This window comes from Rufibacter radiotolerans (genome assembly GCF_001078055.1).
Classification (GTDB): Bacteria; Bacteroidota; Bacteroidia; order Cytophagales; family Hymenobacteraceae; genus Nibribacter; species Nibribacter radiotolerans.
Map to the genome: position 1 here is coordinate 2,868,014 of NZ_CP010777.1, position 230,686 is coordinate 3,098,699.

General features: G+C 52.6%; 187 protein-coding genes and 1 tRNA gene (2 of these 188 cut by a window edge). 84 read left to right on the forward strand and 104 right to left on the reverse strand.

The genetic code is table 11. The features are described from left to right. The 10 genes from TH63_RS11875 to TH63_RS11925 all read right to left on the reverse strand — a co-directional run. Nucleotides 1-1,467 carry the 5' portion of a sulfatase family protein gene (locus tag TH63_RS11875; protein WP_053093866.1) on the reverse strand. The gene continues 99 nt to the left of window position 1, outside the view, so only the first 1,467 of its 1,566 coding nucleotides appear in the window; its start codon is at nt 1,465-1,467; the stop codon falls past the left edge of the window. Nucleotides 1,468-1,524: 57 nt separating this feature from the next. Beyond that, a complete protein-coding gene (locus tag TH63_RS11880) occupies nt 1,525-3,762 on the reverse strand; it encodes a glycoside hydrolase family 2 protein (RefSeq protein ID WP_082161660.1) in 2,238 nt (745 codons plus the stop codon). 982 nt (nt 3,763-4,744) lie between these two features. After that, nucleotides 4,745-5,806 (reverse strand): formylglycine-generating enzyme family protein, encoded by a 1,062-nt coding sequence (locus TH63_RS11890; RefSeq protein ID WP_048921123.1) that lies wholly within the window; start codon nt 5,804-5,806, stop codon nt 4,745-4,747. Nucleotides 5,807-5,950: 144 nt separating this feature from the next. Beyond that, complete coding sequence (locus TH63_RS11895) at nt 5,951-8,401, reverse strand: TonB-dependent receptor domain-containing protein (RefSeq protein ID WP_048921124.1); 2,451 nt, start codon at nt 8,399-8,401, stop codon at nt 5,951-5,953. Nucleotides 8,402-8,617: 216 nt separating this feature from the next. After that, the gene (locus TH63_RS11900) at nt 8,618-9,640 is read right to left on the reverse strand and encodes a glycoside hydrolase family 43 protein (RefSeq protein ID WP_231583472.1); all 1,023 of its coding nucleotides are present in this window, start codon (nt 9,638-9,640) and stop codon (nt 8,618-8,620) included. A gap of 82 nt (nt 9,641-9,722) precedes the next feature. Beyond that, on the reverse strand, nt 9,723-11,138 hold the full coding sequence (locus TH63_RS11905; RefSeq protein ID WP_053093867.1) for a sulfatase family protein: 1,416 nt from the start codon (nt 11,136-11,138) through the stop codon (nt 9,723-9,725). A gap of 262 nt (nt 11,139-11,400) precedes the next feature. Beyond that, entirely contained in the window at nt 11,401-12,891 is a 1,491-nt protein-coding gene (locus TH63_RS11910; protein ID WP_048921125.1) for a sulfatase family protein, read from the reverse strand. 96 nt (nt 12,892-12,987) lie between these two features. Then, complete coding sequence (locus TH63_RS11915) at nt 12,988-14,673, reverse strand: arylsulfatase (protein WP_048921126.1); 1,686 nt, start codon at nt 14,671-14,673, stop codon at nt 12,988-12,990. Between the two features lie 83 nt (nt 14,674-14,756). Further along, nucleotides 14,757-16,982 carry a glycoside hydrolase family 2 protein gene (locus TH63_RS11920; RefSeq protein ID WP_076606474.1) on the reverse strand — a complete coding sequence of 742 codons (2,226 nt, stop codon included), beginning with the start codon at nt 16,980-16,982 and terminating at the stop codon, nt 14,757-14,759. 285 nt (nt 16,983-17,267) lie between these two features. Then, on the reverse strand, nt 17,268-18,332 hold the full coding sequence (locus TH63_RS11925; protein ID WP_048921127.1) for a serine hydrolase domain-containing protein: 1,065 nt from the start codon (nt 18,330-18,332) through the stop codon (nt 17,268-17,270). A 292-nt stretch (nt 18,333-18,624) separates the two neighbouring features. On the opposite strand from TH63_RS11925, the gene TH63_RS11930 reads away from it, so the two are divergent. After that, nucleotides 18,625-20,199 carry a sulfatase family protein gene (locus tag TH63_RS11930; RefSeq protein WP_053093798.1) on the forward strand — a complete coding sequence of 525 codons (1,575 nt, stop codon included), beginning with the start codon at nt 18,625-18,627 and terminating at the stop codon, nt 20,197-20,199. A 394-nt stretch (nt 20,200-20,593) separates the two neighbouring features. Here the strand turns inward: TH63_RS11930 and TH63_RS11935 are convergent, their stop codons facing one another. The 18 genes from TH63_RS11935 to TH63_RS20555 all read right to left on the reverse strand — a co-directional run bounded on the left by TH63_RS11935 (nt 20,594) and on the right by TH63_RS20555 (nt 53,878). Next, complete coding sequence (locus tag TH63_RS11935) at nt 20,594-21,781, reverse strand: CehA/McbA family metallohydrolase domain-containing protein (RefSeq protein WP_048921128.1); 1,188 nt, start codon at nt 21,779-21,781, stop codon at nt 20,594-20,596. A gap of 40 nt (nt 21,782-21,821) precedes the next feature. Further along, the gene (locus TH63_RS11940; RefSeq protein ID WP_048921129.1) at nt 21,822-23,636 is read right to left on the reverse strand and encodes a sulfatase-like hydrolase/transferase; all 1,815 of its coding nucleotides are present in this window, start codon (nt 23,634-23,636) and stop codon (nt 21,822-21,824) included. A 248-nt stretch (nt 23,637-23,884) separates the two neighbouring features. After that, nucleotides 23,885-25,207: an alkaline phosphatase family protein gene (locus TH63_RS11945; RefSeq protein WP_048921130.1), complete on the reverse strand. Its 1,323-nt coding sequence runs from the start codon at nt 25,205-25,207 to the stop codon at nt 23,885-23,887. A 6-nt stretch (nt 25,208-25,213) separates the two neighbouring features. Beyond that, nucleotides 25,214-27,280 carry an arylsulfatase gene (locus tag TH63_RS11950; protein ID WP_053093799.1) on the reverse strand — a complete coding sequence of 689 codons (2,067 nt, stop codon included), beginning with the start codon at nt 27,278-27,280 and terminating at the stop codon, nt 25,214-25,216. 111 nt (nt 27,281-27,391) lie between these two features. Continuing rightward, nucleotides 27,392-28,624 carry a glycoside hydrolase family 27 protein gene (locus TH63_RS11955; protein WP_048921131.1) on the reverse strand — a complete coding sequence of 411 codons (1,233 nt, stop codon included), beginning with the start codon at nt 28,622-28,624 and terminating at the stop codon, nt 27,392-27,394. 117 nt (nt 28,625-28,741) lie between these two features. Next, a complete protein-coding gene (locus TH63_RS11960; RefSeq protein WP_048922803.1) occupies nt 28,742-30,181 on the reverse strand; it encodes a sulfatase-like hydrolase/transferase in 1,440 nt (479 codons plus the stop codon). A 57-nt stretch (nt 30,182-30,238) separates the two neighbouring features. Further along, nucleotides 30,239-31,876, reverse strand: coding sequence for an arylsulfatase (locus TH63_RS11965; RefSeq protein ID WP_076606475.1), 1,638 nt, complete (start codon nt 31,874-31,876; stop codon nt 30,239-30,241). A gap of 91 nt (nt 31,877-31,967) precedes the next feature. Continuing rightward, entirely contained in the window at nt 31,968-33,464 is a 1,497-nt protein-coding gene (locus TH63_RS11970; protein ID WP_048921133.1) for a sulfatase, read from the reverse strand. Between the two features lie 207 nt (nt 33,465-33,671). After that, nucleotides 33,672-35,873, reverse strand: a complete 2,202-nt coding sequence (locus tag TH63_RS11975) for a beta-glucosidase (protein ID WP_048921134.1) — start codon at nt 35,871-35,873, stop codon at nt 33,672-33,674. Nucleotides 35,874-36,069: 196 nt separating this feature from the next. Continuing rightward, nucleotides 36,070-38,511, reverse strand: a complete 2,442-nt coding sequence (locus TH63_RS11980; RefSeq protein WP_048921135.1) for a polysaccharide lyase family 8 super-sandwich domain-containing protein — start codon at nt 38,509-38,511, stop codon at nt 36,070-36,072. 235 nt (nt 38,512-38,746) lie between these two features. Beyond that, nucleotides 38,747-40,468 (reverse strand): arylsulfatase, encoded by a 1,722-nt coding sequence (locus TH63_RS11985; RefSeq protein ID WP_048921136.1) that lies wholly within the window; start codon nt 40,466-40,468, stop codon nt 38,747-38,749. A gap of 127 nt (nt 40,469-40,595) precedes the next feature. Next, nucleotides 40,596-42,116, reverse strand: a complete 1,521-nt coding sequence (locus TH63_RS11990) for a sulfatase family protein (RefSeq protein ID WP_048921137.1) — start codon at nt 42,114-42,116, stop codon at nt 40,596-40,598. Between the two features lie 249 nt (nt 42,117-42,365). Continuing rightward, nucleotides 42,366-43,985, reverse strand: a complete 1,620-nt coding sequence (locus TH63_RS11995; RefSeq protein WP_048921138.1) for an arylsulfatase — start codon at nt 43,983-43,985, stop codon at nt 42,366-42,368. A 177-nt stretch (nt 43,986-44,162) separates the two neighbouring features. Further along, nucleotides 44,163-45,146: a PorP/SprF family type IX secretion system membrane protein gene (locus TH63_RS12000; RefSeq protein ID WP_048921139.1), complete on the reverse strand. Its 984-nt coding sequence runs from the start codon at nt 45,144-45,146 to the stop codon at nt 44,163-44,165. Between the two features lie 4 nt (nt 45,147-45,150). Further along, on the reverse strand, nt 45,151-47,877 hold the full coding sequence (locus TH63_RS12005) for an Ig-like domain-containing protein (protein ID WP_082161664.1): 2,727 nt from the start codon (nt 47,875-47,877) through the stop codon (nt 45,151-45,153). Nucleotides 47,878-48,294: 417 nt separating this feature from the next. Continuing rightward, a complete protein-coding gene (locus TH63_RS12010) occupies nt 48,295-50,013 on the reverse strand; it encodes a RagB/SusD family nutrient uptake outer membrane protein (RefSeq protein ID WP_048921141.1) in 1,719 nt (572 codons plus the stop codon). Between the two features lie 17 nt (nt 50,014-50,030). Then, nucleotides 50,031-53,333: a SusC/RagA family TonB-linked outer membrane protein gene (locus tag TH63_RS12015; protein ID WP_048921142.1), complete on the reverse strand. Its 3,303-nt coding sequence runs from the start codon at nt 53,331-53,333 to the stop codon at nt 50,031-50,033. A 212-nt stretch (nt 53,334-53,545) separates the two neighbouring features. Next, a complete protein-coding gene (locus TH63_RS20555) occupies nt 53,546-53,878 on the reverse strand; it encodes a hypothetical protein (RefSeq protein ID WP_048921143.1) in 333 nt (110 codons plus the stop codon). Nucleotides 53,879-54,544: 666 nt separating this feature from the next. Here TH63_RS20555 and TH63_RS12025 point away from each other — a divergent pair. Next, nucleotides 54,545-54,715: a hypothetical protein gene (locus tag TH63_RS12025; protein WP_156180573.1), complete on the forward strand. Its 171-nt coding sequence runs from the start codon at nt 54,545-54,547 to the stop codon at nt 54,713-54,715. Nucleotides 54,716-54,836: 121 nt separating this feature from the next. Here TH63_RS12025 and TH63_RS12030 read toward each other — a convergent pair whose 3' ends face one another. The 6 genes from TH63_RS12030 to mltG all read right to left on the reverse strand — a co-directional run bounded on the left by TH63_RS12030 (nt 54,837) and on the right by mltG (nt 60,645). Next, entirely contained in the window at nt 54,837-56,333 is a 1,497-nt protein-coding gene (locus tag TH63_RS12030) for a hybrid sensor histidine kinase/response regulator (RefSeq protein ID WP_048921145.1), read from the reverse strand. A gap of 681 nt (nt 56,334-57,014) precedes the next feature. Further along, nucleotides 57,015-57,395 (reverse strand): response regulator transcription factor, encoded by a 381-nt coding sequence (locus TH63_RS12035; protein ID WP_053093800.1) that lies wholly within the window; start codon nt 57,393-57,395, stop codon nt 57,015-57,017. Between the two features lie 429 nt (nt 57,396-57,824). Continuing rightward, nucleotides 57,825-57,909 (reverse strand) — tRNA-Ser (locus tag TH63_RS12040). A 248-nt stretch (nt 57,910-58,157) separates the two neighbouring features. Then, complete coding sequence (locus tag TH63_RS12045; protein WP_048921146.1) at nt 58,158-59,084, reverse strand: YihY/virulence factor BrkB family protein; 927 nt, start codon at nt 59,082-59,084, stop codon at nt 58,158-58,160. Then, nucleotides 59,081-59,494: an acyl-CoA thioesterase gene (locus TH63_RS12050; protein WP_048921147.1), complete on the reverse strand. Its 414-nt coding sequence runs from the start codon at nt 59,492-59,494 to the stop codon at nt 59,081-59,083. The genes TH63_RS12045 and TH63_RS12050 overlap by 4 nt, the downstream gene beginning before the upstream one ends. A 62-nt stretch (nt 59,495-59,556) precedes the next feature. Further along, entirely contained in the window at nt 59,557-60,645 is a 1,089-nt protein-coding gene (gene mltG, locus TH63_RS12055) for an endolytic transglycosylase MltG (protein WP_082161666.1), read from the reverse strand. A 253-nt stretch (nt 60,646-60,898) separates the two neighbouring features. Between mltG and TH63_RS12060 the strand changes: the two genes are divergently transcribed. Next, on the forward strand, nt 60,899-61,528 hold the full coding sequence (locus TH63_RS12060; RefSeq protein WP_048921149.1) for an L-threonylcarbamoyladenylate synthase: 630 nt from the start codon (nt 60,899-60,901) through the stop codon (nt 61,526-61,528). A 141-nt stretch (nt 61,529-61,669) separates the two neighbouring features. Here the strand turns inward: TH63_RS12060 and TH63_RS12065 are convergent, their stop codons facing one another. After that, nucleotides 61,670-62,581, reverse strand: coding sequence for a lysophospholipid acyltransferase family protein (locus TH63_RS12065; protein WP_048921150.1), 912 nt, complete (start codon nt 62,579-62,581; stop codon nt 61,670-61,672). Nucleotides 62,582-62,814: 233 nt separating this feature from the next. Next, a complete protein-coding gene (locus TH63_RS12070) occupies nt 62,815-63,831 on the reverse strand; it encodes an LLM class flavin-dependent oxidoreductase (protein WP_156180575.1) in 1,017 nt (338 codons plus the stop codon). Between the two features lie 334 nt (nt 63,832-64,165). Between TH63_RS12070 and TH63_RS12075 the strand changes: the two genes are divergently transcribed. The 6 genes from TH63_RS12075 to TH63_RS12100 all read left to right on the forward strand — a co-directional run bounded on the left by TH63_RS12075 (nt 64,166) and on the right by TH63_RS12100 (nt 72,326). Then, nucleotides 64,166-64,768, forward strand: a complete 603-nt coding sequence (locus TH63_RS12075) for a WbqC family protein (protein WP_048921151.1) — start codon at nt 64,166-64,168, stop codon at nt 64,766-64,768. A 109-nt stretch (nt 64,769-64,877) separates the two neighbouring features. Further along, nucleotides 64,878-67,487, forward strand: a complete 2,610-nt coding sequence (locus TH63_RS12080) for an ATP-dependent Clp protease ATP-binding subunit (RefSeq protein WP_048921152.1) — start codon at nt 64,878-64,880, stop codon at nt 67,485-67,487. 324 nt (nt 67,488-67,811) lie between these two features. Continuing rightward, entirely contained in the window at nt 67,812-69,374 is a 1,563-nt protein-coding gene (locus tag TH63_RS12085; protein WP_048921153.1) for an acyl-CoA carboxylase subunit beta, read from the forward strand. Between the two features lie 199 nt (nt 69,375-69,573). After that, nucleotides 69,574-70,644 carry a M42 family metallopeptidase gene (locus tag TH63_RS12090; RefSeq protein ID WP_048921154.1) on the forward strand — a complete coding sequence of 357 codons (1,071 nt, stop codon included), beginning with the start codon at nt 69,574-69,576 and terminating at the stop codon, nt 70,642-70,644. A 195-nt stretch (nt 70,645-70,839) separates the two neighbouring features. Beyond that, entirely contained in the window at nt 70,840-71,382 is a 543-nt protein-coding gene (locus TH63_RS12095; protein ID WP_048921155.1) for a GNAT family N-acetyltransferase, read from the forward strand. 155 nt (nt 71,383-71,537) lie between these two features. Next, nucleotides 71,538-72,326, forward strand: coding sequence for a helical backbone metal receptor (locus TH63_RS12100; RefSeq protein ID WP_316931919.1), 789 nt, complete (start codon nt 71,538-71,540; stop codon nt 72,324-72,326). A gap of 74 nt (nt 72,327-72,400) precedes the next feature. Here TH63_RS12100 and TH63_RS12105 read toward each other — a convergent pair whose 3' ends face one another. Next, nucleotides 72,401-72,955, reverse strand: a complete 555-nt coding sequence (locus tag TH63_RS12105; protein ID WP_082161668.1) for a DUF4142 domain-containing protein — start codon at nt 72,953-72,955, stop codon at nt 72,401-72,403. A 451-nt stretch (nt 72,956-73,406) separates the two neighbouring features. Between TH63_RS12105 and TH63_RS12110 the strand changes: the two genes are divergently transcribed. Beyond that, entirely contained in the window at nt 73,407-74,432 is a 1,026-nt protein-coding gene (locus tag TH63_RS12110; RefSeq protein WP_053093801.1) for a Gfo/Idh/MocA family protein, read from the forward strand. Nucleotides 74,433-74,584: 152 nt separating this feature from the next. On the opposite strand, the gene TH63_RS12115 is transcribed toward TH63_RS12110, so the two are convergent. Together TH63_RS12115 and aroB are read right to left on the reverse strand one after the other, a co-directional pair. Then, nucleotides 74,585-75,820 (reverse strand): 3-phosphoshikimate 1-carboxyvinyltransferase, encoded by a 1,236-nt coding sequence (locus tag TH63_RS12115; protein WP_048921158.1) that lies wholly within the window; start codon nt 75,818-75,820, stop codon nt 74,585-74,587. Further along, on the reverse strand, nt 75,820-76,860 hold the full coding sequence (aroB, locus tag TH63_RS12120) for a 3-dehydroquinate synthase (protein WP_053093802.1): 1,041 nt from the start codon (nt 76,858-76,860) through the stop codon (nt 75,820-75,822). The genes TH63_RS12115 and aroB overlap by 1 nt, the downstream gene beginning before the upstream one ends. Nucleotides 76,861-77,213: 353 nt before the next feature. Between aroB and TH63_RS12125 the strand changes: the two genes are divergently transcribed. Beyond that, entirely contained in the window at nt 77,214-78,392 is a 1,179-nt protein-coding gene (locus tag TH63_RS12125; protein ID WP_048921159.1) for a proline dehydrogenase family protein, read from the forward strand. Nucleotides 78,393-78,578: 186 nt separating this feature from the next. Here the strand turns inward: TH63_RS12125 and TH63_RS19980 are convergent, their stop codons facing one another. Then, a complete protein-coding gene (locus tag TH63_RS19980; RefSeq protein ID WP_076606476.1) occupies nt 78,579-78,794 on the reverse strand; it encodes a hypothetical protein in 216 nt (71 codons plus the stop codon). Between the two features lie 140 nt (nt 78,795-78,934). Between TH63_RS19980 and TH63_RS12130 the strand changes: the two genes are divergently transcribed. The 3 genes from TH63_RS12130 (at nt 78,935) to TH63_RS12140 (ending at nt 81,421) form a co-directional block, all read left to right on the forward strand. After that, nucleotides 78,935-79,516 (forward strand): RNA polymerase sigma factor, encoded by a 582-nt coding sequence (locus tag TH63_RS12130; protein WP_048921160.1) that lies wholly within the window; start codon nt 78,935-78,937, stop codon nt 79,514-79,516. A 49-nt stretch (nt 79,517-79,565) separates the two neighbouring features. Continuing rightward, nucleotides 79,566-80,675 (forward strand): S1 family peptidase, encoded by a 1,110-nt coding sequence (locus TH63_RS12135; RefSeq protein ID WP_048921161.1) that lies wholly within the window; start codon nt 79,566-79,568, stop codon nt 80,673-80,675. Between the two features lie 209 nt (nt 80,676-80,884). Continuing rightward, on the forward strand, nt 80,885-81,421 hold the full coding sequence (locus TH63_RS12140; RefSeq protein ID WP_048921162.1) for a hypothetical protein: 537 nt from the start codon (nt 80,885-80,887) through the stop codon (nt 81,419-81,421). Between the two features lie 119 nt (nt 81,422-81,540). Here the strand turns inward: TH63_RS12140 and TH63_RS12145 are convergent, their stop codons facing one another. Then, the gene (locus TH63_RS12145) at nt 81,541-82,374 is read right to left on the reverse strand and encodes an energy transducer TonB (RefSeq protein WP_048921163.1); all 834 of its coding nucleotides are present in this window, start codon (nt 82,372-82,374) and stop codon (nt 81,541-81,543) included. A 324-nt stretch (nt 82,375-82,698) separates the two neighbouring features. Here TH63_RS12145 and TH63_RS12150 point away from each other — a divergent pair, with 324 nt between their 5' ends. Next, nucleotides 82,699-84,807: a carboxy terminal-processing peptidase gene (locus TH63_RS12150; protein WP_048921164.1), complete on the forward strand. Its 2,109-nt coding sequence runs from the start codon at nt 82,699-82,701 to the stop codon at nt 84,805-84,807. A 90-nt stretch (nt 84,808-84,897) separates the two neighbouring features. Here TH63_RS12150 and TH63_RS12155 read toward each other — a convergent pair whose 3' ends face one another. The 4 genes from TH63_RS12155 to TH63_RS12170 form a co-directional block, all read right to left on the reverse strand. After that, entirely contained in the window at nt 84,898-86,061 is a 1,164-nt protein-coding gene (locus TH63_RS12155; protein ID WP_048921165.1) for a trans-sulfuration enzyme family protein, read from the reverse strand. A 133-nt stretch (nt 86,062-86,194) separates the two neighbouring features. After that, a complete protein-coding gene (locus TH63_RS12160) occupies nt 86,195-87,100 on the reverse strand; it encodes a PorP/SprF family type IX secretion system membrane protein (RefSeq protein WP_076606477.1) in 906 nt (301 codons plus the stop codon). A 335-nt stretch (nt 87,101-87,435) separates the two neighbouring features. Further along, nucleotides 87,436-89,151, reverse strand: coding sequence for a gamma-glutamyltransferase (gene ggt / locus TH63_RS12165; RefSeq protein ID WP_082161821.1), 1,716 nt, complete (start codon nt 89,149-89,151; stop codon nt 87,436-87,438). Between the two features lie 139 nt (nt 89,152-89,290). After that, nucleotides 89,291-92,722, reverse strand: coding sequence for a choice-of-anchor J domain-containing protein (locus TH63_RS12170; protein WP_082161670.1), 3,432 nt, complete (start codon nt 92,720-92,722; stop codon nt 89,291-89,293). A gap of 343 nt (nt 92,723-93,065) precedes the next feature. Here TH63_RS12170 and TH63_RS12175 point away from each other — a divergent pair, with 343 nt between their 5' ends. After that, nucleotides 93,066-94,103 (forward strand): hypothetical protein, encoded by a 1,038-nt coding sequence (locus TH63_RS12175; RefSeq protein WP_048921168.1) that lies wholly within the window; start codon nt 93,066-93,068, stop codon nt 94,101-94,103. 131 nt (nt 94,104-94,234) lie between these two features. Here the strand turns inward: TH63_RS12175 and TH63_RS12180 are convergent, their stop codons facing one another. After that, nucleotides 94,235-94,702 (reverse strand): hypothetical protein, encoded by a 468-nt coding sequence (locus TH63_RS12180; protein WP_156180577.1) that lies wholly within the window; start codon nt 94,700-94,702, stop codon nt 94,235-94,237. 373 nt (nt 94,703-95,075) lie between these two features. Between TH63_RS12180 and lysS the strand changes: the two genes are divergently transcribed. Further along, on the forward strand, nt 95,076-96,599 hold the full coding sequence (gene lysS / locus TH63_RS12185) for a lysine--tRNA ligase (protein ID WP_048921170.1): 1,524 nt from the start codon (nt 95,076-95,078) through the stop codon (nt 96,597-96,599). Between the two features lie 414 nt (nt 96,600-97,013). Here lysS and TH63_RS19835 read toward each other — a convergent pair whose 3' ends face one another. Together TH63_RS19835 and TH63_RS12195 are read right to left on the reverse strand one after the other, a co-directional pair. After that, a complete protein-coding gene (locus tag TH63_RS19835; RefSeq protein WP_053093803.1) occupies nt 97,014-97,406 on the reverse strand; it encodes a YtxH domain-containing protein in 393 nt (130 codons plus the stop codon). Between the two features lie 141 nt (nt 97,407-97,547). Next, nucleotides 97,548-97,841: a YtxH domain-containing protein gene (locus tag TH63_RS12195; RefSeq protein WP_048921171.1), complete on the reverse strand. Its 294-nt coding sequence runs from the start codon at nt 97,839-97,841 to the stop codon at nt 97,548-97,550. 255 nt (nt 97,842-98,096) lie between these two features. On the opposite strand from TH63_RS12195, the gene TH63_RS12200 reads away from it, so the two are divergent. Continuing rightward, nucleotides 98,097-98,345, forward strand: coding sequence for a Kazal-type serine protease inhibitor domain-containing protein (locus TH63_RS12200; protein WP_048921172.1), 249 nt, complete (start codon nt 98,097-98,099; stop codon nt 98,343-98,345). A gap of 4 nt (nt 98,346-98,349) precedes the next feature. Beyond that, nucleotides 98,350-98,739, forward strand: a complete 390-nt coding sequence (locus tag TH63_RS12205; protein WP_048921173.1) for a cupin domain-containing protein — start codon at nt 98,350-98,352, stop codon at nt 98,737-98,739. Between the two features lie 151 nt (nt 98,740-98,890). On the opposite strand, the gene recN is transcribed toward TH63_RS12205, so the two are convergent. The 8 genes from recN to TH63_RS12245 all read right to left on the reverse strand — a co-directional run bounded on the left by recN (nt 98,891) and on the right by TH63_RS12245 (nt 106,028). Continuing rightward, entirely contained in the window at nt 98,891-100,549 is a 1,659-nt protein-coding gene (gene recN / locus TH63_RS12210) for a DNA repair protein RecN (RefSeq protein ID WP_048921174.1), read from the reverse strand. Nucleotides 100,550-100,671: 122 nt separating this feature from the next. Continuing rightward, nucleotides 100,672-100,899 carry a hypothetical protein gene (locus TH63_RS12215; RefSeq protein WP_048921175.1) on the reverse strand — a complete coding sequence of 76 codons (228 nt, stop codon included), beginning with the start codon at nt 100,897-100,899 and terminating at the stop codon, nt 100,672-100,674. A 44-nt stretch (nt 100,900-100,943) separates the two neighbouring features. Then, the gene (gene porD, locus TH63_RS12220) at nt 100,944-101,855 is read right to left on the reverse strand and encodes a type IX secretion system protein PorD (RefSeq protein ID WP_076606478.1); all 912 of its coding nucleotides are present in this window, start codon (nt 101,853-101,855) and stop codon (nt 100,944-100,946) included. Continuing rightward, nucleotides 101,837-102,505: a bifunctional phosphopantothenoylcysteine decarboxylase/phosphopantothenate--cysteine ligase CoaBC gene (gene coaBC, locus TH63_RS20855; protein WP_048921177.1), complete on the reverse strand. Its 669-nt coding sequence runs from the start codon at nt 102,503-102,505 to the stop codon at nt 101,837-101,839. The genes porD and coaBC overlap by 19 nt, the downstream gene beginning before the upstream one ends. After that, nucleotides 102,492-103,052, reverse strand: a complete 561-nt coding sequence (locus TH63_RS20860) for a flavoprotein (protein ID WP_048921178.1) — start codon at nt 103,050-103,052, stop codon at nt 102,492-102,494. The genes coaBC and TH63_RS20860 overlap by 14 nt, the downstream gene beginning before the upstream one ends. A gap of 15 nt (nt 103,053-103,067) precedes the next feature. Next, nucleotides 103,068-103,394, reverse strand: coding sequence for a DNA-directed RNA polymerase subunit omega (locus TH63_RS12235; RefSeq protein WP_048921179.1), 327 nt, complete (start codon nt 103,392-103,394; stop codon nt 103,068-103,070). A 29-nt stretch (nt 103,395-103,423) separates the two neighbouring features. Next, on the reverse strand, nt 103,424-104,281 hold the full coding sequence (locus TH63_RS12240) for an outer membrane protein assembly factor BamD (protein ID WP_082161672.1): 858 nt from the start codon (nt 104,279-104,281) through the stop codon (nt 103,424-103,426). Between the two features lie 73 nt (nt 104,282-104,354). Next, nucleotides 104,355-106,028 carry an OstA-like protein gene (locus TH63_RS12245; protein WP_082161673.1) on the reverse strand — a complete coding sequence of 558 codons (1,674 nt, stop codon included), beginning with the start codon at nt 106,026-106,028 and terminating at the stop codon, nt 104,355-104,357. A 49-nt stretch (nt 106,029-106,077) separates the two neighbouring features. Between TH63_RS12245 and tilS the strand changes: the two genes are divergently transcribed. Together tilS and mdh are read left to right on the forward strand one after the other, a co-directional pair. Then, nucleotides 106,078-107,406, forward strand: a complete 1,329-nt coding sequence (gene tilS, locus TH63_RS12250) for a tRNA lysidine(34) synthetase TilS (RefSeq protein ID WP_048922812.1) — start codon at nt 106,078-106,080, stop codon at nt 107,404-107,406. 175 nt (nt 107,407-107,581) lie between these two features. After that, nucleotides 107,582-108,520 carry a malate dehydrogenase gene (gene mdh / locus TH63_RS12255; RefSeq protein WP_048921180.1) on the forward strand — a complete coding sequence of 313 codons (939 nt, stop codon included), beginning with the start codon at nt 107,582-107,584 and terminating at the stop codon, nt 108,518-108,520. Between the two features lie 83 nt (nt 108,521-108,603). Here mdh and TH63_RS12260 read toward each other — a convergent pair whose 3' ends face one another. Then, complete coding sequence (locus TH63_RS12260; protein WP_048921181.1) at nt 108,604-109,893, reverse strand: metal-dependent hydrolase family protein; 1,290 nt, start codon at nt 109,891-109,893, stop codon at nt 108,604-108,606. A 203-nt stretch (nt 109,894-110,096) separates the two neighbouring features. Here TH63_RS12260 and TH63_RS12265 point away from each other — a divergent pair, with 203 nt between their 5' ends. Beyond that, nucleotides 110,097-110,522, forward strand: coding sequence for an NfeD family protein (locus TH63_RS12265; protein WP_048921182.1), 426 nt, complete (start codon nt 110,097-110,099; stop codon nt 110,520-110,522). Between the two features lie 39 nt (nt 110,523-110,561). Next, entirely contained in the window at nt 110,562-111,452 is an 891-nt protein-coding gene (locus tag TH63_RS12270; RefSeq protein WP_048921183.1) for an SPFH domain-containing protein, read from the forward strand. A 443-nt stretch (nt 111,453-111,895) separates the two neighbouring features. Here the strand turns inward: TH63_RS12270 and TH63_RS12275 are convergent, their stop codons facing one another. The 3 genes from TH63_RS12275 to mutL all read right to left on the reverse strand — a co-directional run bounded on the left by TH63_RS12275 (nt 111,896) and on the right by mutL (nt 115,638). Further along, nucleotides 111,896-112,813 carry a rhomboid family protein gene (locus TH63_RS12275; RefSeq protein ID WP_048921184.1) on the reverse strand — a complete coding sequence of 306 codons (918 nt, stop codon included), beginning with the start codon at nt 112,811-112,813 and terminating at the stop codon, nt 111,896-111,898. Nucleotides 112,814-112,816: 3 nt separating this feature from the next. After that, nucleotides 112,817-113,602 (reverse strand): rhomboid family intramembrane serine protease, encoded by a 786-nt coding sequence (locus TH63_RS12280; protein ID WP_048921185.1) that lies wholly within the window; start codon nt 113,600-113,602, stop codon nt 112,817-112,819. A gap of 194 nt (nt 113,603-113,796) precedes the next feature. After that, on the reverse strand, nt 113,797-115,638 hold the full coding sequence (mutL, locus tag TH63_RS12285) for a DNA mismatch repair endonuclease MutL (RefSeq protein ID WP_048921186.1): 1,842 nt from the start codon (nt 115,636-115,638) through the stop codon (nt 113,797-113,799). A 380-nt stretch (nt 115,639-116,018) separates the two neighbouring features. Between mutL and TH63_RS12290 the strand changes: the two genes are divergently transcribed. The 10 genes from TH63_RS12290 to prfB all read left to right on the forward strand — a co-directional run bounded on the left by TH63_RS12290 (nt 116,019) and on the right by prfB (nt 129,248). Beyond that, the gene (locus tag TH63_RS12290) at nt 116,019-118,973 is read left to right on the forward strand and encodes a glycoside hydrolase family 3 N-terminal domain-containing protein (RefSeq protein WP_048921187.1); all 2,955 of its coding nucleotides are present in this window, start codon (nt 116,019-116,021) and stop codon (nt 118,971-118,973) included. A 25-nt stretch (nt 118,974-118,998) separates the two neighbouring features. Next, a complete protein-coding gene (bshA, locus tag TH63_RS12295; RefSeq protein ID WP_048921188.1) occupies nt 118,999-120,141 on the forward strand; it encodes an N-acetyl-alpha-D-glucosaminyl L-malate synthase BshA in 1,143 nt (380 codons plus the stop codon). Between the two features lie 108 nt (nt 120,142-120,249). Next, complete coding sequence (locus TH63_RS12300; protein WP_082161676.1) at nt 120,250-120,819, forward strand: NUDIX domain-containing protein; 570 nt, start codon at nt 120,250-120,252, stop codon at nt 120,817-120,819. A gap of 133 nt (nt 120,820-120,952) precedes the next feature. After that, nucleotides 120,953-121,747 carry a lysophospholipid acyltransferase family protein gene (locus tag TH63_RS12305; protein ID WP_231583473.1) on the forward strand — a complete coding sequence of 265 codons (795 nt, stop codon included), beginning with the start codon at nt 120,953-120,955 and terminating at the stop codon, nt 121,745-121,747. Next, entirely contained in the window at nt 121,695-121,982 is a 288-nt protein-coding gene (gene gatC, locus TH63_RS12310; RefSeq protein ID WP_048921190.1) for an Asp-tRNA(Asn)/Glu-tRNA(Gln) amidotransferase subunit GatC, read from the forward strand. The genes TH63_RS12305 and gatC overlap by 53 nt, the downstream gene beginning before the upstream one ends. 6 nt (nt 121,983-121,988) lie before the next feature. Then, nucleotides 121,989-125,024 (forward strand): tetratricopeptide repeat protein, encoded by a 3,036-nt coding sequence (locus TH63_RS12315; RefSeq protein WP_048921191.1) that lies wholly within the window; start codon nt 121,989-121,991, stop codon nt 125,022-125,024. 9 nt (nt 125,025-125,033) lie between these two features. Further along, nucleotides 125,034-125,768 carry an ABC transporter ATP-binding protein gene (locus tag TH63_RS12320; protein ID WP_048921192.1) on the forward strand — a complete coding sequence of 245 codons (735 nt, stop codon included), beginning with the start codon at nt 125,034-125,036 and terminating at the stop codon, nt 125,766-125,768. Beyond that, nucleotides 125,765-126,316: a cob(I)yrinic acid a,c-diamide adenosyltransferase gene (locus tag TH63_RS12325; RefSeq protein ID WP_048921193.1), complete on the forward strand. Its 552-nt coding sequence runs from the start codon at nt 125,765-125,767 to the stop codon at nt 126,314-126,316. Before TH63_RS12320 ends, TH63_RS12325 begins: the two co-directional genes overlap by 4 nt. A gap of 61 nt (nt 126,317-126,377) precedes the next feature. Then, nucleotides 126,378-127,448: a branched-chain amino acid aminotransferase gene (locus TH63_RS12330; RefSeq protein ID WP_048922814.1), complete on the forward strand. Its 1,071-nt coding sequence runs from the start codon at nt 126,378-126,380 to the stop codon at nt 127,446-127,448. A 722-nt stretch (nt 127,449-128,170) separates the two neighbouring features. After that, a protein-coding gene (gene prfB / locus TH63_RS12335) for a peptide chain release factor 2 (RefSeq protein ID WP_156180579.1) occupies nt 128,171-129,248 on the forward strand; the annotation gives its coding sequence in 2 pieces (ribosomal slippage) (nt 128,171-128,230 and nt 128,232-129,248; 1,077 coding nt in all). 115 nt (nt 129,249-129,363) lie between these two features. Here prfB and TH63_RS12340 read toward each other — a convergent pair. After that, the gene (locus tag TH63_RS12340) at nt 129,364-129,939 is read right to left on the reverse strand and encodes a DUF4234 domain-containing protein (RefSeq protein WP_048921195.1); all 576 of its coding nucleotides are present in this window, start codon (nt 129,937-129,939) and stop codon (nt 129,364-129,366) included. Nucleotides 129,940-130,273: 334 nt separating this feature from the next. Here TH63_RS12340 and TH63_RS12345 point away from each other — a divergent pair, with 334 nt between their 5' ends. Then, entirely contained in the window at nt 130,274-131,443 is a 1,170-nt protein-coding gene (locus TH63_RS12345; RefSeq protein ID WP_156180581.1) for a hypothetical protein, read from the forward strand. A 92-nt stretch (nt 131,444-131,535) separates the two neighbouring features. Here TH63_RS12345 and TH63_RS12350 read toward each other — a convergent pair whose 3' ends face one another. From TH63_RS12350 to lon, 6 genes are all read right to left on the reverse strand, one after another. Then, the gene (locus tag TH63_RS12350) at nt 131,536-132,327 is read right to left on the reverse strand and encodes a S1/P1 nuclease (RefSeq protein ID WP_048921197.1); all 792 of its coding nucleotides are present in this window, start codon (nt 132,325-132,327) and stop codon (nt 131,536-131,538) included. A 109-nt stretch (nt 132,328-132,436) separates the two neighbouring features. Then, nucleotides 132,437-133,165: an SDR family NAD(P)-dependent oxidoreductase gene (locus TH63_RS12355; protein WP_048921198.1), complete on the reverse strand. Its 729-nt coding sequence runs from the start codon at nt 133,163-133,165 to the stop codon at nt 132,437-132,439. 64 nt (nt 133,166-133,229) lie between these two features. Further along, nucleotides 133,230-133,700, reverse strand: coding sequence for a hypothetical protein (locus TH63_RS12360; RefSeq protein WP_156180583.1), 471 nt, complete (start codon nt 133,698-133,700; stop codon nt 133,230-133,232). 212 nt (nt 133,701-133,912) lie between these two features. Beyond that, entirely contained in the window at nt 133,913-135,325 is a 1,413-nt protein-coding gene (hslU, locus tag TH63_RS12365) for an ATP-dependent protease ATPase subunit HslU (RefSeq protein WP_048921200.1), read from the reverse strand. A gap of 294 nt (nt 135,326-135,619) precedes the next feature. Beyond that, nucleotides 135,620-136,666 (reverse strand): type IX secretion system protein PorQ, encoded by a 1,047-nt coding sequence (gene porQ, locus TH63_RS12370; RefSeq protein WP_048921201.1) that lies wholly within the window; start codon nt 136,664-136,666, stop codon nt 135,620-135,622. Between the two features lie 24 nt (nt 136,667-136,690). After that, nucleotides 136,691-139,192, reverse strand: coding sequence for an endopeptidase La (lon, locus tag TH63_RS12375; RefSeq protein WP_048921202.1), 2,502 nt, complete (start codon nt 139,190-139,192; stop codon nt 136,691-136,693). 201 nt (nt 139,193-139,393) lie between these two features. Here lon and TH63_RS12380 point away from each other — a divergent pair, with 201 nt between their 5' ends. Beyond that, entirely contained in the window at nt 139,394-141,370 is a 1,977-nt protein-coding gene (locus TH63_RS12380) for an OmpA family protein (protein WP_048922815.1), read from the forward strand. Between the two features lie 97 nt (nt 141,371-141,467). On the opposite strand, the gene TH63_RS12385 is transcribed toward TH63_RS12380, so the two are convergent. From TH63_RS12385 to TH63_RS12410, 6 genes are all read right to left on the reverse strand, one after another. Then, nucleotides 141,468-142,277, reverse strand: coding sequence for a hypothetical protein (locus TH63_RS12385; RefSeq protein ID WP_076606480.1), 810 nt, complete (start codon nt 142,275-142,277; stop codon nt 141,468-141,470). 108 nt (nt 142,278-142,385) lie between these two features. Then, nucleotides 142,386-142,889: a DUF6702 family protein gene (locus TH63_RS12390; protein WP_048921203.1), complete on the reverse strand. Its 504-nt coding sequence runs from the start codon at nt 142,887-142,889 to the stop codon at nt 142,386-142,388. A 101-nt stretch (nt 142,890-142,990) separates the two neighbouring features. Beyond that, nucleotides 142,991-144,304 carry an RIP metalloprotease RseP gene (gene rseP, locus TH63_RS12395; RefSeq protein ID WP_048921204.1) on the reverse strand — a complete coding sequence of 438 codons (1,314 nt, stop codon included), beginning with the start codon at nt 144,302-144,304 and terminating at the stop codon, nt 142,991-142,993. Between the two features lie 94 nt (nt 144,305-144,398). Continuing rightward, nucleotides 144,399-145,553, reverse strand: coding sequence for a 1-deoxy-D-xylulose-5-phosphate reductoisomerase (locus TH63_RS12400; RefSeq protein WP_048921205.1), 1,155 nt, complete (start codon nt 145,551-145,553; stop codon nt 144,399-144,401). A gap of 174 nt (nt 145,554-145,727) precedes the next feature. Next, on the reverse strand, nt 145,728-147,050 hold the full coding sequence (locus TH63_RS12405; protein ID WP_048921206.1) for a hemolysin family protein: 1,323 nt from the start codon (nt 147,048-147,050) through the stop codon (nt 145,728-145,730). A gap of 23 nt (nt 147,051-147,073) precedes the next feature. Continuing rightward, nucleotides 147,074-148,573, reverse strand: coding sequence for a GH3 auxin-responsive promoter family protein (locus TH63_RS12410; protein WP_048921207.1), 1,500 nt, complete (start codon nt 148,571-148,573; stop codon nt 147,074-147,076). A 305-nt stretch (nt 148,574-148,878) separates the two neighbouring features. Between TH63_RS12410 and TH63_RS12415 the strand changes: the two genes are divergently transcribed. Together TH63_RS12415 and TH63_RS12420 are read left to right on the forward strand one after the other, a co-directional pair. After that, a complete protein-coding gene (locus TH63_RS12415) occupies nt 148,879-149,319 on the forward strand; it encodes an OsmC family protein (RefSeq protein ID WP_048921208.1) in 441 nt (146 codons plus the stop codon). A gap of 63 nt (nt 149,320-149,382) precedes the next feature. Then, on the forward strand, nt 149,383-149,883 hold the full coding sequence (locus TH63_RS12420; protein WP_156180585.1) for a hypothetical protein: 501 nt from the start codon (nt 149,383-149,385) through the stop codon (nt 149,881-149,883). A gap of 93 nt (nt 149,884-149,976) precedes the next feature. On the opposite strand, the gene TH63_RS12425 is transcribed toward TH63_RS12420, so the two are convergent. The 5 genes from TH63_RS12425 to TH63_RS12445 all read right to left on the reverse strand — a co-directional run bounded on the left by TH63_RS12425 (nt 149,977) and on the right by TH63_RS12445 (nt 155,530). Further along, nucleotides 149,977-150,615, reverse strand: a complete 639-nt coding sequence (locus TH63_RS12425; protein ID WP_048921210.1) for a peroxiredoxin — start codon at nt 150,613-150,615, stop codon at nt 149,977-149,979. Nucleotides 150,616-151,707: 1,092 nt separating this feature from the next. Then, complete coding sequence (locus tag TH63_RS12430) at nt 151,708-152,157, reverse strand: RrF2 family transcriptional regulator (protein ID WP_048921211.1); 450 nt, start codon at nt 152,155-152,157, stop codon at nt 151,708-151,710. Nucleotides 152,158-152,180: 23 nt separating this feature from the next. Further along, the gene (dnaA, locus tag TH63_RS12435; RefSeq protein WP_048922817.1) at nt 152,181-153,605 is read right to left on the reverse strand and encodes a chromosomal replication initiator protein DnaA; all 1,425 of its coding nucleotides are present in this window, start codon (nt 153,603-153,605) and stop codon (nt 152,181-152,183) included. 95 nt (nt 153,606-153,700) lie between these two features. Continuing rightward, nucleotides 153,701-154,636, reverse strand: a complete 936-nt coding sequence (locus TH63_RS12440) for a bifunctional metallophosphatase/5'-nucleotidase (protein ID WP_048921212.1) — start codon at nt 154,634-154,636, stop codon at nt 153,701-153,703. 120 nt (nt 154,637-154,756) lie between these two features. Beyond that, nucleotides 154,757-155,530, reverse strand: coding sequence for a 5'-nucleotidase C-terminal domain-containing protein (locus TH63_RS12445; protein ID WP_048921213.1), 774 nt, complete (start codon nt 155,528-155,530; stop codon nt 154,757-154,759). Nucleotides 155,531-156,606: 1,076 nt separating this feature from the next. On the opposite strand from TH63_RS12445, the gene ctlX reads away from it, so the two are divergent. Both ctlX and TH63_RS12460 read left to right on the forward strand, forming a co-directional pair. Then, nucleotides 156,607-157,557 (forward strand): citrulline utilization hydrolase CtlX, encoded by a 951-nt coding sequence (gene ctlX / locus TH63_RS12455; protein WP_048921215.1) that lies wholly within the window; start codon nt 156,607-156,609, stop codon nt 157,555-157,557. A gap of 139 nt (nt 157,558-157,696) precedes the next feature. Beyond that, a complete protein-coding gene (locus tag TH63_RS12460) occupies nt 157,697-158,086 on the forward strand; it encodes a YkvA family protein (protein WP_048921216.1) in 390 nt (129 codons plus the stop codon). Here TH63_RS12460 and TH63_RS12465 read toward each other — a convergent pair. Next, nucleotides 158,083-158,832 (reverse strand): DUF72 domain-containing protein, encoded by a 750-nt coding sequence (locus TH63_RS12465; RefSeq protein WP_048921217.1) that lies wholly within the window; start codon nt 158,830-158,832, stop codon nt 158,083-158,085. The two genes, TH63_RS12460 and TH63_RS12465, sit on opposite strands and share 4 nt — an antisense overlap. An 878-nt stretch (nt 158,833-159,710) precedes the next feature. Here TH63_RS12465 and TH63_RS12470 point away from each other — a divergent pair. From TH63_RS12470 to meaB, 8 genes are all read left to right on the forward strand, one after another. After that, nucleotides 159,711-161,546: a methylmalonyl-CoA mutase family protein gene (locus TH63_RS12470; protein WP_048921218.1), complete on the forward strand. Its 1,836-nt coding sequence runs from the start codon at nt 159,711-159,713 to the stop codon at nt 161,544-161,546. A 70-nt stretch (nt 161,547-161,616) separates the two neighbouring features. Further along, entirely contained in the window at nt 161,617-162,045 is a 429-nt protein-coding gene (locus TH63_RS12475) for a YybH family protein (RefSeq protein ID WP_048921219.1), read from the forward strand. Between the two features lie 182 nt (nt 162,046-162,227). Next, the gene (locus tag TH63_RS12480) at nt 162,228-162,593 is read left to right on the forward strand and encodes a hypothetical protein (protein WP_048921220.1); all 366 of its coding nucleotides are present in this window, start codon (nt 162,228-162,230) and stop codon (nt 162,591-162,593) included. 182 nt (nt 162,594-162,775) lie between these two features. Next, nucleotides 162,776-164,908: a methylmalonyl-CoA mutase gene (gene scpA, locus TH63_RS12485; protein ID WP_076606481.1), complete on the forward strand. Its 2,133-nt coding sequence runs from the start codon at nt 162,776-162,778 to the stop codon at nt 164,906-164,908. Between the two features lie 169 nt (nt 164,909-165,077). After that, entirely contained in the window at nt 165,078-165,629 is a 552-nt protein-coding gene (locus tag TH63_RS12490; protein ID WP_048921221.1) for an REP-associated tyrosine transposase, read from the forward strand. A 374-nt stretch (nt 165,630-166,003) separates the two neighbouring features. Next, nucleotides 166,004-166,195: a hypothetical protein gene (locus tag TH63_RS20345; protein ID WP_156180587.1), complete on the forward strand. Its 192-nt coding sequence runs from the start codon at nt 166,004-166,006 to the stop codon at nt 166,193-166,195. Nucleotides 166,196-166,464: 269 nt separating this feature from the next. Next, the gene (locus tag TH63_RS12495; protein WP_048922819.1) at nt 166,465-167,628 is read left to right on the forward strand and encodes a YncE family protein; all 1,164 of its coding nucleotides are present in this window, start codon (nt 166,465-166,467) and stop codon (nt 167,626-167,628) included. A gap of 95 nt (nt 167,629-167,723) precedes the next feature. Next, nucleotides 167,724-168,710: a methylmalonyl Co-A mutase-associated GTPase MeaB gene (gene meaB / locus TH63_RS12500; protein WP_048921222.1), complete on the forward strand. Its 987-nt coding sequence runs from the start codon at nt 167,724-167,726 to the stop codon at nt 168,708-168,710. A 490-nt stretch (nt 168,711-169,200) separates the two neighbouring features. Here meaB and xerD read toward each other — a convergent pair whose 3' ends face one another. Continuing rightward, nucleotides 169,201-170,100: a site-specific tyrosine recombinase XerD gene (gene xerD / locus TH63_RS12505; RefSeq protein WP_048921223.1), complete on the reverse strand. Its 900-nt coding sequence runs from the start codon at nt 170,098-170,100 to the stop codon at nt 169,201-169,203. A 150-nt stretch (nt 170,101-170,250) separates the two neighbouring features. On the opposite strand from xerD, the gene TH63_RS12510 reads away from it, so the two are divergent. The 6 genes from TH63_RS12510 (at nt 170,251) to TH63_RS12535 (ending at nt 174,980) form a co-directional block, all read left to right on the forward strand. Next, nucleotides 170,251-170,709, forward strand: a complete 459-nt coding sequence (locus TH63_RS12510) for a type II 3-dehydroquinate dehydratase (protein WP_048921224.1) — start codon at nt 170,251-170,253, stop codon at nt 170,707-170,709. 160 nt (nt 170,710-170,869) lie between these two features. Then, a complete protein-coding gene (locus TH63_RS12515; RefSeq protein WP_048921225.1) occupies nt 170,870-171,931 on the forward strand; it encodes an aminotransferase class V-fold PLP-dependent enzyme in 1,062 nt (353 codons plus the stop codon). 45 nt (nt 171,932-171,976) lie between these two features. Beyond that, complete coding sequence (locus tag TH63_RS12520) at nt 171,977-172,549, forward strand: MarC family protein (protein ID WP_048921226.1); 573 nt, start codon at nt 171,977-171,979, stop codon at nt 172,547-172,549. Between the two features lie 108 nt (nt 172,550-172,657). Further along, nucleotides 172,658-173,485: a carboxypeptidase-like regulatory domain-containing protein gene (locus TH63_RS12525; protein WP_048921227.1), complete on the forward strand. Its 828-nt coding sequence runs from the start codon at nt 172,658-172,660 to the stop codon at nt 173,483-173,485. Nucleotides 173,486-173,662: 177 nt separating this feature from the next. Continuing rightward, a complete protein-coding gene (gene rnhA / locus TH63_RS12530; RefSeq protein ID WP_048921228.1) occupies nt 173,663-174,118 on the forward strand; it encodes a ribonuclease HI in 456 nt (151 codons plus the stop codon). Between the two features lie 148 nt (nt 174,119-174,266). Continuing rightward, nucleotides 174,267-174,980, forward strand: coding sequence for a tRNA1(Val) (adenine(37)-N6)-methyltransferase (locus tag TH63_RS12535; protein ID WP_048921229.1), 714 nt, complete (start codon nt 174,267-174,269; stop codon nt 174,978-174,980). Nucleotides 174,981-175,106: 126 nt separating this feature from the next. On the opposite strand, the gene TH63_RS12540 is transcribed toward TH63_RS12535, so the two are convergent. Further along, nucleotides 175,107-176,444: a saccharopine dehydrogenase family protein gene (locus tag TH63_RS12540; RefSeq protein WP_048921230.1), complete on the reverse strand. Its 1,338-nt coding sequence runs from the start codon at nt 176,442-176,444 to the stop codon at nt 175,107-175,109. A gap of 122 nt (nt 176,445-176,566) precedes the next feature. Here TH63_RS12540 and cdd point away from each other — a divergent pair, with 122 nt between their 5' ends. Beyond that, nucleotides 176,567-177,052, forward strand: a complete 486-nt coding sequence (gene cdd / locus TH63_RS12545; RefSeq protein ID WP_048921231.1) for a cytidine deaminase — start codon at nt 176,567-176,569, stop codon at nt 177,050-177,052. 4 nt (nt 177,053-177,056) lie between these two features. Further along, complete coding sequence (locus tag TH63_RS12550) at nt 177,057-177,707, forward strand: alpha/beta hydrolase (RefSeq protein ID WP_048921232.1); 651 nt, start codon at nt 177,057-177,059, stop codon at nt 177,705-177,707. Between the two features lie 81 nt (nt 177,708-177,788). On the opposite strand, the gene TH63_RS12555 is transcribed toward TH63_RS12550, so the two are convergent. The 5 genes from TH63_RS12555 to TH63_RS12575 form a co-directional block, all read right to left on the reverse strand. Then, nucleotides 177,789-178,184: a VOC family protein gene (locus tag TH63_RS12555; protein WP_048921233.1), complete on the reverse strand. Its 396-nt coding sequence runs from the start codon at nt 178,182-178,184 to the stop codon at nt 177,789-177,791. A 142-nt stretch (nt 178,185-178,326) separates the two neighbouring features. Further along, nucleotides 178,327-179,079 carry an SDR family NAD(P)-dependent oxidoreductase gene (locus TH63_RS12560; protein ID WP_048921234.1) on the reverse strand — a complete coding sequence of 251 codons (753 nt, stop codon included), beginning with the start codon at nt 179,077-179,079 and terminating at the stop codon, nt 178,327-178,329. A 9-nt stretch (nt 179,080-179,088) separates the two neighbouring features. Further along, the gene (gene porT / locus TH63_RS12565; RefSeq protein ID WP_082161678.1) at nt 179,089-179,838 is read right to left on the reverse strand and encodes a type IX secretion/gliding motility protein PorT/SprT; all 750 of its coding nucleotides are present in this window, start codon (nt 179,836-179,838) and stop codon (nt 179,089-179,091) included. Continuing rightward, on the reverse strand, nt 179,787-180,509 hold the full coding sequence (gene ubiE, locus TH63_RS12570) for a bifunctional demethylmenaquinone methyltransferase/2-methoxy-6-polyprenyl-1,4-benzoquinol methylase UbiE (protein ID WP_048921236.1): 723 nt from the start codon (nt 180,507-180,509) through the stop codon (nt 179,787-179,789). The genes porT and ubiE overlap by 52 nt, the downstream gene beginning before the upstream one ends. 145 nt (nt 180,510-180,654) lie before the next feature. After that, entirely contained in the window at nt 180,655-182,601 is a 1,947-nt protein-coding gene (locus TH63_RS12575) for an OmpA family protein (protein WP_048921237.1), read from the reverse strand. 379 nt (nt 182,602-182,980) lie between these two features. Here TH63_RS12575 and yihA point away from each other — a divergent pair, with 379 nt between their 5' ends. The 3 genes from yihA to TH63_RS12590 are packed head-to-tail and all read left to right on the forward strand — an operon-like array spanning nt 182,981 to nt 184,534. Further along, nucleotides 182,981-183,589, forward strand: a complete 609-nt coding sequence (yihA, locus tag TH63_RS12580) for a ribosome biogenesis GTP-binding protein YihA/YsxC (protein ID WP_048921238.1) — start codon at nt 182,981-182,983, stop codon at nt 183,587-183,589. A gap of 40 nt (nt 183,590-183,629) precedes the next feature. Further along, nucleotides 183,630-184,010 (forward strand): energy transducer TonB, encoded by a 381-nt coding sequence (locus tag TH63_RS12585; RefSeq protein ID WP_053093805.1) that lies wholly within the window; start codon nt 183,630-183,632, stop codon nt 184,008-184,010. A 26-nt stretch (nt 184,011-184,036) separates the two neighbouring features. Beyond that, nucleotides 184,037-184,534, forward strand: coding sequence for a DUF5606 family protein (locus tag TH63_RS12590; protein ID WP_048921239.1), 498 nt, complete (start codon nt 184,037-184,039; stop codon nt 184,532-184,534). 101 nt (nt 184,535-184,635) lie between these two features. On the opposite strand, the gene fbp is transcribed toward TH63_RS12590, so the two are convergent. After that, complete coding sequence (gene fbp / locus TH63_RS12595; RefSeq protein WP_048921240.1) at nt 184,636-185,664, reverse strand: class 1 fructose-bisphosphatase; 1,029 nt, start codon at nt 185,662-185,664, stop codon at nt 184,636-184,638. A gap of 123 nt (nt 185,665-185,787) precedes the next feature. Here fbp and TH63_RS12600 point away from each other — a divergent pair, with 123 nt between their 5' ends. The 5 genes from TH63_RS12600 to TH63_RS12620 all read left to right on the forward strand — a co-directional run bounded on the left by TH63_RS12600 (nt 185,788) and on the right by TH63_RS12620 (nt 191,104). Then, a complete protein-coding gene (locus tag TH63_RS12600; RefSeq protein ID WP_048921241.1) occupies nt 185,788-187,065 on the forward strand; it encodes an aspartate kinase in 1,278 nt (425 codons plus the stop codon). A 219-nt stretch (nt 187,066-187,284) separates the two neighbouring features. Next, a complete protein-coding gene (locus TH63_RS12605; RefSeq protein WP_048921242.1) occupies nt 187,285-187,914 on the forward strand; it encodes a peroxiredoxin in 630 nt (209 codons plus the stop codon). Nucleotides 187,915-188,228: 314 nt separating this feature from the next. Then, entirely contained in the window at nt 188,229-189,485 is a 1,257-nt protein-coding gene (locus tag TH63_RS12610; RefSeq protein WP_048921243.1) for a 3-deoxy-D-manno-octulosonic acid transferase, read from the forward strand. Continuing rightward, nucleotides 189,482-190,405: a ribosome small subunit-dependent GTPase A gene (gene rsgA, locus TH63_RS12615; RefSeq protein ID WP_048921244.1), complete on the forward strand. Its 924-nt coding sequence runs from the start codon at nt 189,482-189,484 to the stop codon at nt 190,403-190,405. Before TH63_RS12610 ends, rsgA begins: the two co-directional genes overlap by 4 nt. A gap of 240 nt (nt 190,406-190,645) precedes the next feature. Continuing rightward, a complete protein-coding gene (locus TH63_RS12620) occupies nt 190,646-191,104 on the forward strand; it encodes a peptidylprolyl isomerase (protein WP_048921245.1) in 459 nt (152 codons plus the stop codon). Between the two features lie 99 nt (nt 191,105-191,203). On the opposite strand, the gene TH63_RS12625 is transcribed toward TH63_RS12620, so the two are convergent. The 3 genes from TH63_RS12625 to TH63_RS12635 form a co-directional block, all read right to left on the reverse strand. After that, entirely contained in the window at nt 191,204-191,938 is a 735-nt protein-coding gene (locus tag TH63_RS12625) for a hypothetical protein (protein ID WP_048921246.1), read from the reverse strand. A gap of 87 nt (nt 191,939-192,025) precedes the next feature. Next, nucleotides 192,026-192,397: a nuclear transport factor 2 family protein gene (locus TH63_RS12630; RefSeq protein WP_076606482.1), complete on the reverse strand. Its 372-nt coding sequence runs from the start codon at nt 192,395-192,397 to the stop codon at nt 192,026-192,028. Nucleotides 192,398-192,574: 177 nt separating this feature from the next. After that, entirely contained in the window at nt 192,575-194,122 is a 1,548-nt protein-coding gene (locus TH63_RS12635; RefSeq protein WP_048921248.1) for a sigma 54-interacting transcriptional regulator, read from the reverse strand. A 72-nt stretch (nt 194,123-194,194) separates the two neighbouring features. Here TH63_RS12635 and TH63_RS20350 point away from each other — a divergent pair, with 72 nt between their 5' ends. Continuing rightward, entirely contained in the window at nt 194,195-194,374 is a 180-nt protein-coding gene (locus tag TH63_RS20350; RefSeq protein WP_156180589.1) for a hypothetical protein, read from the forward strand. A gap of 49 nt (nt 194,375-194,423) precedes the next feature. On the opposite strand, the gene TH63_RS12640 is transcribed toward TH63_RS20350, so the two are convergent. Further along, nucleotides 194,424-195,524, reverse strand: a complete 1,101-nt coding sequence (locus TH63_RS12640; protein WP_048921249.1) for a vWA domain-containing protein — start codon at nt 195,522-195,524, stop codon at nt 194,424-194,426. Between the two features lie 307 nt (nt 195,525-195,831). On the opposite strand from TH63_RS12640, the gene TH63_RS12645 reads away from it, so the two are divergent. After that, entirely contained in the window at nt 195,832-196,155 is a 324-nt protein-coding gene (locus TH63_RS12645) for a DUF427 domain-containing protein (protein ID WP_048921250.1), read from the forward strand. Between the two features lie 279 nt (nt 196,156-196,434). Here TH63_RS12645 and TH63_RS12650 read toward each other — a convergent pair whose 3' ends face one another. Further along, nucleotides 196,435-197,418, reverse strand: coding sequence for an acyl-ACP desaturase (locus tag TH63_RS12650; protein ID WP_048921251.1), 984 nt, complete (start codon nt 197,416-197,418; stop codon nt 196,435-196,437). A gap of 273 nt (nt 197,419-197,691) precedes the next feature. On the opposite strand from TH63_RS12650, the gene TH63_RS12655 reads away from it, so the two are divergent. Then, nucleotides 197,692-198,411 (forward strand): class I SAM-dependent methyltransferase, encoded by a 720-nt coding sequence (locus TH63_RS12655; RefSeq protein ID WP_197088552.1) that lies wholly within the window; start codon nt 197,692-197,694, stop codon nt 198,409-198,411. After that, the gene (locus tag TH63_RS12660) at nt 198,398-199,834 is read left to right on the forward strand and encodes a N,N-dimethylformamidase beta subunit family domain-containing protein (RefSeq protein ID WP_156180591.1); all 1,437 of its coding nucleotides are present in this window, start codon (nt 198,398-198,400) and stop codon (nt 199,832-199,834) included. Before TH63_RS12655 ends, TH63_RS12660 begins: the two co-directional genes overlap by 14 nt. Here the strand turns inward: TH63_RS12660 and TH63_RS12665 are convergent. The 5 genes from TH63_RS12665 to TH63_RS12685 form a co-directional block, all read right to left on the reverse strand. Beyond that, on the reverse strand, nt 199,785-200,753 hold the full coding sequence (locus TH63_RS12665) for a glycosyltransferase family 2 protein (protein ID WP_048921254.1): 969 nt from the start codon (nt 200,751-200,753) through the stop codon (nt 199,785-199,787). The two genes, TH63_RS12660 and TH63_RS12665, sit on opposite strands and share 50 nt — an antisense overlap. After that, nucleotides 200,750-202,027, reverse strand: a complete 1,278-nt coding sequence (locus tag TH63_RS12670; protein WP_197088553.1) for an oligosaccharide flippase family protein — start codon at nt 202,025-202,027, stop codon at nt 200,750-200,752. Before TH63_RS12670 ends, TH63_RS12665 begins: the two co-directional genes overlap by 4 nt. Nucleotides 202,028-202,152: 125 nt before the next feature. Continuing rightward, complete coding sequence (locus TH63_RS12675) at nt 202,153-203,259, reverse strand: DegT/DnrJ/EryC1/StrS family aminotransferase (RefSeq protein WP_048921256.1); 1,107 nt, start codon at nt 203,257-203,259, stop codon at nt 202,153-202,155. A 129-nt stretch (nt 203,260-203,388) separates the two neighbouring features. Then, nucleotides 203,389-204,369: a peptidoglycan bridge formation glycyltransferase FemA/FemB family protein gene (locus tag TH63_RS12680; RefSeq protein WP_048921257.1), complete on the reverse strand. Its 981-nt coding sequence runs from the start codon at nt 204,367-204,369 to the stop codon at nt 203,389-203,391. Further along, a complete protein-coding gene (locus TH63_RS12685) occupies nt 204,366-204,773 on the reverse strand; it encodes a sugar 3,4-ketoisomerase (protein ID WP_048921258.1) in 408 nt (135 codons plus the stop codon). Before TH63_RS12685 ends, TH63_RS12680 begins: the two co-directional genes overlap by 4 nt. A gap of 119 nt (nt 204,774-204,892) precedes the next feature. Between TH63_RS12685 and TH63_RS12690 the strand changes: the two genes are divergently transcribed. From TH63_RS12690 to corA, 3 genes are all read left to right on the forward strand, one after another. Beyond that, nucleotides 204,893-205,798 carry a hypothetical protein gene (locus TH63_RS12690; protein ID WP_053093806.1) on the forward strand — a complete coding sequence of 302 codons (906 nt, stop codon included), beginning with the start codon at nt 204,893-204,895 and terminating at the stop codon, nt 205,796-205,798. Between the two features lie 71 nt (nt 205,799-205,869). Further along, on the forward strand, nt 205,870-206,463 hold the full coding sequence (locus TH63_RS12695; RefSeq protein ID WP_048921260.1) for an IMPACT family protein: 594 nt from the start codon (nt 205,870-205,872) through the stop codon (nt 206,461-206,463). Nucleotides 206,464-206,612: 149 nt separating this feature from the next. Then, complete coding sequence (gene corA, locus TH63_RS12700; protein WP_048921261.1) at nt 206,613-207,749, forward strand: magnesium/cobalt transporter CorA; 1,137 nt, start codon at nt 206,613-206,615, stop codon at nt 207,747-207,749. Nucleotides 207,750-207,856: 107 nt separating this feature from the next. Here corA and TH63_RS12705 read toward each other — a convergent pair whose 3' ends face one another. Together TH63_RS12705 and TH63_RS12710 are read right to left on the reverse strand one after the other, a co-directional pair. Further along, nucleotides 207,857-208,447 (reverse strand): YceI family protein, encoded by a 591-nt coding sequence (locus TH63_RS12705; RefSeq protein ID WP_048921262.1) that lies wholly within the window; start codon nt 208,445-208,447, stop codon nt 207,857-207,859. A gap of 290 nt (nt 208,448-208,737) precedes the next feature. Then, on the reverse strand, nt 208,738-211,440 hold the full coding sequence (locus TH63_RS12710) for a hypothetical protein (RefSeq protein ID WP_048921263.1): 2,703 nt from the start codon (nt 211,438-211,440) through the stop codon (nt 208,738-208,740). 234 nt (nt 211,441-211,674) lie between these two features. Here TH63_RS12710 and dtd point away from each other — a divergent pair, with 234 nt between their 5' ends. Together dtd and TH63_RS12720 are read left to right on the forward strand one after the other, a co-directional pair. Further along, on the forward strand, nt 211,675-212,127 hold the full coding sequence (gene dtd / locus TH63_RS12715) for a D-aminoacyl-tRNA deacylase (protein ID WP_048921264.1): 453 nt from the start codon (nt 211,675-211,677) through the stop codon (nt 212,125-212,127). Between the two features lie 146 nt (nt 212,128-212,273). Then, nucleotides 212,274-212,600: a nucleotide pyrophosphohydrolase gene (locus tag TH63_RS12720; protein ID WP_048922821.1), complete on the forward strand. Its 327-nt coding sequence runs from the start codon at nt 212,274-212,276 to the stop codon at nt 212,598-212,600. 85 nt (nt 212,601-212,685) lie between these two features. Here TH63_RS12720 and TH63_RS12725 read toward each other — a convergent pair whose 3' ends face one another. Both TH63_RS12725 and gcvT read right to left on the reverse strand, forming a co-directional pair. Then, on the reverse strand, nt 212,686-213,393 hold the full coding sequence (locus TH63_RS12725) for a 2-phosphosulfolactate phosphatase (RefSeq protein ID WP_048921265.1): 708 nt from the start codon (nt 213,391-213,393) through the stop codon (nt 212,686-212,688). Nucleotides 213,394-213,549: 156 nt separating this feature from the next. Then, entirely contained in the window at nt 213,550-214,644 is a 1,095-nt protein-coding gene (gcvT, locus tag TH63_RS12730) for a glycine cleavage system aminomethyltransferase GcvT (RefSeq protein ID WP_048921266.1), read from the reverse strand. 435 nt (nt 214,645-215,079) lie between these two features. On the opposite strand from gcvT, the gene TH63_RS12735 reads away from it, so the two are divergent. The 3 genes from TH63_RS12735 to TH63_RS12745 all read left to right on the forward strand — a co-directional run bounded on the left by TH63_RS12735 (nt 215,080) and on the right by TH63_RS12745 (nt 217,786). Next, nucleotides 215,080-215,694 (forward strand): TetR/AcrR family transcriptional regulator, encoded by a 615-nt coding sequence (locus tag TH63_RS12735; RefSeq protein WP_048921267.1) that lies wholly within the window; start codon nt 215,080-215,082, stop codon nt 215,692-215,694. Nucleotides 215,695-215,804: 110 nt separating this feature from the next. After that, the gene (locus TH63_RS12740; RefSeq protein WP_048921268.1) at nt 215,805-217,283 is read left to right on the forward strand and encodes a sensor histidine kinase; all 1,479 of its coding nucleotides are present in this window, start codon (nt 215,805-215,807) and stop codon (nt 217,281-217,283) included. A 59-nt stretch (nt 217,284-217,342) separates the two neighbouring features. Then, nucleotides 217,343-217,786, forward strand: a complete 444-nt coding sequence (locus tag TH63_RS12745; protein ID WP_048921269.1) for a response regulator — start codon at nt 217,343-217,345, stop codon at nt 217,784-217,786. 120 nt (nt 217,787-217,906) lie between these two features. On the opposite strand, the gene TH63_RS12750 is transcribed toward TH63_RS12745, so the two are convergent. Continuing rightward, a complete protein-coding gene (locus tag TH63_RS12750; RefSeq protein WP_048921270.1) occupies nt 217,907-218,518 on the reverse strand; it encodes a ribonuclease HII in 612 nt (203 codons plus the stop codon). Nucleotides 218,519-218,710: 192 nt separating this feature from the next. Here TH63_RS12750 and TH63_RS12755 point away from each other — a divergent pair, with 192 nt between their 5' ends. The 4 genes from TH63_RS12755 (at nt 218,711) to TH63_RS12770 (ending at nt 223,211) form a co-directional block, all read left to right on the forward strand. Continuing rightward, nucleotides 218,711-219,019, forward strand: a complete 309-nt coding sequence (locus TH63_RS12755) for a DUF485 domain-containing protein (RefSeq protein WP_048921271.1) — start codon at nt 218,711-218,713, stop codon at nt 219,017-219,019. 46 nt (nt 219,020-219,065) lie between these two features. Continuing rightward, nucleotides 219,066-220,640 (forward strand): sodium:solute symporter family transporter, encoded by a 1,575-nt coding sequence (locus tag TH63_RS12760; RefSeq protein WP_048921272.1) that lies wholly within the window; start codon nt 219,066-219,068, stop codon nt 220,638-220,640. A gap of 194 nt (nt 220,641-220,834) precedes the next feature. Further along, a complete protein-coding gene (acs, locus tag TH63_RS12765; RefSeq protein WP_048921273.1) occupies nt 220,835-222,733 on the forward strand; it encodes an acetate--CoA ligase in 1,899 nt (632 codons plus the stop codon). A gap of 100 nt (nt 222,734-222,833) precedes the next feature. Next, a complete protein-coding gene (locus tag TH63_RS12770) occupies nt 222,834-223,211 on the forward strand; it encodes a GNAT family N-acetyltransferase (protein WP_082161682.1) in 378 nt (125 codons plus the stop codon). Nucleotides 223,212-223,487: 276 nt separating this feature from the next. Here TH63_RS12770 and TH63_RS12775 read toward each other — a convergent pair whose 3' ends face one another. Further along, complete coding sequence (locus tag TH63_RS12775) at nt 223,488-223,781, reverse strand: LysM peptidoglycan-binding domain-containing protein (protein ID WP_048921274.1); 294 nt, start codon at nt 223,779-223,781, stop codon at nt 223,488-223,490. 186 nt (nt 223,782-223,967) lie between these two features. Here TH63_RS12775 and TH63_RS12780 point away from each other — a divergent pair, with 186 nt between their 5' ends. The 4 genes from TH63_RS12780 (at nt 223,968) to TH63_RS12800 (ending at nt 226,973) form a co-directional block, all read left to right on the forward strand. Then, nucleotides 223,968-224,393, forward strand: a complete 426-nt coding sequence (locus TH63_RS12780) for a lipocalin family protein (protein WP_048921275.1) — start codon at nt 223,968-223,970, stop codon at nt 224,391-224,393. A gap of 225 nt (nt 224,394-224,618) precedes the next feature. Then, the gene (locus TH63_RS12790; RefSeq protein WP_048921277.1) at nt 224,619-225,413 is read left to right on the forward strand and encodes a hypothetical protein; all 795 of its coding nucleotides are present in this window, start codon (nt 224,619-224,621) and stop codon (nt 225,411-225,413) included. Next, nucleotides 225,410-226,294, forward strand: coding sequence for a UbiA family prenyltransferase (locus TH63_RS12795; protein ID WP_048921278.1), 885 nt, complete (start codon nt 225,410-225,412; stop codon nt 226,292-226,294). Before TH63_RS12790 ends, TH63_RS12795 begins: the two co-directional genes overlap by 4 nt. Nucleotides 226,295-226,385: 91 nt before the next feature. Then, nucleotides 226,386-226,973, forward strand: a complete 588-nt coding sequence (locus tag TH63_RS12800; protein ID WP_197088554.1) for a hypothetical protein — start codon at nt 226,386-226,388, stop codon at nt 226,971-226,973. Between the two features lie 449 nt (nt 226,974-227,422). Here TH63_RS12800 and rho read toward each other — a convergent pair whose 3' ends face one another. Next, nucleotides 227,423-229,327: a transcription termination factor Rho gene (gene rho / locus TH63_RS12805; RefSeq protein WP_048921280.1), complete on the reverse strand. Its 1,905-nt coding sequence runs from the start codon at nt 229,325-229,327 to the stop codon at nt 227,423-227,425. A gap of 278 nt (nt 229,328-229,605) precedes the next feature. Between rho and serS the strand changes: the two genes are divergently transcribed. Next, nucleotides 229,606-230,686, forward strand: the 5' portion of a protein-coding gene (gene serS / locus TH63_RS12810; RefSeq protein WP_048921281.1) for a serine--tRNA ligase. The gene runs 197 nt beyond the window's last position; the window shows 1,081 of its 1,278 coding nt (coding positions 1-1,081); it begins with the start codon at nt 229,606-229,608; its stop codon lies beyond the right edge, outside the window.

Sequence of the window (230,686 nt, forward strand, 5' to 3'; positions counted from 1 at the left end):
GCCCTTGCCAAACATTCTGGGGTCTTGCTGGGCCTTCAGTTCTTTCTCCAACTGGGCTTTCAGGTCTTTCTTCACCTGGGCAAAGGAAGCCTCTGGTGCTATGTTTTTGACGGAGAAAGGATCTTTGTCAAACTGGTACAGTTCCTCCATGGGCTTCTTCGCGAAATTGAGGTCCCAGATATATTGCTGGGCCGGGTTGTCTTTGGTTTGGAGGGCCGCCGTTTTAGTGGGGCTGTTGTCTACGTCCATGAAACCGGTCTCGGGGTTGCCCGCCGGCCAGCGGTCTGGTTCATAGTTGATGGTGTAGATGAAGTTCTCTTTCACAATGCCGCGCACCGGGTAACCCCAGTCATTGGGTCTGCCAACGTCTGTGCGCTCGCGGCCCAGCAAAACATAGTTATTGTTTTTGTTTACCCACCCGTCTTTGTCTGAGAGAAGAACGGGTTTGAGGGATCTTCCTTGTATGGGTTGCATGGTGGATTTGCCGGGGGTTACCTGGGTCAGGTCCATGAACGTGGGCGCCAGGTCAATGAAACTTACAAAGTCCTGGATCTTGCGGCCGGGGCGCTTAATGCCGTTCTTCCACATAATGGCCAACGGCAGGTGGTTGGCGGCCTCATACACGTGGCCCTTAACCCTGGGGAACGACATACCATTGTCTGAAGTCACCACAATAATGGTGTTCTCCAGCTCGCCGCGCTTCTCCAGCATCTGCAGCATTTTGGCCAGTTGCGCATCAAAGTATTCCACCTCAAAGGCGTAGTCCAGCATGTCATTTCTAACGGTGGCATTGTCTGGCCAATACGGGGGCACCTTGTCAATATCGGCTAGCCGCTTTTTGCCTTTGGCCACCCCAGACCCTGACTGGTACTGCCGGTGCGGCTCATGGGCGCCGAACCAGAAAACGAAGGGCTGCTCTGCCTTTTTCTCGTCCAGGAACTTCTCCAGGTTAGCTGCATAATCAAGGTTGGAGATGCCGCCGGTGGGTGGTTTGGTTTTGAGGGCGTTGTAAGCGGGTCCGGACAGGTCGCGGCGTTTGCCGTTCAACTGGCCTGGGTTGCCGGGTCCCCAGCCTTTGCCGGTGAAACCGGTCTTGTAGCCGTTGCGGCCCAGTTCTTCCATAAAGGTGCCAAACTTGGCCGGGAAATTGGACCAGTGGTTGGCTGCTTCCTCCAGTTGCCAGGGGTTTCTGCCGGTAAGCAGGCAGGCCCTGGACGGCGAGCATTTGGCATTGGGCGTATAGGCGTTCAGAAACAGCACCCCTTCTTTGGCTACGCGGTCAAAGGCCGGGGTTTTCACCCAGGTGCTGCCGTAAGCGCCCATGTGCACCAGCGAGGCGTCATCTGCAATGCAGAACAGAATATTAGGCTTTTTGGCTGCTGCTCCTGCTGCCGTCTGGGCCTGGCCGGAGGCTAGCCCTAGCAGCAACAGGAAAAAACCAATGCGTTTCAAAGACAGTTCTCCCATGGGTTCAAGATAACCTTTTAAGAAGAGCAGGCCCACCCCATAGAAGCAGGCCTGCTGTTAAAATTCGTATAACCCGAAATCAAATTCAGAGTCTTCCACCGCGTTCTGCAGCTCAAACCCGATCACGTTTTTTCCTTGCTTCAGGAATTTGGTAAACTCACTGATGTTGATTTCATCATAATGCCGCTTGGTGAGGGTGTAGCGGTTATGGATAAGATGGCCATTGAGGTAAATCTTAAGATCGCCGCGGGCGAAGACCTTCAATGCCATTCTTTCTGGCAGGTCCTGCCGCATGAAGCTGTTGGCCGCCCACAGGGCCTGTCCTTTTTTCACTGGCACGGGCCCGGTTATCTTTTTGAAGGCCGCGTTAAAGGGATTGTGCAGGTTCCAGCCCTGGCCCGGGAAGACGTAAGAGGCCATCATGGAAGAGGTCTCCACCTCAGAATCCCGTAAGATGTATTCCCGATTTTTCACGTCTTTGTAGAACAGCGGTTCATGCAGAATGCGGGCGGTGGCCACGGGTACTTTGATCACTTCACGGTCATAGGTCATGAGGCCGTTCACCTCCCCTTCCACGTCTGAGGTCTGGGTATAGATGGCCGCCGCCAACCCCCTGGAGATAAGCGGGTACACGTTGTGCAGCAGCTTGGTGTATTCATCTATCAACTGGTCTCCGGTGAGGTAGGTGCGGTAGCCCCAGTTGCGCTTCCCCTTCTCCCATAAATGGTCCTGCACCGGGTAGCCCAGCCCCCCGAACTCGCCCAGCACAATGGCCCTTCCGGCGTTCTGGCTGCTGGGTTCAATAGAAGGACCGGGGTACTGGTGGGCATCAAACATGTGGCCCACTTTGCGGTCAGTCCAGCCGCTGGTGCCGTCTACCAGGCGGGTAGGGTCATAGGTCTGGGTCCAGTTTACCACCCGCTCCGTGTCATACTGCCCCCAGCCTTCATTGAAAGGCACCCACACCACAATAGACGGGAAGAATCTAAAATTATCAATGATGGATCTCCACTCTTTCTCAAACTGCACCGCAGATTCTTTGGGCCGGGCCCAATCTTTGGTGGCGTCAAATTTTACGTGCTGCTCCTCGTGGCCTAGTTTCAGGAAGCCCGAGGGCATGTCTTGCCATACCAGCAGGCCCATGGTATCGGCGTGATAGTAAAAGCGGGCAGGCTCTACTTTTATGTGTTTTCTGATGGTATTGTAGCCCATGGCTTTGACTACCTCCATGTCATATTTCATGGCCTCATCAGAGGGCGGCGTCAATAAACCATCTGGCCACCAGCCCTGGTCCAGCACGCCCCAATGGAAATAGGGTTGGTTGTTGAGGAACAGTTTCACGTAGCCGTTCTTGTCTTGCCCTAGCGCTATTTTCCGCATGGCGAAATAGGTATCTACTTGGTCCAGCACCTGACCGCTTTTTACAATTTCCAGCTTCAGTTGGTACAGGTTAGGGTACTCCGGCGACCACAGGTGCGGCTCCGGAATGGAAAGGGAAATAGCTTCCTGGTAAGGCACTTCTTTCTCCGCCACCACAGCGCCTTTATAGGTGATTTTGTAGCGTAACTGCTCTTTGCCGGTCCCCTGGAACAGGCTTGATTTCAGGGTCACCAGGTTTTTGTCAATATCTGCTTCCGGCACCAAGGTTTTGATTGCCGCTTTGTGCACGGGCTCCAGCCAGACGGTTTGCCAGATACCAGACACGGCCGTGTACCAGAACCCGTGAGGCTTGAGAATCTGCTTGCCCCGCGGCTGGATGTCAGAATCGGTGGGGTCCCAGACTTGCACTACCAAATCCTGGTCGCCTTTTTTCAGGTAGCTGGAAACATCAAAGGAGAACGGGTCTGAGCCGCCTTTGTGCTCGCCTACTTTCTTGCCGTTCAGGTACACGGTGGTCTGCCAGTCTACGGCTTCAAAGTGCAGGATGGCGTTTTGGTCTTTCCAGGAGGAGGGCACCGAGAAGGTGGTTCTGTACCACAGCTCCTGATCTGGCAGCAGGGGTTTCCCCACGCCAGACAGGCTGGATTCTACCGCATACGGAACCAGTATTTTCCCCTGGAATTGCTTAGGCTGCGGCTGTCCTTTCTTCTGGATGGCGTACTCCCAGAGGCCGTTCAGGTTTTTCCAGTCGGCGCGCTTAAGCTGAGGCCTGGGGTACTCCTGCCAGGCGTTGCCCGGATTTACATTCTTAGCCCATTTGGTTTTAATCTTATCCCCTACCGGCTGCCACGTTTGGCCCTGGGCCTGCCCCAGCATCAGAAGAGATAATGAAATTAAGAGCGTTAATTTCTTCATACAAAATAAAAGATAAGCCGAAAGGCGTCTTGTCTCCAGGACCTTTCTTACAGGGGTATATGGATAGCCGAAACAGGTCATTTCCTGCCTCCTTTTAGATCTGGAATAGGGAAAACCTAACAGCAACAATGATACTGAATGCCTTTTACCGTCAGTAGCACATTTGTAGGAAATGCTGGCAATATTGTAGTGGAGAGGATTTGGGTCTTAAAAGTTAACAGTTCTGAGTCTGGAGTTCAGGATTTGGGAAATGCAGGGGCTTTAATTTTTAATCATGGGACCGTTGGCAAGGCCGGGTGGTGGAAGAGACATGTGCCGGTTAAAGAGGACTAATTTGTTGCTATGTTTCAGAAGGTTCAAGGGTAATAGCGTTATTCTTTCTCCCTGAGGGAGAAGGTTAGGATGAGGGGGCGTGGGTTTCAAATTAGAAAAGCCTCAGCTATGAAATGATTGCACCTTTTCTTCTCCTTGGCCTGTCCCCTGACAGGCCAAAAGGCAGCCATTGCCAGAGGTGGGGCATTTCTTCCGTCCAGTCAGGGGACAGGCCGGGGAACTAGGAAGAGGTTTCAAGGCATCGCTCTTTCGGAGTTCCACTCCCCTACTTCTGCAACATCATCTCATGGTTCCCGGCGGAGTAGAACTCCGCAGCAGGCCTTTTCGGGAGTAGAACTCCCGAAAAGCAGAGGATGGGGGTGCTCTTAATAAGATAAGCTCTTGCCAAGCAACCACCGCTGCCCCTCACCCTAGCCCTCTCCCGCAGGGAGAGGGAATACCGCTTATTGCGTTTTGGTATTGTTTTGCGAAAAATGGGCTTAAAACAGAAGTTACCTAAAGGCAATTAGGCTTACTCCCATACCCACCAAAAAGGCTGGTGAGCAGGGCCTTTGACAGACCCTGGCACCAGGCGATTCTAATAGTAATTTTCCTGTTTTAAGGCTGTTTTGAAAAAAACAGCCTTAAAACAGGAGTAGATTTTTTACACTTAGCTTTTAGGCGCGGGGGCGTCTTTCACGCACCGGAATCCCAGGTTATCTGAGGCGCTGCTGACTTCGCCTTTGCCGCGGCTACCGGGTTTGTACCTGATGCAGTATTGGTCACTGCACAGGAAAGAGCCGCCTCGCTGCACCCGTTTTACTACGCTGGGCTCCTCTGGGTCAAAGCTGTCGGTGGGGCCTTGGGGGTTCTTCTTGGGGCTCTGGGCGTAATAGTCGGGGCGGTAGAAGTCATTGCACCACTCCCATACGTTGCCGTCCATGTCGTATAAACCGTAACCGTTGGCGGGAAAGGATTTCACGGGGGCCGCGCCAATGAAACCATCGGCGCCGGTGTTCTTGTCCGGGAAGTTGCCCTGGTAGATATTGGCCATCCATTTGCCGTCTGGGGTCAGTTCATCGCCCCAGTAGTAATTTCTCCGGCCTTTGCCGCCCTGGGCCGCGAACTCCCATTCCGCCTCGGTGGGAAGGCGCTTACCGGCCCATTTAGCGTAAGCAGCGGCATCTACGTAACTCACGTGCACCACCGGTTTGTTCTGCTGACCATCCAGCGAGCTGCTTGGGCCTTTGGGATTTTTCCAGCTGGCGCCAGGCACGTACTTCCACCATTGCAGCACATTGTCTAAAGGCACCGCAGTGGCCGTGGGCGTGAACACCCCAGAACCGGCTACCAGGTATTCTTCGGGAACGCCCGGGAAATCTGCGGCGTTGGGGGTGCGCTCGGCCACGGTTTTATAGCCGGTGGCGGCCACAAATTGCGCAAACTCGGCGTTGGTCACCTCATGCTCGTCCATCCAAAAACCGTTCACCTCTACCTCATGTATGGGCTGCGAGTCCGGGAAATTCTGCTCACCGGAACCCATCTTGAAAATACCCCCGGGAATGTAGACCATCTTAGACGGGATAGTGTCCGTGCTGACCAAGTTTTCGGGGGCTACGGCGGCCGTGGAGGTAGCGGCCTGGGTTTTCTCTTCTTCGGCTTTCTGGCAATTGAACAGACTTAAGCCCAGCGAACAGGTTAAGCTAAGGGTAATGGCTCTTGTAAACTGCATAGGTACTTTAAACTACAATAGAAAAATGCCCCGCCTCAAAGGGCTTCGGATTGAGACTCAGAAGAAACCAACCGGTTTTTACTTCGCCCCAACTGGTAAAAGGAATTAGGAATTTACCTAAATAAATGGCTTTGCGCAAAAAGTCTAGAATTCTTTTTCGCCGAACTCGCTTTCTGTGAACTTCACTTTCTTGCCCAGTTTGTTCAGGTTAAAACTCAGGTTAAGCATAATCACGTCTACCTCATAAATGTAATTGGTGGTGGTGTAGAAGTCACGCCCGCGGGTAGTAATGCGCTGCTCATTGGAGTTGAGCAAGCCCATGTCTATGTTCTGCCATTGCAGGGTGGCGGCCAGCTTTCCGTCCAGGAAGGTCTTGCGCAGAGCCAGGCTGGGGTTGTAGAATCGGGAGTCCTCGCCTTGGGCGGTGGCCCGCTCAGACAGGTAGTTGAACGTGCCCTGCAGGGTGGTGGTAGAACTCAGGTTAAAGCTGGAGTTGGCGTTAATAGAGTACACCAGGCTGCCGTTGTTCACGGTAACGGTGTTGTCAAATAGGGAGCCTTTGATGTTGTAGTCATACACGTTTCCGCCCAGGTAGAATTTCCACCAGTGGGTGGGCTTGTAGTCAAACCCTACTTCCAGACCCAGACGGCTGGCTCTGCCGGCGTTAGTGTAAATGCGGCCCAGCACGGTGTCTGCGTACACGTTGTTCACGCGGTTGATCACGTTCTTGATGTCCTGGTGGTAGAAGGTGGCAAACACCGAGCCTTTCTCAAAGTTACGCACCAGCCCGGCCTCACTCAGGTTCACAAACTCGGGCAGCAGTTCCGGGTCCCCTTGCTCCAGGGTCTCTGAGTGCTCCCGCTCCGGCAAGGGGTTCAGCTCAAAGCTGGAACTGCGCTGTACGCGGCGGCTATACCCGGCCTTGGCCTTCCAGTTGTCATTGAGGGAATAAAACACGTTAGCCGAGGGGAAGAAATTGCTCAGGTTCAGTTCATAGGTATTCTCCCGGATGGTGAAGTCACGGGCCGCGTACTCATAGCGCAGTCCCGCCGCATACTCCAGCTTGGCTACCTTGCCGGAATACTGGGTGTACACCGAGTGAATCTCATTGGTCAGGTTCACGTTGCCGCTGAACTCGGGGTAGAAAACATAGTTGCTGGCGCCCTGGTCTTTTTGCTTGTAAACAAACTGGCCATCATCATTGTGGTGACGGTACTGGTAGCCAGACTCCAATTTACCGGCGCCTAATTTGGTCGCGAAATCAGTGCGCAGGCGCAACCCGTTTAACGGGCGTTCATTGGTGTTCTCGGTGTACTGCAGGGTGTCCCGCACGTCCTGGCTGTGCAGGTTCAGGTTTTTGGTGTAGCCAGAGAGTTTGTCGCGTTCCACCAGGCCAGAAAGGGAAAGCGTGGCGCTGTTCCTGAACTTGTGGGTGTAGTCCAGGTTGGCAATGGAGAAATCACCGCTTTTCTTCACCAGGTTGGAGTTGAAATACTGGCTGCGGCCAATCACCTCCTTGGTAGAGGCATTGGTGGTGGTATTGTTGTAGTTGATATCCGCTAAGCGGTACTCGGTCCGGTTGCCGTAGTAGAAACCGGTCTGGAAGGTGTTGCGCTCATCCAGGGCAAAGATCACGGTCGCCCGCAGCGAGCGGTTGTATTTGTCAAAGCTGCGTTCGTCTACAGACGGGAAAGAAGTGCGGCGGTTACCTATGGTGGTATTCACGTCCCCTACCCTTCTGCCGGCAATGTCATTGCGCACGTAGCTTCCGCCTACAGACACGTCCCATTTGTCTTTCCGGAAGCTCACGGTGGCGTCTCCGCCGTATCTTTTGGCGCTTTCGGCGTTGCCGTAGGGCTCAATGCTGGGCAGGCCGCCCTGCATGTTCACTAAAACCGAATAGCCGTTATCTGCCCCTTTTTTGGTGGTGATGTTGATGATGCCCGCCTTGCCGTCCGGGTCATATTTCGCCGAGGGCGCCGTCACTACCTCTACGTTTTCAATGGCGTTGGCCGGAATCTGGCTTAAGAGCGCCGCCGCATCTGACTGCACCGGCTTGCCGTTCAAAAACACGGTAAACCCGGTGGAGCCGCGCATGTTGATCTGGCCTTGGGCATCTACCGAAATGGAAGGCAGGTTCTTGAGCACGTCTACCCCGGTGCCGCCGGTGGCGGTCTGGAATTGCGCCGCGCTGTACACCTGCTTGTCTATCTGGTGGTAGACCGCCGCCTTTTCACCGGTCACGGTTATTTCCTGGAGCAACATCTGGCTGGGAGCCAGCAGAATAGTAGGCAATTTCAAATCCTGACCACGGGAAAGGGAAATGTTCTGCACCTTGCAGACCTCAAAGCCCAGGAACTGCACCTGCACGTGGTAGGTACCCGGCGCCAGTTTATTAAGCAGGAACTTGCCCTGGGCATCGGTCATGGCCCCGGTGATGACCTTGCTGTTTGCCGCGTTCAGCAGCGTGACGGTGGCAAAGTCAATGGGTTTAGAGTCAATCTTACTCAAAGCCTGCCCCCCAATGGAGCCCGACTGGGCCACCACCTGAAGCACTGACACGAAAACCAAAAGAAGGGTAAGTATTCTCTTCATAAAAAAGGGAAAGTCATTTGGGCTGGTTAGATGCGCTAAGCATGGAATGGTTTAACGCGCTTTTGCTTCTTCGCCTTACTTCACTGGCTAAAAGGCGTTTTGGGCCTGTTTTCAAGATGACAGCCCCAAAACGGGAATCTCCTCCCTCAGGCCGTAGATCTGTTGCCAGGAACTTCGGCCGACCTTTAAGGTTGGGAGAAAGACAGGGAAACGGGTTTACTGGGTGGCCTCCAGGAAATGGAAGGTCTTGGGGTCCACGCTCAGGATATCGGCCCCGCCTTTGGGGTCCTTGGAGAATATCATCTTCACCACCCCGGTTTTTCTGGGGTTGATCTGCGTAGCCGATTGGTGGGTGTGCATGACGTAGAACATGTTGCCTTTCTGGTCTTTGACCACATCGCCGTGGCCGGTTCCGTTGTAGTTTAGGTTGGCCTTGCTGATGATCGGGTTGCCCGTGTATTTCTCCCAGGGGCCATAAGGACTATTGCTGGTGGCGTAACCCACGGCGTAAGAAGGCCACTTGAAATGGTTGGCGCTGTAGATGAAGTAATAAGTGCCTTTGTGCTTCAAAATCGTAGGGCCTTCGGTCACGGACCAGGCGTCTTTCTCGGTGTTTTCCCAGGGCTCGGTGGCTTCAATGCACTGCTTCAAGGTCTCCATTTTCATGGCCGACAGGTCATCGGACATCTCGGCTACAAACATGCGGTTACCGCCGTCTGCCACGCGCACGTGGTACATGTACTTCTTACCGTCATCGTCTATAAACAGGAACGGGTCAATCTGCTTTACCGGGGCGGCAAGGGCCTTTTTATCGGTTTGGGAAAACGGGCCCAGCGGGCTATCACTGGTGGCAATGGCAATGCCTTCATCGGCTACGTAAGCCATGTGGAATTTGCCGTTGTACAGGAACACCTGCGGCGCCCAGAACTTGGAACTCCCGAAGGCGTCGCCTTTTTTGAGCGCGAAACCGTCACTGTTCCCGGTGGGGCCTTTCCAGGTTTTCATATCCTGGGAGGTGTATACCTGAAAGCCCTGGGGGTTGCCGGTACCGTACAGGTAATAGGTACCGTCATGGAAAAACATGGTAGGGTCTGCCAGGGCAATAGGCGTGGCCTGCGCCGCGGGGGCTGACGGCTGCGGGGCCTGGGTGGTTTGGCACCCCATAGCCACGGTTTGCAGCAGGGCGGCGCAAAGAGAAAGTCTGAGAAAAGATTGTACGCGGGTACCTGTAAAATTCATGGGGAAAAGGTAAAGCTGGTGGTCTAGTATTTTCTGTTTAGGGGCCATTTCTCTGAAAACGGCCCTAAAACAGGAATTCTGGTTATTGGTGTTTCGCGTGTTCCCGGTCCATGGAGGCGCCTTCGTCTCCCTGCTGCTTCATCCATTTCTGGAGCTCTGCGGTAAGCTCTTTGACCTTGGCGGCGTAGGCGGGGTTGCCGGCCAGGTTATTCAACTCTGCGGGGTCCTGCTGAGTGTCATAGAACTCAACGGCCGGCCGGTGCACAATGCGGTTGGTCAGGAATTTCGCTCTTTCATCTTCCTTTGCCCGGTCTTGCCAAGTTTGCCAGGTAGGGTTTGGCACTTTGGGGTTCATCATGTACTTGATGTGGTAATTGGCGGCCGGCGTCAGGTTAAGAATGAGTTTGTAGCGGTCATCCTGAATGTTCCGGATGGGGTAAGAGGGCCCTTCGGGGATGTTGTTGTGCACCCCGTACGCGTATTGCCGGTGCTGCTGGGTTTTGCCTTCCAGCACGGGCAGGAAGCTGGTGCCGTCCAGGCCCGGAACGGCGCCGCCGCCGGCCAGGGCTACCAGCGTGGGCGTGATGTCTTCATACTGCACCAGGGCATTGGTTTGGGTACCGGCTTTCACCTTGCCGGGCAGGCGCACAATCATGGAGCTTTTCACGCCGTGGTCCCAGAGATTCCACTTGCCCCCGGGAAATTGTGGCCCCTGCTCGCCCAGAAAGATGACCATAGTGTTTTTATCCTGACCGGTGGCCTTGAGCATTTTCATCACGTCGCCTACCTCGTTGTCCAGTTGCCGCACCTCGGCCAGGTATTTGGTGAACTGCTGTCGGGTCTGTTTGGTGTCTACCCAATGGGCGGGCAGCGTCAGTTTGTCGTGGTCAAACTCAGAGGGGTCGCCCACGGTCCAGGGAGCATGCGGATTGGTGCTCATCACAAACAGGCAGTACGGCTTCTGGCTGGAAGTGACAAAATTCCGAATGCCGTCCACGCTATAGTCGGCGGTTTTAGCCACGCAATTCACCTCAAAACCGTCTATGATCTCAAACGGGAACACGGTGCGGGGTTTAGTGCTGTGGTCTTTGCCCGTGAGGGCCACGCGGTAGCCCAGATCACCCAGGTAATGGCCAATGCTTTTGAGGTTGTCCTGCACCGGTTTGTGGTTCTGGAACGAGCCATGCCGCACCGGGTACAGGCCCGTGAAAAGCGAGGCCCTGATGGGCACGCACATCGCCTCTGAGGCGTAAATCTTGTTGAACTTAAGTCCCTCCTTGGCCAAAGCGTCAATGTTAGGCGTCTGCAGGTTCTTGCCGCCATAGCAGCTCAGTTCACCGCTGGCCAGATCATCTGCCATGATAATGACAATGTTGGGTTGCCTGGGCGGGGCGGGCGCCGCGGCCTGGGGGCTCTGCGCCTTGGGCGTGCAGGCGCTCAGCCCGGTGAACAGGCACAGGAAAACTCTGGCTATCAAGACTCTTTTAGATCTGCTCATATTTCTTTCCGCTTGCACGTTCTGTCTTTGTCTGTACTTTCTGTTTCAGGGCTGTTTTCCGTAAAACGTCCCTGAAACAGGTGACTTTCTTTTTTTAAATCCGGAGGCTTCCTGGATTCTTTCCTCTTGCCACAGGATCATTTATTCTACTTCTTTCCAACTTTCAGCTATGCGCCTTTGAGGCTTTCGCCTCACGGAAGTTACAAACTTCCGCCCATGGTGGGTCCAAGTTAGAAACTTGAACCAGAAGAAACACTTCTTCCTAATCCAGGAACACGTAGGGAGCCACCGGTTTCTGGCCCTTCTGCTGAGGTTCGTCTTTGATCACCTCGGGGCCGGTTTCTTGGTCGCCTTGCTGTTGGCGCCAGGCCGCCAGTTGGGTTCTGAAGCCCGCCAGCAGTTTGGCGTGTTGTGGGTCTGCAGCTATGTTTTTGGTCTCTTTGGGGTCTGCCTGCAGGTCATAGAGTTCTTCTTTGGGGTGCTGATGGTAGCGTTGCAACACCGCGGCGGCATGCTGGTCGGTTTTGGCTTTGGCTACCCAGGAATCCCAGTACTCGCGCCCACCGTCATGGTCTTTGGCTTTGTCCATGTGCGTGTGGTACACGTTCTCGGGGGCCAGGTTGAGAATGTACTTGTAGCGGGTGGTGCGCAGCATGCGCGAAGGGGAACGGTTCATAAGCCGGTCGCCGGTGTGCGAGGCAAACACCTGCTCATGGTGCGTGTCTTTCTGGCCTTTGAGCACCGACAAAAAGCTCTGCCCGTCAATGTTGGCAGGAGCCGTTCCGCCGGCAATCTCCATGAAGGTAGGCAACAGATCTGCTTGTGATACCAGGGCGCCGGTGCGGGTATTGGGTTTCACCTGACCGGGCCACCTGATGAGCATGGGCGTCTGGATGCCGTAGTCATAGAGGCTCCACTTGGCGAAAGGAAATTGCGGGCCCTGGTCGGCGGTGAAGACGAGCATGGTGTTCTGGGCCAGGTTATGCTGGTCCAGGCTCTTAAGGAGTTTGCCCACGTTGCCGTCCATCTTGGTAATGTCTTCATAGTAGCGCACACGTGATTTCCGGGTGTCTTTTGTGTCCACGTGAATGCTGGGGATGTCAATGGTTTGGGGGTTATAGCGCGATTTTTCGGGCCAGATCACGTGCGGGCTGTGGTCTGCCACGATGAGCAGGAAGGGCTGGTCTTTGGGTTGCTGGCTCAGCCAGGTATCTACCGGCTCCATGTTCAGGTCCCAGTTCAGGCCGGATTTGCCTTCAAAGCCGGGTTCCGGCACGTTGGTTTTAGAGATGCGTTCAAACGCGAACACGTCTTCAGGCCCAATATGGTATTTGCCGGCAATCACTACTTTGTAGCCCAGCGGCTGCAGGTACTGCACCAGCGATTTGGTGCCTTTTTTCACGCCGCTGTGGTTGCCATGGGCCCCGTGCCGGAAGGGCATCAAGCCTGTCATTAAAGTGCTGCGCGAAGGCCCGCAGGTGGGGGATCCGGCAAACGTACGCGTGAACAGCATAGACTCTTTGGCCAACTTGTCCAGGTTGGGCGTCTGCACCACTTTGTTGCCGTAAGGGCCAATGTCTGTGGCGCCCAGGTCATCACCTATGAACACCACAATATTGGGCCGGCTGGCGGGAGCGGCCGTCTGTGCGGTTTGGCTTGGCGCGGCGGTTTGCGACGCCTGTTGTTTGCTGCAGGAAGCGGTTACCCAGCCCGTGAAAAGGCACACCCATACCAATACTCTTTGCTTTACCATATGCACTCTAGCTAATAGATTCTTCTGCTGTTGAAATATCCTGTTTAAAGGCCGTTTTCGCAAAAACAGGCCTAAAACAAATGTTACGCTTTTAGTTTAATGACTTCCCGGACCCGGATACACGTTCTGTTCCTGCGCCATTTTCTCCCAGACCTGCGCCATGGCGGTCACTTTGCCGGGGTTCTGGTCTGCTAAGTTATTAGTTTCTGTTCGGTCTTGGGCCAGGTCATAGAGTTCCCATTTGGCTTTTGCGCCCAGGCGCACCAGTTTCCAGTTCCCCTGACGTAGCGCCGCCGCCCCCAGGTGCTCCCAGAAAATAGTCTCGTGGCCGGGCTGCTCTTTGCCCAACAGAGCACCCAGAAAGCTTTTACCCGCCATGGGCGTAAGCGGGCGGCCTTCAAACGTTTGGGGATAAGTGGCGCCGGAGGCATCCAGGCAGGTGGCCATGATGTCCATGACGTGTGCCGGTTGGCGCGAGAAACCGCCTTTGTTCTTCACTTTGGCAGGCCAGTGCACAATGAAAGGCGTGTTCATGCCGCCTTCATGCAATTTGGCTTTGAAATAACGGAACGGGGTGTTGCCCACGCTGGCCCACTCCGGCCCAATGCCCGAATGCACCATCTGGGAGCCCGGCAGCGCCTGCTTGTCCACCGGAAACACCACGGGCACTCCCTGGCGGGTACTGCCGGCGCGGTCAAAGCCAGGGCCGTATTTGGATGGCCTTTCTGAGCTGGTACCGTTGTCTGACAGAAAGAAAATAATAGTATTGTCCAGCTCGCCTTTGTCTTTGAGTTTCTGCACCAGTTTGCCAATGGTCTGGTCCATGCGGTCTACCATGGCGGCATGCACGGCCATGGCCCGGGCGTCAAATTCCTGGTCTGAGTTGGTGTCCCATTTCTTCTCGGGGAACATCCAGGGAGACAAAGGCGCCGATTTTTCCTCCAACAACCCCATCTTGACCATGCGGTCATAGCGGGCATTCCGGATGGCCTCCCACCCTACCTGGTAGGTGTTTTCATACTTGGCAATGTCTTCGTGTGGCGCCTGCAGCGGCCAGTGCGGCGCAGTATGGGCCACGTACAGGAAGAAGGGCTTCTCGTCTTTGGTGAATTTCTCCACGTAGGCGACCGCCGAGTCCCCGATGGCCGTGGTGTGGTAGTAGTCTTTGGGCACCGATTTCACCGGGGTGATGCCGTTCACCAGGCTGAAGGGGTCAAAGTAATCTACCACGCCCCAGAGGTTGCCGTAGTATTTGTCAAAGCCGCGGGCGGTGGGGTATTGGCTCAAGGGCGAGAATTTTTCCTTTTCCACCTGGTGGGCCAGCCATTTCAGGTGCTCTTCTTTGGGGAGTTCCTCGGTTTGGGAGATGTGCCATTTGCCCACCATGCCCGTGTGGTAGCCGGCGGCCCGTAAAAGTTCGGCAATGGTGACGGTGTTCTCGGTGAGATAGCCGCGGTAACCGGGGGTTTTGTTGTCATGGGTCATGCCGCCTATGCCGGCCTGGTGCGGGTACAGGCCCGTCATGAGCGAGGCCCGGGTGGGGCAGCAGCGGGACACGTTATAGAACTGGGTAAACCGAAGGCCATTCTGCGCCAGGCTGTCCAGGGCGGGCGTACTGATCTCACCGCCGTAGCAGCCCACGTCTGAGTAGCCCAGGTCATCTGCCAGGATCACCACAATATTGGGCCGTTTGTCTTCCTTCTCTTTCTGGCCAGTCACACCCCCGGAGCAACCGGTGAGGCAGGCCAGGCCCAAAAACAGCAAAAACAAGGGACTTCTCATGGCACAGGGGTTAAGAGCATGTTTAAAGCAAAAGGCGTTTCAGGCGCGTTTTTCTCAAAACAGGCCTGAAACGCGGTAAAACCTTAAAAGGAATACAAACCGAAGTCAAAGGCCGCCGGGCCGCCCACGTTCATCAGCTCCACCACCAGGTGGTTGTCGCCGGGCTTCAGGTAGCTGTAATACTCGCTCAAGTTGATCTCGTCATAATGGCGCTTGGTGTTGATGAACTTGTTCACCACCAGTTTTCCGTTAAGGTACACCTTGGCATCGCCGTGGGCCAGAATTCTGAACTGCAGGTTATTGGGCACCTGCGCCAGGGTAAAGGTCTGGGCCGCCCAGCGGTTGTCTCCTTTCTTGAGCATCACGGGCGCGTTCACCGCAGCAAAATCAGCTTTGTTGAGGAACCCGTTCACCGTTGGTTTTTTCTCAGTGAGTAACAAAGACTGCGGCTTCACCTCTGAGTCTGGGAAAATAGCCCATGACTTGACCGGGGTGTTGTAAAGCGGTTTGTGCAGGATGCGCAGCAGTTCGGGGTCAATCTTTATTTTCTTGCGGTCATAGGTAATGAGGCCGTTCACCTCGCCTTCCACGTCGGTGGTCTGGGTGTAAATGGCCGCCGACAGGCCTCTGTGCACCATGGGGTACATGTTGTGCATGAGCTTGGTGTATTCCTTGAACAGCTCGTCACTGGTTTTGTAGGTGCGGTAGCCCCAGTTGCGCATGCCCGGGTTCCAGATGTGGCCTTCCAGGGGCAAGCCCAGGCCCCCAAACTCGCCCAGCACGATGGTACGGCCGGGGTTCTGCTCGGCGGGTTCCATGCCGGGGCCGGGGTAATGGTGGGCATCGTTCATCTGACCCACGCCGCGGTCGGTCCAGCCGCTCACGCCGTTGATCACGCGGGTAGGTTCGTATTTCTGGGTCCACTCCACCAGGCGCCTGGTGTCATACTGGCCCCACCCCTCATTAAACACCACCCACACGGCAATAGACGGGAAAAATTTCAGGTGGTCAATGATGGATTTCCACTCGGTTTCAAACTGTTTGGCAGACTCTGCCGGACGGGCCCAGTCTTCTTTGGCTTCGGCTTTCACATGCTGCACCTCGCGGTCTTCGGTCTTGAAACCGGTCACCATGTCTTGCCACACCAGCAGGCCCATAGAGTCTGCATAATAGTAGTAGCGCGACGGCTCCACCTTGATGTGCTTGCGCAGCATGTTAAAGCCCATGTCTTTGAGCACGTCCATGTCATAGCGCATGGCGGCCTCAGAAGGCGGGGTCAGGAGGCCGTCTGGCCACCAGCCCTGGTCCAGGGTGCCGTACTGGAACACCGGCTGGTTGTTGAGCATGAGGCGCTCATACCCCATGGCGTCTTTGCCCAGGGCCACCTTGCGCATGGCAAAGTAAGATTTCACGTTGTCTAAGGTCTTGTTGCCGTCTTTCAACTGTACTTCCAGTTGGTACAGGCTCGGGCTGTAAGGTGTCCAGAGTTCCGGGTTAGGTACTGAAAGTTCTATGGGGCTGTTGGCCGCGGCGGTTTTCTCAGAAATAACTTTGTTGTCTTTGAGCACCTTTACCACCAGTTTCTCTCTGCCGGTGGCGCCGGTCACCTGGTTTTTGATGACTACCTTGTTTTGGTCAATGTTGGGCTCGGGCACCAGGCTGGCCACGTAGGCCTTGTCCACGGGCTCCAGCCACACGGTCTGCCAGATACCGGTTACGGGCGTGTACCAGATGCCTTTGGGCTCCAGCACCTGCTTGCCACGGGCCTGAGAATCGGTGTCGGTGGGGTCCCAGACTGAGACCACCACTTCCTGCTGGCCTAACTTGAGGGCGTTGGTGATGTCAAAGGTGAAGGGGTCTGAGCCGCCTTTGTGGTCACCTACTTTCTTGCCGTTCACCCACACGGTGGTTTCCCAGTCTACGGCGTCAAAGTGCAGCAGGACTTTTTTGTTTTTCCAGGAGGCCGGCACCGTGAACGTGCGGTTGTACCACAGCTTCTGGTCAGGCTGCACGATCTTGCCTACGCCAGACAGGCTGGACTCGGCGCAGAAGGGCACCAGAATCTTGCCGTCAAATTTGCGGGGCTCAGAGGCGTTGCGCGGTACAATGGCGTAGTTCCAGAGGCCGTTCAGGTTTAGCCAATTGGTGCGCACCAGCTGCGGACGCGGGTACTGGCGCCAGGCGTTCTCAGGGGTTACCTGTTCGCCCCAGGTGGTTTTCATTCCGCCCGGGTTGATTTTCTTGTCCTGGGCCTGGGCAATAAAAGTCCAAAGGAAAACGAAAAGGAAAGGCAGGCTTCTTCTCATCATATGCGACAAAGGTTATTTCCGGGTTTGGTCAGATAGGTCAGTTCACAATATTAGCCCATGCCCCGGTAACGCTTTATCACATTTGTAGCAAATGCTAGGAATTATGTCGTTTGGCTGGTGTTACGGCCTTTTTTCGGCACAAGGCCCGGTTTTGCCTGGATGTTAGATGGATGGAAGAAAAGTGGTGGCGCACCGAAAGACAGGGAAAAAACTGGAGCCAAGCCGAAAGCGTTTTAAGCCTGTTTTGTAGGAAACAGGCTCAAAACAGGTTGTCTTCTGCTTGTGCTAGTTGCCCGGTTTGGCCGCCAGTTCTTCCTTTACCAATCCTTTTACCTGCAGGTATACCGGCATCACTTTCACAAACGCAGACCGGGTGGAGAAGACGCCGGCCAGGTTATTTTCCACGTCTATCCAGGGGGTAAACCCGAAGGCGCCCGGCGAGACCGCTTCCAGCACCTGGCCGGTTTTGGGGTGTACCCGTTCGCGCCACACGCCAATGCCGTAGCGCACCTCGGTTTTGTCTTTCAGGAGCGGCATAAACTTGGTGAAGGGGCTTTCCACTACTTTAGCCTGGCGGGTCTGGTCTTGCAGGAGCGTTTGCACGGCTTTTTCTGAGAGCACCCGTTTGCCCTGGTAATGACCTTTGTTCAAAAGCATCTGCAGGAACTTCATGTAGTCATTAGCGGTAGACACGGCCCCGCCGGCAATTCTGGGGTTACGCAGCGGGCTGGTACGGCCAAATGTGGTGCGGCGCATGCCCAGGGGCTGGCCGATTTTCTGCTGGAACAGCTCTTCCCAAGCCATGCCCGATACCTTCTCGGCTATACGGCCGGCCACCTGCATGCTCAGGCCGCCGTAATGCAGCTCGGTACCGGGTTTGGCGACCAGTTTCATGGCCGCTATCTGGGCCACTAGAGTATCAAAAGGCACCTGTCGTTGGTTTAAAACAGGAGAATCCAGGCCTTCGCCGGGCAAGCCCGAGGTGTGGGAGAACAGCTGCCGGATGGTGATATTGGCTTTCTCGCCGGTGAAGCCCGGCAGGTAATCCGCCACCTTGTCTTCCAGCTTTAGTTGCCCTGCATCTACCAGACTCATGATCACCGCACCAGACAGCCACTTGGTGGCGGAGGCAATGGGCACGGGCCGGTCGGCCGTAAACTGCCCGAAACTTTTGTCATAGATCATCTTACCGTCTTTGACCATTACCAACGCGTAGCCTCCCCCCTGGCCTTTGAGTTGCGGCAGCTTTTGTTCCAGCAATCGGTCTACCTGTTTGAAGTCATAGGCAGGCTGAGCCTTTGCAAGGCTTGTCAGAAACAGCGAGAACACCAGGTACAGGAAGATTTTCATAGCAGATAGTGGCGTTTGGTGCTTTGACCTAAAACCTGGGTGGAGGTTTAAAAGAGGAACTGGCTCTATATCAGCCTCAATTCCTGTACCTCACCTCTGCCCTGCTACAATAGTTGTAGTATTTGAAATGATTCTGATAGCTGCCTTGGCAAATCTGGTGTAATTTGTCGCTTCCAAACAGTACACCCAGACACCAGACATAACCATGCCATAGATAACCCGGGCAGGAAGAACGGCACCCAGAAAGCGCTTTCACCCACTTCGGTTACTTTTACCCTACTATCCTAAAAACATGCTCAAAACAGTTCCCCGCCTTTTCATGGTTCTCTTGCTGCTGACTGCCTTTACCGCGGTGGGCCAGAAAAAGGCCACGCCCGCCCCTAAGGCCAAAAAGCAGCCCAACATTCTGGTTATTTTCTCAGATGACCACGCCCTGCGCGCCATCAGTGCCTACGGCAACAGCCTGGTTCAGACGCCCAACATAGACCGGCTGGCCAAAAGCGGCATGCTTTTTAGGAATGCTATGGTCACCAACTCCATCTGCGGCCCCAGCCGGGCGGTGTTGCTGTCTGGCAAGTACAGCCATTTGAACGGCGTGGCGACAAACCAGGCAGGCGTGGCCTTTGACGGCAGCCAGACCACCTTCCCCAAGCTCCTGCAGCAGGCCGGGTACCAGACCGCCATTGTGGGCAAATGGCACCTGGTCTCCAACCCCACCGGGTTCCATTACTGGAAAGTGCTGCCGGGCCAGGGACAATACTATAACCCAGACTTTGTGTCGGCGGCAGGCCGCGAGCGCAAGGAAGGCTACGTGACAGACCTAATCACCGACGAGGCCCTGGGCTGGCTGGACCAGAAACGTGACAAGAGCAAACCGTTCCTGCTCATGTACCAGCAGAAATCGCCGCACCGTAACTGGCACCCGGCTACCCGCCACCTGAACCTGTATGATGACGTGACCTTCCCCGAACCAGCCACCCTCTTTGATAACTACGCCAACCGCGCCAGCGGGGCCCGCAACCAGGAAATGGAGATTGACCGGCACATGGAGCTCTTTGACGACAACAAGCTGTTCCAGCCCAAAGACTCGGCAGTCGCCCCAGGCCCCAGGTATGGGCTGTACGGCCGCATGCTGCCCTCGCAGTGGGTGCCGTTCTACAAGGCATATGAAGACGAGAACGCTAAATTCCTGGCCAATCCGCCCACGGGCAAAGACCTGGTCCGCTGGAAATACCAACGCTACATCAAAGATTACATGCGCTCCGTGGCCTCATTGGACGAGGGCATTGGCAAGGTGCTGGATTACCTGAAGGAGAACGGCCTGGAAGAAAACACCCTGGTGGTGTATAGCTCAGACCAGGGCTTTTACCTGGGCGAGCACGGCTGGTTTGACAAACGCTGGATGTACGAAGAATCACTGCACACGCCCCTGATCGTGCGCTGGCCGGGCGTGGTGAAACCGGGCACCCAGAACAAAGACATCGTCCTGAACCTGGACCTGGCCCAGACGTTTCTACAGGCCGCCGGCGTGGCAGAACCCGCTGAGATGCAGGGCCACAGTCTGTTGCCGCTGCTCAAAGGCCAAACGCCCAAAGACTGGCGCCAGGCCATGTATTACCACTACTCAGAGTACCCCCGCCCGCACCGGGTACCCGAGCATTTTGGCATCCGGAACCAGCAGCACAAGCTCATCTACTACTACTACCTAAAAGAGTGGGAGTTCTTTGACCTGAAGCGCGACCCGCAGGAATTAAAAAGCGAATACACCAACCCAGCCTACGCCGCCACCATCAAAGAAATGAAGCAGCAACTAAGCAAACTTCAGGCCCAGTACAAAGATCCCATCGCTTCTAAGATAGCTTTTTAAGCATGCCAGAAGTTGGAACAGTGTTTCGTGCTTGTTTTCATGAAAACAAGCACGAAAGAGCAAGCTGCTAAGGAATTTAGAGATATTCTCCCTGGGCAAAGGAAAGAGCATTGGCACTGGAAGTATCTGATACAAACCTACCAGTTGGACTTGGTTCGCACTAAATAGACTGTGCCTAAAAAAAGCAGCTAGGTTAAATTCCTACATTCACCCTATTCGTGGGGAAACGGGCCTGAAACAACTTTTCGCTGGGGTGGGCCGAACACAAAAAGGGCCGGTGAAATTTCGTTCACCGACCCTCCATTTTTGTCAATCTCAGTTTCTGTTTTGGGGCTGTTTCTAGCAAAACATCCTCAAAACGGTGGTTTACCTAAGGGAAGCTGAGGTTGGAAAGTTACTGCCGTACCACTGGCTGAATCCAGGCGGTTTCCAGGTCACCGGCCTGAAAGGGGTTTTCCTGGGGCTGGCTGGAAATCACCTTGGCCCGCACGTACAGGTCTTTTTTGCTTACTTTATAATCGGCCTGCAGGCCTTTCACTTCTTTGAGCAATTGGCTTTTCTCACTGGTGCCCGCGGTTTTGGCGCCCCAGAACTGGATGGTGTAGGTCACGCCGGGTTTCGGTTTCACCTTTAGGGCCAGCTTGTTTTTCTTATAGCTCAGGTTTTGCAGTTCCACGCCCGTGGTGGCGTAGAAATCTCCCTTTTCCATGGCGTCTACCAGGGCATTGGGCGTAAGATCTTTGGCTTTTACCATTACCCATCCCCTACCCGGGTTGCTGGCGCCCGCCTTGAACTCCAGGTAATCATGCGAGTCGTCGGTGGCCAGGCCGTAGAGCAGCGGTTTGCCGGCCTTAAGGTAATGGATCAGGAGCTGGTCCCAGAGTGCCTCCATGCCCAGGGTGGCCGAGTCGCCGTAGTTGTGAACGTGCGGGTGGCCGTTGTAGACCTCAAAGAAACGCTCGCCCCTGAGCTCTTTCATGTCATTCACCTTCACCGACCACCTGAAGTTGGGGTGGTTGATGTGTGGGAACATTGGCTGGCCGGTGCGCTTGCGCTGGGCGTACACAGCATCCAGGTTGTTTTGCATGGTCTGGGCCACGCTGTTTCCGCCCTGCGGCTTGATCACTTCCTGCACGTTAATGGCGCCCACGTGAATGCTTTTGTCCTCAAACTTGTCGGTGATCTCCTCGGCCTGCAGAATCAGGAACTTGCCTTGCTCCTCAAATTTGGGGCGGTATTCAGCCAGCGTCTTCAGCCTTACGTTGATCCTCCCCAGTGAATCTGTCTTATAGGTCACCCAGTCTTTGCCGTATTTGGCCAGGTATTCCTGGAACCTGCGCTGCCGGAATTTGTGGGCCGGGACCAGCTTCCATTTCTCGCCCTCGGCTAAGGTGTTATGGTCTGAGAGCGACACAAAATCATAGCCGTGGCTTTTGTACCAGTCCATGATCATCTCGGGAAAATCGTCTCCGTCGCTCCACAGCGAGTGGGTGTGCAGGTTGCCTTTGTACCATTGGCCGCCCTCCTGGGCCCAGGCAGCACCCACAGACAAAAAGAAAAACACCGCTAAAAGATATCTCATATGCAAAGGAAAGATTGGGAATGAAGGAAGCCAAAAGTACTTAATTAGCCGCTTGTTTCTTAAGCAGGTAACTGGCCACTTTGATATCATTACCCGCTTGGTTAGAGTCTCTGGCCACCAGTGCCCGCACGTTGGACAGTAAAGGAGCCGCCTCTGGGCCCATGGCTTCTATTACCTCCAGCGCCTGCACCCGCACCATATCATTCTGGTGTAGCAAGGCCGCCTGCAAGACAGGTATAATGGTTTCCTTCTCCCCGAGGGCGTACAAGGCCTCGGCGGCGGACAGTTGCACCGTTACCTCCGGGTCCTGCAGCAGCTTGTTCAAGGCGTTTTTAGCGGGCGCTGCTTCCTTGCCCAGAAAGGTACAGCCCAGAGCGGCCCAATACCGCACCACGGGTTCAGGGTCCTGAAGCCTTTTGGTAAGCTCCGGCAGGTGGGCGGTTTTTTTCTCCGAGGCCATCTCGGCGGTAGCAAGCACCTTTTCCCAGGGAAACTTGCCGCCCCTGATGTAGTCATATACGGCCTCTTTTTTGGAGATCTGCGCAATCATAGCCTCCGGAATAAAGCCGGCGTCTTTGGTGTCTGTGAGCCATTTTCTATTGGCGGCGCGCAGCCTCAGCAATACGGGTTGCAGTTCTTTCTGCCCGGCCAGGTTATGGATGTTGTGGGGGTCTTTTATCACGTCATACAGTTCTTCAGGGGGTTTGGTCTGGAAGAACGCCGCCTGCACGGGGTTCAACTTACCAGCCAGGTAGGCAGCTTCCCAGGAGGCCATGGAGGCGGCATGCCATTGGTACTCCTGGTGCTGGCCGTACCTTTTATGCGGCATGTAATTTCTGATGTAACGGTACTTTTTATCCCGCACCGACCGGCTCAGGTCATTGCGCTCATCCATGCGGCCCCTGAAAGCGAAGGCCAGAGTTTGCGCCGCGGTTTGCTGTTTACCCAGGAACGGTTTGCCCTGCAGGTAACCTGGCAAGGGGACCTCTGCGAGGCTCAAAATGGATGGGGCGAAATCTATGAAGGAAACGATTCTGTCAGATTTGGTGCCCGGCTTACCGGGCGCCAGGTGCGCATATTTGGGCGGGAACCTGATCACCAGGGGCACCCGCAGCCCAGACTCATACAAAAACCGCTTGCTTCTGCCCAGCACGCCGCCGTGGTCACTGAAATAAAACACGATGGTATTGTCTGCCAACCCGGCCTTTTCCAGATCCTGTAACAGTTGGCCCACTGTGGCATCCATGGCTTCAATTTTGTCATAATACAGCGCCCAGTCCTGCTCCATTTCTGGGGTGCGCGGGTGGTACGGGGGCAACGGGGCTTTTTTGGGGTCATGCCGCAGCTTTTTGGCGGGCTTGTGGATCTGGCTTTCATGGGAGGTGCCAATGTTGAACACCGCAAAAAAGGGCTGCCCCGGCTTTCGGTTCAGGTACGTGGCCTTGTCACTGGATTCATCCCACACCCGAGGCTGGTCTTTGGTGTTATAGTCTTTCTTGGCGTTGTTGGAGGTGTAATAGCCTGCCTGCTTCAAATACCCCGGAAAAAACTTCACGAAGGCCGGAACCGGATAGTTGCTGCGCATCTGCTGGGTACCCATGGAGGACGCGTACATACCTGTGATAAGCGTAAACCGGGCCGGGGCACAAACCGGGGCCGCCGAAAAGGCATTGGTAAACAGCACCCCTTGGCTGGCCAGTTTATCAATGTGGGGCGTGGTGGCATAGGTGTCTCCATAGGCACCAATAAACGGGCTATTGTCTTCACTTACAATCCAGAGAATATTGGGTTTGCTCTCCTGGGCCTGCACGGCGAAGCTTACCGCAAAGAAAAGAAACAGAATCCGTAGCATCATTTGGCAGGAATTAAGGGAGACAACGTGGTTTTTAAGGATAAAGAATGGAGAATACAGACTTGTTTGCACTGGTTGCCATCACCTGCTTAAAACAAATACGTTTTATGCCTGATTTCTGAAAAACAAGCCTGAAACGCATTAGCCCCTGACCTACTTTCCTTCAGAAGCCCAAGGTTCCGTTTTAGGCTCATTTTCCTGAAAATGAGCCTAAAACGGGCCTACCAGGTCATGCCCTTTTTTGAAAAGCGTTATTTCTTCAGGATCTGCGGGTAAAGCTTTCCGTCCGGGGTTTTGAAGTCAAGGCCCAGCAGTTGGGCAATGACCGGGGCCACGTCCTGAATGCCCATTTCCCTGATGCGGACGCCGCGGTTAATGCCAGCCCCGGTGGCTATGAAGCCGGTTCTTATTTCGGCAAAGTCCGGGAAGTAGCCGTGGGCGCCCCCGTTATTGACCGGCTTCACTACTTCCCCTTCCACAGCGCCGTGAAACACGGTTCCTTTGGCAAACGCCAGCGCCAGCACCGGTTCTGGGTTAGCGCCTACGGCATCTAACTCCTTGCGCTCCACTACCCTGAACAGCTTTTTCTGGTCTGCCGGCAGGTTGGCCAGCAGTTTCTTCACTTTCTTAAGGGTGGCTTTGTCGTTTTTGTCTTTGAGGTAGAGAAAGGCAGAGCCGCCGGCGGGGTGGAACTTCGCTTTCCAGTCTTCTTTGCCCAACAGCCCGTTCTGGGTCAGCCACACGTTGGGGGCCAGGCTGGTGGTTCTGGTCACCATGCCGTGGTCGCCGGTAATGATGATGGCGGTCTTGTCTTTCAGGCCGGCTTTCTCCACGGTTTGCAATACATTGCCAATGAGACTGTCAATCAGCACCAACGACTGCTTGATGTGGGCATCATCGCGGCCATATTCATGCCCGGCGTGGTCCATGGCCAGAAAATGGATGGCCATGAGGTTGGGCTTGTGATTGGTGATGATATGGCTGGCCATGCGGCCGATGGTGCGGTCCAGGTCATCGCCATTGAAGCTGGCCGCCTCAAACTTGACCTTGGTGGCCTGCTCTATTTCATCCAGCAAATTGGCGGGGGTAACCAGCGGACGGGTCACGCTCAGTTGGTCGGTTTTTTCATCATTATCGGCGCGCCGCACTGGGAAATTGTAGTCAATGGGGGCACCCACGGTCACGGGCCACATCACAGACCCGGAGGTGAGGCCCGCCTTCTTCACGGCGTCCCAGAGCGTGGGTGTTTTGATGGCGCTTTCGTCCCAGTACCACTCGCCTTTGGTGGCTTCTATAGGCGAGTTGTAATAGATGCCGTGCCGGGCGGGTTTGGCCCCGGTCACCAGCGTGGTGTGCGACGGGTAGGTCACCGAAGGGAAGACGCTGTTCACGCCTTCGGCGTAGACCCCGCCGGCCATCAGCTGCTGCAGGTTGGGCGCAGGCCAGGCTTTATCAGTGTAGAACTCGGGCCGGAGGCCGTCAATACTGATCAAAATCACGTGTTTGGCCTGCTGGCCGAAAGCTACTGCCCCTGTTGCCAGTAGCAGCGAAATACTCAGGAAAATACGTTTCATACAGGGTTATATCTTTTTAACGGGCACCAGTTCCACATCATCTACCCACACCTCATCACCGGGGGCCAGGTTGCCAAAATACAGGGCCAGCTGGTAATTGCCGTCCTCGGGGATTGTAAACGTTTTAGAGCTGGCTTTGGCGCCCTTGGCCGAGGTGGAGATCTGCTGGTCCAGCATTTTGCTGCCGTCACCGCCTTTGGCCGGCTCAAACCGAAGCAGGAACGTGGCGTCTTTGCTGGCTTTGGAGGTGAGTTTGACCATGTATTGCTCGCCTTTGTCGGCTTTCAGGTTCCAGACCAGGCCAAGGGAATTGGGGCGGTCGCCGGGTTTCTGCATGCTTACCTTCGCGGAGTTTTTGCCCGTGAGCTGGCCGGTGTTGTCAATCTCAATGCTGCCTACCTTGTTGACTTCCCGCACATTCCAGCCACCCAGCAGGTCATCAAAGCTGCCGTTGATGTTCTTTTTGAAGTCCTCGGCGCGCACGTTGTACTTGCGGGTATCCATGGGCAGGGCTCCAATCTTTCCGGCCCACTTCTCCCAGTTGGCGAACATGGTGTTCACCCGCTCAGGGTATTTGGCGGCCAGGTTGTTCATCTCAGAGGGGTCGGCGTCCATGTCATACAGTTCCAGGGATTTACTGTTGAAGGCATCCCCTTCCTCGGTCTTGGCGACCAGTTTCCACTTGCCGTCCCGCACGGCTATGTTGGCCTCATGCTCCCAGTAAACGGTGCCCCGGTTGTTGGGCTGACCCCTGAAATGCGGCACCAGGCTCTTGCCTTCCAGGGGCGTGATCTTGTGGCCCTGATAGGTCTGCGGATAGGCGATTTTGGCCAGTTCAAGGCAGGTGGCCATGATATCGCTCACGTGGCCGTATTCCTTTACCAGGGAGTTGTTCAACTTGGGGTCAATGCCTTTGGGCCAGTGTGCAATAAGCGGAGAGGCGATGCCGCCTTCATACGTGTAATGCTTGTACTCTTTGAACGGGGTACTGCTGAGGTTTGCCCACTGAATGCGGTAGCTTTCAAAAGTGTCTTCCTTACCGTTCACCTCCTTGCTTTTACCGCTGTTGATGAACTCGGCGCAGGCCCCATTATCGCTTAAAAACAAAATAAGGGTGTTGTCCAGCTGGTTTTTCTCTTTGAGTTTCTGCATAATGCGGCCAATGCCCTGGTCCATGATGTCTATCTGGGCGGCGTAAATGGCCATGCGCATGGCCATCTCGTTTTTCTGCGCCTCAGACAAGGTACCCCAGGCCTCTACCTTCTTGTCGCGCGGTGAAAGCGGCGTGTTCTGGGCCAACAAGCCCATCTTTTTCTGTTTCTCAAACCGCTCCTGGCGAAGTTTGTCCCAGCCGGCCTGGTATTGGTTTTTATACTTATCTATTTCTTTCTGCAGGGCGTGCAGCGGCCAGTGCGGCGCGGTATAGGCCACGTACATGAACATAGGCTTCTGCGGGTTGGCCGTGAAGTGCTGGTCAATGTACTTGACGCTGGTATCACTGATGGCGTTGGTCAGGTAAAAATCTTTGGGCGCCGGGTAGCGCTTGTCGTTGCTGTAGTTCTGGGGCGTGAAGTAGTTGGAGCCGCCGGGTACAATCCCGAAGTACTGGTCAAACCCGCGTTGCTTGGGCCAGCTGTCTGAGACCCCGCCGTTGATCTTGCGCTCGTTGGTGAGGTGCCACTTACCGGTCATGTAGGTACCGTACCCGGCCTGCTTCAGGACTTCGGCGATGGTCACGCTTTCCTTGTTGAGGGTGCCCTGGTAAGCGGGCGTGCCCAGATCGGCGGCGGCCATCCAGCCCATGCCGGCCTGGTGCGGGTACAGACCCGTCATGAGCGAGGCGCGGGTGGGGCAACAGCGGGCCGCGTTGTAGAACTGCTTGTAGCGAACGCCCCCGCTGGCTAGCTTGTCCAGGTTGGGGGTTTGCACCTCGCCGCCGTAGCTGCCAATGTCTGAGAAGCCCAGGTCATCTGCCAGAATGAGCACAATGTTGGGCCGTTGCTGGGCCTGCCCGGTCAAGGCTAGCCCCAGAAGGAAGAACAGCAGGGCTTTGGTTTTTCTCAAGGTAAGCATGTATGAAAAGAGGTTTAAACGATGAATCATTTGGTTAAGGTCTTCTTGGTTTCGGGCCGGGCTTTCCTGTTTTAAGGCCGTTTTCTGAAAAACGGGCCCAAAACAGCAGGCTTATCTGGCCTGCATTACCAGAAAAAGGGAAGACCGCGGAGGTATGGTTTGCGAGAATTTATCCTTGGCGGTGCCCAGGCTTTTAGCCGCGTACACGTCCCGCACCTTGCGGCTGCCCGACAGACCCAGTTGGGCCCAGGTCACGGTGATGGCCTGGGCTGCGGCGGCATCTCTATTCAAGAGCAGCACCGCGTAATCTCCGTTCTTCAGTTTCTTGGCCCACACCTCGGCCTTGCCGGCGGCGGTGATCCTTTTGCCCTGTTCGGTGGGGTCCTGGTTTATGGCGATGGCCTCTTTCTTGAGGATGATTTTCTTTTCCTCTTCTTTCATCACGCGGGGGTCGTTGCCCAGGATAAGCGGCGCGCTCATGATGCTCCAGAGGGCGAAGTGGCTTTTCTGCTCTTCCTGGGTGAGGCCCTGCTCCCCGGTCACCAACATGTCTGGGTCGTTCCAGTAACCTTTGCCGGCTTTCTGGACGTGCTGGTTGTTTTTTCCGGCAATGGCCATCACGCTGCCCGGTTTCTCTGAATCAAAGACAGCCCCACCCGATTGCTTTGATTTGATATCGCCGGTGGTGCGGCCCATGTGGGTGAGGGCAGGGTACCACGGGAAAAACTGATAGGCGCTGGCGCTGAGCACCATGGCACGGCCGCTGGCTTTCAGGAGGCTGCTCCATTTGGCGTAGGCGGTTTGCAGGTTCTGGGGTTGGCTTTCCCAGCCTTTTTTCCAGCGTGGGTCATTGCGCGGATAGGTGGGTTGCTCGTCTAAAGAGAAGCGGCACTTGTCCAGTTTCAAAAAGTCAAGGCCCCAGTCCGCGAACTGTTTCACGTGCACCTCCTCATAGCCCCAGCCGCCTACTTTGTCCATGCCGCAGTCATGCGAGCCGGGGGTGGTATGCAGGCCAAACTTGAGGCCTTTGGAGTGGGCATAGTCTGCCAGGGCCTTCATGCCGCCGGGGAATCGCTGGGGGTGCGGCAACAACTCGCCGTTAGGGCCCAGTTTGGTGTCACGCCAGCCGCCGTCTACCACCACGTAGGTATAGCCCGCGTCTCTGAGGCCGCTGGCCGCCATAGCGTCAATGACCTCCCTGACCATCTTCTCATTGATGGCCTCCTTGCCAAACCAGTTCCAGCTGTTCCAGCCCATGGGCGGCGACGGGGCTAACGCCGGGCTTACCTGGGCCTGGGCGAAGGTGCCCAGCAGGGCCAGGAAAAAGGTGAAAACAATTCTCATACCTGATCAGGTTAAACAAGGGCTGGCTGCAGGTAGAACCTTTACAGCTTTCCTTATGGCTTGAAAACGTGCGGGTCGTTTTGGGCCTGTTTTCTGGAAAACAGGCCCAAAACGGAATTACTTTTTAGTGGTGTGCTGCGTGATCTGCCACTGCTTAGGGGCTTTGAATCCTTTGCGGCCTTCGCCGTAAGGCGGCACCTCTACGGGAGACGTAATGCCATCATACACGGCCAGCTGCTTTTTGAGGTCGGCGTAGACGGCGGGGTTCTGCAGGGCCACATTGGTTTTCTCAGAAGGGTCTTTCACAATCTGGAACAGGTGGTCCTGGGTGAGTTTCATTTTGGGGTTAAGGTCTGAGGCAGCGATCAGTTTCCATTGGTTGGTGATCATGGCCCCAGAGCCCAGGTAGAAGCTGCGGTTGATCTCTGGCTGCTTGCCGGTTAAGACCGAAACCATGCTGATGCCGTCCAACGGATTTTTAGGCTGTTCTTTCACCCCGGCAATCTCCAGGAGAGTAGGCATAACGTCTACATAGCCCATGAGCTGGTTCACCACCTTCGGTCCCTTGAACCCGGCGGGCCATTTAATGATGGCCGGAACGCGCACGCCCCCGTCCCACTCCGTGAATTTGGAGCCTCTCAGTTCGCCGCTGCTGGAGCCCTTGATCTCAGGTGCCGGGCCGTTGTCACTGTGGAACAACACAATGGTGTTGTCGTCTATCTTCAGGTCTTTGAGGGTTTTCAAGATGCGGCCAATGTTCTGGTCCATGTTGGTGACCATGGCGGCGTAGGTCATCTCAGGCGTATTACCTCGGCCCAGCTTTCCTTCATTCTCCTGGGCGTTTTTGTTCCCGAACCGCGGTTTGGCGGCATCAAACCCATAGGGCTTCATGTCTTCTTCCTTGGCCTGCAGCGGGCCGTGCGGCGCGTTGTAGGCTACGTAAATAAAAAACGGCGACTGCCCGTTATAGGACTTGATGTTCTTGACCGCCTCGTCTGTGAGCAGGTCTGTGGTGTAGCCTTTGTCATGGCTGGGCTTGAAGTCATTGTGCCAGTCCAATTCCCCTTCGCGCTCATGCGTGAAGTAGTCAATGGCGCCGTTCAGGTGACCGTAGAAATGGGTGAAGCCGCGGTTCAGGGGATGGTATTTCAGGTCGGCGTGGCCCAGGTGCCACTTACCCAGCACCGCCCGGTTTTTATAGCCGGCTTTGGCTAGCATCTCGGGCAGGAACACTTCCTTGGTGTCTACCCCAAACGTAGACCACGGCGGAATAACGGTGGTTCGCAAGCCAAAGCGGTCTGGGTACCTGCCGGTGAGCAGTCCCGCGCGGGTAGGCGAGCAGACGGCGGCCACGTAGAACCGGTTCAGCTCGGTGCCTTCTTTGGCCAGACGATCCAGGTTAGGGGTTTTGATCTTGCCGCCGTGGTAGCCCACGTCTCCCCAGCCCATGTCATCGGCTAGAATAATAATGATGTTGGGTTTCTTGCCGGGCGCCTGCGCGTACGCCCCCACGGTCTGCGCCAGCGTTAAAGCGAGCAGCAGGAAGCATTTACTCATGTGTTTCATAGGTTAGTTTGGTTTGGGGCTATTTTGGGAAAAACGGCCCGTAAACGGTTATTTCTTTCTTTTATAGGTTTGACCCCGTTTGCCCATGCCTTCGCCGTTCAAGGGAAGCACGTCGTTTTCCTGGGCCCATTGGTTCCAGAGCGCTTCCAACTCCTTTACTTTCTCCGGATTCTTTGCGGCCAGGTTATTGGTCTCGGCTTTATCATTGGCCAGGTTATACAGTTCCCAAGCCTGAATATAGGGTTCTTTGGCGGTGCTCACCGAAACCAGTTTCCAGTCATTGAGGCGCACGGCGCGGTTGGCCTCATGTTCCCAGAACAGCGGACGCTCTGGCTGGGCCTGGCCTTTGAACATAGGCAGCAGGCTTCGGCCCGGTAAGGCATGAATGGCATTTCCCTTAAACGTGGTGGGGTACTGGGCCCCGGCCATTTCCAGGAACGTAGGCATAAGGTCAATCAGGTGCGAAGGGGTCCGGTTCATGGTGCCTTTCTGCTTGATGCCCGCTGGCCAGCTCACAATGAAGGGGGCGTTAATGCCGCCTTCATGGGTGTGGCTTTTGTAGAGGCGGTACGGGGTATTGCTCAGGTTGGCCCAATGGGTGCGGTAGCTTTCATAGCTTTCATCTGAGCCCAATTTCTCCAGCGACTTATCTTGCCGGCTCACATCTTCTGAGCAACCGCCGTTGTCTGAGAGAAAAATAACCAAGGTGTTTTCCAGTTGGTTGCTCTTCCGGAGGGTCTCCAGGATCTTGCCTACGCCCCGGTCCATCACGTCTACCTGGGCGGCATAGGTGGCCATGCGCTTCACCCAAACGCCCCGGTCCTTCTCCGGGATATCTCTCCAGGCGGGCACGTCTTTATCCCGCTCGGTCAGTTTCACGGATTTATCCAGCAGGCCCATTTTCAGTTGCCGGGCATAGCGTTCCGCCCGAAGGGCATCCCAGCCGGCAGCGTACGTTTTCATGTATTTCTGGATGTCGCTTTCGCGGGCGTGCAATGGCCAGTGTGGGGCGGTGTAGGCCACATACAGGAAGAAAGGGGCTTTGGCTTTGCCTGCTACGTGCTGTGAAATGTATTGGCTGGCCGTATCGGTGATGGCGTCGGTGAGGTAGTAGTTGGTTCCCTGGGCGGTGATGCGCTCATTGTTATTGGTCAGGCTACCGGGCGTGAAGAAACTGCCCGAGCCGGCTATGATGCCATAGTATTTGTCAAACCCGCGCTGCACCGGCCAGTTGTGTTTGGGGCCCTTGGGCGCGGTGGTAGCCGACACGTGCCATTTGCCCACAGCGTAACTGGCATACCCGGCCGGCTTGAGCGCCTCGGCTATGGTCACGTTGTTTTTGTTCAGGTCACCGCGGTAGCCCGGCAGCATCATGTCATACCCGGTCATCCAGCCCATGCCGGTTTTATGCGGGTAAAGACCGGTCAACAGCGAGGCCCGGGTAGGGCAGCAACGGCCGGTGTTGTAGAACTGCGTGAGCTTGATCCCGTTGCCGGCCAGCTTGTCTAGGTTGGGCGTGGCAATCTCTGCCCCATAGCAGCCCAGGTCTGAATAGCCCATGTCATCGGCCATGATGACCAGGATATTCGGCTTGGCGTTTTTCCCCTGCCCATAACTGGCCAAGGAAGCAAATAGGGAGAGAACTATAAATGCCACTACCCCTATAAACCGTATGTTGTTCTGCATTACTTTTTCTTTTGACTTTTCTTTTAATTCACCTGCCCAACTTCCTTTTTGATGTCTCTTTGGCAGGTTTGGTGTGCCTAGACTAGGTTTCTTAATTCCGGCTTTTTTTATTTCCCGCTTTCTTCTTTGCTCCGCCGTTTGCTGCCGGGGCGCCGGGGTTTTGCCTGGCTTCCCGGCGTTCCTCCATCCCTTCGTTTTTGTAGGGAACCGATTTTTGGAATTGGACCGGCACGTTTTTCCTAAGGCTTGCCAGAACGGGTTTCATCTCTGGTTTCCCGGCCAGGTTCTGGTGCTCATAAGGGTCTTTGTCATGGTCATATAGCTCCTCGGCTCCATCGGGATATTGGATATACCGGTAGCGCTCACTCCGCACCGAAGAATACTTTTCGCCGTAGGTGGTGAGGCCCGGGCGCTCCCACTTGGCCTTGGGGTTCTTAAACACCGCCACCAGGCTCTGTCCGTCTAGTTTCTGCTTGGGAACCGACAGCCCGCAGTACTCTACCAGCGTAGGGTAAATGTCTACAAGGTTCACTGTTTGCGGGCAGGTATAGGCTTTGCCGTTGGGCAACCTGATCAGGAACGGGATGGCGTCTGCCTGCTCCCAGAGCGTCTGCTTGGCCCAGTGGTTCTTGGTGCCGTTGTGGAAGCCGTTGTCTGAGACAAACACCACAATGGTATTCTTGCCATAGGGGCTCTTGTCCAGGGCATCTATCACGCGGCCAAGGTTCCAGTCTGCAAAGGAGGTGTTGGCGCAGTAGGCTCTGAGATAGTCCTGAAACCCTTCTTCCTGAGACTTGCCGCTTTTGGTAACCATGTCCATACCCGCAGAAAGCCTCTTGCCCGAGGCCGGCACATCTTCCAGGTCTTTGGCATCGTACCCTGGCGGCAATGGGAATTTCACGCCCTCATACAAGTCATAGAACCGCTTGGGTGCCGTGTAGGGAGAGTGCGGCCGGTACAGCCCGTAGTACATAAAGAAGGGCTTGTCATGTTTCTGGGCCAGAAATACAGTGGCAGCATCAGCATTCACCACATCTGTAAAGTCTTTGTCTGGCCCCTCCCAGGGCTTGATGTCGTTCCAATGGCCCCGGCCGGTGAAGAAGGGGCCGTAATTGCCATGGAACACCTTGTTATCCCACATATTTTTCTCGCGGTCGCCCGGCAAAGCCACATGAAACGTTTTGCCACCGGCCCAAGTGGTATAGCCATTCCGCTTGAAAAGCTCGGGCATGGCCTCTACCTGCGGGAGCAGTTCAGATACTCCCCACACGTCTGGCCCGTTGCGGTACACCCCGGAATGGTGCGGGTACTTTCCGCTGAAAAACGCCGCCCGCGAGGGTACGCACACCGGCGCGGCACAGGAAGCATTCTTGAAATACAGAGACTGCGAAACCAGCTTTTTAATGTTGGGCACCTTGAGCGGCGGGTAATCGTTCTGCAGGCTCCACTTGTTCATGTCATCCACCACAATGAAGAGCACATTGGGTTTTGGGGAAGACGATTGCGCTTGGGTCGCGTGGAAACCAAGGCTAAGGAGGGCCACCAATACCCTTGCAAATCCCCAGCCTCGTTTAATATTCTGAATCATATTTTAATCAATAGTCTTTAAAAAGTCACCAACCAACCCAGCCTAATCCCCTCAGGCGCCAGCATTTGAAAGATACTTTTAACTTCAGTAGTGAATTGTAATTATTGTGGCTATTACTACAACATTTGTAGCCATGGCTGCCAAGCCTGTTTTAGCGCTGCCATTTAAGCAAAACCTCTTGTTGCAGGGAGTGTAGTTCTAGCTCGATTACTCCAATCGGAAGGCCTGGGTAAACCTGATCTGCTGGGAGGAGCTACCAATGCCCAGTTCAAAATCACCGGGCTCTGCTTTCCAGTCATGCGTTTTAATGTCCCAGAAAGACAGGTCCTGGCGCTTTACCCAGAAGGCCACCGTTTGGCTTTGGCCCGGTTTCAGATACACTTTCTGGAAACTTTTCAGCTCTTTTACCGGGCGTGCCACCGTGGCTTCTTTGTCAGAGACGTAGAGCTGCACCACTTCGGCTGCAGCCTGTTTGCCGGTGTTTTTGAGGGTAAACTTCACCTGTACAGAATCCTGGCCACTGATAGCGGTGCGGGATAGTTTGGGGTTGGTATAGGTAAACGACGTATAGCCCAGGCCATGCCCGAAGGGGAAAAGCACCTCTTTCTTGTTCTTCTCAAACCACCTATAGCCCATGAACACGCCCTCATTGTAGGGCAGGTGCACTAACTGGTGCGGCTTTACGTGTTTAGACAGCTCATTTCTGCTGCTGGGCTGGTTGCCTTTCCAGTATTCTTTGTAATGGTTATTATTGCCTTGCCAGAAGGGTTTGCTACCCAGGAAATTGAACTGCGGGTCTGGCGAGTCCTGGAAATCTTTCTCCAGGGTGAAGGGCAACCTTCCCGAAGGACTCACCTTTCCGCTGATGACCTCGGCTAAAGCATTGCCGCGTTCCTGGCCCAGGAAAAACGTCCAAAGCACGGCTTTCACCTGCGGCAGCCAGGGCATGGGAAAACCGTTGGCCGAACTAATGAGTACCACCACATTGGGATTAAGCGCGGCTACCCTGGCTATTTCCTCGTTTGCCCCTTGCGGCGCCTCAAATGGAACGTCATATCCTTCCCCCGCTTTTTTGTTCAGCCGGTACAAGACCACGTCTGCGTTTTTGATCTGGGCCTCGGTGGGTTTCTCCGTGACCACCAGGCCGGTACCGTAGATTTTCTTGAGGCCCGTTGCGTAATCTACGTGGTCATAGCCTTCCACAAAGCCGCTGCCGGTGCCGCTGTGCAATTCAGCCGGGCCCATGAGCAGCACTTTTTTAGAGGCTTTCACGGGGAGCAGATTCGCTTCATTCTTTAACAGGCAGATGGCTTCGCGGGCGACCTGCCGGGCCGTTTCTTTATGGCCGGCCAGGGTGGCCAGCAGCGCCGGGTCTTTGGGCGCGCGGTCATAGACGCCCGTCTCAAACAAGGTGTACAGGTTAGGGTATACCATGAACTCCAGGTCGGCTTCTATCTCTGCTTTTCTACCGGGGTAGCGGGCTACAAACTGGGTCACATAATCTTTGAACGTGTCATTGCTGGACATGAGCAAGGTCTGCCCAGAGCGGGCCACCAGGTACTGCAAATCAGGGTGGTAATTAGTGTTCTGCCAGTCGGTCATAGTGATGCCGGTAAAGCCAAACTCTCTGCGCATCACGTCATTTAATAATGGCTGGTGCATGGAGCTGGGAATACCGTTCACGGCGTTGTTGCCGGTCATGATGGCCTTTACCCTGGCCTGCTTCACGGCAGCCTCCCAGGGCGCCAGGTAGATTTCCCGCAGCGTGCGCTCGTCCAGGTCACTGCTGGCAATGTGCCGGACAAACTCCTGGTCATTGGCAATGAAATGCTTGGCCGTGGCAATGATGCCCTGGCTCTGCAAACCATTGATGTAGTTCACCGAAATAGCCGAGGTCAGCAACGGGTCTTCTCCCATGTACTCATAGTTGCGGCCACCCACTGACAGGCGCTGCATGTTCATGCCCGGCCCCAGCAGGAAATCCACCCCATGGGCCTTGCACTCCTCGCCAATGTTCTTCCCGAAGGCCATGGCCAGCGCAGGGTTCCAGGTGGCCGCCAGCGCGATCATAGGCGGGAAAGAGGTGCTCTGAGCGTTGCTGGCAATGGTTTTTAGCCTGATGCCTTGTGAGGCGTCTGCCATGATGGCTGGCCTTAGCCCCAACCGGGGGACCCCAGGGAAACAGAACATTTTATAACCGCCCGTCAAACTCAGCTTCTCCTCAAAGGTGAGCAGTTCCAGCACATTCTTGGCGCGCGCCTGCGGGCTTAGGCTGGTATTCTGGTACACCGCCCCCGCCGGAAATTTCTTAAACGCCGCCAGCGGCTGCAGCTCTTTATCGTCAATCCGTTGGCCAAAAGAAGGCAGGAAGGTAAGCGTGAAGGCAAAGGCAGTTAATACCCGTTTCATATGGTATGGTAAAAAATTAGGCAAAAAAGGAAGAACAGGTATATGATCCATTTCACGCACCTGTAAATCCATGGGAGACTTTACGTTCCTGGGCCCCAGCGCTTGGCTTTAGGACCTGGCAACCCAACTAAGTAGCTAAAGAAAGAAAAGTCATAAAATCACGGCAGCGAAAGGCAAGGGTGAAGAATAGCGCGGACTATTCAACTATGAGTTTACCGGTTCTGCCATTGCACCTTACAAAATAGATACCCTGCTTAAGATGTCTAGCCGGGACCGTTACTTTGTTCTTCTGGTCAGGGGTAAGCACATGCTCCTGCACCAAAACCCCGGTGGTGTTTACCACCGTTACTTTTACCGGGCCTCTGCTACCGGCTACATTCTGGATGGTGAAAGAAGTGCCCGCCTTTATGGGGTTAGGGTACATGGCCAGACCCGGCATATTCTCCAACTCTGGGGCTATCCCCGTCACTACCTTGCTGTTCTTTAGCCCTACCGTGACGGTACTTCCCTGGAATTCATTTGCCGGCATGGGCAGCAGAACAAAGGTAGACTGGTCCTGAGCGCTTTCCGTTGCCCCTGCCCCGGCGTACAATCCACTAATCTTCACATACATAGAGGAAACAGGCGTGGTCTCACAGTAAGGGTTTGCGGCCGATACATACACCGAGTCGTTCTTCCAGCGCACCTGAATAGCCGCTGCCTGGTAGGTCTCTACTGCACCCAGATTGTTTGGCAGGGTAACCTTGCCTGGCTTGTAAAAGATGGCCTGGGCAATAGAGGCGCTGGGATCAACCACACACTGAACATCAGAGGTGTTGGACACCACCACAAAAGGGGTTTTATTCAGTTTTTCCGCCAGTTGGTCCTGGGTAACGTTGGGGTACACCGCATAGGCATACTTCTCACTGACCGGGTATTCCCCATGCTGAAAATTGATCCAGGCCAGCGGGGTGTCTCCTACTGTTTTCACTTCAAAGTTCAGGTTCCTGTTGGTGATAAACTGGTACCCAATGTTGTTAAGGTAGGCCCAGTTTGAAGTAACAGGAGACAAGACCTGGTTATTTGCCATAGCAACCGGGAGGCCGCCATTATCCACCATAAACGAGTCTTTGAACTTGACCTGGTTAACGGTGGTGGCATAGGGCACATAATAGAGAGCCCCCGCCTTAATGTCAGAGCCCAAGGCTACAAAATAGTCTTTAAAGTAAAACCAGGCTTTGGTGGCATCTAACTTAATCTCAGAGCTGCTTTTACTGAACAGGAACCCAGAGGCACCCGTTTTCCCGTCTGAGACGCCGCCCGCAAAGGGTTTGAGGTTTGTCCCGTTCTTGCCCGCTGGCACCAGCGGCAAGGCAGTAGTGGTGGGCTTTTGGGGGGCAGTGATGCCGGGTAGGCGTCTCCAGTTCATAACATCCCAAATCTCAGAATATTCCGTGCCGGTGGAATAGATAAAGTTGACGCCAGACCCGGTGTAGTAATTATTGAGGCCCTCCCCATTGGCGCTTTCACTGGACGTGGTTCTGGTGGAGGTCATTCGGGAAGAAGTGAAATAGTTTTTGCCCTTGTGCACCATGTAATCATGGCGCCAGAACATCTTGTTGCCCTGTTGCACGTTATCGGCGTCATCGCCGGCCGGTCTTGTTAACCAGTTATAGAGGTCCTGCAGTTTTTCTTTCTGGGGGGTGTTTTCCAGAATCAACGTGCCCAGGCAGGCCACACTTTTGGTATACCCGTCGGTTAAGGTTCTGCGGCCGGTCTGGTGGTGGTCAAACATGTTGCGATAGGCCACCCAACTTAGCCCATGCAGGAACAGGTTCTCAAAAATGGTCATCTTAGCAGGTGGCACGGCATAAGCAGTCCCCGAACTGATGGAGATAAAATTCATGATGCCCCCAATGTACTCCTTGCCGTAATTGCCCAGGTACAATTGCCGCCCGTACCCAGAATGCTGGTTAAAAGCGTAGTCTGGCTGAATGCCCTCGCCCTTGTCATCCTTTTCCACCCGTATGAGCAGGTGAAACACCTCAGATGCCTCTGCCACTACGGCGGTATTTTCAGTGGCAATGGCTGTAGCCATTATATATTTACTTATATCTGAAGTATTGGCTGCGTCTGGGCTGTCTTTGTAGCCCGCCACCTTCTCCGGGGTCCATTCAAACATCAAATAAGAAACCAAGCTGTTGTATTCTGTGGGCTTCTTGGTTTTAAGGTCTTTGGCCATAAGCACGAAAGACGGGTACAATGAGGTAGGCCACCCAATGGTACGGTACCACCAATTGGTATCTGTAGGGTCATAGGTGTTCCACCAGTTCCATGCCTTGCAATAGGCATCTAACAGGGTTTCGCTTTTGTAGTTGGGCCCGGGTGTTTCATAAGCCCTGGCTATAGCCCACATTTCATTGAAGTGGGGCCGCGGTCCACCCGTAAGAGCCGTTGGGTAAGACGCAGGGTACGCCACGTTCTTGAAGGTGCCATCTGAGTTCATGTTCCCCAGGTCATAGCCTTCCAAAGGGGCATACATGCTGTTATACACGCGGGTATACATGGTGGCCAGATCTGTAGATGCCTGGGCCTTGGCCACATGGGCCAGAGCGGCTACCAATAAAAACAGAAATAACTTTTTGTAGAGGTGATGCATGGGGGTTGGGTATAAGGTTAACTCTATTTCAGGCAGCAGAATCTAGCCAAGTACAAGAATACCATTCTCGTTTTCAACCCACTGTCTCTTTTGTAGCACTTCCTGTCAATTTTGTAGCATCGCCTGTTTCAGGGCCGTTTTTCGCAAAACGGCCCTGAAACAGGAACCCTTCTCTCCTATCTTGTTCCGCCTGGCCGGCTTTGGGCTTTATTGGTAAGTGTCTTGAAAACCGGGTCTATTTACTGGCCACGGTTGGTTTGGGGAACACTTGGTTCTGATCTGCCCACTCCTGCCATTTGGCGGCCAGTTGCTTTACCTTTTCCGGGTGCTGGGCCGCCAGGTTGTTCATTTCGGTGCGGTCTTCCTTGAGGTTGTAGAGCTCCCAGGGCTTGTTGTTGAGGGTCACTATTTTCCAGTCGCCGTGGCGTACGGCCCTGCGGCCGATGTGCTCAAAGAACAGGTACTCATGCACTTCGCGCTTCTTGCCCTGGAACACGGGCACCAGGCTTTTTCCGGCCATGGCCGATATCTTGTGGCCCTTAAACTCCTTGGGGTATTGCGCCCCGGCCAGTTCCACAAACGTGGCCATGAAGTCAAACACGTGGCCTACCTGGTCTGTGACGCTGCCTTTTTTAGCGATGAGGCCTTTGGGCCAGTATGCGATGAGGGGCGTGCAGATACCACCTTCATAGGCTTCGGTTTTCCAGTACCGGAAAGGGGCGTTGGCTACGTTGCTCCACATCTTGTCATGCGAGGCGAAGGTGTTTTCCGGACCGGGCAGCACTTCCTTTTTCACGGGGTACTGAATTTTCTCACCGGTGCGGGTTTCGCCGGGGCGGTCATAGCCGGGGCCGTAGTTCTGGGCGTTATCTGAACTGGCGCCGTTGTCGCTTAAAAACAGGATGAGGGTATTGTCCAGCTCGCCGGTTTCTTTGAGTGTTTTAATAAGGCGGCCAATGCCCTGGTCCATGCGGTCTATCATGGCGGCCCGCACGGCCATGGCCTCAATGTCATAGGCCTGGTCTGGGTTATCTGCCCACTTGCGCTCCTGGTCCCAGCGTCCCGACAAGATGTTCTTATCTGCCGGGAACAGGCCCTCTTTTATCATCTTGCGGTAGCGCTCATTCCGGACGGAGTCCCAGCCGGCCTGGTAGATCTTGCGGTATTTGGCTATGTCTTGGGGCAGGGCGTGCAGGGGCCAGTGCGGGGCGGTATGTGAGACGTACAAAAAGAACGGCTTGCCTTTTTGGTGGAACTGCTTCACGTACGCGGCCGCGCTGTCATTGAGGGCATCTGTGTAATAAAAGCCTTTGGGCACAAAAGGTACCGGGGTATTGCCGTTCACCAACCCGAAGGGGTCAAAGAAATTCACCACGCCCCAGATGTTGCCGTAGTATTTGTCAAAGCCGCGGGCGGTGGGGTACTGGTTCAAGGGCGAGAATTCGGGGTAGCTTACCTGGTGGGCCTGCCATTTCAGGTGCTCCGCTTCGGGCTTCTTCTCCTGGGTGTTAGACACGTGCCACTTGCCCACCATGCCCGTCTGGTAACCGGCCGTTTTCAGGACCTCGGCAATGGTGACGGTATTCTCCGTGAGGTAGCCGCGGTAGCCGGGTACCTGCTGGTCGGTGGTCATGTTGCCTATGCCGGCCTGGTGGTTGTACAAGCCGGTGAGCAGGGCCGCCCGGGTGGGGCAACAGCGCGAGGCATTGTAGAACTGGTTAAACCGCAACCCGCCTTTGGCCAGCAGGTCTATGTTAGGGGTCTGGATTTCGCCGCCGTAGCTGCCCACATCTGAAAAGCCCATGTCATCTGCCAGGATCACAATAATATTTGGCTGCTTGGAAGTTGGCTTCTTTTTCTGCGCCTGAGCGGGAGTTAAAACAACTAAAAGCGAAAGCGTGCAAAAGAGAGAAACAGATTTTCTCCAGTAGGTAATGCCTGATCGTAAGTACTCCATGCGGTACTGAAAAATAAATGACGTAAAGAAATTAAAACTGAGAGAGGCTTTTCGGGCCGAGGCTGTTTTGGGGCTATTTTCTGGAAAACAAGCCTAAAACAGCTATTGTAATTTATTGATCTATAGGCTATTCCTGAGAGGCTGAAGTAGCCCCCGCTTTCTTCTTGCCTGCTTTCTTTCCCTTGGCCGGCGCGCCTTCTTCCTCGTCTTCGCCCATGCCTTTTTTGGGTTGCCGCTCAAAGGCCTTCATCTCGGTAGCCAACCCCAGGTCTCCCTGCTGTTTCATGAAAGCCGCCAACTGCCCTTTCAGGTTTTGCTGCACGTTTTTTAAAGCGGGGCTGCCGGCCAGGTTGGTGAGTTGGAACGGGTCCTTTTCCACGTCATACAGTTCCTCAGCGGGCCGCGAAACGTATTTTTCGGCGCGCTGGGCATCTTCGGGTTTACCCGTTTTAGACCAGGATTCTATCATCTTTCCGCTGGTGGCCACATTCTGGAATCTGGCCTGGGCGTTGAGGTTATTAATGTACAGGTATTTGGTAGAGCGCACTGACCGGATGGGATAAGAGTCACTGCCCTGGATCACGCCGCGGGTGGTGTGCACACCATACACGTAGTCCCGGAAGGTATTGGTCTGGCCCAGAAGCACCTTCTTAAAGCTGGTCCCGTCAAACCCCGAATTGCCCAGGGCGTCTTTGCGGCCGGTGTTCACGGTGGAGGGGTTGCCTCCGGCGATGTCTACTAATGTGGGCACCACGTCTACATATTGGGTCATGGCCTTGGTGCGGGTACCGGGTTTGATCTGCCCGGGCCACCGCACAATAAAGCCCGCTTTCAGGCCGCTGTCATACGTGGTCCATTTGGCAAACGGAAACCCCGAGCCGTGCTCACTCGCGAACATGACCACCGTGTTGTTCTTCTGCCCGGACCGTTCCACCATGTCTAGGCACACGCCCACCAGACTGTCCAGGTACGTGATCTCAGCAAAGTAAAGGGACAGTTGTTTGCGCGTGGCGTCCGTGTCTACCAGATCTGCGGGCACCTTGATCTTAGCGGGCGGATAGGCGGCGGCATTGCCCCGGTTGAGAGGCCCGTGCGGCTGGTTGCTGGCCACCACTAAAAAGTAGGGTTTGGCTTTGGAGCCCTTGATAAAGTTTTCGGCCAGGCTCAGGTCAATGTCCTGGCCGGTGCCGTCATCATGGTCGCGGCCACCTAAGTAAGTGAAAGGGAAAGATTCTGCGTTGCCGTAATGTTTTTTACCCAGCAGCGCCGTGTTATAGCCTACTGCCTGCAGGTGGTGCGCCACGCTTTTAGTGCCCGCGTACACCTGGCTGTGGTTAGGGAAAGCGCCGTTTCGCACCGGGAACATGCCCGTGTACAACTGTTGCCGGTTGGGCGCGCACATGGCGGTGGCAGAGTACATGTTGTCCAGGGTCATGCCCTCTTTGGCCAAGCGACTAAGGTTAGGCGTTTTCACCTGGGTGTTGCCATAGGGCTCAATATCCCTGAACGTTAAATCGTCTGCCATAATCAGCAGGATATTAGGCTGTTTGCGCGGCGAGGACTTGGAGGTTTGCCCTATAGCCAACCCTCCGTGTAACAGGGCCAACACCAGCAACAGGCAATGTTTTAACAAAGAAGGTTTTTCCATGCTTCTAAAGAATAATATAGGTTTTAGCGGGAAGTTTTATAGGTGCGGCCAAGGTGGTTTTTAGACTTTAAAAGGAGCCGATAGTTTAACCCGGCTATTTAACTTTTCGGACTGAAATCTTCGGTTTAGCTCCCTCTAGTTATTAGGTATTTGGGGCAGCATATAACCATTAAAATTACCTCATCCGTTTCAGGCCAGTTTTGGCCAAAACAGGCCTGAAACGCGAAGAAAAGTAATTCGTCTAAAAGGTTATTCTTTGGCGTAGGGGTCCCGTTGTTTGCCTTTGGGCAGTACGTGGTGCGAGTTGGCCCACTTGTACCATTGGTCATTAAGTTTCTTGACCAGGTCTGGGTGCATGGCGGCCAGATTATGGTTTTCGGTGCGGTCTTTCTCCAGGTCATACAGTTCCCAGTTTTTGTCATTCAATTTCTTGACGGCTTTCCATTTCCCCCACCTGATGGCGCAGTTGTCCTGGTGCTCCCAGTACAGGTACTCATGCTGTTTGCCAGTACCGTTCTTAAAGGCCGGAACCAGGCTGATTCCCTCAGTGGGGATGATCTTGTTGCCGTTGTGGAAGGTAGTAGGGTATTTGGTTTGGGCCAGTTCTATGACCGTGGGCATTATGTCTGTGATGTGGTGGGGCGCGTTATACCACTTGCCCGCCTGCTGCTTGATGCCCGCCGGCCAGTAGGCAATAAACGGCGTGGCAATGCCGCCCTCATAGGTCTCTACCTTAAATCTTTTGAAAGGCGTATTAGAGGCGTTGGCCCACCCCTGCCCGTAGGAAACCGCCCAGAACTTGAACGGGTCGTTCACCTCAGACTGGTCCTTGCCGCCCAGTTCCTGGTAAGGCTCGGCGCAGGCGCCGTTGTCACTTAGGAACATGATGAGCGTGTTGTCCAGTTTACCGGTCTCCTTAAGGTGCCTGACCAGCTTGCCAATGTTGTAGTCCATGTTGTACATCTGGGCGGCGTACACGGCCATCCTGAAGTCCACGTCTTCCTTTTCTTTCTGGGTTAGCGCCTCCCAGGGCCGCATCTCGCGGCTGGCCAGGCCCCATTCTTTTTTAATGAAGCCTAGTGCATGCTGTTTCTTGAGGCGGTCTTGGCGCACCACATCCCAGCCTTTCATGTATTTGCCTACAAACTGCTCATAATCTTCTTTTTTGGCCTGCAAGGGCCAGTGTGGCGCCGTGTGGGCCAGGTACAGGAAGAAGGGTTTGGTGTCTTTCTGGTTTTTGATGAAACTGATGGCGTTGTCTGTGAAGGCATCTGTGTCATAGAAATCTTTGGGAAAGGAATACTCCATGGGACCGTCATTGCGGGTCACGCCCCTAGGCGGAAAGGGCTTCAGGTGGCTGGCGCCCCCAGACAAGATGCCGTAGAATTGCTCAAAGCCCCGGCCCACCGGCCACTTCTCCTTGCCATGCATGCCCACGTGCCATTTCCCGGTCATGTAGGTGTGGTACCCCGCCTGCTTGAGCACCTCGGCCAGGGTCACGCTGTTGCGGTTCAGATAGCCCCGGTACCCATGCACGCCCCAATCGTTTACCCCGGTTTTTTCAGGGTCTTCGGCCATGTGCCCGATGCCAGCCTGGTGTGGGGCCAGCCCGGTTAACAGCGCGGCCCGAGAGGGGCAGCACCGGCCCACGTTGTAGAACTGGGAGAACCGAAGGCCCTTAGTAGCTAGCTGGTCAATGTTAGGGGTAGGAATCTCCCCGCCGTAGCTGCCAATGTCAGAAAAGCCCATGTCATCTGCCATGATCAGGATGATGTTGGGTCTTTGCTGGCTGAAAGTTTGGTGAGAAACCGCCAGAAGGCTTAAGACTGAGAAAACGAAAGAAAGGGGGTGGGAGAAAATGCGTTTCATGACAAAAGATTACCTGGGGTGAAGCTCAAAAATAGCGTGGGGCCAATAGCTGTTTCAGAGCCATTTTCCGGAAAACGGCCCTGAAACGCCAAAGAAAAAGCCCCATCCCAAAACCAGGATGGGGCCTCTTTTCATGGTGCCCGGGGATGAGTAACGCCTGCCCGGGAACACCCGGTTTTACCAAATGGTAAGGGTCTTGCCTACAGAGGAAAGCACCGGCGACAGGTTGTAGCTGACCATGAATTCATTGGCCCCTACATTGCTGCCATCTGCTTTGCCGGCACCGGCTTCTCTGGTGTAGCCAATGTTGAACTGCTTGTACCTCATGCCCGCACTGAACGTGTAGGCCAGGTCCTGGCGGTACCCCGCCCCTACCCAGAACAGGTTGTTGTACACGCCTTTCACCTGGCCTTCCAGCACTCCTTTTTCATCTGAGTTGTAGCGGTACATACCGTTCAACACCAACCCTACCTGGTCTGTCAACCCTTTGCGTACGCCGGCATTGACCATGTGCTGCATGCCGTACATTTCCTTTAAAAAGTCATTGTCTGAGGTGGACTCCTGCACCAGGTTCTGCACCGCGTAGCCCAGGTAAAAATCCTGAGAGGCGAGGGCAAGGCCCAGGTTCAGGCCAAATTTATTGACCCGCTCCTGCCCGTTCATCATGGCATAGTAGCCCCGGTCATTGGCTTCATTGAACACCAGGTCGTTGCTGCTCAATCGGTTATTGTCATAGGTAAGGCCAATACCCCCCTGTAACCGGAGGCTCTGCGTTAACCGTACGCCTGTGCTGTAGTTGAGGGCGAACTGGTTCTCCCGGTAAGGCCCGAAGGAATAGTTCAGCAAGGAAACCCCAAAGGCGTGCTGTACCCCTACTGGGGCGCTGGCGTCTTCGGCCGCGGCCGAGTCTGTGCTTAACAGCGTTTTGTTTTTTACGTCTGATAAATTCACCTCCCCAGAGAAGAACAGGGTGCGGGGCGCATCATCAAAACCGGTCCATTGGTCCCGGTAAATGGATTTCAGGATGGAGCCCTGGTTGCCCGTTAACGCGGGGTTGAAGTAATTGCCTGCCTGAGAGAAATTGGCCACGTGTTTTCTGGTCTGGGCGTGCGCACCCAAACCAGAAACTACCAACCCAATGAGTATAAAGAACTTTTTCATGTTTCTATTCTTTAATGATTGTTACCACGCCTTTTCTAACCAGACCGCTGGTTTTCACCTGCACCACATAGAAGTAAGATCCTTTTACCACTTTGCCATGCCGATTGCGGCCGTCCCAGCCCTGCAGCGGATCTGTGGTATGGAATAACCGGACGCCATCTTTGTCAAACACCTCAATCTCCACTTGCGAATAATGTTGTAAATCTAGCACAATCCAGGTGTCGTTCATGCCGTCTCCGTCTGGGGTAAAGGCATTGACCATGTTCACTTCAGGGGCCAGGTCTACAATGACCATGGGCTTGAGGTTGGAAAGGTTTGTAGCGCCGTAAAGGGCGTTTATGGTACCCGTCACCTGATATTTACCTGAAATATAGCCGTTGTAGCCGCTGGAGTTCCAGGTAACCGGCGTCATTTCCACCTCGCCGGTAGAGTAGGTTACCAGCACTTGCGATGGCAATGGCAGCCTGGAGAAAGGAACCCGGGAGGGCGCCTTGATCAACGGGACCTCTACAAAAGACACCACGTTAGGGATCACTTTCTGCACCTGCGCGGTCACGTTGGCACCTTTGTTACCGCCTAAATCTGTCTGGGAGAAGGTAACGGTAAGGGTACCGTCTTTCAACCCACTCACATTGAGGGTGTCGCTTAAAAACGAAGACGTAGTGGCCACCTTTGTGCCTGTCACGGTAGTGCCCCCTCCAGAGCTGGTGATGCTGTAGGTGTAGTTGGCGCCTATCTCAGCGGCTGAAATGCGCAGCAACGTGGCCAGGGAGCTTTTACCGTCTATTCTGCTATCTACAAAAGCCACTGAATAACCAGCCGGGGCCGTAATATCATATGTTCTGGAGAAAGCGGCCGCGGCCGTGTTGTTGTTTTGTGCCAAGTCCTGGGCCACACCGGCAGCCACGGCCACCGTTACTACCCCTTCTGCCGTTGGGGTGACCAGGGCCGTGAACACCTTACTGTTGACCATGGTGAAGGCAGAGGCCGTACCGTTGGTGATGACAAGATCTTCCAGCGTAAAACCAGTAACGGCTTCGCTAAAAGTAAAGGTCACGGTGAACGGTGCTTTCACGTACCCCGTGCCAGACGCGGTTAGCGCCACCGTAGGGGCCAGGTTGTCAAATAAGATCTTAAACTCCTCAGACTCCACGCTTCCGTTGTTGTTGGCTGGGTTGAAGGCAGCGTCTGCCGGTACAATCACCTTTACCAAATCATTGGCGGTGGGGGTGATAAGAGCAGTGTAGGTGGCGGCATCTACTACTGTAAAGGCAGAAGCCGTTCCGTTGGTGACCTTGATATCTGACAAAGTGAAATCAGTAACCCCCAGGTTAAAGGAGAAGGTCACGGTGAAAGGCGCATTGGTAGTCCCAGACGCGGGAGAGGTTAAGGTCACAATTGGCCCCACTTTAATAGTCAGAGACAAAGCGCTGCTGGCAGGGCCCACGTTGCCGGCCCGGTCTGTCGCCTTGGCGGTAATGCTGTGGACACCGTTAGGCAGTTCCACGGCAGACCTGATTTCCCAGGCACCCGTAGTGGCATCGGCAACTGCCGTACCAATTTCCAGGTCACCGGCATAGAGTTTCACCGTGGCGCTTGGTTCAGCGGTTCCTGCAAAAACAGGGTTTACGTAGTTGGTGATGTTATCTGTGTCGCTGGGGCCACTGTCTGTAGAAGCCAAAAGGTCTGGCGTTGAAGGGGCTGCCGGCGCGGTGGCATCAAACACAATCTCATCACTAATGGTATGCGTGGTTTCATCCCCCTCGGCGTCTTTCACCTGCATGTACACCGTCTTGGTGCCTTGCCCAGCGGTCAAGGTCCAGGTTTTGGAAGTAGCTACCGGCTCATATGCACTCCAGGTGATTTTGTCATTAGAAAAACGCATCTGGGTGGCGTTCTTGGTAGTCAGGGCCAGGGTTACGGCCGCGTTGTTGGTAGCATAGGCCCCGTTGTTGATGGATACGCTTCCTTCTGGCACGGTTAGGGGCAGCTCCTGAAACACGTAGTTGTCAAACTCCAGGTCAACCATGCTGTTGGTGATGGCAAACTTGAAGGACTTCAGGTCCTGGGCGGTTGACCGGGCCGGATAGGAAATCAGATTACTGATGCGGCTGGTTCCCACCCAGGTGTCACTGGCTTCATTGGGAATGGCGTACGGTTTGCCGTCTGGCCCAATATAGGTGGCTTCGGCGCCGCTTTTGTTCACAAACCAGGAAAGGCGCTGCGTGCCGGAAAACAGTTTGTCTGCCGCGGGCGTGGCGTTGTTCCCTACCGGCACAATACCAAAAGTGCCTTCTGTGGCAGAGAGGTAAAGGGTTATTCTGGAATGGACCCCGGTAGCCGAAGGAGAAGTGTTGTTGTTTGCCAGCGCCGTGGGACTGGCAATGTTAAAGCTACCGGCGGCCATAGACTCCACCGTATTCTTAGAGACCGCCATATCCATGGCCAGCATCACAAATTTGGGAGAGGTGGTCATGCTTTTGGCTCTGGTGAAAGCCATGTTGGAGCCTGCGTTGGTCTTGCTGTACTTAAGCTTGCCATCTGCAATGACTATGATGTTACCCGAACCCGCCGACAAGGCCGAAAACTGGGTCTCGTTGGGGTCTGTGGCCACGTAGTCTGACGGCAGCACCTTTGTTGGGTCCGGGAAGGTCTGGGAAAACAGAACCTGGGCGCTTCCGGAAAAAGCGCCGCAGACCATAAGGCTACATAAGAGTAGTAATCTTTTCATATTATCACATTTAATGTTTTTATAAACCTTTGAGCGTTACTGGTTTTTTCTCTTGCCACCAGATCCTTAGTAGGTAAAGCTTCTGGCAGTTGGGAGAAAGAATCACTTCTGCTCTTCTACTTTCTGGCAAGGGGCTTGGGTCAGGAAACCTTTAGATCAGAGCTTTTACTCAGCAGTTATTCCAGGGAGGCTGTTTTCAGCCTGTTTTCCTAAAAATGGCCCCAAAACAGAAAGCTTTCCTGTTCTTTCTTCCGGCCTTTTTCTTAGAGAGTGGAGAACTAAATCCTTTACCTAAAATATGCTTTCATGCTCTGCCTTTTTAAGAAACCTCCCTTTGGGGGAGTCCTGTTTTAGGCCTGTTTTTCTAAAAACAGGCCTAAAACAGTTTTTCCGGCCCTTGTTAGAAACCAAAGTTGCTTACCACCCGGGGTTCTGGTTCTTCTCCCCAATAGAAGGGTTCTGGAGCAGTTCATTGGTGGGTAGCGGAAACAGTAAGAACTTGGGTACACTTACATTAAGCGTAGGGGCGTACACGGCGTTCTTATTGCTCCACCTTCTTTGGGTTGGCAACCAGGTAGGCAGGGTTTTAGGGTAGGTTGACTTTGGCAACTCCTCTAAGAACTGGTACTCATACATGGTTTTAGTGGGGTTGGAAGGGTGCTGCATGCGCACCAGGTCAAACCAGCGTTGCCCCTCGGCCAGCAGCTCCAGGCCGCGCTCATGGAATATCTTCATCCGGAACTCAGATTTGGTGAAGGTGGCGCTTCCGTCTTCTGGCAGCAAAAGCGGCACTGGTCTTTTAACGCCGTTGGCATTCTGGGCCCGCTCCCGCACTTCATTGAAAGCCATGATTGCCTCTGGGGTGGCCCCGTACAACTCATTCAAGGCCTCAGCTTTAATAAGGTAGATTTCAGCCAGCCTGATGATGAACAGGTCATTGCCGTGGTTTCTTTCGTCTTTGCCGTTAGGGTCTTTGTATTTCCCTACAATGGCGTTGGCTACCCGGCTTTCATTTGGCGTGATGGTGGTGTCTGGGTACATCACTACCTTATAGCCATTGGAATTTTTGCCTCTGGTGTAAAAAGAAACCTCGTCTCTGGAATCAAGGATGGCAGAATTACCGGTTCCTATGGCGTAGTCACCCGTGCGGTAGAAGTCTACGAACCAATGCATGGGCTTAAGGGTGGCGGCCCCGCTGGTATTTGCCCGGGCAGTTACCCCTACCGTAGCCGGCGCCATAAAACGCAAGGCGAACTCAGAGCCAGCGGCCGGTTGGGCCCGGTTTTGGTTATCTGTCTGGAAGCGTACGCCAAACAACACCTCTTCATAGGCAGCGGTCTCCTTGGTCACTTCAAACAGGTCTGCAAAGTTGGGGATCAACCGGTATTGCCCGCTGTTGATAACGGAGTCTGCATATACTACCGCGTTGGAATATTGCTCTGTGGCACTCTGTCCTTTCAAAGACAATTGGTTACCGTAGGTTAAATAGGCCTGTGATAAAATACCTTGAGCGGCTCCTTTTGAGGCCCGGCCCAGTTCAGCGGCTTTTATATTTTTACTTAAGGGCAAAAGTGCGGAGGCTTTGCGCAGGTCATCAAAAATCTGGGCGTATACCTGGTCTACTGAGCTTCTGGGTAAGTAGAAGTCACTGTTTATCCCTGTGGGTTCTGTACGTAAAGGCACGCCGCCATACAACCTTACCAGATAGTAATAGCAGAAAGCCCTAATAAAATAGGCCTCGCCATATACGCGCTTTTCAAAATCGGCGTCTAGCTTCATGTTGTCCATGAGCTTGATCAGGTCATTGGAATGCCCAATGGTCAGGTACAACTGGTTCCAGAGGGAGCCGGTGTTCACCCCGCTAAGGGTACGCTGCCCGTAAGGCCCGAACTCAGACCCGTCAGAGGAGTACATGTCATCGGCCATGAACATGAGCATCATGAAGCCTTGGAACTTAAAGGCCGAGGCGTCATTGAACCTGGCGTATAGCCCGTTTACCACGGCCGTTACGTCATCCTGGGTTTTAATGGCGTCTGGTGTGGGGGTGGAAGGCAGTTCTTCCTCCAGGCTGCAGGATTGCACTGCCAGTAAACCGGGCAGCACTAACAAGAGGGTTAGATATCTGAATAATTTCATTGTCTTAATTTTAAACCTTAAAAGTTTACTTCAAAACCAGTGGAGAAAGTGCGGGGCTGGCCCATGGTACCCAAGTCTACCCCCCTGTTAAGGGCCAGGTGGCCAAAGGCGTTGATGTTGGGGTCATAGCCAGAGTATTTGGTCCAGGTGTAAAGGTTGGTGCCAGACACAAAGGCTCTTACTGAGCGCACTATTGGGTTTTTAGGCATATTGAACACATAGCCTATGTTCACACTTTGGAGCCTTACAAAGGAGGCGTCTTCCACTAACCAGTCTGGCACGCGCTGGTATAACCTAACGCCGTTGGTAGTGACTCTTGGCATCTGGTTGCTGGTACCCTCGCCTCTCCATCTTCCGTCATAGGCAGACTGCAAGAGGTTATAGTTACCGGTGGTATTGTTGATACCCACCACCCATCTGGTTAAGTTGATCAGCTCATTTCCGTAACTACCGAACACGTTTATGCCCAGCGTGAAGCGCTTGTAAGAATAGTTGGCGTTAAAGCCGTAGGTAAAGTCGGCGCTTGGGTTACCAATAATGGTTTTGTCTGAGGAGTTGATCTGGCCGTCACCGTTAAAGTCTACCCATTTCACATCACCTGGTTTATAGGTGGGGCGGGTATTGTCATTGGCTAAGGCAGGGTCAGCGTTGATTTCTTCCTGGCTCTGGTACACCCCAGCGGTTTTGTATCCCCAGAAAGAAGAGATAGGATCACCGGGGCGGGCAACGTGCACCGCCTGGCTTAACAACACGGCTCCCCCGGCAAAGTAACCACGGCCGTAAAGAATATCGGTTGGTCCCAGGTCCAGCACCTTGTTCTCAAAAATAGAGAAGTTTCCGCCCACATCCAGTCTGTGCTGACCGGCCTGAATCACCTTGAGGTTACCTTCTATATCAACCCCCTGGTTCATTACCTCTCCTAGGTTGGTGAAATAATCACTGTACCCGGCAGAGCCTGGCAAGGTAAGGTTAATGAGCAGGTCACGGGTGTTCTTTTTGTACACGTCCACGTCAAGGGTTAAGCGGTCATTAAAGAAACCAACCTCGGCGCCTACGTTCATTTGGGTTGTTGTCTCCCATTTCAGGTTAGGGTTTTCAAAATCTGCCATGGTATAGCTGGGAACAATATTTGGCCCAAGCACCACATAGTTAAGGCCATATTTGGCCTGGGTGGCCCCAATGGAAATGTTCTCGTTCCCGGCCACTCCAATGCTGGCTCTCAATTTCAGGAAGTTGACGTACTTGTTCTTGAAGAAATCTTCATTAGAGACGTTCCAGCCTAAACCCACAGAAGGGAAGAAAGCCCATTTATTGGCTCCAGACAAACGGGTAGCCCCGTCATACCGGCCAGTGAGGGTGAACAGGTATCTTTTGTCATAGCTGTAGTTTACCCGTCCAAGCACAGACTGCAGGGCCCTCATGCTGGCACCTGTGATCATACGCCCGGGGTTGGTGGCGCTTTGCATGTTGTAATAGGTGAGCGCATCTGACGGGAATGTCATAGAGGTGTTGCTGGAGCTTCTGTTCTCCCACTTTTGGTAGGTGTACCCCGCTACTGCGTTGATTCTATGAGTTCTGACAAAGGTTTTGTTATAAGAAAGCAAATGCTCCACCAGGTAGTTAAACCCGGTATTTTCTGCCTGTGAGGCGGACCCGCCTGGAGCCGTGTCACCAATAAAGGTTCCGGTAGGGTTGTAGATCTGCCGGAAAGAGCTCAGGTCATTTACCCCGCCTTTCAAGCTATACTTAAGGCTTTTAGATAGTTTGTAGTCTAAGGTAAGGTTAGAAATAAGCGTTCTGATCTTGGTTTTGTCTTTCACCTTGGTAGTTACCAGCGTTGGGCTGTTGGTGAAGTTTTCATCCAGTTCGCTGGCACCTTCATCATTGATCACATAAGGGGTACGAAGCGGGTTAAAGGACAAAGCCCCTAACACGGCCGAAGAACCCAGAATACCCGTCCAGTTTGATTCCTGCCCGTAGTTTCTGTCAGCAATGGAGAAATAGGTCCTGATGCCTACGGTAAGTTTCTTGGTTACCTCACGTGTATAGTTCAGGCGCAGACCATACCGCTTGAAATCTGCGTTGGTCAGGATACTTTCCTGGTCTGTGTAGTTGGCAGACAACAGGTAGCTGCTTTTCTCGTCTTTGCCTGAAAAGGAAAGTTGTTGCGTATGGTTAATAGGAGAGCTATACACCTCGTCCTGCCAGTCAATGTTAGGGCTTTTCCGGAGAATAGAGTCTACTTCCATGTGCGTGTACACAGAGTCTTTCCCGTCATTGAGGCTGGCCTCGTTGCGATAGTTGAGGTAATCACGGGTATTAAGCACTTTCAGCTTTTTAGGCAGCATGCTCACATCAAACCTGGAGCTGAAGGAAATTCTGTCTCTGCCCTCTTTCCCAGATTTAGTGGTGATCAAGACCACCCCGTTTGCTCCCCTTGACCCGTAAATAGCTACTGAAGAAGCGTCTTTCAGAATCTCAATAGACTCAATGTCATCTGTGTTTAAACTTGCCAGCGGGTCAGCGGGCGGAATGTCATTCCCGCCATCCATGCCCCCCCCGGGAATGGTATTTCCCTGGTCAGAATCAATGGGCTGGCCGTCAACCACGATTAATGGTTGGCTGCTACCCGTCACCGAGGTCATGCCCCTGATGTTAAAGGTCATACCTGAGCCGGGTTGGCCGGTATTGTTCATGATCTGCACCCCTGCTACCCTTCCCTGAATAGCCTCTGGCACAGAGATTACCCGGTTATCATTGGCGTTTTCAATCTTAACAGTGCTGCTGGAGCCGGTAAAGTCACTTTTCTCAATGGTACCGTATCCTACCACTACCACCTCTTCCAGGGCAACAGAGCCCTGCAATTCTATGTTAATTTGGGTGCGACCCGCAACGTTCACCTCCTGCTTCTCAAAGCCTACATAGGAAACCTCCAGCACGGCATTCTCAGGAACCACCATGGTGAAATTTCCTTCAACGTCTGTCACGGCCACGCGGGTGGTGCCTTTCTGCAGCACGGTCACGCCAATAAGTGGCTCTCCTGTCACGGAAGTCACCTTTCCTTTCACGGTTATATCTGCCCGACGGGTTCCTTTTCTGGTTATGGCAGCAGCCCGGTTACTCCCGCTGTGCTTAGGGAGGACCAGGTGCTTTTTGGTTCCGGCCTCAGAAGTAGTTCCAGTAACGGCTGCGCTTGCGCTGGCCGGCATTTCCAGGGCGCCAAGAAATAAAACCGCCAGCATCAATTTCATTGAGCCGCTTCCTTTGGGCACCTCAGGGAAAGGAAACCTGGAAATACGTTTATTGTCAAGCTTCTTCATGCTTTAAGAGTTAAATGATGAGAGGTTAAGCAGGATTTAGAATAGGAGACTTTTAATCCCTATAAACCTATAGAGATTATATGAAAGCGTAATTTAGACGAATAATATCTTAACAGGCAAATATTTAAGGGTAAAGATTCTTTATAGCAACACCTCCTTTCTGCTTATTTCCATTTTGCTATAGGTCATGTTTTGTTATTGTAAATCACTTTTCAGCTTTGGTTAACAGGTGCGATACCTTTGTTTCCGGGGTAGGTAAAATCTGTGCTTTCCATTTTCAGTGAAGGTCCCTGGAGGATAGGGACTAAGGGCTTGCGGTCTGACTGGTGCGTGGGGGTTCGCACCTGGCAAGGCTGAATGTTGGCGAAGAAAAGGTTAAACAGGTTTACCGTTTGAGGACAGGTAGCCGCGTTACTATAAAGGACGGGAAGAGAGCTGGACGGCAGAAACACTGCCTTCTTGTCTTCCCCTACTATCAGGAAAAGGGCACTGAAGTTTTTTACCGCAGCCACAGGCTTGGAAGACTTTAGAGTCTGCTGCCCCATGGCAGAATTTGCCAAAAATATAATTGCAAAAAAAACCGGTAAAAGTACTCTCATCTATCAAGTGGTTGGGTGAATGCTGTTGAGCGTGCTCAAACTATTCTCTGAAGCTTACCTCTCGCAGATTTTTTCAGGAGGCGGATCGTCTTCTTTTGACTTCATTTTCTTTCGGGCGCTTTCAATTAGAGAAGTGAGTCAAAAATCATTTTTTCAAATCTACCTGTAACCTCAAACTAAGATTAACACGTATGTAGATTTTACTATAAATATTGTAGTAGCTATTATAAAAATGGCATCTAAGGCCGTATGCGCCTATTTCAGAGGCCATTCACATGCTCTAACAGAAAAAATCCTGCAGATAATTTAAGCCCCTAGCGTTCGTTAGCTTAGGCTAACCGGGGAGTCAAATCTTCCTAAAAATCAGTCTGAAGTCCTACCTATTCTTGCAGAAGATACTTTCATTCGCCTTCTATTTAAAGGTTTTCGCAGACAGGCTATTTAACATATAGGTAAAGAAATTATCAACTTTCCATTTGTAGCCGGCTTCCCCCCTGGCCGGGCGGCCAAGGGCAGGTGCATCCTCATTTTCTATCTATCCAGCTTCTCCAAAAAGGAAGTTTCTTTCTATAAGGAGTAGTGACACGTGCCCAAATCTCCTTCCTTCAACAGATGGCATACAAGATCTTTGAAAGCGAATTAAGGAATACGAGGAAGCCCTGGCCCTTAGACCTAAAGAGAGAGAAAGAAAAGAAGGCTGGGTGGGCGTTTTTTATAATAGGTGGGTGGGAAAAGCAAAAAGCCTTCCCTGTTTTAATGGAAAGGCTATCAAAAGTAGAGTAACCAGCAACTGGTCATAAAAGGCATCACTTGCCACCTGCCCGGCATTCTTAGTCAAGGCTAAGGAGTGTAAAGCCGGATGTTGAAGAGAAAAAAAACTGAAGATTTCCGGTGCCTGTTAAGATCAGGTGGAGACTGGCACAGAGAAGGTAAAGGTGCTTCCGGCCCCGGTTTCGCTTAAGATTACTAACTCACCCCCGTGCCGTTCCACAAACTCTTTGGAGAGGTTCAGCCCAATGCCAGAACCTTTTTCGCCTTTGGTGCCATAGGTGGTAACATGCTCCAGATTGCCTTGCTGTAATTCTTTTAGCTGGTCTGGGTTAATCCCTACCCCCTGGTCTGAGATGGAGATATAGACCCGGCCGGCGTCTTCTTTCGCCGTAAGAGAGATGGTACCCCCTTCATTTGAGTATTTGATAGCATTAGAGGCCAGGTTCCGGAGAATGGTCTGCAGCATGTCTTCATCTGCCTGTATCATTATTTTATCTGACACGTCGCACACTACCTTAATTGCTTTGGAGTCTAGATAAGGCTGGAGAATGAACTGAAGTTTATATAATTCATCTAGCAGGTTTAGCGTGACCGGCTCATAGGTAACTGCCTCAAATTGAGCCTTGGACCACTCCAGTAAGTTAGAAAGGAGCTGGAGCGTTTTCCCTGAGTTGTTTTTCACCTTCTCTACCTCGTCAATAAATTTCCCCCAGGACAGGTTTTCTACGTTTTTCAACAGAAGACTTAGGGTGGAATTGGTAATAAAGACGGAATTGATCAAGTCATGCGCAATCAAGGACAACAGTTTGTCTTTAAATTGACCATGCTTAAGCAGTTGCTCATTTAAATGGCGGATTTCTTCCTGCCTTTTTTTCTCATCTGTGATATCAATCACAATCTCCAGTAGGGCGGGCAGCTGAGAGTCTGAGAACGGGAAAGGCATCTTATTGGTAAGAAAGTATTTTTTGCTCCCGTCAGGAAGAATTAGGTGTTCCTCACAGGTCATCATTTTGGAAGGAAACAATTCATTGGGGCATTGGTCATTGGTCACCACCTCATATACCCAACCCTCTGGCAAGGGGGGCTCCTTCTTGCCCAATAGGTCTTCTACTTTTTTGGAGAAAAATTCGGCGGCCGCCACGTTGGCCAGGATAACGGTTTGCTCTGTGTCTTTGGCGAAAATCCTGTGCGGAACCAAGTCTATTGCCTGGCGTAACCGTCTCTTGGAAATGTTCAGGTTGATCTGCGATTTAACCCGGACCAGCAGTTCAGTGGCTTTAAACGGTTTGTTGATGTAATCGGCGGCGCCCGCCTCAAAGGCTTTGTCTATCGCCTCCTCATTGGCCTTATCTATCAAAAAAATGATGGGGACAGATTTAGTGCGGGTATCTTCCCTCAACTGCCGGGCCAGGTCATAGGCAGACAACGCATGGGTAGGAATTTCCATGAGGATCACGTCAGGTAGCCGCTCCTTGCAGTGTTCCAGTACCTGCTGGGCGTCATCTTTTACCAATAGCCGGTAGAAAGGGCTAAGAATAGAAGAGATAAACCGAACACTCTTTTGGTCATTATCTACCACCAGAACGGTATAACCCGTTTTCACCTGTTGGGTTTGTGCATCACTTTTCATAACGAAAGTGTTTAGCCAGCTTACGTAAACGCTTAAGTAGGCTGAATCTTCTTAATAGCGGTATCAACTTTTATAAGATACCGGGCCCGCCTGATCTGCCTCTCTCTCTTTTTCCTACAACTTAGCGAGTGACTTACAACCCGGTTATGGGCAAAGCTGTGTTGGGGCGGGTCTGGGGAAAGGATTAATTTAAAACTATCTCTATTTTTAAACAGGAAGCATGGGGAATACTTCTTTCAATGATTTATTTGTCAACCAGTAACTAATCAACTACCACAACCAGGTACAGCCCTCCTACTTTCAGAGAACAACAAATGGTTTCTTTTTAAGTACAGGAAGCTTAAATGTCATTTTTATTTTAACATAAACTTCAATTTATAATCAATATAATACCATAACCAATAGAAGAAGAAGAAGGTTTAATCCCGAAGCATTCTTTAACAATTCAAAAGTGGAGTTTATATCTTTTGCCTACAGCCAGGCATATCCTTTTTGCCCTGGCAGGTTATGCGCCGCGCGGCTTCAATCAGGAGCCTGTAAGCCAAGACTTAAATTAAATCAAGGGTTTATCTGATACGGGTATCTCTCTTGCTTACAGAAAAAGCAAAGAAGGGGAGCGCTTAAAAAGGATGGGGCCCAGACAAAGGCGTTGATTTCTGGGAGTACCCAGGCTTTAAAAAGCTATACTTTGTTATGCCGGTGGTGCAGGATGTTTTCTACCACGTTCAGGAGGTCCTGCTCAGAAAAGGGTTTGGTCAGGTAATCGGCGGCCCCCATTTCCAGGCCATAGCTCTTGTTTTCCTTGGTGGACTTGGCAGAGAGGAATACAATAGGGATGTCTGAAGTCTCTGGCAGTTTTTTTAAGGTCTCCAGCACACAGAACCCGTCAGACTCAGGCATCATGATGTCACAGATAATAAGATCGGGGAGGTTTTTAATGGCAGACGCAATCCCTTTTTTCCCGTCCTCCGCCGTTAATACTTCATATTGAGCAAACGAAAGCATTTGGGCAGCATTCTCCCTTATAAATTCGTTGTCTTCTATCAGAAGTATTTTTTCCATAAGTCAAGCAGAAACAACCTCCCATAATTCATCCTTAACAATAAGCCAAAAGAGTAATTACTTTGAAAGAATAAATAACCCCCACGCGTATTCTACCTACTTCTTTTTACTGGTCCAATGCTATAAGGTTATTGCCAAAAGCTAATTCCAAGGGCTGATTTCTCTATTTTTAAGAGCTTTGCCTGGATAACCGGCTTTTCAGAAACTCTCCTCGACTACTCTCTGACAATCAACCGATTAAACCACATCCCATTTCTTATAGCTCACATTATTTATCTCCTGCCCCTATAGAATTTGGGGAAAGGATTTTTGCAGGCAGTTGTCTGTGACCAAGGGGAGAAAACGTGGTTAAGAAAGAAGCCAGAAGAGAAAACAGGGCAATAAAAAAGCCCCAAATCGCTTTACCAGCAATTTGGGGCTTTTATCAAGCAGAGAGGGAGGGATTCGAACCCCCGGACCCGCAAAGGTCAACGGTTTTCAAGACCGCCGCAATCGACCACTCTGCCACCTCTCTAAATGTGACACAAAAGTAATGCATGCAGGTGAACCAGTCAAGTAGCACCCCTCGGTTTTTTCTCAATTCCCATCATTTTTTTGCCCCTCCAAGCACTTTCCCCCTGATAATCATGGCGCTACCCTTTTGCCCGAACAGAAAATAATTTAGAATTTGTATGCATCTCGCTCCTTCTTCCCTCTTCCCTGCTAGGCAAATTGGCATTTTGAGGGGGTTTTCAGGAAAACAGGCTCAAAACGGCGGCGGCGTTAGCGGTCTTTCTCCAGGCGTTTGGTGAGGGCGTCTACACTGATATTGATCTCAAAGCCCAGAATCAGGATCATGCACACAAAGTCCAGCCAGACCATTAAGCCTATGAGCGCCCCAATAGAGCCGTAGAACTTGTTATAAGAGTCAAACTTGCCAATGTAGAGCGAGAACAGCCAGGACACCAGAAAAATGAGAAACGTAGCCACCACCGAACCCGCCGAGACGAAGGGCCATTTGTCATGCACCGCCGGCACATAATAATAGATCATAGACGTGGCCAGAAAGAAAAGCAAGGCCACGGCTACGTACTTGACAGACACAATAAGCCCATAGGTAAACGACTCGGTCACAATCTCATAGAAGACCAGCGCATCCAGAATATAAGTCCCGAAGAAGATGGCGCCAATAGCCAGAAACAGGATGAGCGCCAGCGCGATGGTAAGGGCAGTGGCAATGAGCCGTTTACGAAGATACGTGCGCCGCCTGAAGGTTTTGTACTTCTTGTCAAAGGCATCCATGAGGCTCATAATGCCATTGGTAGACAAGACCAGCGCGAACAGAAAACCGAAGGAAAGCAGCCCGCCCCGGGGCTTGTTCACAATGTCTTCAATGGTCTCTGCGCCGGCGTTGTAAATTTCCGGCGGCATCACGTCTTCCAGCAACGTAAGAATGTCACGGTCCAGGTGCCCTACCGGTATGTAGGGAATGAGCGTGAACAGGAAGATAATGGTAGGGAAAATGGCCAGCGTGAAGTTGAAGGCCATGTAAGAGGCCCGCTTGGTGAGCGAGTCATGGTGCAGCTCATCTACCACCACCTTGAGCACATGGTACACAGACACCTTCCCCTCCACAAAGCGCACGCGCTTGAGAAAGACAATAAACTTGCGGTATTGCCTGGATTGGGTAACGTGCTCGGTTATGGTCATACGGTAAAGTGAGGGTCTAACTTGGCATGAATCTCAGCGGGCACCGCCGTGGGCCGGCCGCTTTTCATGTCTACAAACACCATCATGGTTTCGCCTATAGTCAACAACTCCTGGCCCTCATTATACACCTCGTACTCAAACTTTATACGGGCGCCCCGGGGTTTTTCACGCAAGAGAAGCTTTACTTTGAGCAGGTCATCATACCGAGCAGGCTTAATATACTTGCACTTCAGCTCCAGCACGGGCATCATCACGCCTTCGGCCTCCATCTCTTTGTAATGGATGTCCAGCTGCCGGAACGTCTCGGTACGGGCTACCTCAAAGTAAGCCGCGTAATTGCCGTAATAGACGTAGCCCATCTGGTCGGTCTCGGCGTAGCGTACGCGTATCTGCACTTCAGATTCAAACACTGCTCTTTCTTTAAAAACTAAAATAAGGCCGTTTTCTGAAAAACGGCCCCAAAACGCTTTGCTTAGCGCATGATCTTGCGCTGGTTCATGGCCGCATGGAAACGGGCGGCATTGCGCCGGTGCTCCGCCTCGGTCACCGCAAAGGCGTGGTAACCAGAGAAATCTTCCTTGGCGCAGAAATAAAGGTACTCGTTTTCCTCGGCGTTCAATACCGCGTTCAAAGACGTGATGGATGGCAGGTTGATAGGGCCGGGCGGCAGGCCTTTGTATTTATAGGTATTGTAAGGCGAGTCTATTCTCAGGTGCTCGTTCAGGACCCTTCTAATGCCAAAGTCGCCGGTGGCGAAGACCACCGTAGGGTCGGCCTGCAGCAGCATTCCTTTTTTCAGGCGGTTCAGGTACACCCCGGCAATACGCGGTCGCTCATCGGCGTGCACGCTCTGCTCGGCCTGCACAATAGAGGCCAGAATAGACACCTGGGTGGGCGTTAGGTTATGGGCCTTGGCTTTGGCCTTGCGCTCAGGGGTCCAGAAGTTGTCATACTCCTTTTTCATGCGCTCCATCATCTCCGGGGCCGGCGTGGTCCAGTAGATCTCGTAGGTGTTGGGGATGAACATGGTGAGGATTGTGGTGGTGTCAAAACCCAGCTTGCGGGTAAACGAGGGGCTGTTGAGCAAGGAGTCAATCTCCTTTGGGGAGGAATCAATGAACGTGCTCAGCTTGTGGGCCAGGTCTTTTTTAAGGCGCACGTTGGTGTAGGTGAGCTTGACCGGGTCCTGATCGCCGGAGCGGAGCTTGGCAATGAGTTTATAGTTGGTCATGCCGTCTTTGAGCTCGTACCGGCCGGGCTTCACCAGTTCTGGGTAGTCCATGAGCTTGGCCATAAACCTGAGGGACAGGCGATCAATTACCACATTTTTGGCGTCAATGGAGTCCATGGCCTGCTCATAGGTGGCCCCTTTGGGGATAAGCACATACACCGGCTCGCCTTTGTTCTCTACGTTGGCGGTATACACAATCTGGTACGCGTAGTAGGAAAAGCACACAAACAGGAACATCAGCAACACCAAAGCGTAGGTCCACTTAGATGTTTTAATCTCCTTTCTTGGCCTTCTTGGCTGGGGAGACGATGGAATATTTTGTTCTGACATAGGTGACAAAGATACGAATTTAGTGAATGAGTGAGAGATGGGAATGATTGAATGATTGAGCGAAGGGAAAATACGTTTTAAGGCTGTTTTCCAGAAAACAGCCTCAAAACGCAAAATCATAATTGGGCGTATGCCAAGGAAGTTTCCATCAATTTAAAAATTGACCGCTTAAACTAAATAGCTTTGCATGCAGGCATTAGGTTTTTATCTCCCTATTCTCTCCTTCATTCAATCACTCAATCATTCAATAATAATGGCACAGGCAACTTTTTTACGCATTCACCCAGATAACCCGCAACCCAAGGCCATACAGCAGGCGGTAGAAATCATTAAAAAAGGCGGCCTGGTCATATACCCTACAGACACTATTTACGGCCTGGGCTGCGACCTGATGAACGGCAAGGCGGTGGAGCGCCTTTGCCAGCTCAGGGGCCTCAAGCCGGATAAGGCGCAGCTTTCCTTTATCTGCCATGATCTAACGCACATCTCAGACTACGCCAAGATCTCCAACCAAACCTACAAGGTGATGAAGAAGGCCTTGCCCGGCCCGTTCACCTTTGTGCTGGAGGCCAGCAGCAATGTGCCCAAAATTGGCGGCGCCCGCCGGAAAACCGTAGGCATCAGGATTCCGGATAACAACATTTGCCTTTCCATAGTGCGGGAACTGGGCACCCCTATTGTCTCTACCTCTATCCATGACGAGGATGAAGTCATTGAATACACCACTGACCCAGAACTGATCTATGAGAAATACCGCAACCAGGTAGATTTGGTCATAGACGCCGGCTACGGCAACAACATCGCTTCTACAGTTATCAATTGCGAGCATGATGAGTTTGAAATCCTGCGCCAGGGAGCCGGAGAAATTGAGGAATATCTTTAAGAGAGTTCTGAGTCTGGAGCTCGGAGTCCTGAGTCAGGCTTATAAATATAAAACAGAAGAGTCCGAAGCCATAACTTCGGACTCTTCTGTTTTAGGCCTGTTTTTCAGAAAACAGGCCTAAAACAACAATAAAATAAAAACTCAGGACTCAGAACAAGCGCCCACGGGGCGCTTATGTTTCCAGCGTTTATGGGACCAGAGATACTCGGAGGGGTACTTCTCAATCCAGGTTTCCAGGGCGCGGGCAAAGGCTTCGGTGACGGGGTGCCCCTCTTCTTTTACGCCGGCCACCGGGGCCGGAAGCAATTCCTGGAACACCACTTCATAATAGCCCCGACGCAGATGGCGCATGCCCACAAAAAAGGTTGGGTACTGGAAAGAGATTCTGAGCTTGTCGGCTCCCACGTAGAAGGCGGTGTCCTGGTGCAGGAACGTGGTCCAGTGCTGGATCTCGCCGTAAGGCGGCACCTGATCTGAAAGTAGGCTAAGAATACGGGGTTGCCCCCGATGCCGCAGCAGATGCCGCAAGGTGTCCTTCATCTTAACCAGCGTAATCCCGAAGCGGCTGCGCAGAAACCACATGAACGCCTCAAAGAAGGAGCTGGCCAATGGCTTGTACACGCCGTCTATGGGGAACGCAAACCGGTTATTTCCGGACGCCGACATAAATTCCCAGTTGCCCAGGTGCGCACCCAGCACCATAACCGGGGTCCCGCGCCGCAAATGTTCCTCCACCAACTCGCCGCCCCGCAGGTCTACCCTTTTCTCCAAGTCCTCAGGCGTAAGCGAAACCATTTTCAGGGTTTCCAGCATAGTATCCGTGAGGTTCAGGAAAAACTGCTTTTCAATATTCCGGAGCTCAGAAATGCCTTTCTCAGGGAAAGACCTTTCCAGGTTCTGGCGCACTACTTTCTTGCGGTAGCCCACCACGTAGTAGAGCACCCAAAACAGAAAGGTAGAGAAGCCATACAGCAACGGGAACGGCAGCAGCGAAATGCCTTTCAACAGCCACCACAACGGGTATTGGCTGGGCCGAAGGTCTGGCCGGGCCATAGAAAAGGAAGAAACGTTTTTGATGTCTTTTCAGAAAAAGAGGCTGTAAACGGCACAGCGCCTGGCAGCCTTCGGGTAAAAAATCACCTCTAAGGTAACGATAAATGCTTTCCCGGGCAAAAACCACCCGGCTTTCAGCGCACGGAAGGCCTCCCAAAGGTAAACAAAAAGCCCCGGGGCGTTCTCCCTAATCCTTGCTCTGGAGAGAGCCCACCGGGGCTTTCGCTTTCTTTTTATTGGTCGGCCTTTTTGAAAAGCGGGGCAAGAAGTTCATAGGAATGCACGCGCGCGGCATGGTCATACACGTTGGTTCCTACCATAATCTCATCTACGCCGGTCTCGTCCAGAAACTGCTGCAGCTCGGTTTGCACGGTGGTGGCACTGCCCACAAAGGAATAGCGCAGCATCTGTTGCACGGCGTACCGCTCTGAAGCATCCCAGAGGCCTTCCATGCTTTTCACGGGCGGCTGCATGGGTTTGGCCGTACCGCGCACCACGTTCAGGAAGGACTGGTACAGCGAGGTGGAAAGGTGCAGGGCTTCCTCGTCAGAATCGGCGGCGATCACGTTCACGCAGGCAATGGCATACGGCTCCTTCAACTCCCCTATCGACTGGAAGCTTTCACGGTAGGTTTTGAGGGCGGCCTGCAGCTGCGTTGGGGCAAAATGGCTGGCGAAGGCGTAGGGCAAGCCCAGAATACCGGCCAACTGTGCGCCAAAGGTACTGGAGCCCAGAATCCAGATGGGCACGTTGGAGCCTTCGCCGGGAACGGCCCGCACCCGGGCAGTAGGGTCTACCGGCCCCAGGTAATTCTTCAATTCCACCACGTTCTGCGGGAAGTCATCTACGGAACCCCGCAGGTCGCGGCGCAGAGCCATAGAGGTCAGTTGGTCGGTACCCGGCGCCCTTCCCAGCCCCAGGTCAATGCGGCCAGGGTACAAGGTCGCCAGCGTCCCGAACTGTTCCGCTACCACCAGGGGCGCATGGTTAGGCAGCATGATGCCGCCGGAACCCACCCGTATTTTGGAGGTTGCCCCTGCCACGTGCCCAATCAAGACCACCGTAGCCGAACTGGCAATGCCGGCCATGTTGTGGTGCTCGGCCATCCAGTAGCGGGTAAAGCCCCAGCCCTCTACGTTGCGGGCCAGGTCTACGGTATTCTTAAAGGAATCGGCGGCGGTTTTCCCATCCAGAATGGGCACCAGGTCTAACACCGAAACAGGTATATCTGCAAGTTTTTTAGTAGGCATAGTCATTTGCTCTTTTATCACACCCTATGTACGGGTGATCTTGTAAAAGGCAAAAGTATCGCCATTAAGTTCGGGCGTAGCCAGATTTACCCGTTACTTTAAGGATACCACCTTGTTAGTTTTTAATGATTAGTGGTTGGTTGTTCGTAACAGTGGGGTGGTGGTTTTTATGTGTTTCAGATGAAAGTTGGTTTGGGCCTGTTTTGGGGAAAACGGCCTCAAAACCCGGCAGGTCCAGATTCGTTACCTCACTATTTCCGCCCTCCAAACCAAGTCAACTAGCGCATAACTCAAAACTTTCCTTTACTTGCATCTCTTCTACAGTACCCTTTACATGCAATTCATCACTGAACTTCATTACAACCCCAGCATTCTTTACTTCCAGGAAGCCTTTGCCGCCGACGAGTTGCTGCTGGAGGCCCAGGAGCATTACCAGAAGCAGAGTTACCGCAACCGCTGCCACATTCTCACGGCGCAGGGCGTAGTACCGCTAACCGTGCCGGTGAAAAACGGGAACAGCAAGATCTTGATTACCCAGGTGGAGATTGACTATGCGCAGCGGTGGCTGGACGTGCATTGGCGCACCATCAGGAGCGCCTACGGCAGCGCGCCCTTCTTTGAGTTCTATGCAGACTATATCAAAGACGTGTATGACCGCCACCCGGCCCTGCTTTTTGACCTGAATATGGATTTATTCAAACTATTTGCTAAATTCCTAAAACTGAAGAAACCCATACACCTTACCCAGACGTATGTTAAAACCTATGAGGAACCGGTAGAAGACGGTCGCAATAGACTTCACCCTAAGAAGGAACCTGACATTTTGCGCCTAAACCCCTACCGGCAGGTTTTTGGCAAACAATTTGCACCTAATCTGAGTATACTGGACTTGTTGTTTAACCTAGGCCCAGAGGCATCTAACTACCTTCAGAACTAGCGGCTTTCTGTTGAACATTTGCCCCTCTCAGCTTGTTTACACAATAGCGAACGCCATAAGCAACAGCCAGTTGCAGCAGACGCACTAATTTTTTACTAGACTAGACTACATGGAAGCCAAATTCTCAAATAGAGTGAAAGAGGTGATCTCTCTCAGTCGCGAGGAAGCCATACGCCTGGGCCATGACTATATTGGCACAGAGCATTTGCTTCTGGGTATGATCCGCGAAGGAGAAGGCACCGCAATTGCTTTGCTTAAAAAACTGGGGGTGCCCATGGAAGAACTCAAGTACGCGCTTGAGCAGGCCACCAAGAACACCGCCAGCCCTAATACCAATATTACCGGAAGTATCCCACTTACCAAACAGACGGAAAAGGTCCTGAAAATAACATACCTGGAGGCTAAAATCTTCAAGTCAGACATCATAGGTACAGAACACCTGCTGCTGTCTATTTTGCGGGATGAGGATAATATATCATCGCAAACCTTAGCCAAATTCAACGTGAACTATGAAGCCATCCGGGATTCGTTAGACTACCATGCTAACAACCCTCTCGCCTCCTCTGATACCGATGACAACGACGATAACGACAAACTCTTCGGTTCTTCCTCTAAGGGAGGAACGGGCGCAGCCGCCAAGAAGGGTGCCGAAAAATCCCGCACCCCGGTGCTGGACAACTTCGGCCGTGATCTGACCAAATTGGCCGAGGACGGTAAACTGGACCCAATTGTGGGCCGCGAAAAAGAAATCGAGCGTGTGGCCCAGGTTCTGAGCCGCCGTAAGAAAAACAACCCAATTCTTATTGGAGAGCCCGGGGTAGGTAAAACGGCTATCGCCGAAGGCCTGGCCCTGCGCATTATCCAGAAGAAAGTATCAAGGGTGCTGTTCGGCAAACGCGTGGTAACCCTAGACCTGGCCTCTCTCGTGGCAGGTACCAAGTACCGCGGTCAGTTTGAGGAACGCATGAAAGCGGTGATGAACGAACTGGAGAAATCTCCGGACGTGATCCTGTTCATTGATGAGCTGCACACCATTGTAGGTGCCGGTGGCGCTTCTGGTTCCCTGGATGCCTCCAACATGTTCAAGCCGGCCTTAGCGCGGGGTGAGATCCAATGCATCGGGGCTACTACCCTGGATGAGTACCGTCAGTACATTGAGAAAGATGGTGCCCTGGCCCGTAGGTTCCAGATTGTGATGGTAGACCCTACCACGCCTGAGGAGACTATTGAGATCCTGCACAACATCAAAGACAAGTACCAGGACCATCACCATGTAACCTATTCAGACAAAGCCATTGAGGCCTGCGTGAAGCTGAGCGACCGCTACATGAGCGACCGTTTCCTGCCAGACAAAGCCATTGACATTCTGGATGAGGCCGGTGCCCGCGTGCACATCAACAACATTGTGGTGCCTGAAGATATTCTTAAACTGGAAGAGCAGATTGAGAACATCAAGGACGAGAAAAACCGCGTGGTGAAAAGCCAGAAGTATGAAGAGGCCGCCCAACTGCGTGATAAAGAGAAGAAACTTTTAGATCAACTTGACGCCGCTAAGAAAAGCTGGGAAGAGGAGACCAAGAAGAAGCGTTACGCTGTGAAAGAGGAAAACGTGGCCGAGGTAATCGCCATGATGACTGGCATTCCGGTGAAACGTATCGCGCAGAAAGAGAGCCTCAAGCTCCTCAACATGGGCGAGGAACTGAAAGGCAAAGTGATTGGCCAGGACAAAGCCATTACGCAGTTGGTGAAAGCCATTCAGCGTACGCGCGTTGGCCTGAAAGATCCAAAAAAACCAATTGGTTCGTTTGTGTTCCTGGGCCCTACCGGGGTTGGTAAGACAGAGTTGGCCAAAGTATTGGCGACCTACCTGTTTGACAAAGAAGACGCCCTGGTACGTATAGACATGAGTGAGTACATGGAGAAATTCAGTGTATCTCGCTTGGTAGGAGCGCCACCGGGCTATGTGGGCTATGAAGAAGGTGGTCAGCTGACGGAGAAAATCCGCCGCAAGCCTTACTCTGTAGTTCTCCTGGATGAGATTGAGAAAGCGCACCCAGACGTATACAACCTGTTGTTGCAAGTACTTGATGACGGCGTGTTAACAGATGGTCTTGGCCGCAAGGTGGACTTCAGAAACACCATCATCATCATGACCTCCAACATTGGGGCACGTGACCTGCAGGACTTCGGGGCTGGGGTTGGCTTTGCCACCAAAACCCGCCAGGACAACGTGGACGAGATCATGAAAGCTACCATTGGGGCGGCCTTGAAGAAAACGTTCTCGCCTGAGTTCCTGAACCGCTTGGATGACGTGATTGTGTTCAATAGCCTGCAGAAAGAAGATATCCATAAGATCATTGATATCTCCCTGGCCAAGTTGTTGAGCCGCGTGAAAACGCTGGGCTACACCATTGAAATCACTGACAAAGCCAAGGATTTCGTGGCTGAGAAAGGATATGACTCTAAATATGGTGCCCGTCCATTGAACCGCGCCATCACCAAGTACATGGAAGACCCAATTGCAGAGGAAATCTTAAAGGCACAACTTGCCCAGGGAGACACCATTGTGATTGACTATGAGGAGGGTCAGGACGAACTTAAGTTTTCAAACCGCAAGAATGAAAACTCAGTGCCAGACACCTCAGACGATCTTCCGGAAACCTCTTCTTCCTCTGAGGAAGAAGAGACCACGCCTTCTGATGGCAAGAAGAAAGATTAAGTAAATAGTAATATCCCAAAAAGGCTGACAGACAAACTGTCAGCCTTTTTTTTGTTTTAGGCCCGTTTTGCGGAAAACAGCCCTAAACCGGCCAAGAAAAACGCTTTTCCTGTTTACAGGGTATTTTCAAGAAAACAGGCCAAAATCACAAAGGGCCACCAGTATTGCTATTGCCTTGGCAACCAGTTGAACCGCTTATTATCAATCCGTTAAAATTAAACACCATTTAAAGTCCAGTACCATCTAATAAAAAGTTAACAAAAATTTCGCACTGCCCTATTCTTTCCTAAATTTGGTCTCTTGTACCAACATCAATCTGCTTCAATGTCAGACCTTACCACCCCAAGTACCAAGTTTGAGATTCTGGACCGCAAAAATGCCGAGGCCCTTTTAGGAGGAGGCCAGGCGCGCATTGATGCTCAACATAAAAAAGGAAAGCTTACCGCCCGCGAACGCATTGACCTCCTCATGGACGAAGGTTCTTTTGAGGAAATAGGAAAGTTTGTCATGCACCGCTCCAAGGACTTCGGGCTAGACAAGGAGTACTACCTGGGGGACGGCGTGGTGACCGGCTACGGCACCGTGAACGGCCGCCTGGTGTATGTGTTCTCCCAGGACTTCACGGTCTTTGGCGGTTCCCTCTCTGAGACCCACGCCGAGAAGATTGTCAAGATCATGGATCTGGCCATGAAAAACGGCGCGCCGGTTATTGGCTTGAATGACTCAGGCGGGGCCCGTATTCAGGAAGGTGTGGTCTCTTTGGGCGGCTACGCCGATATCTTCTACAAAAACACCCTGGCCTCTGGCGTGGTGCCGCAGCTTTCGGGCATTATGGGACCGTGCGCCGGCGGGGCCGTTTACTCCCCTGCCATCACCGACTTTATTTTGATGGTGGAAGACACGTCTTACATGTTTGTGACCGGCCCTAACGTGGTGAAAACGGTAACGCATGAGACCGTGACCTCAGAAGAACTGGGCGGCGCCAGCACGCACTCTACCAAAAGCGGCGTGACGCATTTCTCCTGTGCCAATGAGGTGGTCTGCATCCAGAATATCAAGCAACTGCTCAGCTACATGCCGCAGAACTGCGAGGAACTCCCTCCTGCCGTACCGTATGAGGCCAAAGCAGACGAGACCCGTGCGGTTCTGGATACTATTGTGCCCGAGAACCCCAACCAGCCATATGACATGCGCGAGGTGATTGAAGGCATTATTGACGCAGACACGTTCCTGGAGGTGCACAAGAACTTCGGGGAGAACATAGTAGTGGGCTTCGCCCGATTGGCCGGCCGTAGCATTGGCATTGTAGGTAACCAGCCGGCCGTGTTGGCGGGTGTACTGGATATTAACGCCTCTACCAAGGCCGCCCGCTTCGTGCGGTTCTGCGACTCGTTCAACATTCCGTTGCTGGTACTGGAGGACGTTCCGGGCTTTTTGCCGGGTACCGACCAGGAGTGGCGCGGCATCATCACCAACGGCGCCAAGCTGCTCTACGCCTTCTGTGAGGCCACCGTGCCCCGCGTGACGGTGATTACCCGCAAAGCCTACGGCGGAGCGTACGACGTAATGAACTCCAAGCACATTGGCGCCGACCTGAACTACGCCTGGCCTACCGCCGAGATTGCCGTAATGGGAGCCAAAGGCGCCGCAGAGATCATCTTCAAACGCGAGATTGCCGCCGCCGAAGATCCTGAGGCTAAACTAGCCGAAAAAGTAGCCGAGTACCAGGCCAAGTTCGCGACGCCTTACCGCGCGGCGCACCGCGGCTTTGTGGATGAAGTAATCTATCCTTCAGAGACCCGGGCCAAGCTGATCAAGGCGTTCAAGATGCTGGAGAACAAGGTAGACCAGCTGCCCAGAAAGAAACACGGCAATATTCCGCTTTAGTAAAAAGACGTTAGACAATTGATTTGAGGTATTAGAAACCAAAAAGGCTCTTTCATCTAAGATCTAGCGTCTAACATCCAATATCAAACATCAAATTACATATTCTACTCCCGGTTGGCGGTGACAAAGCACCCCGGCCGTACTACTTCACCTGACAAACAACAATGGAGAGACCTTTGCTCCGCCTAAACAGAAAGCTATGAGAGAAGAAAGCTTTGAATTCCTTCAGACTTATTTAAACAACGCCGCTCCCACCGGTTTTGAGTCGTCTGGTCAGCAATTGTGGCTGGAGTACATAAAGCCTTACATAGATGAGTACTTTGTAGACACCTACGGCACCGTGGTGGGCGTGATTAACCCAGAGGCCGAATACAAGGTGGTGATTGAGGCGCACGCCGATGAGATTGCCTGGTTCGTGAACTACATCACCCCGGAGGGCTACATATATGTGCGCCGCAACGGTGGCTCAGATGCCTTGATCGCGCCATCTAAACGCGTGAACATTCATACCAGCAAGGGTACCGTGAAAGCCGTTTTCGGTTGGCCGGCCATTCACGTGCGCAAGATAGAGCAAGACAAAGCCCCCACCATTGAAACCATTTTCCTGGACTGCGGCGCCGCCAACCGCCAGGAGGTAGAAGACATGGGTGTACACGTGGGCTGCGTGGTGACCTTTGATGATGAGTTGTTCGTGATGAACGAGAAATTCTACGTAGGCCGGGCCTTAGACAACAGAATCGGGGGATTCATGATTGCCGAAGTAGCGCGTCTGCTCAAAGAAAACAAAAAGAAGCTTCCGTTTGGCCTCTACATCGTGAACGCGGTACAGGAGGAGATTGGCCTTCGCGGCGCGGAGATGATTGCCCACCGCATTAAACCCAACCTAGCCATCATCACAGACGTGACGCACGATACGCAGTCGCCGATGTATGAGAAGAAGACCAACGGCGATCTGCACTGCGGAAAAGGCCCTGTTTTAACGTATGGCCCGGCCGTACAGAACAACGTCTTGAACATGCTCATTGCGGTGGCCCAGAAAAACGAGATCCCGTTCCAGCGTGCCGCCGCCACCCGCGCCACCGGCACAGATACAGACGCGTTTGCCTATTCTTCAGACGGCGTGGCCTCAGCGCTTATCTCCCTGCCGCTGAAATATATGCACACCACTGTGGAGACCGTGCACAAAGACGACGTGGAGAACATCATCCAGCTGTACTACCAGTTCCTGTTGCAGTTAGAGTCGGGGCATGATTTCCGGTATATGAAATAAGCTGTTTTAGGCAAGTTTTACAGAAAACAGGTTCAAAACAGAAAAATAAGGCCAGTGGGGTTTCCAGACTTCACTGGCCTTTTCGTTTCAGGGCTGTTTTCCCTAAAACAGGCCCAAAACAGAACTGGTGATTTCCGACCGGAATTAAAGGCAGCTTAAACATTTTCTTGCTCTTCCTTCGTAAGTTGCAGTACCATGAAATTAACCACCCCACGGCTACTTTTGCGCGAGTTCCAGGAAGAAGACTGGCACTTCACCAACCTGTATGAATCTAATGAAGAGGTGATGCGCTACCAGACCAGCAACACCCGCACCAGCCAGGAAAGCCTGGAATACATACAGCAGTGCCTGGCAGAGGCCCAGGAAGATCCGCGCACCCTCTATGACTTTGCCATTGTGCTGGAGGCTACCGATATGCTTATTGGCCGCGTGGGCATGAAAGTAGACCATGACGCCGAAGAGGCTGTTCTCTGGTACATTCTAAACCGGTCCTATTGGAACAAAGGCTACATTTCTGAGGCAGCCACCGCCATGCTGGGGTTCGGGTTTGACCAACTGAACCTGCACCGCATCTGGGCAGATTGCGATCCGCGCAACACTGGCTCTTACCGCGTTATGGAGAAAATTGGCATGCGACGCGAGGCCCATTTCAAAGAGAATATCTTCATCAAAGGCGAGTGGTGTGATTCCTACGTGTACGCCATCCTGGACCATGAATGGAAATTAGTTAAGAGTTGAAAGTTAAGAGGTATGAGGTAGCAGCTATCTGGTTTACAACTACCCTCACAGGCCTCTACTAGTCAATTACATGAGGCACTATATATTTTACACCTTCCTCTCAAATCTTTTAACACATTCTTCTGCCCCAACTTTTCACTCTTAACTAAAAAAAGGTGCTTTTCACGGACCAAATGAACCGGCAGGTGGAGCTCCTGCAGCCACCGCAACGAATAATTTCTCTGGTACCTTCCCAGACGGAACTGCTGTTTGATTTAGGTTTGGGTGAAAAAGTGGTGGGCATTACCAAGTTCTGCGTGCATCCCAAAGCACAAGTCAAAGGGATTGCCAAAGTAGGTGGTACCAAAGACTTTAAGCCAGAGGTAATTGAGCAACTCAAGCCTGACCTGATAATCGGGAATAAAGAAGAGAATGACCAGGTGCTCATTGAGGCCCTTGAGCAGAGATACCCCGTCTGGATGAGTGACATCTACACGCTGCAAGATGCCCTCAGAATGATCTCTGGCATAGGCCAGGTGACGGGCGCTGCAGAAAAAGCAGAGGCTTTGGTGCAGGACCTTCAACAGAAATTTGCGGCGCTAGTGCCCGCCTTCCCTCCCATTCCCGCGGCGTATTTTATCTGGCGGAAGCCTTACATGGCAGTGGGCGGACATAACTTTATAGATGACATGCTCCAATGCTGCGGGTTTGACAACGTGTTCAAGCAAATTCCGCGGTACCCAGAACTTACCATAGACGCTATTCAGGCCGCCAACCCAAGACTAATTCTGCTTTCCTCTGAGCCGTATCCGTTCCAGGAAAAGCATCTGGCCGAGTTTCAGGCCATGTGCCCAGAGGCCCAGATTAAGATAGTAGATGGCGAAATGTTCAGTTGGTACGGCAGCCGATTGGCACTAACGGTCCCTTATCTGCACCAGCTGGTGAAAGAAGTTTCGCAGCTTTAAAAGAGAGGGCGCAAAAAAAAAAGCCCTTCCGCTTAAGGCAGAAGGGCTTTTATCTTTACAGAAGCTTGGCTTCGTTATGGTCTTGTTTGTCCGGGTTTAGCTAACTCGGTTTGCAGGGCTACAGCTTCAGACAAGTGCTCTTTCAGAACCGGAAGAATCTGGTCAATAAAGGCTTGCACGTCTTTGTCCGCTACCTCTTTGTCCGCTTTCTCATATACGGCTACGGCTTCTTCATAGGCTTTCACCTCTGCTTCGGCAAACGACTTGTCAAACTCAGCACCTTTTTTGGTCTCTAAGCTATCTACAATGGCTTTCTTTTCAGTACCCATCTCGGCAGGAAGCTTCACGTCTTTCTGCTTGGCAATATCTGCCAATACCGGCGTGGTTCTGGAGTGAACATGGTAGATTTTTTGCCCTAAAGCACCTACGTCTCCAGACTTTGCCTGGTCGCCGGCCATCATACCCGCCATTAATTGAAAGTTATCTGTAGTAGCTGCCTCTTGCAGGAATTTCTCCACTTTTACCTGATCTTTGGCGTACGCCTCTTTGTCTACGGTGTTACAAGAAACCATTCCTAAACTACCCAGCACAAAAGAAGAAGCGACTAACCAAATATTGGACTTTTTCATAGTTGTATTTTTTAGTAACTGCTTGTTGTAAGAGTTATTATAACGTTAAAACCGCTCAGTTGTTATAAAAGTTCATTACCATTCTATTTAACACTTACTGCAGAGCCATTTACAATATATAAAAGTTATATTTTTAACCACGGAAAGCAAAATTTAACAGCCCTATTGCATTTAAACCCACATATCACTTTTCTCACAAACACCTCTTTTAAATCAGCGGTAAATGTTAAAGTTTTCTAGCTGCTTAAACTTAAAAACCACCCGGTTGGCAACTGTCTAACAGGCTGCCCGTTCTTGGGTTTGGTGGCTGTCAATTCAATTATGTTAGCTTCTGACCAGCCATCTACTCCCTAAGCATTAATCCTTAAAATTGAAAAGAACCAAGGAGAAACCTGACCGGCATTCATTTACCGATCCCCAGGGTTTCCCTGTTTAGTTAAACCTCAGAAGTATGGCAGATAAGAAAATAGGCTGGGCCATTGTGGGCCTGGGAGAATTCGCGACGAAGCAGCTGATCCCTGCGTTTGGGGTATGCAAGAAATCAAAACTGGTGGCCCTGGTGAGCGGCCATCCCGCCAAAGCCAGGCGCATAGCCGATGAGTATGGCGTGGACCCGCAGCATATTTACAACTATGAGAACTATGACACTTTACGGGACAACCCGGAGGTAGACGTCATCTACATTGTTCTGCCCAACAGCCTGCATGCTGACTTTACCATCAGGGGTGCCCGGGCCGGCAAGCATATCATGTGCGAAAAGCCTATGGCCACCAACGTGAAAGACTGCGAGGCCATGATCGTGGCCTGCCAGAAAGCCGGCAAGAAACTCATGATAGGCTACCGCGCGCAATATGAGCCCTTCAACCTCAAAGCCATAGAACTGGCCCAGAGTGGCGCTTTGGGCAAACTGAAAAGCATCACCGCTGATCATGGCCGCATTTTGGATCCCTCCAAGCCTCTGGATAAATGGCGGGCCCAAAAAGAACTGGCCGGCGGCGGCTCTTTAATGGACATTGGCATCTACAGCCTGCAGGCCGCCCGCTACCTGACCGGCGAAGAACCCATTGAGGTCTCCGCTTTGATCCACAGCACCCCCAATGACCCACGGTTTAAGGAAGTAGAGGAGACTGTGCATTTCACACTTCGGTTCCCCAGCGGTGTGTTGGCCAACTGCACCTCCAGCTACGGCTACCATGACACCAAGCGCTTTCAGGTATTTGGGGCAGAGAAAACGCTCACCCTTGACCCCGCCACCGACTATTATGAGCACAAGCTTATACTGGAAGGGGAAGACGGTAAACAGGAATTGAAAATAAAGGAGGAAAACCAGTTCGCGCTGGAGATAGACCATATGTCTGAATGCATCCTGGAAAACAAGACACCCAAAACGCCCGGTGAGGAAGGTCTGCAAGACGTGAAACTAATGATGGCCATCTATGAATCAGCCGCAAAAGGCAAACCGGTGAAGATTAGATAAGAATTAGTTAAGAGTTAAAAATTAAGAGTAAAAGTAGAGGGCTCCGGGGAGTAGCAGTAGTTGCTAGTCCCCGGAGCCCTTTCTTAATTACTTTTCAGATAACCGTTTATGGGCCGTTTTTGGCAAAACTCAACCAAACCAGCTCTTAACTTTTAACTCTTAACAAAAGAAAAGCCTGCTTTCTGCAGCTCGTCCCAGTAGCGCGGATACGATTTGCGCACCACTTTGGGCTCGTCTATGATCACCGGGTATTTGAGGGCCAGCGGCGCAAACGCCATGGCCATGCGGTGGTCTTCATAAGTATGGATGGTGGGCTCCGTTTCGGGCTTGTTTGGCAAAAACACCTTAAAAACGTCTGGGGCAATTTCGCGCAGCTCGGCGCCTAGTTTTACCAACTCAAACTGGAGCGCGGCAATGCGGTCGGTTTCTTTGATGCGAAGGCTCTCCAATCCAGTCATTTCCACTTCCACCCCTAACCCGGCGGCCAGGGCAGCCACGGTCTGGGCTAGGTCTGGGCACGCGAAGAAATCTATGCGGGCAATGGGTTCCTGCACCGCGCTCTTGGTCAGGCGCACGCCGGTTTCCGTGAATTCGGTCTGCACGCCAAAAGGCTCCATCAAAGACGGCAGCACGCTATCGCCCTGCAAAGAATTTGAACGAAGCGCCGGCAGAAAAATATCGGCCTCTTGGGCCAAAGCCACCATGCTGTACCAGTAACTGGCCGCCGACCAGTCAGACTCCACCGTGAATTCCTGTGCCTGGTATTGCTGGTGGGGCACCGTGATCTTCTGGCCCTCAAACGTGGCTTGCACGCCAAAATGCGCCATCTGCGCCAACGTCATTCTAATATAAGGTTCTGAGCTGATCTTCCCTTTCAGGGTCAGTTCCAGTCCCTGCGGCAGCAAAGGCCCAATCATGAGCAACGCGGAGATATATTGGCTACTGATATCTGAGCGTACGGTCAATTGATAGGTGCCCGAGGCCTCAAACCCCTTCATCTGCAGCGGCGGGTAGCCTTCCTCCCCCAGGTACTCAATCTTGGCGCCCAATTTCCTCAGCGCATCTACCAATACGCCAATGGGCCGCTGGCACATACGGGGCGTGCCCGTAAGGGTCAGTTGCTGGCCGGTGGCTGCGTAGTAAGCCGTTAAAAAACGCATGACCGTTCCTGCATCTTCGGCGCTTACCTCTGCCCCGGCCTTAGAGGAAAGCAGGCGGTTGAGCAGTTGGGTATCATTGGCGTCTGACAGGTTATGGATAGGGAAATCATGACCGCTGAGGGCCCTGATAATAAGGGCGCGGTTGGCCTCACTCTTGGAGGCGGGCAATTGAAAGATTCCGTGCAACACCCCGGAAGGGTGAGACACGCGCACGGCGGCAGCTAACATCATAAAGAATGGTAATAACGCAAGGCGCTTTGCACCTCAGGTAAGGTAATGGGTTTGTCATATACGGCTTCACCAATCTTCTGTAGCAGAGTGCAGTTGATGGTGGTGCCGCTGTTTTTCTTATCATGCAGGCACAGGGTGCTAATGGCCTGCAGGTCTGCCTCCTGCAGAATCACTTTCTCATACACAGACAGCACAAAGGTCTCTATCTGCTCCAGTTCCCTTTGAGACAGCAGGTTGCGCTGCACCGAAAGCCAGGCCTCGCAGAGCATACCCACGGCAATGGCCTCACCGTGCAGCAATTGCTGGCCGGACTTCTCCAGGAAAAAGCTCTCCACGGCATGCCCGATGGTATGCCCGAAATTGAGGATCTTCCGCACGCCGTTTTCCAGCGGATCTGCCGTTACCACCCGGCTCTTGATATCTATGGAATGCCGAATCAGGTCGGTCCAGTCTTCGGTGAACATGCCAATGTAACGCTGCTCCTGAAACATGTCGGCGTCCATGATGAGCCAGTGCTTGATCATTTCGGCGTAGCCGGATTTCATCTGGCGCAAATCCAGGGTCTTGAGAAAGTCTGGGTTCACCAGCACGGCCATGGGCTCCCTGAAAACGCCCAGGTGGTTTTTAAAACCCATGAAATCTATGCCGGTTTTGCCGCCTACGCTGGCATCTACCTGGGCCAGTAATGTGGTAGGCACGTTCACAAACCCAATGCCCCGCTTGTACAGGCTGGCGCAGAAACCGCCCAGGTCAGTAAGTACCCCGCCGCCTAGGTTCACTACCATGCTCCAGCGGTCCAGCCCCTGCTCGGTAAGGGCGCGCCACACTAGTTCACAGGTAGCCAAGTTCTTGTTCTCCTCCCCGCTCTGTACCTGCACCACGTGGTGGTCTTGAGGCAAGTAGGGCTTTAGAATAGGGTAGCAGTGCCGGAAGGTGTTTTCATCTACCAGCACTACGGTTTTCTGCAAGGCCCGGTGCGGCAATTGCGTTTGCCACCGGCCCAGGGCGTCTTTGCCTATGAATATTTCCTCGGTCACAATTCTTCAATTTTAAAATCGTTTTGAAGCCGTTTTCGCAAAAACAGGCCTAAAACGGAATGAACTTCTAAAGAAGGGAATGGAAACGCCCACATCAAAGTAAAATGTGCAGAAATTGAGGCGATGGCCGTTATACCAACCCGGCAAGTGTAGTTCCCCACCGCCATATACAGGTAAATTGCCGTATGTAAGGGAAGATTCTGGCAAAGAAAGCGTGCGTTTAAAAGTAGCCCGGAAAAGTGATTTTTATCAGTTCCCTTTTTTTGTTTGCTTGCACCGGAATATCGTACTTAGATAACTAACAACCGTTTTTACCTTATCTTTGCCTACCCTAACTGTAGCATCTACCCTATATGATAACGGCACCCAAAGTATCCTTTGAAGACACAGCTATTGCCTTCGCTGACAAGTCAGACGCAGAGCTGTATAAAACCTACCTCCTGTTTGCGGCCATGAACAACAATTCATTGGTGAAGATGGGCGGCGGCATGATCAACAAAGCCCTTAGCTGGAAACTCCCCGTGAAATACCTGATCAAGAAAAGCATCTTTGAGCAGTTCTGCGGCGGCGAAACCATTCAGGAGTGCAAGCCTACCATTGAGCGCCTGGCCAAATCGGGTATTGGCACCATCCTGGATTACTCCGTGGAAGGCGAAAGCAACGAGGGAAGCTATGACCACACGGTGCAGGAAATTCTCTCCACTATTGAGATGGCCGCCCGCAATGAGCATATCCCCTTCTCGGTGTTCAAGACCACCGGCCTGGCAGACCCAGAGCTGCTGGCCAAGGCCCAGACCGACCAAGAACTGACTCTTGAGGAGAAAGCCGCCTTTGGTCGCATACGGGCCCGGGTGAAAACCATCTGCCAGAGCGCCTATGAGCATGGGGTACGCGTGTTCATTGACGCCGAGGAAAGCTGGATGCAGGAGACCATTGACCAACTCTGCTATGAGATGATGGAGCTCTACAACCAGGAACGGCCCATTGTCTACAATACCTACCAGCTTTACCGCCATGACCGCCTGGACGTGATCAAGCGTGACTATGACCGCGCCCTCAAGCATGGCTATTACTTCGGGGCTAAACTGGTGCGGGGCGCCTACATGGAGAAAGAGGCCCGCGTGGCCCAGGAGAAAGGCTACCCTAACCCTATTAACCCTACCAAACAGGCCACCGACGATCTATATGATGACACCCTGCGTTTCTGCGTGGAGCACATTGACCGTATTGCCATCTGCGCCGGTACCCATAACGAGCACAGCTGCATCACGCTCATGGAGCTGATGGAGCAGCATGACATTCAGCCAGATGATGAGCGCATTTATTTTGCGCAGCTGTTAGGCATGAGTGATAACCTGTCTTACAACCTGGCGCACGCCGGCTACAAGGTGGCCAAGTACGTGCCCTATGGCCCGGTAGAAGCCGTGATGCCGTACCTGCTGCGCCGCGCAGATGAGAACACCGCCATTGCCGGCCAAAGCAGCCGCGAGTTCTCCCTGGTGAAAAAAGAGTTGGAACGCCGCCGGCGATAGGCATTCGCGTAAAATAAAGAAACCCGTTTCGGGGCCGTTTTATGGAAAACGGCCCCGAAACGGGTTTCTTTGGTACCAGCCCAGGAGTACTTTTGGCACCGGCTAAAAAGAAAAGCGTCTCTTACGCAAACCGTAAGAGACGCTTTTCATCTTGTCCTAGTAAGGCGTGCTTTCGCACACCACTAATTACTGAGCAGTTGTGCCAGTAGTGGCAGCAGTTGAATCAGTAGTAGTAGTGGTAGTAGTAGAAGCAGCAGTAGTATCTACAGTTGCATCAGCAGCTGGCTCAGTTACTTCTGTTGTAGACTCAGTAGTTGTTTCAGTAGTTTCAGCAGTTTTAGACTCGCAAGAAGCGAAAACGAACATACCAGCAACTAGGGCAAGAGAAAATACCTTTTTCATTTTGGTGAGTTTTAAAGTGTTTTAGCGTTAATTTCACCCTTTATACCACTACCCCCCGGTAGGTAACCCACTGTTTTAAGATTTTTTTTATTTTTTTTCTTTGGGTTACTAATCCCCTGAAACTGTATTAATTGACAAGCATGAGTAGTAAGGCCATGGCAACTGATGCCGCCATTATAGAAGGAATTCTACTGGACGATGAGGCGGCATTGAGTAAGTTATACAAGCTCCACTTCCCTATGGTGCTGTTCTTTGTGCAAAGCAACAACGGCACCGAGGATGACGCCAAAGATATTTTTCAGGAGGCGGTCATTGTTTTCTATGAGAAGATACGGGCCCGGCAACTGGAGCTTAACTGCCAGGTCAAAACCTATCTGTACTCTATCTGCCGGCGGCTATGGCTCAAAAGGCTGGCCCGCAACAGCAGGTTTAGTCACGTCATGATAGAAGACACTGAGTCTGCGGTGGCCCCAGAGGGAGACCAGGACGCGGAGGTGGCCGAACAGAATGAATTGAAGTTTGAGGCCATGGCCAACGCCCTGGCGCAATTGGGGGAACCCTGCAAAACCCTGCTGGAAGATTTTTACATCCATAGCCTGGGCATGCCGGAGATCACCCAGAAGTTTGGCTACAACAACGTTGACTCGGCTAAAAACCAGAAGTACAAGTGCCTGATGCGGTTGAAGAAATTTTTCTTCCTGGACTATCAGATACCTTCTTAGGCACCATGATTGCGTACATACAGGCATCTGAGCAAATGCACACCTATATATGAGTGACAGGGAATTATTAGAACTGATAGAGCGCTACCACCAACACCAGGTAACGTCTGCTGAGCGCCAGGCACTGCAAGAGCAAATGGCCTCTGACCCGGTTTTTGCCCAGAAGGTGCGGGAAGCCCAGCTTTTCCATACTGCTTTGCAGAACCATGGCAAGCAAAAGTCTTTGCGTGACCGCCTTAACCGCCAGCACCAAACCTGGAAACAGGAAAACCAGGTGGCGGCCCCCGTGCCGGTTTTACGCCGCCGTACCCCTATGCAGATTTTCATGCGCCGCTACGGTGCCACCATGGGCGTAGCCGCCACGGTGGCCATTGTCACGGTGTTCAGCAGCTTGTTGGGCATGGAAATGTGGCGCAATGCCACCAAGCAGCAGACGGCCCGTTACGTGGAGCTGAGACGGGAGGTAGATGCGCTTAAACGCCAGCAGGACGCGCTGCTTAACACCACTTCCACTTCGCCAAGGGCGGCCACCATTAACCCCGGCCAGTTTACGGGTACCGGCTTCGCCCTTACCTCAGACGGATATTTTGTGACCAGCTACCATGTGATAGAAGGCGCAGACTCGCTCATGATCGAAAACAAGAGCGGCACCAAATACAAGGTAGAGGAAATCTATTCTGACCAGGTGCGTGACCTTGCCTTGCTGCGGGTAACCGACACGGCCTTTACAGGCTTCGGGAAACTCCCCTACTCCTTTAAAGCAAAGGAAACCGAGCTAGGCGAAAAGGTATTCACCCTGGGCTACCCTAGAGAAGACGTAGTGTTTGGCGAAGGCACCTTGAGCTCCCGGTCTGGCGTGTACGGTGACACCGCCTCTTACCAGATCTCCATCCCTTTAAACCCCGGTAACAGCGGCGGGCCATTGCTGGATGACCGCGGCAACATGATTGGCGTGATCAGCGGTAAGATGCTGGGTGTAGACGGCGCGGCCTTCGCGGTAAAATCTGCCTACCTGCTTACCTTGCTGGAGCAGTTGCCTGAGCACCGTTTGCCTAAGCCAATTTCCCTGCCAAAAGTGAACGCCCTGGCCGGTACCAGCCGTCCGCAGCAACTAAAGAAGCTCCAGGATTTTGTGTACATGGTGAAAATATATAACTAAGCTAAGTTCCTCTGGTTTAGGCCTTCTTTCCTGAAAACACCCTTAAAACGCCCGTGCAACCACGGGCGTTTTTCTTTTGCTCTTTTCCGGACCTTGTAACTAATACTGATTGATTGCGTTTATCAAAGCTCTGATTGCTAGTTGCCGGTTTTGCGGCTGGCACTGTAATTACTAATATGTTACATCTACTAAACATTAAACAACGAACTATGGAAAATCGCACCGAAAACAACTCAAGAATGATGACGGGTATGTTCAGAGATAGAGCTAGCGCGGAGCGTGCGTACAACGCATTGCATTCCCGTGGCTACAGCAAAGACGATGTAAACGTGATCATGAGCGATGACGCTCGCAAGCGCCATTTCTCAGATGACGTGAACAATGACACTGAACTTGGAAGCAAAGCCCTTGAAGGTGCTGGCGCAGGTTCTGCCATTGGTGGTACCCTTGGTGCCATTGTTGGCGCTATTGCCGCTATTGGTACGTCTGTGGCGCTGCCAGGCTTAGGCCTTATCATTGCAGGACCGTTGGCAGCTGGTCTGGCTGGTGCCGGAGCCGGTGGACTAACTGGTGGCTTACTGGGAGCCCTGGTAGGCTCTGGTATTCCTGAGGAGCGTGCCAAAGTATATGAGTCTGGTATTAAAGAAGGTGGAATTGTAATGGGCGTTACTCCGCGTAATTCGGAAGATGCAGATTACTTTGAAAACGAGTGGCGCACCAACAGCGGTGAGCATATCTACCGTTAATATATAGATACCCCTCCGTAAAAATCCCCGGCTCTACCCAGAGCCGGGGATTTTTTTTGCGCTATTCTTTTCTGTTTTCGACCTGTTTTACGGAAAACGGGCCCAAAACAGAAATTAGCTTATTTCAACTTCAACCTGATGGGCAGGGTCATGCGCACCGGCACGGCTCGGCCGTTCTGGCTACCGGGTTTCCAGCGCGGCATCTTTTCTACTACCCGCACGGCCTCTTCCTCGGTTCCGTACCCTAGCCCTTTGAGCACCTGTACGTCATTGATCTCCCCGGTCACTGACACCACAAAACTCAAGACCACCGTTCCTTCCACGCCCTGCGCCTGGGCCGCCTTAGGGTACCTGATGTTCTTGCCCAGGTAGGCCATCAGCTTTTTCATGCCGCCCTCAAACTCCGGCATATGCTCGGCGCTTATGAATATCTGGGTGGCAGCCGCGGTAGGTTCCCCGGAGCCAGTACTGTTACCACCGCCGGTGCCCTCACCGGGCAAAGGGTTCCCAATCTCCGTTTCTCCATCGCCTTGCGACGTAGTTAATCCTGAATTAGCCTTCTGCAAATCCTCCTGCGTTGGGATATCATCCACCACCGGGGTTTGATTGTCTACCACTTTAGGGGTGGTGTTCTTTACGGTAGGCGCTGTGGCTTTGGCAGCAGCTGGTTCAGAGGCTTTTTCCGGGGTTACCTCTTTCACAGGTGGTAGGACAACCCTGGTCATGGTAATGGTGCATCCCGTGCTTTGCTGTATACTATTCTTTTTGCCGGCCAGCAGGTTGGCGATCACGGGGGCAGAGAACAAGAGCACGAAGAACCCTATGGCATACAGCAGGGCCTGGCTGAGGTGCTGGTGGTAGATTTTGCGCAGCACATAGGCGCCGTAGGCTTTGTTACGGCCCTCAAAAATCATGTCTTCTAAAGAGATGGCAATGGCGGTATTGGGTTCCATGGCTTTGGGGTTTTAGGTGAGGTCTTGTTTCCCACATGATACCCGTGCCCGCTGTTTTCCATACCGCTGCGCAGATTATTTACATTTCTTCTGACCTGCCGTTCTGGCAGAAAAGGCCAGAAGAAACAAAAACCAATCTTCTATTGTTAAAATTTTACACTCAGAATGCATAAGTACTGCCATGTTCTGCTTACTTGCATTTCTTTTCATAAATAAATTTCTGCGCCACACCTTTCTGGAACAGGTATGCGTTTAAGAAAAGTGCTCCTAAGAATTAGGCACTACTTTTGCATTTAGATTTAAAGACTTTACTTACAATACTATATGTTTTCATTAAAAACTAAATTGGTCGCGTTGGGCACTGCCGCCTCTGTGGTGTTTGGTGTTACCTCCTATAAACTCCTGGAACCCCAGGGAGAAGTGCGGGACCAAAAGACCGAGGTGCTTTCTAAAGTCCTCTTGCAGGGACTTAGCTCAGCCCACTACGCGCCTGAAAAACTAGATGATAATTTCTCCAAAAAAGCCTTCAAGCTTTACCTGGAGCGGTTAGACTATAATAAGAAATTCCTGCTTAAGTCTGACGTGGACCAACTCATGGCCTACCAGACCCAGCTGGATGATGAGTTCAAGAACGGTTCCTTTAAGTTCTTTGACCTCTCTATGTCCCTGTTTCAGCAACGCCTGAATGAGGCGGAAAGCTATTACAAAGAGATTCTGGACAAGCCTTTCAACTTTGATCAGGAAGAAACCATTGAGGTGAAACCTGAGAAACTCAAGTTTGCGTCTTCACCGGCCGCCCTGAAAGAGGAATGGCGCAAGTACCTGAAATACCAGGCGCTTATTAGGGTGGCAGACGCCATAGACAGCCAGCAGAAAGCAGATACCGCCGGTTCTAAAGAACCTAAAAAAACCCCGGAAGCCATTGAGGCCGATGCCCGCAAAAAGCTGAAGGAGAACTATGATGACCTCTTTAAGCGCATGAAGCAATTGGAGAACGAAGACTGGCGGTCTTCTTACCTCAACTCCTTTGCCAACATCTATGACCCGCACACCGAGTATTATGCCCCTAAAGAGAAAGAAGACTTTGACTTTGAGTTCTCTGGAAGGTTAGAGGGTATTGGCGCGGTACTGCAGGAAAAAGACGGCTTTATCAAAGTATCTGAGATCACACCGGGTAGTCCTTCTTACCTACAAGGCGAATTGAAAGCCGGTGACATGATCCTGAAGGTAGCCCAAGGCAATGACGAGCCCGTAGACATCCAGGGCATGCGGATTGACAAGGCTGTTTCCCTGATCAGAGGTAAAAAAGGCACCGAGGTTCGCCTGCACGTGAAGAAAGTAGACGGCTCCATGAAGATCATCCCTATCATTAGAGATGTGGTGGTGCGCGAAGAAGGCTACGCCAAATCACTGCTGATCAAAGGACCTAAGCCTATTGGCTACATTCATCTGCCTGCCTTCTACGCCGACTTTAAAAACGCCGGTGGCCGCAACAGCGGAAAAGACGTAGCGGCTGAGGTGCAGAAACTGAAGCAGGAAAACGCCGCCGGTATCATCCTTGACCTGAGAAACAACGGTGGTGGCTCTTTGCAGGATGTGGTGGACATGGTAGGGCTTTTCATTAAGTCTGGCCCTGTGGTGCAGGTAAAATCTGCCAATGGCCCGGCCGCTGTGCTGGATGACCGCGACTCGCAGGTTCAGTTTGGTGGCCCGTTGGTAGTGTTGGTGAACGAGAACAGCGCCTCGGCGTCTGAGATCATGGCCGCCGCTATCCAGGACTACAAACGTGGTCTTATTGTGGGTAGCAGCACCTACGGAAAAGGAACCGTTCAACAGTTCTTTGACCTGGACCAGGTGCTTCCGGCCTCTTTTGACGGTGTAAAACCATTAGGCCACTTAAAGCTCACTACCCAGAAATACTACCGCATTAGTGGTAAAACTGTGCAGCTGCGCGGCGTCACCCCAGATGTGCTGTTACCAGATACCTATACGTACCTGAAGTACGGGGAGAAAGAACAGGAATACGCACTGCCGTTTGATGAGATTCAGCCGGCTAAGTTCACGGCCTGGTCCAGCCCTAACTTCTCTATTGAGAAATTGAAGGCCACTTCCAAAGCCAGAGTAGACAAAAGCCCAACGTTCTCTCTTATCAACCAGACGGCTCTTCGCCTGAAAGAAAGAACCGAGAACTCTACCCGCTCCCTAAAGCTGAGCACGTATTTAGCCGAGGAGCGCAAGAGCCAGGAAGAGTCTAAGAAACTGGATGCTGTGCGTAAAAACATTCCGCAGTTAGACGTGGCAGGCCTGAAACCTGACGTGACCAAACTTGCCGGAGATACCGCAGCCAGCGCCCGTTTCCAGGCCTTTACCCGCAACGCCAAGAAAGACCTCTACATTCAGGAGGCGGTAGCCATCATGAGAAGCGGTTTATAAGCTGTAAAGAAAGTCTAAAGTAAAAACGCCGCTACTGGTTTCAGTAGCGGCGTTTTTTATGCGTTTTCGTGAAAACGGCCCTAAAACGGCTTAGCCTCTCATCTTCCCGAACGCCTGCTCCAAATCCCTGATCAGGTACTCGGGGTCTTCCAGCCCAATGTAAAACCGCACCAAGGTAAAGGGCAACGCAGATTTATAATTGCCAGACTTGTAGGAAGCCGCCGCCGGGTAGATCAATGATTCATGCCCGCCCCACGAGGCCGCCATCAAAAAGTGCTGCAGACTGTCACAGAACCTGTCTACTTCTTCTATGTGGTCGGTGCGCAGGCGTATGGTAAACTGCCCGGTGTTGTTGCGCATCTGCTTTTTGGCCAGGTGGTACTGGGGGTGTGACGGCAGGAACGGCCAAATGATCTCTTCCACCTCATGCCGTTGCTGCAGATACGCCACTACCTGCCGGGTAGTCTGGGCAATCCTTTCCATGCGCACCGGCAAGGTCCTTAATCCCCTTAAAAGAAGCCAGGCATCATTCGGTGACAGCACGGCCCCCAGGGTCATGTACTCGGTCTCAAAGATCTGGTTTATCATTTCCCGGGATCCGCACACCACCCCGCCCATCACGTCACTATGCCCGCCAATGTACTTGGTAGCAGAATGTACCACCAGGTCTACGCCCATGGCCGCCGGGTTCTGAAACAAGGGAGAGGCAAAGCTGTTGTCTATGACCGTGGTGATGCCCCGTTCTTTGGCCATGGCCGTTATGGCGGCAATATCCTGTAGCTCAAAGGTAAAGGAATTGGGGCTTTCCAGATAAATCAGGACGGTGTTCTCCTGCATGGCCTGGCTGAAGTTCTGGGGGTCTGCCCCATCTACCATGGTTACCTCTACCCCAAACCGGGGCAGAAAATGATTCATCAATTTATTGGTCCAGGTGTAGGGCTTCTTCACGCAGACCACGTGGTCTCCTGCTTTTACCCTAGAGATAACCGCCGCCGTCACGGCCGCTATGCCGCTACCAAAGGCAATGGCGTGTTCCGTACCTTCCAGCGCGGCCAGCTTTTTCTCCAGCATGTCAACGGTGGGGTTGTTGCCGCGGGTATAAAAGTCTACTTCAGCCTCATGCTCCAGTGCAAACCGCATTTCTGCTACGGTTTTACAGGCAAAGTTGCTGGTTTGGAAAATGGGAGGCGCCACCGCATTGAAATACGCTGAGCGGTCTTCCCCTAATTCATTCAGGATGTAGGATATGTCCATGCCGAGTAGGAAAGTTTCTTCCTTCTACTGCCAGCCGCTTTCCAGGGTTTTACCAAGGCACGCACAGATTTTGCTGTAAACAGAAAGGACCTGCCCATGGGCAGGTCCTTTCTGTTTACAGGCACTAGTTTGGTTAGAAACGGATGCGAAGGTTTGCTTCTACCTGCGGATCTGGCTTGGCCAAGCCGTTATGTTCTTTGGTAATGTCAAAAGAGGTAGTGAGCTGAACGTTGTCTTTCACGTTGATACCGGCGTTCACGTTCCAGGGAGCGGATTTATCAAACTGGCCCCGGTAATTCACACCACCCGTCAGGAACTTCACGTTCGCCATGGTCCCAAACTGGTACTCCTGGGTTCCGCCTTTCAAAGCTTGGTTCATCAGGAAGGAGGGAGTGATGCTGATATCCTGGGCCAGGTTAAGCTTATAACCTGCGGTCACCAACAGTTCTCTCACGCCTACGTGCTCTGCGCTTTCCACCAGGTTGTAGGTAGGCTCCAGAATACTGGCAACGGTAGCACCGGCGTAGAAATTATGGATTTTCAGCCACATCCCGGCATCCACATCGGGCCGAAGGTCATTGTCATGGCCAATCATTTTCTTTTCCTGGTCTACGGTCATCTCCGCCAGGTCCACCTGCATGTACTCGGCGGCTAGCTGGGCCCCGAAGGAAAGGCTGCTTTCAGTACCTAACCTAAAGCGTTTGGCGTAGGTAAAGCCAAGTTTACCTAACCAGTACGGGCCAAACTGGTCATAGATCCCAATAACTCCAATCCCGTTAGGGTTACTGTCATTGATGTTGCCTTGGTAATGTGCAATTACAGACAAAGGAGAGGAAGAGGCATTTCTTCTGATAGAGTTGAGGTGGCCATTCACGCCAAACTCCCTTCTCTTATCGGCTCCGGCGAAGGCCGGGTTCAGGTAAAAATAATTTTGCTGATACACACGGGGTATAACCATTCTTTGGGGATTATCCTGTGCTTGGGTAATACTTGCAGACAATAATAGCAGGCTGAAAGCAACAACTTGTTTCAGATTCATGTTATTTTTTAATGGTTAATAAAGGATTTCCAGTCACGTTTCTCCCGCTGGGCCTAGACAAAGGTACTAGCGAAAGATGTGGAAAGAACCTCCTTACCAAAAATAAAGTTCATAAAAACGTAACCCTATATATTCAAAAAATCTAATAATAAAAAATAAACCGGACTATACGCGTAGGTATGGCATTTTGGGGGTTACATTTTTTAGGAGGAGTAAAAACTTTTTTTTGGGCGCTACCTTCCTAGACACATAAAAGCCTCTAGGTATAAGAGTTTACCCAGAGGCTTTTTTCTCAAAGGCCATCTTAACTCCCAGAAAGATTCTCCAAAAACGGACTAAAAACCTCTGGCTGTATCATCCCCCCGGGGGTCTGCCCCACCTTCCAGGGTTCCGTTAGGCAGCCGTAAGATTCCTTCCACCGCCCCATAGGGTCTGCGTTCCTGCAAAACATGACCCCGTTGCTGCAATGCCTCCCGTACGGCGGAGTCTAAGGCGGCAGGCTCCGCTTCTATTCTATCTGGCAACCATTGGTGGTGGAAGCGTGGGGCCGTCACGGCGCCCTGCATGCTCATGCCGTGGTCTACCACATTCAAGATAGCCTGAAACACGGAGGTGATGATAGTGGAGCCACCGGGTGTTCCTATCACCATGAATAGTTTCCCGTCTTTCTCCAGAATGGTTGGGGTCATGGAACTGAGCATTCTTTTGCCGGGGGCAATGGCGTTTGCCTCCCCTCCTATCAACCCGAACATGTTGGGTATGCCGGGTTTAGCACTGAAATCATCCATCTCATTGTTCAACAGAAAGCCCGCACCCTCCACCACTACCTTAGACCCATACCCGCCGTTTAACGTGGTGGTTATGGAGGCCGCGTTCCCCCATTGGTCTACTATGGAATAATGGGTAGTCTGGTCACTTTCCTTCACCAGCAACTGGCCCGCCGCTACCTGGCTGGAAGGGGTAGCCTTTTCCATGGAAAAAGAAGCCATCCGTTTTTTAAGATATTCCGCATCTAACAAACCAGAGACGGGCACTTTCACAAAATCGGGATCGCCTAAGTAAGTAGCGCGGTCTGCGTATACCCGGCGCTCGGCCTCCGCCATCACGTGCACCGTGTTGGCCTGCTGCCAGCCCCAGCGGGAAAGGTCATAGGGCTCCACCATCTTAAGCAACTGCAGCAAGGCAATGCCGCCGCTGGAGGGGGCTGGCATGGAAATGACCTTGTAGCCGCGGTATGTACCAGAGATGGCCTGGCGCCACTTGGCTTCATACTCTTTTAGGTCTTGGTGGGTAATAATACCGCCTCCGCGCTGCATTTCCTTTACCACCAGGTCGGCGGTTTTGCCTTCATAAAAACCGGCCTGGCCTTTATCTCTTATCCGTTCCAGGGTGCGGGCCAGTTCCGGCAGGGGGAGCACATCACCTTTCTGCCAGGGGGTTTCCCGCACCAGCCCGGTTTTGAATTTATTGGCTTTGATAAACTCTGCTTTGGAGGCATTGAGCATGCGGGCTTCGCGGTCTGTTAAAACAACTCCCTTCTGGGCCAGGTCAATGGCAGGCTGCACCACCTGCGCCCAGGGCAGGCTGCCCAGCTTCTGGTGGATGGCCACCATGCCGGCCACGGCGCCCGGCACGCCCACGGCCAAATGCCCCAAGGTGCTGGCATCTGCCACCACGTTTCCCTGGGCATCTAAATACATGTCACGGGTGGCGGCGCGAGGCGCTTTCTCGCGGTAGTCCAGGGCTCCTACCTCACCGTCCTGCTTGCGGTACACCAGAAACCCGCCTCCGCCAATGTTCCCGGCCACGGGGTAAGCCACGGCCAGGGCAAAACCAGTAGCCACGGCAGCGTCATAGGCATTGCCGCCTTTCTGCAGGATTTCCAGCCCTATGCGTGAGGCCTCGGGGTGGGCGCTCACCACCATGCCCTGCTTTCCGGTCTCCCCTTTTTCCTTTAGGGCGGAAGACACCGAAGGGCCACTAGGTTTACAGCCGCTTAGCTGTACAAAAAGCCAGAGGAACAGAACAGGGTAAACGGAGAATCTTTTCATATTAGTTTGGGGCAGTTTTCTGAAAAACAGGCTCAAAACGCAAAACGAGCCGGCAAGACAAGTAAGGAATTTACAAGGCATAAAAAAAGCCTGCCGGAAATTATCCGGCAGGCTTTCTGGTATAGGTAAACCTAAGAGATTAGTTCTTGATGATTCTGGCCTGGTAGGTTTTGTCTCCTGCCTGCACCTTGATAAGGTACATACCGGCGGCGGCACTGCCTAATTGCTTGGTCAGTTGCTTGTTCAGAACGTCTGTAGAACCGGTAGAACGGCCTACCACTTCGCCACGCAGGTTATACACCACCGCAGACAAATTGCCTTGTGACGAAACACCAGCAGGCAATTGCAAGGTTACCGCACCCGTGGTTGGGTTAGGCGTTACCCTGAACGAGGCTACTTTCTCTTCGCGTACTCCTAACAGATCATTGGCGGTGAAAGCAAATCTGGCATACACCGGCAAGTGATCTGAGGTAGTGGTAGCGTAGCTGTTGATGTAAGCGTTAGGGTCTTCAACAGTGATAGAGTTTGGCATATAATCATCTACCAGCTCATTAGTGATAGTGATATGATCCAGGAAGCTGTTAGAGCTTGGGAAAGAATAGGCTCCGCTCTGGGCCAGCTGATAGGTAAGAACTTTGTATTTCTCCACGTCTGTCACAAACGAGTTGTAGCTTGACACGCCACCGCTGTTGATAGAACCAAACACGTTGTCATTGTAGTCTCCCAACAAAATCACGTTGTGGTCTTTATAGTAGGTATCCAGGGAATCTTTCAAGACTCTGATATCAGCTAACCTGCGGTTATAATCTGTAGAAGAAGAACCAGACTTGGCGTGGATGTCAATTACTCTTATGCGCTTGGTGATACCGTCTACGGTTACGTCAAATGTGCCCATGTAAGGCAATCTGCCTGAAGACCAGAAATCATCATCAATCAAGGTAGTGGTTCCAGCCACAGCTTGTCTGTAGAGGGCTTCAAACATAACCCTGAACCCTACTGGTCTCACGGTGGCGGTGTTGTAAATGAAACCTACCTTCTGGGCTGGGAATGGTGTGGTAGAAGAATTAGGCTTGATGGAATAAGAATACACCTGCGAGATGCTTTTCGCATAACCCGGCATGGCGGCTAACACCTGATCCATAGCTGGTTCTTCAGACAACTCCTCCACGGCAATAATGTCCATGTTCAGTTTTTGGAACACCTTGGTCACGTTCTCAATCTGCAAGGGATCATTGGTAGGGCCAAATTCACCGGTGCCGTCTTTGATATCTGAGGCGAAGAACTCCACGTTGTAGGTAGCAATGTCAAACGTCTCAGACCGAAGAACGGATGAACCAGACACCGTTGGTCCATTGGCCGTGAAATTGCCCACAGAGCCTGCAAAAGCAAGAGCTCCGGTATAGCTTAATTGCTTAGCCGTTGGAGCAAAGCGCGCATATACTGTAGCACCGGCCTCGGCGGTAGCCGAAGGCACCACAATAGAAGAAGCGAAGGTGGTATTATCTGCAGAAACCTGGAAGCCTGCCGGAGCGGTGATGGTGATGTTACCGTGCCCTAAAGTAGTAAACCTAAAGCTTTGGCTGGCAGACACGGCATTAGGCGCGGTCTCGGCAAAAGTTAAAGCGGTAGTTGGGATTAAAGATGACGTAGTAACGCTTTCAACTTTATAGTCATCAATTTTCCATTCTGAGGTATTCCCGCTACCACCAGCGGTAGTCTGGTAAACAAAGGCCACGTAAGTAGTCGCTGATTTATAAGGAGTCAGGTTGATACCGGTAGATTGTTTCCAGGTACCGGTAGCGGTAGGGAAATCACCTTCAATCTCAGTCCAGTCAGCGGCATTAATGGTTCCTGAGCCATTATAAGTGGTAGAAACAAACAGTTTCAACCCTGGGCCGGCGAAGAACTTTCTGGCATAGAAAGACAGAACTGCAAAATCAGACATGGAAGTCAGGTCCATGGCCGGAGAGATTAACCAATCATTGCTTGGCGTATTTGTATCTGAAAAACCGTTCATCACGGCAGCGCCCGGGGCGGAGTTTGGACCTGTGGAGGTGTACATCCAGCTATTGGCAGGCCCTGAAACGTTCACTTGGGTCCAACCGGAGTTGGTCAGGAAGTTAGGGTCATTGAAGTTTTGCACCAACGGATTAATTCCTGTTCCCGTCAGGTTTACCATCACGTCCTGGGCGCCGGTAGAGGAATGGATGATAGTGCCGGTGCTAGCTACCAAACCAGTTGGCATGAAACGAACAGACACATTGGCTCCTGCAGTAATTTCGGCTGGGGTGAAGGTTAAAGCGGTGGTTCCGAAAGTGCCTACGGTGGCGCCTTCGCCTTTTGCTATTTGGAAAGGACCGGTTACGGCCACAGTTACATTGCTGGTTAAGCTGGCTCCCGTTACTGTGTAAGATTTAACGGCAGACATTTTATTAACCGCCGTTGGAGAGAAGTCAAGGCTAGATACAGAGGCGTTGATGCTTGGCGTGGCTACCGCAGCAGTAGTAAAAGTCCAGGTGCTGCCTGTGATGCCCGCAAAGAAATTGCCGGCGGCATCTTTAAAGGCGGTATTCGCTACTGTCACCGTGTAGGTGGTATTTGGCTTTAACGCAAGGTTACGTACCGTTACTGTTGATCCGTTATAAACAGTTTCAGGGTCATTTGCTGCCCGTATAAGGCTTTCTGTGCTGGAGGAGATAGTAACAGTACCCGTACCGGCCACTACAGGCTCACTGAATGTCAGAACTAAATCAAGGTCTGTAGAAACGTTGGTGGCCGCGTTGGCAGGCGTTCCTGACACAAACGTTGGAGGGGTAGTATCAGCCACTGAAGTTCCAATTACTTCCCCCCAGGTAGTACCAACTTTAATAGCATCTAATGTTAAGGTTGGAGCACTAGTTGCGGTTCCTTGGCGTAAGCCTATGGTGCCTAAATTAGCAGGGTCAGTTCCTGCGGTAGCGCTCACGTAATTTGTTGTGGGCTCAGCTGCTCCCAAAACTGGGTTGACAAATAACTCTACCACGTCATTAGAGCTACCAGTCACAAAATTGTGTTTCAGGACCACTAAATACGTTTGGTTTAGTACCAATACCTCAGTACCATACACAGGAGACGTAGAGGAAATACTTGCCCCTAGAAGAACGCCACCCGTTGTGCTCTTAGCAAATACCCTTGGCACATAAGTGCTACCCATAGAAGCCGGACCTAAGTGAAAGAAGTAATCACCTGTAGCTTGAGCAGCGCTAAAGTTCACCAGGAAAGAGGTATAAAGCGCGCCGCTGGTATAGGATGTTCCAATTACCTTGTTTACGTCTTGCCCGGTGGTAACTAAATTTACCGCCTTACCTACGCCAGAACCAGCTAAATTAAGATAGCTTAATCCAGTTGTGGAAACCTGAATTGGATTAGTGGTTGTGGTACCGGTAAGTGCCCATCCTGTTTGAGTCACTAATTCTGCCCCGCTTGCATAAGAGAAGTCTTCTTGCAGTGCCTGCCCATAGGCCAAACCACTACTGCCCATTAGGAGGAAGCTAGCCAGCAGTAAGCCTAGTTTGTGTAAATGTTTTACCATAAAAAGTATAAAGTTTAATTGGGATTGAAATACAAGGAGAAAAGAGGTGACTTACTCAACCTACTTACTTACAAGGGTTAGTGCTTCGTATGCCGTTGACAAAAGTAACCATTCCTTCTCAAGCCAATGTTATTATTAAGTAAATTATTTTCCGGTTTACAGCAAGGCCTTTCAAGGTATCTTTACTCTACTTTTTCTGTCTAAAAGCCCTTCAATCCATTATTTTTAGCAATACTAATTATTTTGGGAAATTATTTCATAACTAATTGATTTTCAGCACATTTAATACATTTAAAAATCCTATAAAATGCAACTCTGGGCCTGGCTTTTCTGTTGGGTATATATGAAGAAGGTACAAGACGAGAATGTGATTCCGCTCTTCCAGGAAGAGCAAAAAACGCAGGATTCTGCCTGGAAGAAATCTATTCCGGCGCAGGTTTTCCTTAACTACTTTTTTGCCATTAATTACCATATTAACCATAGCTCTGAGGAGGCGGGCCTGAAACACCAGGCCTTCTTCCGGCAGCACAACGCTAATCTGTCTGAGCAGGAATTGCAGGCCCTTACCAAGATCCTGCATAACTGCTGGAGCACGGAGTATGCCTTGCGCGCCACCGCCGAATTAGGCGATGAAATGTATTTGCGCAACGCCCTGCACTGGACGTTCCCGCAGGCGTACTATTCTATTTTTGCGGGGCTGCAAGCGTTTCTGTACACACTGGGCGTGAGAACCAACCATGAGGCCGCCATTAGAAGAGAGGCTGGAAGACTGGTGGTGAAAAACGCGTACCCCAGAACCATTGGGTTTTATGCGGCCGGGGCCTACAATGATTTCAGTATCCATAGGTTGCCGCTGGCAGGTTACAAAGCCAGTCTGCAGATTGCCGGCAAGGAGATTGAGGCACAGGCCCAGATTGGGCAGTTTCTGCGCACCACTCGCAAATTAACCGCCAACACCATTCGGCAGCAGGTACAGAGCAACCCTACTACGGCCATCAAAAGCAGCAAGACCGGTCAGGTGCTGGATAAATGGTCGACGCAACACTGGCAGCAGATTACCTGGCGGATGGGGTACACTACCTTGTTTGACCTGTTAAGCCGCCTGCGCATCTCTTCCTCGCAGAAGGAGATTGACCGCTTCGTAGAGGCCGACATTGATTTCAGGTTGTTCCATGAGTCCTTGCTGGCCATTGTGAGCTACCTGAACGGTATTCATGAAAGCTACGTGGCGCAGGCCCTGGGGCTGGAGAAATACCAGAAAATGGTAGCCGAGCTGCCTGAGCACCTGCAGCACAGCTTCGTGGAAGCCCGGCTGCACCAACAGGTGGAGCCCAACTTTGACGGCGGCACCCAGCCAATGCACTTATCAGCAGCGGCCTAACCTTACTTATTCTAAACAGAAAGAGCCTCCAGTGGAGGCTCTTTCTGTTTTAAGCCTGTTTTCATGAAAACAGGCTTAAAAGGTGTTTGGTCTGGTGAAAGCTTCTGGGCGGCTAAACCGACTGCTTACCGTTACTCATGGCTGAAGCTTTCTATTTTCACGCCTTTGGCTCCCGCCTCTTTCAGGGCTTCTTCGGCGCAAAGCCTGATCTGGTTGAGCTTGAATTCATGGCCCTCAAAGAGGCCTATAATCTCGGGGGCCACCGAATCTGGGTCGGCGGCTTGCTGCATGTGGCCGGCCTGTTCAATGGTGAAACACATGGCTTTGATCTTTGCCCCCTTTATAAGGACATGGGTGGAATTGAACTTGATCAGGTTCTGCTTGAGGTAATCCTTCACAAAATCCTCCTCAGAGATATCTGTCTCGGCCAGCCGAAGCACCTCCTGGTAACTGCGTTTGTGCAGAAATTCCTTTAACGTGGGTTGTATTCCTTTCCGGATATCTGGGTCGCTGATCTGGTGGGCGTAGATCAAGATATTGAAAAGCCACCGGAGGGTACCGTCGTTTTCTTCAAAAACCAAATTCAATTCACATTTCATAGGCAGGAGGTTATTGTTGTCTTTAACGGGTAAATACGGTTTTGGATTAGACGAAAGCCCTGGCCTTGGCCACCCCAGAACCACCATAGGGGCCAACCCTCAAACGCAACCACTTAGCCTTCAGGGTTTCTACCGGCTATTTTTCTGGCCAAAAGCCAAGGGCGTTCCTTTTCTGTTTTAGGCCTATTTTCCAGAAAATGAGCCTAAAACGGCACATTGTGGCAGCTACACCACCTTGTTACAAGCAAGCACCGTTGCTAGACGGTTAAGGGCTATTTCTCCAATCCTGGTATTTCAGAAAGCAATCTCTGTATCTATGGGAATAATTTCCGAAATTCGCGCTTTGATTTAAGAAAACTGAAAGACCGTTTCCATGCATTTAAGCGAACAGGAACTACGCCGGCGCCATGAGCGCGAAGAGCTCCAGAAGATGGGCATCAACCCCTACCCTTCCGAACTTTTTGAAGTCACCGCCCAGGCCAAGGATATAAAGGAAAAATACGATCCAGAGCAGAACAATTTCCAGGAAGTAAGCCTGGCAGGCCGCCTCATGAGCCGCCGCGTCATGGGCAAGGCATCCTTTGCCGAACTCATGGACAGCTCTGGCCGCATCCAGATCTACGTGTCCCGTGATGACATCGCCCCGGGCGAGAACAAGGACCTGTACAACACGGTGTTCAAGAAAATGCTGGACATTGGCGACTTCATTGGCGTGAAAGGCTATGTGTTCAAGACCCAGGTAGGCGAAACCTCTGTGCACGTAACGGAACTGACTTTGCTGGCCAAGTCTCTGAAACCCCTGCCTATTGTGAAGCGTGAGGTAGACGAAAACGGCGTAGAGCACGTGTATGACGCTTTCTCTGACCCAGAGTTGCGCTACCGTCAGCGGTACGTGGATCTGGTGGTAAACCCGCACGTGAAAGAGGCCTTCATCAAGCGCACCAAGCTGGTGAACACCATGCGCGAGTATTTGAACGAGCGCGAGTATCTGGAGGTGGAGACCCCTATCCTGCAGCCTTTGTACGGAGGCGCCGCGGCCCGTCCGTTCAAGACGCACCACAACACCCTGGACATGACGCTGTATCTGCGTATTGCCAATGAGCTGTACCTGAAGCGTCTGATCGTTGGAGGCTTTGACGGCGTTTACGAGTTCTCCAAGGACTTCCGGAACGAAGGCATGAGCCGTTTCCACAACCCAGAGTTCACGCAGGTGGAACTGTACGTCGCCTACAAAGACTACTACTGGATGATGGACCTGGTAGAGGAGATGGTAGAGCGCGTAGCCCTGGCATTGCACGGTACTACGGAGGTGCAGGTGGGTGAGAACATCATCAACTTTGCGCGCCCCTGGAAGCGTTTCACCATGTTTGAGGCCATTGAGCACTTCACCAAGATTGACATCTCTGAGATGGATGAGCCTCAATTGCGTGAGACGGCCACCAGCCTGGGCATCAAACTGGACCCGAACATCGGGAAAGGCAAGATCATTGACGAGATCTTCGGGGAGAAATGCGAGGCACAGCTGATCCAGCCAACGTTCATCACCGATTACCCGGTGGAGATGAGCCCGCTGGCCAAGAAGCACCGCAGCAAAGAGGGCTTGGTGGAGCGTTTTGAAGCCATCTGCAACGGCAAGGAAATCTGCAACGCCTTCTCTGAGCTCAACGACCCTATTGACCAGCGCGCCCGCTTTGAGGAGCAACTGGAACTGGGCAAGCGCGGTGACACCGAGGCCATGGTCCTGGACGAAGACTTCCTGCGTGCCCTGGAGTACGGCATGCCACCAACCGCCGGTCTGGGCATTGGCATTGATCGCCTGAGCATGATCATGACCAACTCCCACTCCATACAAGATGTGCTGTTCTTTCCGCAGATGAAACCAGAGAACAACGGGTAATGTGCTAATTTTTTAATGTGCTGATGTGCTAAGTCGCATTGGTTTTATAAAACAGAAAGGCCGCTCTTATACAAGAGCGGCCTTTCTGTTTTTACCCTTTTTTCTGCAAAACAGGCTAAAAACAGAAATACTGTAAAAGCGAAAAGCCTTCCCATGAAGAGAAGGCTTTTCTGTATTGGTCAAATGGTTTTTATTGCTACTGTTTGATGTGGCTTTCGCCTGTATACTAAGAACTTGAGGTATCCCTTAAAAACTAAATCTAAATCGATCGCTATTCTTAAGTTTTAACTTCAAGTTGGTTTCCTAGCGTTTACTTCATCGCTTTTCGCTTATTACTATTTAACCAATCATGCTTTCTTACTTTAACGGCTCTGCCTAGGCAAAGTTTCAAAGTAAGGGAGGAATTTGCAAGGACTAAGCGCCGGCTGAAGAACCTTCTCCGCCTTTGCCGCCTCTACCAGCATTTCCACCGCCTGCGTTTCCGCCAGTAGCTTCCACATTGCCGCCGGTTGGGTTGTTTTCCAGATGAGAGGTAGCCTTGGTGTTAGAACCAGTATTTACCACATCTGCGTCACCGCTTCCGCCTTTTTTACCCAGCATAGAAGTTGCAGTGGCACTAAGGGCCTGCAGTTGCTCCATACCTGCCTGTAATTTAGATTCCAGGTCCTGGCCTAATTTAGAGGCTGATTTTTTCAAGCTGCCACGAGTGGCTTCTCCGGTTTCTGGGGCCATTAAAATACCCGCTACCACACCGGCGCTGGCTCCTGCCAATAATGCCAGAATGATTTTTCCGCTATTGTCTTTCATGAGTTCTATTTTGTTTAATGTGATTAAATCTGAGTGGGTTTACGGAACAACCAGGTTGCCAAAACCCACGCTAACTGTTAACGGAAACAAGTCTATTTAGTTATAAATACGGACTCGGTTCCTTTACCTAAATCTCAGGTATTAGCTTCTCGCGTTAGCTTCATCAGCGGTAGCGCCGGTAGAGGCATCTGCTCCTACTGAAGTGGTGGTCGCATCGCTGCCTTCAGAACCGCCTAAAAGGCTGGCCAGACCGCCAAATTTCTCAATATAGGCACCAATCTGCCCGTTCACGCCTTCGGCCACCTGGCCGGCAATCTTCATCAGGTTCTCACGGGAGTCTTTACCATTGCTGGGGGCCATTAAGATACCAACTACTACACCGGCAGCAGCACCGGCGGCGGCAGCTAATAAAACTTTAGAATTGTCATTTTTCATAGTATTGTAGAATAAAGGTTAATAGTACGTGTAGGGCACAGAGAAAGGGTTCCCGGTCAGGACCCCGCTTTTCTCCAGGCAATATGCTAAACAATAAATATATATTGTAACATATATTTATGCGGTTTACGGTTTCCCTTCCCTTTAGGTTAAGGGTTTTGCCGTGTTTTAGAAAATATGCTTAAAAAACGTAAAATTGGGTAGATGCGCCGCCCACCAGTTTGCGTATATACATGATCCCAGAACCCTACCACTATGAAAAAATCATTTCTCTTCTCTGCCGTGCTGTTGGCGGCGCTGCCTTTCAGTTGCAAAACCAGTAGCAGCAGCCAAGTGGCCTGCATTGACCCGGCCAAGATTGACAAAGAAAGAGCCTGCATCATGATCTATGACCCCGTGTGCGGCTGCGACGGAAAAACCTACAGCAATTCCTGCATAGCCGAAATAAGCGGCTTGACCTCATTCACCAAAGGCGAATGCCCACCCAAAGGCACCAATCAATAAAACTATGAGCGAAAAAAAATACATCCTGCAGACCAACCCCTTCCGGGTACCCACCACCGACGGCAAGCTGATTGAAGAGCATTTCGGGCTGGCCAGCACCCACACCAGTGCCTTCAGCGTGGCCCACATGATAGCGCCACCTAAATGGGGCGAACCGCACCAGACCCCTGAGTTTGACGAGGTCACCATTGTGCTGCGGGGCCGCAAGCAGATAGAGATTGACGGGGAGAACGTAATCCTTTCCGCCGGCCAGACGCTCCTTATCAAAGCCGGGGCCCGCATTCAGTACTCCAACCCCTTTGATGAGGAATGCGAGTACTGGTCTGTCTGCGTACCAGCCTTTGACATAGATAGCGTGAACCGCGAGGACAAAGAGTATAAGTTCTGGGCCTAACCCATTCTTGCCTGAGGTAAGAAAGAACCCTGAAACAGTTTTCCTGTTTTGAGCCTGTTTTCCCGAAAACGGCCCTAAAGCAGAACATCCCGCCGGAAAGCCCGGCGGGATGTTCTGCTTAATCACCTCTTTATATAATAGAGGAAATTGGTCAAGCGCTTAAAGCCAGTAATTCTTTGGCGCTTTGGTAGGCGTTCTCAGAGGGGTTGGCGCCGGCAATCATCTGGGCAATTTCCACTACCCGCTCCTCATGGCTCAGTTGCCTGATCCGGCTAACGGTGCGTTCGGCGCGGTCTTCTTTATAGACAAAGTAATGGGTTTCGCCCTGGGCGGCCATTTGGGGCAGGTGGGAGATACAGATCAACTGGTGCTTCTGAGACATCTGCTGCATCATCTTACCCACTTTCACGGCAATTTCCCCGGAAATACCAGTGTCAATCTCGTCAAAGATGATGGTCGGCAGCGCGGTTTTGTCGGCGAGCATGTATTTTATGCACAGCATCAGGCGGGAAAACTCCCCCCCCGAGGCGGCTTTGCTTAAGGTCTGCGGGGCGGCTCCCTTGTTGGCGCTGAACAGGATGTTGACCACGTCAATACCCGTGGCGGCCGGGGCCGATACCTTGTGTTCCACTACTACCCTCGCGTTAGGCATGCCCAACTCTGAGAGCAGGCGGTGCAGTTCTTCCTGGAAAGTACTGAACACGCTGGTGCGGCTTTCAGACAATTCCTGGGCCTGGGTATCCACGTCTTGCAGGGCGGCAGCCAGGGCTACTTTGGTCTTTTCAATGGCAGCATCCAGATTATGGACGCTGCTCACTTTTATCTCCAGCTCGGCCTGCAGGGCCAGCAGTTCCTCTACGGTGCGTACCTGGTGCTTACGTTGCAGGGTGTAGATTAGGTCAAGGCGTTCCTGCAGTTGCTCAGCGCGCTGGGGGTCTGCCTCAGTTTTGCGTTCAGCGTCTTCCAGTTCCCCGGCAATGTCATTGAGTTCAATCAGGCAACTGTCCAGGCGCTCTTTCAACGTCTGGAAGCTTTCGCCGTACTCGGTTACCTGGCTAATCAGGTGACTGGCATCTTTCATGGCCCCAGCGGCATTGTACTCGCTCTCTGAGATATACTGCAGGGCCTGGCTCAGCTTCAGCTTTATCTCTTCGGCGTGCTCCAGTTGCTTGAGGTCTATCTCATGGCTTTCCTGTTCCTCGGCTTGTAGGTTGGCTTCGCTCAGCTCATTGAGCAGATAGGTATTGTAGTCCAGTTCTTTTTGTGACTGTGCCAGCTGGCCTTCCAGTTCTTTGTATTCCTTTTCCAGTTTGCGGTATGCCCGGTAAGCGGCGCCGTATTTTGTGCGCAGGCCTTCGTTCTGGGCATACAGGTCCAGGATGTTCAATTGGTACACGGGGTCGCCCAGCAGCAGGGTGTCATGCTGCGAGTGGATATCCATGAGTTGTTCCCCTATGCGGCGCAGGGTTTCCAGCGTGACCGGCGTGTCATTCACAAACGCGCGGGACTTGCCCGAGGGGCTGATCTCCCGCCGAAGCAGGCTCACTGGCTCAAAGTCAAGGTCTTCTTCTTCAAAGAAGCGTTCCAGGTGGTACTCAGACACATTGAAGGCGCCTTCAATCACGCACTTCTGGTCCTGGTTGAAAAGAAGCTTTGAGTCTGCCCGGTTCCCCAGTAACAAACCAATGGCCCCCAGCATAATGGATTTACCGGCACCGGTTTCACCAGTGATGATGTTCAACAACGGGGAGGGCTGCAGTTCCAGCTGCTCAATAAGGGCGTAATTCTTTATCTTAAGCTCTACAAGCATGAGGTAGATTTCCGGATTTGAGGGTGATTGGTGGTGATGGATTCCAATAGACAAATATGCTAATTTATTTAGTCTCTTCACTAATAAACATAGCCAAAAATCTACGGCTTTTTGCCAGAGACCTACTGCGAGGCCTCTACATCTAACACCACTTCCTCTACGTACGCCAAAGGCAAATGGTGCAAAAACCTACGGCCATCACGCAAGGCTATCATGCCATTCAGAAAAGATTCCAGCGTCCCAGACAAGACCCGGCCTTGGGTGGTAATGAGTTGCAGGTCTTTCCCAAGCATTGCCTGGTACTCTTGTTCAAGGTTGGAACGGAAGATGCGGCGCTGCCTTTTACCCATGGCGTTTTAAGGGTGTTTTCCGGAAAATAGGCAATAAATGGAAACTAGCGTTTCAGCAGTGTCTCGTAGCGGGCGCGGTTGGTGGGGTCAATCTGGGTGAGCAAATCATAGGCCTGTTGCTTCTGGGCCGGGGTAGCACTGTTAAAGGCATTGCTCAGCTCCGCGGACTTGGCCTCAAAAAAAGAGCGTAGCACGGCAGCCCCAGGTCTCAGGCGGGCCACCTGCTGGATGTTGCGCAGGGCTTCCAGCATGTTCTGGCGCGCTTTCTCAGGGTCCTGCGCCATTAAATCCAGCCCCTGGCGGTGGTACAGGTACAGAGCCGCGCGGTAAGGTTCAAACTGGGGGTCTACCAGGTTGTTGATGAGCCAGTAGCGGTTACGGGTATCGGCCGTGGCGCTCCAGCCTCCCCCGCCGGCTCCCCCCGAGGAGGTGACCAGGTTCAGGATATTCCGGGCCTCAGCTAAGGCATTGGCGCCACCCATGCGCGAGAAGCTATCATTATCCATGCCTATAATAGTGTAGGCATAGAAAGACAGGATGGCCGTGAGGTTGGTAGTAAACGTATTGGGGGCGTATTGCAGCGGCTGGGCCTGGGTATAATCAAACTCAAACTTGGTGTCTACAAAAGAAAGCACGGTAGTCTCATACCCGGTGCCATAGGTAGGCCGGCTGGAGATGACCTGGGTGTTGGCTTCATAGACCCCAACCTGCGGCATGGCACGCAGCGTGATGAACATTTTGCAGCGTATGCGCTCCTCGTTCTGGTACACGTCACTGGTCCAACGGGTATTGTTCATGACCTCAGAAATGGCGTTCTGCATCTGCTGGAACACCTGGCGGTCGGTGGCCTGCACCTGGTCACTGTTCACAATGACCTCGCAGCGCAGCTCCTGCGCCATGGAACAAAGCGGGAACAGAAGACCCAGAACTACCCACGCTATTTTTTTTGCAGACATGCCCACTCGGTTTTTATAGATTCAAGAATATCCAGGGCTACCTCTTCCTTAGACTTCAGCTCAAATTCCTCTACAGAGGCCGGCTTTACAATGGTGATTTTGTTGGTGTCATGCTTAAAGCCCGCCCCAGGCGTACGCAATGAATTGAGAACCACCATGTTAAGGTTCTTCTTAACCAGCTTACCACGGGCGTTCTCCAGTTCCTGGTCGGTTTCCAGAGCAAAACCCACCGCAAACTGGTCGGAGCGTTTCTGCTGGCCTAAGGTAGCCGCTATATCAACGTTCTTCACCAGTTCAATGGTAAAGGAATCCTCGTTTTTTTTTATTTTGGAGGTAGCCACGTCCTTGGGACGGTAATCTGCCACGGCGGCGGCAAACACCCAAATATCAGCCTTTGAGGCCTTGGCCTGACAGGCGGCAAACATCTCATTGGCCGTCATGACTGGAATCACTTCTACCAATGGGTGTTCCAAGGAAAGAGCCGTGGGGCCTACCACCAGATATACCTGCGCGCCCTGGTCGGCAAAGGCACGGGCCAGCGCGAAGCCCATTTTACCGGTGGAGTGGTTACCAATGAACCGGACCGGGTCAATGGGTTCATACGTGGGCCCTGCGGTGATCAGGACTTTCTTTCCGCTAAACAAGGACACGTGGCGTAAAGTGTTCTTCTAAAACCTTCATAATATCCTCGGGCTCAGCTAGGCGGCCCTGTCCTACCAGACCACTGGCCAGTTCGCCGTGGCCGGCTTCAATGAAATGGTTGCCGTAGCTTTGCAGCAGCCTGAAATTCTCCTGCACGGCCGGGTGTTGGTACATGTCCAAGTCCATGGCCGGGGCCACAAACACCGGGCACCGCGCCGAAAGGTACGTGGCCGTCAATAGATTGTCACAAAGGCCGCGGGCCATTTTGCCTACGGTATTAGCGCTGGCCGGGGCAATGACCAGAGCATCGGCCCAGAGGCCCAGCTCCACGTGGTTATGCCAGAGGCCAGACTTGTCTGAGCGCACGAACTCGGTCAGGACCGGTTTTTTAGAAAGCGTGGCCAGCGTGACAGGGGTTATAAAAGCAGAAGCAGAAGTGGTCAGGATTACCTGCACTTCTGCTTCTGCTTTTATAAGGAGGCGCACCAGCAAAGCCGCTTTGTAAGCTGCAATGCTTCCGCATACCCCCAGAATGATTTTCTTATGCCGAAGCATTCAGAAAGGCCTTAATTAGAAGGAAGAGGTTTCTACTTCATCATCGGCGGTGCGGAAATACACTTTGCCTTCAATGAACTCCTCAATAGCCATGTTGGTAGGCTTAGGCATACGCTCATAGTATTTGGAGATCTCAATCTGCTCACGGTTCTCAAACACTTCTTCCAGGTTATCTACCGTGGTGGCAAACTCAGCAAGCTTGGAGTTCAACTCCTCCTTTACTTTCACCGCTATCTGGTTTGCACGCTTAGAAATGATGGAAAGGGACTTATATACGTTTCCGGTTTCTTCAGCTAAGTTTGAAACGTTGCGCGTTACAATGGATGCTGGTACTTGTGCCATATATCTAGAAAATTGGGTGGTTACAAAAATTATTGATTGGTAGTGGTAGTGGCCGTTACGGTCTGAGACTTCTTGAGTTTCTCCAGCTCCTGCTGGGTTGCCTCATAGATCTGTTCGGCACTACGTGAAAACTTACTCTTTGGGTACGCGTCAATAAACGCCTGGTAAAAGGTGACTACTTCTGCGAAGCGCTCCTGCTGCTTGGACTCAATACTTTCCTTGGCGTAGTTGTACTGGGCGTCTATGCGCAGGTAGGCAGCCTCCTCATTATACACGGAAGACGGATAGCTTTTCCGGAAGTTCTCCAGCGCAACTACCGCTGCCTTGTAATACTGCGGGTCATAGTTGGTCAGTTTGTAGTACTGCTTGGCGCTGTTGAAGGCCTTTACCTCCACCTTGCCAGAAAGCTCATCATAAACCTTGTTTGCCTCTGCCATGTACTTGCTCTGCGGGTAGCGGCGCATAAATTCCTGCAAGGCGCTCATGGCCTGGGCCGTGCTCTGCTGGTCCAGGTTATAGCTGGGCGACTCATTGGTGAGGGAGCGGGCATTCATGAAAGCGGCCTCCTCGGCGTACTGGCTCCTGGGGAACGTCTGCCCGAAGGAAGTGAAGTGGAAAGAGCTCTCTAGGTACAGGTGCTGGTAGAATTTGGTATAAGCGTACAGAAAATTGGCCCGCTCATACTCGCTGCGCCCTTTCAGGAGGGGCATGAGGTCTTCTAAAAGCGCGCCTGCTTTATCATATTCCTCTTTCTCATAGTAAGAAAGCGCAGCGGCGTATTTCTTGTCTACGTCGTCGCTTTTCAGGATTTTATTGTATTTCCCGCAAGAACCCAACAGCAACACTGTGAGCAAGATGGGCAAATAGGAAAGGATGCGTTTGGTCATAAGCACGCAAAAATAACGTTTTTTTTTATATCTAACAGAACGAATAGCAGTGGCCTTAAGTATAAACCCGGCTTTATTGCGCTTTCTTAAGTGGAGTAGCTACCTTTTTACTGGCTTTGGCGGGAGCCGGCACCTTTTTCGCTTTTTTGGCTGGGGCTTTCACGGGCTTGGCTTTTGATTTGGCCGGGGCCGGCTTGGCCAGTCTTGCCGGCCTCTTGGCGGGTCCCCTTTTGGCCAACACAGAGGCTTTGGTTGGTATTTCTTTTCCGCGCCACTCAAACCCCTTCAATCGTTTATCAGGCTCCTCCAGCTCATGCGGCGGAATCAACTTGGCGTCTGGGTTCTCCAGAAACGAGATAAACTGAATTTTACCGTTGGCAAAGAGCATGCGCATGTCACTGCTCACGGCCCGGTTCATACCCAGGGTAGCGGTATCGCCTTCCAGGGCAAAGTAGAGGCTTTCGGCGTTGCCGTTCACGTCAATGCGGCTGATCTTACTGTTAATGAAATGCGCAATCATGTTGCGGCCCTTTACCTGGTTAAAATTCTCCAGGGTATCACGGGAAATGGCGAACGAGTTGCCAAACATGCGCATCTGGTGCAGGCTGTTGTTCTTGAGCTGCATGACCACGCTGTCTGCCGTCATTTGGTTTTTGCTGGCCCACAGCCGGGGATTGCGGCTCATGTAAATAATAGAGTCGTTCAGGTCATAGGTAAGCGAGTCACAAAGCCCCTGCATGTCAGACTTGAAGATGCGCACGTCATAATACGCGTACAGTTTCCCTTTCTTTTTCTTATCACGGGAGTTCTCCACAGAATACAGGGTGTCTGCCGACAAATACATGGTATCACGGGAGACAATGCTTTTCATGACCGGCGACCCAAACACCTTGGCCCTTCCCCGGGCCCGCCAATATTGCGCGGTCTGGCCGGTGATAATGGTCGTGTCTTTGATGGAGGTCATGGACACGTTGCGGGAGGCCGTGTAATACTCGCGGCCCTTGTCATAGGTGAGCTCATCACCCCTTATAATATAGTCTGGCGTTTTTATGCTGGCATTGCCCCGGAAGTTAGAGGCGCGGGTAACGGTATTGTAGGTGCCGCGGTTGGCAAACAAAGTACCGTCCGGCGATTTGATGGTGGTTGGCCCGAAGAACTCCACCACCTTGCTTACGGTGTTGTAGGCCATGGTATCGCTTACCACCTCGGCGTTCTGGCCCACGTATTTCACGCCTTTCTTAAACCCGAGCACCTTGGCATCGGAGGCGTAGGTCCCTAACTGGCTCTGAATGGTGTAGTCTGCTCCTACAATATTGCCGCCTTCAGTATAGTAGGCCCGTTTGGCGTCCAAGTTGTAGTTGAGCGAAGGGGTGGTCAAGGTCATTTCGGCATCGCGCAGAGTCACACCGCCGCGCATGTTGGCTACCCGCCGGGTACCGTCATAGCTGGCGGTGGCGCTGGTGGCGTCCATGCTTTCCTGGGTAATGTGCACGTTCCCGAACACCTCCATGCGGTTACGGTCCTTGGCGTACTGGTAGGCAGAGTCGGCGGTGAGCGTGGTGGCCCCCTGGCGCATGACCACATTGCCCAGCAGGCGGCGCACTTCCTCGCCGTTATAGGTACCGGCCTCTAACGTATTTGCGGACACTTCTACCGGTTGCCCCTTCTGCTGCGTGTCCTGGGCGAAGGCCACTAAAGCAGAAAGCACGGAGAAAAGAGATACTAACCCTATCTTTGCGAACTTCATCAATGATTTCAATAGGTGCGAAATTAGTAAAAATGCCCTTCCTTTGCCTATGCTCCAGAAAGTTTTAGATTATATAACCATAAACGGGTTAGCCACCCCAGAGACCAAAATCTTAGCCGCAGTAAGTGGAGGCTTGGACTCAGTGGTGCTCGCGGACCTGCTGCACCGCCTCAAATTGCCCTTTGCCGTGCTGCACTGCAACTTTGGGCTACGCGGCGAGGAGTCTGACGCTGATGAACTCTTTGTACGTAAACTGGCCAAACAATATGACGCGCCTTTCTACAGTGAGCAGTTCCAGACCCAGGCCTTCGCCGAGCAGGAAGGCATTTCCATCCAGATGGCGGCCCGCACCCTGCGCTATGAGTGGTTTGAGCAGATGCGCACCCAACTGGGCTATGACGTCATCGCCATGGCGCACCACCAAAGTGACGCTTTAGAAACCGTGCTCCTGAACCTGGTACGCGGCACCGGTCTTGCTGGTCTGCACGGCATTCTTCCCAAAACCGGCCATCTCATCCGGCCGCTGCTAGGCCTCACCAAAGATGACCTCTATGACTGGCTGGTGGCTAAACGCCTGGCATGGCGCGAGGATTCCTCCAATGAAAACACCAAGTACAACCGTAACAAGGTGCGCCATGAGGTAATCCCGGTGCTCAAGCAATTAAACCCCAACCTGGAAGAGACCTTCACCCAAACGCTTGAGCGGCTGCAAGGTGCCGAGGCCGTGTTTCTGGCCTCTTTTCTGGAAATGAAGGCTAAAACGCAACGCCAGGAGAACGGCGCTACCTATATTGGTATTGCCCCGCTGCAGGAAAGCCCCGCGCCAGTTGTGCTGTTGCATGAGTTCCTGAAGCCCTTCCATTTCAACTATGCCCAGACCCAGGAGATTGCCGCCGGCTGGGATGGCCTTTCTGGCAAGACGTTTATGTCGCCGGCGTATGTGCTGGTGAAAGACCGCGAGGATCTGGTGATTACGCCCAAAGCCCTGGAGAAATTCGGAAGCATTACGGTACCGGAGGAAGCCACTGAAATCCAGTTTGGTCCTTATTTTGCAAAAATAGCCCGAAAACCCTCCGAAGGCTATAAAGTGCCCCGCTCCAAAGACGTGGCCGCCCTGGACGCCGACCTGGTGAAACTGCCGCTCAAGCTTCGCCCCTGGAAACAAGGCGACTGGTTTATTCCGCTGGGCATGAACGGCAAAAAGAAAGTAAGCGACCTGCTCATTGACAAGAAAGTGCCCGCCAACCTGAAGCCCGATGTGTGGGTGCTGGTGTCAGACGCCTCCCTGGCCTGGGTTATTGGCCAGCAGGTAGATAACCGCTTCAAAATCTCTGAGAACACGCAGCAAGTCCTGGAGATAACAGTGACCCGAGTTTGATAGTTGATTGTTAATTGCTGATTTTTTTTGGAAAGCTATTGCAAAAGCAATTAACAATCTGAACAATTAACAATCTGAACAATCAGCAATTAAAACCGATTTCCTTTTCACCCTCCCGCACTTTTACCTAATTTCGCCGCGTAGTTTTTATATAGTCTAACCAAACGCAAGCATAATGAAAGTAACCGTTGTTGGAGCCGGAAACGTAGGGGCCACCTGTGCCGACGTGTTGGCTTACCGCGAAATCGCCAATGAAGTAGTGTTAGTAGATATCAAAGAAGGCTTCGCCGAAGGCAAGGCGCTGGATATCTGGCAGAAATCCCCTATCAATCTGTATGACACCCGCACCGTGGGCGTCACCAACGACTATAGCCGCACCGCCAATTCAGACGTGGTGGTAATCACCTCTGGTTTGCCCCGCAAGCCCGGCATGACCCGCGATGATTTGATCAGCACCAACGCCGGCATCGTGCGTTCCGTAACCGAGAACGTGATCAAGCATTCTCCGGAGGCCATCATCATTGTGGTTTCTAACCCGCTTGATGTTATGACCTACGCAGCGCACATCACCTCTAAATTACCCCGCAATAAAGTAATAGGCATGGCCGGTATCCTGGACACCGCCCGTTACCGCGCCTTCTTAGCCGAAGAACTGAACGTGTCTCCTAAAGACATTCAGGCGGTATTAATGGGTGGCCACGGTGACACCATGGTTCCGTTACCTCGCTACACTACCGTAGGTGGTATTCCTGTAACCGAACTGATTGACCCTGCCAAACTAGACGCCATTGTAGACCGCACCAAGAACGGTGGTGGTGAACTGGTGAAACTGATGGGTACCTCGGCCTGGTATGCGCCAGGTTCTGCCGCTGCCCAAATGGTAGAAGCCATTGTGCGTGACCAGAAGCGCGTGTTCCCGGTTTGTATCAAGCTGGAAGGTGAGTACGGCATCACGGGCACTTATTTAGGTGTACCAGTAGTATTGGGCAAGAACGGCGTGGAGCGCGTAATTGAGCTACAGCTGAACGAAGACGAGATGGCTCTTTTGAAAGCCTCTGAGAAAGCCGTACGTGAGGTAATGGACGTGTTAGACAACATGCCTGCCACCGCGTAAGCCTTAACTATATCTTATAAACAGGAGAGCCCGGCCATTTGGCCGGGCTCTCCTGTTTATAAGGAAAACAGGCCTAAAAACGCTTACTGCTTATACACGACCCCGTCTTTCATCACGAACTTGATCTGCTGCAAGAGCTTGATATCTTTAATAGGGTCTCCGGTTACGGCCACCAGGTCTGCCAGTTTTCCTTTCTCCACAGCGCCTAGTTTTTCAGACATACCTATCAATTCAGCGGCGCTTACGGTGGCAGCTTTGATGGCTTCCATGGGCGGCATGCCGGCCTCTACCATATACTCAAACTCCTTCGCGTTTTTCCCGTGCATGAACACCCCGGCATCGGTCCCGAAGGCGATTTTCACGCCTGCTTTATAGGCCTTGGCAAACGTGCCCTGCAGTTGCGGCCCAATGGCCAACGCTTTAGGCGTCACCAGCGCGGGGTAATATCCTTTAATCTTGGCAGAGTCAGCGACGGATTTACCGGCAGTGAGGGTGGGCACGTACCAGGTGCCGTTCTTCTTCATGAGTTTCATGGTTTCCTCATCCATGAGCGTGCCGTGCTCCACTGAGGTCACCCCGGCCCGCACGGCGCGTTTCATGCCTTCGGCGCCGTGGGCGTGCACCGCCACTTTCAAGCCCAGGTCGCGGGCGGTCTCTACAATGGCTCTAATTTCTTCTTCGGTGAACTGCGGGGCTGAGCCGTCTTTGGCCACGCTCAAAACGCCGCCCGTAGACGCTATCTTGATCAGGTCAGCGCCATTCTTGTACTGGTAGCGTACTGCTTTGCGGGCTTCATCTGGTCCGTTGGCTACGCCCTGGGCCGGGCCTGGGTCGCCCTGCAGGTCTGCGCGGTAGTTATTGGTGGGATCCATGTGTCCGCCGGTAGCCGAGATAGCCTTGCCTACCACCAACATACGGGGCCCCTTCACCAAGCCCTGGTTGATGGCGTTACGCAACTGCACGTTCACGCCGCTTCCGCCCAGATCACGCACGGTGGTAAAGCCGGCCATTAAGGTCTTCTCTGCATAATTCACCGACCGGAAGGCAATAGTGCCCTGGTTCAGGGAAAGAGCCTCGGCGTACGCCGTGGGGCTGGTCTCACTTTCAAAGTGCACGTGCATGTCCATAAAACCGGGCATCACGGTCTGGTTCTTCAGGTCGATGACCTTGGCGCCGGCGGCGGGGGTGGTATAGCCCTTCTCCACGGCCACAATCTTGTTGCCTTCAATCACCACGGTCATCTCTGGCTGGGCTTTGTCTTTGAGCCCGTCAATCAGGTAACCACAGTGCAGGAAGGTTTTTTGGGCCATAGACTCCAGGCCAGAGAACGCCACCAAAGCCATAGTTGCCAGCGCGTAGAAAAGTTTGTTCATATAGGTTGGGTAGAAAACAGATTAGGTGTCTAATGTAACTAAAATTAAGGAGAGAGGCAGTATAAGTGTGGAGCCGCTTCCGTGTCTTTTCGGTTTCACCGTGTCCTGCGGAAAACGGCCCAAAAACGCTAACCCTTGCCACCCTGCTTGCTTTTTCCGTAAAAAATCTTACCTTGATACCATAACCAATTAAGGGCAAAGCAATGGATTTCTGGTGGTTGTGGCTCATAGCCGGCATTCTGTTACTGGTAGCGGAAATGATAACCGGCACGTTTTACCTGCTTTGGCTGGGCGTGGCGGCCATGGTCGCGGCTGTTTTGGCTTATCTGTTCCCTGAAAACTATTTGCTTCCGCCGGCCGCTGCCAGCGTGACCGGGCTCCTTCTGATTCTTTTCACCAAACCGCTCACCACCCGCCTACGTCAGGCCCGCGGCTACGCCGATCCTGCCCATCAGCTCACCAACAAAGAGGGCGAAGTACTGGAACCCATCTCCCCTACCCGCCTGGGCATTGTGCGCGTGGGAACCGAGATCTGGTCTGCCAGCGCTCAGGAAGATTTGGAGATTGGCCAACGGGTGCTGGTGGTGGCCCAAAGCAGCACGGTCTTGAAAGTAGTGCCTATCAAATAAGAGTTCAGCGTTTCACTCACTCACTCACTCACTAAATACATGACTACCTCACTCATTATCCTTGCCTCCGTTATTGTGCTCATGGCGCTGTCCATCCGGATTATCCAGCAGCAGAAGGTTGCCGTGGTGGAGCGGCTGGGTAAGTTTCAGCGCCTGATGCACCCGGGCCTGAACCTGTTCATCCCGATTGTGGACCGCGTGCGGGTGTACCATGACCTGCGCATCCAACAGACTAACGTACCGCCCCAGAGCGTGATTACCCGCGACAACGTGCAGGTGCTCATTGACACAATTGTGTTCTACCAGGTAGTGGGCCCCGAGCAAGCCACTTACGGCATTTTTGACTACGTGCTGGGCGTGCGTAACATCACCACGGCCACCATGCGCCAGATCATCGGTAACCTGGAACTGGACGAGACGCTTTCTGGACGCGAGCGGATCTCCGCCGAGATCAGGACCGCCCTGGATGAGGCCACTGAGAAATGGGGCGTGCGCATTGAACGCGTAGAGGTAATTGACATCAAGCCCCCTGTAGACATTCAGGAAGCCATGGACAAGCAGATGAAAGCCGAGCGGAACCGCCGCGCCATTATTCTGGAAGCCGAAGCCGCCAAACAAGACATGATCCTTCGGGCCGAAGGCGACAAGGCCAGCAAGGTGCTCCGCGCGGAAGGCGAGCGGGCCTCGGCTGAGCTCCACGCCCTGGGCCAGGCCCGCGCCATCATAGACGTAGCCGAAGCCGAGAAAACCCGCATCAAACTCTTAATGGAAGCAGGCCTTGACGACCGGGTGCTTACTTATAAATCCTTCGAGGCGTTGGAGAAAATTGCCATGGGCCCGGCCAACAAGATCTTCCTGCCTACCACGGCGGTAGAAACCCTGGGCAACATTGGCGCCATTGGCGATATGCTCAAAAGCAGCAAAAACTAGCTAGTCGTTTTAGGGCTGTTTTCCGGAAAACGGGCCTAAAACGGGTTTGATCCAAATTAAAAGAGGAGGCCTCGCAGATAAACTCTGCGAGGCCTCCTCTTTTATATTCATCGATATTTATCCCTCCATTTATCATCCTGAAAGCTCCTTATGAGCGAACCAGGAAAGCGCATAAATAACAATTAGGACCTTTTAAAGCCCGTTTTCCGGAAAACACCCCAAAACGACCTGACAATCAAAAACTGCCTCCCCGGCCTGTCCCCTGACAGGACGGAAGAAAGGTGCCTTTATTGGTGACGGACATAGTTTGGCCTGTCAGGGGACAGGCCAAGGGGAGAGTTTGCAGGAAGAAACGTCAGCAGAAGAACCAAACATAAGCAATTCGCATTTACAGCCTGTTTTTCTGAAAACGGCCCTAAAACGCATTACTAATCACGAACCCCCTACTTCTGACTCGCCTTAAACAACTTCTGCTTTTCCTCTTTGGTCAGGCTCTCATACCCCGAAACGGAGATCTTATCCAGAATCTGATCGATTTCTATTTGGGAAGGGTGCCCGGCCATGCCAGAAGAAACAGGCATAGAAGGATTAGGCGCGGCGGTATACGGTCGGTTAGGGTTTTTATAGGTGACCTTGAGAGGAGATCTAGGTTTGAACAGACCACTGAAAAAGCCCAGCACCGCCTGCACCGGACGACCAAAATCAGTGCCGCGCTGCAGTTGCTGAATGTAGAAAAACCCCAGAATGGCACCGCCCAGGTGGGCAATGTTACCGCCGGCGTTGCTGCCTACGGCCCCTGAGATGGAGAGCAACACCATCACGGCCGCAATATACTTGATTCTAATGGGGCCAAGCAGGATGAGGTTGAACGTGTAATTAGGCAACAACGTAGCTGCGGCCACCATCACAGAGATCACACTCCCAGAGGCTCCCATCATAAAAGACCGGTCTGCGCGAAGCTGTAGGTACGGGATGGTGTTGTAAGTAAGCAGGTAGAAAAGTCCGCCGGCCAGCCCGCCCAATACATAGAGGTTCACCAGACGCTTGTCGCCAAGGTATTCCCGTATCAGCATGCCAAACCAATACAGGTTGAGCAGGTTGAAGATGATATGGAAGAACTCCAGGTGGGTGAAGAAATAGGTAAACAGGGTCCAGGGACGGTACGCGAACAGCTGCAGATTAGAGGGCAGCTGCAGGAAGGTCATGAGATACCCAAATGTGCTTCCGGAACCGCTCAGGGTCATGATGGTGCGCACCACAATCAGCACGGCAAACACCACCACATTTATGAAAATGAGTTGGTGCAGCGCGTTATTGCCTTTACTGAACGCCGATTTTATATCGTCAAAGATACTGGTCATAGGTTAGTAGAAATTTGTGCGTTTCCGCTCCCAGAGTTTGAGTAAGATATAAGCGAAAAGCATACCGCCCAGGTGGGCATAATGTGCCACATTATCGCCGGGAGTACGGTTTAAGCCGGAATATAGCTCAAACGCGCCGTATAGTAATACGAAATATTTAGCCTTGATGGGTATCGGGAAGAACAGCAACATAAGCTCTGTGTTGGGGAACAGCATGCCAAAGGCCATCAATATCCCGAACACCGCGCCAGACGCTCCAAGCATAGGACTGTTCACCATCACCTCAGATAATTTAGCCGCAATGGTCTTCGCCTGCATGATAAACTGAGGATCACTAGGATTACGGTTAAACTCTATCATGAAATCCTGCAGCCCGCGCACGTTCACCCCGGCACTTTGCACCAGATTTCTAAAATCAATGGGGTCTGGGTTCTGCATAAAGGCCGTCACCCCGTCCATGACCACCGTCACTTCATACCCGCGGACCAAAGAATATAGCAGACTAGCGCCTAAACCGGTAACCAGGTAGAAAATGAGAAAGCGCTTCTCTCCCCAATGGCGCTCCAGTAGAGGCCCGAAGATGAACAAACTGAGCATGTTCCCCAGCAGGTGCATTATATTCACTTTGGAGTGCATGAACATGTGGGTCACGAACTGGTGCGGCTGAAACTTATCTGACCGGATATCATGCAGGGCAAATAAATCCGTGGGAAACAGCCTATCGCTCAGAAAGTACATGAGCACATTGAGGATAAGCAAGTTACGCACCATGGGTGTGATAGGTGGCATAAAGTAGTCTTGTGGTAAAATGGGCAAAGGAACGCAATACCACAAAAGCCTGTGGCGCCATTCATATTCTTACAATAACCGGCCTACGGGAGAATGGTTCTGCACCCAAGCGTACGGCATACCGGCGCAATGGATACCCAGCGCAACTAAATTCTTTAGCGCAGGCTGTTTTCCTCCCGGCTGGCCCTTACAGATTAGCCCCGCTGGAAAAGGTCCTGCAACTGCTCGGTCTGCAGAATAACCAGGGTCTTCTGGCCGCTAGGCGTATAGTTGGGCACCTGGCAACCGAATAACCTGTCTACCAGCGCGTTCATCTCCTGGTCGCTCAACCGGCCGGTGAACCGGCTGGCCACGCGTTTGGCCATAGCCCGGGCCAGGTTCTCCTGCCGGTCTACCTTTAACGAAGACAGGTTGTTCTTATATTGTTCCAGCAGGCCCTCAATCAGTTCCCGCTCATCGCGGAGCGGAATATCTGCCGGAATACCGTTCACCACCAGCGTATTGTTGCCGAAGTCATTGAAGACAAAGCCCAGCGCGTTGAACTCCTCGGCCAGCTCCATCACCAGCGAGAAATCGCCCGGCGAGAGCGGCAACGTCTGCGGGAACAGCAACTGCTGCGATGCGCCCGTGCGCTTGCCCAGGGCCTGACTATACTTTTCATACAGAATGCGTTCCTGGGCCGCCTGCTGGTCCACTACCATCAACCCCGATTTCACCTGCACCATCAAATACTTCTGGTGCACCTGCAGGGCCTTGGAGCCGCCGGTCAGGTTACCGCCTCCCAGCAGCGTCTCCTCCTCTTCCGGGAAAAGATTGGTATCCTCTGGCGTTGCGGTTCTGTTTACGTCTCTGGCCGGAGCCGAATAGGAATGTCCAAAGCTGCTTCCGCCGGAGGCACGGCTGGTAAAGGTGGTAGGCAAACCAGACGAGGGCGAGGTTCTGGGGGCCTGTGCCGGGGCTGTCTCAAAATCCATAGACGCCGGGAATTTCATGGGCTGGAGCGGCATGTAGTTCACGTCGGCGCCAAAGTCCAGGGACGGGGCAATGTTGTGCAGGCCCAGGCTCTGCTTCACGGCCGCGCGCACAATGGCGTAGACCGTTTTCTCGTCCTCAAACTTGATCTCGGTCTTGGTGGGGTGCACGTTAATGTCTATCGTTTCCGGGGCGATTTCCAGAAACAAGACATAAAACGGGAAACTGTCCTTGGGCAACAGCCCCTCAAAGGCGGTAAGCACCGCGTGGTTCAGGTACTGGCTTTTGATGTAGCGGTTGTTCACGAAGAAGAACTGCTCGCCGCGACTTTTCTTGGCAAACTCGGGCTTACCTATGTAGCCCTTCACGGTCAGGAACGGCGTGGTTTCCTCACAGGCTGCCATCTGCTCTTTGTATTCGCGGCCAAAGATACTCACAATGCGCTGGCTCAGCTTGCCCGCGGGCAGGTTCATCACCTCCACCTCATTCTGGTACAGGGCAAAGGCAATCTCGGGGTTGGCCAGGGCCACGCGCTGGAACTCGTCCAGGATATGGCGCATCTCCACGGGGTTGCTTTTCAGGAAGTTACGGCGGGCGGGCACGTTAAAGAACAGGTTCTTCACGCACACAATGGTGCCCTCGGCCATGGCCTCGGGTTCCTGCTTGAGCACTTCGTTGCCTTCAATGGTAAGGCAGGTGCCCAGCTCGGCGCCCCGGGCGCGGGTCTTCATCTCTACCTGGGCCACGGCGGCAATAGAGGCCATGGCCTCGCCCCTGAACCCCATGGTCCTGATCCGGAAAAGGTCTTCGGTGCTCTTTATCTTGGAGGTGGCGTGGCGCTCAAAACACATGCGGGCGTCGGTAGGGGTCATGCCCTGGCCGTCGTCCACTACCTGTATCAGTTGCTTGCCGGCGTCTTTGATGATTAACTGTACGCTGGTGGCGCGTGCATCTACGCTATTCTCCAACAACTCCTTCACCACCGAGGCCGGGCGCTGCACCACTTCGCCGGCGGCGATCTGGTTGGCCAGGTACTCGGGTAATAAACGGATGATATCTGCCATAAATCTTCCCTGCGTAGTTAATTATTTTTATTCTCCCTTCCCGTTGAGTAGGAGGACAAACCAGGGGTCGGCCCGAACTTTTTAAGGGAGAAAAGCAAAATTTTAAGTAATATTACCAGCTTAAACAGCGGGGTAAGTTCCCTCACCTTCTGCCAGTTCTATCTTTTGGTGCCCGTTTTCTGCGGTGGGTTGCCCTGCCGCCAAAGCGAGCCCTGAAAGGTAGAGGCTTTTGAGGAAACTACTCTGGTCTAAACCGTTTTTGCCCCGTTTTTCCAAAAAAAGGCGTAAAACGCACCAGGGTCCCTTTGCCGGCCGGCTACTTTCCTCTGCGAAATTAGGCCTATGAAACAGTTATTCAAATTTTAATTACGCGTTGCGAAATGCTAAATCGATATAGCCTGGTACTGCTTCTGGTGGTAATGGGCGCCTGGATGGCATTGTCGGGGTTCGGCCCCAAAGGCCGGGGTAACATTTCCATACAGGAGCAACGCTGGGTAGACAGTGTGTATCAATCTCTTACGCCTGATCAGCGTCTGGGACAACTCTTCATGGTAGCCGCTTACTCCAACAGCGGGCAAAGCCATGTGCGCGAAATTGAGAACCTGGTGAGCCAGTACAGCATTGGCGGCATCATGTTCATGCAGGGCGGCCCCGTGCGGCAGGCCAAACTCACCAACCGCTACCAAAGCATGGCTAAGGTGCCTTTACTGGTGGCCATAGACGCCGAGTGGGGCCTGGACATGCGCCTGGACAGCAGCATGCACTTCGCCAAACAGATGACCCTGGGCGCCCTGCCCGATGACCGCTACGTGTACCTCATGGGCCGCGAGATTGCCCTCAAGCTCAAGCGCCTGGGCATTCACGTGAATTTCTCGCCGGTGGTAGACGTGAACAGCAACCCCAACAACCCCGTTATTGGCAACCGCTCCTTTGGCGAGAGCAAGGAAAAAGTGACCGCCCGCGGCATCGCCTACATCAAAGGCCTGCAGGACCACGGCATCATTGCGGTGGCCAAGCACTTCCCCGGCCACGGCGACACCGATGCCGACTCCCACTTCTCCCTGCCTGTGCTTTCCCATGACATGGCCCGCCTCACCGAGGTAGAGCTTTACCCCTTCCGCCGTTCTTTTGACGCCGGCGTGATGGGTGTGATGGTGGCCCACCTGCACGTGCCTAAGCTGGACTCCATTGTGAACCGCGCCGCTACCTTATCTCCATACCTGGTCAATGACCTGCTCAAGGGGAAGATGCAGTATGAGGGTCTGGTCTTCACCGATGCACTGAACATGAAGGGCGTGACCCGCTACCACAAGCCCGGCGAGGTAGACGCCCTGGCCCTGATTGCCGGTAATGACGTGTTGCTGTTCTCTGAAGACGTGCCCAAAGCCATGCAAAGCATCAAATTGGCCATTGCCGCCGGGCAGATAAGTGAGCAGGAAGTAGAACTGCGCGTGCGGAAGATGCTGCATGCCAAGTTCTGGGCCGGCCTGAACCAATACGCCCCCATAGACCTGACCAACCTGTCCAGCGATCTGAGCCGACCGCTGAGCAAGGTGCTGCAGCAGCAATTGTATGAGCAGGCCGTGACGGTGGTCGCCAACAAAAACAACCTACTGCCCTTCAGGATGCTGGACACCACCTCGTTTGCCTCTCTTTCTATTGGGGCCGGGGCGCACAACGTGTTCACGCAGACCCTTGACAAATACGCGCCTTTCAGGAAATTTGCCATTACCAGCCGGGCCGCGCCAGACAGTGTGTACCGTAACCTTAAGCGGGACTTGGCGGGTTCTGACGTTGTGGTGGTCTCTTTGCAAAACCTGAACAACAACCCAAACAACAACTTCAATTTATCGGGCAACGCCCTGGGCTTTATCAGGGAACTGCAGCGCGATTCCACTAAAAAAGTGGTGGTGGTAGTTATGGGCAACGCCTACAGCCTTAAAAACTTTGAAAGCAGCAACTGGCTGGTATGCGGCTATGAAGACAATGAGGTAGTAGCCAAAGTGATTCCGCAGGTGCTTTTTGGGGCCTTGCCCGGCATTGGTCGGTTACCGGTGACAGCCTCGCCTAAGTTCAAGGAAGGTGACGGCATCTCTACCCCGTCTTTGAACCGCTTGAAATACTCGGTACCCGAGAGCGTGGGCATGAACTCCACCATTCTCAAGCAGATTGACAACATTGCCTTAGAAGCCATTGCCTATGCCGCCACCCCGGGATGTCAGGTGCTGGTGGTAAAAGACGGCACCGTGGTGATGGAGAAAGCCTACGGCTACTACACCTATGACCGTACCCAGCCCGTTACCGAGAAAACCATTTATGACCTGGCCTCTATTACCAAGGTAGCGGCCACGCTGCAGGCCGTGATGTTCCTGAAAGACCAGGGCCGCCTGAAGTTGGAGGAGAAACTGGCTACGTACCTGCCTGAACTCAAAGGCACGAACAAAGCCGGACTTTTAGTGCGTGATGTTTTGCTGCACCAGGCTGGGTTGGTGGCCTTCATTCCTTTTTGGAAACAGACCCTGCGCAATGGCAACCTCAACCCTATTTATTATGACAGCCTGCGGTCTGAGAAATTCCCCAATGAGGTGGTGCCCGGCATCTATAGCAACCAGCGGCTGGAGGACTCGGTCTGGACTTGGATTGTAAAATCTGACCTCACGGGCAAGCGCGTGGCCAACGGCAAGTTTGAGTACCGCTACTCAGACCTGGGGCTGCACATCATGAAACGCATTGCCGAGCGCCTTTTGAACCAACCCCTCCCCGACTTCCTGGAACAGAACTTCTACGCGCCGCTGGGGGCTTCCACGCTTACCTTTAACCCGCTTACCAAATTTCTGAAAGAGCAGATTGCCCCCACTGCTACCAAATCTGACTTAAAGGCAAACGTGACCCTACAAGGCACCGTGCATGACGGCAACGCCGCCCTGTTAGGCGGTACGGCGGGCCACGCCGGGCTTTTCTCCAACGCCAATGACCTGGCCATTCTCATGCAGATGGATTTGCAGAACGGAAACTACGGCGGGCAGCAGTATTTCAAAACCCCGGTAGTGACGGAGTTCTCCAAGGGCGCCAGCCAGTACAGCCGTCGTGGCATGGGCTGGGACAAACCAGACCCCGAAGGCAACGGCCCTACCTCAGATCTGGCCCCTATGAGCACCTTTGGGCACACCGGCTTCACCGGTACCGGCACCTGGATTGACCCCGACAACAACATTATTTACATCTTCCTCTCTAACCGCGTGTACCCTGACGCTGAGAATGATAAGCTGCTTAAGTACAACATCAGAACCCGTATTCATGATGTAGTGTATCAATCCTTAGAATTGAAACCGTAACTTCGCCAGGTAAACCCATACGCGTATGAAGATTGGAATCGTATGTTACCCCACCTTTGGCGGTAGCGGAGTGGTAGCCACCGAATTAGGGAAAGCCTTGGCGCAAAAAGGCCACAAGGTGCATTTTATCACCTATAGCCAACCGGCCCGTCTGGATTCTTTCAATGAGAACCTGTTCTACCACGAGGTCAACATCCCCAACTACCCGCTTTTCCAGTACCCACCCTACGAGTTGGCCCTGGCCAGCAAGATGGTGGATATTGTGCAGTATGAAAAGCTGGACGTGCTGCACGTGCACTACGCCATTCCGCATGCCTCGGCGGCGTATATGGCCAAGCAGATCCTGCTCACCAAAGGCATCCAGATTCCGGTTATCACCACCCTGCACGGCACAGACATTACGCTGGTGGGCAAAGACGCCTCCTATGAGCCGGTGGTGACCTTCAGTATCAACAAATCTGACGCCGTTACCTCTGTGTCTGAAGACCTGCGCCGCGAGACGTATGAGTACTTCGCCATTGAGAAAGAAATTGTCGTCATCCCCAACTTCATTAACCTGGAGCGTTTCCAGAAACAGCGCAAAGACCACTTCAAATCGGCAATTGCGCCATTCGGAGAGAAACTGCTGGTGCATACCTCCAACTTCCGGGGCGTGAAACGCATAGGCGATGTGATCAAGATCTTCTCCAAGGTGCGCGAGAAAATCCCCAGCAAACTACTGCTGGTAGGCGACGGACCGGAACGCCCTAAAATGGAGAACCTATGCCGCAAACTGGGCATCTGCGCCGACGTGCGGTTCCTGGGCAAGTTGGAAGCCGTGGAAGAACTTCTGTCCGTGGCCGATGTCTTTTTGATGCCCTCAGAAAAGGAAAGCTTTGGGTTGGCGGCCTTGGAGGCCATGGCCTGCGAGGTACCCGTGATCTCCTCCAACGCCGGCGGCTTACCAGAGCTGAACATCCATGGCGTGACCGGTTTCGTGAGCAACGTGGGCGATGTGAAAGACATGGTCAAAAACACGCTCTTCGTGCTGCAAGACGATCAGTTGCCCATCTTCAAAGCCAACGCCCTGGAGCGGGCCAAGGAGTTTGAGATCAACAAGATTGTGCCCATGTACGAGGCCGTCTACCAGCAAGCCGCTGATATTGTGAAGGCCCAGGCCGAGGTTTAAAACAAAACCGATTTACTCTAGTCTGTTTTGGGCCTGTTTTTCAGAAAACAGGCCCAAAACAGAAAATAGCACATTAGCTCATTTCCCAATCAGCACATAATTCCCCACGTGAAACCAGACCACTCTACAGAAAACCCCTGGACCAGCTTAGACTCAAAACCGGTGTACAGCAATCCCTGGATAAGCGTGCGCGAAGAGCAGGTGATCAACCCCGGCGGCGGGCAGGGCATCTATGGCATTGTGTCCATGAAAAACAAGGCCATTGGTATTGTGCCCGTAGATGAGGAGGGCAACACCTGGCTGGTAGGCCAGTACCGTTATCCCTTAAAGGAATACTCCTGGGAAATACCCATGGGCGGTGGTCCCGTGGAGCAGGACGTGCTGGAGTCGGCCAAACGTGAGCTGAAGGAAGAGACCGGCTTTACGGCCGAAGAGTGGACCATGATTGCCCGCCTGCACACCTCCAACTCCGTGACCGATGAGGAAGGCTTTGTGTTCCTGGCCGAGGAACTGACCGCCGGAGAAACCGAATTTGAGGAAACGGAGGACATTAAAATCTGGAAACTACCGCTCTCAGAGGCCGTGCGCATGGTCATGGACAATGAGATCACAGACGCCATTAGTGTGGCCGGCTTGCTCAAAGCCGAGAAGATTTTGTTAAGCCGGCGTCCAAAATAAAAGGCGGGCTTTGGCACTAAGTGCCCGGGCTGGGCGTTGCCGTTTCAGAGCCGTTTTCCTGAAAACAGGTCAAAAACAGCTTCGCGACATATACCATGTGGCGCCTTTGTCAATTATTAGTAATTTTGGACGCATGAGAAAGCTAAAAGGACTCAGGAAAAAAGTATACGCCGTGTGGTGCACCACCTGGTTTGTGCTGCCTTTTATTACTTCCTACCCGCTTTTCAGGATCATGATTGCCAAACCCAACCGGTTCCGGCATGCCCACAACTTAAACCGTCTCTGGGCCAAGATCCAGCTGCGCATGTACCTGATGCCGGTGACGGTGCAGGGTCAGGAACTGCTGGACCCCAAGCAGAAATACGTCTTCGCCCCCAACCATAGCTCTTATATTGACATCCCCATGATTCTGGCGGCCATACCCGGCTTCCTGAACTTCGTGGGCAAGAAATCCCTGACCAAGGTGCCGCTTTGGGGGAAGATTTATGATGCGCTCTACATTTCCGTGGACCGCGACAGCGCCATCAGCAGTGCCAAGGCCTATATTGCCAGCAAGCAAAGCCTGGAAGCCGGTCGCAGCGTGGTCATCTTCCCCGAAGGCAAGATTTCCCCGGAGTCGGGCCATACCCTGTTGCCTTTCAAAGACGGCCCATTTAAACTTGCAATTGAGAAGCAGGTGCCCCTGGTGCCCATCACCATGCCCTACAACCACCTGTTTCTACCGGATGTGAAGGGCAAGTTGATCATCCGGTACCACCCATTAGAAATCATCATTCACCAGCCCATCCCCACGGAGGGCCTGACCATACACGACCTGGAGTTCCTGAAACAGCAGACCTACTCCTTAATTCAAGAGACCCTACACCAGAAGAACCATGAGCACGAACATAGAAACCTTACGGCAGCTGGCGCACTTAGCCCGGCTTGAGTTTGACGAGACCAAAGAGCAGGAGATGCTCAAAGACCTGAACAATATCCTGAACTGGGTAGACCAGCTACGCGCCCTGGATACCCAGAACGTGGAGCCGCTGATCCATATCTCAGAGGAAGTGAACGTGATGCGAGAAGACGTGGCCCAGAACACCGTGCGCCACGAAGACGCTTTAAGACTGGCGCCGCGCAAAGACTCAGACTATTTCAGGGTGCCAAAAGTTCTGGAGTAAGCCAGAATGAAGCTTTTCTCTTTCTGGCCGGCCGTGGAGCCCGGCCGCCGATTCCTGTATTTTTTGTTGACGGCCCTGGTGCTGGGGGCGATGGCCCTCAGTTTCTACGGTTATTTTAAAGGGGAGCAGCTGGTCTTTCCGCTGGAGAAACAAGCTGACCTCTTTCCCGCCGAGGCGCAATTAAACCCGTCTTCTCCCTTGCTCACCCCCATGCGGGTAGAGGTAAACGCCTACCTGGTAGCGGAAACCTACACCATTGGGGACATGCAATTGCCGTTGTGGGCCACCTGGACCTATTTTGCCGGCATTATGGTGGCCATGGCTTTCTTCTGGACCATTGCCAGCACCTTGCGCCGCATACCGTATTACGTGGCCGTGGCGCTGGGCATGCTCTGGCTCTCCACCCTCAACCTTGACCTGCTGGGCATCTTCTCAGACACCAGCCGTTACATGCTCATGCTTGGGTTGGGCACGCTGGGGTTGACGAGTTTCCTATTCCACGCCTTCTGGACCCGCGCCTCATTTCTGGGCCGGTTTCTGGTTTTTGCTGCGCTTTTACTGGGACTGAACGCTGCCTTGTTTCAATTTTCGCCGCTCCCCGCTGAGTTGACGGCGTTGCATGTAGTCAACTACAGTACCATTGCCGGTTTTGTAGCCTCAGTGCTGTTCATGGTGCTGGTGGCCTATGAGAACCTGCACGGCCTGTTGTGGTTCAATACGCAGGCGCACCAGCCCCAGCGGCGGTTTGGCTTGGTGCAGTTTGTGCTGATCAGTGCCCTGTATTTGGGAAACCTGCTGTTACTGTATTTGCAGCAGACCGGCATGCTCCCTTTTGCCTTCACCGGGCTGGATGCGTTGCTGGTTTTCCTGATCTCTGCGGTGGTAGGCCTTTGGGGACTTCGGCAACGGGAGGTGCAGTACGCGCGCTTTTTCCGGTTTGAGACCGAGGCCGTGCCGCTATACCTGGTGCTGGCCCTGCTAACCTTCCTGAACCTGGGCTACGCCTTCTTGCTGGCTAATGACCCGTTGGTGAATGCCTATAGAAGCGCTGTTATCCTGACCCACCTGGCGTACGGGGTAGCGTTTTTCCTATACGTGGTCATCAACTTCGGGCCCCTCCTTAAACAGAAGCTGCGGGTGTACAAAGTAGTGTATGACCCTAAGATGCTGCCGTTTTTCACCGTTTACCTAATGGGCACGGTGCTGGTAGTAGTGATGCTGGTGCGTAGCCAATATGCCCTTTATTTCCAGCACCAGGCCGGTTACTTCAATTACCTGGGTGACCTATACCGCCAAACCGAGGAGCGTCCGCTCCTGGCCGAGCAGTTCTACAATGAGGGCACGGTCCTGGCCAAGAACAACCTCCGCTCCAGTTTCTCCCTCACGGACATGTACCACCAGGCCGGCATGCGCTACCTGGAGATGCAGCGCCTGCGCGAGGTGATGGAAAAGAAAACCTCGCCGGAGGCTTATCTGCGCCTAGCCAACCTCTACACTAATTCTGCCGACCTCTTTGACCACCTCAAGGTGTTGCAGGAGGCCGTGAAAAGCTACCCCACCAACGCGCCGCTGCTCAATAACCTGGGCCTATTGTATGGCACCACCTCTTTTGCAGACTCGGCCGGCTTCTACCTGGACGCTGCCCTGGCGCAAAGCCCCGAACCGGAGGTGATCCAGGCCAACCAACTGCATTTTCTGGCCAGCCATGGCTTTGCCAAACAGGCCCAGGAATTCTCGCAGAAATACGGCACCGGCACCTATGGCCCCTTGCTTACCAACCGGCTGGCCATTTCGTCGGTCGCCAACGCGCCTAAGCCTGGAAACCTACCCGCGTTAGCGGCTGATAGTAACTTGACTACCCAAAGCTTTGCCTATGAGTTTAACCGGCACCTGTTTGCGGGAAACGGTAAAGACAGCGCGGTGTTCTCAAGGTTAGACCAACTCATGCGGCAGGAAGGCAACCAGAACTTCCACGGGGATCTGAGCCTGGCAAAAGCGTTACTGTTGTATAAGAAAGGGGCTCCAGCCCAGGCGAAAGCCAATTTAGAGGCGCTGGCCAGCACCAGCGGCGGGGCAGCCGGTTATTACTATGATATCCTGGGTCAGTGGATGATGGGCGCGCGCCTCTACCCTTTGGCGGCCAGTTATTTTCAGAAGGCCCGCGAAACCGGCTACCGAGACGCGCACTTGCATGCTGTGGTAGCCATTGCTTTGGCAGGTGATGGCGCGCAGGCGGCCCAGATAGCGCTGGCACCCCAGCAGTACCCAGAAGCATGGCAGAAAAAAGCGGCTACCCAAATAGCCATCGCCACGCAACTAATTCCAGAACAGGCCACTGCGGCCCCGGATTCTCTGAAAGTACAGTTTCTGCAGTTGCGGGCGGCTTCTTTGCCGCTGGCCCAGGTGGAAGTTATCGCGAACCAGATCACCACCCCGGCTTTGGCACCGGTGGCGGCCCTTCCTTTGGTGAAGCGGTACCTGCAGGAGAAAAACTTCACTACCGCCGGCAACCTGCTGCGCATCCACTTTCCAGGCAGTTTCCCCAAAAACCCGCTTAAATCAGAAGCCAATGCCCTGCAGGCAGAACTGTGGTGGAAGAACGGCCAGTGGCAGGAGTTGAGCGCCCAACTGCCTAAACTTTATTTCACGCCACAGGATGCGGGCATCAGGCTTTATTACCAGGCCTTGCTGGCCCAGCGTAATAAAAACACCAAGGCTGCGACTAATCTCTACAACCAGCTGCTGCAACGCGCACCGGGTCTGGAGGCTGGGCAATTGGCCGCCGCCGATTTCTTTGTTGCCCAGAAACAGTCTATGCGGGCGTATGAGTTACTGCTGGAGGCCATTGAATTCAATCCGGCGTCGGTGACGCTCCGCAAGTCTTACATTAAAACAGCTTTAAACCAGGGACTGCGGGAGTATGCACTGCAGGGGCTGGAGCAACTGGAGCCTTTGCTAAGTGCCCCGGAATACCTTATCTTTAAAAGAGAAATAGACGCCCAATTGCAGGCCACAGAGGCGCTGCAGCAAGGGTGGCAATAAAAACCCTGTATGAGCACCATCATTCAAACTGAGAATATCTCCAAGATCTACCAGATGGGAACGGAGACCATACATGCGTTGCGGTCTATCTCCATTGAGATCCAGAAAGGCGAATACGTGGCCTTCATGGGTCCTTCCGGCTCCGGAAAGTCCACGCTCATGAACATTGTGGGTTGCCTGGACACGCCTACCTCCGGTACCTATATTTTGAACGGCCATGACGTGAGCAACATGGCAGACAATGAACTGGCCACCATCCGGAACAAGGAAATTGGGTTCGTGTTCCAGACCTTCAACCTCTTGCCCCGCTCCTCTTCCCTAGACAACGTGGCCCTGCCGCTCATTTACGCCGGCTACGGCAAATCTGAGCGGGAAGAGCGCGCCATGGCGGCCCTGGCCAGCGTGGGCCTGGGAGACAGGGCCCACCACAAACCCAATGAACTATCTGGTGGGCAGCGCCAACGGGTGGCCGTGGCCCGCGCCCTGGTCAACGACCCCAGCATTATCCTGGCAGATGAGCCTACCGGTAACCTGGACACCAAGACCTCTTATGAGATCATGGGCCTGTTTGAGAACCTGCACGCCAAAGGCAACACCATTATTATGGTAACCCACGAAGATGATATTGCCCATTACGCCCACCGAATTGTACGCCTGCGCGATGGACTGATTGAGTCTGATGAGCCCAATTTAAATATCAAGGTCCCTGCCGTGCAGGCGGCCACGCTTAACCACCAGCAATGAAAATCTACACCAAGACCGGCGATAAGGGCGAAACCTCCCTTATTGGTGGGACCCGCGTTAAAAAATCACACCTGCGCATTGAAGCCTACGGCACCATAGATGAACTGAACTCCTTTATTGGGGTGGTGCGCGACCAGGAAATAAACCAGAAGCGCCAGGATATTTTCTCTGAGATACAGGACCGCCTCTTCACCATCGGCTCTACCCTAGCCACCGATCCTGAGAAGGAAGGCAAGGTACAAACCCCAGACCTGCACGAGGGCGATATCACCTTCCTGGAACAGCAGATGGATTTATTAGACCAAACCCTGCCTCCGCTGCGGAGCTTTGTGTTACCGGGCGGCCACCCATCGGTTTCTTTCTGCCACGTGGCCCGAACCGTTTGCCGCCGCGCCGAGCGGTTGATCATTGCCCTGCAGGAAGAATCACACGTAGATGACCTAGTTATAAAGTACCTCAACCGCCTCTCAGACTACCTCTTTGTTTTAAGCCGCGCCATTGGTTTTGAATTAGGAGTAAAAGAAATAACTTGGAAGCCTCGTATGTGAGGCTTTTTTTATTCAGAATTACCGCAGTTACGTATTAATGCTCATCCCTAACACCAACTACATGCAAACAGACGCCATGCCCATACCTACCACCGTTACCACAGCCAGCCAGCTGGCCGACCTAGATTTAGACAACCTCCAGTTTGGAAAAGTGTTCGCTGACCACATGCTGGTCATTGATTATAAAGATGGTGCCTGGCAACAACCACAGATCTTGCCCTACGGCCCCATTGAGTTAAGCCCCGCCACGGCGGCCCTGCATTACGGCCAGGCCATGTTTGAAGGGATGAAAGCCTACAAGACCCCACAGGGCAAAGTGGTGCTTTTCCGGCCCAGAGACAACTGGGCCCGCATGAACAAATCTGCCGTGCGCCTTTGCATGCCAGAGATTCCGGAGGAGCTGTTCATGGAAGGCCTCAAGCAACTGATTGCCCTGGACGCTGACTGGGTACCCCAACGCCCTGGCTACTCGCTCTACATCCGTCCGTTCATGTTCGGGTCAGAAGGCCTGCTGGGGGTTCGTCCGTCCACGGAATACAAGTTCATCATTTTCTGCAGCCCGGCCAGCGGGTATTACTCAGAGCCGGTACGTGTAAAGATTGAAGAGACCTATACCCGCGCGGTAGAAGGCGGTTTTGGGTTCGCCAAGGCGGCCGGTAACTACGGCGGTTCGTTGCTACCCGCCAAAGAAGCCCATGAACAGGGCTTCCACCAGATCATTTGGACCGATGGCCGCGAGCACAACTACATTGAGGAGTCCGGCACCATGAACGTGATGTTCGTGATAGACGGCAAACTGGTAACCCCCGCGCTGAGCACTTCTATTCTGGCTGGTATTACCCGTGACAGCGTCCTGCAACTGGCCCGCGACTGGGGCGTTCCCGTGGAGGAAAGACGCATTAAAGTGCAGGAGATTGTGGATGCCTACCACGCGGGCAAACTGCAAGACGCCTTCGGGACCGGTACCGCCGCCACCATCGCGCATATCAAATCCATCACCTTCCGGGGCGAGGAAATGATGTTACCTCCGGTAGAGGAGCGTCAGCTTTCCAACAAGATTGCCACGGAACTGGATAACATCCGCTACGGCATCTCTCCAGATCCGCATGGATGGGTAGTGCCGGTGGAGTAATCTTTAAGAAGTTGTAAGTAATCCGTTTTGGGGCTGTTTTTCTTAAAACTGCCTCAAAACGGATTTTTTGTTTTATGAAGGAGATGTAGGTTATAGCTGCTACAGATGTTCTACATAAGCATAGGGGGTGCATGCAGTTGGCTTTCGCTGGCGTAGTGTCTGTTCTTTCCTGAGTCCTTATGCTTTGGTTGTTTCATTTGTTCCCTCCGAGCGCTCACGGCCGCGGGGCCCCTTCTTTCCCCCTCGCACTGCCCTTGCGGCCTCTTTGCCTTTCGCCCTTAGGTAAAGGTACTGCAGGGCCACAAGCGAGGCGCTCAGAGTAAAGACTGGAATCGGGGAATGCGTGGGGATGCCTTTTTTATGTTTTGAACCTGTTTTAAAGAAAATAAGCTCAAAACGCAATAGGCTTTACAGCGCAGACTCTCCCCTTGAGGGGAGCGAAGAGGGGTGTTTACACAGGAGGGTACATCTCCAGGGGTAAACTAAAACTCAAAAGGGACCATTAAGGGGATTACAAATCCCCCTTTCGATACTTCCGGATTGCAAATCCGGAAGAGCATTCCTTTATATTTTGTTCTTCTATTCCCAACACAGCCCGCCGTTGTTAGTGTTCTCACTAACAACGGCGGGCTGCCCCACAACCTTTTTTACCTTCGTCTCTTATATCTAGTATCTTTGCAGCAAGGGCTAATTACCCGTATTAAGAAGCAACACACCCTAGTATGACCCAAGAACAAATCAAAGAATTGAAAGGCCGGGTAGAGGCGTTGAGGAGGTATCTTTGACTACGATACCAAGAAAGAACAAGTAGCGACCATTGAGGCCCAGTCGGCGGCGCCCGGTTTCTGGGATGACCCCAAGAAAGCCGAGACGGTTCTTAAGGAAGCCAAAAGCCTCAAGACCTGGACCGATGATTTCGAGAAAACCTCCAAAGCGGTAGACGATGTAGAGGTGCTCTTCGAATTTTACAAAGAAGGCGACGTATCTGAGGAGGAAATCAACGCCGAATACAACACCGCCGTGGCCACCGTGGAAGGCCTGGAGTTCAAGCGGATGCTCAGCAACGAGGAAGACCAACTGGGCGCCGTACTGGAGGTAAACTCCGGGGCGGGCGGGACCGAAAGCCAGGACTGGGCCGAAATGCTGTACCGCATGTACCTCATGTGGGGGGAACGCAAGGGCTACTCTGTGAAGCAGGTAGACTTCCAACCCGGTGAGGGCGCCGGCATCAAATCTGCCACACTGCAATTTGACGGCGATTTCGCCTATGGCTACCTGAAGGCGGAGATTGGCGTGCACCGCCTGGTGCGCATTTCCCCGTTTGACTCTGGCGGAAGACGTCATACCTCCTTTGCCTCGGTGTTTGTGTACCCGGTGGTAGACGATACCATTGAGATCACCGTGAACCCCGGCGATATTGAGTGGGATACCTATAGGGCCGGCGGCGCTGGTGGCCAGAACGTAAACAAAGTGGAGACGGCGGTCCGCCTGAAACACAAACCCACGGGCATTACCATTGCCGTGCAGATTGAGCGCTCGCAGCTCATGAACAAGGAGCACGCCATACGCATGCTGAAATCGCAGCTTTATCAGATTGAGATCAACAAGCGCAACGAGGAGCGTGACAAAGTGGAGAGCACCAAGAAACGCATCGACTTCGGATCGCAGATCCGCAACTACGTGTTGCACCCCTATAAACTCATCAAAGACATTAGAACCGGCGTGGAACGCACCGATGTGCAGAACGTGCTGGACGGCGACCTGGATGAATTTATCAAGGCGTACCTGATGCAGAGTTAAGTATTGAACTGATTAAACAGAAAAGCCCTTCCTGAGTTTCAGGAAGGGCTTTTCTGTTTAGGGGCCGTTTTGGCTGAAACAGGGCTAAAACAGAATGGAGTTTTTGCTTTAGACATTAATAAGGTTGATCGCCCATGGCCAGGCCAATAACCACCAAACCAAAGAAAATAGTCCCTAGCACCACGCACGCCACTTCGCCGCCGGTAAAAGTGGTAGACTCTGTTCCGGTGGGGCAGGCTTTCCTGAAGAAGTAATTGCGGGCATTTAAAACCGGTATCAACGGCAGAAAAGAGAAAAGGGAGATAAGCCACAAAGGGTCTGGCAACCTGGATAATAAGGTTAAGATAAAGAACGCGAACAGAAGTCCCCCGGAGGAATAACTTTCCTGGTAACCTTGTTCCTGGGCTCTTACCAACACCCGGCTAAACAAATGCTGCCCGAAAAAGACGATGAAGATGGAGCGCCAGAAAGGCATAATCTCTTCCCTTTCCTCAAACTCTTTTATAAAGTTCCAGTTCTGGTAGAACCAGTAAATCTCATAAATCCCGAAGGTTAAAACACAGAGCAACGCAAATTTCCAGACGGGTTGCACATGGTAATATTCTTCAATAATGTCTTCCTTCTCCTGCGTGTAATAAGAGAAGGACTCCGGTGGAACAGGGACACCGTCTGCGGGTAAATTTACTTCCATGGGTATGAATATTTTATAGGTTGAATAATTTAATTCAGGATATAAAGAAGAAACCAGCCTAGGTTAGGCCAGAGTATAGCTTAGATATAACCGCCTTCCGCAGAGCACAGCAAATTTAAAGGGAACAGATGACAGAAGGAGCCTGAGAGCTGAGGCACCCAAAGAGCAGACCGCCTATAGCACTATTCCCCTAATGTAAGATTATATTCTCATCCCCGCAACCCCTAGGAACTGTTGTTTATAGCCTTCTGTTTTTGAGGTACCAAAGACCCGACACCCAAGCTTTCTCCTCCGGTGGCCTGGTTCTGGGTTTGCCTCTAAAGAACGTGACTACATGAAGATTTTTAGCCCTGAGATAAGTGCGCCACGGGCGAGGGGTAGAGGCGCGTCGCTTTCGTCTTTTATCAAAAAAGGCTGGGCGCTGCTTTTTTTGCTTTTGGTTTTCCTGCTGGCCGGGGCAGGCACCCCTGCTTCTAAGCCGGAGCCCATTGTGCTGCAGAAAGAGACCCTGCCCTTCACGGCAAAAGAATTCCATATTGCAGACATTGTAGACGAGCGGCCCAATAAAAAGGCGGTGGCGTTTTTACTCCCCTCCTCTTCTTCCCCCGCCACCACCGCGCAACCCATAGACTTGAAAGACGGCGCCGTGACGGGCATGAAGAACTACGTGCGGCAAAGCCTGAAACAGAACCAGGCCCTGAGGCCCATCATCATCCGGGTGAAAGAATACCAACTCAGGGAAAGCCCCGCCGAGAAAGGACGCGTGGCCGGTCAGGCGAAGATCACCCTGGCCTTTGAGGTGAAACGCGAAGGCAAGTACCTGCACCTGCTGGATTATACCGCTAGCGCCGGTTACGTACGTCCCCTGGCCATGCCGCCTTCTATGGTGGAACCCATGCTCCGGCGGCTACTGGCAGGCTCGTTGCGCTACCTTACCACCTGGGTAAACCAGGAAGCCCCAGGCAACGAGAAGCTCGCCCATTCCATTAAGGTGCATTTTGAGGGCTATCAGCAAAGCATGGATGACGACACCATGTTCTATGACCCCAAGCGCCCCTTAACCTGGGCAGATTTCCAGGGAGGTTCCCGGCTGTCAAAAGGGTATGCGGCGTCTGTTTTCCCCGGAATTTCCAATGAAATACAGGCTTCGGTAGAAGACGGGGTGCTCCAGATCAGGATCATCTCTAAGCCTTACATGTTGCGCAACCTTTCCAAAGCCCTGCCCCAGGCCAAAGATGACTACACTCTCAACCACGAACAGCGGCACTTTGACATTGTGAAACTGGTCTCAGAGCACTACAAACAGCGGATTACCCCTGAGAAACTCACCCTAGAAGACTATGAAAGCCAGATCAAATACCAGTACCTGGAGGTACTCTGGGAACTGGACAAGCTTCAGAAACAATATGACCAGGAAACCGACCACGGCCTCAACCACGCTGCCCAGGCCCGCTGGAACCAGAAAATAGACACTGAGCTGCAGTCTTTGAAAGTGAAGCCCTGATTACCAAACTTTATAAAAACAGAGGCCACTCCTGCTTGGGAGTGGCCTCTGTTTTTAAGGTGTTTTCTGGAAAACGGGCTTAAAACAACCGGTTACCCAAATAACTCGTCCAGCACACCGGCCAGCCGAACGCCGCCTTTCAGTAACCGCTCGTTGAGGGTTTCTATGTGGTCAAAGTTGTAGCGGTAGCTAAGTTTCTCCTCTGGCTTGGTAATACCTTTGTACAGCTTATCGGCTATCTGGTAAGACTCAAAGAACCACTCGGGGGCCAGCTGCCGCTGCCAGGTCTTTACCTGGTCTTTGGTGGTGAAGTTAATGGCGGTGGCATATTCAGTATAACTTAACTGCTGGTACTCTATCAACTGAGAGTCCCACACGCGGTGCAAGTTGGTGGGTTGGTTGAACCACTCCAGCCGTACGCGGTTCCCGCCAAGATCCTCAGGCCGACCTACGTGCATGGGCTGGTGCACATCACCTATGAGGTGAATAAGCAGACGCAGGTTCATCTGTTTCTGGGCCTGCGGAAGGTCTTTTTTCTTCAGTTCAGAGATAAGGAAATTGATTTTGGTATACGCGTCGGTGACGGTGTCCTGGTGCAGGTAAACTTCCACCTGCTGGAAGTTCAGGCCTTCTTTCAGGTTCACGTAATGCCAGGTGTCCAGGTAGTTGTAGGTAGGGTCAGATTTAATGAAATCGGCCCAGTTACTGGCCATGGCAATAGACTCATTGCCCAGAATTTTTTTGATGTTCTTTCTGGTCTTAGAGGAAATGTGACGGTCGGCTACCTCGCCCACAATGCGGTGCCCCAACATGCCCCAGCCCATAGACTGAAGCGGAATGTACACGAACAAGGCCAGAGCCAATATTTTCTTGAAAGCGCGCATGCTATTTAAGTTGAAGTGGAAACGCCGCAAAAATAGAGAAAATTACGGTCTCCCCCGCGGGCCTCGCGTTTTAAGCCTGTTTTGGCCAAAACGGCCCTAAAACGCCTTCTTAGAAATCACGCACCGAACTAATGACGCCCCCGGCAATGGAAGGATTTTCTATTAGTTGCATCACCTTTTTTGCTGCGGCCTCGGGGCTGGCCAACTCCCCTTTGGCCTTGTAGTCCCTGAACTGCTGCACCCCACTGAACTGCTCTGCATCGGCTTCCCTGATCTGTTCCTGCATCTCGGTGTCAATAATGCCCGGTGCCAAAGAAAACACCTGCACGCCCGTGCCCAGCTTTTCCTGCTCCAGCTGCGCGGTTTCAGAGAGCATGTCCAGGGCGGCTTTGGAGGCGCAGTAGGCGGCCCATCCGTCTTTGGCCTTGCGCCCCGCCCCTGAGCTGATGTTTACCACCAGTTTCTGGCAGTTCTGCCGGTGCTGGTAGCTCTGCAGGAACATGTTCATCAGCATGGCCGGCACAATCACGTTCACGTCAAAGACAAACTCAAAATGCTCGTTCTGGCTCTGCCCCACGTAACCAATCTCGCCAATCACCCCGGCGTTGTTGATAAGCACTAATTTCTTAGCGTTCTCAAACTCCCCAAAGATCTTGTGCAGGTTATGCTCCACCCCGGCAATGTCTGAGAAGTCCAGCGGCTGGTGCCGATACCGGGCATGGTGGATAGTGCAGTTGCGCGACACGCCCACCACGTAGTTTTGGTCGTCTTTGAGTAAGCGCTCTGCCAGGGCCTTGCCCAGCCCCCGGCTAGTGCCGGTGATGATGTAGTAGTTCATTCTTATAAGTAGGAATTAAGAATCAGGAATGCGGAAAGCATCTTCTTTTGGAGCATACGCATAATCATGGGCAAATAGTTGAGTCTTTCGGTTTCTTTTGTGGCCCATATTGCGCCACATGCATCTTTTCGTAAAGTTGGCACATATGGTCTTTCCCGTATCTTTTCTCTAATAAAAGGCGGCCCACTAAATTAAAGCAATCATCTTCAGGAACGCCAATACAACTGTTAATATGTACCAGGGTTACTCCGTACTCATCCGCTAGATTTTTATAGAAAGCATAAGGCATTTTAGAAGAATCGTTTTCATAAGGCGGAGGCACCAACAACGTCAACCTACCTTCCTTTGCTTCCTTTTCCGCGAGTCCTTTAGCCATGGCACAATCTTTCACTTCTTGGTTGTACCCCTTTAGGAATCGTTGCTCTGGGGTTTCCCATAATTTTAATCCAAAGACACTTACTCCTGAAATACCCAAAAGCAAGATTACACTTGCCAAGATAAACGGATTGGCTTTGGATAAGCGACGTTTTCTCATGGTTGATAGTGCCTAAAATAACATGATGCTTTCTACACTAACATTTCCATAAAACACCTATAATCAAGAAGTGCCGCCACCTAAAAGGCAACGGCACTTAATTTTTATAATCCTCCTAAAAGGATCTTGTAGGCGAACGGTAACACCGGTTAATTAAACGCCTATCTAGTTCGCCACAAAAGATCCTTTCAGGAGGACAGAGGGAAAGATTCCTACAAAATATACTGGCTCAGGTCACGATTTTTGACCATATCTCTCAGGCGTTCCTCTACCAGTTCTGGGGTGATCATGAGGTGTGCGTTAGGCGGAATGGTGTCTGGCACTTCAAACAGGATATCATTGAGCAAGCGGCTCATGACGGTGTGCAGGCGGCGGGCGCCAATGTTCTCCACTTCGGCGTTTACCTCAAACGCGATTTCCGCAATCTTGTGCAGCGACTCATCTGAGAAGGTCAGTTCCACCTCTTCGGCGCGCAGCAGCTCTTCATACTGCTTTGTGAGTGCGTTCTTCGGGAACTTGAGAATCTGGTAGAAGTCATCTTTGCTCAGGCTCTGCAGTTCTACTCTGATAGGGAAACGTCCCTGCAGCTCAGGAATCAGATCTGAGGGCTTAGACACGTGGAAGGCGCCTGCGGCGATGAACAGGATATGGTCGGTTTTGATGACGCCGTATTTGGTGTTCACGGTAGTGCCTTCCACAATGGGCAGCAGGTCGCGTTGCACGCCTTCGCGGCTCACGTCTGGGCCACTGCCGCCTTTGCCGCTGGCGCTGGCTACTTTGTCAATCTCGTCAATGAAGATGACCCCGGCGTTCTCGGCTTTCATAATGGCTTCTTCCTTCACCTCGTCCATGTCAATGAGCTTGGACGCTTCCTCTTCCAACAGGATTTTGCGGGCCTCGGCAATGGTCACCTTGCGCTTTTTCGTTTTCTTGGGCATCATGTTCCCAATCATCTCCTGAATGCCAGCCATCTGCATTTCATCCATGCCTGGCCCCATCACCCCCACCCCCGAAGACGGGTTCTGCGACACCTTAATGTCAATCTTGCGGTCTTCCAGTTCGCCATTCCTGATTTTCTCCCGGAACCGCTCACGGGTCCGTTCGTTCAGTTCCAGGTCACTTTCGGGCACCTCAGAAGAAGAGGTGTTGCCGCTGGTGCCAAAGCCCATCATGTCTGAGCGGTTGCCCGGCTGACTGATGGGTGGGATCAGCGCATCCAGAATTACTTCCTCCACCTGCAGGGCAGCCTGCTGTTTCACCTCTTCCTTGCGGCGGGTCTTAACCATGTTCACGGCCTGTTCTACCAGGTCGCGCACCATGCTCTCCACGTCGCGGCCCACGTAGCCCACCTCGGTGAACTTAGAGGCCTCCACTTTGGTGAAAGGGGCATCAGCTATACCGGCCAAACGGCGGGCGATCTCAGTCTTACCCACGCCGGTGGCTCCAATCATGAGAATGTTGTTGGGCACAATCTCTTTCTGCATCTCGGGGTCGGCGTGCATGCGGCGCCAGCGGTTACGCAGGGCAATGGCCACATTACGCTTGGCATCATGCTGCCCGATGATATATTTATCCAGCTCCGCTACTATCTGGCTGGGGGTTAAGTATTTGCTTGGATCTAACATAGGTTAATATTGATGGAGAGATGGAATGATTGGTTTCAAACAACGCATCTGTCTCTTCTTGTTTATTTACTCTTGTTACTGTTTACTAAAGTTGCTGTCAGCTAAGCTAAACGGTTATTATAAAAATGTGGTTGGTAGCCATACTGGTGGCTACCTGATTCCGGCGTTACAGTGTAACGTTGCTACATTGCTGGATTCCTGTTTTGGGCCTGTTTTCAGCAAAACAGGCCCAAAACAGGAATCATCTTCAATTTTCTAAATCTACATCAGCACCTTAAAACCTCAGCACATAACCTAGTCCAGTTTCTTCTTCAGGAACCGATCAACGTCTGTGTTTAAAGTGAGGTAATGACCCGCACCGGCCACGTGGAACTTGGAGTACGAGTATTCAAACCGAAAGGCGTGCACCTTCACGGAGGCCCCGAAGGAAAACCCCGCCATACCGCCCGCGTTCTCCACTACCAGCTCTTTTCTTCTGAGGTGGTTGTACCCGCCGCGCAACTGAAAATTATCACTTAGCAGCAATTCGCCGCCTACCACAAAATGGCGGGCCAGCTTATCCCCGAAGGTCTTTTTCTCTTTCTCCTCCTCGTTGTTCTCGTTGAGGGTGCCTTTCTTGTTGGGGTCCAGGTAGACAATGTCAAAGCGCTGGAGCTGGTGCGCCGTCACTGATAGCCGGAATGGGGCGTGCTCTGGTTTATAGCTGGCGCCCAGCTGGATGTCCAGGGGCATGTCTTCGCGCTCGCCGTTGCCGTAGGTTTTGAGCATGTAGCCAAGGTTCTTGATGGCCAGGCCAACAACAAAATCCTGTTCCGGGTGTTTGAAGGTGCCTCCTAGATCTACCAGCGCGGCCACCGCCTGATCCCCGGCAATGCTAGAAACTGCCACCTTAGCCGTGGCCCCAAGCGTGAACGTTTCAATGGTGGCTGCATGCGACAAAGCAACTCCGTAGTCCCGAACCCTGAAGCTTCCCTCCTCCTGGCCGGTGGCGTCTGTCTGGGTAAACGAGCCGTAGTCCAGGTACTGGATACCTAAGGCATTGCGGCCCCAGCGGGTGCTTTCAAAGGCGTATTGCAGGTTGTTCTGGCGCACGTCTGCCAGATAGTTGAGGTAGGTTAGCCCCAGTTGATTATTCGTTTTGCCGTGCAGCAGCGCCGGGTTAGCGGTCACCGCGTTTACGTCTTCCAGGCCCGAGGAGATATTCACGCCCCCCAAGGCCGCTACCCGGGCATGCGTGGGCACGTTTAGGAACTGGAAAACAGAACGCCCTCCCACCTGGGCCCAGGCCAGCGGCGCAGTGGCTACCAGCAAGAAGCTCAGGAGGAAGAGGCGTTTTGGCATTGTTTTCCTAAAAAGAGGTCAGAATCAAATATCGGCTTGGGTGGTGGGCATGGCGTCTTCGCGCACGCGCAGGTCCAGGGGCTTGGCCACTTTCTCCGGTAGTAAGGCGAAGTCCAGCACCTCGTCCACGCGGTCCACGTAGTGGATGTTAAGGCCTTCAATGTAATGCGCCGAGATCTCGTTCACGTCCTTGCGGTTCTTCTGGCACAGAATCACATCCTTGATGCCGGCGCGCTTGGCGGCCAGAATTTTCTCTTTGATCCCGCCTACCGGCAGTACCTTTCCACGCAGCGTAATTTCACCGGTCATGGCCAGGTGCGAGCGCACTTTGCGCTGGGTGAACACCGAGGCAATAGAGGTAAAGATGGCAATACCGGCGCTGGGCCCATCTTTCGGCACGGCCCCTTGAGGGAAGTGGATGTGCAGGTCGTACTGGTCAAACAGGCGGTAGTCAATGCCCATTTCCTCGGCGCGGGCGCGCAGGTAAGAGACCGCCGTAATGGCCGATTCCTTCATCACGTCACCCAACTGGCCCGACAAGGTCAGTTTCCCTTTTCCGCGGCTTAGCAGAGACTCAATGAACAGTATATCGCCGCCCACGCTGGTCCAGGCCAGCCCGGTCACCACGCCGGCGGTTTCGTTGTCCTGATAGAGCTCCTTGTCAAAGATTTCGGGACCCAGAATACGCACCACGTCCTTCGGCTCCAGCTTGGCCGGCCACTGCTCTTCCATGGCTTTGGACTTGGCAATGTTCCGGACCACCGCCCCCAGCTTGCGTTCCAGGTTTCGTACCCCAGATTCACGGGTGTAGTCTTCAATCACTTTCTGGATAGCCGCGGTGGAGAAGGCCACATCTTTGGCCAGCAGGCCATGGTCTTCCTTAAGCTTGGGCAAGAGGTGGCGCTTGGCAATCTCGGTTTTCTCTTCAATGGTATAGCCCGTCACCTCAATAATCTCCATCCGGTCACGCAGGGCGGGGTGAATGGTATCCAGGGCATTGGCGGTGGCAATGAACAGCACCTTAGATAGGTCATATTCTACCTCCAGGTAATTATCGGCAAACGTATGGTTCTGCTCGGGGTCCAGCACCTCCAGCAACGCGCTGGACGGGTCACCCCGGAAGTCTGAGTTTAGCTTGTCTACCTCATCCAGAATCATGACCGGATTAGAAGAACCCACTTTCTTGATCTGACTAATGATGCGGCCCGGCATGGCGCCCACATAAGTTTTACGGTGGCCTCTGATCTCGGCTTCATCGCGCACGCCGCCTAAGGCAATGCGTATGTATTTACGGCCCAGTGCCTTGGCTACCGACCGGCCCAGCGAGGTTTTCCCCACGCCCGGAGGCCCGTAAAGGCACAGGATAGGCGCTTTCATGTCATTCTTAAGCTTAAGCACCGCCAGATACTCCAAAATACGCTCCTTTACCTTCTCCAGGCCGTAATGGTCGGCGTCCAGGATCTTTTTGGTGCGCTTCAGGTTGAAGTTGTCCTTGGTGTAGTCATTCCAGGGCAGGTCCAGCAGAAACTCGCAGTAATTGAGGGCAATAGGGTACTCAGCGGCCTGCGGGTTAAGGCGGGTAAGCTTATCCAGTTCCTTGTTGAAGTGCTTGGCTACGGGCTCGGGCCACTTTTTCTTGAGGGCGGCGGCGCGCATTTTCTCCACTTCCTGCTCGGGGCCTTCCATGCCCAGCTCGTCCTGCAGAACCTTGATCTGCTGGCGCAGGAAATAGTCGCGCTGCTGCTCGTCAATATCAGTGTGCACCTTGCTGTGTATCTCCTGCTTTATCTCCAGCATCTGGATCTCCCGGATCATCAGTTGCAGCAAGGTGGTGCCGCGCTCCACGCCGTCGTTTATCTCCAGCAGCTTCTGCTTCTGCGAGACTTCGGCGTTGATGTTGCTGGACAGAAAATGTGTCAGGAAAGATGGGCTGTCAATGTTGTCCAGGGCCACCTGCGCCTCCTGCGGAATCTCGGGATTCAGCTTCAGGATCTTGGCGGCGGCCTCCTGCAGAGACTCCACCAAGGCCTTTACCTCTTTGCTGTTCTTTTTAGGAAATGTCTCTGGGCAGTAAGACACCTTGGCCACCATGTAGGGCTCTTCCTGGGTCACTTCCTCAATCTTGAACCGGCTCTGCCCCTGAATGATGATGGTGGTATTGCCGTCTGGCAGCACCAGCATCTTCAGGATCTTGGCCATGGTCCCCACCTGGTATAGATCTTCCTGAGCCGGGTCTTCGGCGAGCATGTTCTTCTGGGCCACTACCCCTACGGTCTTGTCGCCGCGGTAGGCCTTGCGCACCAGCCGCACAGATTTCTTCCGGCTTACGGTGATAGGAATCACTACCCCCGGAAACAAAACGGTGTTTCTGATGGGCAATAGTGGTAATGAATCTGGATTATGTTTTTCCGCTCCTTCGGCATCATCCAACTCAGAGGTAATGATGGAAATCAGTTCCCCATTGCTGTCGTCAGATAAATCTGACAGCATGAGTTGCTGGAGGAGGTTCTCTTGGGTATAATTCATACGTTGTCTTTCTGAGGGTGCCAAATTGGCAGCATTCCTCCCGTAGTTCTGTTGTTTGTCTTGAAGATAGATACTTGTCAAGAGCTGTGCCAATATATCACCGGAAATCTGCAGGCCTGCAGATAAATTTCCCCAGAAAGAGTACATTTGGTACTGTATTCTGGAACAATGCTTTTCAGATCTTCATCTGTTATGTACCGCATGCGTCATTTTTTACTTTTCCTGTTCTTCTGGGCGTTCGGTTTGGCCGCGGTGGCGCAGACCAAGTCTCCCCTGCGTCTCAGGCAAAAACCCGTTTCTGATTCGCTCCGGCAGAAAGCCCCCAAGCCCGAGGTGGTGTTGGAGTTCCCCAACATCAACCGCGTGCCTTACTATTACAACAAGGCCAAGTATGAAAATATTCTGAAGCTGGAGAATAAAAATGCCTGGGAAAAAGTGCTGCCTTTACTGGAAGACTACGTGGGCAACTTCGGAATTGACAATTTCCATAGAGACACCAAATTGCTCTGGCGCCTGGGCCAGTTGTATGAACGCGAAGGGCAGCTGGAAACCGCCATCGCCTATTACCGCCTGGTGCTTAAACACCACCGTACCGACATAAAACAGGTGCAGCAGTACTATGACTCCCTGGAGGCAAAATCAGAGAGTATTTATTTGCCCCTGGCTCACTATTATGACCTGGTGGAATACCGCAAGTCGGTGGCTACGTTCAAGCCCCCGCGCGGCGTGTACACCAACATGGGCGATGCCATCAACTCCAAGGTAGAAGATTACGGCCCTGCGGTGCACCGCGACGAGGAACTGTTCATCTATACCTCGCGCCGCAAGGGCGTGAAAGCCACCGGCACCGATGAGGACCTGTACTTCTCCCGCTATGAGAACGGCTTCTGGCAGGAAGGACAGTCGTTTGGCAAGCCCATCAACAGCATTTACAACGAAGGCTCCGCGTGCCTTAGCCGCGACGGCAAGACCCTTTACTTTGCCCGCTGCGAAAGCCCCGATGGGTTTGGCAACTGCGACCTGTACACCGCTACCCGGCTCTCTGACGGTTCCTGGGGACAGATAAAGAACCTGGGCGCCAGCGTGAACAGCAAAGCCTGGGACTCCCAGCCTACCCTGTCACCCAATGAAGACACCCTATACTTCGCCTCTGACCGCCTGGGCGGCTTTGGCATGTCTGATATCTACTACACCTACAAAATGAAGAGCGGCCTTTGGTCGCCGGCCGATAACCTGGGGCCGGTGATCAATACCCGGGAAAGCGAGGTGAGCCCGTATTTCCACCCGCTGTACCAGGTGCTGTATTTCAGTTCACGGGGCCAGCTTCTCAACTTTGGGGATTTTGACATCTACAAGTCTTACCGGGTGAACGGGCAGTGGCAGGAACCGCGCAACATTGGCCCTCTGGTGAACGGCAAAGGCAGTGAGTATTACTTCACCATCAACGCCGCCTCCACCAACCTGTACTACGCCCGCTCAGAACCCACTGACCTCAAGAACCTGGACCTTTTCTCGTTCCCGCTGCCTATGGAGGCGCACCCGTTGGCTGTGACCAAACTGACTGGCGTGCTCACAGATTCCATTACCAACAAACCCCTCAACGGCATCATCTCCATCATTGACCTGGACAACGGCATTGAGGTGGCCAGCAAATATCTGCGCGAAGACGGCTCTTTTGACTTTGACCTCATTGACAACAGCCGCTACATGATGCTTATTCAGAGCCCAGACTTTTTCTCCATTGAGAAAGAGATTGACCTCAAGAATGACACGGTCATGAAGATCATGAGCACCTTGATTGACTACAGCATTCCGCTCATTTTCAAGAACATTGAGTTTGATGAGGCCAAGGCCGAGATAAAAGATGCCATGAAGCCCACCCTGGACCGCATTGTGCTGTTTCTGGTAGACCACCCCAAAGTACGACTCAGCATTGAAGGCCACACCGACAGTAGCGGTGACCCAGACGCCAACGTAGAGCTGTCGCAATGGCGGGCCTTCTCTATCCAGAAGTACCTGGAAAACAAGGGTAAACTGGAGCCCGGCCGTATAGACGCGGTAGGCAAAGGAAGCGCGGAACCTATAAAACCAGAAATAACCCTGGAAGACCGCGCCGTAAACAGAAGGGTAGAATTCAAGCTCATTAAACCCACTGAGGGCGGGACCGGCAACTGGTAAAACCCAAGCTGGACCATAAAAAGACCGGGAGCCGTTTTGAGCCTGTTTTTCAGAAAACAGGCTCAAAACGGCTCCCGGCGTTAAGGCTAATTCTAACTTACAGCTTGATGGTCTTGATCTGGTCTTTGATAGGCGGAATCTTCTGCCGCGGCTCACGGCCCTCTTTCAATTTGCGCCCACCCACGTTCACAATAAAGCCCACGCTAAACACAGAGTTACCGGCGGTCATGAACTCGCGGTTCTTCAGCCCGAAGTTGCTGCCGCTGGTGTATTGCAGCTGCAAAGACGGGGTAAGGGTCATGCGGGTGTAGAAGATAGGCTCAAAAAAGATGTTGTCCTCGGTGGCCTGCTTCACGTCATTGCGCACAAACTCACTCATGTTCACGTAGCTCAGGCGCAGGGCGGTGCCGTAATTCAATGGAAAATCCTTCCCGAAGAGGCCGATGGATTTCTTTTTCTTGGAGGAGTAGTTCACCTGCATGAAATACTTGTTGAAGCTGGTCTCCTGGCGGTCATAGGTAATTAGGCCCTCAGAGGTTTTGTCTTTGTAGGTACGGTCACTGCTTCCCTTGCCCAGACCGGCGTACACTTCCAGAATGCGGTTCTCATCTGGCCCAAAGGTGGTGAAATACCCGCCCCCGGCCTCCAGCAGGTTATGCCGGAAGTCTTTCTTTTTATTGTTATTGTTCATCATGGCCCCGCTCAGCAAAACGCCCACGTGGTCAGTGACCGCGTAGGCCGAGTTGAAGGTGGCATTCCCTTTCAGGGTGATGTGCCCGCTGGTGCTCAACTCGCCTTTTGAGCTCAGCATGGGGGTGTTGGGGGTGTTGGGCATGTACACAGAAGAACAGCTTGCCGTGCCCAGGACCAGGCAAAGCCCGGCCAGTTTTAGAAAATGTTTTTTCATAAAGTACTCTTAATAATTCCTTTCATCTTTCTGCCTGCCAACCCAAAACCTGGTCCTCTCCTTTCCGGAACTTACCCCAGCCTAAGCCTCAATAAGCCACCTGTTCTGCTACAGCGCCAGGGTCTTCTGCACATCGCCGGTACGGCACAACACAGAGCGTTTCTTGCCCGCTATTTCCAGGTTCAGAATATTGGTCTGGTCTGAGAATACTTCGGTGAGGAGGGCGTTCTGCACAAACAGTTGCCCGCTGGGGACTTTGCCCGCCGGAATCTCCAGGTACAGCCAGACCGCGTCTGCCTCTTCCTGGGCACCCAGAAACTTCTGCGGCACCTTGGTTCCCTTAGCCCCTGAGATGGACAGGTGGGCCTGCAGGTACTCAGCGAGGAGTTTGTTTACCCGTTCAGAGCGGTCTAACCTGATGTTGGTTTTGTGTCGCCGGCTCAGGGCTTCTTCCAGGTCATTGGCAAACACCCGCACGGCCAGCTCATAGGTCTGGGTTTTGGGGTTATAGTGGGCGTCTGTGATACTGGTATGGAACTCATGGGCCCAGGCGGACAACGGAAGCACCAAGGCACACACCAAAGCAAAATATAAAGCCTTCTTAATATTCATATGTACTTTTAAACAGGAAGAGACGCAAATTTATTGCGTCTCTTCCTGATCTCTTAAATGATTGTTATGCCAAGACCGAAGCCTTTTATTTTTCTCTGTGCCTAGTTGAATAGCAGTTTGAAGAAGTCATTGAAGATGGCAAAGGCCATAAGCCCCAGCAACAGCACCATGCCTACTTTCTGCGCATTCTCCAGGAACTTGTCTGACGGCTTGCGGCCCGAGATCATCTCATAGGTCAGGAACATGACGTGCCCGCCGTCCAAGGCCGGGATAGGCAGAAAGTTCATGAACGCCAGCACCATAGACAACATGGCGGTCATGGCCCAGAAGTTGATCCAGTTGAAGTTACCGCCGTAGATCTGGGCAATACCAATAGGTCCGCTCAAGGCCTTTGAGGCAGAAACCTCAGCTCTAAAGATCTTCGCGAAGCCTTTGATGTTGGTGGTGATCACCGAGAACGCTTTCTCAGCGCCTACCGGAATAGCGGCTAATAAACCATACTCACGGGTGGCGCGGGGCAGCAGCATTTCTGGGTAGAACCCAATGGTACCGTCCTCATCTACCGTCGCCTGCAGGGTTTTGGTCTGACCGCCTCTGGAAACTTCCAGGGCCACCGCCTTGCCTTTGTTCTTCTGCAGCTCCTGGGTTAGTTCATGGTAGAACTGGATAGGCTGGTTACCGATTTTGGTGATACGGTCACCGGGCTCTAAACCAGCTGCTGAGGCAGGTGTCTTCGGTTTTACAGATTTCACCGCGAAAGGCTCACGAGCGGCAATAAAGCCCATGCGGTCGCCGTCGGCTAGTTTATCAATCAGGTTAGTGGGTACCGGTACCTGTACCTGCTGTCCGGCGCGATCTACAGTATAGGAACCGTTCCGGCCCAGGATCACGTCTGGGTTGTAGACATCCTGGAATTCTACCAGCGGTTTACCATTCACGGCCACAATCTTGTCACCGTCCCTAAGGCCCATTTCCTTGCCAATCTCAGAGGTGACAATGCCGTATTTCACGTCTTTGGCCAGCAGATAGCTTTCGCCATATAGGTAGGTAAGGCCGGCAAAAATGATGATACCCGTTATCACGTTGAAAATAATGCCGCCCATCATGACAATAAGGCGCTGCCAGGCCGGCTTGGCCCGGAACTCCCAAGGCTGAGGCTCCTGTGAAAGGGAAGCCGTGTCCAGGGACTCGTCTACCATGCCTGATATCTTCACGAAACCGCCCAGCGGGATCATGCCAATCATATATTCTGTCTCGCCTACCTGCTTGCTTACCAGTTTGGGAGGAAACCCGATAGCGTATTTCTCTACGCGCATCCCAAACCATTTGGCGGCCAGCATGTGGCCTAACTCATGTATTCCTACCAAGATGGTCAGGCCCAGAATCAACTGGCCGGCCATTACTAATGCATCCATTTACTATGTTTATAAGGTAATTGCCAGACCGCGTGAAGGCGTGGTCTGGCTTTTTTTGTTCTGTATTCTGGGTCCTTGTAAGGCAGCGGGAAACCTAGGCGTGAAGCAGGTCAAGCGCCCGAAGACGGGTCTCTTTGTCTGTTTCCACGAAGTCCGCCAGCGAAGGCTCGGCAATATACGCAACTTTAGCGAGACAGTCAGAGATGAGGTCAGACATCTCCAAAAAGCCCACCTCCTCGCGCAGGAAGGCTGCCACGGCCACCTCATTGGCGGCATTGAGCACGCAAGGCGCGTTCCCGCCTTTCTCCATGGCGGCAAAGGCCAATCCCAGATTTCTAAAAGTCTCCAGGTCTGGCTGCTCAAACGTAAGCTGCGGGTAATTGAGGAAATTGAACCGCGGGAAATCAGACTTAAGCCGGTTGGGATAATTGAGCGCATACTGGATGGGCAGTTTCATGTCTGGCAAGCCCATCTGCGCCTTCAAAGAACCGTCTTCAAACTGAACGAGAGAATGCACGATAGATTGCGGGTGCACCACCACGTCTACCTGGTCGTTGCGGAGCCCGAACAACCACTTGGCCTCAATCACTTCCAGGCCCTTGTTCATGAGCGAGGCCGAGTCAATGGTGATCTTGGCGCCCATTTCCCAGTTGGGGTGCTTTAGGGCCTGCGCCTTGGTCACGGTCTGCAGATAATCGCGGTCCTTGCCCCTAAAAGGACCACCGGAGGCCGTGAGGATGATTTTCTCAATGGGGTTATGGAATTCGCCGGCCAGGCACTGAAAAATAGCGCTGTGCTCAGAGTCCACCGGGTAAATGTTCACGCCTTTCTCACGGGCCAGCTGGGTTATGAGTTGGCCGGCCACCACCAGGGTTTCCTTGTTGGCCAGGGCAATGGCTTTGCCGGCCTCTATGGCTTTGATAGTAGGGAGCAGCCCGGCATAGCCTACCATGGCGGTCAGGACAATGTCAACGGTCTCCATCTGCACCACTGAGCTCACGGCGTTCATGCCAGCGTAAACCTTGATGGGGTGCGGCGCCAGGGCCTCGCGCACGGTCTCGTAGAGGTCGTCTCGGGTAATGACCACCGCGTTGGGCTGAAAGGCAATGGCCTGGGCAATGAGCAGGTCTGCGTTGGAATGGGCCGTCAATACCTCTACCTCAAAGGCCTGCGGCTGGGCTTGTATCACTTCCAGGGCCTGGGTACCTATGGAGCCTGTTGAGCCAAGAATGGCAACTCGTTTCTTCATGTAAAATTCAAATGGCCGTTTTGAGGCTATTTCTGCGAAGTTAAGGGAAAACTACGACTCTCTTCCTGCCATGGGCCCTTTCCTTCCTGGTAGGAACCAACTCACGGCCGTATTGTTGCGGACGGCAAGGGTTTCTGGCCCGCAGAGACGGATTAGCCGGCAGGGATTCCTGTTTTAAGGCTGTTTTTGGGAAATCAGGTCTAAACCAGGATCTGGGGCGGGCAGCATCTCTTTGAGCAGCAGCTTATCTATTTTGGTACCGTCCATGTCCACTACCTCTATCTCAAAGCCATTGTGCTCCAATTTTTCGCCGGTGACCGGAATGCGGCCGAGCCGGTGCAGGACAAAACCAGCCAGCGTAACATATTCCGCCGGGTCTTTCTGGATGAAGTCATGCTTTAGTTTCTCATTCAGTTCCTCTACCGGCAGCATGCCACTGACCAAAAAACTGCTTTGGTCCCTTTGGATAAATTCCGGCTCTTCTACCTCATCTGGGTCCGGCATGTCGCCTACAATGGCCTCCAGGATATCATGGAGCGTGATAATGCCTTCCACGGAGCCAAACTCGTCTACCACCACCCCCAGGTACTGTTTGTGTTTTTTAAACAGGTTCAGCACCACGCTGGCGTACATGGTCTCCGGCACAAAAATAGGGTCATGGATAAGGGCGGTAAGCGGCACGTGCTGGCCCAACAGGTTCTCATAGAATTCCTTGGCGTTCAAAATACCCACCACCCGGTCCTGCAGGCGGTCAAATACCGGAAACTTAGAGTGGCCGCTTTCCCGCAGCTTCTCCTTGATCTGTTCCTCAGAATCCTGTAGGCTCACCCACTCCACCTCCCGGCGGTGGGTTTTCAGATGTTTGGCTTTCTGTTCTGAGTAGTGGAAAATATTCTGGTGCAGGTCGGTTTCCTCCTGGGCCAGTACCCCCTGCCGGCCGGCGGTTGCAATCAAATGCCGAAGGTCCTCCTCAGACAACTTCTCTTCCTGGGGTGCCTTCACGCCCAGCAACCTAACCACCAGACTGGTGGAGCCAGACAGCACCTTCACCAGGGGCAGCGCCATTCTGGTGAAAACTTTAATGATGGGGGCCACCAGTAAAGCAATGCGTTCACTATTGCCCAGGGCTATGGTTTTAGGGATGAGTTCGCCTAGCACCATGGAAAAATACGTGATTAAACTCACCACCAGGACAATGGAGAGGGTTTCGGCGTAGGGCGCCAGCCAGGGAACCCGCTGCAGGACCACTTGCATGTCCCCGGAGAGGGTGGTGCCGCCATAGACCCCCAGGACAATCCCGATCAGGGTAATGCCCACCTGCACGGCAGACAGGAAGTCCTCGGGCTCTTCCAAAAGGTCCAGCACTGCCTGGGCGCTTTTGTTCCCGGCGCGGGCCTTCTGCCGGATCCTATGTTTTCTAACGGAGATGATGGAAACCTCAGACAGGGCAAAGAAACCGTTTAGCAGGGTTAAAATGACCATGATCAAGAATTCCATAGCATGGATGATAAGAGGTTATCTCATTTCTGCACCGCCTCCAATAGGCCGTCGGCCAGGGTGCGGTCATTGCTGAGCCGGGGCACCTTGTTCTGCCCGCCCAGTTTGCCTTGCCGCTTCATATACACCTGAAACGCGTCTGAGGGCAAGGGGGTCACCTGCAGGGTAGCCAGGATATTGCCCGTGATCAGGTCATCATAGTAGCTGTTGCGCTTACGCAGGTGCCAGTTGAGGGCCTTGGCAAAGCGCTCGGGGTCATGGGGTGGCTGCGCAAACGCCACCAGCCACTCATGGTAAGACGGGTCTTCCCCCTGACTTACATACGGGGCCACCGTGAATTCTGTCACGGCTACCTCCGGAAATTCTGCCATAGCGTCTTGCAGGGCGCCTTCCACCTCTTCGGCGATCACGTGTTCGCCAAAGGCGGAGATAAAATGCTTGAGGCGGCCGCTCACCACCACCTTATGCGGGAACAGGGAGGTAAACTTAACGGTGTCGCCAATGGAATAGCCCCAGAGCCCGGCGTTGCTGTTGATGATGAGCGCGTAATTCACCCCGGTCTTCACCTCGGCCAAGGTGAGGCGCCGCGGATGGGGCTGGTAGAACTCCTCTGCCGGAATGAACTCGTAGAAAATACCGCTGTCGGCTAGCAGCAGCAGGCCCGGGTCATCCTGCACGTTCTGGAACGCGAAAAAGCCCTCAGACGCCGGGAACGTCTCAATGGAATCCACCTTGCGGCCAATGCTCTCCATCAGTTTCGCCCGGTACGGGGCAAAGTTCACGCCTCCGTACACAAACAGGTTAAAGTCTGGGAACACGTCTTTGATGTGCTTGCCGGTGCGCGACATGATCTTGTCAAAATACATCTGCACCCACGGCGGTATGCCGGAGATCAAGGTCATGGGCTGGCCCAGGGTCTCGTTGACAATGGCGTCCAGCTTGGTTTCCCAGTCTTCAATGATATTGGTCTGGTAGCTAGGCAATTGGTTTCCGCGCAGGTATGCGGGAATGTGGTGGTTCACGATGCCAGACAATCTTCCGGTATTAATGCCGGCCACCTGCTCCAGCACCGGGCTTCCGCTCAGGAAAATAAGCTTACCATCCAGAAACTGAGCCTTCCCCGTTTCATGAATATAGTTGAGCAGCGCGTTTTTGGCGCCGTTGATGTGGTTAGGAATAGAATCTGGGGTGATGGGAATATACTTGGTGCCCGAGGTGGTACCGGAGGTTTTGGCGAAGTACAGCGGAAGCCCGGGCCAGAGCACATCGCGCTCGCCGGTCTTGAGGCGGTCAAAGTAAGGCCGCAACGCTTCATAGTCGCGCACGGGTACCGCCTGGGCCAGGTCTTTGGGCGTTTGAATGTCTTTAAAGTAATGATCCTTCCCGAAGGCCGTGCCCGCCGCTTTCTGAATAATGCCCTGGAAAACCCGTTGCTGGGCCTCGGCGGGCCGCTCCATCCAGTTTTTCTGCCGGGCGTGCACCCACGCGGCCAGTGGCTTACTCAAGAACGCTTTAACTCCCATGTAGACATGTTGCTAGTGACTACCCAATACCTGAAACACCTATTCTAAAGAACGCTGGTCTGGTGGTTTACTTATTGAGTTTGGGTAAAGATAGTAATCTTACGCAAGTTCTGGTCTGCCCCTGCCTGCCAGCCGTTTCGGGGCTGTTTTTCGTGAAACGGCTCTAAAACGGAAGACCAAACCTGATGGAAGCAAACAGATTTATTTCAGGTATAGGAAAAATCGTCTATTCTCTGCCCTGCAAAACCAATTGTCATTTTTTCTAGTACCTTAAGGCTATTCAACCTAACACTAATCTAAAGACTATGGCAACTAACACTGGCACCGCCGTTTGGCAAGGAGGCCTTAAAGAAGGCAAAGGAACGGTTTCTACCCAAAGCGGCGCATTAGATGATGCCCGTTACTCCTTCGGGTCACGTTTTGAGGAGGGTGTTTCTGGCACCAACCCAGAAGAATTAATTGGCGCGGCCCACTCAGGCTGCTTCTCCATGTTTCTGGCCGGACTGCTGGAAGGTAACGGCACCCCGGCTACTTCTATAAAGACCGATGCCAAGGTTTTGCTGGGCAAAGACGACACCGGCCCGTTCATTAGAAGAATTGACCTGGTGACCGAAGCAGACGTGCCTGGCATCTCTAATGATGACCTGCAGAAGCTGGGCCAGAAGGCCAAAGAAGGCTGCCCTATCTCCCGCGCGCTGGGCGCGGTGAAGGAAATCACGCTCAACATTTCACTAAAGGGCGCCTAAGCCAGGCCAGGGTTTAAGAGCTTGCTTAGAATTTTCACTATATTTGCCCGATAAAATTAATGCATGAGATCATTGGCTAGAGTAGGTTTGCGCCCTTCGCGCGACCATAAAATTTCTTTTGGAGTACAGTTGGCCCTGGTGCTGCTGTGGATTATCTACAGTTTGTTTCTGATTTTTACAGAGCCCGGAAGTTCCACCAATGACCGCCATTTTATACACTATGTTTTCATGGCACTGGCCATTGGCTACCTTCTGTTCATTCTGGCCCAGAACACGTCACTGTTCGGGACCCAGTCTTACCTGGAGATCACGCCGGCTTATGTGGTAGAAAAACGCGGGCACTTTAAAAAGAAGGTGGCCATTTACCTGCAAGAGGTGACCGGCATTGTGCTTAATAACACGCTGGCCAAGTTCACCATGCGCGACGGCACCCGCTGCCAGATAGACCTGAAACTGGTGAACAACCGCAAAAGCCAGAACTTGGTAAAAGAAAAACTGATGGAGGTGGCCAAGAAGCATGACATTCCGGTTACGGACAACTCTGCTCCCAACCGCCGAAAATAGACGTTTCCGGCCTGTTTTGGCTAAAACACCCTTAAAACAGAAACGGCCCCTCTTTGCGGAGGGGCCGTTTCTGTTTTAGACCTTTTCTGGTGCTTAGTCCAGGTTAGGCTGCGGCGTGGTACGCAGGTAAGGCTTGATCACCACGTGGCCCTTCGGGAATTTAGAGGCAACCTCCTCCTGCTTCACCGAGGGCAGAATTACACAGTCCTGGCCGTTCTCCCAGTTAGCCGGTGTGGCCACGCTGTGGTTGGCCGTTAACTGCAAGGAGTCTATCACGCGCAGAATCTCGGCGAAGTTACGGCCGGTGGAAGCCGGGTAGGTAAAGATCAGCTTCACTTTCTTGTCTGGCCCAATCACAAACACAGACCGTACGGTGAACGTGTCGCTGGCGTTGGGGTGGATCATGTCATACAGGTTAGACACGTTACGGTCTGCGTCTGCAATAATAGGGAAGTTGACGGTGGTGTTCTGGGTCTCGTTGATGTCCTGGATCCAGCCGTGGTGTGAGTCAAGGGGGTCTACGCTCAAAGCAGCCACCTTCACGTTGCGGCGGTCAAACTCATCTTTTATTCGGGCTACCGCTCCCAGCTCAGTGGTACATACCGGGGTATAGTCCCGCGGGTGCGAAAACAGAACGGCCCAGCCATCGCCAATCCACTCATGGAAATTAATGGTACCCTCAGAGGTCTCAGCCGTGAAATCTGGTGCGATATCGCCTAATCGTAATGCCATGGTCTTATTTGTTAAGGTGGTTAATGGTATGGATATTTTAAATGCGCATTGGTGTGATTCCTTTTCAAGATGTATTGCCTCTATTAGTTTCAATAATCCCTATAGGTTCAGTAGACAAATTAAGAGACCAATTGCCTCAAATCCAACTAAACCCGAAGATAATTATCAAGTTGACATGGAAATTATGAGTATACATAAATATTTATTAAAAGCAGAGGTAGGTGGTTGATGAAGGCGTGGGGAGAAGGGTTTAGCTGCTATTTAAATGAGGCTGAGTTTGTTAGTACCTTCGGTAATCATTGACCGGAAGTGGTGGAGCCGTTTTTAAGGAGGGTGGTTTGAAGATGTTTTCCGGAAAACGGGCTGGAAGCGCAGGCTGGTCAGTAGGAGTGATCATCCCCCTACCCCCTTCAAAGGGGGACGCAGAAGAGGGCAATGCGTGCGAACAGGTCAAGCCCTGTCCCTACAGGGAATGCGTGGGGAATACACCGGGAATGGTAGAGACAATGGCACCGCCTTGTCTTTTACGGATCAGGTGGCAATGCCGCCCGCTCGCAGGCCCTGCGAGCGTCTGTGCCAGCGGCATCTCCCTGTGTGCATCTGCTGGTGTAAACATCCCCCTTCGCACCCTCAAGGGGGGAGTCTGCGTTTAATTGGCGGTGATGCGTTTTGAAGCTGTTTTCCTAAAAACGTACTTAAAACGCAAATCTTAAAACACGCATCTCCACGCTTTCTCCGATTTCCAGTCTTTACTCTGAGCGCCTCGCTTGTGGCCCTGCAACAGCTTTACCTAAGAGCAGATAGCAAAGCGGCCGCAAGGGCAGTGCGAGGGGGAAAGACGGGGCCCCGCGGCCGTGAGCGCTCGGAGGGAACAAATGAAACGTAGAAGCATAAGGACTCAGGGAAGAAAGGACACTACGCTAGCTAAAGCGGAATAGGAAATACCTAAGCGAAAGCAAAAACACGCCAGCAAAGGCAGAAGGTGAAATACCGAAGACAAGCTCCCTCTTCCCCCTAAAAACAAAACTGCTGTTTTGAGCCTGCTTTCGTAAAAACAGGCTCAAAACAGCAGCAAAAGAAATTAAAAGGGAATTAAATCTGATTCGCCTCTTCCTCCACTACCAGCGCGGTGACCTTAGAAAAATCAGAAAGGAAGGTAGTGTCCAGAATATCACAGGTGGCATCGCGCACGCGCTTCATAAGCAGCCTGATCTCACAGGTAGCCTCGTCCACGCATTCCTCGCATTTCTTGTAGTAGAGGTGACTCACGCAGTGCACGGGGGCCAGCGGTCCGTCTACCATGCGGATCACGTTGCCCACCGACAGTTGCGCCGGGTCTTTGACCAGGGTATAGCCGCCGTTTTTTCCGCGGGTGCTTTGTACTACCTGCTGCACCTTCAGGTCTACCAGAATGGCTTCCAAGAACTTACGGGGAATGCGCTCGGCGGCGGCTATCTCAGAAATGAGCACCAGGCCGCGCTCATGTTGCTTCGCTAGGTAGAGAAGCGCTTTTAAGGCGTACTTGGCTTTTTTTGAAATCATAGGGTGTGAGAGAAAACGCGTTATTAAACCGCCTTCACCTTGAACTTCTTCTGCAGCTCCTGAATGGAAGCCTTGAATTTCTTGTCGGTATCAATCAGGTCAGACACGGTCTGCACCGAGTGGATCACCGTGGAGTGATCTCTGCCGCCGAAATGGTAGCCTATAGACTTCAACGAGTGGCTGGTAAACTCTTTCGCGAAATACATGGCCACCTGACGCGCCGTCACAATTTCTTTCTTGCGGGTCTTGGCTTTCAGGGAATCCAGGGTTACCTGGAAATACTCGGCTACGGTCTTCTGGATGAAATCCAGGTTTACCTCGGTCTCCACATCTTCAATGATGTGCTTGAGCGCCGACTTAGCCAGTTCCAGATCAATCTCTTTTCGGTTCAAGGAGGACTGCGCTATTAACGAAATAAGCACGCCTTCCAGTTCCCGCACGTTGGTATCCACGCTGTAGGCCAGGTACTCAATCACGTTGTCAGGGATATGAATCCCGTCACTCTGCATCTTCTTGTAGATGATGGCCATGCGGGTCTCAAAGTCCGGGCTCTGCAAATCGGCCGTGAGGCCCCACTTGAAGCGGGATAACAGACGCTCTTCCAGGCCTTTAAGGTCACGCGGCGGGCAATCTGAGGTCATCACAATCTGCTTGCCACTTTGGTGCAGGTGGTTGAAGATGTGGAAGAACATCTCTTGCGTTTTCTCTTTGCCGCTCAGGAACTGCACATCATCAATGATGAGGATGTCTACCAAAAGGTAGAAATTGGCGAAGTCCTGCACGTTGTTGGTCTTGAGAGACTCAATGAACTGGTTCACGAATTTCTCAGAAGACACGTAGAGCACAAACTTATCTGGGTTGTTGCTCTTGATATGGTTGCCTATGGCCTGTACCAGGTGGGTCTTGCCCAAACCTACGCCGCCATACACCATTAAGGGGTTGAAAGACGTGGTACCAGGCTTATTGGCGACGGCGTAGCCCGCTGAACGCGCCAGACGGTTGCAGTCACCTTCAATGTAGTTCTCAAAGGTATAGCTCTGGTTGAGCTGCGAGTTGAAGAAGTGCCGGTCAATGGCTTTCGACTCAAACGGGTTCTTGAGGAAGCTGCGCTCCGGGCTGTAAGAGTTCACTACCGCACTGGGCACTTTCTTGGTTGGGATGTTAACGGTCTGCGGCTTGCTGTGGTCGTTTCCCTGGTCTACAATTATAGAGTACTCCAAGCGGCCCTCAGAGCCCAGTTCCTGAAACACCACTTTCTTGAGCAGGCCCACGTAATGCTCTTCCAGCCACTCATAGAAGAACTGGCTGGGCACTTGTATGGTCAGCACGTTACTTACCAGAGACAAAGGCACGATCGGCTCGAACCACGTTTTGTAGCTCTGCTCGCCTATGTTGTCCCTGATAACTTGTAAACAGTTATGCCAGACGGTTGTACAGTCTTTTACCATTAACATCGCTTCTTCCAATCCCGCGTTTTTGAGTGTCTAAAATTCCCAGAGGGCTACAAAAATGAAAAAAAACTCTTGAACAAAAAACTTGAACCTTACGAAATATTGACACTATTATTCAAAGGCAGAACAGAGGCCGTAGTGGCAGTTTTTGTTTTCTTCTTTCTGTCAAAAGTAAAATCTATGCGGCCTAAATTAATGCCTGACCAGCCCACTTGGTTCACCAAGGTCACGTGTCCGCTGGAATGGGTCACGCGGTCTGGCTCATCCAGAAACGTATGGGTGTGCCCGCCAATAATCAGGTCTATGCCGCTTACCTGGGTAGCTAGTTTCACGTCATCAATTTTCTGGTACTCATACTTATAGCCCAGATGCGACAAGCAGATGACCAGGTCTACTTTCTCCTGCTCGCGCAAGGTTTTCACCATGTTTTGAGCCGTAGCCACCGGGTCTAAGTATTTGGTATTGCCGAAGTTATTATCCGCCACTAAGCCTGCCAGCTGAATCCCCAAACCGAACACGCCAATCTTGAGCCCTTCTTTCTGGAACACCTTGTAAGGTTGAAAGCGCCCCTGCAGAATGGTGTCTGTGAAATCATAATTGGCGATGATAAACGGGAAGCCCGCGTTTGGCAACTGCTTCTGCAAGCCTTCCAGGCCGTTGTCAAAATCATGGTTGCCCAGGGTGGCGGCGTCATAGCCCATCTGGGTCATGAGCTTATACTCCACCTCACCGCCAAAGAAGTTGAAATACGGGGTCCCCTGCCAGATGTCGCCGGCGTCCAGCAACAGCACGTTAGGTTCCTGTGCCCTGATCTGCTTTACCAGCGTGGCCCTCCGGGCCATGCCGCCCATACCCCCGTTCTTGCGCCCGTCATTGGGGAACGGGTCAATGCGGGAGTGCATGTCATTGGTGTGCAGAATAGTCAGTTTAATGGGGGCAGCGGCGGCGCTACCAATGCTAGGCAAGCCCAACACCGCTAAACCAGCCGTCCCGGCCAAGGTACTCTTTATAAAATCCCTGCGTTTCATTTTAGTTGTATCAAGTATCGCGTATCAAGTAACGCGATGTCTTTAAAACTTAATTTCTTTTAGCGTACCAGGGCACCACACCTTTCTAGGGTCGTGTTTCCTGATACTTGCTACGTGCTACTAGTTAAGCACTTTCACCCGGCCGTCTTTCTCGGCGGTAACGGGCTTGCCCTGGGCGGTGCGTTGCTTTATCTCTTTCATGATGGCATCACGGGCCAGCAAGCCTGCCTGCTCTGTTTTAAGGGCCTTTTTCAGGAAACTCATGTTATCACCGCCGTTGGCCAGGTAATCTGAGATGGCAATGGTGTAGGTCTTGGCACGGTCAAAAGGCTTCTTGTCTATAAAGATGCTCTCCACTTTTCCGTTGCGCATGGTGTAGGTGGCGTTGGCCACCGAAAGAATCTGGGTGCGGGCGGCAAAATCAAACATCTCCTGGACTGTTTCGCCAGACAGGGTCAAGACCAATATTTCATTTTCAAACGGCATGAGTTCAAAGACATCGCCTACCGTGATGGGACCTTTGTCTATGGGGTTGCGCAGGCTTCCGCTGGTGACCCCTGCCATGTCAATGGGCTTCTTGTACACGGCCATGGTCTGGCTGCGGGTCAGGTCGGCCACGAAATTACCCAGGGCAGATTCTATCACGCCTTTCTCCAGGGCTACGGGCGATTGCCCTATCACCTCGTTCATGGTCTGGTCCACGCGGGCGCGGTAAGGGACAATGGTTTTCTCGGCGGTTGGGTCTGCGGCCACCTGCACGTTCACCAGAATATCAGTGGGTTGGCTAAGCTGTGCGGAAGGGGTGAGCGGGCGTTGGCAACTGGTAAAAGCGAAGGCAAGCCCAAGGCCTAAGGCTACACAACGGGCTGAAAAACTATCCAAAAAAAACTTCATGTTGTAAATACGGATTTGCTCAAAGATACGCCTGCCTTTGTTAAAAACCCAAAGCGCTTTAGCCGCCGTTAAACCGCGGTTGGCCGTTAAATAATTCTAAAACCGTAGTTAAACGCCAATCGGTTCCAGTTATAACCTATTGACAATGAAGTAGTTTTTTGCTATACTTGTTTCATACCGGTAGTTAGCCGGTTGTTAATGGTCTTACTGCCTGTACACCCATGTCACGGTTACCTTTGGAGATAGTCCGCCTGGTGGGGCGCAGGGCTCCGGTCCTTTGCCGGCCCCTGTTCAGGACAGGTAAAGACCAGAAGATGACTGGGTACCGGCCGGCAGGAAAGCCTTTACAGAGGCGCCTGCCCTCACCTATTGCGCGGCCCCTAAAAAGGCCGGCTCCTGATTCGCCGCAGGTTACAACCTGGGTCGCCAGCGGGACCATTCCTCTCCTATTCCCGTACCGCGCCACCCTGGGAGTACTTGCTTCTCCGGCGAATCTTATTTTCACCAGAAGTACTTTACGCTTTCGATCTCCGTTAATTCAGTAACCTGCCACCCAGCAGCCAGAATTCATTTCCCGTTCCTGTTACTACCACCTTCGCGCAACTTACCTAACCACCGTCTTAGAAACCATGAGCATTTCTTACCTGCAGTACAGTAAATTCATTCTCCTTAAAGTTAGTTTTGACGTGGACTTATTTGAGAAAGAACTCAGAAAATGTTTGCGGCTGTTACTCACCCATGAGATAAGAGAACTGAAGCGCTGGTGCCGGGCCACTTTTCCTAAAAGTTTCAGAAGCATTATGGGCCGTTGCTTCCGCTATTTCTGGCGCATAAAGGCCATATCCTTTAAAAAGGGAACACCAGCAACTCCAAAGGCAGTCTAATTCCCTAACCGTTCTTTACAAACCCTTTATATCTTTCTGGTCCATCCCGTTTCGGGGCCGTTTTCATGAAAACGGCCCCGAAACGGTTTTTCTTTTTTACACCTGGCTGAACGCGTACGCTAGGCACATTTCCCCCTGTCGGTTTCCTGAATTGCCGTATCTTGCGCCTACCATCATTGAACAGGCCCCGCCATGGAAACCAACCAACTCCCTACCCACCCCACGTATCCTTTAGCCACCCAGGTGCTGCTGGTGCGCCCCTCGGCCTTTGGAGCCAACCCGGAGACCGCCGCCAGCAACGCGTTCCAGCAAGAGGTGCCGGCGGGCGCCGAACAGAAGGTGCAGCAAAAGGCTTTGGATGAGTTCAACCAGTTCTTGCTCAAGCTCTGGGCCGCGCGGGTAAACGCCGTAGTAGTCAATGACCCAGAAACGCCCCTTACCCCAGACGCCATCTTCCCCAACAACTGGATCTCCTTCCATAAAGGCGGCAAAGTGGTGCTGTACCCCATGCTCTCCCCTACCCGCCGCCAGGAGCGCCACCCAGAATTGCTGGCCCAACTGCAGGAAGAGCACGGCCTGCCGTTCACCGAGGTGATAGACCTCACCTATTTTGAAAAGGAAGGCAAGTTTCTGGAGGGCACCGGCAGTCTGGTGCTGGACCGACAGCATAAAATCGCCTACGCCTGCCTCTCTGACCGCACCCACCTAGAGCCCCTGGAGGTGTTCTGCGAGAAGATGGGGTACCGCCCCGTGGTGTTCCATGCCGTAGACAGCAATAACGTGCCCATCTACCACACCAATGTGATCATGAGCATTGGGGTAGACTTTGCATTGGTATGCCTGGAGGCGATACAGGATGAAGAGGAACAGGGCCTTTTACTGGAGGCACTGGTAGATACAGGCAAGGAGATCATTGACCTGAGCCTGGCCCAGATCAAGAAGATGGCTGCCAACATGCTGCAGGTCCGCAACAAAGCCGGCGAACCGGTTTTGATCATGTCAGAGAAAGGCTACAGGGCGCTTCGGAAAGACCAGTTTGAAGTACTCAACCAACTCACCAAAATGGTCCGCGCCGACCTAAGGACCATTGAGGCCCACGGAGGCGGAAGCGCCCGTTGTATGCTGGCGGAGATTTTTGTGTAATTGTTGATTGTTAATTGCTGATTGTTAATCCTCCTAAACAATCAGCAATTAACAATCAACAATCCTATTTCCAGCTTATTTTCAGAAAAACGGGCGTAAAACGCTTTTCCTATTTGCAGGGCAATTATCGCAATAAAGAATGTGGCAAAAACTTAAGGCGTGGGCCAAACGATTGAAGGCCGATATCAAAGCCCTTACCCTGGCGCTAGGCGATGCGCGGGTGCCTTGGTTCGCCAAGCTCATGGCCGGTATTACGGTGGCCTACGCCTTAAGCCCCATTGACCTTATCCCCGATTTTATTCCCGTATTAGGCTACCTGGATGACCTTCTCCTGCTGCCGCTGGGTATCTGGCTTTCCATAATATTGATTCCGCCGCACTTACTGGAAGAATTCCGGCAGCGAGTGGCGCAGGAAGGCAGCCTGCCCCTCAAAAAGAACCGGATTGCCGCCGCCGTCATTATTCTGCTCTGGCTTTTGGCCGCCTGGTGGGTGGGGCAATGGGCTTGGCACCGGTATCAAAGAAATTAAAGGTTTAGCAGTAATTGCCGAAGCTTCTGGGCATCTGAGGTCGCATTCCCGCCGATGGTGTTATTGAAAAAGCACCACACCGTTTTCCCGTCTAACAGCCAGTCCTGCGCCATGTAGGCGAAGCGCTCCAACTCTTCTTCGGGGTAGGCCCCGCGGTACAATTGTTCATGGCCGTGCAGCCGCATGTACACCGTGTCTGTGGTAGACGTGGCCAGGGCGGGCCATCTTTTGCCGGCGCTAATCACCACCAACGTGATATTGAATTCCTCCAGCAATTCCAGCACTTCGTCTGTGTGCCACGAGGCATGGCGCACCTCCAGGGCAAACACCGTCTCTGGGTAAAGCTTCCGGAGCAAGGTAAAAAAGTGTTTGGCTACCATTTCATTGTAATGGAAAGAGCCCGGCAACTGCACCAATACCGGCCCCAGTCGTTCGCCCATCAGGAGGAAACGGTCCATCCATTTCTTAAGCGGTTCCTCTACGTTCTGAAGTCTGCTCTCATGCGTGATGGAGCGGTGCAGCTTAGGCGCGAACTTAAAATGCGGCGGCGTTATCTCCAGCCACTTCAGAATAGTTTTCTCCATGGTGAAATGGTAGAAGCTGCTGTTGACCTCGGTGCAGTTGAAGTGCTGCGCATAAAAGGGCAACATCTCCGCCGATTTGATGTCTTCCGGGTAGAAGATGCCTTTCCAGGCGTAACTGTAGCCAGAGGTTCCTATGTATAATTTGTCTTCTTCGATGTCCATGTGGAGTAGAGACGGAGATTGAGGGGTTATGGTTTTTGAAAGGCTCCGTTTGGACGTGATCTGAAGGTATGCGTCACCCCCTACCCCCTTCAAAGGGGGACGAGAAAGAGGGCAATGCGTGCGGACAGGTCAAGCCCTGTCCCTACAGGGAAGGCGTGGGAAGGTTGTTTTGCCCCTTCACCGCAAGAGAACTTGTCTCTACAGAGGAAATGCATTGGGAATGGTAGAGACAATGGCACCGCCTTGTCTCTGAAGGTATCAGGTGGCAATACCGCTTGCTCGCAGCGCCCGCAGGTCCAGCGGCGTTCCGTGCCAACAGTTTCTCTATGCGTACACCTGCTGGGTTAACACCCCTCTTCGCTCCCCTCAAGGGGAGAGTCTGCGTTGAATGTGAGCTATTCTGTTTTGAGGCTGTTTTGAGAAAAACGTGCTTAAAACACAGCATCGCAGCCTTCTACGCATTCCCCAATTCCAGTCTTTACTCTGAGCGCCTCGCTTGTGGCCCTGTAATAGCTTTACTAAGAGCAGATAGCAAAGCGGCCGCAAGGGCAGTGCGAGGGGGAAAGACGGGGCCCCGCGGCCGTGAGCGCTCGGAGGGAGACCATGAAACAATCCAGCATTAGGACTCAGGAGACAACAGGCACTACGCTAGCAAAAAGCGGAATAGGCAATAAGTAAGGCCTCTGGCATCAATAGCCTATTCAAGGCAAACAATTAAACTCCTTATCTCAAATAAACCTCACATTCCAACATCGCCCCACCCATTTATGCAGCCTTTTTACCAAAACGCCCCTAAAACGGCTGGCTGATTTCCCTTGGTAGCCGTAGAACAGTTCAGCCAAAAAGCTATATTTACTCCTTCATTCGCTTGCTATTTTATGACTGATATCCCCTCTTCTGAGGCATTATTCCCGGAGTTCGGGCCGGTAACGGCAGAGCAATGGGCCTCAAAAATAAGACATGAACTAAAAGGCGCCGACCCGGCAGACCTGTATTGGCAGAGCTATGAGGGCATTGGCGTGGCGCCTTTCTATACCAAAGAGGACCTCCCCACCGACCCGGCCTATGCCTCGGCTCCCGGACAATTTCCGTTTCTACGCACCTCCAAGACCACCAAGAACAGCTGGCTGAACCTGCAGGCGATTCATGCCGCCGGCAAGGGCCATGAGGCCGTTGACAAGGCGGTTGATGTGCTGACCCGTGGGGTGGATGGCATCCATTTCATTATTGAGAACGGGTACGAATTTGACTGTGATTACCTGATTCAACACCTGGACCTTACCAAGGTTCCGGTGTCTTACACCGTATCCACGGAGGCCGCCAATTTCCTGCATCACCTCATTACCGGGCTCCGCAGGCAAGATATCAACCTTAGCCAGTTGCAGGGTTTTCTGAAGTGCGCGCCTATCCTGGCCTCAGAAGGCTATAAGCTGCTGGACATGGACCACGTGAAGCATCTGGTGGAGCAGTCTCTGGACGCCGACAAGTTTTACGCCCTCACCATCAACGGCTCCCATTTCAGTAACAAAGGCGCCACCCTGGTGCAGGAGATTGCCATTACCCTGGCCATTGCTGTCTGCTATACCAACGGGTTAACGCATGAGATTTTACCGGTAGAGCGCATTTTCCAGAACATGCAGTTTCACCTTACCGCCGGAACCAACTACTTTTTTGAGATAGCCAAGCTGCGGGCTGTACGTCTGCTCTGGGCCAAAGTAGTGGAAGCGTATGGTGCCTCGGAAGAGATAGCAGGCGCCCTGCGCATACACGTTTCTACCTCCCGGTGGCACCAGGCCACCCTTGACCCGCACACCAACCTACTGCGCCACACCACCCAGATGATGAGCGCCATAATTGGCGGGGCAGACTCCGTGGAAGTGGAACCGTTTGACAGCACCTTCCGGGAGAACAACGCCTTTAGTGAGCGCATCGCCCGCAATATCCCCCTCATCTTAAAAGAGGAAGCGTACCTGGACCAGGCCATTGACCCTGCAGCCGGCTCTTATTATCTGGAGTACCTCACGCAGGAGATGTGCGAGAAAGCCTGGGCGTTGTTCCAGGAGATTGAAGGCTACGGAGGGTTTCTGCCGGCCTCTACCGCAGGCTTCATCCAGAACCTCATCAAGGAAACCACCCACCAGAAGTTCAAAGACATTGCCAGCGGGAAAGAAGTGATTCTGGGCACCAACAAGTACCCAAACCCCAATGAGAAGCATGATTATGACCCTGAGAGCCTGATCCAGAGCAAGCAGTTTGACAACACCCGCGCCTCTTATTCCTATGAGGTGATGCGGCTGGCCACCGAACTGCATTTCCGGAAGAAGAACCGCCGTCCGCACGCGTTGGTGGTGCATTTGGGCAATGCCATTCAGGAACACATCCACGCCTCTTTCGCGCGCGAGTTCTTCACCTGCTCTGGCTTTACCACCCAGGTGGTGAAGTTTGACACCCCGTCGGCGGCGCTGGCGGCCGTGAAAGACCTGGATGCCCAGGTAATTGTGATGGCCGCCCCCGAAAAGGAGTTCCAGCAGTTTGCCGAACCCTTCGCCCGGGGCATGCGTTCCCAGCAACGGCAGGGCCCGGCCTTGGTCCTCGCTGATGATCCCATGCACCTGAAAGAAGAGCTCCGGACCCACGGCTTTGATGAGTTTCTCTTCCAGGGCTGTGACACCGCCGAGATCATTGCCCGTATTCAGGAACGGCTGGGCGAGTAGTTTCCGCTTTTGAGTATCCCCAGATATGGGAAAGGCTTCTATCTTATATAAAGTTATTTAATCCAGTACTGTGCTTCCACCGCTGCAAACCAATTACCTGAACCCCAATAAAGAGAACACCGCAACCAACGACAACCCGGTAGAGGCTGCCAAAACCGGACTGCAAGGTCAGGTGAATGCTTGGAACGCCGGTGACCTGGAGCAGGCCATGGACTTCTACTGGAACTCACCAGAAATGCTCTGGATTAGTAAAAGCGGTATAGAAAAAGGCTGGCAACCGGTATTGGAAATGTTTCAGCAGGATTTTAAAGACCGCAGCACCATGGGCGTATACACCTATGTGCCGCTGCATCTGGAAGATTTGGGAAAAGAAGCTACCCTCTTTGTCTTCCGGTGGAAGATTGAACTGGAGGGAAAGCAATTAATGGGCGGCATCTCTTCGCAGGTCTGGAAGAAGATGAACGGCAAATGGGTGATTACCTCTGAGCATGCCTCTTGAATTAGTTAAGAGGTGAAAACTAAGAGTTATGAGCTGAAAGCCGTCCCTCCCCTCTTTGTCATCCTGAAAGGACCTTGTGAGCGAACGAGAAAGGCAGAAGCTAAGAAAATGCATAATTACATTGCTTAAATGACAGGCATATTTCATACAAGAGTCACGCTAAAGCTTTATAACATTTTATAATGAAGTTATTTTTAATCGTAGTCTTGTCAATTTTAACTGCCTGTTCATCAGACAACGACAAACTCGATTATCCTAAGAGAATAGAAGATGTTGTTAAAGCAGAATTATTTCGGCCTGATGAAAAGACGAATGGAGGGGTTGTAGAAATAAAGAAGCTTTCAGAGAGCGAAATAGTTGAATTATTAAATGCATTGAGAAAAGGCAAACCAGTAGGGCCTGTAAAATTCAAACCTGACTTCTTCATTATTCTTTCAACAAAAACCGATGGAACTAAGAAGCTGAAGGTAAATGGAAGAACGGTAAAAGGATTTCAAAATGACTTTGGCTATGAAATACCGGAGTTAGATTTTTTGAACAACTTCTAAATGACAGAGGAAATATCAATAAAGCCAAGAAACATTATAATGAGCTTTTGTGCATAGCAAGCTAAATTACAGTTCGCCCACAAGGTCCTTTCTGGATGACAAGAGGGAGAGCGAAACACATAATATAAGACAACAACCGCAGGCGTCTTGCTACGTGATACCTGCTACTTGATACCAACACAATGAAACCAGATTTCACCAAGATACCATTCACGTTTTCGGGCAGTTCTGGCCAAAACAAGCCCAAAGCGGAAGCCAAAACCTGGAGGACCGCGGAGCGCCTGCCCTTGCAGAACTTCTATACCAAGGAAGACACGCAGGCCTTTGAGCATCTGGACTTTGCCGCCGGGCTGCCGCCGTATCTGCGCGGGCCGTACAGCACCATGTACGTTAAAAACCCCTGGACCATCAGGCAGTACGCTGGCTTCAGCACTGCCGAAGAATCCAATGCCTTCTACCGCCGTAACCTGGCTGCCGGTCAGAAAGGCTTGTCGGTGGCGTTTGACCTGGCCACGCACAGAGGCTATGATTCTGACCACCCCCGCGTGGTGGGTGATGTGGGCAAGGCCGGCGTGGCCATTGACTCTATTCTGGACATGAAAATTCTGTTTGACCAGATTCCACTGGACCAGATGAGCGTGTCCATGACCATGAACGGCGCCGTGTTGCCTATTCTCGCATTTTACATTGTAGCCGCCGAAGAACAGGGCGTGAAACCGGAGCAGTTGAGCGGGACCATCCAGAACGACATTTTGAAGGAGTTCATGGTGCGCAACACCTACATCTATCCGCCGGAGCCCAGCATGAAGATTATCGCGGATATCTTCGCATACACCTCCCAGCACATGCCCAAGTTCAACTCCATTTCTATTAGCGGCTACCACATGCAGGAAGCCGGGGCCACGGCCGATTTGGAGCTGGCGTATACCCTGGCGGATGGTTTGGAATACGTGCGCACCGGTTTGGCCGCGGGCATGGACATTGACACCTTCGCGCCGCGTCTGTCGTTTTTCTGGGCCGTAGGCATGAACCACTTCATGGAGATTGCCAAGATGCGCGCCGCCCGTATGCTGTGGGCCAAGCTCATAAAGCAGTTCAACCCGAAGAGCGACAAATCCCTGGTCCTGCGCACGCATTGCCAGACCAGTGGCTGGAGCCTCACTGCGCAGGACCCGTTCAATAACGTGGCCCGCACCACCGTGGAGGCCTTGGCCGCCGCCCTGGGCGGAACGCAGAGTCTGCATACCAACGCACTGGATGAGGCCATTGCCCTGCCCACCGATTTTTCGGCGCGCATTGCCCGCAACACCCAGATTTACCTGCAGCAGGAAACACACATCACTAAGACCGTGGACCCGTGGGGCGGCTCGTATTACGTAGAGGCCCTCACCCACCAGCTCGCGCACCGCGCCTGGGACCTGATTCAGGAAGTGGAGCGCCTGGGCGGCATGGCCAAGGCCATTGAAACCGGTCTACCCAAAATGCGCATTGAGGAAGCCGCCGCTAGAAAGCAGGCCCGCATTGACTCCGGTAAAGACATTATTGTAGGCGTAAACAAGTACAAACCCGAGTCTGAGGAGAAGCTGGAGATTCTGGACATTGACAACACCGCCGTGCGGGAATCGCAATTGGCGCGCTTGGCGAACCTCCGCGAAAACCGTGATGACGCCGCTGTCTTCGCGGCCATGGACACCCTCACCAACGCTGCCGAGACCGGCGAAGGCAACCTACTGGAACTGGCCGTGCAAGCCGCCCGCGTGCGGTGCAGCCTGGGTGAGATTTCCTATGCCTTAGAAAAAGTATACGGCCGTCATAAGGCCACCATCAGAGCAATATCAGGCGTGTACAGTTCAGAGATTTCTGATGATGAGAACTTCGGCAAGGCCCAGGCTTTAGCTGATCAATTTGCTCAACAGGAAGGCCGCAGACCAAGGATCATGGTGGCCAAAATGGGTCAGGACGGCCACGACCGCGGCTCCAAAGTAATCGCCACCTCCTTCGCTGACTTAGGCTTTGACGTGGACCTGGGCCCGTTGTTCCAGACCCCAGAGGAAGTAGCCCTGCAAGCCGCCGAGAACGACGTGCACGTGGTGGGCGTGAGCAGCCTAGCCGCTGGCCACAAAACGCTCATCCCGTCCCTCATTGCTGAATTGAAGAAACTAGGCCGCGAGGACATCATGGTCATTGCGGGCGGGGTGATTCCTGCCCAAGATTACCAGTTCCTATTTGACGCGGGCGTGTCAGGCGTGTTCGGACCAGGAACCGTGATTAGCGTGGCCGCGCAGGAGATATTGGAGAAGTTGTTGAAGGCGTAAAACCGTCTGGGTTTTGCCTGGCGCGAGTCTTAAGACTCGTGACATGAGATGGGTGGAGTCTGAAGACTCCCGCCAGAAGTTAGATAAACCTCTGTTTTTGGCCTGTTTCCTAGAAAACAGGCCAAAAACAGAGGTTTGCTTTTTTTAGGCGCCAACGTATACTTTCGCCATGAGCACTAAGTACAAAACCCATAACCAAGACGGGATTTACTTTATCAGCATAGCAACGGTTGAATGGGTAGATGTCTTCACAAGGCGGGAGTATTGTGAAATAATTGTGGACAGCCTCAGATATTGCATAGAACACAAAGGTTTGGTCCTGCACGCTTGGGTCATTATGCCTAACCACCATCACTTGATCGCTTCAAGTACAGATGACAAACCACTAGCAGCCATTCTCAGGGACTTTAAGAAATTTACCGCTACTAAACTTTTAACGGCTATTCATGAAAACCCACAGGAAAGTAGAAAACGTTGGTTGCAATGGATTTTTGAAAGTAACGGACGACGTAACCCAAACAACACCCATCAGCAGTTTTGGCAACATAGCAATCATCCCATAGAACTAGATACCATTTTATTAATGGGGCAGAAGCTGGGGTATTTGCATCAGAATCCGGTGGAAGCCGGCTTTGTGGAAGAAGCATCGCATTGGATTTATAGCAGCGCGGCAGATTATGCGGGCGGTAAAGGTTGGTTGCCATTAGTTCTATTAGAATGACTCAACTAAATTAGAATTAGACGAAGGCAAAGGGAGTCTGGAGACTCCAACAATCCCATGTCACGAGTCTGAAGACTCGCGCTAGATTTTAAGAAGCGTTTTACGCCTGTTTCCCCAAAAACAACCCTAAAACGCTTCCTGCTATCCCACCCGTTTGAACAGGTAATTAAATTTTCACCTGCTTAAACGGGTGATTTTTATTGGGAAAGCCTTAAATTATATACCCCGACTGCTCACAATCGTTAATTACTCACTTTCAATTACTTACTACTAAGTAGTTTTAAGTTAAATTATGTTAAAACTTAGATAATTGCTAGTATTTATAATTAAAGTTAATATATTCGAATCCCCGCTCCAATCTAACGCTACCCTTTATGAAATTACGTGTCACCCTAGGCATCACCTTGATGCTCTTCCTGAACTCGGTAACCAACTTATCAGATAGCAAAGGCATTTCTATGGATGTTAGGAAAAGCCTGGCCGAAGGCTCTCTGCACCAGCATTCGCCTGAGTTGGCCAAATCTTTCTGCGCTGTCTATAACAAACCAGTAAAGGAGAAAATCTAAGTAACTATTATTTCACCTGGCTCTTGTTTACCCAGTTCTTAAGGACTATCTCCCCTTCTTCCTATAATTTAGAACCGCATCTTCATTCCTTTCTGCCCTGCTCAAAGCATGGCCAAAGGGCGTGAACGCCCCACAACTTTTTCTTTCCCAGGCTATGTCACTTTCACCGTGGCCGGCGTTTAATTAAAGCAGCGGTGCTGTCGGGTTTGCGCCTGAGAAGTTGGCGCAATCTTTGATTTCTGCCTGCTGGTTTACTAGTTGTGAAAGAGATGAAGACGTACGTGCAGTATTTATTGTTTTTGCCTTTATGGTTACTGGCGCTGGGAGCGATGGCCCAGAAAGAAGCCACTAACTGGTACTTCGGCCGGAGAGCGGGAATCTCCTTCGCACAGCCGGAGCCTGCCCCTCTCAAAAACGGAATGCTGTTCAGTGAAGAAGGCAGCGCCGTAATCTCAGATGCCCAAGGCAATCTCCTGTTTTACTCCAACGGCATGCAGGTCTGGAACAAAAACCACCAGGTCATGGCCAACGGCAGCGAGTTGAAAGGCCATGAATCCTCGGTACAGTCGGCGTTGATCTTGCCTAAACCGGGGTCCTCTACCCTCTTTTACCTCTTTACTACCGACTTCCAGGGACAGGACCACGGGCTTCAGTACCACGTGGTGGACATGAGCAGAAACGGGGGTCTGGGCGAAGTGGTCTCAAAGAACAACTTAATCTTTGCGCCCGTCACCGAGAAACTGACCGCCGTGAAGCACCGCAACGGCCGTGACTTTTGGGTGCTCACCCACCGCTGGAACAGCACCGCCTTTTACGCCTACCTTATTACGGCCAATGGCATCACCTTCACCCCTGTAGAGAGCCGTATTGGTGCCATGCACACCGGTGACAACGGGGCGGCCATCGGGTTCCTGAAAGCCTCGCCAGCCGGCGATAAACTGGCCGTAGCAACTTGGGCGCCCGTGAATAAAATTGAGCTGTTCGACTTTGACAACGCCACCGGCCTGGTGAGCAATGTGGTAGATTTAGGCAAGTTTGAGGAAGCCTACGGCGTGGAGTTCTCGCCAGACGGCAGCAGGCTGTACGGCGGCAAAAACGGCATTGCCGGTGGCGAAGCCCGTATCTTCCAGTTCAACCTGAAAGCCGGAACGCCAGACGCCATCATTCACTCTGGCCAGCAGGTGGCCAAAAGCCTGAGCCGCAAGATTGGTGCCCTCCAACTGGGCCCCGATGGCCGTATCTACGTGGCCCGCAATAGCAGCGGATACCTGGGCGTGATCAGGAACCCCAATGCGCTGGGCCCCAACTGTGACTACAAAGACAACGGCCTGAACCTGGGCAACCAGAAAAGCGAGCTTGGTCTGCCTAACTTCCCGGGCTTCTATTTCCATAACCTCACCCCACCCACCGGGTACGTGGTACAGCAGCGGTAAAAGATTGTTAATTACTGATTGTTCTGCCGTGAGAGCAACAATCAGTAATTAATTAGTACTTTTCGCGTAGTTCGCAGAAAACAGCCCTGAAACACGTGCCTAAAAGATTTTCCCCAGAGGAGTATGCCGCCGGAGTTCTGTCCGGGAACCGGGTTCTCCTGAGCCGCGCCATTACCCTGGTAGAAAGCACCCTGCCTTCTGACCAGCTTCTGGCTCACCAGGTCATGGAAAAAATCCTGCCACATACCGGCAAATCCGTTAGGGTTGGGATCACGGGCGTGCCAGGCGTGGGCAAGAGCACGTTTATAGAGGCCTTCGGGAATGTGTTGGTGGAGCAGCACGGCAAGAAACTGGCGGTGCTGGCCATTGACCCCACCAGCCAACGCACGGGCGGCAGCATCTTAGGCGATAAAACCCGCATGGAAACCCTATCGGTGCACCCCCAGGTGTACATCCGGCCTTCTCCGGCGGGCAAGACACTGGGCGGTGTGGCCCGCAGCACCCGTGAAAGCATTCTGCTCTGTGAGGCCGCCGGCTTTGACGTTATTTTCGTGGAAACCGTGGGGGTAGGTCAGTCCGAGACGGCCGTGCATGAGATGGTGGATTTTTTCCTGCTGTTGATGCTGGCCGGGGCCGGCGATGAACTGCAGGGCATCAAGAAAGGCATCATGGAAATGGCAGATGCAATTGCCATCACCAAGGCAGACGGTGCCAACCTGCATCCTGCCACCAGCGCCCAGGCCGAATACCAAAGCGCCCTGCACCTTTTCCCGCTAGGCGCCTCCAAATGGAGCCCCAGGGTGAGTGTCTGCTCAGCGTATGAAAAAACGGGATTGGAGCCTATCTGGGCCACCGTGAAGGAATATGTGACCCTCACGCAAGGCAACGGCTATTTCCAGCGCCGCCGACAAGACCAGAACCTGCATTGGCTCAAACACAGCATCAGGCAAAGCCTGGAAGAGCGGTTCTACCAGCACCCCGCCGTACAAGCGCAATGGGAACAGATAGCCCACCAAGTAACCGCCGGCCAGAAATCTCCCTTCGCGGCTGCGGAAGAACTTTTAAATGCTGCCCATTCTTAGCCTTTCTGTTTTGCGCCTGTTTTTAGAAAAACGGCCTCAAAATGCTTTTAGCTTCCTCCTCCTTTTGTGTAGGGGCAGGTCGCGACCTATCCGTAAGCATTGCCTTCTTTTTCGTCCCCCTTTGAAGGGGGTGGGGGATGACAAGGCATTATCAAGTTTAAGAGGCTTTTACTACAAGTGACTTGAAAGGCTGTTTGGGTTGTTGGCCCCTGGAAATACCAACCAAGAAGGGAATTCCATTTGAGGTTGGCCGCCTCACTGAAGTTGAAAACTTCAGCCCAAGGTAGGTCCAAGTTGAAAACTTGAACCAGAAGACAAGAGTTAGAGAATCTCAGCACAGGGAGTTATCCCCCTCCCCCCTTCAAAGGGGGACGGAACGTGTGTAAAGCCGTCCCGCCGTTGTTTGTTTTCCCAGGGACCAATAACCATAAGTGATGGCCCCTATGTGTTAGCCGTTCGGTATTTCAAGAAGAAACAATCACCTATCCAACTAACTCCTGGGGTGGAATTCCTGCATCACTTGCTTGAGGTAATCGCGGTCCAGGTGGGTGTAGATCTCGGTGGTGGTGATGGACTCATGGCCCAGCATCTCCTGCACGGCCCTTAGATCGGCGCCGCCTTCAATGAGGTGCGTGGCAAATGAGTGTCGGAACGTGTGGGGGCTGATGCTTTTCTCCAGGCCGGTTTTGGCGGCCAGGTCTTTGATGATGCTGAACACCATGACCCGGGTAAGGCTGGTGCCGCGGCGGTTCAGGAACACGAAATCCTCATGCCCTTTCTTAATGGTTTGGTGCCGGCGCACGCCATCCATGTAGATCTTAATGTACTTGAGGGCATCGCGGCCGATGGGCACCAGGCGTTCTTTGTTGCCCTTGCCCGTGATGCGCAGAAAGCCCAGGTCTTCGTACAAATTGCTTATCTTGAGCTCTATCAACTCCGTGACCCTAAGGCCTGAGCTGTAGAGGGTTTCCAGCATGGCTTTGTTACGGGTGCCTTCAGGGGTACTCACGTCAATGGCGTCAAAAAGACTGACAATCTCGTGGTAACTGAGCGTGTCTGGCAGTTTGCGTTTGAGCTTGGGGCTTTCAATGGTTTCGGTGGGGTCTGCGTTGAGCAGGTCTTCCATGATCAGGAACTTGTAGAAAGCCCTGATGCCCGAGATGGTGCGCGCCTGGGTGTGCGGGGTCATGCCCAACGTATTGATCCACTCCAGGAAGCCCTGCAGGTGCGTGGGTTCCACGGCCAGCGGCCCCACGGTTTGCTGGGTTATCTCAAAATAGTGCACCAGCTTGCCCACATCGCGTAGATAGGCCTCCACTGAGTGGCCAGACAAGGATTTCTCCAGCTGGAGATAGCCTTTAAATTGGGTTAGACTTACAGACCAGTTCATAGGGGGAGGGATTTTGAACTACAGAATGGGCCTTTTGCCGGCATGCTTAGAAAAGGCGTACCGGCTAGCCGCCCAAAGGTAGTTATTCATTACCTTTGGACATGACGCTAGCCTACTTTTTTTGGGCAATGGCCAAATTCTCACCGAACCATGAAAATATTAATACTGAACGGACCCAACCTTAATTTGCTGGGCCGCCGTGAAAAATCCATCTACGGGTCGCGCTCTTTTGAAGACTACCTGGAGAAAGACCTCATTCCCGCTTTCCCAGACATGGAGCTGGAGTATTTCCAGTCTAACGTGGAGGGTACGCTCATAGACAAACTGCACGAGGTGGGCTTCCATTACCAGGGCATCATCTTTAACGCCGGGGCTTACACGCATTCCTCCCTGGCGCTGGCAGACGCTATTGCCGCCATTGAAACCCCGGTCATTGAGGTGCACATTTCCAACGTGTTCGCGCGGGAGGCCAACCGGCACGTGACCTTTATTGGGGGCCGGGCCGTGGGCAGCATCAGTGGGTTTGGGTTGGAAAGCTATCGGCTTGCCTTGCAGTACTTTGAGCGCCAGAAGCCTACTAAAGTGGGTTTTAACTACACCAAAGCGTAACCTAGCGGCGTTTTTCACGTGTTGCACAGGTCGGCAGGTCGGCCATTTTCCTGTTTTGGGCCTGTTTTCTGCAAAACGCCTTTAAAACAGACCAACTGCCTACCGCTTACGCGCCGTGCCGCTGCCCTTATCAAAATCTTCACCACCAAATCCTACAGTCATGCTTAATTTTTATCCGGGTCCCTCCAAAGTCTATCCTGAGGTTCGTGATTATTTGACCATGGCCTATGACGAGGGAATTCTCAGTATTCCGCACCGCGGAGAGCGTTTTGTGCTGATGATGCGGGAACTGGTGGGGCTGCTGCGCCTTAAACTCAACATTCCGCAGGACTACTATATTTTCTTTACCTCCTCGGCCACCGAGTGCTGGGAGATCATTGCCCAGAACCTTACGCCCAACAAAAGCCTGCACCTGTACAACGGGTCTTTTGGCGAGAAGTGGTGCGAGTACGCCAAACGCCTGAAGCCCGACTGCTACGGCCAGGCCTTCGGGCTGGATGAGGTGGTGGATGCCCCCAACCTGCCCGTGGAGGAAGACACCGACGTGATCTGCGTAACCCAGACCGAAACCTCCAACGGCACGCAGGTGAGCATGAACACCCTGCTCAAGCTTCAGAACCAGTTCAAGGATCCTTTGCTGGCCGTAGACGCCACCTCCAGCATGGCAGGGCTCAACCTCAAGTTCATCAGGGCCGATATCTGGTTTGCCTCGGTGCAGAAATGTTTTGGGTTGCCGGCCGGGCTGGCGGTAATGGTCTGCTCCCCGCGCACTATTCAACGGGCCAAGGCCCTCAATGACCGCCGGCATTACAATAGCCTGGTATTCATGTATGAGAAAATGCTCAATTACCAGACGGCCTACACCCCTAACGTTTTGAATCTGTACCTGCTCAAGAAGATGCTGGAGGCGCGGGTACTCATTAAAAACGTGGACCAGCACCTGGTGCAGCGCGCCCTAGACCTGTATGCGTTTCTGGAAGAGGAGCCCCAGATGCAGCTGCTGGTAGAGAACCCCGAGGTGCGTTCCCACACGGTACTGGCCGTGAAAGGCCCCGACAAATGGGTGCAGGAAGTGAAGCGCCAGGCCAACGGGCAAGGCATCACCCTGGGCAACGGCTACGGCCAGTGGGCCAAGGGCACGTTCCGGATCGCTAACTTCCCGGCCATCGTAGATTCTGAATATGACACCCTCCGCGATTTTATTTCCACGCATTATCACTAATTTCGCGTTGTGAACGGCTTTCCTGCCGCCTAGACCAGCGCCCCTATGATTGAATTCAGCTTCAAAGAGATAGTATCTGTCAGCCTAATCCTGTTTGCCATCATTGATATTCTGGGCTCTATTCCTATTATCATTCAGCTGCGCCAGCGCGAAGGCGTCATTCAATCTGAGAAAGCCACCATTGTAGCGGGCGTTTTAATGATCGTGTTCCTGTTTGTGGGAGACGGTATTCTAAAGCTCTTCGGGATTGATTTCGCCTCCTTCGCCATTGCCGGGGCCATTATTATTTTCCTCATGGGCATGGAAATGGTGCTGGGCATTCACCTGTTCCACTCCAACCCCGAGGTGAAGACCGGCTCCATTGTCCCCCTCGCCTTCCCCCTCATTGTAGGCGCCGGCACCATGACCACGCTCCTTTCCCTGCGCTCAGCGTACGCGTTGCCTAACGTGCTAGTGGGCATCTTGCTCAACCTTCTGTTTGTCTACCTGGTGCTCAAAAGCTCTAACTGGCTGGAGCGCAAACTGGGCCAGAACGGCACCGAGGTGCTGCGCAAGGTGTTTGGCGTCATTCTGCTGGCCATTGCCATTAAGCTCTTCAAAACCAACGTGAGTTTCTAAACCCGTTTTAGGGCCGTTTTGGCCAAAACAGGCTTAAAACAGCTGTGATCTTTTGCGGCGACGACAACCATTGGCTGCTTTTGCGCACCTTTCTGAAAATCCCATTCCATGAAGAACCCTCTCCTTTACCTGCTGTTGCTCGTCTCCTTTTTCGCGCAGGCCCAACGCTTCCAGGGCAAAATTGTGGACCAGGAAAACGCGCCGCTGCAGTACGTGAACATTGGGGTGGTGGGCAAAGATGTGGGCACGGTTTCCTCAGCTAGAGGGGAATTTACCCTCACTATGCCTGATTCCCTGAACGCCCAGACGCTGCTTATCTCGGCTATTGGCTATACGCCCGTTAAATTCAACGTCAGTGAGTTCAAGCAGAGATTCTCTGGCCGGGTGGCCGAAATCCAGTTAAAAGAGCAGTCCGTGGCCCTACAGGAAGTGGTGGTACGCCCCAGAAAGTACAAGACCAAAGTAGTAGGCAACAACGCTACCTCCAAACGGATTAGGGGCGGCCTTATCAGCAATGACCTGGGCTCAGAGATTGGCACCGTGCTGGATATTGACAAACCTTCCTTTCTGGAGAAGGTCACGTTCCATGTGGTCCGGAATGAATATGACACCCTGTTCTTCAGGATCAATCTGTACAAGATGGAGGCATCCGGTCCGGGGGCCAACCTATTAAAAGAGCCTATTTATCTGAACATCAGCAAAAAAGACTTTATAGAAGACATCTCTTTAGACCTGCGGGACCGTAACATCTACCTTGACTCTGACACCTTTCTGTCGCTGGAGCTGGTCAGAAACTTGGGCAAGGGTGGTCTTTTTTTTAGCGCCGGCTTCCTGAATAACCACTCTTACTCCCGAAAAACCAGCCAGGGAAACTGGACCAGGATTCCCCTGAAAGCCGGTCTGGGTTTCAACGCCACCGTGAGCCAGGAGAAGTAAGCGGCTGTTCTAGGAATGGCTAGTTTTGGCTTGTTCCACGAAAAACAGGCCCAAAACGGGTTTGACCTTTATTCTTCTCTTCCTCTGATCGCAACCCAATTTTAAAATAATCTTCTGCCCAACCGCCACTCCTAACCCGGCAATAGGTAATTTTGTAGCAGACTAACCCTACCCGTTTTGATAAATATTTATACCGATGGCGCTTCCCGCGGCAACCCCGGCCCCGGCGGCTATGGTGCCATCTTGCGCTATGGCCGGCACGAGAAGGAGCTGAGCGCCGGCTTTAGGAAGACCACCAACAACCGCATGGAACTGCTGGCCGTGATTGTGGCCCTGGAGTCCATCACCAAGCCCGGCATACCCGTGACGGTGCACTCAGACTCTAAATACGTGGTAGATGCCGTAGACAAGAAATGGGTGTTTGGCTGGGAGAAGAAAGGCTTTACCGGCAAGGCCAATCCAGACCTTTGGCAACGCTTCCTCAAAATCTACCGCCAGCACCAGGTGCGTTTTGTCTGGGTGCGGGGCCACAACGGCCACCCTGAGAATGAGCGTTGCGACGAACTAGCAGTAGCCGCCGCCCTGCAACCCAACCTCCCGCCAGACAAAGGATTTGAAGCGAGTAATTCATAATGTGCTAATGGATTAATGTGCTGATGTGCTAGTTGATTTATTTTAAATATGGATAAATACAGAAACTGCCTTTAGCCTCATTTAACCATTCATGTTTTCAAACATTAATTAGCACATCAGCACCTTACCTCATTAGCACATTAACCAAGTGGCCAACGATTACTTCCAGTTTAAGCAGTTTCTGATCAGGCAAGACCGGTGCGCCATGAAAGTATGCACCGATTCCTGCGTACTGGGGGCGTATGCAGAGGTAAGCGGCGCGCGGCGCATTCTGGATATTGGGGCAGGTACCGGCTTGCTGAGCCTGATGGTGGCGCAGCGCACTCTTGAGGCCTGCATTGATGCTGTGGAAATAGATCAGGACGCCTCGGCCCAGGCCGAAGAGAACATTGCCCAAAGCCCCTGGGCGAATCAGGTGCGGTTGTTCCCCGTCAGTCTGCAGCAGTTTGCCCAGACCTCGCCAGTACCCTATGACGTCATCTTAAGCAACCCGCCGTTTTTTCAGGCCTCTTTGAAATCTCCGGACGAAGCCAAAAACAAAGCCAAGCACACCCAGACTTTGGCTTTTTCAGAAGTAACCGACTTCGCGACGCGGTTTCTGGCACCTACCGGCAAACTGCATATCTTGCTGCCCCCGCATGAGGCCCGGGTCTTTGAGCGCGAAGCCCAGGCGGCAGGCTTTCAAACGGAAAATATCCTGTGGCTAGAGGCCACGCCCGGCGGAAAACTGCTTCGCGGCATCTTCACGTATTCCTGGCAAGCCTCGCACGTAACCGAGCAGACACTGCCCGTCCGGGAGAAAGACCACCAGTATACCAACGCCTTCCGAGAACTGCTGCGGGACTACTACCTCATTTTCTGATTTCTGTTTTGGGCCTGTTTTCAGGAAATTAAGCCCAAAACAGGAAGCCTACCCCACAGCACCATTTTTGGCAGAGAGAATTTAGCCTGAAAAGAAAAGACTTGCCCCTGCCAGATTGCCTGTAAGTTAGAACTCCGTCTTTTCTGTGAAGTTTATGCCGTATTGCTCCAGTTCGTCCAGAATGGGTTCATAGATTTCTGGCTGCAGCGGTACTACTACCCCGGTCACGTTCAGTTTTCCCTGCATCAATAACCGGGCGGCAATGCCTACGGGCAGCCCCACGGTTTTGGCCATGGCGGTATGCACTTCGTCTTCGCCTAGCACCACTAAGGAAGAGGAAAGCTGGTGCCGCTGGCCGGCCAGTTCATACTCAAAGAGGTGCAGCATCACAATCATGTCTTTGTCGCCGGGGCTAAGTTTCCATTTCTGGGTCAAAAGCTTTTCCAGGGCCTGGGCGGGTGTGGCCTGGGCCAGGGCAATGGGCAGATCAGAAAACAAACCGGTCCATTCCACCAGATCCAGTTCTGGCGCCTCCGGCGGAATTCCCACATAATGGGCCACGCGGCCCCTAAGGTCACCCTCCTCCTGCCTTGCGGCAGGCAGGAAGCTCTCCACCAGTTGCCGGTAAGTCATCCCCTCGGTCATCTCCAAGTGGTAGGTATCATCGGTGAGGCCCAGTTGCACCAACACGTTCCAGGCCTGGCAGTAACCGGGCCGGCGAAGGGTGCCCCGCAGCATAGTGGGGATATCCTCCAAACCATAAGGAGCGCGGTAAGCCAGGGAGTTCCGGTTGGCATAACCGTCAAAGGCCCCAAACCCGTCAATCATGAACGTCTCCGTGCGCCGGAACAGCTGCGGGTACGGAATGTACTTGTAGGTACCCTCTTCCATGTACATGGCCGTGCCTTGCCCGGCCAGCACCACGTTGCGGGGGTTCCAAGTGAATTTATAGTGCCAGGGGTTCGTATCTGACTCAGGCGCCATAAGGCCGCCCGTAAAGCTCTTGAAGGAGGTAATCTTGCCGCCCTGGTTCTGGATGTGATGGATGATCTTCATGGCCGACATATGGTCAATGCCCGGGTCCAGACCACACTCCATCAATAAAGTAAGCCCTTTGGCCTGTGCCTCGGCATGCATGGCTTTGATTTCTTCGGGCACGTAAGAGGCGGTGACCAGGTGCTTGCCCATGGCCAGGCAACTTTGGGCCACCAGTGGGTGAAACAGGGCCGGCAGCAGGGAGATAACCACGTCGGCGCGGGCAATCTCCGCTTCGCGCTGGGCCTCATCCAGTACATCTACCGCAAACGCCCGCACCACCGGGTTCTGCCGTACCGCCAGGGGCAGATGCTCCACCGATACATCGCCAATGGCCACCTGCCATCCTTCCAGGGCCGCATGGCGGAGCAGGTAATCTACAAGAACCGAAGCAGAGCGGCCGGCGCCCAGGAGGAGTAGCTTTTTCATAGCAGGAGAAGGTATGGACGGGTAAAATGCGGAATTTCTGCCGGACAGGCAACCACTTCTTGCTTTTTCGGGCCAACTTATTAACTTTGACTCCCGTACGTGCTCGTGCGGCTACCGCAAATATGACTGAACAAGTACAACTCAACATTACCTATGAGGTAGTGTCCTCTTCTGACGGATTGACCGACCAAGAACGGCAGGTATTGCACCTGGCCCAGAATGCCACCAACAATGCGTATGCTCCCTATTCCAACTTCATGGTGGGGGCCGCTTTGCTTCTTTCCAATGGCAGCACCCACCAAGGCACCAACCAGGAAAACGCCGCGTATCCTTCGGGGCTTTGCGCCGAGCGCACCCTGCTTTTTGGCGTGGGCTCCAACTACCCCGCTGAGAAAATAGAGATTCTAGCCGTGACGGCCCGTCGCCGCCATGAGGATTTTTTCCTGCCCGCCTGCCCCTGTGGCGCCTGCCGCCAGGTGATGGCCGAGTACCAGAACCGTCAGAAATCCCCTATCAAGCTGTTAATGCAGGCCGCCGACGGCAAGATTGTCCGGTTCCAGAGCGTGAGTGATCTGCTGCCCTTCACGTTCTCCAAAGAGAATCTGTAGACTGTTGACCTCCGCCACGCACCATACCCTTCAAGTACCGCGCACCGCCCACCTCCACCAATTGGGTTCCTTATCTGCAGAGACCAAACATCTTTGGGTGGTTTGCCATGGGTACGGGCAATTAGCCAGGTACTTTATCCGGCATTTTGAGGGCGTGGCAGACGCGCAGACCGTGGTGATTGCGCCTGAGGCACTGTCCCGATTTTACCTTAACGGCTTTTCGGGCCGCGTGGGTGCCACCTGGATGACCAAGGAGGAACGCCTTTCTGAGATTGAAGACTATATTGCTTACCTGAACATGGTGCGCCAGACGGCGATGGCAAAAGCCCCGGAGGCCACCTTGCACGTGCTGGGCTTCTCACAGGGAGCGGCCACCGTTTGCCGGTGGCTGGCCCAGGCGAACTGGCCGGTAGCCGAACTGATTCTGTGGGCCGGCGTCTTCCCCGAAGACATGGAACTGGCCACCGTAGAACATACTCTGGCCCATACCAAGCTTACCTATGTCTATGGCCTACAAGATAAGATGGTGACCCCTGAACGGTTACAGGAGCAACTGGCTAAAATAGCCAAGGCAGGGCTTCAGCCCAACCTCATTACCTTTCAGGGCATACATGAATTGAACGCCCAGGTGCTGCGGCAACTGAAAGACGGGTAAATGGCAGACAGTTTGCTTGAGCAGAGAGTATTGCACTTTCTGTTTTGAGGCTGTTTTCCTGAAAACAGGGGTAGAACAGAGTTACTCCTTCTCCCAGATGCCGGGCACCACAATCTCCAGCAGGTGCTGGTCCGGGTCCCGGAAGTAGCAGGACTTCCGGCCGTGCGGCCAGGTCTGTTCATGTTCTATAGCTGTGCCCGCCTCCGTGAGTTTCACTTTCCAGGGTTCATATTCAGCGGTCTGGCACTCAAAGGCCACGTGCAGTTGGCCCTGCCCGTAATGCGGGGGCAGGTCTTTGCTCTCACGCGTTTTCTCGGCGTTGAAACAAAGCAATACAGAAGTCCCCACCCTGAAAAACACATGCCGGTCCTCTACCTGCCCAATCACCGGAAATTCCAGCACCTTGGCGTAGAAGGCGGTGGAGCGTTCCAGGTCCTGCACATACAGACAGGTTTCTTTTATTTGGGTGAAAGTCATAGGCCATGGTGCTTTTGTCTTCCAACGCATATGCCCAAAGGAAAGATATTCTGTTTTAGGCCTGTTTTCTAAAAAACGGGCCTAAAACAGAAACGCCTCACCGGTTATAGAACCAGTGAGGCGTTTCTGTGCTTTACCTTTCTTACTGCTTGTACACCACCGTGGCCGAGGCCTGCGCGGCAGGCAAGATCAGCACTTCTGCAATGTTCACGTGCTTGGGTCTGGTTACCATGAAAACAATCACATCGGCAATGTCTTCGGCTTGTAAGGGCTCAAAGCCTTTGTACACGTTGGCGGCGCGTTCCTTGTCGCCTTTGAAGCGCACCTCAGAGAAGCCGGTTTCCACCAGCCCGGGGTTTACCTCAGAGACCTTCACGCCTTCATGCACCAAGTCAATGCGCATGGCTTTGGAAAGGGCATCTACCGCGAATTTACTGGCGCAGTACACGTTGCCGTTGGCATAGGCCTCTTTGCCGGCAATGGAGCCGATGTTGATGATGTGCCCAGATTTGCGTTCCACCATCACAGGCAAAACTTCTTTGGTCACGTACAGCAGGCCCTTCACGTTGATGTCAATCATGGCGTCCCAGTCCTCAATATCACCGGTTTGGATAGGAGACAGGCCGTGAGCGTTGCCCGCGTTGTTCACCAGCACGTCAATGGCCCGCCATTCCGCCGGGAGGCTGGCAATGGCTTCACGTACCACCTCGCGGTCACGCACATCAAACAAAAGCGGATAGACAGACTCAGGGCCTATCTCCTGCGCCAGTTCCTGCAACTGCTCATTGCGGCGGCCGGTGATAATGACTTTATAACCGTGCAGGGCTAACTGTATTGCTGTTGCTCTTCCTATACCAGAGGAGGCACCGGTAACCAGGGCAATTTTCTGCGCCATGATGGTAGATTATTCAAAGTTCAGGTAAAGGGTGATGGTGTTGGTGCCCAGCTTCTGGATGCTGTTGTTATACAAGCTTTCATAGGGCTCATGGATATTGCTGATGCCCCTGGAATACCTAAGCTCAGGCGAGAATTTGAAGAACGGGTAGAACATGTCCAACCCCACGCCATATTCAATGGAGAAATCAAAAGGCTTGATCTGGAGCACCTCGGGGTTACCTTTTTTAGGCCCGCCCACCACATAGGTTGGTTTAATCCCCCCAATGAAATACATCTGGGTGTTCTTGCGGCGCTTAGACTCATATTTCACCAGCAAAGGCAACTCCCCGGAGAACGTGTTCACCTCCTGCAGCTTCATGCCGTTCTCAGAACCTTCAAAGCTTCCCATGTATTCCACGGCCCGGCTATGGTAGCCCACACCCGGCTGCGCGCGCAGCACTACATCCGGCGATAGCCGATAGGTAGTGATAAAATTCACATTGAAGCCAATCCCGAACTTTTCATTGACCGTAAAGTTTGGCTCCTGCTTTATTTTATCAATGTAATACTGCGAATGCTCCAGCGTGTACCAGGAACTGTTTACCCCCAGGGAGAAGCCCCACCTGAGTTTCTTGTATTCATACCCCGGTAGGTTTTCGCCACTAAGTTTCCCCTGCCCCATAGCCTGCTGGCCCAGCGTAGATAAAACCAGAAAGAGAAAAGGGATTACTTTGTTCCTATGTAAATAGAGCTGATGCCGAAGGTAAGTGAGTGCCATTCTGTGTTTTTAAATCCTATTTTCCGGAAGATAGCAAGGAAGTCTTTGCCGTCTGGAAACGCCTGCACTGATTCAGGCAGGTACGTATACGCAGCATTGTCTTTTGAGATTAGCTTCCCGAAAACTGGTAAGATATTCTTGAAATAAAAGTTGTAGCCTTGTTTCATGGGGAACCGCTGCGGCTTGGAGAACTCCAGGATCACGGCCATGCCGCCCGGCTTCAAAACCCGGTACATCTCTGAAAGGCCTTTCTCCAGATTCTCAAAGTTACGCACCCCAAACGCCACGGTAATGGCATCAAAATGGTTGTCTGGGTACTGGATGTTCTCAGAGTCGCCCAGGTAGAGTTGCACCAGGTGGTTTAATCCGCGCTTGGCAATCTTCTCCCGGCCCACCTGCAACATGCCCTCAGAGATATCAATCCCGATTACCTGCTTTGGTTTAAGGCTAAGGGTCTCCAGGGCAAAGTCTCCGGTACCGGTGGCAATATCCAGAATGACCTGGGGTTTGGTACGGGCCAGCAGTTTCACCGCTTTCTTGCGCCAAAGGATATCAATTCCCGCACTCAGAAAATGGTTTAGAAAGTCATACCGCTTGGCAATGCTGTTGAACATCTGCGCCACCTGCGTTTTCTTACCGCTCTCCTGGTCTTTGTATGGAACTACTGACATGTACTAGTCTTTATTAAAGAAAACAAAGCTACTATGGATTAACTAGATTTCCTCCATTATGTTGTATCCAAACTCCATAGAAAAAAACAGCGCCCTGGCCAGTTTGGCCAGGGCGCTGTAAAGTATCTGATCTTAAACAGAGTTCTTATTGCTCGTCTCCTGCTTTGATCACGTTGAACTCAGTGCGGCGGTTAAGCTGCATGTTCTCAGGAGAATCGTTTGGCGCAGCAGGACGACGCTCACCGTAGCTTACAGTGATCATGCGGTTGCTGGAGATACCTTGTTTCAACAGGTAGTTGTAAGCAGCCATGGCACGGTTCTCACCAAGTGTGATGTTATAGGCATCTGAGGCACGAGAGTCGCAGTGACCGTCAATGGAGATACGCAGCGAAGGATTGGCCTTCATTACTTTAGCTACGTTGTCCAACTCAGAGATAGACTCAGGACGCAGATTGTACTTGTCAGTGTCATAGTAGATGCGTTTGAAGGCATAAGCACCGGTTCCCACTGCTGAAGTATCTTCAAAGGCAATGTAGAAGTCTTTCTCTACCACGGTGGTGTCATTCAAAGACAAAGGAACCTCAAAAGACTCGGTAGTAATGTTCTTACCGTCTTTAGAAAGAGCTACCTGGTACGGACGGGCAGAAAGCACAGTCACCTGGTAGTTTCCTGAATCTGGCTTGGTCACGTCACGGTACTCAAGCGGCGTGTTGTTAGCGGTCTTACCAGTGAACACCAATTCCACACCTGGGATAATGGTTGAGTCACGCAGGCTGTACACATGGCCACGGATAATGGCGTTGCGGATGTAGTTAATGGTGTAGATGTCTTTTTCACCGTAACCACCCATGCGGTAAGAAGAAAGATACGCGTAAGAGCCATCTGGGCTTAAACGGTAGTAGGTATCATCATCTGGCGTGTTTACCGGGTAACCCATGTTCTCAGGTCTGCTCCAGCGACGGGCTACGGTGTCAAATTCAATTTTGAATACATCGTATCCACCCATGGTGTTATGGCCACGTGAGCTGAAATACATGGTTCTGCCATCTGCCGTAAAGTAAGGGCTGTCCTCATCATAGGCTGTGTTCACACCATTTCCGAAGTTCTTGGCAGTTCCCCAGTCACCATTTGGCTGGCGCTCAGAGAAATAGATATCCAGGTCACCGTTCTCAGAGTACTGGTTGGTAGAGAAGAAAAGGGTGCTTCCGTCTTTGGTAACAAAGGCATCGCTTTCAAAGCCTTTGGTGTTGATATTCTTGCCTAACTTCTGAGGAGTTCCCCAGTCGCCACCTTCCGCACGGGTAGATACAAAGATATCTCCGTTCTCATCCTGGCGGTACATCAGCAATTTGTTGTCATTGTCAAACAACTGAATAGAGGCATCATGGCCGGTACCGTTCAAGCGGCTACCCAAAGATTTAGGGGCTTCCCACGAATCTGGTCCTAAACGGCGGGTCTCAAAGATATCTTCATAGTACTCTCCGTCATCTGCTTCTTTACCACCGGTTACGGCAGCGCTACGAGAAGTGAATAACAGGTAGTTGTCATCAGAAGAAATAACAGGGCTGTGCTCTGAGTAAGGAGTGTTCACCGTTGGTCCCAGGTTTTTCACGAAGAAATCCTTAGGGTTGGCTACCTCTCTTTTGGCGTTACGGGCGTGCTGTAAAAGCAGAGCGGCCTGCTCTTTTCCTTCGTCATCGCGTTTGCCCAGGGTGGCCTGGTAGGCAGTGGCATTTTTGATGGCGTTGTCAAACTCATAGTTCACCAGGTCTACTCTACCTAACCAGTAAAGAACGTCATCCCCTACTTTTGGTTTGAGTTTGTAAGCTTTATAGATGTATTCGCTTGCTTTTTCTTTATCAAAGGCGATTAAGCTGATACCGGCCCGGTAAAGCGCCTTGGCATTGTCTGGCTCACGCTCCAGTGCTTTTTCGTAGAAGGGAAGCGCGGCCCTAAAGTTAGCCTGGTTGAACATTTTATCCCCGCTCCTGATAAGCTTACGCGTACTCTGGGCCATGGCCCCATAAGCCATGAGAAACAGCGTAAGAAAGAGAAAGGACGTTCTTAACAACCGCTTGTCTAAGTGATTCATAGTGTAAAAGGTTTAGGTATAGTGCTACTAATTGGCGCAAAATCTTAAGATGCTACCCTTTGAGAGTATCCCATAGAGCAACTCTTTTATGGCCAAGGGCATAAAAGAGAAGTACAATTATATTTAAAAATTGTTAGATATTTATTTCAAAGAAAGAAATAATTAAACTAAAATATTGGCAAAGTGCCTAAATTTCAAAATATGGCCCTTTTCTATATATGTACAGTAGATACTCTCATCGCCATACGATACTCCCAAATTGGGCAAATGGTTACTAAAATGCATAGAATATTGTTTAATAAATTACCTGCCACGGGTGCAGAAAATGGTATGTTTTTATTTTGATACCTTTGCAGTCTTAAACACGAGTATAAAAACCATGGTCATTAAAGAAGCAAAGTTTGTCACCAGTAATACCCGCGCTGACTTATGCCCGCAGACGGATTTACCGGAATATGCCTTTATAGGCCGCTCAAATGTAGGAAAGTCTTCCTTAATAAACACACTTACCAATAGACTGAAGCTGGCCAAGACCTCCTCTTTCCCGGGAAAGACCCAGTTGATCAACCATTTTCTCATTAATGATGACTGGTATCTGGTAGATTTACCGGGCTACGGCTGGGCCAAGGTAAGCAAGGAATCACGGGAGACGTGGCGCAAAATGATCAACTTTTACCTGCGCAACCGCCCTAACCTGGCCTGCGTGTTTGTATTGATTGACTCCCGGCTGCCGCCACAGAAGCCAGATCTTGAATTTATGGAGCAACTTGGAACCATGGGGGTACCTTTTGTGCTTATCTTCACAAAGATTGACAAGCAGTCTAAAATAAAGACGGAGGCCAATATTGCCTTGTTTATGAAGACGCTGAAGGAAACCTGGGAGGAACCTCCCATGTATATGACCAGTTCCTCTACTACCAAAGAGGGCCGCGAGGAAATCCTTCAGTTCATAAGTGACGTAAACCGCCGTTACAATGAAGAACGTTAAGCGTTAAGAGTCCTTTACCAGTCTATTTATTTCTACTAAAATGAAAGTAAGAAACACACTAGTAGTTGCCTTTTTTGTTTTCTTTGCCGCCGGAGCATTTGCTTTGCCTGGCGCTACCCCCGCCTATGTGCAGACTGGCAAGTTACCGGTAGCTGAACATTACCCCGGCGGCCAGGATTCTTTGGTGGCGCATTTGCAGCGCAGCATCCAGTATCCGGCCCTGGCCAAGCGTAACCGCACCATGGGTACTTGCATTGTTGGCTTCACCCTCACAGATGAAGGAGCCATCACCAATGTGAAGATCCTGAAGGAAGTGGGCGGCGGCCTGGGCCAGGAAGCGGTACGGGTAGTGAAACTCCTTAAATTCAAAGCCCCCGGTTACAGCCAGCAATACAGTGTTCCGGTAAACTTCAAACTCTAAATTAACCTCATAATCAACTTTTCCCTATGCCGTTTGACTTGAAAGAGATCGCTTCTATTTCCGGTATGCCGGGCTTATACAAAATCATAGCCCCTACCCGTAGCGGAATTATTGTAGAAAGCCTCGCTGAAAAGCCAGTAAGGAGTGTAGCGCAGTCACGTAACCGCGTTTCCATTCTGCAAGAAATTTCCATGTATACCAATGATGAGGAGCAGACTGTTCCTTTGGCAGACATATTTGACAAAATCAGAGAGCAGTACGGCTCTGATTTGCCGGTAAATGCCAAGTCAAGCAGCCAGGAGCTATCTTCTTTTATGGAAACGGTACTCCCAGACTATGACCGGGAGCGGGTGTACAGCTCAGACATGAAGAAACTGGTGCAGTGGTACCAAACCGTAAACCAGTTTGTGCCTTACTCTCAGGAAACTGTGTCTGAGGCTGCTACAGAAGCAGCCACCGAGGTAGAAGCAGCCACTGAGACAGAAGCTGAACCAGCCAAGAAAAAGAAGTCTTCGGCTAAATAGGTAACTGCTTACCGCCATATAACAGAAGAGGCCCCTGCCAGTTGGCAGGGGCCTCTTCTGTTATATGGGCCGGTTACTGGAACACAGGCGCCTCTTGCGGTCTATACCAACTGAGTGTTGCGGACCGGACGGGCCACCAGCAGGCTCTCCACCTCTTCTACCATCTCCTTGGAGCCGATATAGAAGGTGCACCGCTGGTGCAGGTCAGAAGGCTGAATCTCCAGAATACGCTGTCTTCCGTCTGAGGCCTTTCCGCCTGCCTGTTCTACTATGAAAGACAAGGCGTTGCACTCATATAACAACCGCAGCTTTCCGCCCGGCGACTTTAAGGTATTGGGGTACATATAGATACCACCCTTAAGCAGGTTCCGGTGGAAGTCCGCCACCAGGGAGCCAATGTAGCGGGCGGCGTAGTTGCGTACGCGGCAAAGCTCTATGTAGTCTTTTATGGCTTCGGGGAAGTAATTGTAGCCGCCCTCGTTCACTGAGTAGATGCTACCGTTCTTGGGGGTGGTGATATTGGGGTGCGAAAGGAAGAATTCGCCCAGCGAGGTCTCATAGGTAAACCCGTTCACGCCGTTGCCGGTGGTGTAAACCAGCATGGTGCTGGAGCCATAAATAATATAGCCGGCGGCCACCTGCTCGGTACCTTTCTGGAAGCAGTCTTCAATGGTACCTTCGGTGCCCAGCTCAGAGATGCGTCTGTAAATAGAGAAGATGGTACCAATAGACACGTTCACGTCAATGTTAGACGAACCGTCCAGAGGGTCAATGGCGACAATGTATTTCCCTTTGAGGTTACCGGTCTGGATCACCTCATCCTCTTCTTCAGAAATAATGGTGCAAACCTCCCCGCCGTTCCGGAGCGCCCTTATGAAACGAATATTTGCAACCACATCTAATTTTTGCTGTTCTTCGCCCTGCACATTCTGTTTGCCGTAGGCTCCTCCAATATCTGTGAGGCCCGCATGGTTGATAGCACGGTTTACAATTTTAGCCGCCAGCGCTATATCACGCAGTAACTGAGACAGTTCACCGGTGGCATAAGGAAAATCCTCTTGCTTCCGCATAATGAACCGGTCTAGCGTGGTGCCAACCGGAAGAGCCAGGTTTTCTTTGATATTGTTCATAGGAAAGATGTTAAAGGATAAGGGGATTAGTGTGTACGGCAAGTAAATCAATTACAAAAATAATAATTTTGACCGGATTAAAAATTCGGCTATTACCATTTTTAATAAAACGAAGGGCAATTAATGATAGTTTATAAATTCGGCGGCGCTTCTGTAAAAGACGCGGCGGCGTTTAGAAACCTCTTCCAGATTTTGCGGGGTCTTCCTAAGAACGCAAACCCACTGGTTGTGGTTTCGGCCATGGGCAAGACCACCAATGCGTTGGAGATGTGTTTTGGGCAAGCGTTTAAAGGAGAAAGCTACGCCGCGGCGGTGCAGGAAACCCGCCAGTACCATGACCAGATCCTGCGCGAGCTTTTCCCAGACCCCAACCACCACGTCTATGAGGCGGTAAGCAGCCAGTTCGCGCAGCTGGAAAAAACCTTACACCAGACCCAGCCCCGGGAGTTTGACCGGCAGTATGACCAGGTCATTAGCATAGGCGAACTTTTATCCAGCCTTATCCTGCACCATTATCTCTGCCAGCAAGGCTACCAGAACCAGTGGCTGGACGCCCGCGATTACCTCCGCACCGATGATACGTGGCGCGAGGCCCGCCTGGACTGGGCTTGGACCGAGCGGGAGATCGCCAGCAAACTGCCTCCTATCCTGGAGAAAATGGCCGCCGTGACCCAGGGCTTTATTGGGCGTACCGCCAATGGCCAGACGACCACCCTGGGCCGCGAGGGTTCAGACTTCAGTGCCGCCATCTTTGCCTATTGCCTGCAGGCCCCGGCCCTCACCATCTGGAAAGACGTGCCCGGCCTACTCAATGCCGACCCCAAGCTGTTCAAGGACACCATCAGGTATGATGAGATCGCCTACCAGGAAGCCATTGAGATGGCCTACTACGGGGCCTCGGTTATTCACCCTAAAACGGTGCAGCCGCTGGCTAAACGGGGCATTCCGCTGTACATTAAATCTTTTCTGCACCCCGAGGAGCCGGGCACGGTCATCCACAACTGCCAGCATGACCGTATTGCGCCGGCCTATATTCTCAAGCAGAACCAGTGCCTGCTGTCTTTCCACACCAAAGACCTGGGGTTTATTACGGAGCAACAGCTGGGCACCATCTTCCAGGCCATGGGCAGATACCGGCTCAAGATCAACATGATGCAGAACTCCGCTATCTCCTTCTCTGCCTGCGTAGACTTTGACCAGGCCAGAATAGACGGTCTCAAGGCAGACCTGGCCACTGAGTTCAACATCCTTTACAACCAACCCCTCTGGCTGTACACCATCAAAAACTATGACGAGCCAAGCCTGGAGAAGCTCACCGCCGGCAAGGAAATACTGCTGGAGCAGCGCAGCCGCCTAACGTTCCAGTTCGTTTGCCGTCCTCCGGAAAGTAAGAAATCCTAAGTTTGTGTTTTAAGGCCGTTTTCCGGAAAACGGCCTTAAAACGGGTTTTCCCGTTCGGCTTAAATCGCCTTTGGGATGGAAGGCGGTATACTCCAGGAACAGGAACATCTTTCAACTTGTTTTGCAGAAAGAGCCTGGGTGTCGTACCTTTGCGGCATGAACGCGCATGCTCCTTTACAGGGTGTGCATCATGTAATTACTTAAACTTTTAAAAAGACCATGGCAGTATTAATAGGTAAAAAAGCCCCTTCTTTCAAAGCAACCGCCGTTGTTGACGGTGAGTTTGAGGAGGATTTCTCATTAGAGCAGTACATTGGCAAGCAGCACGTGGTGTTCTTCTTCTACCCCCTGGATTTCACGTTTGTGTGCCCTACGGAGATTATCGCGTTCCAGGACCGTCTGGAAGATTTCAAGCGCAAGAACGTGGCCGTGGTAGGTTGCTCCGTTGACTCCCATTTCTCGCACTGGGCCTGGTTGAACACCCCCCGCGACAAAGGTGGTATTGAAGGCGTTACCTACCCGTTGGTAGCCGACAACTCTAAGACCATTGCCAAGAACTTTGATGTTCTGGCCGGTGACTATGACTACAATGACCAGGGTGAATTGATCTTCGTGGGTGACCCAGTAGCTTACCGCGGCCTGTTCCTGATTGACAAGCACGGCGTAGTGCGTCACCAGGTGGTGAACGACCTTCCGTTGGGCCGCAGCATTGATGAGGCTCTGCGCATGGTTGATGCCCTGCAGTACTTTGAAGAAAAAGGCGAAGTTTGCCCAGCCAACTGGGAAGAAGGAAAAGAAGCCATGCAGGCTACCCGCGAGGGTGTTTCCAGCTACCTGGCTGCTAACTAATCTGGTTAAACCACCCTACCTTAAAAGCCTCTCTGCAAAGGAGAGGCTTTTTTATTTCCCGCTTGTTGGTCCTCCAGATCATAATCTCATTTTCAACCCGTTTCTGTTTTAAGCCTGTTTTCTGGAAAAGAGGCTTAAAACGTCATGATTTTTCACCTGGCCGTATAGCCAAACCCTGAGGTGTTTCGTTATTTAACAGGTGCGGCCCTGCAAAATACCCCGAAGGCCGTACCTTTGCAGTGAACCGGGTCACCTCCTACTGTAGGAAGGTATTAAATGTTTCCCCCCATTTTATACTTTTTAACCCCACCAAGATGTCTACTATTTTATACGAAGTTGGAATTCGGGCGTATGGCCTGGGCGTGCGGCTGGCGGCTCCTTTTGTGCCCAAGGCGGCCCTATGGGTCAAGGGCCGAAAAGATATCTTTCAGGAGATAAGAGAGAAACTCAAAGGCAATACCGCCCCGTTGGCCTGGTTCCACTGCGCCAGCTTAGGCGAGTTTGAGCAAGGCCGTCCGCTCATGGAAGCCTTCAAAGAGAAATTCCCTGACTTTAAGATCGTGCTTACCTTCTTCTCCCCTTCGGGGTATGAGGTGCGCAAAAACTACCCCGGCGCCGATTTCATTTTTTACCTACCCCTTGACACTGACCACAACGCCCGCTGCTTTGTCTCTTTGGTAAAGCCCAAGCTGGCCGTGTTTGTGAAGTACGAGTTCTGGCACCATTACACCAAGGCGCTGCGCAAACGGCATATTCCCATGTTCTCGGTGTCAGCTATTTTCAGGCCCAACCAGGTTTATTTTAGAAAGGGTGGCGGCTTTTACCGCCGAATTCTGGAGCGCTTCTCGCACATCTACACCCAGAACCAGGAATCACTGGAATTGCTGGCCGGCCTTGACTTTAGTAAGGTGAGCCTGGCCGGCGATACCCGCGTGGACCGGGTGCTGCAAACCGCCGAAAAGGCGGCGCCCATCCCGGTGGCCCAGGCCTTTAAAGGCAGTGACCCGGTGATGGTGATTGGGAGCAGCTGGCCCCAGGACCTGAAAGTGCTGGTACCCTTTATGCAGGGAGAGTTGGCCACCCTTAAGTTTATCCTGGCGCCTCATGAGATCAAAGAACATGAGTTAGCCGAACTGGAAGCCCAGTTCCCGGCCAAGGCCATTCGGTTCTCCCAAGCAGACCCAGCCACCGTGGCCAACTACCGCCTGTTGCTCATAGACAACATTGGCATGCTCTCCAGCCTCTACCAGTACGCGAATTACGCCTACGTGGGCGGCGCCTTTGGGAAGGGGCTGCACAATACCCTGGAGCCCGCGGCCTTTGGGCCACCCATCTTTTTTGGGCCCAAATACGCCAAGTTCCAGGAAGCCATAGACCTGGTGGAGATAGGCGCCGCGTTCCCGGTGCACTCTGCGCAGGAACTGAGCAAAGCCTTTAAAGCGCTGGAAGAAAACCCTTCGGCGAGAGCCAACATCAAAACCAATATCCAGGAGTACCTGAAAAAACAGGCCGGCGCCACCGAACGTATCTTAACGGCGTTGGAATATTGGTTACCTTCGCGGCAAGCATGACAGGCATAGTAATAAAATCAACCGGCTCTTGGTATCTGGTACGCTCGCTCCAGGGAGGGCAGCTGTACAAATGCCGCCTGCGCGGGAAGTTCAAGAACAAGGGGCTCAAGGTTAGCAACCCGTTGGCGGTAGGCGATGAGGTGACCATGGAACTGGAGGGCGGCGAGCACCAGGCCGTGATCACCGAAATAAAACCACGCCGCAACTACATCATCCGTAAATCAACCCATAAGGCGCACCACGCGCACATTGTGGCCTCTAACCTGGACGTGGCCTACCTGGTGGTCACGCTGGTATCTCCGCGCACCTCGTTCGGGTTCATTGACCGGTTTCTGGTAACCGCCGAGGCGTACCAGATTCCGGCTACGCTTTTGTTTAACAAGATTGACTTGTATGACGAAGAGGCACTGGCCTACATGAACCAGGTGATGGGCTTGTACGAGCGCATTGGCTACCCCTGCCTGCCGCTCTCGGCGCAAACCGGAGAGGGCCTGCCCGAGGTGCAGAAACTGTTGACCGGAAAAACCTCGCTGTTCACGGGCCACTCGGGGGTGGGTAAAAGCACGCTGGTGAATGCCCTGGTGCCTGACCTGGCCATCAAGACCCAAGAAATCTCCTCGTTCTCAGACAAGGGCGTGCATACTACTACCTTCGCGGAGATGTTTGAGGTGGAACCCGGTACCTACCTAATTGACACCCCGGGCATCAAAGAACTGGGCGTGGTGGAGATGAAGAAGGAGGAGATTGGCCATTACTTCCCGGAGATGCGCGCGCTCCTCAACAAATGCCGGTTCAACAACTGCATCCATATCAATGAGCCGGGCTGCGCCGTGCAGGAGGCCGTGAAAAAAGGCAAAATCGCCCTGCCCCGCTATGAAAGCTACCTAAGCCTTCTCCAGGACGAGGACTCGCACCGGTAAGGTAGAGTTCTGAGTCCAGAGTTTCTTCTTCAATGAATTTGATGGCTTTTCCAACCCGTTAGACATTTTCTGTTTTGGGGCTGTTTTGCGGAAAACAGGCTCAAAACGCCAGCATTGCCTCATCTCCTGAGGTCTCAAAGGGAAGAGTGAAAATTTCCGTATCTTTGCGGACTGAAACAACGTTCTGAGGCAAGCTTAGCTTCTTTTGAACCGTTGCAACACCTATAAAAAACACACCATATGAAAACCGCAGAAATCCATACCGCGAAGGGCGTCATGAAAGTAGAATTCTACGAGAAAGACGCTCCTAAAACCGTGGAGAACTTCACCAAACTTGCCAAAGAAGGCTTCTATGACGGCCTTTCTTTTCACCGCGTATTGCCTGACTTCGTGATTCAGGGCGGCTGCCCTAATTCAAGAGAAGGCGCCAAAGGCGTGCCCGGCACCGGCGGACCAGGCTACAAAATTGACTGCGAGGTAACCGGTGGCAATCAGTTCCATGACAAAGGCGTGTTGTCAATGGCCCACGCAGGCCGTAACACCGGCGGGTCTCAGTTCTTCATCTGCCACAGCCGTAACAACACCGCGCACTTGGACCGCAACCACACCTGCTTCGGGAAAGTGGTAGAAGGCCAGGATATCATTGATGACATCCGCCAGGGCGACCGCATTGAAAAAATTGTAGTGAACGAAGACTAATTTATTGTTAATTGCCAATTGCTGGTCTAAAAACAATCAACAATTGACAATCAGCAATCAAAAAAGGCGAAGGACAGCAGCTGTCCTTCGCCTTTTTTTTTAGAGCAGCAGCAACAGGAGCGAGTAGGTGGTGGCCCCTATAAGAAAGGCGGAGAAGCGGCTTTCACGTTCTTCGGGGAGTTCTTCCTTGAGCACGTTGAGCACCACGCCGCCGGCCAGAAACGCCAGCAACAAAGCGGTGACCAGTTCCGTCACCTCTACTACCTGGCCTACGGCCCAACCCAGGGCCAGCGCCAGGACCAGAATCCAGCGGCCAGCATACCGGTAACGGTCTTTGTAGTGTTCGCGCAGGCCAAAGTCATTGACCAGAAAATGCAGCGCCATAGCCGAGAAATAAAAGAACACCTCCTGCCAGTCCTGCTCCTCGCGCTTGTGCAGCAGGTAGCCAATCAGGGCATTGTACAGCCCAAAGGAAAGCACATGGATCCAGAAGACGGATGGAGGCGTGGCATTGCCGGTTCCCTTGCCGCCGCGCCTTGACCTAATGGCCATGCGCTCCAGCCCGTAAAATACCACCAGACCCGCTAAGGCCGTGAGGTACACATGATGCTTAAGGAAGAACAGCCCCTGGGAATGGGCGGCCTCCTGTACCTGCCCCTGCCCTTCCTGCAGTTCGGGGAACAAGTGCAGAAACACATAGGCCACAGATACGCCGCCGGCCCCCGAAAGCCAGATGCTGCGTGGTATCCCTTCCAGAAACTTAAGCTTGCCGGCAAACATGTGCACCAGCATTAAACCTAATAGCGGGAGCAGGCTCAGGAAAAAGTTTTGCATGGATAAAGAATTGGGGATTTCTATTCTACTCCTGACCACTGCAAAAGTTGGCGGCCCCGTACCTTTTCCGCTGGGTCATAAAAGGTCTTAGGTGATATCTTCTATGGTAGTGATTTTATTTCCTCTGAAGGTAAAAATGGATTTGCCTTTTAGGTTAAGGGTTTGGCCCGCTTTGAGCTCAGGCGAGAAGTCAACCGCCAAAACCGCGGTGTAATCAATCAGGACGGTTACATTATTTTCTGCCTCTTCCAGAGCCGTGATCTTCTGTTCCCTTTCCAGAAACAGAGCTTTCGCCTTCTCTGCCTGTTCTCTGAACGCGGCAAGGCCTTTTAGCTCCAGATTTACCTTTCCTTCAGACACGTTCTTAAACACCACCCCTTCGGCTAAATTGGCCACCATGCCGTCCACGTCAAAGCGGTTATAGGCGGCTATGTAATTCTCTACCATTTCACTTTTCATCAAACAGAATTTAATAATAATGGGGCTACGGCCCGAATTTGGGAATACTCCAAGCAGATTCCTAACCCCAATAGAGAAAAGCGGGCTGTTGGCCGCACCAAAAAAGGGAAAGCCCGGCGTACCAAAGTATCCGGGCTTTCCTTTTTTAGCGTTTTAAGCCTGTTTTAAGAAAACGGCTTAATAACGTCTTTTATCCTCTTCATCCTCGTCGTCATCCTCGTCTTCCAGGCTGAAGCTGCCCCCGGAGAACATGCTGCTGAGCAGGTCCTTGAACTGAAGGCCGGCGGTGAGGCGGTTGCGGGAGATGAGGCTGTACTCGGCCAGGCCGTGCAGGCAGAACTCCATCCAGAAGAGATGCTCGGCCTCGTCTTTGGGCGTGGGCTGGAACTTCTCTGCCACCTCAGAGAGGCCCGGCACCTGAAGCAGCTCGCGCTTGTACTCTTCATCTGAGGCGTCGCTCAGAAGGTCAAGGGTGTGCCCGTCTGAGAACCAGGCCGTCACTTTCTTGTAGGGGTCTTTCTCTTTCTGCTTCTTGAACTTATCTGGGTCCGGGAAATAGTTCAGGAACTGGGTTCTGATGGCTTTGCCCATTAACCGGTAGGCCACGCCGCCGGCTCCCTCCTGCTCACCTTCATACACCAACTCCACCTTACCGGTCACGGCAGGCACGGCGGCCAGGAAATCTGCCACGCGCACGTGGGTCTGGGCTTCACCGTTGAGCAGCACACGGCGCTCTGCGGCACTGACCACGTTCTCATACGCGGAGATGGTCAAGCGGGCCGACACCCCGCTTTTGGCGTCTACGTACTCGCTCTCGCGGGCCTCAAAGGCAATCTGCTCCACCAGGTCATGGATGAGCTCATGCCCCAGCACGCGCTCCTGCTGGGCGGGCGTGATACGCGCCTCCTGCTTGGTGATGCGCTTACCCACCTCAATGCTTTTGGGGTAGTGGGTAATGATCTGGGAGTCAATCCGGTCTTTGAGCGGCGTCACAATGGAGCCCCGGTTGGTGTAATCTTCTGGGTTGGCGGTGAACACAAACTGAATGTCCAGCGGCAGCCTGATCTTGAAGCCCCTGATCTGGATATCGCCTTCCTGCAGGATGTTGAACAGAGACACCTGAATACGGGCCTGTAAATCTGGCAGCTCATTGATCACAAAGATCCCCCGGTGCGCCCTCGGGATCAGCCCGAAATGGATCACGCGCTCATCTGAGTATGGCAACTTAAGCGTGGCGGCTTTGATAGGGTCGGCGTCACCGATGAGGTCCGCTACGGATACGTCTGGGGTGGCCAGTTTCTCAGTGTAGCGGTCATCGCGGTGCAGCCAGGCAATAGCGGTCTCGTCTGCGTGGTGCAGAATCTGATCATGGGCAAAGCGTGAGAGCGGCTGCAGCGGATCATCATTGAGCTCAGAACCGGCAATCACGGGTACGTACTCATCCAGCAGCTGTACCAGGAGGCGGGCAATACGCGTCTTGGCCTGCCCGCGCAAACCCAGCAGGTTTATGTGGTGACGGCTAAGGATGGCGCGCTGCAGGTCTGGAATAACGGTTTCCTCGTACCCGAAGATACCAGGGAACACTTCTTCGCCGCTGCTCAGCTTCTTGATAAGGTTGGCGCGCAACTCTTCTTTGACAGAACGGGGCTCATAGCCGCTGGCCTTTAACTGGCCCAGTGTTTTAATGCGGTGCAGCTGTTCTGCGGGAATATCTGTGTATAACATTTTTTGTATCAGGTTATTATGATAGATAGCAATAAAGATTGCGTACCTTGTAGATTCATTTATTTACCAACTATGCGTCTACTTGCCCTTTCTTCTTTTATTATGGTAGTGGCGCGTCTTCTGGTGTTTGCGGGCATTGGCCTGTGCATTGCCCAGGTTGATTTCGTTAACCTGGCCATTTTCTTTATTGTGGCAGGAAGTATTCTCAGCCTTGTGTCTTACCTCATGAAAAGCAAAAGGTTAGCGCGTTAGTCTTCTGTTTTGAGGCCGTTTTTTGAAAACCAGGCTCAAAACGGTTTTCCTACATCCTTCTCTTCCGGTTACGGCCATAATCCCTGAACACCAGATCTCCCAGCCCTTGCAAGCCGCTGTAGTAGGCCTGCCCGTTGTTTACCTGGGTGAACTCCTCCACAAACTGCTGCAGGTACGGATCTGAGGCAATCATGAAGGTGGTAATAGGAATGTTCAGCCGCCGGCACTGGGCCGCCAGGTTGAGCGTCTTGTTCACCACCTTTCTATCCAGCCCGAAACTGTTCTTGTAATACTTCAGCCCTTCTTTCAGACACGTGGGCTTGCCGTCTGTGATCATGAAGATCTGCTTGTTGCTGGTCTTGCGGCGGCGCAGCAGGTCCATGGCCAACTCCAGCCCCGCCACGGTGTTGGTGTGGTACGGGCCCACCATGAGGTACGGAAGGTCTTTCACACTTATCTGCCAGGCGTCATTCCCGAAAACAATGATGTCCAGGTTGTCTTTGGGGTACTTGATTTTAACCAGCTCGGCGAGGGCCATGGCCACTTTCTTGGCGGGTGTGATGCGGTCTTCGCCGTACAGGATCATGGAGTGCGAGATGTCAATCATGAGCACGGTGCTGGTTTGGGACTTGTGCTCGAGCTCGGTTACCTCCAGGTCTTGCTCTGTCAAAAAGAAATCATCGCCTATGCCGTGCTCAATCTGCGCGTTGCGGATAGATTCAGTGAGCTCAATCTGCTCGGCGGCATCCCCGAAGCGGAATTCGCGACGGTCTGCCGAGGGTTCATCACCGATGCCGGTTTTGGGCGTGGTGTGATCTCCGCGGCCCCCTCTCTTCAGTTTCCCGAAGATCTCCTCCAGCGCGCTTTTCCTGATCTTCTGCTCGCCTTTGGCCTGTAGTTTGAACTGCCCATCGGGGCCTTTGTCATCTATGTAACCCTTTTTCTTGAGGTCCTCAAAGAAATCGCCCAGCCCATAGGAGTCATCTGTTAAGTTGTACTTCTTGTCCAGCTCGCTCATCCAGGACATGGCTTCGGCCACGTCTCCGGCGGTAAGTGTAATCAATTGGAGGAAAATCTGGAGCAAAGACTCAAAGCCCTTGTCCTGGGTTTCCTCCGGCACATAATCTGAGAATCTATATCCGGCTGCCATACTTCTATTTTTTAAAAATGGAGACACAAGATAAAGGATGCAAGACACAAGAGGTAGCTGGGGGAGGTATGCTTTCCTATACCATCTGGCCTTCGGCCGCTGTCTCTTGCAAGCGTAGCGGAAAGCGCCCCGGCATTGGAAAAGCGGCGTAGCTTTTGAAATCTCTCCTTTCTATTGTCTGGAATCTGGTGTCTCTCTACTAACAACGTGTAAACGCAAATGTTCACCACATGGGTAACCTTCTAGGGTAAAAGGAGTAAACAAGAGGGATTAGTCCTATCGTTTTATTATTAGAATTCAATTTTAGATGCGTGCAATCTGGAAAAATACTGTTCTGGCGGAGAGTGATACCACGATTGAGGTAGAGGGGAACCATTATTTTCCGCCCACTTCGCTCCGTTGGGAATTCTTCAAGCCCAGCATCAGGCACTCTACCTGCAGCTGGAAGGGCCAAGCCTCTTACTTCAACCTACAGGTGGGCCATTTTGAGAACCCAGACGCGGCCTGGACCTACCCCCAAACCAAGGAGAAGGCCAAAAACATTGAAGGCTACATTGCCTTCTGGAAGGGCGTGCAGGTGGTAGATGACCACTTTGTTGCCCACGGCTCCAGACAGGAAGTGCTCGCCTAGAAAACCGTTTTTAAAAATGGTGATGTTGGAAGCAAAACGCCCGGCTAAGAATGGCCGGGCGTTTTTGTGCTGTTTTGGGAAAAATAGGCTGGAAATGCCTCTTCGTCTCTACTTCCATTTTTTAGCCTTAGGTGGGGAATATAGCGGCGGTTATGCCTCCTGGTTTGAAACAGAAATCCCTTGAATGCTCATTTAACCTTTAAAACAAAAACGCCCGACAGTTTCCTGCCGGGCGTTTCGCTGCTGTTTTGCTAAAAAAGGGCCTGAAACGGCTTTGTCTTAGCTATCAATCCATTTGAACTTGTATTGCAACTGAGGAATCTTCATGCGGTCTGCCACGCGACGAAGGCGCTCAGGAAGGGCCATTAAGTAGTCACGGGCACGCTCGCCAGACTCGTTAAGGCCTGACATGCTGCCAATTTTCCACTCGCGGTTCAGGGTTTCTATGATCTCCACGTAGTCAGCAGAGGTATAGACGCCGGTACGCTGGGCGGCATCTGTGAAGTGCCCGAAGGTCTGGCCCTGGTCAATGCCCAGTTCGCGTAGGTAGTGAGCCGGCATCACAATTTTCTTGCGCATCATATCTTCATAGGCCAACATCATTTCAGACGGGTCTACCTCAAAGATTTTCTTTACGAAGGTTTTGTACGCCTTGGCGTGGCGTCCTTCATCAGCGGCAATGAAATTACATATACGTGACAAGGTGGTTTCGCCTACTTTCTTGGCCAGCGCGCCCACCCGGCGGTGCGAGTAGTTGGTGGCGGTTTCCTGGAAAGAGGTATAGACAAAGCTGCGGTACGGGTCATTATCTGTTTTAATGTCCATGCCGTCGGCAATGAGGTACTGGGTAGAGGCCTCCATCTGGCGCATGTCAATGCGGCCGGTCAGGTAGAGGTAGCGGTTGAGGAGATCGCCGTGGCGGTTTTCCTCGGCGGTCCAGCCGCGGTTCCACTTCATCCAGGAGCTGTGCTCATCATTGTTGATGTCATGAATGCTCATGATCCAACTCTCATAGGTAGGCAAGGCCTCCTCGGTGATAGTATCACCAATCAGGACGGCCAATAAATCATAAGATAATTCGCGGGCCCGCTCTTTCAGGTCGCGTATCTCGTCAAAGAAATTATCAAGGCGCGCGTCTGGCAGAAAGTCTGCCGGCTGCCAGCTATCTTCAACAGATTTCAGGAACTCCGGAAGGGTATCATCCAGAAAGTTCTCAAGGTATTTCATCACCTCTGTGCGGGTGTACATGACCGATGATATCATAAACTCAATAGATATTGGATGACAAATATAAACATTTTAAAACAGAAATTCTGGAAGAAGGTCTCTGCACCGGAGGTGTTCACTTTACCAGGTCTTCTCTTCCCCTTTGGATTGAACTAATCCGTACGTATAAAATGGCCATAAGGTGACAAATTAATAGAAAGCGCCTCTGGGAAAAGTAGTTGCAGAATGCTATATTTGGTTATACCGTTGGCCAAAGATATGTCACTGCCGTTGCTAAAAAAAGTACTTCCGGCTAAAACCCGGCTCTCTTTGCGGAAGCTCTACTGGTATTCCAGGGGCTGGCTTTACCTGGGTAACAAAGTGTACTGCCCGCTCTGCGAAGATTCTTTCAGGATGTTCCTGCCCTTTGGCCCCGAACGCCGGTCGCAGGCCCTCTGCCCGCGGTGCCATACCCTGGAGCGCCATCGTCTGCTGTGGCTATACCTGCAGGAGCGGGTGCATATTCAGGAACAGCATCTGGAGGTACTACACTTCGCTCCGGAACCTATTCTGCAGCAGCGCCTGAAAAGCCTTTTGAACCTGAAATACCGCAGCGCGGACCTTACCTCGCCGGAGGCGATGGACCACGTGGATATTCAGTCTTTGCCGTACCCAGATCATACCTTTGACCTTATCCTGTGTTCGCATGTGTTGGCCCACATACCCCAGGACCGCAAGGCCCTGCAGGAAATACGGCGTGTGCTTCGCCCTAACGGCCGAATCTTAATCCAGGCCCGCATACACCCCAACCCAACCACCCTGGAAGTCCCTGGGGCCCGCACCCCCGCCCAGCGCCTTAAAGCCTATGGCCAGGCCGACCGGTACCGGAATTACGGTCAGGATTTTGCGCAACGCATAGCCGCTGAGGGGTTCACGGTAGAGACGGTGGATTACGCCCAAACCCGCAGCCCAGAGGAACAAGCCCATTTGGGTCTGGGTCAAGGCCATTTTATCTTTGTGGCCACCCCCACCATGAATGAAGCGAAGTAGAAGATTGGCGCATTTGTTTCCGGGCCTGCAAAGGCAACTCCTTAAAGTTGCGGGTCCGCTGCGTCATTGGGCGTGGCGCCTGAAACCCAAGCCACCTATTCCCCGGGATGAGGTAACGCAAGACATGCTTCCCGAGGCCCTGGAAGGCTACACCTCCCAGCCTTTTTACCTCCCCGGCCAGATAGTGGGGTTTCACCTGAAGGCCAAATTACCCCACAACCACCTATTTCTGGAACATTATCAGGCCGACCTGGAATGGGAACCCATAGCAGAACATGCTTTTCCTGAGCTGCTTCTGACCAATACCCTGGACGAAGCCCAGAACGGCTGTCACTGGCCTATAGGGTGGGAATTTACTTTGCCTTTTAACGCTGCTCCCGGTTACTACCGCGCCACCCTTACCAATCCTGAACTGGAACAACCCACCTACATTCATTTTCTGGTGGGTTCTGCCGCGCCTAAAAGTAAAGTGGCGGTGCTGGCCCCGGTCACTACCTGGTTGGCTTACAACGCCTATGGTGGGCAATCTCTCTACCGAAACGCCCTCTCTGAAGGCCATGTCCCCTTCGTTTCCAGCCAGCGGCCTAACACCGCCCTTACTTATCATGGCACCCACTCCCTGCAGCATAACCTGCGCATAGAGGCCAACATCTACCAGTGGTTTGCCAAGAATTACGCCGCTGACCTGTACCCAGACTTTTACCTGGAGGCGCACCCAGAATTTTTAACCGATTACAAAGTACTGGTACTAGCTTACCACGCCGAGTATTTCTCGGAGAAAATGTACCGCACCCTCTGGGACTTGGTCTTCCAAAACGGCATTTCCCTGCTGGCCCTGGGCGGCAACCAAGTATACTGGCAGGTACGGTGGCATCAGGGTTTCACCCACCTGGAATGCCAGAAAGACGGCTCTTTTTTCCAAAACGAGGCTAAACGAGGTACGCTCTGGCGCCACACCGCCCGTCCCGAGGCCCAGTTGCTGGGCGCCCAATTCTCCGAGCCCGGCATGGGAACCTATGCGCCCTATCAGGTTCTGCAACCCAAGCACTGGCTCTTTGCCGGCTCGCAGGTAAAACAAGGTGGAATCTTCGGCACGGCCGGCATTGACGGTTTGCCTATCTGTGGTGATGAAACGGATAAGTCCCCCTGGAGCAGTCCCGATAATACGGTGGTCCTGGCTAGAGGCCTGAACAAAAAAGCAGGAGAAGAAGGAGAAATCTACGCGGTAGAAGACCCTGCCTGGAACGGTACCGGGGGCGGAGAAATCACGTTCACGGAGGTGACCGGCAAATGCGCGGTTTTGAATACCGGCTCTATCCAGAGCGGTTCAGGGCTGGGAGTAGATGGAGTTTTTACAAGGTTGGTTCAGAACTTTATGCAGCGGTATACCCATACTTCCAACGATGGTACCACCGCCGGATAAACTGCAATGGTACCCGCTTTTGGGTAAGCACCTGTAATACTTTATAGACCGGGGTGAGGCCTTGCTCTGCCTGTAAAATAGCCAGCAACTCTTCTGCCTCCTGGTAATTGGCTGTGAAATAGGCGTGCCGCGCCTCATATTTGATTCGGGTCAGCACCGCTTTTTTTTCTAGGGACGTCCTTACCAGCTTTTGGGCTTTTTGAATGACCCGCACCGTAGAGGCCAGCTGTTTGTCCCCCACCTGGTACACTTTCCTGGACAGAGAATACGGGTGAATCCGGCGTTGGCACAGCACCTGGTCCAGGAAATGGTACTGCCAGTTTCGGGAAGATCTTACCCAGAAATCAAAATCCTCATAGGCCAGTTCGGGGTCATAGCCGTTCAATTCTTCCAATACCTGCCGCCGCATCATCATGGTGGGCGGACAAATAAAATAGCGGCCCAATACTTGGGCAAACACATCTCCTTCGGCGGGCGCGGGCGTCAGTTTTCCTTGGGTGGTACGGGCGTAGAAAAATCCAAGCGACTTGGATTGTTCGTCTATTAATTCCCCATCGGTGTACACCACGCCGTAATTGGCGGGCAAGTCTTGAAAAGCGGCGACTTGTCGGGCAACACGCTCCGGGTGCAGCACGTCATCGGTGGCGAAGTCAATGAAAAACTCGCCCTGGCTCAGGTGGAAACCCTCATTAAAAGACGCGCAGTTGCCCTGGTTCTCAAGGTGCTTTATAAATTTTATCTGGGGAAAGCGGGTGATGTATTCTTTAATGATTTGTACGCTGGCATCGGTGCTTTTGTCATCTACCACCAGAATCTCCAAGTGAGGATACGTCTGGGCGAGCACAGAATCCAGGGCCTCGCGCAGGAAGGGAGCGTGGTTGTAGCAGAGACAGATAATAGAAACCAGCGGCGGCGTCATGAACTAAAAAAGTAAGACCTAAACAGGAACAGGTGGAAAAGCAGGTACAGCCCGTACCGGATGGCGTGCGCCATAGGCAGACCGTCCAACCCCAGCAGCGGCATCAGCCAGGCCACCAGCGCCACATATACTACCCCTGAGGCCAGCTGTGTGAACACGTACAGTTTTACGCGCGCCTGCACCGTAATGATGTACGACAAAACCCAGGCACTCATCTTCAGGAAATCGCCCAGCAGTTGGTAGTCCATCAGGCCACGGGCCGGCAGAAACTCTTGGTCAAACAGCAGCTGGATAAAGAAATCGCGCTGCCACCCGAAGGCCAGTAGCCCCATTCCCAATACCGGCACCAGCAAAAACAGCACGCTTCGCACATACTCCTTGAGCTCCTGCGGTTGTGGCAATAGCGCGGCAATGCGGGGGTAATATACCATGCCCAGCACCGACACATACACCATGGTGTAACTGTCTGATATTTTGGCCACCGACTGCCAGAGGCCAGTCTCATGCAGGGAGAATTGCTGAATGGCCAATTCCCGCACCACAAAATCCACCAGCTTGGCGCCCACCAAGGTAGACAAGGCCATCACCAGAAACTTGCCCAGTTCCCGCCCCACACCTTTGGGTATTTTCAATTGCCAGCCCGGGATTAGGTTCTTCTGGAAAATAACCGCCAGCCCCACCAGCCCGCTCACCGACTGGCCCGTCAGAAACAAGACCAAGGCCGTCATCACCTCTACCCTTCCTACGGCCCACCAGGTTACGGCAATGCTCACCAGACTAGTCAACAGACTCAGCCACACATACGGCCGCAGAGCCTGCCGCGCCAGCAACACCGATAGCCAGAACAACTGCAGCAGCAAGAGCACAAAAAGCCCTAGCACCAGCCATAGACTCAGCGATGAGCTTTCGCGTAACAGCTCTTCACCAAAGCGCTCCAGAAAGAAGGAAGGAAACAGCAAAACGCCCACCAAAGCGATTAGAAAGGTAAGCGCGTTCAGGAAAAGTCCGGCCCAGAAAAAAGAACGGTAAGATTGGCTCTGCGGACCGCTCTGTGCCAGGTGCCGGATGAGGCCCACGTTGATGCCGCTGTTGGGCAGGGTGGTGAGCAGGGCAATCAGGTTCTGGAAGTGCGCCAGTAGCGTAATACCGTTGGGCCCGTAATAAACGGCGAACAACTTATTGATAAGCAGCGAACTGCCGGCCCGGGACACGGTGGAGAGCCCTGACCAAACCGAATTCCCCAGAAATTGCCGCATGTGCTGCTTTCGCGCCATGGTGCAAACTACGAAGAAATTAGAGGAATCTATGATTTGGCACTGCTGGGCTGGTATAGGTTTCCCGTTTTGAGGGTGTTTTCCAGAAAACATCCTCAAAACGGGACTTTGGCCCCTGGCCTGAATCAGGGAAAAAACCGCTTGATCTGATCTATCACATACCCCTGCTCCTCGTCTGTCATGCCGGGGAACAGCGGAAGGCTAAGGCTGGTTTGGGCCAGCCCTTCGGTGATGGGGAAATCGCCTTTCTGGTAACCCAGATGCTGATAGGCGGGCTGCAGGTGGGGCGGCACCGGGTAGTGGATTAAGGTATGGATACCCTGCGCTTGAAGGTGGTTTTGCAAAGCATCGCGCTGGCGCGTTCTAACTACATAGAGGTGATATACATGGTCAATCTCGGCAGAGGGCACCAAAGGCAATACTATATCCCCTATGCCCGCAAGCTGCCGGGTATACTCCCCCGCCAACCGTTTCCGCTCTTGGTTCAAGGTATCCAGAACGAGAAGCTTCTCTGACAACACCGCCGCCTGCAGGGAATCCAGCCGGGAATTGATGCCGGCCAGCGCGTACTCATAGCGTCTTGACTGGCCGTAGTTGTGGTATTGCCGTACCCAGGCGGCTAAATCTGCATCTTGTGTAGTGACCGCCCCGCCATCGCCCACGGCGCCCAGGTTTTTGGTGGGGTAAAAACTGGTGGCGTTGATCTGGCCGAAGGTGCCTATCTGATTGCCTTTATAGGTCGCCCCGTGTGCCTGCGCGAAGTCTTCTACCAGCAGCAATTTGCGTTGCGCACACAGCTGCAGTAACCCTTCCAGTTCACAGCTTTGACCGTACAGGTGAATTGGAAGCAAAACTTTGGTGCGAGACGTAATGACCGGGGCCACGGTAGCGGCTGTCATGTTATAAGTGGTAGCATCTGGCTCCGCGAAGACGGGCTTAGCTCCCACCTGCTCCACTGCATTGATGGTGGCAATGTACCCGTTGGCAGGCACAATAACCTCATCGCCGGCGGTTACGCCCAGGGCGCGCAAGCATAATAACAAGGCGTCATACCCGTTCCCCACGCCAATCACTTCCCCGGCACCCAGGTATTGGGCAAATGCCTGCTCAAACGCCGTCACGCTGGGTCCCAGAATAAACCGGTTCCGGCGGTATTCCGCCAACAAGGCCTCTTCCACCCGCTGCTGCAGGCCTGCTGGGAAATCACGGAAGGTGTTGAAGGGAACGGTCATCTTTTAATGTTGAAAATAGTTAAAGGCGAAGATATGGAATCAGGAATAACTTTCCGGAAAGAGGAAAACCTGTTTTAAGCCCGTTTTAGCGAAAACAGCCCTAAAACAGCTTCCGTCGCTTTCATAAAACTAATCTTGAGCCTTTACAAAAGTAGGCTTACGGGAAGCCACGCCTCCCATGCGGTCTTTAAAGGTAAAGAGGCCGGTATAGCTTTCTTCCAATTCCTGCGGCGGGGCCGAGACGCCTAAGTCAAAGGTAGGGATGTGGTGGTGCTGGCAGTACTGGTACAAACCGGCGTTGAGAAGAATACTGGGGCTAAATGTATTGAACTTGACCGGACTGGCCGGGTACAGATGGTTTAAGATGGAAGGAGTCACCAACACCGCTATCCCTACTGCCGCCAGCTCCTGCTCCCTCCTTACGGTGAACAATAGGTACCGATCCGGGAACAGCTGAAAATAACGGGTCAGCTGCGAAAGCGATAACGAAAGCGGTTTCTGCTTTTCCTGCCGGCACTGCTGCAGTAAAGCGTAGGCTTCAGGCAAGGACTCAAATGTCTCCTGTTGGAATGTAAAGCCCGCGGACAGGCATTTTTTTAACCGGCGGCGCGCCGAAGGATGGATGATTTCCGTGAAAGGTTCTTGGGTGACCGGAATATGGTGGTTGAGTTGGTCGTACGTTAAGCAGTACCCCTGCATCGGCAGAGCCGCCCTAAGCCATTGATTAGTTACCGGGGCATAGGCGTCTGGGCATTGTAGCCAAGTGACCTGCTGGCAGCCTAGCTGCTGGAGGTCCTGTTGAATATAGAGCAGGAACGCCTGTCCAGCCTCTTCTGGAATATCAGGGTGAAGCTGCAGTCCGCCAAACGGGGCCCGCCAGGGGGAGAATGCTTTCTCCTCTTCCACAAAGAAATAAGCCAGCCCTACCACCAACTTCGTGTCCTTTTCCTGCAAAATGTAAGCGCGTGCATTAGGACCTTGCTGGAGGATCACATGGACGGGCTGCAGGTACAGGAACACGTCAAAAGAAAACGTTAGACGCTCTAATTCGGCCAAAGAAGTGAGGCAACGCATCTGGTACGGGCCAGTAGGCAAATGGGCAGGCATCATCTAACCGGCAGCAGCTTCTGGAAGTCTGAATAGTCCCTGATGTAGTCGGCTTCTTCATACTTAGTGGAGGTCATGCAGCACAGGATGGCGCCTTTGGAGGGTCTTACCGTAATCCAGCAAAAGGGCGGGATGTACAGGCCTTGGGTAGGCGAGGTCAGATCAAACACCTGCTTGCCGTGAGCGGTCTGGGTTCCCACCTGCACGCTGCCTTGCAGAGCCACCAGTACTTCCTGGGTAGTGCGGTGGGCGTGACCGCCGCGTTCACTGCCTTCCGGACCGCCATAGACCCAGAAAACCCGTTGCACGGCAAAGGGTAAGCCTTGCTCGTTTTGGGTGGATACCAGGGTTCCGGTTTCATCGGGTAGATGGGGGAAAGAAAGCAGGTAGGGTTCAACAGGCGTCATCACCCGCGAAGTTACGCAAACCTGCCCAAAATGCCGCTGGCTCCCTCCGCAGCGTTATAGGAGAGCATGTGGTTAATTTCAATATCTTTGCAGCCCTTTTTCCTAAGAAACCTTACTTCATGCTGTATCTGCTGCTCTGTGTTGTGTTTAACACCCTGCTGTTCTTCATCTTTAAGCTGTTCAACCGCTTTGAGGTGCGCACGTTCCAGGCTATTGCCCTGAATTACGTGGTCTGCCTGTTAACCGGGGCCGCTTTTGATGGCAATGACGTGGCTTTGATGCTACAGCACGTGGGTGAACCATGGACCATAGCCAGCTGGGTGCTGGGCACGCTTTTCATCGGCAGCTTTTATTTGGTGGCCGTGGCCACCAACCGCATTGGGGTGGCGGCTACCTCGGTGGCCATGAAAATATCGCTGGTGATTCCGGTGCTGTTCAGTCTATTGGTGTTGCAGAATAACGCAAAAGAATACTCGCTGCTCAATTACGTGGGCATAGGCCTGGCACTGGTGGCCGTGGTCCTGACCTCGCGCCGCAAAGCGGAGGGCACCCATTTTCCTGCCAGCCGGTGGGCGCTGGTTCTGCCGATGGTGGTGTTTCTGGCCGCCGGCCTGGGCGATGTGATCATCAACTACGCCAATGAAAAACTGATGGCCCCCGAGATGGCCGGCGCCTTTACCATGTTCACTTTCACGGCCTCGGCGGTAATTGGCGTGGTGGCGCTGCTGTACCAGGCGGTGGTGCAGAAAGTGAAGTTTGAAGGCAAAAGCCTGGTAGCCGGCCTGGCGCTGGGCATTCCTAACTACTTCTCTATTTTCTTTCTGATTAAGGCGCTTTCGGCGTTCCAGAACGACGGGGCTTTCTTGTACCCGGTCAACAACATCGGTATCATTCTGCTGGGCACCGTGGGCGGCATCCTGTTCTTTGGCGAGCGCCTGAGCAAGGTCAACTGGCTGGGTTTTCTGCTGGCCATTGTGGCGTTGCTGCTAATGTCTTACCAGGAACTGCGCGAAGTTCTGTTTTAGGCCTGTTTTCCAGAAAACGGCTTAAAAACAGAACTGGAAGGCTTACTACTGTTTCGTACTTTTGCCAGTAGATGGAGGATACCTACCGCACCATAGAAGCTCCCGTGGAGGGCCTGTACAAAGAGAAAGGCAGCAAGTTTATTGCCAGGGCCTATCCTGTGCGCTCTGAGGAAGAGGTAAAGGAGATTCTACAAGCCCTGCGCAAAGAATACTTTGACGCCCGCCACCACTGCTACGCCTACCTCCTGGGCGCCGACAAAGCCACCTACCGCGCCAATGATGACGGCGAACCCAACCACTCGGCCGGGGACCCTATTCTGGGGCAGATCAGGTCCATGGGGCTGAGCAACGTGCTGGTGGTGGTGATCCGGTATTTTGGGGGTGTGAAACTGGGCGTGGGCGGACTCATCCATGCCTACAAAACCGCCACGGCGGAAGCCCTGGAACAGGCTCAAGTGATAGAGCGCCACGAGACTCAGCTGTTGACCGTGCAATTTGCCTACGAGCAGATAAACGACATCATGAAAGTGGTGAAAGACCTGGACGTGCCGGTGCGAGAGCAGGATTTCAGCCTGGATTGCCGGTTGACAGTGGAGGTGCGCACCAGCCTGGCCCCGCAGCTGGAAGCGCAGTTTGCCAAGTACGGCACGGTAGAGAAAAGCTAACTACCAGCTGTTTTGGGCCTGTTTTCCGCAAAACGGCCTTAAAACGGAATGGACGGCCTGCCAGTAAGGGCCAGACCTCTGGGCGCGGACGCATCTCAATTAAAATACTTACGTACCTTTCGGGGCAACAAGCACCTAATCCCTTTCCCGTGAGCAGTTCCCACACAGAAACCCCGTCCAACCGAATTCCCACTAAAAGCATTTTTGAAAGAGGCGTGGGCCAGAAGCCAGGTTCGTTGTCGGTTTCAAAAGACGCCTTGCCCCCACGGCTCTTCCTGGTCTCCTTTGATGAGGAATCTCACCAGGCCCTGGAATTTGATACCTATGAGGACCTGTGGCAGGAATTTCAATCAAAGCCCGAGATGCGGCACTGGATAGACGTGCGGGGCTACGGAGACGTGGGACTGCTGGAGCGCATGACCCAGGATTTCAAGATCCATCCGCTGCAGATGGAAGATGTGATCAATGATTACCAGCGGCCCAAGGTGGAGGAAGAACATAACCGGCTGTTCATTGTGTCCCGTATGGTTGCTTTCACGGCAGAGCACACCATTGAAAACGACCAGCTGTCTATTTTCACCGGCCCCAACTACGTGGTCACCTTCCAAAGCGACTACGAAGATTGCCTGGACCCGCTGCGCGAACGGATCAGGATTGGCAAAGGCTCCATCCGGCGAAAGCCCGCCATGTACATGGCCTACGCCATGCTGGACGTGGTCATGGACCACTACTTTCCGGCCATGGCCCAGTTGGGCGAATACGCCGAGGAACTGGAGGACTGTCTGTTTGATTCACCCAGCAAGCAACTGCTCAGCCAGATTCTGGACCTGAAACGGGAGGTGGTAAAGATGCGCCGCATTGTTTGGCCCGAGCGCGACAAGATCAACGAGATTCTGCGAATGGATGAGAACTTGATCCCGGCAGACCTCAAGATTTATTTCAAAGATATCTATGACCACGCGGTGCAGCTGATAGACCTGGTAGACAACTACAAAGAGACCATCAGTAGCCTGGCCGACCTGTACCTGTCTAATGTGAGCAACCGCATGAACGAGGTCATGAAAGTGCTCACCATGATCTCCACCGTCTTTATTCCCTTGAGCTTTATTGTGGGGCTGTACGGCATGAATTTCTCCCGAGAATCACCCAACGGTAAAGTAAACCCCCTAAACATGCCCGAGCTGTACCACCCCTACGGGTACGTGACCTTGCTGGGCTTAATGTTTCTGGTGGTCATTGGCATGGTTTACTACTTCTACCGAAAAGGCTGGCTTTCAAAGGATTAGCCCTCCACCTACCGGAGGTTCACTTCTCAAAAAGCCTATAAAAAGAGATGCCCTGCAGAACGCTTTCGCGCTGTCTGCAGGGCATTTTCTATGAAAAAACGGCTAAATTATTTCTGGGCTACCAGGTTTACGTTCAGCTCAAATTCGTTGCTGATGGCTTTGTCACCCAGGTTGTCAAAGAAGCTGCCAGAACCGTATTTGATGTCATATTTGGTTCTGTCTACTTTGATGTTGGCGTTGGCTTTGATCTGGTTGCCGGCGTGCACTACCGTGGCCGGGAACTCCACTTGGTTCTTAATGCCTTTGATGGTCAAGTCACCGGTTACCAGGTATTTTCCTTTTCCGGCTGGCTTCACTTTCGTGATAACCAAGGTAGATTTCGGATATTTGGCAGTGCTGAAGAAATCATCTGATTTCAGGTGGCCTACCAGGTCTCCGTTAGATTTAGGGTCGGTGATGTCGGTTACGGTAATAGAAGGCATGTCAATGTCAAACTGACCGCTCAGGATGTTCTTGCCATCGCTTTTCAGTTTACCGTCTGCAATGCTAATCGCGCCGGTATGCTCACCGGTTACCTTGGTACCTTTCCAGGTTACCTTAGACTGGTTCTTCACTACTTTGTAGTCTACTCCTTTGCCGGCGAAAGCGAATGATCCTAACGCTACCAATGCCGCTAATACTGTGTTTCTAAGTTTCATCTTTTGTTGAGGTAATGTTTAACTGATGCAAATGTACAAACAATTAATGTATGTACATACAATATTTTATTATTTTTTTCCTCGCCTTGGTTCTAAAGCCCAATCAGGCAGCTTTTGCTGAGATTTTTTCCTAAGATATTCTGGATTTTGCTTCATGCCTATTGCCAAAAGAACGTGCAAGTATCAGCAAGAGGCCTATTCGCTGCATTTGCATTAATGGTGTTTTAGGGCTGTTTCCGGGAAAACGGGCTTAAAACAGGAAAAGGATTAGGTGCTAGATGGATTGAATGCTAGTCCCTGCCCTGCACCACCGTTTTCTGCAGCACGCCTTTGTCGGTGGAGAAAACGGTGTATTGGTTCTTCACCTCATTGTACTGCACGCTCACGGGATAGGCAGTCGTGATGGCATCCTGGCCCAGGGGTTGGGTCTGCACATCAAAGAGGTAGGCTTTCTTAGGGCCCGTTTCCCGCACCACGTATAGTTTACGGTCTCCACCGAAGTGGAAATACTGCACTTCCTTGGGCGAAGATGTGACGAAGCGCCGGTCCAGCAGCAGTTTCCCGTCCTGTTCAAACAGGGCCAACCGGCCGGGGTCTGAACGGGCAATGATAAAGGACTTCCCGCCCGCCTCGGGTACCAGCTGAAAGGTGCTGCGCCGGTCCGGCCTGAGCAACTGCTGCCGGTTCACAATTTCCCCGGTCAGGTCAAAGGTGATGATCTCACCGGACTGGGTCACGGTAGTGAAGGAGGAGCGCCGGAAGGAAATGCCAATCTTGGGAAACAGCCCCGAGCGGATGCTGGCATTGAGGTTGATCGGGAAGCCCGGATAGGATTCGCCCTGGGTCCCGAACGCGTTGACGAGGCCGTTTTCCTGCACCATTAATAACACATTGCGGCCGTTTACTTTCACGTGCTGGGGCGGCGCGGCCAACCTGCCGTCTAACCGCATAGGTCCCCAGCCGGGCTGCAGGTTGCCTTGCATGTCCAGAATAAAGACGTTGCCCAGGTTGTCATCTACCGCCAGCTTGTAGTTGCCGTTCTTGTCATAGTCAAAAACGGTGAGCCGCTGGAGCCGCAGGGTATCACCTAAGGTGAAAGGGAAATTGTCTACGTCCTGGCCGTTTTTATCAATGCAGTAAATGCGGTTGGCCGTGGCGAAGAAATATTTCAGGCGCTTGTCTGCCCCGTACGGGAGTTGGTGCACCGGGCCCATCACCTTACTGAAAAGAGTATCGGTCCAGTTGCGTTTGGCTTGCTTGGCCGCGCCTACCCCATACAGCACCAGGGAAGAATCCTGCAGGACCACTTCGTCACTGTTGTCTACCGGATACTGGGTCAGGAAGGGCTGGGTAATGAGGCCCTTACCCAGGTCAAAGGTTTCCACCTGCCAGATGCCTTCGCGGGCAATGGCGGCCTTGATGGAAGACTCCACCTGGTGGCGCAACACAATACTGGTGTAATACTGTTTCTCAGCGGCGCTGAACTGCACGCTCAAAAAGTTGAATTTCTTGATAATGGCGCTGTTGCGCAGCAGGCTGGCCTGTTGTTGGGGGCTCATGGCGCGCAGGAGCAGGTTCCAGGCATTGGCGGTATTGATGAACAGCCCCACGTTATCTTCCTGCTGTGACTCGTTTAAGAGCGGCTGCAGGGCCTCAGATTTACTCCAGACCTTGCCGGCCTCCACGTCGGTGAGCAGCGCCCGCATGGTCTGCACGTCATCTGTGAACAGGATATAATCGCCCAGCGTGGTGTAATAGGTTTGCTCAAAGCCTTTGAACAGGTCGCCAAACAACTGCTGCGGAAGTTCCCGGGCGGTGAGCAGCCGGATGGTGTTTTTGCCATGCTTTTCTTCGGTGCCGGCCGTGCGGCCCGGTTGCAGGCGGTTGAGCAGCGACTGCGTGTAGGCGGGGTTAGAGGCCTGCGCGAACAGGATTTTCTCGGGGCTGGTCTTGGTGTCATAGGCCTCCAGGTAGCAAAGCCCCAGCTCCCCGTTAAAGGAATTGGACAGCGTGTCTACAAAGGAAGATTCGGCCGTAGCCGGCCGAAGCACGCCCATCTGGTTCAGGCCCATGTGCAATACCACCGCGGCTCGGGTGGGCAGGATCTCGCGTAGTTTAAACGGTTTGGCGGCGTGCCCCTGCAGGCGGCTGTACAAAGAACCTTCCACGGTCTCAGGGTTAGAGAAGCCGTTCAGGAACAGACGGTTGTTGTCCAGCTTGAGCTCCAGCATGCTGTTGCGGCACAGGCTGCTGAGCAGGTTCACGTCATCCTGCATGTCCTTCTTCAGGAAAATGCCCAGCAGGTCTGGCAGGTGCTGGAAATTGATGAACACGTTGGCGTAAACATCGTTCTGGCTCAGGTAATTGGTGCTCTTGTAGTCCTTGGCCGGCGACTCCAGCTGGCCCCGGTTTATCTTCCGGATGATCTCCTCCACCAGCACGGTGCTGGGGCTGATGACCAGGTTGTTGTGGAAGCTGAAATAGGAAAGGTTGTCTTTGTTGTTTTTGTCAATGATATCGGTGATCTGGTAACCTTGGTAGTCGCGGTTCTCTATGCGGTACTCGCCGGTCTTAACCATGTGCTCCACCAGCGTCCGGATGTAGCGGTGCTCAGCCACGGTATTGACGGGTACATAGTAGATCAGTTCCTGCTCGGTGCGGCCCAGCACGTGCAGAGACACCAGCACGTTCTTTTTAGTCAGGAATCGGCGCAGCTGCACCCGGCCGCTAGAGAGGCTGTCTAAGAGCGAAATCTGGTCATCCAGGCGCAGCACGTAGGGCATTTCTGAGATGGTGGCCCACAGGTCTGACTGCTGCAAATGGTCTATGAAGCGCGGCGCATTGTTAGTTTCCACCACAAAAACGGCGTTGTCGGGCACAAGGGTCCAGAGGCTTACCTTTTCACGGGCCTCGGTCCATTTAGAAAATGCGTAAAAGCCCAGCGCCAACAGCACCACTGCACCAAACAGCCAGTATAAAGTCTTTTTTGGCATCCTGAAAGCGTAGTCCCCAACAATAAACAGGGAGATTAGGAATCACAAAAATAACGGAAAAACAACCGCTTCAGCGTTATGCCCCTATAAATTGAAGAATGAGCCCCAAACAGCCGCTCCTGCCACTTTTCTTCTTACCTTTCGGGGGTAAAATGCGGGCGGAAGGCGTTTCTGGTTTGGCTTTGGTTTACAGAAAACAGGCCCTTTTCCCGCCCGGCTAAATCTTTTTATTTTATGCGCGTAGTGATTCAGCGGGTGTCTGAGGCCTCGGTCACCATTGAGGGAAAAGTGCACGGCCAGATCCAACAGGGCCTGGTGGTGTTGGCGGGCTTCACCGCGACAGATACCCCGGAAGACCTCACCTGGATGGCCAGGAAAATTGTGCAGCTGCGCATCTTCTCAGATGCCCAGGATAAAATGAACCTGAGCGTGCAGGACGTAACCGGCGGCATTCTGCTCATCAGTCAGTTTACGCTGTACGCGCTCACCAAGAAAGGGAATCGGCCGTCCTTCATTCAGGCCGCGCACCCAGAAATGGCCATTCCGCTGTACAGCCAGTTTCACCACCTTCTGGAACAGGACCTGGGCCGCACGGTGCACACCGGCATCTTCGGCGCCGACATGAAGGTGACCCTCATCAACGACGGCCCGGTCACCATTACCATAGACTCGCAGAACAGGGAATAATTGTTGATTGTTGATTGTTTTTCAGGTTCTGCTTTCAACCTGTTTTTAGAAAAACAGCCTCAAAACACATCAGCCGCCATCCCTTACACCAGCCCAACATCAACCACTCCCAACAATTGACAATTATCAATCAGCAATTAAAAAACATGACCTTAGAAGAAGCCCAGCAAAGCGTAGACACCTGGATCAAAGAAGTGGGCGTGCGTTATTTCTCTGAACTGACCAACCTGGCTATTCTTACCGAAGAGGTGGGCGAAGTGGCCCGCATCATCGCGCGCCGCTATGGCGACCAGTCGTTCAAGAAAAGCGATGAGGAAGTGGACCTGGGCGCGGAGATGGCTGATGTGCTGTTTGTGCTGATTGCCCTGGCGAATCAGACGGGTGTAAACCTTACAGAGGCCTTCGCCAAGGGCATGGAAAAACGCACCTCACGCGACAAAGACCGCCACCAGAACAACCCTAAGTTACGGTAAGCCCATAAAAGATGAACTCCTGTTTTGGGGCCGTTTTTGTAAAAACGGCCCCAAAACAGGAGTTCATCTTAGTTGAAAAATACGCTTACTGCGCCGGCACCAGGAAATCGCCCTGCAAAATGGGTACTACCTGATAGACGTCCTCGCGGAGGCAGAACTCAATGTCTGGCAGGATGTGGAGCCGCTCCAACCGCTGCACGTGCGAGGATTTTGACAGGAAGCCCAGCAAGTCTGACTTGGCGGTCTGGTACAGGTGATACGCCGCCAGCGTGGCGTCATGGTTCAGCTCAAAGTCCCCTTCCAGGCGTTCGGCCAGGGCACCGGCAAACAGGGTGTCTTCCAGGTTGAACAGACCTTTCCAGCCCGCGCACACCACTACCACGTCTTTGCCGGCCTTGCGCAGGTAATCGGCCACGGCGCCCACGTTCAGGAACGCGCCAATCAACACCTCGTCCGCGGGGCGGGAAAGCCGGATGGCCTGCGTGCCGTTGGTGGTGGTAATGGCCAGGTGCCGGCCCCGCACCCCTTCCTCCTGGTAATGGAACGGCGAGTTGCCCAGGTCAAACCCTTCGGCCTTCACCCCGTCCCGCTCAGCGGCCACCATGTAGCCCTGGTCTTTGTAGGCCATGCACTCTGTGAGTTCGCTTACGGGGGCAATGTGCACCACGCCATGCGACAGGGCCGTCACCATGCTGGAGGTGGCCCGCAGCACATCTACCGCCACGGCAATCTTTCCTTGCAATTTAAAAAGGGGCAACAGCTCTGGGCTGAAGCAAACATCTATAGAGGGCATTTTGAAAGTTAAGAGTTAAAAGTTGAGAGTTAAGAGTGGAAGGCGTTAGGAAAATGTCTTTAAAAAGTAAATTCTGTTTTGGGGCCGTTTTTGTAAAAACGGCCCCAAAACAGAATTCCAACTTTTAACTTATAACGCTCAACTCTTAACTACTATTTACAGGGTTGGCTTGTAGAAAGGCAGCTTTACTACCTGGGCTTTGAGTTGCTTGTTGCGCACTTTGATGAAGATCTCGGTGCCGGGGGTGGTGTACTCGGTTTGCAGGTAACCTAGGCCTACTCCCTTTCCTAAAGACGGGGACATGGTGCCGGAGGTAACCTCGCCAATGGGGTGGCCTTCGGCGTCCACGATCTCATAATGGCTGCGTGGAATACCCTGCTCCATCATCTCAAAACCGATAAGCTTGCGGCTAACGCCCTGCTCTTTCTGGGCTTTCAGGTTCTGGGCGTTGGTGAAGTCTTTGCTGAATTTGGTTACCCAACTCAGGCCGGCCTCCAGCGGCGACGTGCTGTCTGTGATGTCATTGCCGTACAGGCAGTAACCCATCTCCAGACGCAGCGTGTCACGGGCACCCAGGCCAATGGGCTTGATGCCTACCGGGGCACCGGCTTCCATGATCTTCTGGAACACTTCTTTGGCGTTCTCATTTGGCACATAGATCTCAAACCCGCCCGCGCCGGTGTAGCCGGTAGCCGAAATGATTACGTCTGGCACGCCGGCAAACACGCCTTTGTCAAAGGTGTAGTACACCATGTTGGCCAGATCTACCGGGGTAAGGGGTTGGAGGGCTTCCACGGCTTTGGGGCCCTGCACCGCAAACAGAGACATCTCATCTGAGATATTCTTCATCTGGGCGTTGTTGGTATTGAACTGGCTAATCCAGTTCCAGTCTTTTTCAATGTTAGAGGCGTTCACCACCAGCATGTACTCCTCGGGGGCCAGGCAATACACCAGCAGGTCATCCACAATGCCGCCTTCCTGGTTGGGTAAATACGAATACTGAATTTTGCCCGGGGTAAGCTTAGAAGCGTCATTGGAGGTCACGCGTTGGATCAGGTCCAGGGCGTTAGGGCCAGACACCAGGAACTCGCCCATGTGCGAGACATCAAAAATACCCACCGCTTTTCTAACGGCGTGGTGCTCTTCCAGGTCTGAGCTGTAGCGAACCGGCATGTTGTACCCGGCAAACGGGACCATCTTGGCGCCCAGCGCCTCATGCACATCGTTCAAGGCTATTTTCTTTAACTCCATATATCTTTGATTTAGCAGGTGCTGTAAAATAAAGGCAAAAGTAGGCAAATAGGCCGGGTTTAGAAACCCGTATTTGCAGGGAGGCAAACGAGGCCCAAGACATGGTACTATCCAGAAAACCTTCTAATATCCCTCTCCTTTAAGTACAAAATCAATACCTAAACCTAGGTAAATATATGAGCGTAATAATGCAACAGAATCCCCGCAAACGTGTTTAAACCAAGAATTTAGGCGTAAGCAGTAATACCTTCTTATTAATTAAATACCAAATTATGGTTTAAAAATTCAAAACCTGACCACTTTCTGGTTCGTATTTACGAGGGATAGCAAAATTCCCCCATCTTCTATCGTCTGCGCACTGCTCTCCTTTAGAAGAAAGGAACGGGCAGGAGGATTTGGCCTGGATATTTGCTTTGTACGCTTAACGCCGGAGGTATGAGTTTTAGGGATACAGTTTTAAATGAGGCAGAGCTAATCTTTGAGAAAAGGGGAATAGAAAACACATCTACAGAAACCTTATTGACTGCGCTGGGCATCTCCCGGGGAACGTTGCATGAAATAGCCCACACAAAAAAACACCTGGTGCAGTTATGCATCATTCAATCCATAAAAAACAGGCAGGAAATAGTAGATAAGATTGTGGCCAAGGCAGACCACCCCATGGAGGCGGTGTTGCATTTGCTGAAACTAAGCATTGAGGAAGTTCATTCCTTTAGTTCTGAGTTTGTGCAGGACCTGCGGGACTATTACCCCCGCTCCTGGGCCCGGCTGGAATTGTTCATGCGCACGATCTCCCAGAAATACCTGCAGCCTTTACTGGCCAAAAGCATTGAGTTGGGCTACCTGCAGCAAGACCTTCCGCCAGAGTTAGTGGTGCGGCTGTTTCTGAACCAATTACAGGGCCTGCTCAACCCGCAACTGTTTCCGGCGTACGCCTTTGATTACCAGCAATTGTTTAAAATAGTGTTTGTGTACCATTTAAGAGGCTGCGCCACTCCGTTGGGTCAGTCGCATATTGAAAAGTTCACGCATAAAGCCATGGCCGTTTAAGGTCTCTGAAAAATAATTAAATTTACCCAGCCGGCTTTCCTGAAAAGGGAGGGCTCGGCTTTTCTGTATATATACCCAGAGAGGAATTTCTCTCTTCTAGCGCGCTCTACATGAATCTTTCAACCAAGCTCTTTGCCGGCTTCGTTCTTATTTCCTTTCTATTTACGGCGGTGGCCATAGTCAATTACCGTTTGTCTGAAGACGTGATTGCCAACTCCAATTTCGTGACCGACTCCCAGAACATCACCCGTACCTCGGCCTCGCTGCAAAGGAGCCTCATTGATATGGAAACTGGCATGCGCGGTTACCTGCTCACCGGCAACAAGACGTTCCTGGAGCCCTATACCTCAGCGGCAGAGCTTATTCCTAACCAGTTCCAACTGCTCAAGGACTACATGAAGGACAACCCGGAGCAGCTAAAGCGGGTGAACGAGATTGAGGACATACACCAAAAGTGGCGAAATGATTTTGCAGAACTCCTGATCGCGGAAAAAGAGAATGAAACCGCCCAAGGCGATTCCACCGGCAAAATCACGGCCCTGGACCACGGCTTTCTGGTTGTCAACGAGGAGGGCAAGCGCCTCACAGACCAGATGCGGGTATATTTCAAATCATTCAACAGCATTGAGTTTCAGGTGCGGGAGGTCCGGAAAAAAAGGTTGGAGGAAAGTATTGAAGACACCCGACGTATCTCCACTACGCTCACTATTTTCTCAGTGCTCCTGGGCCTGGGCTGGGCCTACTATATTACCCGCCTTATCTCTCGCCGCATCATGAAAATGGTGAACCTGGCAGACAGGATTTCGCACGGCGAGTACAAAACCCAGATTGAGGACAACGAGAATGACGAGTTATCAAGGCTTTCGGCCTCTCTTAACCGCATGGCTGAGACCATTGACACCACCTTTACCCAGTTGGACAGCAAAAACAAGGAACTGGACCAGTTTGCCTACGTGGTGTCCCATGACCTGAAGGCGCCCCTGCGTGGCATTGAGAACGCCTCACGCTGGGTAGAGGAAGACATGGGCAAGGAACTGCCCGAGCACATACAGGAATACCTCATGATGATGCGCATACGGGTGCACCGCATGGAAAACCTGATCAACGGTATTCTGGCCCTGGCCCGCATTGGCCGCTCCAACCTGGAGGAAGAAACCGTAGACGTGCAGAATCTTCTTTATGAGGTAATAGACATGCTTAATCCGCCGTCTGGCTTTCAGGTACATTTACCGGGGCGCCTGCCCAAGGTGCGCGCCGCCAAGGTAGAGTTGCAACAAGTGTTCTCCAACCTGATCAGTAACGCCATCAAGTATCACCATGACCAGATCGGCAACATTACCGTAGGGTACCATGAACTGGCAGACCAGCATGAATTCTCGGTGACGGATGACGGCCCGGGCATAGATGAAGAGTACCATGACCGCATTTTTGTGCTGTTCCAGACCTTACAGGAAAGGGATGCCGTGGAGAGCACTGGGGTAGGCTTGGCCATTGTAAAAAAGATTGTAGAACGCCGCGGAGGCAGCATAAAAGTGGCCTCGCGGATGGGGAAAGGCTCGGTTTTCACGTTCACCTGGCCAAAAATGTAATTGACCCGAGTAGGTTTTTGGCCTATATTTGAAATTTACCAGTACCTAAAGAAAGAAAAATGAGTGATTCGCAAGCCAGTATTTTGTTAGTAGAAGACGACTATCTTGACGCCATGAGCGTGGAGAGAGAGTTAAGGAAAATCAAAGTGATGGTTCCGCTCCACAAGGCCAAAAACGGACGGGAGGCCTTGGGCATGCTCCGCGGAGAGCCCGGTGTCCCTAAACTCAACCCCCTGCCTACTATTATTCTACTGGACATCAACATGCCAAAAATGAACGGGATTGAGTTTCTGGAGGAAATCCGCCGAGACCCATTCCTGTCTCACCTGAACGTTTTCATCATGACCACCTCCAGTGAAGACTCTGACCGCCACGCGGCGCAGAACCTTAGAGTAAATGGCTACATTGTAAAGCCCCTTACCTTTGACACCTTCAACGACGGTGCCTCCAGCCTGGACTCTTTCAGCCTGTTTCTGGATCTGCTTAAATTGAAGCCCCAATAACCGCTCCCCGTCTTTTTATTTAAAGCGAAAATGCGTTTTGGGCCTGATTCTCACAAATCAGGCCCAAAACGCATTTTTCGTTTAGCTGTCGTTTAAATGTATTGCCGGAGGCAGCGGCCTTTACCGTTCCTCGCTTAGGGCCTCTTCCAGAGGTTCGGCTAAGAGCCGGAAAGTAAGCCGATGGTGCGCACAGGTACCATATTGGGCAATGGCGGCCCGGTGCGTTTTGGTGGGGTACCCGGCGTTCTGCTCCCAGCCGTACTGCGGGTATTCTATGGCCAGGCTGCGCATAAGGTCATCACGGTGCGTTTTGGCTAGAATAGAGGCAGCAGCAATACTGAAGAAACGGCTGTCGCCTTTCACCATGCAGGCGTGCGGCACTTCTTTGTAGGGCGTGAACCGGTTTCCGTCTACCAGCAGATACTCCGGGGCAATGGGCAACTGGTCCAGGGCCCGGTGCATGGCCAGGAAGGAGGCCTTCAAGATATTGATCTCGTCAATCTCCTGCGGGCTCACCTGGGCTACGGCCCAGTGAATGGCGTTTTTAATTACTTCCTCCCGCAGGAGATCCCGCTGCCTTGCGTTCAGGAGTTTGGAATCTGTGAGCAAAGGATGGAAATAATCAGATGGCAGCACTACCGCCGAGGCCACTACCGGCCCGGCCAGACAGCCCCGCCCGGCCTCATCAAGACCTACCTCCCAAGTTTTACCGCTGTAATTAGCTATGAGCATCTCAAAACTATTTTATCAATTTCTACGGCAAAACAACCGTTTAACACAAATAATTCTATTTAATATAGGCTTATATAAATATATCTCCCTAAATTAAGCAGCCTTATCATCAAAAAGAAATTTGCGGCTGCAAGGTAGTGCTTTGCCAGGCAGTTTGTCTTTTGTTTTACATGTATCCTTGACAATTCCATTATGAGCCAACACCATCAAACCACCCATGAGATTCTGGAGAGCCCCGAATTCAAGAAACTGGTCAAGCAGCGCTGGTCCTTCTCCTTGATCCTCACCTTCTGCATGCTGTTTGTGTACTTCGGGTTTCTGCTGCTAGTGGCCTTTAACAAAGACCTGCTGGCCACCAAAATTGGAGACGTTACCACGCTGGCCATTCCGGTGGGCCTGGGCATTATTCTGTTTGCCTGGGTGCTCACGGGCATCTATGTTTTCTGGGCCAACAATAAGTATGATAACTCTGTGGAGGAATTCAAGAGTAAAATCCTGTAGCCCTCCTTACGTAACTCCAACCTTTCTCTCCTTACCTCACTAACAAATGCTTCTTTCAAACATTCTGCTGCTGGTCGCCCCTTCTGCCTCCACGCTGGGCACGGCCAACCCCGTTTCCATTGCCATGTTTTTCCTGTTTGTGGCCGTGACGCTTTACATCACGTACTGGGCCGCCAAGAAAACCAAGACCGGTTCTGAGTTCTACGCCGCGGGCCGAAACATCTCCGGTTTCCAGAACGGGCTGGCCCTTGCCGGCGACTACATGAGCGCCGCCTCCTTTCTGGGCATTGCCGGCATGGTGGCCACCAAAGGCTATGACGGCCTCATCTACTCCATTGGCTTTCTGGTAGGCTGGCCGCTCATCATGTTCCTGATTGCCGAGCCGTTGCGCAACCTGGGCAAGTACACCTTCGCCGATGTAGTGGCCTACCGCCTGCGCCAGCGCCCTATCAGGATTGCCTCCAGCGTTGGTTCCCTGCTTACCATCGCCTTTTACCTCATTGCCCAGATGGTGGGGGCCGGTGGCCTGATCAAAACCCTTTTTGGGCTGGAGTACGAGTATGCCGTGGTAGTGGTAGGCATTGTGATGACCATGTATGTGCTTTTTGGTGGCATGATTGCCACTACCTGGGTACAGATTATCAAAGCGGTTTTGCTTTTAAGCGGCGCCACGGTGCTGGTGTTGCTTTCCTTAGCCAAATTCGGGTTTAGCCCCGCCAACCTGCTACAGACCGTGAGCACCCAGTACGGCCAGGAAATGCTGTCGCCGGGCGGTTACATCACCAACCCGTTTGATGCCCTGTCTCTGGGCCTGGCGCTCATGCTAGGTACGGCGGGCCTGCCCCACATTCTCATGCGGTTTTACACCGTGCCTAACGCCAAGGCCGCCCGCAAGTCGGTGTTCGTGGCCACGGGGTTCATTGGATACTTCTACCTGCTTACTTTTTTGATCGGGTTTTCGGCCATGGCCCTGGTGGGCAAACCCGCTATTGAGGGCATTGACAAAGGCGGCAACATGGCGGCCCTATTACTAGCCGAGCAAACCGGAGGCACCGCGTTCCTGGGCTTTATTGCCGCCGTGGCATTCGCCACCATTCTGGCGGTAGTGGCGGGTCTTACCCTCTCGGGTGCCTCCAGCATTTCGCATGACCTGTACGTGCACGTGTTCAAGCATGGCGTGTCAGATGAGAAAGGCGAGATGAAAGTAGCCAAACGCGCCACCGTGGCCCTGGGCATTCTCTCCATTTTGCTGGGGTTGGTGTTCAAGGGGCAGAACGTGGCGTTTATGGTGGGCCTGGCATTCTCCATTGCGGCCAGCGCCAACTTCCCGGCTTTGCTTATGTCCATTATCTGGAAGCGTTTCACCACCAAAGGGGCGGTCTGGAGTATTGCCACCGGCGCCCTGCTTTCCCTGGTGCTCATTGTGCTCAGCCCTACCATCATGGTAGACATTATGGGTTACGAGGAAGCTATTTTCCCGCTCAAGAACCCGGCCCTGGTGTCCATGACCGGCGCGTTTCTGATGGGGATTGTGGTGTCTTTGCTACAGCCGGAACCAACCGCCGCCGCCAAGTTTGAGTCTGAGAAACTAAGGACCTACCTGGGCGTGGGCGCCGAATAAGAATTTCCTTGGAAGAACCCTGGGGCGTTTTGGGCCTACTTTCTGAAAAGTAGGCCCAAAACGCCCCAGGTAGTTTATACCAAAAGGGGGCTTATCTCTATGAAATTGATAAATTTCAAGGCATTTGGCTGCCATCTTTGGCTCCTTCAGTTTAAATTTTAATATTAAAGACTCAAACCGATCTAACAAACAACATGGATTACCGCATAAATTCTTTTGAAGAGTACCAGGAAACCTACCAACGGAGCGTGGAACAGCCCGAGGAATTCTGGGCTGACATTGCAGATACCTTTGTCTGGCGCAAGAAGTGGGACAAGGTGCTGGACTGGAACTTTGTAGAGCCCAAGGTGAAATGGTTTGTGAACGGCAAGCTCAACATCACCGAAAACTGCCTGGACCGCCACCTGGAAAAACGCGGCAACAAGCTGGCCCTTATCTGGGAGCCCAATGACCCCAAAGAGCGTTTTGTGCGGTTCACCTACCGCGAGCTGCACGAGAAGGTCTGCCAAATGGCCAACGTGCTCAAGCGCAACGGCGTGAAGAAAGGCGACCGCGTGGTGATTTACCTGCCCATGATTCCGGAGCTGGCGTTCAGTATGCTGGCCTGTGCCCGCATTGGCGCGGTGCACTCCGTGATCTTTGCCGGCTTCTCCCATACCGCCATGGCCGACCGCATCAATGATGCCCAGGCCAAGGTGGTCATTACCTCAGACGGCCTCAACCGGGGCTCCAAGCAGATACCCGTAAAAAGGGTGGTTGACGAAGCCGTAGCCGATTGCCCCAGCGTGGAGAAAATGATAGTGGTGGAGCGCGTGAGCTGGGCGGTACAAATGAAAGAAGGCCGTGACGTATGGTACCATGAAGAGTTGGAGCAGGTAGACAAAAACTGTCCCGCCGAGGAAATGGACGCCGAAGACCTGCTTTTCATTCTCTACACCTCCGGGTCAACCGGCAAGCCCAAAGGCGTGGTGCATACCTGCGGCGGTTATATGGTCTACACAGACTATACCTTCAGAAACGTGTTCCAGTACCAGGAGAGCGACATTTACTGGTGCACCGCAGACCTGGGCTGGGTGACCGGCCACTCCTACCTGCTGTATGGCCCGCTGCTGAGCGGCGCCACCACGCTGATGTTTGAAGGCGTGCCCACCTTCCCGGACCCGGGACGGTTCTGGCAGGTGATTGACAAATTTGGCGTAAATATCTTCTATACCGCCCCTACCGCCATCCGGTCGTTAATGGCCTCTGGCCTGGACCACGTGCTCTCCTACAGCCTTGACTCATTGCGCGTGCTGGGCTCAGTGGGTGAACCAATTAATGAGGAAGCCTGGTACTGGTATTACATTCACGTGGGCAAAGAGCGCTGTCCGGTGGTAGACACTTGGTGGCAGACAGAGACGGGTGGCATCATGCTCAGCTCCTTGGCCAACGTCACGCCTACCAAACCGGGTCACGCGGCTTATGCCCTGCCGGGTGTGCAGCCCATTCTGGTAGACCAGGCCGGCGAAGAGATAACCGAAAACGACCAGGAGGGCTACCTCTGCGTGAAATTCCCGTGGCCGGGCATGATCAGGACCACCTACGGTGACCACGAGCGTTGCCGCCAGAGCTATTTCAGCAGTTACAAGAACCTGTATTTCACCGGCGATGGCGCCAAGCGCGACAAAGACGGGCTGTGGCGCATTATTGGGCGGGTAGATGACGTGATCAACGTGTCAGGCCACCGCTTCGGCACCGCCGAGATTGAGAACGCCATCAACCAGAACAAGCACATAGTAGAAAGCGCTGTGGTAGGCTACCCGCATGACGTGAAAGGCCAGGGCATTTACGCCTTCGTGGTATGCGGTGATGAGATTCCGCAGAGCCCAGAGAACCTACGGGCCGAGGTGATTGAGACCGTGGTAGACCAGATTGGCAAGATAGCCAGGCCAGATAAGATCCAGATTGTGAGCGGGCTTCCCAAGACCAGGTCCGGTAAGATCATGCGCCGCATCTTGCGCAAGATAGCCGAAGGAGAAACCTCTAACCTGGGTGACACCAGCACCTTGCTGGACCCACCTATTGTAGATGAGATTATCAAAGGGGCCTTATAGGCCCCTTTTTTTGTGGTTACCCTAGGGCTCATTTGGAGAAAGGAAACTATTAAGTGCCTGTTTCTTTCCACCTTTTGCCCGGGAATTACGTTTCAGAGTTTTGGATGTCTGGGCTTTTGTAAAAGGCAATACGCTTTTAGTAAGAACCCAAAGTACCCGAGCAGCGGTTTTTGCCGCTTTTGAAACCGAATTTTTTATTCCTATTTCCAGTAACATGAAAATTAACATTCGCCACGACCAAGAAGACCAGCAGTTTACCGCCTGCCATGAAGAAGCTGAAATTGGCGAACTGGCCTATGCCCTCCCAGAGGCGCAGATCATTGATTTCCAGCATACCTTTATAGAGGAAGAACACCGCGGCAAAGGCTACGCCGGCCAATTGATCAAGCACGGGATAGAGTATGCCATTCAGCAAAAACTGGAGATACGGGCCTCCTGCCCCGCCGTAGCCAAATACCTGGAGAAAAACCCGCTGTAATTACTAACAAAGATTGTAAGGGCTATCACAAAACAAACCGGTGCAAAAGAGACTACCTTTCTTTTGCACCGGCTTGTTTTAAATCAACACCTGGGAGTACAACTTTACCATGGGTATTCACACCTAAGGGCGCTTTCCTTGTTCTTCCTTGCAACTTCGGCATAGCCTTTACCGGCTAGTTTCAGGCCGTTTTAAAAAAAACGGGCCATAAACAGAAAAAGAGCCTGAACATGGGTTAAGACTCTTTTCTCTACAAACAAACCTAATAAAATCTTGTTATCTAGGAATGATCAATTGCTGGCCTGGGTGAATCAGGTTAGGGTCTTTGATCTGGTCCAGGTTGGCCTGGTGAATTTTGTGCCACTGGTCGGCATCACCGTACAGGTTTTTGGCAATCTTAGAAAGAGAATCTCCGCTCTTTACGGTATATGTTTCCTGGCCTGCTTTAGGAGCAGTTCCTGCTGCTGGCTGTCCGGCGTTCTGCTTGAAGAAATCGGTTCCTCCAGGCTGGGCGGCTGGCTTCTGGGCCGGCTTTTCCTCGCCTTTTTTTAGAAAATCAAAAAGTCCCATAGTTGTATTTTAAGGTTAAAGGTCAGTTACGCAAATAAGTATCTGGCTGGCAGACACGTTTGTACTTACGGGGGCTTACTAGATAAGTTTATTTCTTTTCTTAGAACTGTCCCTGAAAAGGAACGTATGAAAAACGGGTTTGCCGAAAGCTTACCATATATAAACTGAAACCATAAACCTAAAACTATGAAAATGAGAACCGCATCTTCTGCCGGCCGTCTGTTTACTCTTTTGTGCCTGGTATGGCTGAGCGCCTTTACCTTTAGCTGTAACAAAAAGAACGAAGGCGGGGGTAACGCCACCATGATTGCTGGTACCTCCAGCAAAGTCTGGAAAGCCACCAAAGAGACCACCGCCTCCGGCGATAAAGACAAAATAAGTGGTGACGAGAAGCAGGAGCAGATCCAGTTCTTCGCCAACGGCAATTTCACCCAGACCTCGGCCAGCAACTCGGCTAACGGAACCTGGGCCTATGATGCCGCCAACAAGACCTTGAGCCTTACCTACGCTGGCAACTCCACCAGCGAGAACTTCACGGTAACCGAACTGGATGAGGATGACATGAAGCTTCAGGCCCCGGACGGTTCTACTCTTACCATGAAAGCCGAATAATTTTACCTTTCCTTTCTCTGACAGCAGGCCCGCTTAAGCAATTTAAGTGGGCCTGTTTTTTAATGACCAGAAGGTGGCAGCTTTTAAGAACACTGAAGTCTATGGGCGCCGTTTTAGTGCCATTTTCCTAAAAACAGGCCTAAAACAACTACGCCCCTTGCGCCGGATTTTCTTTATTGCGTACCTTCTTGTCTTTACCCCTTCACGTAACCAATCCTTTACCCTTTGAAACTCCGGTGGCAGCTTTTTGAATTGGAAGACCAACCCTGGTTCCCGCACGTGGTGCGCCAGGGCATGATGGATGTGCTGCGGTTCATGATCATGTGGCTGGGCATCTATAAACCCATTGTGCCCCTGCTCCGTGATGCGCTGGCGCAAACCGGGCAGACGCACCTTGTAGACCTCTGCTCCGGGGCCGGCGGCGGCATCCAGCAGATCTGGCAGCAACTGGAAACCCAAACCGGGCAACGCACCACCATTACCCTCACTGACAAATTCCCTAACCTGGAAGCCTACCAATACCTAGCCAGCCAGAGTGGCGGTGCCCTGCAGTTTGAAACAGAGCCCGTAGATGCCACCGCGGTGCCGGCCCGGTTAACCGGCTTCCGGACTGTTTTCTCGGCGTTTCACCACTTTCCGCCGGCGGCAGCCCAGGCTATCCTGGCAGATGCCGTACGGCAGAACCAGGGAATTGGGGTGTTTGAAGGCGCAGGCAAACGCTGGCATGAATTGCTTCTGGTGTGGTTGGTATTCCCGTGGCTCATTTTGCTCATTACGCCGTTCATCAGGCCCTTCAGATGGAGCAGGCTGATCTTTACGTATGTGGTACCGTTTATTCCGGTGGGCACGGTTTGGGACGGCACCGTTTCCTTGCTGCGCATGTACACGCCCGGGCACCTGCAAACCATGGTCAATGCCCTTAACGCCCCGCACTATACCTGGCACATTGGCCGGGCCCGGCACTGGAGTGGCACCGGGGTCTTGTATTTGATTGGATATCCTTCTAAACTGCAGCCATGAAATCTTCCTGGCCAGATGCCTGGCGCCTCCTGCGCATTCCTTTTTCCTTGTTCTTGATGCCCATTTTCTGGTTCGCGCTGAGTGCGGCCCCGGAAGAGGTGACCTTTTGGCGCGCGGCCGCCGTTTTCCTGATCCTGCATGTGTTGGTTTACCCTGCCAGCAACGGCTATAATTCCTATTATGACCGCGACGAAGGCAGCATTGGAGGCCTGAAGCACCCGCCCCAGGTCACCGAAAGCCTGTATTGGCTGGTACTGGCTTTTGATGTACTGGCCGTGGTATTATCTGCCTTTCTTTCTCTGCCGTTTGCCTTATTGGTGCTGGTGTATCTGCTGGTTTCCAAGGCCTATAGCTATAAGGGAATCCGTCTGAAGCAGTACCCGCTGGGGAGTACCCTGGTGGTAGTGATTTTCCAGGGGGCGTTCACTTTTCTCATGGTGCAGGTAGGGATTGGCGTTTCAGAAAACACTTTGTGGCATACCACCAATCTGCTGCTGGCGCTGGTCAGTTCGCTTTTCCTGTGCGGCTCCTACCCCCTCACCCAGGTGTACCAGCACCAGGAAGATGCCCGTCGCGGCGACCGCACCCTTAGCTTGCTTTTGGGCATAAATGGCACGTTTCTGTTTGCCGCCTTAAGTCTCCTGCTGGCCACCGGTCTTCTGCTGTATACCTATTGGCTCAGGCAAGAACAGATTAACAGCCTCTTCTTCCTGCTCTGCACCTTTCCGGTGCTGGCGGTTTTCACATGGTGGGTCTGGCAGGTGCGGCAAAGCCCAACGGCGGCCAGTTTTGAGAACACCATGCGCATGAACAAGGTCTCCTCGTTGAGCATGAGCCTGGCGTTTGGTCTTATGCTGGCCTGGCATTTCTGGGCAGGCTAAGCCCGCCAACTATGCCCCGCCAGACACGTACCTAGTTTTAGGTTCTTTCCCTGAAAACATGCTTAAAACGCTTACTTGTCTTTTATCCCTTTTGGTTTTGTTAGTTGGTTGCCAATCTTCTACGGAGGAGACTACCTCTAAAACCGTGTCTAAAGACGGCCAGACCAAAACCACCACCCGCACTACCGGCAAAACTCCAGGCAAGAAAAATAAGAACATACAACACATTGTCCAGCGCACCCATCATTTTTCTTCTCCAGACCAGCCAGATTATTTCAGGTTAGCGCTGCACGGTGACGCCGTTACCAGCGGCCAAGTAGAATTCACCATCACTACCCAGGGCGGCCAGAAAATCTACGAGGAGCATTTCCCGGCTGCCGACTTAGAAGCCAGCATGGTCTATGAAATGAAAACACCCACCGCCAGCCCCTCAGAGCGCGAAGCCTATATCCTGAAACGGATGGAAGAGTTTTTCCAGCCCTCCAATTTCATTTCCCCGGCCATCTCCGAAGGCGCTTCCCTTCCCACTGATACCAATCAAGTTGCAACCTGGAAAAGAATACAAGCCAACCCCGCTTCTATTGGATTCAAGTATTTGCTTGGAAAGGAAGACGGTCGTTTACTGGCCTATGACCCCGCAGAGAAAAAGGCGGTGCGCTACGGCAGTTTTGGTGGTTAGCTTGGTTAGCAGCTAGTTGTTAGTTGTCAGTGGTTTCTTGTTAACTAAAACCTTATTCCTCTGGTCCTTCTTCTTATACAACTTACCGCTTTTCTCTACCCGCTGGCGCGAGTCTTCAGACTCGTGACTTGTGATAAAGGGTAGTCTCCGGACTACCCTCACTGCATAGTAGTGAACCTGCGCTTTGCTGATCCTATACATTTCCGCTGGGGTTCCCGGGGAGTCTGGAGACTCCCTTCATCTTTCATCACGAGACTTTAGTCTGGCGCCAGTTGGTTTATTCGAAACCGATTGGTTTCGCGTTTTAAGCCTGTTTTCTGTAAACCCGGCCAAAACCGCAAAAGGCCTAAAACAAGGAAGGCCCCGCAGATTTCTCTGCGGGGCCTTCCTTGTTTTTACAACACAAAATGAATCTTGTGTCTAGTATCTAAATCTTTTGTCCCTAAAAACTAGCTGTTCATGGAGATCAGGAACTCATCATTGTCTTTGGTGCCTTTCATGCGGTCTTTCAGGAACTCCATGGCTTCCACAGAATTCATGTCAGACATGAACTTACGCAGGATCCAGACACGGCTGAGCTCGTCGCGGTCCATTAACAGGTCTTCACGGCGGGTACCAGAAGCCGGAACGTCAATGGCTGGGTACACGCGCTTGTTGGCCAGTTTGCGATCCAACTGAAGCTCCATGTTACCGGTTCCTTTGAACTCTTCAAAGATTACCTCATCCATTTTAGAGCCAGTCTCAATAAGCGCCGTAGCGATAATGGTCAAAGAACCACCGTTCTCCACGTTACGGGCCGCCCCGAAGAAGCGCTTAGGCTTGTGCAGGGCGTTGGCATCTACCCCACCAGATAGGATTTTACCGGAAGACGGCACCACGGTATTATAAGCGCGGGCCAGACGGGTAATAGAATCCAGAAGAATAACCACATCATGGCCACACTCTACCATGCGCTTGGCTTTGTCAAGCACAATGCTGGAGATTTTCACGTGGCGCTCGGCTTGCTCATCAAAGGTAGAGGCAATCACCTCGGCGTTTACGCTGCGGGCCATGTCGGTTACCTCCTCAGGGCGTTCGTCAATCAAGAGAATCATCAGGTAAACCTCGGGGTGATTCTCTGTAATGGCGTTAGCTATCTCCTTCAGCAACACCGTTTTACCGGTCTTAGGTTGGGCCACAATCAAACCACGCTGGCCTTTACCAATAGGGGCAAAAAGGTCCATGATGCGGGTAGAGTATTGGCTGGAGCGGGTGGTCAGTTTCAGGCGTTCCTCAGGGAACAAAGGCGTTAAGTGCTGGAAAGGAATCCGGTCTCTGATCTCCTCTGTGGTACGTCCGTTCACGGAGTCTACCTTGAGCAGGGCGAAGTATTTCTCGCCTTCTTTAGGAGCGCGCACGGTTCCTTTTACGGTATCACCGGTCTTTAAACCAAACAATTTGATCTGCGACGGAGACACATAGATATCATCTGGGCTGGCCAGGTAATGGTAGTGGGAGGAACGCAGGAAGCCGTAGCCATCTTGCATCAATTCCAGAACACCTTCATTGGCGATAACGCCGTCAAACTCCCTGAAAGTAGGACTATTGGCATTGCCCTGCGGCTGGCGGCCTTGTTGGGGCTGTTGCTCGCGGCGGTTCTGCCAGTTAGGGTTGTTCTCGCGTCCGTTTTCACGGGGCTGGCTATTTTCGCGGGGCTGATTGCCTTCACGCGGTTGGCTGTTCTCACGTGGCTGGGCGGCTTCGCGGGGCTCTTTAGGCATGTTTTCCCTTGGCTCGCGGGCAGTGTTCTCACGGGGCTGGGCGTCTCTGCCTTCGCGTTGCTCTCTTGGCTCACGGGTTGGGCGGTCGGCGCTGTCACGGAACTCACGGGGCTCGCGCTGGTCACGGTTTTCCCTTACCTGAAACTCACGGGGCTGCATGCGGTTCTCGCGCGGCTCACGGCCTTCTGGGCGCGTTTCCCGCGCTTCTTCCCGGGGGGCACGGGTCACGCGGGGTCTTTCCTCACGGGCGGCAGCAGGAGCGCGTTCCGCTCTGGCCGGGCGGGCCGGGGCGGTGCGGGCCGGCTTTTCATCGGCGGGGGGCATGGCATCAATTGGTGCCTCAATTGCCTGCGGGGCCTCGGGGGCCGTCACCTCTGTTACTGCTTCAGGACCTACTTCTGGTTCGCCTGCCACGCGCGCCGCTTTTTTATACTTTTTGGGGAGTTGTTCTACAGGAGTAATAGCTTGCTGGTCCAGGATTTTGTAAACCAGGTCTTGTTTGCTGAGTTTCTTGAAGTTTGTGACGCCGAGGTTCTCAGCAATTTCTTTGAGCTCTGAAAGAAGAGAATCTTTCAACTCGTCAATGTTGTACATAAATAGAAATAATTAGCTATTCGGTTTTAAAGCATAGCGGTTGCAGAGCGCAACAGACTGACGGATAAAAACAGGAAAATGAGTGAAGTAAGATCTAATGAAGAACCTGTGATGGCGGTCGTTCTGAAAATGTACTGCAATGATAGACAGCCCTGCTCTTAATTACAAGCAATACGAGTTTTTTTATATAAAAAGTTACACATATTTTCATAAATGCACTCGCCTTGGCTAAGCCTATTCAAAATATTCTATTTTTGCGCTAGACAACCAGACGCACCATGTTACAGATACCCGTTTTACGCGAGCAGACAGACCACGTTATTGCCGGTTTAGAGAAAAGAAATTTCCGCAACGCGGCCCAGGAAGTACAATCCATCCTGGACCTGGACCAGAAACGCCGTTCCCTGCAAACGGAGCGGGACGATCTTTTGGGTAGAGCCAACGCCCTTGCCAAGGAGATTGGCGGCCTTATGAAAAGCGGTCAGAAAGAGCAGGCCGAAGTACTCAAATCAGAGACCGCCGACCTGAAGCTTCAGACGAAGGCCTTAGACGAAGAAGTGCAGCAACTGGAGAATGATCTGCAACAAGCGCTTTACAAGCTCCCCAATATCCCGCACCACAGTGTGCCGGCAGGTCGCTCCTCTGAAGACAACGAAGTAGTGCTGGAACATGGTTCCATCCCTAACCTGCCTGCCACCGCTGTCCCCCACTGGGACCTGATCAAGCAGTATGACATCATAGACTTTGACCTGGGCAACAAGATCACCGGGGCCGGTTTTCCGGTCTACAAAGGCCAGGGAGCCCGGCTGCAGCGCGCGCTCATCAACTTCTTCCTGGAGGAAGCCATAACTGCCGGTTACACCGAGGTGCAGCCGCCCATTATGGTGAACGAGGCCTCGGGTTACGGCACCGGCCAGCTCCCTGACAAAGAAGGCCAGATGTACCACGCCGTGGCAGACAACCTCTACCTGATTCCCACCGCCGAGGTACCCATCACCAACCTGTACCGTGACGAGATCATCGCCGAAGGTAAACTGCCCATCAAGAACGTGGGCTACACGCCCTGTTTCAGAAGAGAAGCCGGTTCCTGGGGTGCCGACGTGCGTGGTCTGAACCGCCTGCACCAGTTTGACAAAGTGGAAATAGTACAGATACAGGCCCCGGAGAAATCTTACGAGGCGCTGGAGCAAATGAGCCAGTACATTCAGGGCCTACTTCAGAAGCTGGAACTCCCCTACCGCGTGCTGCGTCTTTGCGGCGGCGACATGGGCTTCACCTCTGCCCTCACCTATGACATGGAAGTGTACTCTGCCGCCCAAGGCCGATGGCTGGAAGTAAGCTCTGTCTCCAACTTTGAAA

Bases quoted from the DNA above. Each gene is read 5' to 3' on its own strand.
- TH63_RS11880 (WP_082161660.1), bottom strand. From the start codon at position 3,762: ATGAAGAAATTAACGCTCTTAATTTCATTATCTCTTCTGATGCTGGGG.
- TH63_RS11890 (WP_048921123.1), bottom strand. From the start codon at position 5,806: ATGCAGTTTACAAGAGCCATTACCCTTAGCTTAACCTGTTCGCTGGGC.
- TH63_RS11895 (WP_048921124.1), bottom strand. From the start codon at position 8,401: ATGAAGAGAATACTTACCCTTCTTTTGGTTTTCGTGTCAGTGCTTCAG.
- TH63_RS11900 (WP_231583472.1), bottom strand. From the start codon at position 9,640: ATGAATTTTACAGGTACCCGCGTACAATCTTTTCTCAGACTTTCTCTT.
- TH63_RS11905 (WP_053093867.1), bottom strand. From the start codon at position 11,138: ATGAGCAGATCTAAAAGAGTCTTGATAGCCAGAGTTTTCCTGTGCCTG.
- TH63_RS11910 (WP_048921125.1), bottom strand. From the start codon at position 12,891: ATGGTAAAGCAAAGAGTATTGGTATGGGTGTGCCTTTTCACGGGCTGG.
- TH63_RS11915 (WP_048921126.1), bottom strand. From the start codon at position 14,673: ATGAGAAGTCCCTTGTTTTTGCTGTTTTTGGGCCTGGCCTGCCTCACC.
- TH63_RS11920 (WP_076606474.1), bottom strand. From the start codon at position 16,982: ATGATGAGAAGAAGCCTGCCTTTCCTTTTCGTTTTCCTTTGGACTTTT.
- TH63_RS11925 (WP_048921127.1), bottom strand. From the start codon at position 18,332: ATGAAAATCTTCCTGTACCTGGTGTTCTCGCTGTTTCTGACAAGCCTT.
- TH63_RS11930 (WP_053093798.1), top strand. From the start codon at position 18,625: ATGCTCAAAACAGTTCCCCGCCTTTTCATGGTTCTCTTGCTGCTGACT.
- TH63_RS11935 (WP_048921128.1), bottom strand. From the start codon at position 21,781: ATGAGATATCTTTTAGCGGTGTTTTTCTTTTTGTCTGTGGGTGCTGCC.
- TH63_RS11940 (WP_048921129.1), bottom strand. From the start codon at position 23,636: ATGATGCTACGGATTCTGTTTCTTTTCTTTGCGGTAAGCTTCGCCGTG.
- TH63_RS11945 (WP_048921130.1), bottom strand. From the start codon at position 25,207: ATGAAACGTATTTTCCTGAGTATTTCGCTGCTACTGGCAACAGGGGCA.
- TH63_RS11950 (WP_053093799.1), bottom strand. From the start codon at position 27,280: ATGCTTACCTTGAGAAAAACCAAAGCCCTGCTGTTCTTCCTTCTGGGG.
- TH63_RS11955 (WP_048921131.1), bottom strand. From the start codon at position 28,624: ATGAGAATTGTTTTCACCTTTTTCCTGGCCCTGCTGGGCACCTTCGCC.
- TH63_RS11960 (WP_048922803.1), bottom strand. From the start codon at position 30,181: ATGAGTAAATGCTTCCTGCTGCTCGCTTTAACGCTGGCGCAGACCGTG.
- TH63_RS11965 (WP_076606475.1), bottom strand. From the start codon at position 31,876: ATGCAGAACAACATACGGTTTATAGGGGTAGTGGCATTTATAGTTCTC.
- TH63_RS11970 (WP_048921133.1), bottom strand. From the start codon at position 33,464: ATGATTCAGAATATTAAACGAGGCTGGGGATTTGCAAGGGTATTGGTG.
- TH63_RS11975 (WP_048921134.1), bottom strand. From the start codon at position 35,873: ATGAAACGGGTATTAACTGCCTTTGCCTTCACGCTTACCTTCCTGCCT.
- TH63_RS11980 (WP_048921135.1), bottom strand. From the start codon at position 38,511: ATGCATCACCTCTACAAAAAGTTATTTCTGTTTTTATTGGTAGCCGCT.
- TH63_RS11985 (WP_048921136.1), bottom strand. From the start codon at position 40,468: ATGGAGTACTTACGATCAGGCATTACCTACTGGAGAAAATCTGTTTCT.
- TH63_RS11990 (WP_048921137.1), bottom strand. From the start codon at position 42,116: ATGGAAAAACCTTCTTTGTTAAAACATTGCCTGTTGCTGGTGTTGGCC.
- TH63_RS11995 (WP_048921138.1), bottom strand. From the start codon at position 43,985: ATGAAACGCATTTTCTCCCACCCCCTTTCTTTCGTTTTCTCAGTCTTA.
- TH63_RS12000 (WP_048921139.1), bottom strand. From the start codon at position 45,146: ATGAAAAAGTTCTTTATACTCATTGGGTTGGTAGTTTCTGGTTTGGGT.
- TH63_RS12005 (WP_082161664.1), bottom strand. From the start codon at position 47,877: ATGAAAAGATTACTACTCTTATGTAGCCTTATGGTCTGCGGCGCTTTT.
- TH63_RS12010 (WP_048921141.1), bottom strand. From the start codon at position 50,013: ATGAAATTATTCAGATATCTAACCCTCTTGTTAGTGCTGCCCGGTTTA.
- TH63_RS12015 (WP_048921142.1), bottom strand. From the start codon at position 53,333: ATGAAGAAGCTTGACAATAAACGTATTTCCAGGTTTCCTTTCCCTGAG.
- TH63_RS20555 (WP_048921143.1), bottom strand. From the start codon at position 53,878: ATGGGGCAGCAGACTCTAAAGTCTTCCAAGCCTGTGGCTGCGGTAAAA.
- TH63_RS12025 (WP_156180573.1), top strand. From the start codon at position 54,545: ATGGCATACAAGATCTTTGAAAGCGAATTAAGGAATACGAGGAAGCCC.
- TH63_RS12030 (WP_048921145.1), bottom strand. From the start codon at position 56,333: ATGAAAAGTGATGCACAAACCCAACAGGTGAAAACGGGTTATACCGTT.
- TH63_RS12035 (WP_053093800.1), bottom strand. From the start codon at position 57,395: ATGGAAAAAATACTTCTGATAGAAGACAACGAATTTATAAGGGAGAAT.
- TH63_RS12045 (WP_048921146.1), bottom strand. From the start codon at position 59,084: ATGACCATAACCGAGCACGTTACCCAATCCAGGCAATACCGCAAGTTT.
- mltG (WP_082161666.1), bottom strand. From the start codon at position 60,645: ATGTCAGAACAAAATATTCCATCGTCTCCCCAGCCAAGAAGGCCAAGA.
- TH63_RS12060 (WP_048921149.1), top strand. From the start codon at position 60,899: ATGGCACAGGCAACTTTTTTACGCATTCACCCAGATAACCCGCAACCC.
- TH63_RS12065 (WP_048921150.1), bottom strand. From the start codon at position 62,581: ATGGCCCGGCCAGACCTTCGGCCCAGCCAATACCCGTTGTGGTGGCTG.
- TH63_RS12070 (WP_156180575.1), bottom strand. From the start codon at position 63,831: ATGCCTACTAAAAAACTTGCAGATATACCTGTTTCGGTGTTAGACCTG.
- TH63_RS12075 (WP_048921151.1), top strand. From the start codon at position 64,166: ATGCAATTCATCACTGAACTTCATTACAACCCCAGCATTCTTTACTTC.
- TH63_RS12080 (WP_048921152.1), top strand. From the start codon at position 64,878: ATGGAAGCCAAATTCTCAAATAGAGTGAAAGAGGTGATCTCTCTCAGT.
- TH63_RS12085 (WP_048921153.1), top strand. From the start codon at position 67,812: ATGTCAGACCTTACCACCCCAAGTACCAAGTTTGAGATTCTGGACCGC.
- TH63_RS12090 (WP_048921154.1), top strand. From the start codon at position 69,574: ATGAGAGAAGAAAGCTTTGAATTCCTTCAGACTTATTTAAACAACGCC.
- TH63_RS12095 (WP_048921155.1), top strand. From the start codon at position 70,840: ATGAAATTAACCACCCCACGGCTACTTTTGCGCGAGTTCCAGGAAGAA.
- TH63_RS12105 (WP_082161668.1), bottom strand. From the start codon at position 72,955: ATGAAAAAGTCCAATATTTGGTTAGTCGCTTCTTCTTTTGTGCTGGGT.
- TH63_RS12110 (WP_053093801.1), top strand. From the start codon at position 73,407: ATGGCAGATAAGAAAATAGGCTGGGCCATTGTGGGCCTGGGAGAATTC.
- TH63_RS12115 (WP_048921158.1), bottom strand. From the start codon at position 75,820: ATGTTAGCTGCCGCCGTGCGCGTGTCTCACCCTTCCGGGGTGTTGCAC.
- TH63_RS12125 (WP_048921159.1), top strand. From the start codon at position 77,214: ATGATAACGGCACCCAAAGTATCCTTTGAAGACACAGCTATTGCCTTC.
- TH63_RS19980 (WP_076606476.1), bottom strand. From the start codon at position 78,794: ATGAAAAAGGTATTTTCTCTTGCCCTAGTTGCTGGTATGTTCGTTTTC.
- TH63_RS12130 (WP_048921160.1), top strand. From the start codon at position 78,935: ATGAGTAGTAAGGCCATGGCAACTGATGCCGCCATTATAGAAGGAATT.
- TH63_RS12135 (WP_048921161.1), top strand. From the start codon at position 79,566: ATGAGTGACAGGGAATTATTAGAACTGATAGAGCGCTACCACCAACAC.
- TH63_RS12140 (WP_048921162.1), top strand. From the start codon at position 80,885: ATGGAAAATCGCACCGAAAACAACTCAAGAATGATGACGGGTATGTTC.
- TH63_RS12145 (WP_048921163.1), bottom strand. From the start codon at position 82,374: ATGGAACCCAATACCGCCATTGCCATCTCTTTAGAAGACATGATTTTT.
- TH63_RS12150 (WP_048921164.1), top strand. From the start codon at position 82,699: ATGTTTTCATTAAAAACTAAATTGGTCGCGTTGGGCACTGCCGCCTCT.
- TH63_RS12155 (WP_048921165.1), bottom strand. From the start codon at position 86,061: ATGGACATATCCTACATCCTGAATGAATTAGGGGAAGACCGCTCAGCG.
- TH63_RS12160 (WP_076606477.1), bottom strand. From the start codon at position 87,100: ATGAATCTGAAACAAGTTGTTGCTTTCAGCCTGCTATTATTGTCTGCA.
- ggt (WP_082161821.1), bottom strand. From the start codon at position 89,151: ATGAAAAGATTCTCCGTTTACCCTGTTCTGTTCCTCTGGCTTTTTGTA.
- TH63_RS12170 (WP_082161670.1), bottom strand. From the start codon at position 92,722: ATGGTAAAACATTTACACAAACTAGGCTTACTGCTGGCTAGCTTCCTC.
- TH63_RS12175 (WP_048921168.1), top strand. From the start codon at position 93,066: ATGAAGAAGGTACAAGACGAGAATGTGATTCCGCTCTTCCAGGAAGAG.
- TH63_RS12180 (WP_156180577.1), bottom strand. From the start codon at position 94,702: ATGAAATGTGAATTGAATTTGGTTTTTGAAGAAAACGACGGTACCCTC.
- lysS (WP_048921170.1), top strand. From the start codon at position 95,076: ATGCATTTAAGCGAACAGGAACTACGCCGGCGCCATGAGCGCGAAGAG.
- TH63_RS19835 (WP_053093803.1), bottom strand. From the start codon at position 97,406: ATGAAAGACAATAGCGGAAAAATCATTCTGGCATTATTGGCAGGAGCC.
- TH63_RS12195 (WP_048921171.1), bottom strand. From the start codon at position 97,841: ATGAAAAATGACAATTCTAAAGTTTTATTAGCTGCCGCCGCCGGTGCT.
- TH63_RS12200 (WP_048921172.1), top strand. From the start codon at position 98,097: ATGAAAAAATCATTTCTCTTCTCTGCCGTGCTGTTGGCGGCGCTGCCT.
- TH63_RS12205 (WP_048921173.1), top strand. From the start codon at position 98,350: ATGAGCGAAAAAAAATACATCCTGCAGACCAACCCCTTCCGGGTACCC.
- recN (WP_048921174.1), bottom strand. From the start codon at position 100,549: ATGCTTGTAGAGCTTAAGATAAAGAATTACGCCCTTATTGAGCAGCTG.
- TH63_RS12215 (WP_048921175.1), bottom strand. From the start codon at position 100,899: ATGGGTAAAAGGCAGCGCCGCATCTTCCGTTCCAACCTTGAACAAGAG.
- porD (WP_076606478.1), bottom strand. From the start codon at position 101,855: ATGTCTGCAAAAAAAATAGCGTGGGTAGTTCTGGGTCTTCTGTTCCCG.
- TH63_RS20860 (WP_048921178.1), bottom strand. From the start codon at position 103,052: ATGCTTCGGCATAAGAAAATCATTCTGGGGGTATGCGGAAGCATTGCA.
- TH63_RS12235 (WP_048921179.1), bottom strand. From the start codon at position 103,394: ATGGCACAAGTACCAGCATCCATTGTAACGCGCAACGTTTCAAACTTA.
- TH63_RS12240 (WP_082161672.1), bottom strand. From the start codon at position 104,281: ATGACCAAACGCATCCTTTCCTATTTGCCCATCTTGCTCACAGTGTTG.
- TH63_RS12245 (WP_082161673.1), bottom strand. From the start codon at position 106,028: ATGAAGTTCGCAAAGATAGGGTTAGTATCTCTTTTCTCCGTGCTTTCT.
- tilS (WP_048922812.1), top strand. From the start codon at position 106,078: ATGCTCCAGAAAGTTTTAGATTATATAACCATAAACGGGTTAGCCACC.
- mdh (WP_048921180.1), top strand. From the start codon at position 107,582: ATGAAAGTAACCGTTGTTGGAGCCGGAAACGTAGGGGCCACCTGTGCC.
- TH63_RS12260 (WP_048921181.1), bottom strand. From the start codon at position 109,893: ATGAACAAACTTTTCTACGCGCTGGCAACTATGGCTTTGGTGGCGTTC.
- TH63_RS12265 (WP_048921182.1), top strand. From the start codon at position 110,097: ATGGATTTCTGGTGGTTGTGGCTCATAGCCGGCATTCTGTTACTGGTA.
- TH63_RS12270 (WP_048921183.1), top strand. From the start codon at position 110,562: ATGACTACCTCACTCATTATCCTTGCCTCCGTTATTGTGCTCATGGCG.
- TH63_RS12275 (WP_048921184.1), bottom strand. From the start codon at position 112,813: ATGACCAGTATCTTTGACGATATAAAATCGGCGTTCAGTAAAGGCAAT.
- TH63_RS12280 (WP_048921185.1), bottom strand. From the start codon at position 113,602: ATGCCACCTATCACACCCATGGTGCGTAACTTGCTTATCCTCAATGTG.
- mutL (WP_048921186.1), bottom strand. From the start codon at position 115,638: ATGGCAGATATCATCCGTTTATTACCCGAGTACCTGGCCAACCAGATC.
- TH63_RS12290 (WP_048921187.1), top strand. From the start codon at position 116,019: ATGCTAAATCGATATAGCCTGGTACTGCTTCTGGTGGTAATGGGCGCC.
- bshA (WP_048921188.1), top strand. From the start codon at position 118,999: ATGAAGATTGGAATCGTATGTTACCCCACCTTTGGCGGTAGCGGAGTG.
- TH63_RS12305 (WP_231583473.1), top strand. From the start codon at position 120,953: ATGAGAAAGCTAAAAGGACTCAGGAAAAAAGTATACGCCGTGTGGTGC.
- gatC (WP_048921190.1), top strand. From the start codon at position 121,695: ATGAGCACGAACATAGAAACCTTACGGCAGCTGGCGCACTTAGCCCGG.
- TH63_RS12315 (WP_048921191.1), top strand. From the start codon at position 121,989: ATGAAGCTTTTCTCTTTCTGGCCGGCCGTGGAGCCCGGCCGCCGATTC.
- TH63_RS12320 (WP_048921192.1), top strand. From the start codon at position 125,034: ATGAGCACCATCATTCAAACTGAGAATATCTCCAAGATCTACCAGATG.
- TH63_RS12325 (WP_048921193.1), top strand. From the start codon at position 125,765: ATGAAAATCTACACCAAGACCGGCGATAAGGGCGAAACCTCCCTTATT.
- TH63_RS12330 (WP_048922814.1), top strand. From the start codon at position 126,378: ATGCAAACAGACGCCATGCCCATACCTACCACCGTTACCACAGCCAGC.
- TH63_RS12340 (WP_048921195.1), bottom strand. From the start codon at position 129,939: ATGGAAGTAAATTTACCCGCAGACGGTGTCCCTGTTCCACCGGAGTCC.
- TH63_RS12345 (WP_156180581.1), top strand. From the start codon at position 130,274: ATGAAGATTTTTAGCCCTGAGATAAGTGCGCCACGGGCGAGGGGTAGA.
- TH63_RS12350 (WP_048921197.1), bottom strand. From the start codon at position 132,327: ATGCGCGCTTTCAAGAAAATATTGGCTCTGGCCTTGTTCGTGTACATT.
- TH63_RS12355 (WP_048921198.1), bottom strand. From the start codon at position 133,165: ATGAACTACTACATCATCACCGGCACTAGCCGGGGGCTGGGCAAGGCC.
- TH63_RS12360 (WP_156180583.1), bottom strand. From the start codon at position 133,700: ATGAGAAAACGTCGCTTATCCAAAGCCAATCCGTTTATCTTGGCAAGT.
- hslU (WP_048921200.1), bottom strand. From the start codon at position 135,325: ATGTTAGATCCAAGCAAATACTTAACCCCCAGCCAGATAGTAGCGGAG.
- porQ (WP_048921201.1), bottom strand. From the start codon at position 136,666: ATGCCAAAACGCCTCTTCCTCCTGAGCTTCTTGCTGGTAGCCACTGCG.
- lon (WP_048921202.1), bottom strand. From the start codon at position 139,192: ATGAATTATACCCAAGAGAACCTCCTCCAGCAACTCATGCTGTCAGAT.
- TH63_RS12380 (WP_048922815.1), top strand. From the start codon at position 139,394: ATGCGTCATTTTTTACTTTTCCTGTTCTTCTGGGCGTTCGGTTTGGCC.
- TH63_RS12385 (WP_076606480.1), bottom strand. From the start codon at position 142,277: ATGAAAAAACATTTTCTAAAACTGGCCGGGCTTTGCCTGGTCCTGGGC.
- TH63_RS12390 (WP_048921203.1), bottom strand. From the start codon at position 142,889: ATGAATATTAAGAAGGCTTTATATTTTGCTTTGGTGTGTGCCTTGGTG.
- rseP (WP_048921204.1), bottom strand. From the start codon at position 144,304: ATGGATGCATTAGTAATGGCCGGCCAGTTGATTCTGGGCCTGACCATC.
- TH63_RS12400 (WP_048921205.1), bottom strand. From the start codon at position 145,553: ATGAAGAAACGAGTTGCCATTCTTGGCTCAACAGGCTCCATAGGTACC.
- TH63_RS12405 (WP_048921206.1), bottom strand. From the start codon at position 147,050: ATGGAATTCTTGATCATGGTCATTTTAACCCTGCTAAACGGTTTCTTT.
- TH63_RS12410 (WP_048921207.1), bottom strand. From the start codon at position 148,573: ATGGGAGTTAAAGCGTTCTTGAGTAAGCCACTGGCCGCGTGGGTGCAC.
- TH63_RS12415 (WP_048921208.1), top strand. From the start codon at position 148,879: ATGGCAACTAACACTGGCACCGCCGTTTGGCAAGGAGGCCTTAAAGAA.
- TH63_RS12420 (WP_156180585.1), top strand. From the start codon at position 149,383: ATGAGATCATTGGCTAGAGTAGGTTTGCGCCCTTCGCGCGACCATAAA.
- TH63_RS12425 (WP_048921210.1), bottom strand. From the start codon at position 150,615: ATGGCATTACGATTAGGCGATATCGCACCAGATTTCACGGCTGAGACC.
- TH63_RS12430 (WP_048921211.1), bottom strand. From the start codon at position 152,157: ATGATTTCAAAAAAAGCCAAGTACGCCTTAAAAGCGCTTCTCTACCTA.
- dnaA (WP_048922817.1), bottom strand. From the start codon at position 153,605: ATGGTAAAAGACTGTACAACCGTCTGGCATAACTGTTTACAAGTTATC.
- TH63_RS12440 (WP_048921212.1), bottom strand. From the start codon at position 154,636: ATGAAACGCAGGGATTTTATAAAGAGTACCTTGGCCGGGACGGCTGGT.
- TH63_RS12445 (WP_048921213.1), bottom strand. From the start codon at position 155,530: ATGAAGTTTTTTTTGGATAGTTTTTCAGCCCGTTGTGTAGCCTTAGGC.
- ctlX (WP_048921215.1), top strand. From the start codon at position 156,607: ATGGAAACCAACCAACTCCCTACCCACCCCACGTATCCTTTAGCCACC.
- TH63_RS12460 (WP_048921216.1), top strand. From the start codon at position 157,697: ATGTGGCAAAAACTTAAGGCGTGGGCCAAACGATTGAAGGCCGATATC.
- TH63_RS12465 (WP_048921217.1), bottom strand. From the start codon at position 158,832: ATGGACATCGAAGAAGACAAATTATACATAGGAACCTCTGGCTACAGT.
- TH63_RS12470 (WP_048921218.1), top strand. From the start codon at position 159,711: ATGACTGATATCCCCTCTTCTGAGGCATTATTCCCGGAGTTCGGGCCG.
- TH63_RS12480 (WP_048921220.1), top strand. From the start codon at position 162,228: ATGAAGTTATTTTTAATCGTAGTCTTGTCAATTTTAACTGCCTGTTCA.
- scpA (WP_076606481.1), top strand. From the start codon at position 162,776: ATGAAACCAGATTTCACCAAGATACCATTCACGTTTTCGGGCAGTTCT.
- TH63_RS12490 (WP_048921221.1), top strand. From the start codon at position 165,078: ATGAGCACTAAGTACAAAACCCATAACCAAGACGGGATTTACTTTATC.
- TH63_RS20345 (WP_156180587.1), top strand. From the start codon at position 166,004: ATGAAATTACGTGTCACCCTAGGCATCACCTTGATGCTCTTCCTGAAC.
- TH63_RS12495 (WP_048922819.1), top strand. From the start codon at position 166,465: ATGAAGACGTACGTGCAGTATTTATTGTTTTTGCCTTTATGGTTACTG.
- xerD (WP_048921223.1), bottom strand. From the start codon at position 170,100: ATGAACTGGTCTGTAAGTCTAACCCAATTTAAAGGCTATCTCCAGCTG.
- TH63_RS12510 (WP_048921224.1), top strand. From the start codon at position 170,251: ATGAAAATATTAATACTGAACGGACCCAACCTTAATTTGCTGGGCCGC.
- TH63_RS12515 (WP_048921225.1), top strand. From the start codon at position 170,870: ATGCTTAATTTTTATCCGGGTCCCTCCAAAGTCTATCCTGAGGTTCGT.
- TH63_RS12520 (WP_048921226.1), top strand. From the start codon at position 171,977: ATGATTGAATTCAGCTTCAAAGAGATAGTATCTGTCAGCCTAATCCTG.
- TH63_RS12525 (WP_048921227.1), top strand. From the start codon at position 172,658: ATGAAGAACCCTCTCCTTTACCTGCTGTTGCTCGTCTCCTTTTTCGCG.
- TH63_RS12540 (WP_048921230.1), bottom strand. From the start codon at position 176,444: ATGAAAAAGCTACTCCTCCTGGGCGCCGGCCGCTCTGCTTCGGTTCTT.
- cdd (WP_048921231.1), top strand. From the start codon at position 176,567: ATGACTGAACAAGTACAACTCAACATTACCTATGAGGTAGTGTCCTCT.
- TH63_RS12555 (WP_048921233.1), bottom strand. From the start codon at position 178,184: ATGACTTTCACCCAAATAAAAGAAACCTGTCTGTATGTGCAGGACCTG.
- TH63_RS12560 (WP_048921234.1), bottom strand. From the start codon at position 179,079: ATGGCGCAGAAAATTGCCCTGGTTACCGGTGCCTCCTCTGGTATAGGA.
- porT (WP_082161678.1), bottom strand. From the start codon at position 179,838: ATGGCACTCACTTACCTTCGGCATCAGCTCTATTTACATAGGAACAAA.
- ubiE (WP_048921236.1), bottom strand. From the start codon at position 180,509: ATGTCAGTAGTTCCATACAAAGACCAGGAGAGCGGTAAGAAAACGCAG.
- TH63_RS12575 (WP_048921237.1), bottom strand. From the start codon at position 182,601: ATGAATCACTTAGACAAGCGGTTGTTAAGAACGTCCTTTCTCTTTCTT.
- yihA (WP_048921238.1), top strand. From the start codon at position 182,981: ATGGTCATTAAAGAAGCAAAGTTTGTCACCAGTAATACCCGCGCTGAC.
- TH63_RS12585 (WP_053093805.1), top strand. From the start codon at position 183,630: ATGAAAGTAAGAAACACACTAGTAGTTGCCTTTTTTGTTTTCTTTGCC.
- TH63_RS12590 (WP_048921239.1), top strand. From the start codon at position 184,037: ATGCCGTTTGACTTGAAAGAGATCGCTTCTATTTCCGGTATGCCGGGC.
- fbp (WP_048921240.1), bottom strand. From the start codon at position 185,664: ATGAACAATATCAAAGAAAACCTGGCTCTTCCGGTTGGCACCACGCTA.
- TH63_RS12600 (WP_048921241.1), top strand. From the start codon at position 185,788: ATGATAGTTTATAAATTCGGCGGCGCTTCTGTAAAAGACGCGGCGGCG.
- TH63_RS12605 (WP_048921242.1), top strand. From the start codon at position 187,285: ATGGCAGTATTAATAGGTAAAAAAGCCCCTTCTTTCAAAGCAACCGCC.
- TH63_RS12610 (WP_048921243.1), top strand. From the start codon at position 188,229: ATGTCTACTATTTTATACGAAGTTGGAATTCGGGCGTATGGCCTGGGC.
- rsgA (WP_048921244.1), top strand. From the start codon at position 189,482: ATGACAGGCATAGTAATAAAATCAACCGGCTCTTGGTATCTGGTACGC.
- TH63_RS12620 (WP_048921245.1), top strand. From the start codon at position 190,646: ATGAAAACCGCAGAAATCCATACCGCGAAGGGCGTCATGAAAGTAGAA.
- TH63_RS12625 (WP_048921246.1), bottom strand. From the start codon at position 191,938: ATGCAAAACTTTTTCCTGAGCCTGCTCCCGCTATTAGGTTTAATGCTG.
- TH63_RS12630 (WP_076606482.1), bottom strand. From the start codon at position 192,397: ATGAAAAGTGAAATGGTAGAGAATTACATAGCCGCCTATAACCGCTTT.
- TH63_RS12635 (WP_048921248.1), bottom strand. From the start codon at position 194,122: ATGTTATACACAGATATTCCCGCAGAACAGCTGCACCGCATTAAAACA.
- TH63_RS20350 (WP_156180589.1), top strand. From the start codon at position 194,195: ATGCGTCTACTTGCCCTTTCTTCTTTTATTATGGTAGTGGCGCGTCTT.
- TH63_RS12640 (WP_048921249.1), bottom strand. From the start codon at position 195,524: ATGGCAGCCGGATATAGATTCTCAGATTATGTGCCGGAGGAAACCCAG.
- TH63_RS12645 (WP_048921250.1), top strand. From the start codon at position 195,832: ATGCGTGCAATCTGGAAAAATACTGTTCTGGCGGAGAGTGATACCACG.
- TH63_RS12650 (WP_048921251.1), bottom strand. From the start codon at position 197,418: ATGATATCATCGGTCATGTACACCCGCACAGAGGTGATGAAATACCTT.
- TH63_RS12660 (WP_156180591.1), top strand. From the start codon at position 198,398: ATGAAGCGAAGTAGAAGATTGGCGCATTTGTTTCCGGGCCTGCAAAGG.
- TH63_RS12665 (WP_048921254.1), bottom strand. From the start codon at position 200,753: ATGACGCCGCCGCTGGTTTCTATTATCTGTCTCTGCTACAACCACGCT.
- TH63_RS12670 (WP_197088553.1), bottom strand. From the start codon at position 202,027: ATGGCGCGAAAGCAGCACATGCGGCAATTTCTGGGGAATTCGGTTTGG.
- TH63_RS12675 (WP_048921256.1), bottom strand. From the start codon at position 203,259: ATGACCGTTCCCTTCAACACCTTCCGTGATTTCCCAGCAGGCCTGCAG.
- TH63_RS12680 (WP_048921257.1), bottom strand. From the start codon at position 204,369: ATGATGCCTGCCCATTTGCCTACTGGCCCGTACCAGATGCGTTGCCTC.
- TH63_RS12685 (WP_048921258.1), bottom strand. From the start codon at position 204,773: ATGACGCCTGTTGAACCCTACCTGCTTTCTTTCCCCCATCTACCCGAT.
- TH63_RS12690 (WP_053093806.1), top strand. From the start codon at position 204,893: ATGCTGTATCTGCTGCTCTGTGTTGTGTTTAACACCCTGCTGTTCTTC.
- TH63_RS12695 (WP_048921260.1), top strand. From the start codon at position 205,870: ATGGAGGATACCTACCGCACCATAGAAGCTCCCGTGGAGGGCCTGTAC.
- TH63_RS12705 (WP_048921262.1), bottom strand. From the start codon at position 208,447: ATGAAACTTAGAAACACAGTATTAGCGGCATTGGTAGCGTTAGGATCA.
- TH63_RS12710 (WP_048921263.1), bottom strand. From the start codon at position 211,440: ATGCCAAAAAAGACTTTATACTGGCTGTTTGGTGCAGTGGTGCTGTTG.
- dtd (WP_048921264.1), top strand. From the start codon at position 211,675: ATGCGCGTAGTGATTCAGCGGGTGTCTGAGGCCTCGGTCACCATTGAG.
- TH63_RS12720 (WP_048922821.1), top strand. From the start codon at position 212,274: ATGACCTTAGAAGAAGCCCAGCAAAGCGTAGACACCTGGATCAAAGAA.
- TH63_RS12725 (WP_048921265.1), bottom strand. From the start codon at position 213,393: ATGCCCTCTATAGATGTTTGCTTCAGCCCAGAGCTGTTGCCCCTTTTT.
- gcvT (WP_048921266.1), bottom strand. From the start codon at position 214,644: ATGGAGTTAAAGAAAATAGCCTTGAACGATGTGCATGAGGCGCTGGGC.
- TH63_RS12735 (WP_048921267.1), top strand. From the start codon at position 215,080: ATGAGTTTTAGGGATACAGTTTTAAATGAGGCAGAGCTAATCTTTGAG.
- TH63_RS12740 (WP_048921268.1), top strand. From the start codon at position 215,805: ATGAATCTTTCAACCAAGCTCTTTGCCGGCTTCGTTCTTATTTCCTTT.
- TH63_RS12745 (WP_048921269.1), top strand. From the start codon at position 217,343: ATGAGTGATTCGCAAGCCAGTATTTTGTTAGTAGAAGACGACTATCTT.
- TH63_RS12750 (WP_048921270.1), bottom strand. From the start codon at position 218,518: ATGCTCATAGCTAATTACAGCGGTAAAACTTGGGAGGTAGGTCTTGAT.
- TH63_RS12755 (WP_048921271.1), top strand. From the start codon at position 218,711: ATGAGCCAACACCATCAAACCACCCATGAGATTCTGGAGAGCCCCGAA.
- TH63_RS12760 (WP_048921272.1), top strand. From the start codon at position 219,066: ATGCTTCTTTCAAACATTCTGCTGCTGGTCGCCCCTTCTGCCTCCACG.
- acs (WP_048921273.1), top strand. From the start codon at position 220,835: ATGGATTACCGCATAAATTCTTTTGAAGAGTACCAGGAAACCTACCAA.
- TH63_RS12775 (WP_048921274.1), bottom strand. From the start codon at position 223,781: ATGGGACTTTTTGATTTTCTAAAAAAAGGCGAGGAAAAGCCGGCCCAG.
- TH63_RS12780 (WP_048921275.1), top strand. From the start codon at position 223,968: ATGAAAATGAGAACCGCATCTTCTGCCGGCCGTCTGTTTACTCTTTTG.
- TH63_RS12795 (WP_048921278.1), top strand. From the start codon at position 225,410: ATGAAATCTTCCTGGCCAGATGCCTGGCGCCTCCTGCGCATTCCTTTT.
- rho (WP_048921280.1), bottom strand. From the start codon at position 229,327: ATGTACAACATTGACGAGTTGAAAGATTCTCTTCTTTCAGAGCTCAAA.